Source organism: Chromobacterium amazonense (assembly GCF_001855565.1).
Taxonomy (GTDB): Bacteria; Pseudomonadota; Gammaproteobacteria; order Burkholderiales; family Chromobacteriaceae; genus Chromobacterium; species Chromobacterium amazonense.
Genome location: NZ_MKCR01000002.1, coordinates 55772 through 252771, shown reverse-complemented (window position 1 = coordinate 252771; position 197000 = coordinate 55772). Strand labels below are relative to the sequence as shown.

Annotated in this window: 194 protein-coding genes and 10 tRNA genes (1 of these 204 cut by a window edge); 119 read left to right on the top strand and 85 right to left on the bottom strand. The window is 63.8% G+C overall.

Annotated features, from left to right (window positions below; all coding sequences use genetic code 11):
* Window positions 1-278 precede the first annotated feature (278 nt).
* A complete protein-coding gene (locus BI343_RS01925; protein ID WP_071108427.1) occupies window positions 279-935 on the top strand; it encodes a cytochrome b/b6 domain-containing protein in 657 nt (218 codons plus the stop codon).
* Between the two features lie 59 nt (window positions 936-994).
* On the opposite strand, the gene BI343_RS01920 is transcribed toward BI343_RS01925, so the two are convergent.
* Window positions 995-1438 carry a c-type cytochrome gene (locus BI343_RS01920; RefSeq protein ID WP_071108426.1) on the bottom strand — a complete coding sequence of 148 codons (444 nt, stop codon included), beginning with the start codon at window positions 1436-1438 and terminating at the stop codon, window positions 995-997.
* A gap of 66 nt (window positions 1439-1504) precedes the next feature.
* Entirely contained in the window at window positions 1505-1933 is a 429-nt protein-coding gene (locus BI343_RS01915; protein WP_043627967.1) for a c-type cytochrome, read from the bottom strand.
* Window positions 1934-2078: 145 nt separating this feature from the next.
* On the opposite strand from BI343_RS01915, the gene BI343_RS01910 reads away from it, so the two are divergent.
* Genes BI343_RS01910 through BI343_RS01885 form a run of 6 tightly spaced genes read left to right on the top strand, consistent with a single transcriptional unit; the run spans window position 2079 to window position 6159 of the window.
* Complete coding sequence (locus BI343_RS01910) at window positions 2079-2513, top strand: Fur family transcriptional regulator (protein WP_071108425.1); 435 nt, start codon at window positions 2079-2081, stop codon at window positions 2511-2513.
* A gap of 16 nt (window positions 2514-2529) precedes the next feature.
* A complete protein-coding gene (locus BI343_RS01905) occupies window positions 2530-3447 on the top strand; it encodes a CobW family GTP-binding protein (RefSeq protein WP_071108424.1) in 918 nt (305 codons plus the stop codon).
* Complete coding sequence (locus BI343_RS01900) at window positions 3444-3629, top strand: hypothetical protein (RefSeq protein WP_043627961.1); 186 nt, start codon at window positions 3444-3446, stop codon at window positions 3627-3629. The genes BI343_RS01905 and BI343_RS01900 overlap by 4 nt, the downstream gene beginning before the upstream one ends.
* Window positions 3626-4369, top strand: coding sequence for a metal ABC transporter ATP-binding protein (locus BI343_RS01895; protein ID WP_043627959.1), 744 nt, complete (start codon window positions 3626-3628; stop codon window positions 4367-4369). Before BI343_RS01900 ends, BI343_RS01895 begins: the two co-directional genes overlap by 4 nt.
* Window positions 4369-5244 (top strand): metal ABC transporter permease, encoded by an 876-nt coding sequence (locus BI343_RS01890; protein ID WP_043627957.1) that lies wholly within the window; start codon window positions 4369-4371, stop codon window positions 5242-5244. The genes BI343_RS01895 and BI343_RS01890 overlap by 1 nt, the downstream gene beginning before the upstream one ends.
* 18 nt (window positions 5245-5262) lie before the next feature.
* Entirely contained in the window at window positions 5263-6159 is an 897-nt protein-coding gene (locus BI343_RS01885; protein WP_043627955.1) for a metal ABC transporter substrate-binding protein, read from the top strand.
* On the opposite strand, the gene BI343_RS01880 is transcribed toward BI343_RS01885, so the two are convergent.
* The gene (locus tag BI343_RS01880; protein WP_043627953.1) at window positions 6140-6817 is read right to left on the bottom strand and encodes a sulfite exporter TauE/SafE family protein; all 678 of its coding nucleotides are present in this window, start codon (window positions 6815-6817) and stop codon (window positions 6140-6142) included. The two genes, BI343_RS01885 and BI343_RS01880, sit on opposite strands and share 20 nt — an antisense overlap.
* 327 nt (window positions 6818-7144) lie before the next feature.
* Between BI343_RS01880 and BI343_RS01875 the strand changes: the two genes are divergently transcribed.
* The 5 genes from BI343_RS01875 (at window position 7145) to BI343_RS01855 (ending at window position 10681) form a co-directional block, all read left to right on the top strand.
* Window positions 7145-7927, top strand: coding sequence for an enoyl-CoA hydratase (locus BI343_RS01875; RefSeq protein ID WP_071108423.1), 783 nt, complete (start codon window positions 7145-7147; stop codon window positions 7925-7927).
* Window positions 7928-8098: 171 nt separating this feature from the next.
* Window positions 8099-8998: a LysR family transcriptional regulator gene (locus tag BI343_RS01870; protein ID WP_071108422.1), complete on the top strand. Its 900-nt coding sequence runs from the start codon at window positions 8099-8101 to the stop codon at window positions 8996-8998.
* A gap of 31 nt (window positions 8999-9029) precedes the next feature.
* The gene (locus BI343_RS01865; RefSeq protein ID WP_071108421.1) at window positions 9030-9485 is read left to right on the top strand and encodes a hypothetical protein; all 456 of its coding nucleotides are present in this window, start codon (window positions 9030-9032) and stop codon (window positions 9483-9485) included.
* Between the two features lie 71 nt (window positions 9486-9556).
* Window positions 9557-9973, top strand: a complete 417-nt coding sequence (locus tag BI343_RS01860; protein ID WP_071108420.1) for a GFA family protein — start codon at window positions 9557-9559, stop codon at window positions 9971-9973.
* A 78-nt stretch (window positions 9974-10051) separates the two neighbouring features.
* Window positions 10052-10681 carry a glutathione S-transferase gene (locus tag BI343_RS01855; protein WP_071108419.1) on the top strand — a complete coding sequence of 210 codons (630 nt, stop codon included), beginning with the start codon at window positions 10052-10054 and terminating at the stop codon, window positions 10679-10681.
* 48 nt (window positions 10682-10729) lie between these two features.
* Here the strand turns inward: BI343_RS01855 and BI343_RS01850 are convergent, their stop codons facing one another.
* Genes BI343_RS01850 through ptsP form a run of 3 tightly spaced genes read right to left on the bottom strand, consistent with a single transcriptional unit; the run spans window position 10730 to window position 15880 of the window.
* Window positions 10730-12397, bottom strand: a complete 1668-nt coding sequence (locus BI343_RS01850; RefSeq protein ID WP_071108418.1) for a PTS fructose transporter subunit IIC — start codon at window positions 12395-12397, stop codon at window positions 10730-10732.
* 28 nt (window positions 12398-12425) lie between these two features.
* The gene (pfkB, locus tag BI343_RS01845; RefSeq protein ID WP_071108417.1) at window positions 12426-13382 is read right to left on the bottom strand and encodes a 1-phosphofructokinase; all 957 of its coding nucleotides are present in this window, start codon (window positions 13380-13382) and stop codon (window positions 12426-12428) included.
* Window positions 13379-15880 carry a phosphoenolpyruvate--protein phosphotransferase gene (gene ptsP, locus BI343_RS01840; protein WP_071108416.1) on the bottom strand — a complete coding sequence of 834 codons (2502 nt, stop codon included), beginning with the start codon at window positions 15878-15880 and terminating at the stop codon, window positions 13379-13381. Before ptsP ends, pfkB begins: the two co-directional genes overlap by 4 nt.
* Before the next feature lie 189 nt (window positions 15881-16069).
* Here ptsP and BI343_RS01835 point away from each other — a divergent pair, with 189 nt between their 5' ends.
* Entirely contained in the window at window positions 16070-17056 is a 987-nt protein-coding gene (locus tag BI343_RS01835; RefSeq protein ID WP_071108415.1) for a LacI family DNA-binding transcriptional regulator, read from the top strand.
* A gap of 3 nt (window positions 17057-17059) precedes the next feature.
* Here BI343_RS01835 and BI343_RS01830 read toward each other — a convergent pair whose 3' ends face one another.
* The 3 genes from BI343_RS01830 to aroA form a co-directional block, all read right to left on the bottom strand.
* A complete protein-coding gene (locus BI343_RS01830; protein ID WP_071108414.1) occupies window positions 17060-17605 on the bottom strand; it encodes a cytochrome b in 546 nt (181 codons plus the stop codon).
* Window positions 17606-17688: 83 nt separating this feature from the next.
* Complete coding sequence (locus BI343_RS01825; RefSeq protein WP_071108413.1) at window positions 17689-18117, bottom strand: pyrophosphohydrolase domain-containing protein; 429 nt, start codon at window positions 18115-18117, stop codon at window positions 17689-17691.
* 64 nt (window positions 18118-18181) lie between these two features.
* Window positions 18182-19471: a 3-phosphoshikimate 1-carboxyvinyltransferase gene (aroA, locus tag BI343_RS01820; protein WP_071108412.1), complete on the bottom strand. Its 1290-nt coding sequence runs from the start codon at window positions 19469-19471 to the stop codon at window positions 18182-18184.
* Between the two features lie 192 nt (window positions 19472-19663).
* Here aroA and cmk point away from each other — a divergent pair, with 192 nt between their 5' ends.
* From cmk to rfaD, 10 genes are all read left to right on the top strand, one after another.
* Window positions 19664-20332, top strand: a complete 669-nt coding sequence (cmk, locus tag BI343_RS01815; protein WP_071108411.1) for a (d)CMP kinase — start codon at window positions 19664-19666, stop codon at window positions 20330-20332.
* A 95-nt stretch (window positions 20333-20427) separates the two neighbouring features.
* On the top strand, window positions 20428-22119 hold the full coding sequence (gene rpsA / locus BI343_RS01810; protein WP_103316903.1) for a 30S ribosomal protein S1: 1692 nt from the start codon (window positions 20428-20430) through the stop codon (window positions 22117-22119).
* Between the two features lie 7 nt (window positions 22120-22126).
* Window positions 22127-22441: an integration host factor subunit beta gene (locus BI343_RS01805; protein WP_043622437.1), complete on the top strand. Its 315-nt coding sequence runs from the start codon at window positions 22127-22129 to the stop codon at window positions 22439-22441.
* Window positions 22442-22571: 130 nt separating this feature from the next.
* On the top strand, window positions 22572-22865 hold the full coding sequence (locus BI343_RS01800) for a LapA family protein (RefSeq protein ID WP_043622750.1): 294 nt from the start codon (window positions 22572-22574) through the stop codon (window positions 22863-22865).
* Between the two features lie 56 nt (window positions 22866-22921).
* Window positions 22922-24079 (top strand): lipopolysaccharide assembly protein LapB, encoded by a 1158-nt coding sequence (lapB, locus tag BI343_RS01795; RefSeq protein ID WP_043622439.1) that lies wholly within the window; start codon window positions 22922-22924, stop codon window positions 24077-24079.
* A gap of 68 nt (window positions 24080-24147) precedes the next feature.
* Window positions 24148-24885, top strand: coding sequence for an orotidine-5'-phosphate decarboxylase (pyrF, locus tag BI343_RS01790; RefSeq protein WP_071108410.1), 738 nt, complete (start codon window positions 24148-24150; stop codon window positions 24883-24885).
* Entirely contained in the window at window positions 24882-26201 is a 1320-nt protein-coding gene (locus BI343_RS01785) for a UDP-glucose dehydrogenase family protein (protein WP_071108409.1), read from the top strand. Before pyrF ends, BI343_RS01785 begins: the two co-directional genes overlap by 4 nt.
* 11 nt (window positions 26202-26212) lie before the next feature.
* Window positions 26213-27175, top strand: a complete 963-nt coding sequence (rfaE1, locus tag BI343_RS01780; protein ID WP_071108408.1) for a D-glycero-beta-D-manno-heptose-7-phosphate kinase — start codon at window positions 26213-26215, stop codon at window positions 27173-27175.
* A gap of 31 nt (window positions 27176-27206) precedes the next feature.
* A complete protein-coding gene (locus tag BI343_RS01775; protein ID WP_071108437.1) occupies window positions 27207-27797 on the top strand; it encodes a DUF924 family protein in 591 nt (196 codons plus the stop codon).
* Window positions 27798-27847: 50 nt separating this feature from the next.
* On the top strand, window positions 27848-28849 hold the full coding sequence (gene rfaD, locus BI343_RS01770; protein WP_071108407.1) for an ADP-glyceromanno-heptose 6-epimerase: 1002 nt from the start codon (window positions 27848-27850) through the stop codon (window positions 28847-28849).
* 56 nt (window positions 28850-28905) lie between these two features.
* Here the strand turns inward: rfaD and BI343_RS01765 are convergent, their stop codons facing one another.
* Window positions 28906-29676, bottom strand: a complete 771-nt coding sequence (locus tag BI343_RS01765; RefSeq protein ID WP_043622756.1) for an FCD domain-containing protein — start codon at window positions 29674-29676, stop codon at window positions 28906-28908.
* Window positions 29677-29806: 130 nt separating this feature from the next.
* Between BI343_RS01765 and BI343_RS01760 the strand changes: the two genes are divergently transcribed.
* The 10 genes from BI343_RS01760 (at window position 29807) to zapE (ending at window position 42322) form a co-directional block, all read left to right on the top strand.
* Window positions 29807-30760, top strand: coding sequence for a chemotaxis protein (locus tag BI343_RS01760; RefSeq protein WP_071108406.1), 954 nt, complete (start codon window positions 29807-29809; stop codon window positions 30758-30760).
* Window positions 30761-30994: 234 nt separating this feature from the next.
* Window positions 30995-31738 (top strand): (Fe-S)-binding protein, encoded by a 744-nt coding sequence (locus BI343_RS01755; protein ID WP_071108405.1) that lies wholly within the window; start codon window positions 30995-30997, stop codon window positions 31736-31738.
* Entirely contained in the window at window positions 31735-32433 is a 699-nt protein-coding gene (locus BI343_RS01750) for a LutC/YkgG family protein (protein WP_071108404.1), read from the top strand. The genes BI343_RS01755 and BI343_RS01750 overlap by 4 nt, the downstream gene beginning before the upstream one ends.
* Window positions 32430-33887 (top strand): LutB/LldF family L-lactate oxidation iron-sulfur protein, encoded by a 1458-nt coding sequence (locus BI343_RS01745; protein ID WP_071108403.1) that lies wholly within the window; start codon window positions 32430-32432, stop codon window positions 33885-33887. Before BI343_RS01750 ends, BI343_RS01745 begins: the two co-directional genes overlap by 4 nt.
* Window positions 33884-36703 carry an FAD-binding and (Fe-S)-binding domain-containing protein gene (locus BI343_RS01740; protein WP_071108402.1) on the top strand — a complete coding sequence of 940 codons (2820 nt, stop codon included), beginning with the start codon at window positions 33884-33886 and terminating at the stop codon, window positions 36701-36703. The genes BI343_RS01745 and BI343_RS01740 overlap by 4 nt, the downstream gene beginning before the upstream one ends.
* A 128-nt stretch (window positions 36704-36831) precedes the next feature.
* Entirely contained in the window at window positions 36832-38466 is a 1635-nt protein-coding gene (locus BI343_RS01735) for a lactate permease LctP family transporter (protein ID WP_071108401.1), read from the top strand.
* Between the two features lie 193 nt (window positions 38467-38659).
* A complete protein-coding gene (gene cysM, locus BI343_RS01730) occupies window positions 38660-39550 on the top strand; it encodes a cysteine synthase CysM (protein ID WP_071108400.1) in 891 nt (296 codons plus the stop codon).
* Window positions 39551-39627: 77 nt separating this feature from the next.
* A complete protein-coding gene (yfcF, locus tag BI343_RS01725; RefSeq protein WP_071108399.1) occupies window positions 39628-40239 on the top strand; it encodes a glutathione transferase in 612 nt (203 codons plus the stop codon).
* 49 nt (window positions 40240-40288) lie between these two features.
* A complete protein-coding gene (locus BI343_RS01720; protein ID WP_169828968.1) occupies window positions 40289-41071 on the top strand; it encodes a substrate-binding periplasmic protein in 783 nt (260 codons plus the stop codon).
* 87 nt (window positions 41072-41158) lie between these two features.
* Window positions 41159-42322 (top strand): cell division protein ZapE, encoded by a 1164-nt coding sequence (gene zapE / locus BI343_RS01715; RefSeq protein WP_071108397.1) that lies wholly within the window; start codon window positions 41159-41161, stop codon window positions 42320-42322.
* Between the two features lie 3 nt (window positions 42323-42325).
* On the opposite strand, the gene BI343_RS01710 is transcribed toward zapE, so the two are convergent.
* A complete protein-coding gene (locus tag BI343_RS01710) occupies window positions 42326-43075 on the bottom strand; it encodes an MgtC/SapB family protein (protein WP_043622475.1) in 750 nt (249 codons plus the stop codon).
* Between the two features lie 290 nt (window positions 43076-43365).
* Between BI343_RS01710 and rbsK the strand changes: the two genes are divergently transcribed.
* The 6 genes from rbsK to BI343_RS01680 all read left to right on the top strand — a co-directional run bounded on the left by rbsK (window position 43366) and on the right by BI343_RS01680 (window position 49196).
* A complete protein-coding gene (gene rbsK / locus BI343_RS01705) occupies window positions 43366-44256 on the top strand; it encodes a ribokinase (protein WP_071108396.1) in 891 nt (296 codons plus the stop codon).
* Window positions 44253-44651, top strand: coding sequence for a D-ribose pyranase (rbsD, locus tag BI343_RS01700; protein WP_043622482.1), 399 nt, complete (start codon window positions 44253-44255; stop codon window positions 44649-44651). Before rbsK ends, rbsD begins: the two co-directional genes overlap by 4 nt.
* 11 nt (window positions 44652-44662) lie before the next feature.
* Window positions 44663-46171 carry a sugar ABC transporter ATP-binding protein gene (locus tag BI343_RS01695; RefSeq protein ID WP_071108395.1) on the top strand — a complete coding sequence of 503 codons (1509 nt, stop codon included), beginning with the start codon at window positions 44663-44665 and terminating at the stop codon, window positions 46169-46171.
* Window positions 46168-47106, top strand: a complete 939-nt coding sequence (locus BI343_RS01690; RefSeq protein WP_071108394.1) for an ABC transporter permease — start codon at window positions 46168-46170, stop codon at window positions 47104-47106. Before BI343_RS01695 ends, BI343_RS01690 begins: the two co-directional genes overlap by 4 nt.
* A gap of 59 nt (window positions 47107-47165) precedes the next feature.
* Window positions 47166-48101 (top strand): ribose ABC transporter substrate-binding protein RbsB, encoded by a 936-nt coding sequence (gene rbsB / locus BI343_RS01685; protein ID WP_071108393.1) that lies wholly within the window; start codon window positions 47166-47168, stop codon window positions 48099-48101.
* A gap of 84 nt (window positions 48102-48185) precedes the next feature.
* The gene (locus tag BI343_RS01680; protein WP_071108392.1) at window positions 48186-49196 is read left to right on the top strand and encodes a LacI family DNA-binding transcriptional regulator; all 1011 of its coding nucleotides are present in this window, start codon (window positions 48186-48188) and stop codon (window positions 49194-49196) included.
* On the opposite strand, the gene BI343_RS01675 is transcribed toward BI343_RS01680, so the two are convergent.
* The 3 genes from BI343_RS01675 to BI343_RS01665 form a co-directional block, all read right to left on the bottom strand.
* Complete coding sequence (locus BI343_RS01675) at window positions 49193-50386, bottom strand: MFS transporter (RefSeq protein ID WP_071108391.1); 1194 nt, start codon at window positions 50384-50386, stop codon at window positions 49193-49195. The genes BI343_RS01680 and BI343_RS01675 overlap by 4 nt on opposite strands.
* Before the next feature lie 65 nt (window positions 50387-50451).
* Window positions 50452-51846 carry a CoA transferase gene (locus BI343_RS01670; protein WP_139165605.1) on the bottom strand — a complete coding sequence of 465 codons (1395 nt, stop codon included), beginning with the start codon at window positions 51844-51846 and terminating at the stop codon, window positions 50452-50454.
* Between the two features lie 127 nt (window positions 51847-51973).
* A complete protein-coding gene (locus BI343_RS01665) occupies window positions 51974-53239 on the bottom strand; it encodes a S10 family serine carboxypeptidase-like protein (RefSeq protein ID WP_071108389.1) in 1266 nt (421 codons plus the stop codon).
* 135 nt (window positions 53240-53374) lie between these two features.
* On the opposite strand from BI343_RS01665, the gene BI343_RS01660 reads away from it, so the two are divergent.
* The 3 genes from BI343_RS01660 to BI343_RS01650 all read left to right on the top strand — a co-directional run bounded on the left by BI343_RS01660 (window position 53375) and on the right by BI343_RS01650 (window position 56864).
* Window positions 53375-54445, top strand: coding sequence for a flagellin N-terminal helical domain-containing protein (locus BI343_RS01660; RefSeq protein WP_244886551.1), 1071 nt, complete (start codon window positions 53375-53377; stop codon window positions 54443-54445).
* Between the two features lie 194 nt (window positions 54446-54639).
* Window positions 54640-55134, top strand: coding sequence for a putative pterin-binding protein (locus BI343_RS01655; RefSeq protein ID WP_139165604.1), 495 nt, complete (start codon window positions 54640-54642; stop codon window positions 55132-55134).
* Complete coding sequence (locus BI343_RS01650; RefSeq protein ID WP_071108387.1) at window positions 55131-56864, top strand: hybrid sensor histidine kinase/response regulator; 1734 nt, start codon at window positions 55131-55133, stop codon at window positions 56862-56864. The genes BI343_RS01655 and BI343_RS01650 overlap by 4 nt, the downstream gene beginning before the upstream one ends.
* A gap of 67 nt (window positions 56865-56931) precedes the next feature.
* Here the strand turns inward: BI343_RS01650 and BI343_RS01645 are convergent, their stop codons facing one another.
* The 8 genes from BI343_RS01645 to BI343_RS01610 all read right to left on the bottom strand — a co-directional run bounded on the left by BI343_RS01645 (window position 56932) and on the right by BI343_RS01610 (window position 64268).
* The gene (locus BI343_RS01645; RefSeq protein WP_043622514.1) at window positions 56932-57813 is read right to left on the bottom strand and encodes a helix-turn-helix domain-containing protein; all 882 of its coding nucleotides are present in this window, start codon (window positions 57811-57813) and stop codon (window positions 56932-56934) included.
* 231 nt (window positions 57814-58044) lie between these two features.
* A complete protein-coding gene (locus BI343_RS01640) occupies window positions 58045-60135 on the bottom strand; it encodes a flagellar biosynthesis protein FlhA (RefSeq protein ID WP_071108386.1) in 2091 nt (696 codons plus the stop codon).
* The gene (gene flhB / locus BI343_RS01635) at window positions 60132-61271 is read right to left on the bottom strand and encodes a flagellar type III secretion system protein FlhB (protein WP_071108385.1); all 1140 of its coding nucleotides are present in this window, start codon (window positions 61269-61271) and stop codon (window positions 60132-60134) included. Before flhB ends, BI343_RS01640 begins: the two co-directional genes overlap by 4 nt.
* Entirely contained in the window at window positions 61264-62043 is a 780-nt protein-coding gene (gene fliR / locus BI343_RS01630) for a flagellar biosynthetic protein FliR (protein ID WP_071108384.1), read from the bottom strand. Before fliR ends, flhB begins: the two co-directional genes overlap by 8 nt.
* Entirely contained in the window at window positions 62044-62316 is a 273-nt protein-coding gene (gene fliQ, locus BI343_RS01625) for a flagellar biosynthesis protein FliQ (RefSeq protein WP_043622525.1), read from the bottom strand.
* A 10-nt stretch (window positions 62317-62326) separates the two neighbouring features.
* Window positions 62327-63070, bottom strand: a complete 744-nt coding sequence (gene fliP / locus BI343_RS01620) for a flagellar type III secretion system pore protein FliP (protein WP_071108383.1) — start codon at window positions 63068-63070, stop codon at window positions 62327-62329.
* Window positions 63070-63411, bottom strand: coding sequence for a flagellar motor switch protein FliN (fliN, locus tag BI343_RS01615; protein WP_071108382.1), 342 nt, complete (start codon window positions 63409-63411; stop codon window positions 63070-63072). The genes fliP and fliN overlap by 1 nt, the downstream gene beginning before the upstream one ends.
* Before the next feature lie 17 nt (window positions 63412-63428).
* Window positions 63429-64268, bottom strand: a complete 840-nt coding sequence (locus BI343_RS01610; protein ID WP_071108381.1) for a flagellar motor switch protein FliM — start codon at window positions 64266-64268, stop codon at window positions 63429-63431.
* Between the two features lie 232 nt (window positions 64269-64500).
* On the opposite strand from BI343_RS01610, the gene fliE reads away from it, so the two are divergent.
* The 18 genes from fliE to BI343_RS01520 all read left to right on the top strand — a co-directional run bounded on the left by fliE (window position 64501) and on the right by BI343_RS01520 (window position 78553).
* Window positions 64501-64842: a flagellar hook-basal body complex protein FliE gene (gene fliE, locus BI343_RS01605; protein ID WP_071108380.1), complete on the top strand. Its 342-nt coding sequence runs from the start codon at window positions 64501-64503 to the stop codon at window positions 64840-64842.
* An 11-nt stretch (window positions 64843-64853) separates the two neighbouring features.
* Window positions 64854-66527 carry a flagellar basal-body MS-ring/collar protein FliF gene (fliF, locus tag BI343_RS01600; RefSeq protein WP_071108379.1) on the top strand — a complete coding sequence of 558 codons (1674 nt, stop codon included), beginning with the start codon at window positions 64854-64856 and terminating at the stop codon, window positions 66525-66527.
* Window positions 66511-67569, top strand: a complete 1059-nt coding sequence (locus tag BI343_RS01595) for a flagellar motor switch protein FliG (RefSeq protein WP_083340741.1) — start codon at window positions 66511-66513, stop codon at window positions 67567-67569. The genes fliF and BI343_RS01595 overlap by 17 nt, the downstream gene beginning before the upstream one ends.
* A complete protein-coding gene (fliH, locus tag BI343_RS01590) occupies window positions 67566-68237 on the top strand; it encodes a flagellar assembly protein FliH (RefSeq protein WP_071108378.1) in 672 nt (223 codons plus the stop codon). Before BI343_RS01595 ends, fliH begins: the two co-directional genes overlap by 4 nt.
* A 3-nt stretch (window positions 68238-68240) precedes the next feature.
* Complete coding sequence (fliI, locus tag BI343_RS01585) at window positions 68241-69554, top strand: flagellar protein export ATPase FliI (protein ID WP_071108377.1); 1314 nt, start codon at window positions 68241-68243, stop codon at window positions 69552-69554.
* Window positions 69551-69988 carry a flagellar export protein FliJ gene (gene fliJ, locus BI343_RS01580; protein ID WP_071108376.1) on the top strand — a complete coding sequence of 146 codons (438 nt, stop codon included), beginning with the start codon at window positions 69551-69553 and terminating at the stop codon, window positions 69986-69988. Before fliI ends, fliJ begins: the two co-directional genes overlap by 4 nt.
* 84 nt (window positions 69989-70072) lie before the next feature.
* Window positions 70073-71422, top strand: coding sequence for a flagellar filament capping protein FliD (gene fliD / locus BI343_RS01575; protein WP_071108375.1), 1350 nt, complete (start codon window positions 70073-70075; stop codon window positions 71420-71422).
* Between the two features lie 23 nt (window positions 71423-71445).
* Window positions 71446-71838, top strand: a complete 393-nt coding sequence (fliS, locus tag BI343_RS01570) for a flagellar export chaperone FliS (RefSeq protein ID WP_043622560.1) — start codon at window positions 71446-71448, stop codon at window positions 71836-71838.
* Window positions 71825-72112, top strand: coding sequence for a hypothetical protein (locus BI343_RS01565; RefSeq protein ID WP_071108374.1), 288 nt, complete (start codon window positions 71825-71827; stop codon window positions 72110-72112). The genes fliS and BI343_RS01565 overlap by 14 nt, the downstream gene beginning before the upstream one ends.
* A complete protein-coding gene (locus BI343_RS01560; RefSeq protein WP_139165603.1) occupies window positions 72109-73128 on the top strand; it encodes a flagellar hook-length control protein FliK in 1020 nt (339 codons plus the stop codon). Before BI343_RS01565 ends, BI343_RS01560 begins: the two co-directional genes overlap by 4 nt.
* A gap of 22 nt (window positions 73129-73150) precedes the next feature.
* The gene (locus BI343_RS01555) at window positions 73151-73588 is read left to right on the top strand and encodes a flagellar basal body-associated FliL family protein (protein ID WP_071108372.1); all 438 of its coding nucleotides are present in this window, start codon (window positions 73151-73153) and stop codon (window positions 73586-73588) included.
* Between the two features lie 5 nt (window positions 73589-73593).
* On the top strand, window positions 73594-74289 hold the full coding sequence (locus BI343_RS01550; RefSeq protein ID WP_071108371.1) for a FliA/WhiG family RNA polymerase sigma factor: 696 nt from the start codon (window positions 73594-73596) through the stop codon (window positions 74287-74289).
* Between the two features lie 16 nt (window positions 74290-74305).
* Window positions 74306-75172, top strand: coding sequence for a flagellar motor stator protein MotA (gene motA / locus BI343_RS01545; protein WP_043622568.1), 867 nt, complete (start codon window positions 74306-74308; stop codon window positions 75170-75172).
* Between the two features lie 3 nt (window positions 75173-75175).
* Window positions 75176-76165 (top strand): flagellar motor protein MotB, encoded by a 990-nt coding sequence (locus BI343_RS01540; RefSeq protein ID WP_071108370.1) that lies wholly within the window; start codon window positions 75176-75178, stop codon window positions 76163-76165.
* Between the two features lie 212 nt (window positions 76166-76377).
* Window positions 76378-77064 carry a Crp/Fnr family transcriptional regulator gene (locus BI343_RS01535; protein WP_071108369.1) on the top strand — a complete coding sequence of 229 codons (687 nt, stop codon included), beginning with the start codon at window positions 76378-76380 and terminating at the stop codon, window positions 77062-77064.
* A 118-nt stretch (window positions 77065-77182) separates the two neighbouring features.
* Window positions 77183-77443 (top strand): flagellar biosynthesis anti-sigma factor FlgM, encoded by a 261-nt coding sequence (gene flgM, locus BI343_RS01530; protein WP_043622582.1) that lies wholly within the window; start codon window positions 77183-77185, stop codon window positions 77441-77443.
* Window positions 77443-77868 carry a flagellar export chaperone FlgN gene (gene flgN, locus BI343_RS01525; protein ID WP_083340739.1) on the top strand — a complete coding sequence of 142 codons (426 nt, stop codon included), beginning with the start codon at window positions 77443-77445 and terminating at the stop codon, window positions 77866-77868. Before flgM ends, flgN begins: the two co-directional genes overlap by 1 nt.
* The gene (locus BI343_RS01520) at window positions 77849-78553 is read left to right on the top strand and encodes a glycoside hydrolase family 73 protein (protein ID WP_071108367.1); all 705 of its coding nucleotides are present in this window, start codon (window positions 77849-77851) and stop codon (window positions 78551-78553) included. The genes flgN and BI343_RS01520 overlap by 20 nt, the downstream gene beginning before the upstream one ends.
* 109 nt (window positions 78554-78662) lie before the next feature.
* Here the strand turns inward: BI343_RS01520 and BI343_RS01515 are convergent.
* From BI343_RS01515 to BI343_RS01505, 3 genes are all read right to left on the bottom strand, one after another.
* Window positions 78663-78738, bottom strand: a tRNA-Ala gene (locus BI343_RS01515).
* 9 nt (window positions 78739-78747) lie between these two features.
* Window positions 78748-78823: transfer RNA gene (locus tag BI343_RS01510), tRNA-Glu, on the bottom strand.
* 20 nt (window positions 78824-78843) lie between these two features.
* Window positions 78844-78919, bottom strand: a tRNA-Ala gene (locus tag BI343_RS01505).
* Between the two features lie 307 nt (window positions 78920-79226).
* Between BI343_RS01505 and BI343_RS01500 the strand changes: the two genes are divergently transcribed.
* The 3 genes from BI343_RS01500 to BI343_RS01490 are packed head-to-tail and all read left to right on the top strand — an operon-like array spanning window position 79227 to window position 81449.
* Complete coding sequence (locus BI343_RS01500) at window positions 79227-79991, top strand: amino acid ABC transporter substrate-binding protein (protein ID WP_071108366.1); 765 nt, start codon at window positions 79227-79229, stop codon at window positions 79989-79991.
* A gap of 13 nt (window positions 79992-80004) precedes the next feature.
* Window positions 80005-80685: an amino acid ABC transporter permease gene (locus BI343_RS01495; protein ID WP_043622592.1), complete on the top strand. Its 681-nt coding sequence runs from the start codon at window positions 80005-80007 to the stop codon at window positions 80683-80685.
* Window positions 80682-81449 (top strand): amino acid ABC transporter ATP-binding protein, encoded by a 768-nt coding sequence (locus tag BI343_RS01490; RefSeq protein ID WP_071108365.1) that lies wholly within the window; start codon window positions 80682-80684, stop codon window positions 81447-81449. Before BI343_RS01495 ends, BI343_RS01490 begins: the two co-directional genes overlap by 4 nt.
* 91 nt (window positions 81450-81540) lie before the next feature.
* Here BI343_RS01490 and BI343_RS01485 read toward each other — a convergent pair.
* A tRNA-Ala gene (locus tag BI343_RS01485) sits at window positions 81541-81616 on the bottom strand.
* 206 nt (window positions 81617-81822) lie between these two features.
* On the opposite strand from BI343_RS01485, the gene hpnC reads away from it, so the two are divergent.
* The 9 genes from hpnC (at window position 81823) to BI343_RS01440 (ending at window position 89291) form a co-directional block, all read left to right on the top strand.
* A complete protein-coding gene (gene hpnC, locus BI343_RS01480) occupies window positions 81823-82635 on the top strand; it encodes a squalene synthase HpnC (RefSeq protein ID WP_071108364.1) in 813 nt (270 codons plus the stop codon).
* 64 nt (window positions 82636-82699) lie between these two features.
* On the top strand, window positions 82700-83545 hold the full coding sequence (hpnD, locus tag BI343_RS01475) for a presqualene diphosphate synthase HpnD (RefSeq protein ID WP_071108363.1): 846 nt from the start codon (window positions 82700-82702) through the stop codon (window positions 83543-83545).
* Entirely contained in the window at window positions 83542-84813 is a 1272-nt protein-coding gene (gene hpnE / locus BI343_RS01470; protein WP_071108362.1) for a hydroxysqualene dehydroxylase HpnE, read from the top strand. Before hpnD ends, hpnE begins: the two co-directional genes overlap by 4 nt.
* Window positions 84810-85571: an SDR family oxidoreductase gene (locus BI343_RS01465; RefSeq protein ID WP_083340737.1), complete on the top strand. Its 762-nt coding sequence runs from the start codon at window positions 84810-84812 to the stop codon at window positions 85569-85571. The genes hpnE and BI343_RS01465 overlap by 4 nt, the downstream gene beginning before the upstream one ends.
* 26 nt (window positions 85572-85597) lie before the next feature.
* Window positions 85598-86140 carry a hypothetical protein gene (locus BI343_RS01460; protein WP_071108434.1) on the top strand — a complete coding sequence of 181 codons (543 nt, stop codon included), beginning with the start codon at window positions 85598-85600 and terminating at the stop codon, window positions 86138-86140.
* Between the two features lie 73 nt (window positions 86141-86213).
* Window positions 86214-87575: a DNA repair protein RadA gene (gene radA / locus BI343_RS01455; RefSeq protein ID WP_043622635.1), complete on the top strand. Its 1362-nt coding sequence runs from the start codon at window positions 86214-86216 to the stop codon at window positions 87573-87575.
* Window positions 87576-87577: 2 nt separating this feature from the next.
* Entirely contained in the window at window positions 87578-88138 is a 561-nt protein-coding gene (locus BI343_RS01450) for a sigma-70 family RNA polymerase sigma factor (RefSeq protein ID WP_071108361.1), read from the top strand.
* Window positions 88135-88332: a zf-HC2 domain-containing protein gene (locus BI343_RS01445; protein ID WP_071108360.1), complete on the top strand. Its 198-nt coding sequence runs from the start codon at window positions 88135-88137 to the stop codon at window positions 88330-88332. The genes BI343_RS01450 and BI343_RS01445 overlap by 4 nt, the downstream gene beginning before the upstream one ends.
* A gap of 62 nt (window positions 88333-88394) precedes the next feature.
* Entirely contained in the window at window positions 88395-89291 is an 897-nt protein-coding gene (locus BI343_RS01440; protein ID WP_071108359.1) for a hypothetical protein, read from the top strand.
* Between the two features lie 71 nt (window positions 89292-89362).
* Here the strand turns inward: BI343_RS01440 and BI343_RS01435 are convergent, their stop codons facing one another.
* The 5 genes from BI343_RS01435 to BI343_RS01415 form a co-directional block, all read right to left on the bottom strand.
* The gene (locus tag BI343_RS01435; protein ID WP_071108358.1) at window positions 89363-90022 is read right to left on the bottom strand and encodes a hypothetical protein; all 660 of its coding nucleotides are present in this window, start codon (window positions 90020-90022) and stop codon (window positions 89363-89365) included.
* A 307-nt stretch (window positions 90023-90329) separates the two neighbouring features.
* Window positions 90330-90938: a 3'-5' exonuclease gene (locus BI343_RS01430; RefSeq protein ID WP_071108357.1), complete on the bottom strand. Its 609-nt coding sequence runs from the start codon at window positions 90936-90938 to the stop codon at window positions 90330-90332.
* Window positions 90938-92743: a putative nucleotidyltransferase substrate binding domain-containing protein gene (locus BI343_RS01425; RefSeq protein ID WP_071108356.1), complete on the bottom strand. Its 1806-nt coding sequence runs from the start codon at window positions 92741-92743 to the stop codon at window positions 90938-90940. Before BI343_RS01425 ends, BI343_RS01430 begins: the two co-directional genes overlap by 1 nt.
* A gap of 57 nt (window positions 92744-92800) precedes the next feature.
* Window positions 92801-93580 (bottom strand): class II glutamine amidotransferase, encoded by a 780-nt coding sequence (locus tag BI343_RS01420; RefSeq protein ID WP_071108355.1) that lies wholly within the window; start codon window positions 93578-93580, stop codon window positions 92801-92803.
* Window positions 93581-93745: 165 nt separating this feature from the next.
* Window positions 93746-94657, bottom strand: coding sequence for a LysR family transcriptional regulator (locus tag BI343_RS01415; RefSeq protein WP_071108354.1), 912 nt, complete (start codon window positions 94655-94657; stop codon window positions 93746-93748).
* A 143-nt stretch (window positions 94658-94800) separates the two neighbouring features.
* Here BI343_RS01415 and BI343_RS01410 point away from each other — a divergent pair, with 143 nt between their 5' ends.
* From BI343_RS01410 to BI343_RS01400, 3 genes are all read left to right on the top strand, one after another.
* On the top strand, window positions 94801-95661 hold the full coding sequence (locus tag BI343_RS01410; RefSeq protein ID WP_043622672.1) for an MBL fold metallo-hydrolase: 861 nt from the start codon (window positions 94801-94803) through the stop codon (window positions 95659-95661).
* 5 nt (window positions 95662-95666) lie between these two features.
* On the top strand, window positions 95667-96350 hold the full coding sequence (locus BI343_RS01405; RefSeq protein WP_071108353.1) for a DsbA family protein: 684 nt from the start codon (window positions 95667-95669) through the stop codon (window positions 96348-96350).
* 167 nt (window positions 96351-96517) lie between these two features.
* Window positions 96518-97837: a chitinase gene (locus tag BI343_RS01400; RefSeq protein ID WP_071108352.1), complete on the top strand. Its 1320-nt coding sequence runs from the start codon at window positions 96518-96520 to the stop codon at window positions 97835-97837.
* A 17-nt stretch (window positions 97838-97854) separates the two neighbouring features.
* On the opposite strand, the gene BI343_RS01395 is transcribed toward BI343_RS01400, so the two are convergent.
* From BI343_RS01395 to BI343_RS20525, 10 genes are all read right to left on the bottom strand, one after another.
* Window positions 97855-98580 (bottom strand): peptidylprolyl isomerase, encoded by a 726-nt coding sequence (locus BI343_RS01395; protein WP_043622683.1) that lies wholly within the window; start codon window positions 98578-98580, stop codon window positions 97855-97857.
* 192 nt (window positions 98581-98772) lie between these two features.
* Window positions 98773-99555 carry a peptidylprolyl isomerase gene (locus BI343_RS01390; protein ID WP_071108351.1) on the bottom strand — a complete coding sequence of 261 codons (783 nt, stop codon included), beginning with the start codon at window positions 99553-99555 and terminating at the stop codon, window positions 98773-98775.
* A gap of 32 nt (window positions 99556-99587) precedes the next feature.
* On the bottom strand, window positions 99588-100376 hold the full coding sequence (locus tag BI343_RS01385) for a peptidylprolyl isomerase (protein ID WP_043622689.1): 789 nt from the start codon (window positions 100374-100376) through the stop codon (window positions 99588-99590).
* Between the two features lie 20 nt (window positions 100377-100396).
* The gene (locus BI343_RS01380) at window positions 100397-100663 is read right to left on the bottom strand and encodes a BolA family protein (protein WP_043622692.1); all 267 of its coding nucleotides are present in this window, start codon (window positions 100661-100663) and stop codon (window positions 100397-100399) included.
* Entirely contained in the window at window positions 100660-100962 is a 303-nt protein-coding gene (locus BI343_RS01375) for a YciI family protein (protein WP_071108350.1), read from the bottom strand. Before BI343_RS01375 ends, BI343_RS01380 begins: the two co-directional genes overlap by 4 nt.
* Window positions 100962-101495, bottom strand: coding sequence for a septation protein A (locus BI343_RS01370; protein WP_043622774.1), 534 nt, complete (start codon window positions 101493-101495; stop codon window positions 100962-100964). The genes BI343_RS01375 and BI343_RS01370 overlap by 1 nt, the downstream gene beginning before the upstream one ends.
* A gap of 193 nt (window positions 101496-101688) precedes the next feature.
* Complete coding sequence (locus BI343_RS01365) at window positions 101689-102654, bottom strand: IS5 family transposase (protein WP_083340712.1); 966 nt, start codon at window positions 102652-102654, stop codon at window positions 101689-101691.
* A gap of 69 nt (window positions 102655-102723) precedes the next feature.
* A complete protein-coding gene (locus BI343_RS01360) occupies window positions 102724-103665 on the bottom strand; it encodes an SPFH domain-containing protein (RefSeq protein WP_071108349.1) in 942 nt (313 codons plus the stop codon).
* A gap of 9 nt (window positions 103666-103674) precedes the next feature.
* Window positions 103675-104100 carry an NfeD family protein gene (locus BI343_RS01355; protein WP_071108348.1) on the bottom strand — a complete coding sequence of 142 codons (426 nt, stop codon included), beginning with the start codon at window positions 104098-104100 and terminating at the stop codon, window positions 103675-103677.
* A gap of 94 nt (window positions 104101-104194) precedes the next feature.
* The gene (locus BI343_RS20525) at window positions 104195-104323 is read right to left on the bottom strand and encodes a hypothetical protein (protein WP_255408070.1); all 129 of its coding nucleotides are present in this window, start codon (window positions 104321-104323) and stop codon (window positions 104195-104197) included.
* A gap of 105 nt (window positions 104324-104428) precedes the next feature.
* Here BI343_RS20525 and BI343_RS01350 point away from each other — a divergent pair, with 105 nt between their 5' ends.
* Entirely contained in the window at window positions 104429-105016 is a 588-nt protein-coding gene (locus BI343_RS01350; protein WP_071108347.1) for an IMPACT family protein, read from the top strand.
* Window positions 105017-105046: 30 nt separating this feature from the next.
* A complete protein-coding gene (locus BI343_RS01345) occupies window positions 105047-105979 on the top strand; it encodes an exopolyphosphatase (RefSeq protein WP_071108346.1) in 933 nt (310 codons plus the stop codon).
* Between the two features lie 5 nt (window positions 105980-105984).
* Here the strand turns inward: BI343_RS01345 and BI343_RS01340 are convergent, their stop codons facing one another.
* Window positions 105985-106644 carry an HAD family hydrolase gene (locus tag BI343_RS01340; RefSeq protein ID WP_071108345.1) on the bottom strand — a complete coding sequence of 220 codons (660 nt, stop codon included), beginning with the start codon at window positions 106642-106644 and terminating at the stop codon, window positions 105985-105987.
* Between the two features lie 144 nt (window positions 106645-106788).
* On the opposite strand from BI343_RS01340, the gene BI343_RS01335 reads away from it, so the two are divergent.
* A complete protein-coding gene (locus tag BI343_RS01335; RefSeq protein ID WP_071108344.1) occupies window positions 106789-107436 on the top strand; it encodes a ParA family protein in 648 nt (215 codons plus the stop codon).
* Window positions 107437-107620: 184 nt separating this feature from the next.
* A complete protein-coding gene (locus tag BI343_RS01330; RefSeq protein WP_071108343.1) occupies window positions 107621-108571 on the top strand; it encodes a GMP reductase in 951 nt (316 codons plus the stop codon).
* Between the two features lie 65 nt (window positions 108572-108636).
* Here the strand turns inward: BI343_RS01330 and BI343_RS01325 are convergent, their stop codons facing one another.
* The 7 genes from BI343_RS01325 to lptF all read right to left on the bottom strand — a co-directional run bounded on the left by BI343_RS01325 (window position 108637) and on the right by lptF (window position 115900).
* Window positions 108637-109119: a MaoC family dehydratase gene (locus tag BI343_RS01325; protein ID WP_071108342.1), complete on the bottom strand. Its 483-nt coding sequence runs from the start codon at window positions 109117-109119 to the stop codon at window positions 108637-108639.
* Window positions 109120-109176: 57 nt separating this feature from the next.
* Window positions 109177-109722, bottom strand: a complete 546-nt coding sequence (locus BI343_RS01320; protein ID WP_071108341.1) for a GNAT family N-acetyltransferase — start codon at window positions 109720-109722, stop codon at window positions 109177-109179.
* Window positions 109710-110489: an alpha/beta fold hydrolase gene (locus BI343_RS01315; protein ID WP_071108433.1), complete on the bottom strand. Its 780-nt coding sequence runs from the start codon at window positions 110487-110489 to the stop codon at window positions 109710-109712. The genes BI343_RS01320 and BI343_RS01315 overlap by 13 nt, the downstream gene beginning before the upstream one ends.
* 16 nt (window positions 110490-110505) lie before the next feature.
* Entirely contained in the window at window positions 110506-111072 is a 567-nt protein-coding gene (locus tag BI343_RS01310; RefSeq protein ID WP_071108340.1) for a GNAT family N-acetyltransferase, read from the bottom strand.
* Between the two features lie 65 nt (window positions 111073-111137).
* Window positions 111138-113708 carry a [protein-PII] uridylyltransferase gene (locus BI343_RS01305; RefSeq protein ID WP_071108339.1) on the bottom strand — a complete coding sequence of 857 codons (2571 nt, stop codon included), beginning with the start codon at window positions 113706-113708 and terminating at the stop codon, window positions 111138-111140.
* Between the two features lies 1 nt (window position 113709).
* Entirely contained in the window at window positions 113710-114786 is a 1077-nt protein-coding gene (gene lptG / locus BI343_RS01300; protein WP_043622729.1) for an LPS export ABC transporter permease LptG, read from the bottom strand.
* A gap of 13 nt (window positions 114787-114799) precedes the next feature.
* Complete coding sequence (lptF, locus tag BI343_RS01295) at window positions 114800-115900, bottom strand: LPS export ABC transporter permease LptF (RefSeq protein ID WP_071108338.1); 1101 nt, start codon at window positions 115898-115900, stop codon at window positions 114800-114802.
* Window positions 115901-116093: 193 nt separating this feature from the next.
* Between lptF and BI343_RS01290 the strand changes: the two genes are divergently transcribed.
* The 6 genes from BI343_RS01290 to BI343_RS01265 all read left to right on the top strand — a co-directional run bounded on the left by BI343_RS01290 (window position 116094) and on the right by BI343_RS01265 (window position 122052).
* On the top strand, window positions 116094-117659 hold the full coding sequence (locus BI343_RS01290) for a leucyl aminopeptidase (RefSeq protein ID WP_043622735.1): 1566 nt from the start codon (window positions 116094-116096) through the stop codon (window positions 117657-117659).
* Entirely contained in the window at window positions 117646-118074 is a 429-nt protein-coding gene (locus BI343_RS01285) for a DNA polymerase III subunit chi (RefSeq protein ID WP_043622738.1), read from the top strand. The genes BI343_RS01290 and BI343_RS01285 overlap by 14 nt, the downstream gene beginning before the upstream one ends.
* Window positions 118071-120644: a hypothetical protein gene (locus tag BI343_RS01280; RefSeq protein ID WP_071108337.1), complete on the top strand. Its 2574-nt coding sequence runs from the start codon at window positions 118071-118073 to the stop codon at window positions 120642-120644. The genes BI343_RS01285 and BI343_RS01280 overlap by 4 nt, the downstream gene beginning before the upstream one ends.
* Window positions 120641-121192, top strand: coding sequence for a cob(I)yrinic acid a,c-diamide adenosyltransferase (locus BI343_RS01275; protein WP_043622744.1), 552 nt, complete (start codon window positions 120641-120643; stop codon window positions 121190-121192). The genes BI343_RS01280 and BI343_RS01275 overlap by 4 nt, the downstream gene beginning before the upstream one ends.
* 306 nt (window positions 121193-121498) lie before the next feature.
* Window positions 121499-121930 (top strand): hypothetical protein, encoded by a 432-nt coding sequence (locus BI343_RS01270; protein WP_071108336.1) that lies wholly within the window; start codon window positions 121499-121501, stop codon window positions 121928-121930.
* Window positions 121931-121976: 46 nt separating this feature from the next.
* Window positions 121977-122052, top strand: a tRNA-Thr gene (locus BI343_RS01265).
* Window positions 122053-122612: 560 nt separating this feature from the next.
* Here the strand turns inward: BI343_RS01265 and BI343_RS01255 are convergent.
* The 10 genes from BI343_RS01255 to BI343_RS01220 form a co-directional block, all read right to left on the bottom strand.
* Window positions 122613-123398: a restriction endonuclease gene (locus BI343_RS01255; RefSeq protein ID WP_211269364.1), complete on the bottom strand. Its 786-nt coding sequence runs from the start codon at window positions 123396-123398 to the stop codon at window positions 122613-122615.
* A 30-nt stretch (window positions 123399-123428) separates the two neighbouring features.
* Complete coding sequence (locus tag BI343_RS20125; protein ID WP_211269363.1) at window positions 123429-123608, bottom strand: hypothetical protein; 180 nt, start codon at window positions 123606-123608, stop codon at window positions 123429-123431.
* A 39-nt stretch (window positions 123609-123647) separates the two neighbouring features.
* Window positions 123648-126782, bottom strand: a complete 3135-nt coding sequence (locus BI343_RS01250) for a type I restriction endonuclease subunit R (protein WP_071108335.1) — start codon at window positions 126780-126782, stop codon at window positions 123648-123650.
* 7 nt (window positions 126783-126789) lie between these two features.
* On the bottom strand, window positions 126790-127215 hold the full coding sequence (locus BI343_RS19510; RefSeq protein WP_139165602.1) for a restriction endonuclease subunit S domain-containing protein: 426 nt from the start codon (window positions 127213-127215) through the stop codon (window positions 126790-126792).
* Window positions 127216-127249: 34 nt separating this feature from the next.
* Window positions 127250-128215 carry an IS5 family transposase gene (locus BI343_RS01245; RefSeq protein WP_083340712.1) on the bottom strand — a complete coding sequence of 322 codons (966 nt, stop codon included), beginning with the start codon at window positions 128213-128215 and terminating at the stop codon, window positions 127250-127252.
* A 58-nt stretch (window positions 128216-128273) separates the two neighbouring features.
* The gene (locus BI343_RS19175) at window positions 128274-129158 is read right to left on the bottom strand and encodes a restriction endonuclease subunit S (RefSeq protein ID WP_083340735.1); all 885 of its coding nucleotides are present in this window, start codon (window positions 129156-129158) and stop codon (window positions 128274-128276) included.
* Window positions 129148-130701, bottom strand: coding sequence for a class I SAM-dependent DNA methyltransferase (locus BI343_RS01235; protein WP_071108333.1), 1554 nt, complete (start codon window positions 130699-130701; stop codon window positions 129148-129150). The genes BI343_RS19175 and BI343_RS01235 overlap by 11 nt, the downstream gene beginning before the upstream one ends.
* Before the next feature lie 706 nt (window positions 130702-131407).
* Window positions 131408-132202 (bottom strand): NAD(+) diphosphatase, encoded by a 795-nt coding sequence (nudC, locus tag BI343_RS01230; RefSeq protein WP_071108332.1) that lies wholly within the window; start codon window positions 132200-132202, stop codon window positions 131408-131410.
* A gap of 26 nt (window positions 132203-132228) precedes the next feature.
* The gene (locus BI343_RS01225) at window positions 132229-133362 is read right to left on the bottom strand and encodes a YbdK family carboxylate-amine ligase (protein ID WP_071108331.1); all 1134 of its coding nucleotides are present in this window, start codon (window positions 133360-133362) and stop codon (window positions 132229-132231) included.
* A complete protein-coding gene (locus tag BI343_RS01220) occupies window positions 133355-134560 on the bottom strand; it encodes a cation:proton antiporter (RefSeq protein WP_071108330.1) in 1206 nt (401 codons plus the stop codon). Before BI343_RS01220 ends, BI343_RS01225 begins: the two co-directional genes overlap by 8 nt.
* Window positions 134561-134655: 95 nt before the next feature.
* On the opposite strand from BI343_RS01220, the gene BI343_RS01215 reads away from it, so the two are divergent.
* Window positions 134656-135474 (top strand): M90 family metallopeptidase, encoded by an 819-nt coding sequence (locus BI343_RS01215; protein WP_244886550.1) that lies wholly within the window; start codon window positions 134656-134658, stop codon window positions 135472-135474.
* Here BI343_RS01215 and BI343_RS01210 read toward each other — a convergent pair.
* The 8 genes from BI343_RS01210 to BI343_RS01180 form a co-directional block, all read right to left on the bottom strand.
* Window positions 135465-136784 (bottom strand): MFS transporter, encoded by a 1320-nt coding sequence (locus tag BI343_RS01210; RefSeq protein WP_071108328.1) that lies wholly within the window; start codon window positions 136782-136784, stop codon window positions 135465-135467. The genes BI343_RS01215 and BI343_RS01210 overlap by 10 nt on opposite strands.
* A gap of 201 nt (window positions 136785-136985) precedes the next feature.
* On the bottom strand, window positions 136986-138209 hold the full coding sequence (locus tag BI343_RS20675; protein ID WP_339375034.1) for a peroxidase family protein: 1224 nt from the start codon (window positions 138207-138209) through the stop codon (window positions 136986-136988).
* 102 nt (window positions 138210-138311) lie between these two features.
* A complete protein-coding gene (locus tag BI343_RS20670; protein ID WP_339375033.1) occupies window positions 138312-139196 on the bottom strand; it encodes a peroxidase family protein in 885 nt (294 codons plus the stop codon).
* Window positions 139197-139425: 229 nt separating this feature from the next.
* Window positions 139426-140409, bottom strand: a complete 984-nt coding sequence (locus BI343_RS01200) for an ABC transporter substrate-binding protein (RefSeq protein WP_071108327.1) — start codon at window positions 140407-140409, stop codon at window positions 139426-139428.
* 121 nt (window positions 140410-140530) lie between these two features.
* A complete protein-coding gene (locus tag BI343_RS01195) occupies window positions 140531-141376 on the bottom strand; it encodes a carbohydrate ABC transporter permease (RefSeq protein WP_071108326.1) in 846 nt (281 codons plus the stop codon).
* Window positions 141377-141383: 7 nt separating this feature from the next.
* The gene (locus BI343_RS01190) at window positions 141384-142250 is read right to left on the bottom strand and encodes a carbohydrate ABC transporter permease (protein WP_071108325.1); all 867 of its coding nucleotides are present in this window, start codon (window positions 142248-142250) and stop codon (window positions 141384-141386) included.
* A gap of 85 nt (window positions 142251-142335) precedes the next feature.
* Window positions 142336-143595, bottom strand: coding sequence for an ABC transporter substrate-binding protein (locus tag BI343_RS01185; protein ID WP_071108324.1), 1260 nt, complete (start codon window positions 143593-143595; stop codon window positions 142336-142338).
* A 22-nt stretch (window positions 143596-143617) separates the two neighbouring features.
* Complete coding sequence (locus BI343_RS01180; RefSeq protein ID WP_071108323.1) at window positions 143618-144484, bottom strand: glucosamine kinase nucleotide-binding domain-containing protein; 867 nt, start codon at window positions 144482-144484, stop codon at window positions 143618-143620.
* A 143-nt stretch (window positions 144485-144627) separates the two neighbouring features.
* Between BI343_RS01180 and BI343_RS01175 the strand changes: the two genes are divergently transcribed.
* Window positions 144628-145839, top strand: a complete 1212-nt coding sequence (locus BI343_RS01175) for an ROK family protein (RefSeq protein WP_071108322.1) — start codon at window positions 144628-144630, stop codon at window positions 145837-145839.
* Between the two features lie 44 nt (window positions 145840-145883).
* A complete protein-coding gene (locus tag BI343_RS01170; RefSeq protein WP_071108321.1) occupies window positions 145884-146849 on the top strand; it encodes a glycoside hydrolase family 9 protein in 966 nt (321 codons plus the stop codon).
* A gap of 183 nt (window positions 146850-147032) precedes the next feature.
* Here the strand turns inward: BI343_RS01170 and BI343_RS01165 are convergent, their stop codons facing one another.
* Window positions 147033-148349: a DEAD/DEAH box helicase gene (locus tag BI343_RS01165; protein WP_071108320.1), complete on the bottom strand. Its 1317-nt coding sequence runs from the start codon at window positions 148347-148349 to the stop codon at window positions 147033-147035.
* A gap of 436 nt (window positions 148350-148785) precedes the next feature.
* Here BI343_RS01165 and BI343_RS01160 point away from each other — a divergent pair, with 436 nt between their 5' ends.
* Window positions 148786-149613 carry a hypothetical protein gene (locus BI343_RS01160; protein WP_211269362.1) on the top strand — a complete coding sequence of 276 codons (828 nt, stop codon included), beginning with the start codon at window positions 148786-148788 and terminating at the stop codon, window positions 149611-149613.
* Between the two features lie 48 nt (window positions 149614-149661).
* Here the strand turns inward: BI343_RS01160 and BI343_RS01155 are convergent, their stop codons facing one another.
* Window positions 149662-150459, bottom strand: a complete 798-nt coding sequence (locus BI343_RS01155; protein ID WP_071108318.1) for a response regulator — start codon at window positions 150457-150459, stop codon at window positions 149662-149664.
* Between the two features lie 247 nt (window positions 150460-150706).
* Here BI343_RS01155 and flgB point away from each other — a divergent pair, with 247 nt between their 5' ends.
* Genes flgB through flgL form a run of 11 tightly spaced genes read left to right on the top strand, consistent with a single transcriptional unit; the run spans window position 150707 to window position 160804 of the window.
* Window positions 150707-151120 carry a flagellar basal body rod protein FlgB gene (gene flgB / locus BI343_RS01150; RefSeq protein WP_071108317.1) on the top strand — a complete coding sequence of 138 codons (414 nt, stop codon included), beginning with the start codon at window positions 150707-150709 and terminating at the stop codon, window positions 151118-151120.
* Window positions 151121-151126: 6 nt separating this feature from the next.
* Window positions 151127-151537, top strand: coding sequence for a flagellar basal body rod protein FlgC (gene flgC / locus BI343_RS01145; protein WP_071108316.1), 411 nt, complete (start codon window positions 151127-151129; stop codon window positions 151535-151537).
* A 20-nt stretch (window positions 151538-151557) separates the two neighbouring features.
* Complete coding sequence (locus tag BI343_RS01140; RefSeq protein ID WP_169828967.1) at window positions 151558-152277, top strand: flagellar hook assembly protein FlgD; 720 nt, start codon at window positions 151558-151560, stop codon at window positions 152275-152277.
* A gap of 45 nt (window positions 152278-152322) precedes the next feature.
* On the top strand, window positions 152323-153594 hold the full coding sequence (gene flgE, locus BI343_RS01135; RefSeq protein WP_071108315.1) for a flagellar hook protein FlgE: 1272 nt from the start codon (window positions 152323-152325) through the stop codon (window positions 153592-153594).
* Between the two features lie 22 nt (window positions 153595-153616).
* Entirely contained in the window at window positions 153617-154357 is a 741-nt protein-coding gene (locus BI343_RS01130) for a flagellar basal body rod protein FlgF (protein ID WP_043622140.1), read from the top strand.
* A gap of 36 nt (window positions 154358-154393) precedes the next feature.
* Window positions 154394-155176, top strand: a complete 783-nt coding sequence (gene flgG / locus BI343_RS01125; RefSeq protein ID WP_043622143.1) for a flagellar basal-body rod protein FlgG — start codon at window positions 154394-154396, stop codon at window positions 155174-155176.
* 46 nt (window positions 155177-155222) lie between these two features.
* Window positions 155223-155906 carry a flagellar basal body L-ring protein FlgH gene (locus tag BI343_RS01120; RefSeq protein WP_043622147.1) on the top strand — a complete coding sequence of 228 codons (684 nt, stop codon included), beginning with the start codon at window positions 155223-155225 and terminating at the stop codon, window positions 155904-155906.
* Between the two features lie 22 nt (window positions 155907-155928).
* The gene (locus tag BI343_RS01115) at window positions 155929-157026 is read left to right on the top strand and encodes a flagellar basal body P-ring protein FlgI (protein ID WP_071108314.1); all 1098 of its coding nucleotides are present in this window, start codon (window positions 155929-155931) and stop codon (window positions 157024-157026) included.
* A gap of 45 nt (window positions 157027-157071) precedes the next feature.
* On the top strand, window positions 157072-158007 hold the full coding sequence (gene flgJ / locus BI343_RS01110; RefSeq protein WP_071108313.1) for a flagellar assembly peptidoglycan hydrolase FlgJ: 936 nt from the start codon (window positions 157072-157074) through the stop codon (window positions 158005-158007).
* Between the two features lie 48 nt (window positions 158008-158055).
* Window positions 158056-159846, top strand: coding sequence for a flagellar hook-associated protein FlgK (gene flgK, locus BI343_RS01105; RefSeq protein ID WP_071108312.1), 1791 nt, complete (start codon window positions 158056-158058; stop codon window positions 159844-159846).
* A 28-nt stretch (window positions 159847-159874) separates the two neighbouring features.
* Window positions 159875-160804: a flagellar hook-associated protein FlgL gene (gene flgL / locus BI343_RS01100; RefSeq protein ID WP_071108311.1), complete on the top strand. Its 930-nt coding sequence runs from the start codon at window positions 159875-159877 to the stop codon at window positions 160802-160804.
* Between the two features lie 189 nt (window positions 160805-160993).
* Here the strand turns inward: flgL and BI343_RS01095 are convergent, their stop codons facing one another.
* Complete coding sequence (locus BI343_RS01095) at window positions 160994-162355, bottom strand: MFS transporter (RefSeq protein ID WP_071108310.1); 1362 nt, start codon at window positions 162353-162355, stop codon at window positions 160994-160996.
* Window positions 162356-162512: 157 nt separating this feature from the next.
* Here BI343_RS01095 and uvrA point away from each other — a divergent pair, with 157 nt between their 5' ends.
* From uvrA to BI343_RS01075, 4 genes are all read left to right on the top strand, one after another.
* Entirely contained in the window at window positions 162513-165344 is a 2832-nt protein-coding gene (gene uvrA, locus BI343_RS01090; protein ID WP_071108309.1) for an excinuclease ABC subunit UvrA, read from the top strand.
* A 179-nt stretch (window positions 165345-165523) separates the two neighbouring features.
* Window positions 165524-165967, top strand: a complete 444-nt coding sequence (locus BI343_RS01085; RefSeq protein ID WP_071108308.1) for a VOC family protein — start codon at window positions 165524-165526, stop codon at window positions 165965-165967.
* A gap of 51 nt (window positions 165968-166018) precedes the next feature.
* Complete coding sequence (locus tag BI343_RS01080; RefSeq protein WP_071108307.1) at window positions 166019-166330, top strand: thioredoxin family protein; 312 nt, start codon at window positions 166019-166021, stop codon at window positions 166328-166330.
* A gap of 138 nt (window positions 166331-166468) precedes the next feature.
* Window positions 166469-166849: a hypothetical protein gene (locus BI343_RS01075; RefSeq protein WP_071108306.1), complete on the top strand. Its 381-nt coding sequence runs from the start codon at window positions 166469-166471 to the stop codon at window positions 166847-166849.
* 82 nt (window positions 166850-166931) lie between these two features.
* On the opposite strand, the gene BI343_RS01070 is transcribed toward BI343_RS01075, so the two are convergent.
* The 4 genes from BI343_RS01070 to BI343_RS01055 form a co-directional block, all read right to left on the bottom strand.
* Entirely contained in the window at window positions 166932-168251 is a 1320-nt protein-coding gene (locus BI343_RS01070; RefSeq protein WP_083340732.1) for a glycoside hydrolase family 19 protein, read from the bottom strand.
* A gap of 130 nt (window positions 168252-168381) precedes the next feature.
* The gene (locus BI343_RS01065) at window positions 168382-168567 is read right to left on the bottom strand and encodes a hypothetical protein (protein WP_071108305.1); all 186 of its coding nucleotides are present in this window, start codon (window positions 168565-168567) and stop codon (window positions 168382-168384) included.
* A 43-nt stretch (window positions 168568-168610) separates the two neighbouring features.
* Window positions 168611-168877 carry a translation initiation factor IF-1 gene (gene infA, locus BI343_RS01060; protein ID WP_043622179.1) on the bottom strand — a complete coding sequence of 89 codons (267 nt, stop codon included), beginning with the start codon at window positions 168875-168877 and terminating at the stop codon, window positions 168611-168613.
* Between the two features lie 198 nt (window positions 168878-169075).
* Entirely contained in the window at window positions 169076-170542 is a 1467-nt protein-coding gene (locus BI343_RS01055; RefSeq protein WP_071108304.1) for an aminotransferase-like domain-containing protein, read from the bottom strand.
* A 180-nt stretch (window positions 170543-170722) separates the two neighbouring features.
* On the opposite strand from BI343_RS01055, the gene BI343_RS01050 reads away from it, so the two are divergent.
* The 10 genes from BI343_RS01050 (at window position 170723) to BI343_RS01005 (ending at window position 180042) form a co-directional block, all read left to right on the top strand.
* Complete coding sequence (locus BI343_RS01050; protein ID WP_043622182.1) at window positions 170723-171340, top strand: LysE family translocator; 618 nt, start codon at window positions 170723-170725, stop codon at window positions 171338-171340.
* 105 nt (window positions 171341-171445) lie between these two features.
* Window positions 171446-172015 carry an isochorismatase family protein gene (locus tag BI343_RS01045; protein ID WP_071108303.1) on the top strand — a complete coding sequence of 190 codons (570 nt, stop codon included), beginning with the start codon at window positions 171446-171448 and terminating at the stop codon, window positions 172013-172015.
* A gap of 53 nt (window positions 172016-172068) precedes the next feature.
* Window positions 172069-172281, top strand: a complete 213-nt coding sequence (locus BI343_RS01040) for a DUF1737 domain-containing protein (protein WP_043622188.1) — start codon at window positions 172069-172071, stop codon at window positions 172279-172281.
* Entirely contained in the window at window positions 172268-173167 is a 900-nt protein-coding gene (locus BI343_RS01035) for an EamA family transporter (RefSeq protein WP_071108302.1), read from the top strand. The genes BI343_RS01040 and BI343_RS01035 overlap by 14 nt, the downstream gene beginning before the upstream one ends.
* On the top strand, window positions 173160-174071 hold the full coding sequence (locus BI343_RS01030) for a GlxA family transcriptional regulator (protein WP_071108430.1): 912 nt from the start codon (window positions 173160-173162) through the stop codon (window positions 174069-174071). The genes BI343_RS01035 and BI343_RS01030 overlap by 8 nt, the downstream gene beginning before the upstream one ends.
* A 111-nt stretch (window positions 174072-174182) precedes the next feature.
* A complete protein-coding gene (locus tag BI343_RS01025; RefSeq protein WP_083340731.1) occupies window positions 174183-174893 on the top strand; it encodes an LPP20 family lipoprotein in 711 nt (236 codons plus the stop codon).
* Between the two features lie 50 nt (window positions 174894-174943).
* Window positions 174944-176176: a flagellar assembly protein T N-terminal domain-containing protein gene (locus BI343_RS01020; protein WP_244886549.1), complete on the top strand. Its 1233-nt coding sequence runs from the start codon at window positions 174944-174946 to the stop codon at window positions 176174-176176.
* 158 nt (window positions 176177-176334) lie between these two features.
* The gene (locus BI343_RS01015) at window positions 176335-177327 is read left to right on the top strand and encodes an extracellular solute-binding protein (RefSeq protein WP_043622193.1); all 993 of its coding nucleotides are present in this window, start codon (window positions 176335-176337) and stop codon (window positions 177325-177327) included.
* Between the two features lie 71 nt (window positions 177328-177398).
* Window positions 177399-179000 carry an ABC transporter permease gene (locus BI343_RS01010; RefSeq protein ID WP_071108300.1) on the top strand — a complete coding sequence of 534 codons (1602 nt, stop codon included), beginning with the start codon at window positions 177399-177401 and terminating at the stop codon, window positions 178998-179000.
* Window position 179001: 1 nt separating this feature from the next.
* On the top strand, window positions 179002-180042 hold the full coding sequence (locus BI343_RS01005) for an ABC transporter ATP-binding protein (protein WP_071108299.1): 1041 nt from the start codon (window positions 179002-179004) through the stop codon (window positions 180040-180042).
* 82 nt (window positions 180043-180124) lie between these two features.
* Here the strand turns inward: BI343_RS01005 and BI343_RS01000 are convergent, their stop codons facing one another.
* From BI343_RS01000 to BI343_RS00990, 3 genes are all read right to left on the bottom strand, one after another.
* Window positions 180125-180592: a YbaK/EbsC family protein gene (locus BI343_RS01000; RefSeq protein ID WP_071108298.1), complete on the bottom strand. Its 468-nt coding sequence runs from the start codon at window positions 180590-180592 to the stop codon at window positions 180125-180127.
* A 66-nt stretch (window positions 180593-180658) separates the two neighbouring features.
* Window positions 180659-181786 (bottom strand): methyl-accepting chemotaxis protein, encoded by a 1128-nt coding sequence (locus BI343_RS20520; protein ID WP_043622204.1) that lies wholly within the window; start codon window positions 181784-181786, stop codon window positions 180659-180661.
* Between the two features lie 300 nt (window positions 181787-182086).
* Window positions 182087-182578 (bottom strand): winged helix-turn-helix transcriptional regulator, encoded by a 492-nt coding sequence (locus BI343_RS00990; RefSeq protein ID WP_043622207.1) that lies wholly within the window; start codon window positions 182576-182578, stop codon window positions 182087-182089.
* A 79-nt stretch (window positions 182579-182657) separates the two neighbouring features.
* Here BI343_RS00990 and BI343_RS00985 point away from each other — a divergent pair, with 79 nt between their 5' ends.
* Both BI343_RS00985 and alr read left to right on the top strand, forming a co-directional pair.
* Window positions 182658-184025 (top strand): D-amino acid dehydrogenase, encoded by a 1368-nt coding sequence (locus tag BI343_RS00985; RefSeq protein ID WP_339375032.1) that lies wholly within the window; start codon window positions 182658-182660, stop codon window positions 184023-184025.
* 4 nt (window positions 184026-184029) lie between these two features.
* A complete protein-coding gene (gene alr / locus BI343_RS00980; RefSeq protein ID WP_071108296.1) occupies window positions 184030-185100 on the top strand; it encodes an alanine racemase in 1071 nt (356 codons plus the stop codon).
* 65 nt (window positions 185101-185165) lie between these two features.
* On the opposite strand, the gene BI343_RS20515 is transcribed toward alr, so the two are convergent.
* On the bottom strand, window positions 185166-186485 hold the full coding sequence (locus tag BI343_RS20515; RefSeq protein ID WP_071108295.1) for a methyl-accepting chemotaxis protein: 1320 nt from the start codon (window positions 186483-186485) through the stop codon (window positions 185166-185168).
* A gap of 340 nt (window positions 186486-186825) precedes the next feature.
* Here BI343_RS20515 and BI343_RS00970 point away from each other — a divergent pair, with 340 nt between their 5' ends.
* Both BI343_RS00970 and BI343_RS00965 read left to right on the top strand, forming a co-directional pair.
* Window positions 186826-188415 carry a ShlB/FhaC/HecB family hemolysin secretion/activation protein gene (locus tag BI343_RS00970; protein ID WP_071108294.1) on the top strand — a complete coding sequence of 530 codons (1590 nt, stop codon included), beginning with the start codon at window positions 186826-186828 and terminating at the stop codon, window positions 188413-188415.
* 166 nt (window positions 188416-188581) lie between these two features.
* Complete coding sequence (locus BI343_RS00965) at window positions 188582-193480, top strand: hemagglutinin repeat-containing protein (RefSeq protein WP_169828966.1); 4899 nt, start codon at window positions 188582-188584, stop codon at window positions 193478-193480.
* A gap of 65 nt (window positions 193481-193545) precedes the next feature.
* On the opposite strand, the gene BI343_RS00960 is transcribed toward BI343_RS00965, so the two are convergent.
* The 7 genes from BI343_RS00960 to BI343_RS00930 all read right to left on the bottom strand — a co-directional run bounded on the left by BI343_RS00960 (window position 193546) and on the right by BI343_RS00930 (window position 196050).
* Entirely contained in the window at window positions 193546-194385 is an 840-nt protein-coding gene (locus tag BI343_RS00960) for a pirin family protein (RefSeq protein WP_083340749.1), read from the bottom strand.
* Window positions 194386-194705: 320 nt separating this feature from the next.
* On the bottom strand, window positions 194706-195380 hold the full coding sequence (locus BI343_RS00955) for a GntR family transcriptional regulator (protein ID WP_043622219.1): 675 nt from the start codon (window positions 195378-195380) through the stop codon (window positions 194706-194708).
* Window positions 195381-195547: 167 nt separating this feature from the next.
* Window positions 195548-195623, bottom strand: a tRNA-His gene (locus BI343_RS00950).
* Between the two features lie 26 nt (window positions 195624-195649).
* A tRNA-His gene (locus BI343_RS00945) sits at window positions 195650-195725 on the bottom strand.
* Window positions 195726-195771: 46 nt separating this feature from the next.
* A tRNA-His gene (locus tag BI343_RS00940) sits at window positions 195772-195847 on the bottom strand.
* Between the two features lie 26 nt (window positions 195848-195873).
* Window positions 195874-195950: transfer RNA gene (locus BI343_RS00935), tRNA-Arg, on the bottom strand.
* A 23-nt stretch (window positions 195951-195973) separates the two neighbouring features.
* Window positions 195974-196050, bottom strand: a tRNA-Pro gene (locus BI343_RS00930).
* Between the two features lie 238 nt (window positions 196051-196288).
* On the opposite strand from BI343_RS00930, the gene folD reads away from it, so the two are divergent.
* Window positions 196289-197000 carry the 5' portion of a bifunctional methylenetetrahydrofolate dehydrogenase/methenyltetrahydrofolate cyclohydrolase FolD gene (folD, locus tag BI343_RS00925; protein WP_043622221.1) on the top strand. 140 nt of this gene lie beyond the right edge of the window, so the window shows 712 of its 852 coding nt (coding positions 1-712); its start codon is at window positions 196289-196291; the stop codon falls past the right edge of the window.

The window sequence follows — 197000 nt, the reverse complement described above, 5'->3', positions numbered from 1 at the left end:
CGATGAGGCCACGGGCCTCCAGATCCTGAAGAAGGGCGGTTTGCGTCATTTGACTGGGTCTCCAACACGGTAAGTAAACGGCCAGCCGGCCGCTGTAAAAAAACTGCTCCAGCGGGCGCTTGCGGCATCCGGCTGGAGTGGGAAGGCTTATCTTAACCGAAATTGCCGCAAAATGGCGGGGGTATTGTCCGTTTTGTATGGGTAGAGTCGCGCGCGGCTTCAAGCATCCGCCTCATTGCGGCAGAATGTGCGCAGATAAAGTATGGAAAGGGAATGTGATGACGCAGCAAGTCAAGGTATGGGACGTGCCCACCCGTTTGTTTCACTGGACGCTGGTCGTTCTGTTCGGCGCCATGTGGTTCTGCGCCGAGCAAGGCGGCGACTGGCTGCAATACCATATCTATTGCGGCGTGGCGCTAGCCTCGCTGCTGGTGTTTCGGCTGATCTGGGGCGTTGTGGGCAGCCAGACTGCCCGTTTTTCCAACTTTGTGCGCGGGCCGCGAACCATTGTTCGCTATCTGAAAGGCGAATTGCCGGAGCGAGAGGCGCCTGGGCACAATCCGCTGGGCGGCTGGATGGTCGTGGTGATGTTGCTGGCGCTGGGCGCGCAGGTGCTGACCGGCCTGTTTGCGGCCGATGTGGACAGCTATCTGTACGACGGCCCGCTGGCCAAGCACATCGACAGTAGCCTGGCCGAATCCGCCACCGGCGCGCATAAACTGCTGTTCAATGGCTTGCTGGCGCTGGTGGCGCTGCATCTGACAGCCATCGTGCTGTACCGCCTGGTGAAGAAGCAGAACCTGGTGGCGCCGATGCTGACCGGCTACAAGAAGATGGCCGGCGAAAAGCCTCGGCTGCATTTCGCCCATGGCGCGCTGGCGCTGGCGGCGCTGCTATTGTCGGCGGGCGGCCTGTATTTCGCGCTGCTACGCTGAAGCGCGGAAAACGACAAAGCCGGCAATCGCCGGCTTTTTGCTTTCCGCCACGCCTGTGCTTACTTTTCCGGTCCGCGGAAAGCGTCGTGACAGGTCTTGCAGTTCTGCGCCACTTGGCCGTAGGCCTTCTTGATCGCGGCCAGGTCGCCGCTCTTGGCGACGAGGGCGAGGTTGTCCACCGATTTCAGGAAGGCGTCCTTGTCAGCCTGGAACTTGGCTGGCTGGCTCCAGATTTCCGGCTTGGCGCGGCTCTTGCCGGTGATGCTGCTGGCCGGGAAGTGTTTGAATGGTTCGGCGGCCAGCGTCTTCAGCGCTTCGGCCTGCTGCGCGAACTTGGCCTGGTCGTACGGCGCGCGTTCCCGCACCGCCATGCCCATGGGTTCGAAGGATTGCAGGAGCATCTTCTTGAACGCCTTGGCGCGGACTTCGGCCGGGGTGTCGTCGGCGTGGGCGGCGGGGATGGCGATGGCTGCCAGCAGCAGCGCGGTCAGTATCTTGTTCATGGCGTCTGAGTGGGAGTGGGCAGTCAATGGCGGCGCTGAGCGCCGCCGGGCATGCAAGGAGTGGGATCAATCCTTGCGGAAGTCCTTGTGACAGGCTTTGCAGGTCTGCTGGGTGGCGCCGAACTGGGTCTTGATCGCGGCCAGATCGCCGGCCAGCGCCACTTGTTTCAGCTTGGCGGTGGCGGCCTTGTGGTTGTCGATGGCTTTCTGCCAGTCGGCCGGCTTGCTCCAGATTTCCGGCTTGGCGTCGGTCTTGCCGGCGTTGCTGCCGGCCGGGAAGTATTGCCACGGCTGTTGCGACAATTGTTCCAGCTGGGTGGCCAGCTTGGCGAATTCATCCTTGTTGTAGGGCGTGTCGCCCTTCACCATCTTGCCCATCGCACCGACGACCGGCTTGTATTGCTTGAAGACATCCTTGCGCTGGCTGATCGGATCCGCGGCGAAGGCCTGGCTGGCCATCAGCAGCGCCAGTGAGGCCACCAACATCTTTTTCATCGAAATCCCCTGACTATGGCATGGAAACAGAATGTGCCAGCGTATCACAGCGCCGCGCCATCCAAAACCCACAAAGTGTAAAGGGTTGGCGTTATGGATGTTATAAAGTAACATTATTTGGTTTTCGACTGAAGCGACCCCTCGCATGGACCGATCCGACTATCTTGCCGCCGCCGAGCACCATTGCGCCGCGCGCGGCAGCAAGCTCACAGACTTGCGCCGCCAGGTGCTGGAACTGGTGCTGAACCACCGCGGCGTAGTCAAGGCCTACCAAGTGCTGGCCGATTTGCAGCAGCAGCGCGGCTCGGCCGCGCCGCCCACCGTCTACCGCGCGCTGGACTTTCTGGTGGAGCACGGTCTCTTGCACAAGGTGGATGCGCTCAACGGCTTCATCGTTTGCGATCATTTCGATTGCCAGCATGAGAGCCTGATCCTGGTGTGCGAGCAATGCGGCCGCGTCAACGAAGTCGATGCCGCCGATGGGCTGGCCAGCCTGCGCGACATGGCTCAGGCGGCCGGTTTCACGCTCAGCCCGCAAAATCTGGTGCTGGCCGGCCGCTGCCAGTCCTGTATCGCTTGAACTGCGCAAGAATTCCATGAAAAAAACCAAAGTCAATCTGTTCACCGGCTTTCTCGGCGTCGGCAAGACCACCGCGCTGCGCCACCTGATCGCCAACCGGCCCGCCCATGAAAAGTGGGCGGTCATCGTCAATGAGTTCGGCGAAGTCGGCATCGACGGCGCCGCGCTGCTGAATGACGAGCTGGCCGTGGCCGAGATCGCCGGCGGCTGCCTGTGCTGCGTGGCCGGCCCGCAAATGACGGCCACCGTGGCCACGCTGTTGCGCCGCGAGAAGCCGGATCGCCTGCTGATCGAGGCCAGCGGCCTGGCCCACGCCGCCGGCGTCATCGACGAATTGCGCGCCAAGCCGCTGGGCGAGGCGCTGGAAGTGGCCGCGGTGTTGACGCTGGTGGACCCGCGCCAGTTCATCCAGCCCGACTACCACCGTCAGCCGCTGTACCGCGACCAGATTTCCATCGCCGATGTGTTGGTGGCCAACAAGATAGACACCGCCGACATCCCCACCATGGAAGCCTTCCGCGCGCAGGCGGCGGCGCTGTTTCCGCCCAAATCGCTGATCGGCGAAGTGCGCGACGGCCAACTGGACGTGGCCTGGCTGGACGCCGAGCTCGCCGCCAAGCCGCGCTACCGCCCGGCGGTGCTGCCGGACAATGCCAGTGCTTGGCAGTCGGCCGGCTGGACCTTCGATCCCGAACTGAATTTCGACGGCGAGCGGCTGACCCGCTTCTTCGACGACTTGCCCAAGAGCGTACCGGGTTTGGTGCGCGCTAAGGGCGTGTTCCGCGTGCTGGACAGCTGGGTGTGGCTGAACTGGGCGGCCGGACAGTGGGGCGCGGCCCAGGTGTCCTGGCGGCGCGACAGCCGCTTCGAGCTGATCGCGCCGGCGTTTGATGCCGAGCAGGTGGAAGCCTGGCTGAAGGAGTGTCTGGAATGAGTCAAACGCATTCTCACGGCCATGATCATGCGCATGCCGGCCATCAGCACCTCACGGCATCCAATCTGCGTCCGCCGCTGAGCCTGCTGTCGATGTCGGCCGGCCAGCGCGCGCTGCTGACGCTGCTGCCCTTGGCCGGGCTGTGGCTTCTGGTGTGGTGGGCTTTGCAGGAGCTGGCATGAGCATAGTGTTGAACAACCTGACGGTGTCCTACCAGCGCCACCCGGCGGTGCACCACATCAGCGGACGCTTCGCCGAAGGCGACGCCACCGCGATCTTCGGACCCAACGGCGCCGGCAAAAGCACGCTGTTGAAGGCGATGATAGGCGCGTTGACGCCCGATTCCGGCAATGTGGACCTGAACGGCTACCGCCGCAGCGACATCGCCTACCTGCCGCAGCAGGCCGAGATCGACCGCAGCATGCCGGTGAGCGTGCTGGAGCTGGTCGGCACCGGACTGTGGCACAAGAGCGGCCCGTTCGGACGGGTGGGCCGCGACGGCATGGCGCGCGCCATCGACGCGCTGGAGCAGGTGGGGCTGGCCGATTTCGCGCTGCGGCCGATCGCCGCGCTGTCCAGCGGCCAGTTCCAGCGCGTGCTGTTCGCCCGCATCCTGGTGCAGGACGCCAGGCTGATCCTGCTGGACGAGCCCTTTAACGCGGTGGACGCCAAGACCACCGAGGACCTGCTGGGCCTGGTGGCGCAGTGGCGGCGCGAGCGGCGCACCGTGATCGCGGTGTTGCACGACGCGCTGCAGGTGAGGGCGCATTTCCCGCACACGCTGTTGATGGCGCGCGAGGTGATCGCCTGGGGCGACAGCGCCACGGTATTGAATGACGACAATCTGCGGCGCGCGGTGGACACCGCCGCCCACTGGCAGGCCCAGGCGCCGGTTTGCGGCCTGGATGGAGCAAGCGCCTGATGCAACACTTGTACGATCTTCTGGTTTCGCCGTTTGTCGAGTTCGCCTTCATGCGCCGCGCCCTGGCCGGCTGCCTGGCGCTGGCGCTGGGCTCGGGGCCCATCGGCCTGTTCCTGGTGATGCGGCGCATGAGTTTGATGGGCGATGCGATGAGCCACGCGGTGCTGCCCGGCGCCGCCATCGGCTTCATGTTCGCCGGCCTCAGCCTGCCGGCGATGAGCCTGGGCGGCTTCTTCGCCGGCGTACTGGTGGCCTTGCTGGCCGGCCTGGCCACCCGCTTCACCAGCATCAAGGAGGATGCCAGCTTCGCCGCCTTCTATCTGCTGTCGCTGTCGCTGGGTGTATTGCTGGTGTCGAAGGGCGGCAGCAACGTCGACCTGATGCACATCCTGTTCGGCTCGGTGCTGGCGGTGGATAACGCGGCGCTGTATCTGGTGTCCGGCGTGGCCACGGTGACGTTGCTGACCTTGGCCGTCATCTACCGGCCGCTGCTGCTGGAAAGCCTGGACCCGGTCTATCTGCGCGCCGTGGGCGCGCGCGGCGCCTGGTGGCATCTGCTGTTCCTGATGCTGGTGGTGTTGAACCTGGTGGCTGGCTTCCAGTCGCTGGGCACGCTGATGGCGGTCGGCCTGATGATGCTGCCGGCCATCACCTCGCGGCTGTGGACCGAGCGCATCGAGGCCATGCTGGCCTTGGCGGTGGCCATCGCCTTCTTCAGCGGCCTGGGCGGCCTGTTGCTGTCTTATCACTTCGAGCTGCCGTCCGGCCCCGCCATCATCCTGCTGGCCGGCGTGGTCTATCTGCTGTCTTTGCTGTTCGCGCCGGTTGGAGGCGCATTGCCGCGCTACATCCGCGCGCGGCATCTGGAATCTTGAACCGATAGGGGGAGCCCCATGAAGAAGACTTTAGCCGCCTTGCTGCTGCTGGGCATGCCGGCGCTGGCGCTGGCCAAGCTGCCGGTGGTGGCCAGTTTCAGCATCATCGCCGATATGACCCGTGAAATCGGCGGCGACCGCGTGGAAGTGGTGTCCTTGGTCGGCCCGGATCAGGACGCGCACGTGTTTCAGCCGTCTCCGGCCGATATCAAGAAAGTGTCCGCCGCCAAAGTGCTGGTGGTGAACGGCCTGGGTCTGGAAGGCTGGATGACCCGTTTGGACAAAGCGGCCAATTTCCGCGGCGTGACCGTGGTGGCGTCCAAGGGCATCAAGACCCGCCAGGCGCCGGAAGAGGAGCATGCCGAAAGCGATCACGATCATGACCACGGCGATGTCGATCCGCATGCCTGGCACGACCCGGCGCGGGTGCAGACCTATATCCGCAATATCAGCGCCGGCCTGATCCAGGCCGATCCTGCCGGCAAGGCAGAATACCAGCGCCGCGCCAGCGAATACGCGGCCAAGGTGCAGGCGCTGGACGCCTGGGCCAAGCAGCAGTTCGCCAGCGTGCCGGCGGCCAAGCGCAAGATGTTGACCTCGCATGACGCGTTTGGCTACCTGGGCGAGCATTATCAGCTGCAAGTGCTGGCGATCCAGGGCGTCAGCACCGAGGCCGAGGCTTCGGCCAAGGGCGTGGCGCAATTGACGCGCCAAGTGCGCAATGAGCGCGTCAAGGCGGTGTTCATGGAGAACATGACCGACGCCCGTTTGCTGAAGCAATTGTCCACCGAAGCCAAGGTGCAGATCGGCGGCAAGCTGTACGCCGACGCATTGTCTGGCCCCAAGGGGCCGGCGGCCAGTTATCTGCAGCTGATGCGCTACAACGTCGAAACCATCATGAAATCGTTCCGCTGACGAGTTGAACCAGGCGCCAAACGCCGACTCCCGCCACGCCCAGTCCGGCCGCCAGCCGCACTGGGCGTTGTTGCATCCAGCGGCGCAAGCCGTCGGCGAACACGCCCATCAGCAACAGGTTGGGCAAGGTGCCCAGGCCGAAGGCCAGCATCAAGCCGGCGCCATGCCAGGCCGAGCCGCTGGCCAATGCCGAGATCGACGCGCTGTAGACCAGGCCGCAGGGCAGCCAGCCCCACACCGCGCCTACCGCCAGCGCGCCGGCCAGGCTGCGCACCGGTAGCAGCCGGCCAACCAATGGCTGCAGGCGCCGCCATACCGGCTGTCCCAATTTTTCCAGCAAGACGATGGCTTGGCCCAAACCCGCCAGATACAGCCCCATGGCCACCAGCATCAGATTGGCCAGGGCCAGCAATGCCAGTTGGTAGGGGTGGGATGAGGCCAGGCTCAGCCCGGCGGAGGCGAGGCCGCCCAGCAGGGCGCCGATCAGGGCATAGCTGGCGAGCCGGCCCAGATTGTAGCCGGCCAGCACGCGCCAACGCGCGTAACCTGCGGGATGATGGAGTGTAAGGGCGGCGACGATGCCGCCGCACATGCCGACGCAGTGGCCGCCGCCCAACAGGCCGGCCGCCAGCAAAATCCAGAAATTGGTTTCGATCATGCCGCAAATCGTGGATCAAAGCTCTATGGTAACAGAGCGGCATGACGAAGACGCCTGTCCAACCGTTTGTGGATTCTTTTTGGCATTGTTGAAACGAACATTCTACAAAAAAGGTTGGATATAATTGTTTCGCCTACTGGCCAAAAGGACAGTTTGCAAAGAAAATGTCACGTCGGGCGAAACAGGGAGGCGATGCCGCCAGCAGGCGACACGTACTTCCGGCCCAGATTCGGACCGCGCATTGGGAGCGGTCGGCGCGCTCTCGCGCCGCTCGGGGCGGTCCGGACTGCCAACGAAAGAAAACGGGGATACAGTGAGGAACACAATATGGCCAGGTATTTAACACTTGAACGGCTGGGCAAATCAGCCATCGTCACGCTTTCCAACCTGCCAGCCAATTTGCTGACCACCGATGGTCTGAACGAATTGGCCTCGACGCTGCAGGCGTTGAACGCTGACGACGGCGTGCGTTCGGTGGTGATTACCGGCGCCGGCGATACGTTTTTCTCCGCCGGAGCGGATTTGAAGCAATTCGCTTCCGGGAATAAGGCGGAAGCCGATGTTTTGCTGCAGGCGTTCGCCAATGCCCTGCAGGCGATCCGCAATTACCGCGGCGTCACCGTGGCGGCGGTCAATGGCTTCGCCCTGGGCGGCGGCTTGGAGTGCGCGCTGGTGTGCGACTACATCATCGCCGAGCGCGGCGCCAAGCTTGGCTTGCCGGAAGCCAAGGTCGGCCTGATTCCGGCCGCCGGCGGCACCAAGACCCTGGCCGACAAGGTAGGCGTATCCTGGGCCAAACGCATCATCCTGGGCGGCGAGCAGGTCAGCGCCGAACAGGCGCTGCAGATCGGCTTGATCGAGGAAGTCGTCGACCAGGGCTTCGCCAAGATCGTCGCGGTCAGCCTGGCCAACAAAGTCGCCAGCCAGGCGCCGAGCTCGGTCGCGGCCGCCCGCAAATTGATAGAGGACAGCCCGAATCTGACCCTGGACGAACACCTGAAGCGCGAACGCGCCGCCACTCTGAGCTTGATCGGCGGCGGCGAGCAAGTGGAAGGCGTGGCGGCCTTTCTGGCCAAGCGCGCGCCAAGCTGGATGCAGGACGACGATTAAGGCTGCCGACCTGCGCGCGCCACGAGCAAACCGCCTGTCTACATGCATTGTGGCAGGCGGTTTGTTTTTGAGCAGAGGCGGAACCCTGTGCTAGCCTAGACAGCGTTTGGCCTATAACCATCGACGCGCGGATACGACGCGGCACGGGCAGTGGAAGAAACAGGGGAGAACATGGAAATCTACCAGTTGCGGACCTTTGTCACGGTGGCTCAGCAGGGCCACTTGACGCAGGCGGCCGAACTGTTGCACCTGTCGCAACCGGCAGTGACGGCGCAGATCAAGGCGCTGGAAGAAGAGGTGGGCATGCCCTTGTTCGAGCGCAGCGCAGGCGGCGTCAGCCTGACGCGCGCGGGGCAGGAGCTGCTGCCGCAGGCGCAGGGCGTGCTGACGGCAGCGCGCGACATCATCCATCACGCGCGCGAACTGAAGGGTCAATTGGCGGGCCAGGCCAGGATAGGCGTGACGCTGATGCCCGACGTCCTGCGGCTGGGCCCGTGGGTGGCGGCGCTGGTGGACAAGTATCCGCTGCTGGAAGTGCAGCTGAGCCATGGCGTTTCGGTGGATGTGCTCAATCTGGTGCGCAAGAAAGAGCTGGATGCCGGCTTCTACCTGGGCAAGAACCCGTATATGAACGTCAATACCGTTCCTTTGCAGACACTGGCTTTCCGCGTCGCGCTGCCGGCGGCCTGGGCCGGCCAATTGGCCGAGGGCAGGCTCAAGGAATTGGGCAAACTGCCCTGGGTTGGCATTTCGCAGTTTTCCAGCCTGTCCAAGATCACAGCCGAGTTGTGGCGCGAACTCAATATCTCCCCCAAGAAAGTCGCCGAGAGCGACCACCTGTCGGTGATTCTGGAGCTGGTGGCGGCCGGCGTCGGCGTGGCTCTGGTGCGGGAGGAGGACGCCCTGGCCTGGCAGGCCAGCGGCCGCATCTGGCTGGTGCCGGCGCTGCGCAAGACCGCCGACCTGCAGTTTGTCTATCCGTCGGACCGCGACGGCGATCCGGTGTTGGAAACCCTGTTGCGGGAGCTGCTGGCGGTTTGGCGGCTTCCTTGTCCGCAATCCGCGGCTTAAGGCGCTCTGCGCCATCTGATGAGGAGGTTCCATGGTCAGCTTGCTGGTCGATGCGGTGGAAAGCTGTTGCGGCGCGATGGAAAGCGGACATAAGCGCTGGCTGGAGGCGCAGGAGGAAGTCTATCGCCACTGGCTGTGGCCGCTGCCCCCGAGCTTCGCCATGTCCAAAGGAGAGGTGGAGCGCCGCGTGGACGGCAGCCTGCTGGCCGGCGCCGCCTTATGGCAGGCCCAGGCGGATACCCAGCGCGAACTGATGCTGGCGGTCGAAAAGTTGTGGCTGGAAATGGGGCGTAGTCTGCAGCAGCAGCTGCCCGACGGCGACGCCGCGCCGATCGCCGTGATGCGCCGAGCCCTGGAGGTCGGCTGTGCTTCCGGCGCGGCCCTGTCCACCGCCTCGCGCCAGGCGGGCCACTTTGCTGCCACCAATTTTTCCGGCACGCCGCTGAAGGCCGCGCGGGATGTGCGCAAGGCGCTGATGCAGCGTTAGCGTGGCGTGGCCCCTGGCCGGTGTTATGCTTGACGTATGCATGGCGCGAGGCGTCGACTAGGGGAGTGAGCATGCGAATCCATGGAGCCTGCCATTGCGGCAACCTGTCCTTTGAGCTGGATTGGCCGGATGGGATTGCCATCCCGGCCCGTCGTTGCGGCTGCGGCTTTTGCCGCAAGCATGGCGGCGTGTGGACCGCGTCCCCTGGCGCGCGTTTGACGGTGGCGTTGCGCCAGCCGCAGCGGCTGGCGCGGTATCGTTTCGGCACCGGCACTGCCGATTTTCACATTTGCTCCGATTGCGGCGTCGTTCCCTTGGTCAGCAGCGAAATCGACGGCCGGCTGTACGCCGTGGTCAGCGTCAATGCGTTTGAAACGCCCGGCCTGCCGATCAGCGACGCGCTGGATGTGTCGTTCGACGGTGAGAGCGAGGCGGATCGCTTGGCGCGGCGGGCGCGCACCTGGGTAGCCGATGTTAGCTTTGTCTGACGCTCATCCCCCGCGTGCTGAATTGACGGGCCCGCGGTAGACGGCCGCCGATTCTTCTTCCCACGCTGGAGAACAATCATGAAACTGATAGGCATGCTGGATTCGCCGTTCGTGCGGCGCGTCGCCATTTCGCTGCAATTGCTTGAGTTGCCGTTTGAACATCAGTCGGTGTCGGTGTTCAGCGGCTTCGCTCGTTTTCACGAGATCAATCCGGTGGTGAAGGCGCCCACGCTGGTGTGCGACGACGGCACCATCCTGATGGATTCGACGCTGATTCTCGAATATGCGGAAGGGCTGTCCTCGCGCAGCCTGATGCCGATGGAGCCGCGAGCCAGGCTGGCGGCCTGGCGCCGCGTGGGCTTGGCCTTGGCGGCTTGCGAAAAGAGCGTGCAGGTGCTGTACGAGCGCCAGCTGCGGCCGGCGCGCAATGTGTACCAGCCCTGGCTGGACCGGATCGGCGGCCAATTGTTGGCCGCCTTCGACGCGCTGGAGCAAGAGCTGGAAGTGCCGCAAACCTTGCGTGCCGACAGCATGGACCAGTCTTTGCTGTCGACGGCTGTGGCCTGGCACTTCAGCCGGCAGGTAGTCCCGGACATCGTGCCGGGCGGGCCCTATCCGCGGCTGGATAAATTATCGCGGCAGGCCGAGGCGCTGGATGCGTTCCGGGCCGCGCCGTTCGGCGATGGCGTGTATCCGGTCAGCCAATGAACAATGCGGCGTTTTAGCGCCGCATTGCATGCGCGGCCTGGCGTTGCTTCAGGCCGGCGCTGCCGGCTTTTTCAGAAGCCGCAGCATCAGCGCGGTGACGGCGGTGCCGGCGGCCAGCGCCACCAAATAGCTCAGCAAATGCTCCACCGCATTCGGGATGGGCAGGACGAACACCCCGCCGTGCGGCACTTTCAGCTCCACGCCCATGGTCATGGAGATGGCCCCGGCCAGCGCGGAGCCGGTCATCAGCGCAGGGATCACCCGCAGCGGGTCGCGCGCGGCGAACGGGATGGCGCCTTCGCTGATGAAGGCGAGGCCCAGCACGCCGGCCGCCTTGCCGGCTTCCTGCTCGTCCACGGTGAAGCGGTCGCGGAACAGGCGGGTGGCCAGAGCCAGGCCCAGCGGCGGCGTCATGCCGGCGGCCATCACCGCCGCCATCGGCGTGTAGACCTGGCTGGCGATCAAACCGGTGGCGAAGGCATAAGCCGCCTTGTTTACCGGACCGCCCATGTCGAAGGCCATCATCGCGCCCAGCAGCGCGCCCAATGCCAGCGCGCTGCTGCCCTGCATGCCTTTCAGCGCGTCGGTCAGCGCCGACAGCAGCGCGGCCACCGGCTGGCCCACCACGTAGATCATCAGCAGACCGGTCAGCAGCGAGCCCAGCACCGGCAGAATCAGCACCGGTTTCAGCCCGTCCAGATGCTGGCCGAGCTGGATGCGGCGATTCAGCTCGCGCGTGCCGTAGCCGGCGATGAAACCGGCCACGATGCCGCCGAGAAAGCCGGAGCCCAGGCTGGCGGCCAGCATGCCGCCGACCATGCCGGGCGCGATGCCTGGCCGGTCGGCGACGGAGTAGGCGATATAGCCCGCCAGTATCGGCACCATCAGCGCAAAGGCGGACTTGGCGCCGATCTGGAACAGCGACCAGGCCAGCGTGCCCTTGTGCGCGTCGTCGAAGGCGTAGATGCCGCCCAGGGCGAAGGCGAGCGCGATCAGGATGCCGCCGGCGGTGACGAAGGGCAGCATGAAGGACACGCCGGTCATCAGGTGGCGGTAAGGGCCGTCCTTGGACTTTTCCGGCGCGGCTGTTTTGGCGGGGCTTGCGGCCTTGTTCGCCCCGCCCCATGGTTGCGCCTCGGCTATGGCGCGGCGGAGCAGGGCCTTGCCGTCGCCGATGGCGGCCTTGGTGCCGCTCTTGAACAGGCGTTTGCCTTGGAAACGGTCCAGTTGCACCTGGGTATCGGCGGCGATTACTACCAGATCGGCGGCGGCGATCTCGTCGGCGGTCAAGGCGCTCTGCGCGCCGACCGAGCCCTGGGTTTCCACCCGGATGGCGTGTCCCAGGGCCTTGGCGGCCTGGGTCAAGCCTTCCGCCGCCATGAAGGTATGGGCGATGCCGGTAGGGCAGCCGGTGATGGCCACGATTTTCAGCGCTGGGTCAGATGCGGCGGCAGACAGTTGCGCAGCCGGATCGGCCAGCACTTGGTCCAGTGTGGCGTGGCGGACCGGCAGTTGGCCGAAGCGGCCGTCGTCCGGGCTGTCCACCAGCAGCGCCTGGCGCGCGCCTGTCAGTTGCTCGGCAGCCAGGGCGGGGTGGCCGTCGATTTCAATCGCTATGCCTTGACCGTGTTTTTGCGCGGCTTGGCGCAGCGCTTCGGCGGCAAGCCGTGCCTGGGTGCTGCGTTCGCCGGAGCGGATGATGGCGACGATGCTCATGTCTCTCCCCTTTATCGATAGGGCGGCCTCAGGCCGCCTCGAGCTTTTTCAGGCTGACGGCGGCGGCCAGCGCTTGGATATGTTGCGGCGACGGCAGGTGAGGGCCGACGCGTTGCAGTTTGGCGGCGGCGAAGGCTACCGCCTGCCGCAGGCTGTCTTCCGCGCCCAGCGCCTGGTGGCGGGCGGCGGCGAGGCCGGCGACCAAGGCGTCGCCGGCGCCGACCGTGCTCAAGGGACGCTGCGGCGGCAGACTGGCCAGCAATGTTTGCCGGCCGTCTGTCAGCAGGGCGCCTTGTTCGCCCAGCGATACGATGACGCGATCGATGCCGAGTTTTTGCAAAGCCTGCGCGCACTGCGCGACGTCGTTCAGCGCGGGCAGTTCGCGGCCTGCCCATTGCTCCAGTTCCTCGCGGTTTGGTTTGATGCAGTCCGGCAGCGCTGGCGGGGGATTGGCTAAGGCGGCCGCTAGCGCGGGACCGCTGCTGTCCAGCAATACCCAAGCGCCTTGCCGCTTCAGTTGGCGGCACAGCCGCGCCCAGGCGTCGGCAGGCAGGCCGGGCGGCAGGCTGCCGGCCAGCACCGCGATGTCGCCTGCGGAGATGCCGGCCAGCCGCGCGGCCAGCGCCGCCAGCTCGGCCTCGCCGACCGCGGGGCCGGGCAGGTTGATGTCGGTGGTGTCGCCGCGGCTCAGGTCGGCCAGCTTGATATTGGTGCGCGTCGCGCCGGCCACGCGCAGCATGCGGTCGTCTATGCGCTTGTCGGCGAATAGCTGTTCGAACGGCGCGGCGTTGTCGCGGCCCAGCAAGCCGTGGGCGCAGACGCGCAGTCCCCAGTCGGCCAGGCAGCTGGCCACATTGACCCCCTTGCCGCCGGCGTTGACCGCGGCGGCGCGCGCCAGATTGACGGCGCCTATGTTCAAGGCGTCCAGCGTGACGGTCTGATCCAGCGCCGGGTTGGCGGTGACGGTATGAAGAGCGCCGCTCATGCCAGCGTCTCCAGCAATTGCCGCACTTCGTCGGCGCTGTCGCAGGCCAGGGCCTGCTCGGCCAGGTCCTGCAGCCGGACGTAGTGATGGCGGCGCAGCATGGCTTTGACTGCGGCGATATCGTGCGGACTCATCGACAGCTCGTTGACGCCCAGGCCGGTCAGCACGGCCGCGCCCAGCGGATCGCCGGCGATGCCGCCGCACACCCCCACCCATCGGCCGTGCGCCGCGGCGCCCTGCACGGTCTGGCGGATCAGCCGCAATACGGCCGGGTGCAGGCTGTCGGCCTCGGCCGCCAGTTCCGGATGCTGGCGGTCCATGGCCAGCGCGTATTGAGTCAGATCATTGGTGCCGATGGAGAAGAAATCGACGTAGGGCGCCAGTTGGTCGGCCAACAGGGCCGCGGCCGGCACTTCCACCATGATGCCGATGGGCACTTGCGGCGCGTCCAGCGCCTTGCGCAGGCTCTCGCAGATGCCCTTGAGGCGGGTGATCTCCTTCAGCGAGCTGATCATCGGGAACATGATGGACAGCGGTTTGCCGTTTTTGGCGGCGCGGTACAGCGCGCGCAGTTGCGGCTCCAGCAGTTCGCGGCGGGCCAGCAGCAGCCGCGCGCCGCGCATGCCGAGGAAGGGATTGTCCTCGCGCGGCAGGTTCAGATGCGGCACTTGCTTGTCTCCGCCTATGTCCAGCGCGCGCACGATCAGCGGCCTGCCTTGCAGCGCCAGCTGCATCGCCTGGTAGGTCTGCAGCTGTTCTTCCTCGTTGGGCGCGGCGTCGCGCTCCAGGAACAGAAATTCGGTGCGCATCAGGCCCACGCCTTCGGCGCCGGCCTCCAGCGCGGCGGCAGTCTGATCCGGCCGGTTGATATTGGCGGCGATCTCGATGCGCTTGCCGTCGGCGGTTTGGCCCGGCTGCTGTCGTTCCGCCTGTTGTTTCTCGCGCGCTTCGCGCTGCTGTTGCTGCCAGGCCCGGGCGGAAGCGAGATCGGCTTCGCCTGGGTTAAGGTACAGCCGGCCGCTGTCGCCGTCCAGGATGGCCGAGCTGCCGTCGGCCACGTCCAGCAAGGCCGGCCCGGCGGCGACTAAGGCGGGCAGGCCCAGCGTGCGCGCCAGGATGGCGGTATGGGCGGTGGGGCCGCCGTGGGCGGTGGCCAGGCCCTTGATGCGGGACAGGTCCAGGCTGGCGGTGTCCGACGGCGCCAGATCGGCGGCCAGCAGCAGGGTGTCCGCGCCGAATTCGGCCGGCGCGTGGCCTTGCAGCGATGGGTCCAGCTGGAACAGCACGCGGCGGCCGACGTCGCGCAAGTCGGCGGCGCGGGCGGCCAGCAGCGGATTGCCCAGGGCGGAGATTTTTTCCGCCAATCGTTCCACCGCCTGGTGCCAGGCCCATTCCACGCCGTGGCCGGCCACCATCAACTGGCAGCTCAGGGTGATCAGATCGGTGTCGTTCAGCAGCTCGGACTGGGCGCGGAAGATGCCGGCCTCCGCCGCGCCCAGCGTGGCCTGGGTGGCGTCGGCCAGTTGCGACAGCTGGCGCCGGGTGGCGGCCAAGGCCTCGTGCAGCCGGTCGCCGCCCTCGGCCAGGCTGATCGGCCGATCCGGCACTTGCAGCTGCTGGCTGGCCAGGACGCGCACGGTGCCGATGGCCAGGCCGGGGCTGGCGGCGATGCCGGGCAGCGAGATCAATGGCCCCGCGGGCTGCCAGCCGGCGCGCGGGCGCTGCGCCGCGGCGCGTTGGGCGGCGATGGCGGCGGCGGTCTGTTCCGACAAGCTCGCCTCGCGCATCGCCCTCAGCAATTGGCGCACGCCGTCTTCGGCCTGCGGGCCGCGGCCGGACACGGCGACCAGGTCGCCCTGGCGCAGGCCCAGTTGCAGCAGCGAGATCAGATTCTTGGCGTCGGCCGTGGCATTGCCGTGGCGCACTTGCAGCTGGGCCGGGCTGCGCCGCGCCGCGTCCACCCATAGCGCGGCCGGGCGGGCGTGCAGGCCATTGGGGTAGTCCAGCCGCCACTCCTCGCGCACATCCAGATCGTGGGCCTCGGCGTCCGGCGGTAGATTGTCCTCCGGCTGGTGCAGCGCGGCGATCAGGTCGTTGCTGTCCTGGGTGACGAAGAGCGGCAGCAGCTTGGCCTCGTCTTGCAGCAGCCGGGTCAGCTGGCGCAGCATGGCCAGGTGGTCGTCGGAACGGGCGGCGATGGCGCACAACAGATGCGTGCGCTGGCCGGGGTTCCATTCCAGTCCGTCCGGGATTTGCAGAATGGCGATGCCGGTGCGCAGCACCAGCGCGCGGTCTTCCACCATGCCGTGCGGGATGGCGATGCCATTGCCCAGATAGGTATTGGCCACCGCTTCGCGTCTGAGCAGGCTGTCTAGGTAGTCGGGGGCGATGCAGCCGGCGTCGGCCAGCATCTGGCCGGCCTCGCGAATGGCGGCCTCCTTGCTGGCGGGGCGGCAGCCCAGGCGGATCAGTTGCGGATTGAGCAGGGCGTCGGACACGGTGGGCCTCGTTCGGGGACTGGATATGGCTGGCATTGAAAACGATTACATTCCGACTGTCAATCCAGAGAGTTTGACCTAGGTCTGAAAAATAAAGGGTTTTTGCAAATCCAAGATCATGGCCGACTTGCCAGCGCTGCAGGACTGGTGCAGCATCGCGGCTATCGATTGAAAACGTTTTCTCATGCCATGACTACCAGCATCAAGGATGTGGCCCTGTTGGCCGGCGTATCCGTGGCCACCGTATCGCGCGCGCTGGGCAATGGGCCGGTCAGCCCGGCCTTGCGCGCCAAGGTGGAGGCGGCGGTCGCCCAGTGCGGCTATCGGCCCAATCTTTCCGCGCGCCGTTTGCGCTCGCAGCACACCCGCACCGTCGGCTTGATCGTGTCGGACATCTGCAATCCGTTCTTCACCGCGGTGGGCCGCGCGGTGGAGGATGTGGCCTATCGCGCCGGGATGCGGGTGATTTTGTGCAATACCGACGAGAACCCGGACAAGGAGGCGATGTACCTCAGGCTGATGCAGGAGGAGCGGGTGAGCGGGGTGATCTTCGCCGCCACCCGCGCCACGGCCGATGCGCTGGATACGGCCGAGCTGGGTTTCCCGGTGGTGATGATAGACCGCGCCGGCGCGGCGGCCCGCTGCGACGCGGTGCTGCTGGATAACCGGCTGGCGGCGGCGCAGTTGGTGGAACATCTGCTGGAGCGCGGCTATCGCCGCATCGGCGGCTTGTTCGGCAATACCAGCAGCACCGGGGCGGAGCGCCATGCCGGCTTCGCCGAGGCCCTGCAGCGAGCGGGGCTGCCGGTGGCGGCGCGCTTTGTCGCGCCTAGCGCCGCGGCGGCCCAGGCCGAGCTGGCGGCATGGCTGCCGGAGGAGACGGCGCCGGAAGCGCTGGTCGCCAGCAACGGCCTGTTGCTGCTGGGCGCGGCCAAGGCGGTGCGCGCCGCTGGCGTGGCCGTGCCGCAGCGGCTGGCGCTGGCCGGTTTCGACAACGATAGCTGGATGGAATTGGCCGAGCCGGGCATGACGGTGATCGAGCAGCCGGTGGAGGAGATCGGTCGAGTGGCGATGGAAATGCTGCTGGAGCGGCTGCGGCAGCCGGAGCGGCCGCCACGCAAGGTGGTGCTGGCCGGCCGGCTGGTGGCGCGCGGCTCCAGCCTTGCGCGTGCTTGAGCTTCAGCGCAAGGGGCCGATCAGACGGGTGACGGTGTTGTCCTTGACTACGGCATGGTGCCAGACCGCGGCGGCGGCGTGCAGGATGCTCAGCCACAGCAAGACATTGCCCAGCAGTTCATGGATGTTCTTCAATTGCTTGCCCAGGGCTGGGTCGGGCGACAGCAGCTGGGGCAGAGCCAGTCCGAAGAATGCCACCTCGCGGCCGCCTGCCTGGATGAAGGCGATGCCCAGAATGGGCAGGGCCAGCATCAGCGCGTACAGCGCCCAGTGGCCGGCATGGGCCAGCAGCTTCATCAGGGCGCTCGGCGCGGGGTCGATCGCCGGTGGCGGGTTGCCCAGCCGCCAGGCCAGCCGCGGGATGACCAGCAGCAGGACGATCAGGCCGGCCTGGATGTGGCCGTAGCTCAGGCCGCTGCGGACCGGGTCGCCTTTGGGGAAATTGCCTTTCAGCTCGATGAAGACCAGCGCCAGTATCACGGCCAGCGCGCACAGCCAGTGCAAGGCGCGGGCGACGCGGCCGTAGCTCAGCTCGGAATTGCGCAGCATGTCGACTCCTGTCTAGGTGGAAGATAGGGTCAGCATAGCGCGCCAATCTTAAATTGGACTTAACTCAACTCAAATGGATTGGTTCAGGCCGCGCCGCTTTCGGCGCGCCGGATCACGCCCAGCTTGTCAGCCGGCTGCCAGCCTTCTGGCTTCAGCACCTTGCCGTCGGCGCGGCGCGCCACCTTGCCGTCCACGCATTTGCGCAGATTGGCCTCGTGTATCGCTTCGCACATCGCTTCCAGCGGCAGTCCTTGCGACAGCAGCAGCCCGCATACCACATTGAGCACGTCCACCGCCTCGGCGGCCAGTTCGGCGCGGCTTTGCAATTGCTGCTCGGGGGATTGTTCGGGCAGGGAACGATAATCGGCCAGTGCCTGGCGCAGTTCGTCCAGCTCTTCGTCCAGCATGGTCTGCCACATCGCCAACTGCGCGGGCTGGAATTCGGGGCGGGGGGGGGAGGGGAGGTCGAAGCGCCGCATGAAATCGCGGCGCATCTGGAACAGATCGCTCATCGATAGACTCCTTTGTGGGGCGTATATTGTGGAGTCTATCGATTAAATCATCAATATATTGTGATTATTGCGCCTGCAGCGCGGCCAGTGCCTCGAAGTAATCGGGGAAAGTCTTGGCTACGCATTTCGGATCGTTGATGATGACGGGCGCGCCCAGCAGCGAGACCAGGGAGAAGCACATCGCCATCCGGTGGTCGTCGTAGGTGTCGATCTCGGCGTTCGGCGTCAGCTCGGCCGGCGGCGTGACGCGGATATAGTCCAGACCTTCTTCCACCACGGCGCCCGCCTTGCGCAGTTCTGTCGCCATGGCGGCCAGGCGATCGGTTTCCTTCACCCGCCAGCTGGCGATGTTGCGCAGCGTGGTGGTGCCGTCGGCGGCCAGCGCGGCCACCGCCAGCGTCATCGCCGCATCCGGAATATGGTTGCAGTCCAGATCGATCGCCTTGAGCTTGCCGGCGGCCTGGGCTTCTATCCAGTTGTCGCCGCGCTTGATCGATGCGCCCATCTGCTCCAGCGATTCGGCGAAGCGCACGTCGCCTTGAATGCTGGACGAGCCGACGCCTTCCACCCGGATGGGTCCGCCGGCCAGCGCGCCGGCCGCCAGAAAGTAAGACGCGCTGGAGGCGTCGCCTTCGACGTAAACTTCGCCCGGCGAGATGTAATGCTGGCCGCCGGCGATGACGAAGCGCTGCCAGCCTTCGCGCTGTACCGCCACGCCAAAGCGCGCCATCAGGTTCAGCGTGATTTCGATGTACGGCTTGGAAATCAGCTCTCCCGCCACTTCGATGACGGCTTGCTCGCCGGTCAGCGGCAGCGCCATCAGCAAGGCGGTGAGAAACTGGCTGGAAACATCGCCCTTGACGCGGATGGGCTCGGCGCAGCGCACCTGCGCCGGCTCGACCGCCAGCGGCGGGAAGCCGGGCTGGGCCAGGTATTGGATGCGGGCGCCGGCGGCGTTCAAGGCGTCCACCAGATCGCCGATCGGCCGTTCGTGCATGCGCGGCACGCCGGACAGCTGGTAATGGCCGTTCATCAGCGCCAGCGCGGCGGTCAGCGGGCGGAAGGCGGTGCCGGCGTTGCCGAGGAACAAGTCGGCGTTTTTTACCGGGAAAGCGCCGCCGCAGCCGTGCACGCGGAAATCGCGGCTGTCGCCCTGCTGTTCTATCTTCACGCCCAGCAGCTTCAAGGCCGCCAGCATGTGGCGGATATCATCCGAATCCAGCAGGTCGCGCACCAGCGTGCTGCCGCCCGACAGTGCCGCCAGCAGCAGCGTGCGGTTGGAAATGCTCTTGGAGCCGGGAAGCTTGATGACGCCGCTAAGACGGGGACGTGGGGAAAGATGCAGTTGTTCCATTGTTTTGAAGTCGTGCGCTGTGGACGGAGTAAGCGAACACTGTAACCGCCCGCGCGGGCTGCGCGCAATCGCCGGCCGGCATTCCGGCCGCTCTATGGCGGCTGCTTGGGTTACAATGCGTGGTTTGGCCGTCTGCTCGTTTGTGTTTGGGGTGACGGCTTCATCAAGATTGCACACAGGATTCAGATTGTCATGACAGTTCCGGTGATAACCATCGACGGTCCTTCCGCCTCCGGCAAGGGTACGGTGGCGGCTGAGGTTGCCGCGCGCCTCGCATTTCATTACCTCGATTCCGGCTCGCTGTACCGCCTGCTGGCTTTGTTTGCGAGTCGCCATGGCATCGCCTGGGACAATGAATCGGAACTGGCCGAGGCGGCCATCGCTTTGCCGGTGGAGTTCTCCGATGGCGCGGTGTGGCTGGAAGGCAACGATGCCAGCGCGGATATCCGCGCCGAGGAGATCGGCATCGGCGCGTCCAAGGTGGGCGCACTGCCCAAGGTGCGCGCCGCGCTATTGCAGCGCCAGCGCGATTTCCGGCAGGCGCCGGGGCTGGTGACCGATGGCCGCGACATGGGGTCGGTGGTGTTTCCGGACGCCGCGCTGAAGATATTTTTGACGGCCAGCGCCGAAGAGCGGGCGCAACGTCGTTATAAGCAGTTGATCGGCAAGGGGGAATCTGCTAATCTCGCACAGATTATGCAAGACATTATCGATCGGGACGCGCGCGATGCCGCCCGGCCGGTAGCGCCTCTGCGCCGGGAGCCGGACGCCTTTTTGCTCGATACCACGGAGCTGACCATAGACCAGGCGGTCGACATGGTCCTTGTGTGGTTCGAGGAAAGACAGGTTTCCGGCCATTGATTTTTTTAGCGGCCGTTTTTGCTGCAATGCAAAAGCGGCCGTGTGTTCAACCCTAACCCCGCACGCCGTGAGGCGTGCAACCGAGAGTACGCTTGATGACTACCCTCTCCATGGAAAACTTTGCCCAGCTGTTCGAAGAAAGCTTGACCCTGCACGACATGCGCGTGGGCGAAGTGATCACTGCCGAAGTTGTGGCTGTTGATTCCAACTTTGTAACCGTGAACGCCGGCCTGAAGTCCGAATCCCTGATTCCGGCCGAAGAGTTCAAGAACGACCAAGGCGTGGTCGAAGTTGCCATCGGCGACTTCGTTACCGTCGCCATCGACGCGCTGGAAAACGGCTTCGGCGAGACCAAGCTGTCCCGCGAAAAAGCCAAGCGCATGGCCGCTTGGGTTGAGCTGGAAGAAGCGCTGGAAGCCGGCACCATCCTGTCCGGCCTGATCAGCGGCAAGGTCAAGGGCGGCCTGACCGTCATGGTCAACGGCATCCGCGCCTTCCTGCCGGGCTCCCTGGTTGACGTGCGTCCGGTGAAAGACACCACCCCGTACGAAAACAAGCAGATCGAGTTCAAGGTTATCAAGCTGGATCGCAAGCGCAACAACGTCGTGGTTTCCCGCCGCTCCGTGCTGGAAGAAACCCTGGGCGAAGAGCGCAAGGCTCTGCTGGAAACCCTGAAAGAGGGCGCAGTCATCAAGGGTATCGTCAAGAACATCACCGACTACGGTGCGTTCGTCGACCTGGGCGGCATCGATGGCCTGCTGCACATCACCGACCTGGCATGGCGCCGCGTGAAGCACCCGTCCGAAGTTCTGGCCGTGGGCGACGAAGTGGAAGCCAAGGTACTGAAGTTCGACCAAGAGAAGAACCGCGTATCCCTGGGCCTGAAGCAACTGGGCGAAGATCCGTGGGTGGGCCTGTCCCGCCGCTACCCGTCCGGCACCCGTCTGTTCGGCAAGGTGACCAACCTGACCGACTACGGCGCGTTCGTCGAAATCGAACAAGGCATCGAAGGCCTGGTGCACGTGTCCGAAATGGACTGGACCAACAAGAACGTACACCCGTCCAAGGTGGTTCAAGTTGGCGACGAAGTGGAAGTCATGATCCTGGAAATCGACGAAGACCGTCGTCGCATCTCCCTGGGCATGAAGCAGTGCCTGGCCAACCCGTGGAACGAGTTTGCCGACAACTTCCACAAGGGCGACAAGCTGAAGGGCGCGATCAAGTCCATCACCGACTTCGGCGTGTTCGTTGGCCTGCCGGGCGGCATCGACGGCTTGGTTCACCTGTCCGACCTGTCCTGGAACGAAGCTGGCGAAGAAGCCGTGCGCAAGTTCAAGAAGGGCGACGAGGTTGAAGCCGTTGTTCTGTCCATCGACGTGGAAAAAGAGCGCATCTCCCTGGGCATCAAGCAACTGGAAGGCGATCCGTTCAACAACTTCGTTGCCATGAACGACAAGGGCGCGCTGGTCAAGGGCACTGTTAAGTCCGTTGACGCCAAGGGTGCCGTGATCGCTCTGGATACCGACGTTGAAGGCTACCTGCGCGCTTCCGAACTGTCCCGCGACCGCGTGGAAGACGCTCGCTCCATCCTGAAGGATGGCGATGCAGTCGAGGCTGTGATCGTTGCCGTGGATCGCAAGTCCCGCAACATCAGCCTGTCCATCAAGGCTAAGGACGCTCAAGAAGACAGCGCCGCTCTGAAGAACCTGTCCGTTGACAGCGCTTCCGCTGGCACCACCAACCTGGGTGCTCTGCTGAAGGCAAAACTGTCCGGTTCCAACGAGTAATCGCGTCATGACCAAATCTGAGCTGATCGCGAGGCTGTCCGAGAGACTCGCCGAGCGCAATTCTCAGTTGGTCTACAAAGATGCTGAGTTGGCCGTCAAGACCATTCTGGACGCGATGGCCAACAACCTGGCGCAGGGCAGCCGGATCGAAATCCGCGGCTTCGGTAGCTTCGACCTGAACTACCGTCCGCCGCGTGTCGGCCGCAACCCCAAGTCGGGCACCAGTGTCTCGGTTCCTGAGAAATACGTGCCTCATTTCAAGGCCGGCAAGGAACTGCGCGAGCGTGTGGATCTTTCCATCGCTGAGCAGACCGAGGTCTGAGCGCAGTTTCCCGGTTTTATGCTGAAAAGCGCCGCATCATGCGGCGCTTTTTTCGTTTTGCGTGTCCGGGCTTGGGTTGTGGCCGGCTATCGTTTAAAATTGCACTCCGGCAAACTCATTGAGCGAATCCATGCGATATTTGTTGCGTATCGTCGAACTGGCGCTGTTGCTGCTGTTGATCGCCGTCACCGTGCAGAACAGCCATGCGGTCGAATTTAAATTGTTCTTCGGCCAATCCTGGTCGGCGCCGCTCATCGTGTTCCTGCTGCTGTTCTTCGTGGCCGGCGCGATCGTGGGCTTGCTGGCTACCTTCAGCTTCTACCTGAAAAACCGCCGCGAGCTGTCTCAGCTGAAAAAAGAGCTCCGCAATCGCCCGCCTGCCCGCAAGACTGTCAATGACCCCAGCGACGCGCTGGCTGATTGAGCTTGTCTCCCGGGCCGCCCAGCCGGCCTGGATTTCTTATCCCGAAAGGATTGCTGTTGGAACTTGATTTGTGGTGGCTGCTGCTGTTTCCGGCCTTTTTCGGACTCGGCTGGTTTGCCGCGCGCGTCGATATGCGCACCGTGCTGAAGCAGGCGAAGTCGGTGCCGATTGCCTATTTTCGCGGTTTGGACGCGCTGGTCGAAGACAAGACCGATGTCGCGGCCCAGGCGCTGGCCGAGGTGGCGCGTCAGCAAGGTTCGGCTTTGGAGTTACAGCATGTCCTGGGCAAGTTGTACCGCAAGCGCGGCGAGAATGACCGCGCCATCCGTTTGCATCAGCAGATGCTGGATTCCTCCGACCTGCCGAGCGAACAGCGCGATCTGGTGCGCAACGAGCTGGCGCAGGACTTCCGCAAAGCCGGTCTGGTCGACCGCGCCGAGGAGATTCTGCTGAAGTTGCTGAACGGCAATATGGCGCTGGCAGCGCGGCGGCAGCTGTTGGATATTTATCAGCAAGACCGCGACTGGAAAAAGGCCATCGAAACCGCTCGCGAATTGCGCAGCGACGCCCACTCGTTCCAGCATGAAGTGGCGCAATTCTATTGCGAGCTGGCCCAGGGCGAGTTGTACCAGTCGCATCACGGGTTGGCCCGTCAGTATGTGGCCGAGGCCATCGCAGCCAACCGCAAATGCGTGCGCGCCAGCCTGATCCTGGGCGACATCGAGTTCGCCGAGGGCAATCTCGATGCCGCGATCGCCGCCTGGCAAAGCATAGAGAAGCAGAACTATGAATACTTGTCGATGGCCGCCGAGCGGCTGTTCGACGCCTACGAGAAGCAGGGCAGGCCGCTGGAAGGCATCGCATTGCTGCGTGGCTACCAGCGCACGTTCCCGCAGTTGGAACTGACCGATCTCTTGTACCAGAAAATCGCCACCTACGAGGGCGAGGCCAAGGCTTTGGAAGGCGTGCGCGAAGCGGTTCACGCGCGGCCCAGCTTGGCCGGCGTATACCGGATGATAGAAGCGCAGATGGACGAGTTGTCGCCGGAAGGCCGGATGGATGCCGAAGTGGCGCGCGCCTTGCTGCTGAAGCACTCACAGCGACTCAGCGTGCATCGCTGCAAGTGCTGCAACTTCCGCTCCCGCGCCTTCTTCTGGCATTGCCCTGCCTGCGGCGAGTGGGAAAGCTTTACCGCCAATCGCTCGGAAGCCTGATGCGGATTGACGTGCCGCGCCGTCTGCGGAGACCGGGCGCGCGGAATAGAATAAATAATGGAGCATCGATGAATCCTTTGATTGCAAGCGCGGACGCGCGCGACGTTTCTCCGGTTGTGGTGGCGCTGGACTTCGCCGACGCCGCCGAAGCTTTGGCCTTCGCCAGCAAGCTGGACCCTGCCGAATGCCGCTTGAAAGTGGGCAAGGAACTGTTTACCTCCAGCGGGCGCAGCCTGGTCGAATCGTTGGCGGCGCGCGGGTTTCAAGTCTTTCTGGACATGAAATTCCACGACATCCCCAATACGGTGGCCCAGGCTTGCAAGGCAGCCGCCGATTCCGGCGTATGGATGGTCAATGTCCATGCTTCGGGCGGCCGCCGCATGATGGAGGCCGCGCGCGAAGCGCTGGCGGGCTTCAGCCAGCGCCCGCTGTTGATCGCGGTGACGGTGCTGACCAGCATGGAGGCGTCTGACCTGGTTGGGATCGGCATTGACGCCACGCCGGAGCAGCATGTGCTGCGGCTGGCCACGCTGACCCGAGATTGCGGCCTGGACGGCGTGGTGTGTTCGGCGCAGGAAGCCAAGATGCTGAAGCAAACGCTGGGGCAAGATTTCAAACTGGTCACGCCGGGGATTCGGCTGGCCGATGGCGCCAACGACGACCAGCGCCGCGTCATGACTCCGCTGGCGGCCTTGGAGGCCGGCTCCGACTACCTGGTGATTGGCCGCGCCATCACCGGCGCGCAAGATCCGCTGGCTACCCTGCGCGCCATCAATCACGATATTTTTCAGGCTAAGAAATCATGAAAATCACTGTCATTGGTTCGGGCTATGTGGGCCTGGTGACTGGCACCTGCCTGGCTGAGACCGGTTATCACGTCTGCTGCCTGGATGTGGATCCGCGCAAGATCGAGATTCTGCAAAACGGCGGCATTCCGATTTTCGAACCCGGTTTGGAAGACATGGTGAAGCGCAATGTCGCGGCTGGCCGCTTGCATTTCACTACCGACGTGGCGGAATCGGTCGCGTTCGGCGATGTGCAGTTCATCGCCGTCGGCACGCCGCCGGACGAGGATGGCTCGGCCGATTTGCAATACGTGCTGGCCGCGGCGCGCAGCATCGCCCGCCACATGACTGACTACCGCGTGGTGGTGGACAAATCCACCGTGCCGGTGGGCACCGCCGACAAGGTGCGCGCGGCCATCGCCGAAGAGCTGGCGGCGCGCGGCGCCGATATCCCTTTCAGCGTGGTGTCCAACCCCGAATTCCTGAAGGAAGGCGCGGCGATCGACGATTTCATGCGTCCCGATCGCGTGGTGATCGGCGTTGACGACGAGCGCGCCGCCGAGATCATGGCTCGCCTGTACAAACCGTTCCAGCGCAACCATGAGCGCGTGCTGCTGATGGACGTGCGCTCGGCGGAGCTGACCAAGTACGCGGCCAACGCGATGCTTGCTACCCGTATTTCCTTCATGAACGAGTTGGCCAATCTGGCGGAAACCATGGGCGCGGATATCGAGCAGGTGCGTCTGGGCATGGGCTCCGACCCGCGCATCGGCTACCACTTCCTATATCCCGGCGTCGGTTACGGCGGTTCCTGCTTCCCGAAGGACGTCAAGGCGCTGGTGCAGACGGCCAAGGAAAACGGCCACACGCTGCGCGTGCTGACCGCGGTGGAAGAAGCCAATGAAGTGCAGAAGCTGCGCCTGGTGGAGAAAGTCGTGGCGCGTTTCGGCGAAGACTTGTCCGGCCGTCGCTTCGCGCTGTGGGGCCTGGCGTTCAAGCCCAATACCGACGATATGCGCGAAGCGCCGAGCCGCGTGGTGGTGGAAGAGCTGGCTCGCCGCGGCGCCAAGGTCACCGCCTTCGATCCAGTGGCTACGCACGAGGCGCAGCGCGTCATGGGCGGCATCGCGGGTTTGTCGTTTGCCGACGATATGATGGGCGCGCTGGATGGCGCGGATGCCTTGTTGATCGTCACCGAGTGGAAGATGTTCCGCGCGCCAAACTTCAATCGTATCCGCAATAGCCTGAAACAGCCGCTGATCTTCGACGGCCGCAATATGTACGATCCGGCCTGGCTGCGCGAGCAGGGCTTTGAATACCACGCCATCGGCCGCTGAAAGATAGAATCATGGGTGTGATGCAAGATCTGGGGCTGAACGCCGCCATGCTGGCTGAAAAACTGGCGGCGGCCCGTGTTTTGGTGGTAGGCGACGTGATGCTGGACCGCTATTGGTTCGGTGACGTATCGCGGATTTCGCCGGAAGCGCCGGTGCCGGTGGCCAAGATCGCGCGCAGCGAGGAGCGGGCCGGCGGCGCGGCCAATGTGGCGCGCAATATCGCCGGGCTAGGCGGCAAGGCCAGCATTCTGTCAGTGGTCGGCGACGACGAGGCGGCCAACGCGCTGGAGGCGCTATTGGTGCGTGACGGCATCGCCACTTCGCTCAAACGCGACGCCAATATCTCCACCACGGTGAAGCTGCGGGTGGTGGCGCGCCAGCAGCAGCTTATCCGGCTGGATTTCGAAGACGCGCCCAGCCATGAAATCCTGGCCGACAAACTGCAGGAGTTCGCCGATATCGTGGGCGAACATGATGTGGTGATCCTGTCGGATTACGGCAAGGGCGGCCTGACGCATGTCGAGGAGATGATCCGTCTGGCGCGCGCGGCCGGCAAGCCGGTGCTGATCGACCCCAAAGGCGACGATTACAGCAAGTACGCCGGCGCCACCTTACTGACGCCGAACCGCAGCGAGTTCCGGCAGGTGGCCGGCAGCTGGCGCGACGAGGACACGCTGACTCGCAAGGCGCAGGATTTGCGCGAGGAGCTGAATCTGGATGCCCTGCTGGTGACGCGCAGCGAGGAAGGCATGACGCTGTTCCGCGCCGAAGGCGCGCTGCACCAGCCGACCTTGGCGCGCGAGGTATACGATGTGTCCGGCGCCGGCGATACGGTGATCGGCACGCTGGGCCTGGCGCTGGCCGCCGGCTTGACGCTGCCGGTGGCGATGAGCCTGGCCAATGCCGCCGCCGGCGTGGTGGTGGGCAAGCTTGGCACCGCGGTATGCACGCAACAGGAGCTGCTGGCTCTGTAGCGAGCGACTGATGAATCATCAAGAGGCGACGATGGCGAAGTTGACGACGGAGCAGGTGGACGCGGTATTGCAGTTCTGGTTTGGCGGCGTCGACGATGCCAGCCTGAATGCCCGGCGCGGCGCGTGGTTCGCCAAGGACGAGGTGTTCGACGCCGCCATTCGCCGCCACTTTCTCGACAGCTGGCAGCGGCTGCATGCCGGAGAGCTGGCCATCGACGTCGAAGATGCCCGCGCCGCGCTGGCTTGGCTGATCGTCGCAGACCAGTTTCCGCGCAATCTTTTCCGTGGCGAGGGCAGGGCTTTCGCCTCCGATGCCAAGGCGCGCGATGGCGCCCGTTTGGCGCTGGAGCGTGGGCTGGACATGCAGGTGCCCCCGGTGGCGCGCGTGTTTTTTTATCTGCCGTTCGAGCATAGCGAGGATCTTGCGGACCAGCAGCTGTCTGTCAGGCTGTTTACCGCCTTGGAGCCGCAAGTGCAGGATGGCGGCTATTTGGATTACGCGCGACGCCATCATGATGTGATTGCCGAGCATGGCCGTTTTCCGCATCGCAACGCCGCTTTGGGCCGGGCCAGCACGGCGGCGGAGCTGGCGTATCTGGCGCAGCCCGGCGCCGGCTTTTGAACCCATACATTTTCGGACCTAGCAGTCCGTTGCCGAACAAGGATCAAGACATGACCATAGTCGTCACCGGCGCTGCCGGCTTCATCGGTTCCAACCTGGTCAAGGGGCTGAACCAGCGCGGCATCACCGACATCATCGCCGTGGATAATCTTTCCAGCGGCGACAAATTCCATAATCTGGTCGATTGCGAGATCAGCCATTACCTCGACAAGCACGAGTTTCTGCACCTGCTGCTGGATGGCGAGTACGAGGGCGAATTGACTGCCATTCTGCATCAGGGCGCGTGCTCCGATACGATGAACCATGACGGCAAGTACATGATGGACAACAACTATCAGTACACGCTGGCCTTGTTCGATTACTGTCAGCACGAGGAAATCCAGTTCCTGTACGCCTCCAGCGCCGCCACCTACGGCAAGGGCACCGTGTTCCAGGAGCAGCGGGAATACGAAGGTCCGCTGAATGTCTACGGCTACTCCAAGTTCCTGTTCGACCAGGTGCTGCGCCGCCGCATCAAGGAAGGCCTGTCCGCGCAGGCTGTGGGGTTCCGCTATTTCAATGTCTACGGCCCGAGCGAGCAGCACAAGGGCCGCATGGCTTCGGTCGCTTTCCATCACTTCAATCAGTACCGCGAGCACGGCAAGGTCAAGCTGTTCGGCGGCTGGGATGGCTGGGGCGACGGCATGCAAAGCCGCGATTTCGTTTCGGTCGAGGACGTGGTCAAGGTCAACCTGTTCTTCCTGGACAATCCGGGCAAGAGCGGCATCTACAATCTGGGCAGCGGCCGTTCGCAGCCGTTCAACGACGTGGCCGAGGCCACCGTCAATGCCTGCCGCCGCCACGAGGGCAAGCCGGCGCTGACCTTGGCCGAGATGGTGCAGCAGGGCATCGTCGAGTACATTCCGTTCCCGGACGCGCTGAAGGGCAAGTACCAGAGCTTCACCGAGGCGGACATCGCCAAGCTGCGCGAAGCCGGCTATCGCGACGCGATGCTGTCGGTCAGCGAGGGCGTCAATCGTTACGTCGATTGGCTGATGAGCCGCCAGGGCTAAGCCGCGCCTGGCGAATTTTGGCCGCGCCGTCGCGAGACGGCGCGGCCTTTTTCATTTCAGCGGCCGGAAATGTCCTGTTGCAGCCGCATGCGGGCGCGGGCGTCGCGCTCGGCCAGAAGCTGCTGGTTTTGCAAGGTATCGGCGACAAAGTCGATATGCCGTTCCGCCGCCCGTTGCGCGGCGTCCGGCTGGCGGTCGCGTATCGCTTGCCAGATAGCAAGGTGCTGCGCGCGCAGCGCCTCGGCCACTTCGCCGACAGCGAACAGATTGGCGATATTGTCCTTGACGTGCCGTTGCAGCATGGCCAGCAGGCTGCCGGACAAGTGGGCGAACAGCACATTATGCGAAGCCTCGGCCACGGCTTGGTGGAACGCCACGTCGGCCTGCGCCTGCTCGGCCAGATTGCCGCCGCGATAGGCCTGCTGCAGTCGGTCCACGCAGTGCTGCAGCCGTTCCAGGTCCGCCGTGGTGGCGCGGCTGGCGGCGCAGCGCGCCACCGTGCCTTCCAATACGCGGCGGAACTCCAGCACATCGTCGTGCAATTCCTGGTGCTGATTCAGCAAGGCTTCCCAGGGGTCGGAAAACGCGGTTTCCAGGCGGTCCGTCACCCAGGTGCCGCCGCCCTGGCGGCTGGACAGCAGGCCGCGCGATACCAGCTGCTGTATCGCCTCGCGCAAGGAGGGGCGAGACACGCCGAACTCGTCGGCCAGTTGCCGCTCCGGCGGCAGGCGGTCGCCCGGTTTTAGCACGCCGTCGAGTATGCGTTTTTCCAATTGCTGCACGATCACGTCGGACAGCTTGGGCAGGGTGACTTTCGGATAGGCCATGGCAGGGATGATTGGTCTGACCAGATGCGGCAGCATAACAAATGGCCGATCCATTGTCATGACGGAGAGGGCTATCTAATTTTTGAGATTTGCTATAAAGACCTAGTACTTATATCAGAGGAATGCCGCCATGTCCGACCTTCTGAAGAAGATTGACGCCCGGACCAAGCTGGCAGGCACCAATAAACTGGAAATCCTGCTGTTTTCGCTAGGCAATGATCAGCGTACCGGGCGCAAGGAAGTGTTCGGCATCAATGTGTTCAAGGTGAGGGAAGTGATGCGCACGCCGGAGATCACTTCCGCGCCGGAAATGCCGGCCTCGGTGGAGGGCATGGTCAGCCTGCGCGGCTCGCTGGTGCCGGTGATCGATTTGGGTAAATACACAGGGATCATGTCGGAAAAACGGCCGGAGATCATGATCATCACCGAATACAACGGCCATACCCAGGGCTTCCTGGTGGAGACGGTGGACACCATTCTGCGGCTCGATTGGGCGGCGATGCGCGTCCCGCCGGACATGATCACCAACCGCATGGCGGGCCTGGTCACGGCTGTCACCGAGCTGGACAACGGCACGCTGGTGATGATGATGGATGTGGAAAAAGTGCTGGCCGAAACCTGCTTGGTGGACGAGGCACAGAGCTATATCGCCATTGAGCCGGTGAAGGAGGACCGCCATATCTTCTTCGCCGACGACAGCGCGGTGGCGCGCAAGCAGATCGAGCGAACGCTGGAGGCGATGAATATCCGCTATACCTCGGCCATCAACGGCATGCGCGGTTGGGAAGATCTGCAAAAAATGGCGCAGCAGGCGGAGGCGGCCGGCCACAAGCTTAACCAGGTTCTGCACCTGATCCTGACCGATGTGGAAATGCCGGAGATGGACGGCTATATGCTGACCAAGATGATCAAGGACGATGCCCGATTCGCCGGCATTCCGGTATTGATGCATTCCTCATTGTCCGGGATGGCCAACAAGAAGCTGGGCGAGTCGGTGGGCGTAGATTCCTATGTCTCCAAGGATGAGCCGCAGAAGCTGGCCAGCAAGCTGCGCGAGATGCTGCTATTGGATAAGGCGGCGTAGGCTTTCTAACCTGTTTCCAGGCTAACGCCATTCAGCATGGCAGGGCGCGTCAGTCCGACGGCGGCGCGCCCTTATTGCTGCCTTCCCGCATGATTCATCGTGCTTTTCCCGGCTGCCTTCACCATATCAGGCCCGCCATCTCGACAGTCCTCTTGTCATATTGACGAAACCAAGCATTCACTCTAAAGTGGTTTTCATAAGAAAAATTGGTCTTACCAATTTACAAAGGAAGCCATGAAGACGACTGCCGACGTTTACCTGTTCGCCACCTGTCTGCTCGACCTGTTCCTGCCGGAGGCTGGCCTGGATGCCATCGCCCTGCTGGAAGGCTTGGGCGTGCGGGTGCATTTCCCCCAGGCCCAGAGCTGCTGCGGCCAGCCGGCCTATACCAGCGGCCATCCCAAGGAAGCGCTGGCCGTGGCGCGCGCGCAGCTGGCCTGTTTCCCGGAGGACTGGCCCATCGTGGTGCCGTCCGGTTCCTGCGGCGGCATGATCAAGCACCACTGGCCGCGCCTGTTCGCCGGGGAGCCGGACGAAGTGCAGGCTTGCGACATCGCGGCGCGGGTAGTGGAATTTTCCGATTTCCTGCTGAATCACCTCGACTGGCAGCCGCAAGACCAGGGCGCGCCGGTCAAGGTGGCGGTGCATACCTCCTGTTCGGCGCGGCGCGAGATGGGCGTGCACAAGACCAGCTGGGCCTTGGTGGACCGCTTGCAGAACGTCGAGCGGGTGGTTCACGATCACGAGTCCGAATGCTGCGGCTTCGGCGGCACCTTCTCCATCAAGCATCCGGACATCGCCGGCGCGATGGTGGCGGACAAAGCCCAGTCCTTGCAGGACAGCGGCGCGGTGGAGTTCGTCACCGCCGACGGCGGCTGCCTGTTGAATATCAACGGCAAGCTGGGGCAGTGCGGCAGCGGCTTCCAAGGCCGCCACCTGGCCAGCTTTCTGCTGGAGCGCACGGGAGGCAAGCGATGAGCGCCCGCGACTCCATTTTGCAAAAGCTGCGCGCCGCGCCGCGGCAGGAACGCTCGCGTCCCGATCTGGCCGGCCATTTCCAGCACTTTTCCAAGCCAGACGATGAAGTCGCCAGGCTGCGCCACTGGGCGGCGATGATGCGCGCGGTGAAGACCGACATCCTGTGGACGCGCGAGGCGGAGTGGGATACAGACTTGGCCGGCTGGCTGGCCGCGCATCCGCAAGATTCCATCCTGCTGTCGGATACGCCGCATGGCCGCAAGCTGGCGCAGCGCCTTGAGGGCGTGGACAAGGCGCCGCGCATCGTCTGGTTCGACCGTGACGTGGATGGCTGGAAGCCGGAGCTGTTCGACATCGCCGCCGGCTTCACCGCCGCGCGCTGCGGCATCGCCGCCACCGGCACCCTGGCGCTGTGGCCGGACGAGGCCGAGCCGCGGACGATGAGCCTGGTCCCGCCCTTGCATATCGCCTTGTTCGATACTTCCACGCTGTACCCGGATTTCTATTCGGCGATGAAGGGTGAAAACTGGGCAGCCGGCATGCCGACCAACGCGCTATTGGTCTCCGGCCCGTCCAAGACCGCCGACATCCAGCAGACGCTGGCTTACGGCGCGCACGGCCCGCGCGAGCTGCTGGTGCTGGCCGTGCTGCCGCCGCGCATCGCCATCCACGATGTGGAAGGAGGCGGGCGATGAGCGAGAGCAAAATCACCGTCTATCCGTCCCGCGCTTTCAAGGACAACGCCAAACTCGCGCTGACGGATGGCAAGCTGAGGCAAAGCCTGCGCGGCGCGATGGATTTCCTGATGGCCAAACGGCTGGCCTCGTTTCCGGACCCGGCGGAACTGGCGGCCCTGCGCACGCTGGGCGAGGGCATACGCCAGCGCTGTCTGTCGCGGCTGCCGGATTTGCTGGAGCTGCTGGAGGAGAAGCTCACCGCCAACGGCGTGCAAGTGCATTGGGCGGAAACGGCCGAGGAAGCCAACCGCATCATCCACGGCATCGTCGCCGCCCGCCAGGGCAAGCTGGTGGTCAAGGGCAAGTCCATGGTCAGCGAGGAGATCGAGCTCAACCATTATCTGGCCGATCAAGGCGTGGAGGCGGTGGAGAGCGATATGGGCGAGTACATCGTCCAGCTGGCCGGCGAGAAGCCCACCCACATCATCATGCCGGCCATCCACAAGACCAAGCAGGACATCGCCCAACTGTTCCACGAGCGACTGCCGGACACGCCGTACACCGAGGACGTGGACGCGCTGATCCAGATCGGCCGCCGCGCGTTGCGGCAAAAGTATCTGGATGCCGACGTCGGCCTGTCCGGCGTCAACTTCGCCGTCGCCGAAACCGGCACCCTGTGCTTGGTGGAGAACGAGGGCAACGGCCGCATGTGCACCACGGTGCCGGATGTGCATATCGCCGTCACCGGCATCGAGAAGGTGGTGGAAAAGCTGGAAGACGTGGCGCCGCTGTACAGCCTACTGACCCGTTCCGCCATCGGCCAGCCCATCACCACTTATTTCAACATGATCAGCGGCCCGCGCAAGCCGGGCGAGAAGGACGGCCCGCGCGAGGTGCACCTGGTGCTGCTGGATAACGGCCGCAGCCAGGCCTATGCCGACGAGCAGCTGCGCAAGACGCTGCAATGCATACGCTGCGGCGCCTGCATGAACCACTGCCCGGTCTATACCCGCATTGGCGGCCACGCCTACGGCACCACGTATCCGGGGCCGATAGGCGAGATCATTTCGCCGCATCTGATGGGACTGGAAAATACGAGCGATCTGCCGACCGCGTCCAGCCTGTGCGGCGCTTGCGGCGAGGTGTGTCCGGTGCGGATTCCGATTCCGGAGATGCTGATGCGGCTGCGCGAGGAGAGCCAGCGGCCGGCCGGCGAGCGGGTGGCGCATCCGCTGCGCGGCCAGGGCGCGGCGGCCAGCGGCGCGGAGCGCCTGGCCTGGGCCGGATGGCGGCTGGTCAACGCCTCGCCCAATCTGTACCGGATGTTCGGCTGGGCGGCCACCCGCTTGCGCAGGCACGCGCCCAAGAATCAGCTGGGTTGGACGCAAAACCATCTGCCGCTGACGCCGGCGTCCAGGACGCTGCATGAGCTGGTCCGCGAACGCGAAGCTAGCAAGGGGACATCCGCATGACGCCCGCCCACGCCGATTTTCTGCAGGACCTGCGCCAGACGATGCCGGCGGCGCGCATTTTCACCGACCCATTGTCCATACTGGCTTACGGCACCGACGCCAGCTTCTACCGGCTGCGGCCGCAGATCGTCGTCCGGGTGGAGAGCGAGGACGAGGTGGCCGAGCTGCTGCGGCTGGCCAGATTGCACCGGGTTGCCGTCACCTTCCGCGCCGCCGGCACCAGCCTGTCCGGCCAGGCGGTCAGCGATTCGGTGCTGGCCGTGCTGGGCGATGGCTTCAACCGCGGCGAAGTGCTGGAAGGCGGAGAACGCATCCGCTTGGGGCCGGGCATGATAGGCGCGCACGCCAATGCGATGCTCTCGCCTTACGGCCGCAAGATCGGCCCCGATCCGGCATCCATCAACACCGCCAAGATAGGCGGCATCGCCGCCAACAACTCCAGCGGCATGTGCTGCGGCACCCGCGACAACAGCTACCACACCATGCGATCGCTGCGGGTGCTGCTGCTGGACGGAACCGCGCTCGACACCGCCGATCCGGCCAGCGTGGCGGCTTTCCGCGTTTCTCATGCGGATCTGCTCGATGGCCTGGCCCAGCTGTCGCGCCAGCTGGCCGGCGATCCGCAGCTGGCCGAGCGGGTGCGCCGCAAATACAGGTTGAAGAACACCACCGGCTACGGCATCAACGCCTTGCTGGACTTCGCCGACCCGGTGGACATGCTGGCGCATTTGATGATCGGCTCCGAAGGCACCCTGGGCTTCATCTCCGAGATCACCTTCGACACCGTGGCCGAGCATCCGCACAAGGCGTCGGCGCTGGTGCTGTTCGACGACCTGGAGCGCTGCTGCCGCGCGGTATCGGCCTTGAGCGCCGCGCGCGACGCCAGCGGCGTGTCGGCGGTGGAGCTGATAGACAGCCGCAGCATCCGGGCTGTGCAGGGCAAGCCGGGACTGCCGGATCTTCTGTATCAGCCGGTGGGGCCGGACAGCGCCTGCCTGCTGATCGAGCTGCGGGCGGAGAGCGAGGCCAGGCTGGACGAGTGCTCGGGCCAGATCGAAACGCTGCTGGCTGGCTTCCAGCCCAAAATCTCCAGCGGCTTCAGCCGCGACGCGCTCGAGTGCGAAAGCTACTGGGCGCTGCGCAAGGGGCTGTTCCCTGCTGTGGGCGCGGCGCGGCCGGTGGGGACCACGGTGGTGATCGAGGACGTGGCCTTTCCCATCCCTCAGTTGGCCGACGGCGTGGCCAAGTTGAGCGCGCTGTTCGACAAGCACGGCTACGACGAGGCGCTGCTGTTCGGCCACGCGCTGGACGGCAACCTGCACTTCGTGTTCGCGCCCGGCTTCGAAAGCCCGGCCGAGGTGGCCCGCTACGACGCGTTTATGCAAGATGTCAGCGACTTGGTGGCCGGCGAGTACGACGGCTCGCTGAAGGCCGAGCACGGCACCGGCCGCAACGTGGCGCCCTTCGTGCGCCAGGAATGGGGCGACTCCGCCTGGAACATCATGCGCCGCATCAAGGCGCTGTTCGACCCGGACGGCCTGCTCAACCCCGGCGTGATCATCACCGACAACGACCGCCTGCACCTGGAAAACCTGAAGCCGATGCCGGCGGCGGACGATTTGGTGGACCGCTGCACCGAATGCGGCTTTTGCGAGCCCGCCTGTCCGTCGCACGGCCTGACGCTGAGCCCGCGCCAGCGCGTGGTGGCCTGGCGGCGCATCCGCCAGCTGGAGAGGGATGGCGAGGGCGCGATGGAGCTGGCGGCCTTGAAGGCCGGCTACCGCTACCGCGCCATAGCTACCTGCGCAGCCACCGGCATGTGCGCGACGCGCTGTCCGGTGGGCATCAACACCGGCGCGCTGATGAAGAAGTTGCAAGGCCCAAGCAAGCGTCCGGCGTTGGCCGCCTTCGCCGCCCGCCACATGCGGCTGATGACGGCGGCGGCGCGGACCGGTTTGCGGCTGGCGCATCTGGCGGGCGCGCGGCGTTTGAACGCGTTGACGCGCCGCCAGCCGGGCGAGCGCAAGATCATCCCGCTGATTCCGGCCAGCCTGCCGCGCGCCGCCGCGCCGTTGCCCAAGCCGGGCGGCGACGGCGAGCCGGTGGCGCTGTTCGTCAGCTGCGTCAACAGAACGCTGGCCGAGGGCGAGGGCGGCGAGTCGGTAGCGGCGCATACGATCAATCTGCTGCGCCGCGCCGGCTTCGCGCCGGTGTATCCGCCCGGCCATGACGGCTTGTGTTGCGGCCAGCCCTTCGCCTCGGCCAACGCGGCCGGCGCTTTGGCCTTCAGCCAAACGTCGTTGAACGAGGCTTTGCTGCAAGCGAGCGGCGATGGCCGCCACCCGGTGTATCTCGACAACAGCCCGTGCGCGGCCCGCGTCAAGCAGGCGCAGGCCGAGGGCTTGCTGGATGGCCGGCTGCAGCTGTTCGACGCCGCCGGCTTCCTGGCGGAAAAGGTCCTGCCGCGGCTAACCATCGCCCGGCGCCTGCCGCAGCTGGCGCTGCACATCCCCTGCAGCGCCACCGCCATGGGCGTGGCCGGCAGCTTGAAACAACTGGCCGCCAGTTGCTGCGACGAGCTGACTGTACCGGACATCGCCTGCTGCGGCTTCGCCGGCGATAAGGGTTTCACCGTGCCGGAGCTGAACGCCCATAGTCTGAGGAGATTGAAGCCCGCCTTGCCCGATAGCTGCCGCCATGGCGTGTCGATGAGCCGAACCTGCCAGATCGGCCTGACTGAGCACGGCGGCATCCCGTACCGCAGCATCGAGGCGCTGCTGGATTTCTGCACCACCCCAAACAGCGGTCTGTCATGAAGACCGTCTTTTCAACGCTGATGTAAACCCAAGAAACGCAAGCCAGCCTCTAGCATGCCGCCGCGCGCCCAGCCCGTCGGCAGGGGAGCGGCTGCGCCTGCGAAACCAGGAATGAGGAGAAGCCACCCATGCAAGCAATCTGGACGCAACACTATTTCCCATCCGGCAGCCTCGCGCTGTCGGCTTTGATGGCCGCGCTGCCCATCGTCTTTTTCTTTGTCGCCTTGGCCGTACTGCGGCTGAAGGGCCATGTGGCCGGCACGTTGACGGTGCTGATCGCGCTGGCAGTGGCGATCTTGTTTTACGGCATGCCGGCGCAGATGGCGCTGGCGGCGGCGGCCTTCGGTTTCGGCTACGGCCTGTGGCCGATCGCCTGGATCATCGTCGCCGCGGTGTTCCTGTACAAGATCACCGTCAAGACCGGGCAGTTCGACATCATCCGCGCCTCGGTGCTGTCGGTGACCGAGGACCAGCGGCTGCAGATGCTGCTGGTGGGCTTCTCCTTCGGCGCTTTTCTGGAGGGCGCGGCCGGTTTCGGCGCGCCGGTGGCCATCACCGCCGCGCTGCTGGTGGGGTTAGGCTTCAATCCGCTTTACGCGGCCGGGCTGTGCCTGATCGCCAACACCGCGCCGGTGGCTTTCGGCGCGATGGGCATCCCTATCATCGTGGCTGGGCAAGTGACGGGTCTGGACCCGTTCCTGATCGGCGTCAAGGCCGGCCATCAGCTGCCCATCTTGTCGGTGATCGTGCCGTTCTGGCTGGTCATGATGATGGACGGCCTCAAGGGCGTGCGCCAGACCTGGCCGGCCATCCTGGTGGCCGGGGTGTCGTTCGCCGTCACCCAGTTTTTCACGTCCAACTACATCGGGCCGGAGCTGCCGGACATCACCTCAGCCCTGGTCAGCCTTGTGTGCCTGACGCTGTTCCTGAAGGTGTGGCAGCCGAGCGAGATCTTCACGTTCAACGGCCGCCGCGCGCCGACGGCCCGACTGGCCAGCGGTTTCAGCCTGCCGCAGATCGTCCGCGCCTGGAGCCCGTTTTTGATCCTGACCGCGCTGGTGACAGTGTGGAGCGTCAAGCCGTTCAAGGCTTTGTTCGGCAAGGGCGGCGCGCTGGAGGGTTGGGTGTGGAAGCTGCATGTGCCGGGGCTGGACAAGCTGGTGCTCAAGACTGCGCCCATCGTTGCGCATGACACGCCGTACGAGGCCTTGTACAAGTTCGACATCGTCTCCGCCGTCGGCAGCGCCATCTTCTTGTCCGCGCTGCTGTCCATGGCCCTGCTGAAGTTCCGTCCGGCCGACGGCGCGCGCGCCTTTGCAGAGACGCTGGCCGAGCTGCGCCGGCCGATTCTGTCCATCGGCATGGTGCTGGCCTTCGCCTTCGTCGCCAATTATTCCGGCATGTCCAGCACGCTGGCCTTGTGCCTGGCCAATACCGGGCAGGCCTTCCCGTTTTTCTCGCCGTTCCTGGGCTGGCTGGGTGTGTTCCTGACCGGCTCCGACACCTCGTCCAATGCGCTGTTCTCGGCCTTGCAAGCTGCCACCGCGCACCAACTAGGCGTGTCGGACGTGCTGCTGGTGGCGGCCAACACCACCGGCGGCGTCACCGGCAAGATGATTTCGCCGCAGTCCATCGCCGTGGCCTGCGCGGCGGTGGGGCTGATAGGCAAGGAGGCGGACCTGTTCCGCTTCACGCTGAAGCACAGCCTGATTTTCTGCAGTTTCGTCGGCGTGCTGACCTGGCTGATGGCGTATATGGGGTAGGGCGGATGCCCGGCTTGCGGGGCGATCCGCCGAGTGGCGCTCTCGCTCCAGGAGGAGGGCACGAGGGAAAATTTCTATTCAGTGATCCCACGCATGCCCTCCGCCCTTACCGCTGGTTATTAGATTAGAAATAACGATTTCGCATGCGCTGATAGCTAATCGATATAATGGGACCAGCTTTGGGAGAGTCACCGTGTACAAACATCTGGAAGATTTCGTCGGCGGCACGCCGTTGGTCAAACTGAAACGTCTGCCATCCGGCAACGGCAACGTGGTGTTGCTGAAGCTGGAGGGCAACAATCCAGCGGGCTCGGTCAAGGACAGGCCGGCGCTGTCGATGATCCGCCGCGCCGAGCAGCGCGGCGACATCCAGCCCGGCGACACGCTGATCGAACCCACCAGCGGCAATACCGGCATCGCGCTGGCGATGGCGGCGGCGATGATGGGTTACCGCATGGTGCTGATCATGCCGGAAAACTCCAGCGCCGAGCGGGTGCAGGCGATGCGCGCCTACGGCGCCGAGGTGATCCTGACCCCGGCGGCCGGTTCCATGCCCGCCGCCATCGATCTGGCGCGCAGCATGGAGGCGGCAGGCGAGGGGCGCATCCTGGATCAATTTTCCAATCCGGACAATCCGCAGGCGCATTACGAAACCACTGGCCCGGAAATCTGGGAGCAGACCGGCGGCAAGATCACCCATTTCGTCTCCAGCATGGGCACTACCGGCACCATCATGGGCACCAGCTGCTTCCTGAAAGAAAAGAATCCGGCCATCCGCATCGTCGGCGTGCATCCGGAGCCGGGCAGCCAGATCGCCGGCATCCGCAAATGGGAAGATCCGTATGTGCCCAAGATCTGCGACTTCTCCCGCGTCGATGAGATCCAGCATGTCGGCCAGCAAGAAGCCGAAGATACCACTCGGCTGCTGGCGCGGCGCGAAGGCATCCTGGCCGGCCCGTCGTCCGGCGGCGCATTGGCGGTCGCCCTGCGCCTGGACGCCCAACTGAGGGACGCGGTCATCGTGTCCGTGGTGTGCGATAGGGGCGACCGTTACCTTTCCACCGGATTGTTCGACCACGCTTGACGGTGTGTCGACGGCGGCCGGCTTGGCGGCGAGGGAAGGGTTGATTAGCATGTGGGTTTTGCCAATGGAATGCCATCATGCTGCAACTGTATGTTGATCACGATTTTCTCAGCCCCTACGCCATGGCGGCTTTTGTCGCATTGACCGAGAAGGGCCTGCCTTTTACCGTTCTCACCCGCAATTTGGACGGCGGCGAGCAGTTCGAGCCGGGTTATCGCGCGCAGTCGCTGACTTCGCGCGTCCCCATGCTGGTGGACGGGGATTTTCATCTCAGCGAGTCGTCCGCCATCATCGAATACCTGGAAGACGCCTATCCCGACACCGCCCGCGTATTGCCTATGGATTTGAAGGCTCGCGCCCGCGCGCGTCAGTTGCAGGCCTGGCTGCGCAGCGATCTCTTGCCGTTGCGGGACGAGCGTACCACCGCCACCGTGTTCGGGCTCAAACCGGCATTGCAACTATCGCCAGCCGCCCGCGCGGCTGCGGACAAGTTGATCGCGGTGGCTGAGGCAGTGGTGCCGGCCGATGGCGGCAATCTGTTTGGCGACTGGTGCGTGGCCGATGCCGAGCTGGCTTTGTTGTTGCGGCGATTGACGCAGGACGAGTTGCCGGCCCGCTTGGCGGCCTATGCGGACCGTCAGTGGCGGCGGCCATCGTTTGCGGCTTGGCGGGCGCGCCAGCCCGAGTAGTCAGTCGCATATTTTCTATAATGCCTTGATGACAAGGCAGGGGATGGCGATGGTGCTATCGCGGATAGGCAGGCAGTTGGCCTGCATTGTGCTGGCCTGGGCTTGCGCGCAGCCAGCATGGTCTACGCCGCGCGATCTGTTTTTCGTCACGCAGTTGTTTCCCCCCTTTATCACGGAGGATGCGGCGGGCAAACCGGATGGCGGGCTGGTGCTGGTGCTGCAGGAAGCCTGCCGGCGTCTGTCCTGGCGTTGCACGGTGCAGGTCATGGTATGGAAGCGCGCCTTGCTGATGATCAGCCTGGGCGAGGCCGATGGCCTGGTTCTGGTGCAGGATACGCCGGAGCGGCGAGCAGTGATGGATTTGTCCCGGCCGGTGCTGATCAGCAGCTATGGACTGTATGCGCGCAATGGCAATCCGCTGCGCTATCGGCAGCCGGCGGATTTGTCCGGGCACAGGATAGCCGTGTATGGACCATCAGTATCGCAGTCCAGTTGCGAAAAGCTGGTGCAGGGCGTGCCGGGTATCGCTCTGACGGTGGAGCTGGACCCGCAAACCGTATTGCGCAAACTGTCTGCCGGCCGCTATGGCAACGAGGCGGTGGCCTTTTCCAACGATGATGTGGCGCGCTACTGGATCCGTCGCGATGGTTTATCTAATTTGCATCGGCTGGCTGAAGTGAAAACGCTTGCCTACTTGTACGGTTTCACTCGCAGCCGCGTGCAGCCCGGCATGCTGGACGAATTCAACCGCGCTCTGGATGAGATGTGCCGCGATGGCAGCTTGCAGAAGCTGGCCGCGCCTTACGGCATCCGCCCGGTTGCCTGCCGCTGAATGCGCGTTGAGCGGGCAAAGCGGTTATCATAAGGGCACATTCCGCAGCGACCACGGCGTACCACGCAGCGCAGAACAAGCAAAACCATGTCGCAACATACATTTTCCCCGGACGAGAATGTCCATTGCAGCCCCAAGGGTTGGTATCAGCTGGCCAGCGAGCGGCCAGGCTTCATTCACGACGCGGCGCAGGCCGCCGCCATCGAGCAATTGGACCGGCTGTGGCACCAATTGGTGGATTTCAAGGCCAAGCGCAACCGCTTCCTCGGCCGCAGCCTGCGCAGCCCGGAAGTGCCGCGCGGCCTGTATTTCTGGGGCGGCGTCGGCCGCGGCAAAAGTTTTCTGATGGACGCCTTCTACGCCTGCGTGCCTTACCGCCGCAAGCGCCGCATCCATTTCCACAATTTCATGGCGGAAACGCACCGCGAGCTGCGGAAGTTCGCCGGCAGCAAGGACCCGCTTCTGGCCTACGCCGATGAGATCGCCAAGGCCACCCGGCTGCTGTGTTTCGATGAATTCCATGTGTCCGACATCGCCGACGCGATGATACTGGGCCGCCTGCTGGCGGCGCTGCTGGAGCGCGGCGTGGTGGTGGTGACCACCTCCAACTACGCGCCGGACGATCTCTACCCGAACGGCCTGCAAAGGCAGAACTTTTTGCCGACGATAGCGCTGATCAAGCGCGAGCTGGACGTGCTGAACGTGGACGGCGGCCATGATTACCGTCTGCGCGAGCTGACGCGCGAGCCGCTGTTCATGGTGCCGGCGGATGAGACCAACGAGCGGCGGATGGAGCAATTGTTTGTCAAAGTCGGCACCGGCGCCGAGCTGCCGCAAAAGTCCATCACCGTATTGGACAGAGAGATCGCGGTGAAGCGGATGTCGCCCGGCGTGATCTGGTTCGACTTCATGGCGCTGTGCGACGGCCCGCGCGCGCAGACCGACTATCTGGAAATCGCCAGCGAATACCACACGGTGTTTTTGTCAGGCATTCCCAAGCTTACGGCCAAGCAGGCGTCCATCGCCCGCCGCTTCACCTGGCTGGTGGACGTGTTCTACGATAATCGCGTCAAGCTGATCGCCTCGGCCGAGGCGCCGCCGGAGGAAATCTATACCGAAGGCGTGCAATCCGGCGAATTCTTCCGCACCGCCAGCCGCCTCACCGAGATGCAGTCCAAGAGCTATCTGGAGCTGCCGCACCAGTCTATGGCGCAAAGCCACGACCAGCCTCCGCCGGGCGTGGCGCTGTAGAGATCAGTTGCGCGCCGGCTGGATATCCAGCTCCTGGATATGGTCGGCCGCCATGATGTCCCGCGCCAGGTCTACAACGCTGAAGAAGGTGCGGCGGTCCTGCGCCGAAATCATGAAGCTCCAGCGGGTGCCGCTGGCATCGGCCTGGATACTGATGCTCTCCTGATGAAGCTTGAGGCCAAATGGCGACAGCCGGCGCGCCAGGCTGTCTACTGTCCAGTTGTGCTGCGGGATCAATTTGACGTTGACGAACAGGCTGACCCGGCGCGGCAGCATGCTTTCAATCCGATTGACCACGGTGACGAAGACCATGCACAGCACGGTCAGCGCGATGGCGGCAGCGTAAAAGCCCACGCCGATGAGGATGCCGATCACCGAGGACATCCATACCGAAGCGGCCGAAGTCAGGCCGCTGATGCTCAGGCCTTCCTTCATGATCATGCCGGCGCCAAGAAAGCCGATGCCGGTCAACACCCCCTGCGCCACCCGCGTCATGTCGGGGTGGACGGCGTCAGGCGAGGCGCCGCCGTACCAGTAGCCCGAATAGCCGATGATGGTGATCGCCGCGGCCGAGGCCATGCAGACCAGGCCATAGGTGCGCATGCCGGCGGCGCGGCCGTTGTACCAGCGTTCATAGCCCAGCAGGCTGCCCAGGCACAAACCGCCCAGCAGATTGCCGATCACCAGCAGGTTGATCTGCCATTTGGACGCGCTCCAGTACAGATCCGACAATTGCGACCAGCTCCACTCCATGCATGCCTCCATGAGAGCCGCGCAAGCCGGCGCGGCACAATCGCTTAAATCGCGCATGATGGCATATCCGCTGTTTTTGCCCAAGCATGCGTCCACGCAGGGCTGGCGCGCGAAGTGCTTACACAGCGTTATTTCTTCACGTGAAAATATGTAGTGTGAGGACTACATATTTGCGTTTTCCCCCTTCCCCTATGCGGTGGCACTCTGCTATAAATCGATGCTGATCACGTTTTAGCAGGCATTCAGCGATTTTTGCGCTGCAATGTAGCAAAGGTACACAAGGAGAGCGCATGACTCGGGTACTGGTAGTCGGCAGTATCAATATGGATCTGGTGACCTCGGCCAGGCGCCTGCCGCAACTGGGCGAAACGCTGCTGGGAGAGGGCTTCGCCACCTATCCGGGCGGCAAGGGCGCCAACCAGGCCGTCGCGGCCGCGCGCCTGGGCGCGCAAGTGTCGCTGCTGGGCTGCGTCGGCAATGACGCGTTTGGCCGCCAACTCCTGGCGCACCTGGAGGCAGAGGGCGTGGACATCCGCCGGGTGGCGACCGTGGACGGCTCGACCGGCATCGCCGCCATCACCGTCAGCGGCGGCGACAACGCCATCGTGGTGGTGCCGGGCGCCAACCACCAGCTGACGCCAGCGCATTTGGATGCCGCCGAGCAGGCTTTTGCTGAGGCCGACGTGGTGCTGACCCAGCTGGAAATCCCGCTGGAGACGGTGCGCCATGCCGCGCTGCTGGCCCAGCGCCATGGCAAGCCGCCGCTGCTGAATCCCGCGCCGGCCGTGGCGCTGCCGGAAGCATTGCTGCAAAGCGTCGCCTTGCTGACGCCCAACGAACATGAATTCCTTACCCTGCTGGCCCAGCCCGACGCCGACTGGCGCGCCCAACTGGCGGAGCGGCCAGGCAAGCTGGTGATGACCCATGGCAAGCATGGCGCCTACTTCGCGCTGAAGCGCGGCGAGCTGCGCCATCAGCCCGGCTTCGAGGTGCAGGCGGTAGACAGCACCGGTGCCGGCGACACCTTCAACGGCGCGCTGGCCACCTTCCTGCCGCTGGGCCTGGAAGAGGCGGTGCGCCGCGCCAACGCCGCCGGCGCGCTGTCGGTTACCCGGCACGGCGCCCAGGGCGGCATGCCTACGCTGGCCGAGCTGGAAGCTTTTCTGGAGAGCAAAGCATGAAGAAGCATGGCCATCTGAACCGCGACATCGCGCGCATTCTGGCATCCATGGGCCATACCGACAGCCTGGTGATCGCCGACTGCGGCCTGCCCATCCCGCCCGGCGTGGAGTGCGTGGACCTGTCGTTGAAACTGGGCCAGCCCGGCTTCCTGGAAACGCTGGACAGCATCCTGGCCGATTTCCAGTGCGAACGCGCGGTGTTCGCCAGCGAATGCCAAGACCGCAATCCGCCGGTAGCCGCCAAGGCTGCCGCCATGGCCCAGGATGGCGTGGCGCTGGAGTTCGTCAGCCATGAAACGTTCAAGGCGCGCTGCCAGTCCGCGCGCGCGGTGATCCGCACCGGCGAATGCACGCCTTACGCCAACGTGATCCTGCACTCCGGCGTGATTTTCTGAGGAGCCGCACCATGCAAGTGACCATGCGCGGCATCAGCAAGGCCTTTGGCCCGGTGAAGGTGCTGCAGAACGTGGCGTTCCATCTTGAAGGCGGGGAAATCCACGCCCTGATGGGTGAAAACGGCGCCGGCAAGTCCACGCTGATGAAAATCCTCAGCGGCGTGCACCGCGCCGACGAGGGCGAGATTCTGCTGGACGGCAAGGCTGTCGGACTGGGCGACACCGCCGCCGCGGAAGCGGCCGGCATCGCCATCATTCACCAGGAACTGAACCTGATTCCGCAGCTGTCGGTGATGGAAAACCTGTTCCTGGGGCGCGAGCCGTCACGGTTCGGCCTCATCGACTTTGCCGCGATGCGCCGGCAGGCCAGGGCACAACTGGCGGCGCTGGGCGCGGAGGGCATCGATCCGGATGCCGAAGCCGGCAGCCTGTCCATCGGCCAGCAGCAGATGGTGGAAATCGCCAAGGCCCTGGCGCTGAAGGCGCGCGTGCTGATCATGGACGAGCCGACGGCGGCGCTGACCGAGCGCGAGATCGACCGGCTGTTCGGTTTGATGGCCCAGCTGAAAGCCGATGGCGTGGCCATCGTCTATGTCTCGCACCGCATGGAAGAGATTTTCCGCGTCTGCGACAAGATCAGCGTGCTGCGCGACGGCTGCTTTGTGGGCGAGCGCGCAATCGCCCGCACCGATTTCGACGAGGTGGTGCGGATGATGGTGGGGCGCGAGATCGGCGAGCGCTATCCGAAGCGCGAGACCGCGCCCGGCGCGGTGCGCCTGAAGGTGGAGAATCTGGCCGATGAGGACATGATCGCCGGCATCGGCTTCGAAGTGCGCGCCGGCGAGGTGCTGGGCATTGCCGGCCTGATGGGCTCCGGCCGCAGCGACATCCTGAAGACGCTGTTCGGCGCCAAGCGCCGCACCGCCGGCCGCGTCGAGCTGGACGGCAAGGAATTGAAAGTGGCCGCGCCGGGCGACGCCATCGCCGCCGGCCTGGGCTTCGTGCCCGAAGACCGCAAAAGCAAGGGGCTGGTGCTGGGCATGTCGCTGCGCGAAAACGCGACCCTGGTGCATCTGGACCAGTACGCCCGGCTGGGGGTGGTGAACGCCGCAGAGGAAAAACGGGCGGTGGACGGCCTGATCGGCCAGCTGCGCATCCGCACGCGCGACGCCGAGCTGGACGTCAAGTCGCTGTCCGGCGGCAACCAGCAGAAAGTGGTATTCGCCAAGTGGCTGGCCAATCCGCCCAAGGTGCTGCTGCTGGACGAGCCGACGCGCGGCGTCGACGTCGGCGGCAAGGCCGAGATCTATCACATCATCAACCAGCTGGCCGCGGCCGGCACCGCCATCGTCATGGTGTCGTCCGAGCTGCCCGAAGTGCTGGCGCTGAGCAATCGCATCCTGGTGCTGCACGAAGGGCGTCAGGCCGGCATCTTCGACGCGGCCGCCAGCAATCAGGAAATCTTGATGGCCGCCGCCGCCGGCGGGGCCGTTGCCACCGAAAGCAGGAAGCAAGCATGACTCCGCAACAGAAAGCCAATCTGCAACGTCTTGGCCCCTTCATCGCCCTGGTGCTGGTGGCCGTCGGCCTATCCGTGATGAGCCCGGACTTTCTCACCGTCAACAACCTGCTGAACGTGATGCGCCAGGTGTCGATCAATGCGCTGATCGCCTTTGGCATGACGCTGGTGATCCTGCTGGGCGGCATCGACCTGTCGGTCGGCTCCATCCTGGCGCTGTCCTCGGTGCTGACCGCCACGCTGCTGCGCAGCGGTTTCGATCCCATGCTGTCCACCCTGCTGGGCATTCTGGCCGGCGCGGCGATGGGCCTGTTCAACGGCCTGGTGATCAGCAAGGGCAAGGTGGCGCCGTTCATCGCCACGCTGGCGTCGATGACCATCCTGCGCGGCCTGGCGCTGGTGTTTTCCAACGGCAGCCCGATCACCGGCTTCGACAGCGAGCTGTTCTCCATGCTGGGCGGCGGCTATGTCGCCGGCCTGGTCCCGGTGCCGGTGGTGTGGATGCTGATCCTGTTCGCCGGCTTCTGGTTCCTGCTGAAGAAGACGGTGTTCGGCCGCCACCTGTACGCCACCGGCGGCAACGAGGAGGCGGCGCGGCTGTCCGGCGTCAAGGTGGACAGCGTCAAGCTGTGGGTGTACACCACCTCCGGCGCGATGGCGGCGATGGCCGGCGTGGTGCTGACCTCGCGCCTCAATTCGGCGCAGCCGACCGCCGGCACCGGCTACGAGCTGGACGCGATCGCCGCGGTGGTGCTGGGAGGCACCAGCCTCAGCGGCGGCCGCGGCTGGATTTTCGGCACTCTGATCGGCGCGCTGCTGATCGGCGTGCTCAACAACGGCTTGAACCTGCTGGGCGTGTCCTCGTTCTACCAGCAGGTGATCAAGGGCGCGGTGATCCTGCTGGCGGTACTGCTGGATCGCAGCAACAAGAAGTGACGATGGCGGCGCGCGCCGCTCAATGCAGTGCATCATTCCATTTTTCAGGGAGCATCAGCATGAAACGCATTCTTACCCCGCTTGTGGCCGGCATCCTGGCTTTCGGCATTGCCGCCTGCTCCAAACAGGGCCCGGGCGGCGCGCCGGCCGGCGACGCCAGCGCCGCGGCGGCAGACGGCAAGATCGCCGTCGGCCTGGCGGTGTCCACGCTCAACAACCCGTTCTTCGTCGAGTTGCGCGACGGCGCGGCGGCCGAAGCCAAGAAACAGGGCGTCAACCTGATCACCGTCGACGCGCAGGACGATCCGGCCAAGCAGCAGGCCAGCGTGGAAGACCTGATCCAGAAGAAGGTCAGCGTGATCCTGATCAACCCGACCGACTCCTCCGCCGTGGCCAACGTGGTGAAGGAAGCGACGTCCAAGGGCATCAAGGTGGTGTCGCTGGACCGCAGCGTCAACGGCGCGGAAGTCAGCGCCCACATCGCGTCCGACAACATCGCCGGCGGCGTGATGGCCGGCAAGTACCTGCTGGACAAGCTGGGCGGCAAGGGCCGCATCGTCGAGCTGGAAGGCATCGCCGGCTCCTCCGCCGCGCGCGAGCGCGGCGAGGGCTTCCATCAGGTGGTGGACAAGAAGGACGGCGTCAAGCTGCTGGCCAAGCAGCCGGCCGACTTCGACCGCGCCAAGGGCCTGTCGGTGATGGAAAACATCATCCAGGGCAACAAGGACATCCAGGGCGTGTTCGCGCACAACGACGAAATGGCGCTGGGCGCGGTGAAGGCGATCCAGGCAGCCGGCCTGAAGAACGTGGTGGTGGTGGGCTTCGACGCCACGCCGGACGCCGTGGCCGCGGTCAAGGGCGGCACGCTGTCCGCCACCGTGCAGCAGCAGCCGGCGCTGATCGGCCAGTACGGCGTGCAGACCGCCAAAAAGCTGGCCGACGGCCAGAAGGTGGACAAGTTCATCCCGGTGCCGCTGAACCTGATCAAGCAGTAAGCGTCCGAAGGGCCGGCCGGCATGGCCGGCCCTGGTTCTTCCGTTTATCATCCCTGCCGTCGCCCACCTCAACTATCCCGACCCATGAGCAGTTTCAAGCGTCTCACCATAGACGACATCGCCGCCCTGGCCGGCGTGTCGCGCACCACCGCCAGCATGGTGCTGAACGGCCATGCCGAGCGTTACCGCATCTCGCCGGCCACGGTGGAAAAAGTGGAGCGGGTGGCGCGCGAGCATCATTTCAAGCCTTCCCAACAGGCCCGCAGCCTGCGCAGCCGGCGCAGCAGCAGCGTAGGCCTGGTGGTGCCGGACCTGACCAACTCCACCCACGCCGCGCTGGCGCAGGCGCTGGAGAACCGCTGCCGCGAACGGGGCTACCAATTGCTGATGGTGACCAGCGACGAAGACCCGGAACGGGAGAGCGACGGCATCGGCCAATTGGCCGCGCGCCAGGTGGACGGCATGATCGTGGTGCCGTGCAGCGGCGACGCCGCGCGCTATCAGCCCTGGACCGCCCGGCTGCCCTTCGTGTTCGCCGACCGCCATATTCCCGGCAGCGGCATCCCGTCGGCGGTCACCGATGCCGGCGACAGCGTCGCCCGGCTGCTGTCCCCGTTGTTGGCCGGCGGAGTGGACGAGCTGGCATACTTTGGCGGCCAGCCGGAACTGTCGGCCAGCCGCGAGCGCCTAGCCGGCTACCGGCAGGCGCTGCAAGCCGCGGGTTTGGAAGAGGGCGCCGACTGGGTGGCCGAGCGGGATTTCCAGCGTGAATCCGGCTACTGGATGATGGCCGACTGGCATGCCCGCCACGGGCGCTACCCGCGCGCGCTGTTCACCGCGTCCATCACCTTACTGGAGGGCGTGCTGTCCTTCATCCGCGAACGGCATCGGCTGCGCGAGTCGCCGCGATATCTGCTCACTTTCGACGATCATCCGCTGCTCGACTGCCTGCCGTTGCCGGTGGACGCCATATGCCAGGACAGCCGCGCGCTGGCCGAGGCCAGCCTGGGCCAGGTGCTGGCGCTGCTGCAGGGCGAGGAGCTGGCCGAGCGCGATCTGCGCGTGCCGGCCAGCCTTAATTTGCGCCGTATCTAAGCGCCCTGAGCGGCCTGGCGCGCGGCGGGCTCCCGCGTTTCGCGCATCAGCAGCGAGCCCAGCAGGAAGGTGGACGACAGCAGCGTGGCGAACGCCATCGCCAGCCCGTAATCGCCGCCGCGCAGGTCCACCAGCTTGCCGAACAGGTAGGGCGCCACCGTGGCCAGCAGATAGCTGAGAAACCAGAACAGGCTGAAAGTGACCGCCGCCTTGTCCGGCGTCATGCCCGGCTGCTCCTGCGCCAGCGTCACCAGGCTGGTGATGGGCAGGAAGATGAAGAAGCCGGCCGCCAGCGCCGACGCGGTGACCAGCCCCGCGTCGTCGCTCCATCCCCAAACCTGGGCATGCAGGCCGATCACCGCCAGCAGTTGCAGCAGCCCGGACAGCCGCAGCAAGGGCAGGCGGCGCGTCATTTTTCTGGCCAGCCAAATGCCGGCCACCGTGCCGGCCAGTCCGGCGAGCACCACGTATTTCGCCTGCTGAATGCCGGCGTTCTGGTAGAAGCTGAACAGGATCACATAGAAGGACAGCGTGCCGCTGTAGGTGAAGGCCAGCAGCCAGTTGAAGCGCTCCTTCAGGCCCTGTCCCAGCGTGTGGCGCGGCCCTGAATCGCCCGGCTTCGCCTCCGCCGCCCCGTCCGCGCCGAAAACCAGCCACAGCGCCAGGCACAACAAGCTGCCCAGCGAAACGGCGAGCAGCGTGGTCTGCCAGTCATGAAACCAGCCCAGCATGGCCGGCAGCCCGAACAGGATGGCGGCGGCGCCGATGTTGAAGGCCACCGAATTCAAGCCATTGACGAAGGGGCGCTCGCTTGGCGCGAACCATTGCATGACGACGGGCGAGAAATAGACGATGACCAGCGCGCCGCCCAGTCCCATCAGGAAGCGCACCAGCAGCAGCCAGGGGTAGCTGTGCACGAAGGGCGTCAGCGCGCCCAGCGCCATCAGCGCCATGGCCAGCGCCACCGCCTTTTTCGCCAGCAGCCGCGACAGGATGCCGGCGGCGACGAAGGTGCCCAGCAGCTTGGCGGCGGCCACGGCGTTGCTGATGTGGGAGCCGGCGGCCAAGTCGTGCACGCCCAGTTCGCGCATGATCTGCGGAATGAAGGCGCTGCCGCCGGCCCAGCTCATGCCAAAGAGGACATAGCTGGAGAACAGCAGCGCTTCGATCAGATATTTGTTGGTTCGCATAGCGCTCTCGACTGAGATCGAAACCGCCAGTGTCAACGAGCGCTTTGGCGATGAAACCTGACCCTTCAGACAGTCCAGCTGGCGGCATGGCTGCCCAGGGGCATGGCTGGCAGCGGCCAGCGCGCAGGCGTCAGCGATAGCTCGGCCGCATGGCGCACGGCGAGCAGTCGGCCAAAGCCCGAGTCGGCTTCCTCCAGCCAGGGGCGGACGTCTTCCAGCGTGGGGATGGGTAAGTTGATCGCGCATTCGACCCTGCCGAGACCGCGCAACCAGTGCGCGGCCTGCGCCAGCGACACCTCCACATGCCAACTGCCGCCTTGCTGCCGCTGATGGCGCAGCGCGGCCGTCGCGCCCAGCGCCGCCAGATAGCCGGCGATATGGTCCAGCGCCTGCGCCGGAAAGGCGCGCGGCGTCTCGGAACCGGCGGCCTCGGCTTCGGCCAGGTTGAAGCCGCTGGCAGTTTGCGTCAGCGAATCGAAACCGCGCCGCCCGGCCCAAGGGCCTTGATTGCCGTAGGCGCTGAGCGAGACATAGACGATGCCGGGCCGCACCCGGGCCGCATCGTCTGGCGAGAAGCCGAGTCCGGCCAGCCCGCCTGGACGATAGCCCTGGATGAAGACATGCGCATCGGCCAGCAGTCGGCGCAGGGCATCGCGGTCGGACTCGCGCGTCAGGTCCAGCTGCGCATTGCGTTTGCCGCGTCCCATGTCCATGTCCAGCGTGGGAATGGTCGGCAGTCTGGGCGAAGAGATGTGCAACACATCCGCGCCATGCGCCGCCAGCACGCGTCCGCCCAACGGGCCGGCGATGATGCGGGTCAGGTCCAGCACTCGCACGCCGCCAAGGGGGCGGTCCGCATCCGTCAGCGCCAGCGGTTCGGCATGGTCGAGGCGGGTCAGCGAAAACACAGCTTGCGCCGCCACCGCCTGGCCCTGAGGGTGGGCATCCCATTCCGCGAAGCTGCGCAGCGCGGTGGCCACCAGGCCGCGGGCGGCGGCGGCGTCTTCAAAATCAAAGGCTGTCCATTTTTGCAGCGCCGCCGTTACCGCGGCCTTGTCGTACTCGCACTGCAACAGTTGCAGCACGCCTTGGCAGTGATGCGGGAAGTTCGTGTGGATGCGCAGCCAGCGGCCGTCCCCGCAGCGGTAGATGCCGGCGATTTTGTCCCATGGGTCGCTCGGTTGAGCGCCATCGACCCGCAGATAGTGCTCGCTGCGAAATTCCGCGACGGCATGATGCAGATTGACGCTGACCGTTTGCCGTTCCCCGCCTCTTGCGTGCCAGAACGCCGCCGCGGCCAGACCGCTTGCGGCGAGGCAGGCTTGGGCGGCGGCATCCAGCGCGAAGGAAGAGGGCAGTACGGGACCTTGGCCCTGGAGGCGCAATTGGTCCAGCCAAGCGGAATCCAGCTGGCTGGGCCGCCAGAGTTGTCGAATGGCCTGCTCTGTAATGTGGTTCATGGCTCCGCCCTGGATTGAAAATGACATTTAAGTGCGGCGGCCAGAAAAGGTCAATTTATAGTCGTTAGTGAGGACAGGTGGTTGGCATGGGAAACTTCGCAGTCGTCGTCATGCCCCCGGCTAGGGCTTAGCGAGCTCGGGGTTCGCCGACCTCTGCCGCCGTCAAATATTGCTGCAGCATGGCCAGGGCGCAGGCCGGCTGGGTGCGCGCGATATGCAGACCGGCGTCATGGATGATCAGATGGAAGAGCTGATTGTGGCGGAGAAACTGGCCTGCGGGCAGGCCGTAAGGTTGCCAGGTTTCGCGTTTTTGCTGGCGGAAGACTGCTGCATCGCTCCAGCAGAGCGTATTGAGCCACGCCTCCGTGCCGTGGTGGTTGCCTTGCATGCTGCATTCGCCATGAAAGAACAGCAGCTTCAGCTTTTCCATCAGTCTTGGAAACAGGTGGGAAGAGGATTCCTGCCATGCCGCCTGTTGCGCGGCGAATGGCGGGGGCGGCTTGAGCGCGCGCGGGTCAATATGCAGAGCTTGCCGCGCCGCAGGTTTGGCCAGGTAGTCGCCAAGCTGCGCGTGAGCACGACCGGGAGGGAGGCGGATGTCTTGCGAGTCTCGGCCGCTGCATTGTTCGATATAAAGCTCCAACTCTTTCGCCAGCTGATTTGCGCGCTGGCGCTGCAGCGGCGACGGCGAGGCATTGGCCTGGCGAAAATCCTGCAGCAAGGCTTCGGCGCGGCGCTTTTCTTCGGCATGGATCAGTCGGTGCTGGCAGGCAAACTCGATGTGGCTCTGCAGCTGGATTTCAGGCGCGATCAGCGCATTGCCCAAGCCCAGACCTCGCAAGCGGATCTCGGGCTGGCCGCCATGGTTGCCATCCAGGATGCGATGGGCCAGGTGAGCTTGCGTGTGGCAAGCCTGTCCAACGCCGAACAGATAGCAATCAAGTTGCCGGTAGCGGGGCCAGCGCAACAGGAATTCCTGCAGCGCGTGATAGGTTTGCTGACTGCTTTCCTCGTAGTTTGCCGGCTGGTAGCGCGGATGGCTCAGGAAGGACAATCCATGGCCTAGCGGCTGATCGATGATCAGGTAGTTGGCGTGGAGGTGCCAGCTGAACGGATTGGCGTGCACGCAGCCGGATTCGTCCAGCAGGTACGGGCCGTGTCCATCAAACAGGCATGCCAGCGCGTTCTGTTCCGCAGCGTGATTGATCCAGACCAGCAGCGGGGCGTTTTCTGGATTGCTGGCGGCCTCGCTGAACCAGAAATACAGCCAGCCGCCGGCGTCGTCGCCAATCGAAAGATAGCCGGACAGCTGGTGGGCGCGGACGGGGCCGAAACCGGGAAATTGGCTGATCACTGCGCTTTCTTGCAAAAACGGATTCGCCTGAGTATTCATCGCCGATGCTCCATCCATTTGATGACATTGGATTGGCTTGCGCATCTTCTTTATAGACTTGAAATGTGGCCACGGCATGCGGCTTGCGAAAAATGCCGTGATTTTTCACATTCTGTTGCAGTTTAAGTTGTATCGATGGCTGGCCGCCTTGTTCGGGTAGGGCAGAGATGCCGATTCACGACCCAACCAAGATGGAGCCTTTCCATGCTGAGCCTGTACACCAACATCGCAGCACTGAACACCAAGTCCAATATGAACAGCACCCAAGGCGCGCTGTCGACATCGATGACTCGCCTGGGCACCGGCCTGCGCATCAACTCGGCCATGGATGACGCCGCCGGCCTGCAGATCGCCACCCGTCTGGACGCGCAAAGCCGCGGCATGACCGTCGCCATGAAGAATGCCCAGAACGGCATCTCCATGCTGCAGACCGCCGAAGGCGCGCTGGGCGAAGTGACCAACATCCTGCAACGGATGAAAGACTTGTCCACCGAAGGCGCCAACGCCACTTCGACCGACGCCGACAAAAAAGCGATGCAATCCGAGTTCGATCAGCTGGGCAAAGAGCTGAGCAACATCATGAAGAACACCTCCTTCGGCGGCGAGAAGCTGCTGCAAGGCGGCAAGATCTCCGGCACCCTGAGCTTCCAGATCGGTGCGGCTGCTAGTGAGTCGATGTCGGTCGATCTCTCGGCGCAAATGTCTGCTTTGGGTAATGCGCTGGCGCAAGTCTCTTCGAAAAATTATTTTGCGGATGCGGCGTCCGAAGAGAAGGCAGTTAAGGATATTTCGGACCAACAAAAGAAAGTTGCTGACGCCAAAGATAAATGGGATAAAGCTGCGGCTGGTACTGCTAAGGATACAGCAAAGGGCGAATGGGATACTGAAGTGACTGCCCTTGAGAAGCTGACTAAGGGTGAGGAAATTGGCAAGTCCGAGACGATCACCACCATTGGCGCGGCTCTGGATGCCGTCGGCACCGTTCGTTCCTCCCTGGGCGCCAACGCCAACCGCCTGGACCACGTGGTCAACAACCTGAACAACGTGAACAACAACACCCTGGCCGCCAAGGGTCGCATCATGGATACCGACTACGCAGTCGAAAGCTCCACCATGACCGCCAAGCAGATGCTGACGCAGGCCAGCACCTCCATGCTGAAGCAAAGCGGCAGCATGAACAGCCTGGCCATGTCCCTGCTGCAGTAATCATCAGCATGGCGGCGCGTTTTGCCGCGATGCAAGCCAGCGGTCATGCCGATGGCTTTTTTATTGCGCCTTGCCAAAGCCATACGGCATGCAGATGGGGGATAATGTGGCGGGCTGTATGCAATTGCCGCGCAAAGCTGGTTGTTCCGCTGTTGTGGCGAATATAATTGCGCTTTTTGTGGTGGACGATGAGGATGGCTATGCGAAAGGCCTGGTGGGTATGGTTGGGCCTGTGCCTGAGCGCTTGCGCTCTGGCTGATGCCGATCCGGTAGTGCTGACGGTGTCGGGAAAGATCGGACGCTTCACCGATGCCAAGCGCGGGGTTTATCAATTTCGCGACAGCGATTTGGCGAAGCTGCGGCAGCTGAGCTTTCGCACCGCCACCAGTTGGACGCCGATGGTGACATTCAGCGGTCCGCTGGTGAAAGACATCCTGGCCAAGGCCGACGCCAAAGGCAGCATGGTGCGGGTGCTGGCGATCAACTATTACCGCTACGACATTGCCGTTTCCGAATTGAACAGCCGCAATGTGGTGCTGGCGCGCCGCATCGACAACAAGCCGTTCGATGTCGCTCATTACGGGCCATTGTGGCTGATGTACCCCCTGCCCGAGATGCCCGATGCCGAAAAAGGACCGCCGCTTGACGCCAAACTGGTATGGCAGGTTGAAGCGCTGGAGGTGATGTGACGCTGGCCAAGCTCAAAAAAACGCTGCGCATGCCGTGGTGGCTGATGATGCCGCTGCTGGTATTGCTGTTCGCCGCGGTGTGGAACTTTTACCGCATCGACCGCGCCAGCCAGGCTTTGATTGATGGCGGCAAGAGCGAGCAGCTGTATTGGAATGTCGCGCAGTTGCATATCGAGCTGGAAAAGACGCGCGCCGAATTGATCGGCTATTCCGCCGCGCCGCAGAGCCTGCCGGCGGTGAAGCAGCAATATCAATTGTTGCTCAGCCGCTATCAGGTGTTCGAGGCGCCCGACACCGTGCTGGTGCATCGCCAGCTCAAGGGCGTGGCCGGCTTCGATGAGCTGAAAGCCGCGCTCAGTCCCTTGCTGAAAGCCAATGACTGGCAGCACATGACCCCGCAGGCGGCGCGCAAGATGGTGTCGCGCATCGATGCCTTGCGCCCGGTGCTGGCGAATTTCGCCGTGCAAAGCCGCGAAGCCGAGGTGGCGGCGCGGATGGCGCGCACGCGCGCGCTGTCCAGCCAGCGCTCGCAAATGCTGGCCTTGCAGCTGGTGTTGTGCGGCGGCATCTGCGGCATCCTGCTGATGCTGATGCGCTTCCAGGAGGTGAAAACCCTGGCCGAAGCTCGTCAGGCCTTGCTGGATCAGGAGCGTGACGCCCATCGGGCGACGGTGGCCCTGGAATTGGATCGCACCACCTTCCTGGGCGCGCTGGGGCATGAGATTCGCTCCCCCTTGCAGTCGATGCAAATGTGCATGGAGCTGGTGGAGCCGGCCGTTTTGCCGGAACCGGCGGCGCAGCTGGCGCTGAAGCGGATGAAGGCCGGCATGGCGCAACTGACCAGCCAGGTGCACGACATCATGGATGTGTCGGCGATCAAAAACATGCAACTGCGGCTGAATCCGGGACGGATGAGCCTGAGCGGCGTGCTGCGCACGGTGGTGGATGTGATGCAGCCGCCGGCCGACGCCAAGGGACTGAAGCTGCTATGCGAGACTGCGGACCTGCCGGACATGGTGATGATGGATGAAATCCGTCTGCGCCAGATCGTCGGCAATCTGGTGTCCAACGCCATCCGCTATACCGACCAGGGCGAAGTCAAGATCCGCGCCCGCGGGCTGCGCAGCGAGGAGCAGCTGGAGTTGTGGCTGGAGGTCAGCGATACCGGCATCGGCATCGCCGAGGAAGACCGGCAGCGCATCTTCCAGCCGTTCAGCCAGGGGCGCAATCGCCGTCCCGGCAGCAGCGGCCTGGGCCTGTCCATCGTCAAGGAGCTGGTGCGATTGTTCGGCGGCCATATCGAGATGGACAGCGAAGTGGGCAAGGGTTCGGTCTTCACGGTGCGGCTGCCGCTGCGCGAGGTGTTGGCGGGCCGGGGCGGGCGCAGCCTGCTGCTGGTGGATGACGACGCCCAGATTCGTTCTTCGGTGGCGGAGTGGCTAGCTCAGGATGGTTTCCAGGTGCGCTGCGCAGCCACCTTGACGCAGGCGGCGGATTGCCTGGCGCAGCAGCGTTTCGACATCCTGCTGCTGGACATGCAGCTAGGGGGCGACAGCGGCTATCTGTTGGCGGAGCTGGCGCGCAAGCAGCCGCAAAGACCGTTGATGCTGGCGATGAGCGCCGATCCGGCCGAATTTGCCGATTCCCGCGCCAGCTGGTTCTCCGCCCGCTTGGGCAAGCCTTTCGATGGCCAGCAGCTGCGCGCGGCGCTGGCGGTGTTGCCGGCGTAGTCCGTGTCATCCGATGGCATGCAAACAGGCTCCTTGCGGAGCCTGTTTGTTTTTGCGCGGCTGCGGTTTAGTTCAGCCCGGCCGGTTCCAGCGCGTTGGTGACCATGTTCTTGATCTGCAGCGCCAGAATGGAGCCGGGCGCCGGTTTGCCGATGTAGTAGACGCCGTGCGTCTGCAGCGCCTGGGACAGCTCATTCTCGTGCTCCAGCGCGTAGCCGGTCAGCACGATGATGGGCACATTCGGAGAATGGCGGCGTATGGTTTCGATCACTTGCATGCAGCTGCCGGGTTCGTCCAGCACCCAGTCCAGCACGAAAGCGTCGAAATCTTCCTGCGGCAGCGCCTGCAGCAGCGCTTGCGATTGGTAGTAAGGCAGCGCGAACAGGCCCTGCTGCACCAGGATGGCGGACAGCAGGTCAGCGTCCTTGTCGTCCAGCACCGCGACCAGCAGGCGCTTGCTGTTGGCGCGCTTGGGCGGGCGGATGGTCAGGTAAGTGACTTCATGGCCGCCTTCGCCGTCGAATTGCGTGCCGGGGAAAACATGCCAGCAGTCGTGCAGACGCTTGGCCAGCAGCAGCGGGGCGCAGGAGTCGTCCGCCAACTCTTCGCCCAGCTGGATCCAACAGTGCGCTTCGCCGCTCTGATTGTTCAGATGCAGAATGGCCGGAATCAGCTCCTGCTCGTTGGCGGCGGGCGTGGCCGGGGCATCCGGCTCGGCGCGGTTCACCAGCAGGGTGGAGGTGGGGATGTTCAGATATTGCGCAAGCTTTTCCACCTGGGCCAGCTGCCATGGGCTGCTGCCGTTCAGCTTGCGGTAGGCCTGAGAGGTGCTCAATCCCAGAATCTGTTCGATCAGGCCGGCTTGTTGGGCTTCCGGCCAGCGGAAGTGCTCCAGCTGGGCGCGGATGTTGTCGCAAATGATCTGATTGGCGCATTTGGCATCGGACATGGTGAAGTACCTTCACATCAAATTCATGCTCTGCATGCTAGCACCCATTTTCTTGTCATGCCAGTGTAATGCGCATTAAATGACAAAATTTTCGCATTTTGCAAATCATGCAATTGCATTTTCACAACATGCAAAAAAATTCATTGGCATGATTCTTTTCCTGGCTAGGCTTGCAACCGATGCCATGGGCCTTGCCGCTAAGTGCCGCATGGCGCATGAAATGCAATAAGGTCAGCCCAGCGTGCCCGTCAGGCTCACCTGGCGGTTTTCCGGCACCTCGTTGTACGACAGCACGTTCAGGCCGGGAGCGAACAAGCGGCCATAGCGCGCCAGCAGCGGCCGGATCTGCGGCATCACTAGCAGCACCGGCGGCTGGCCCATTTGTTTCATCTGGTCGCGGATCACCGGCATATTGGCTTGCAGCTGCTGCAGCACGTTCGGGTCCACCGGGAAGCTGTCCAGCTGCGGCTTGCCCGTTTGCTGCGCTTGCGACAGCGCGGAGAGCAGCAGGTTTTCCAGTTCGGCCGACAGGTTGAAGGCGCGGATCTCGTCGCGCGGGCCGGCGATGGCCTGCACGATCTGCCGCTTCAGCGCGCAGCGCACCTCGGCGGCCAGCATGATGGGGTCCTTGGTGGCGTCGCTGGCTTCCAGCAGCGCGGTGGCGACAGGCACGATGTCTTTCAGCGAGATGCCGTCCTGCAGCAGCTGGCGGTAGGCGCGCAGCTGCTGCACTGGCGTCAGCGCCTGGCCCAGCGCGGCCGCCAGCTTGGGGGCGAGCGCCGCCAGCCGATCGGCCAGCGCCGCCACGTCGTCGTGGTGGAACAGCTCGGGCAGGTTTTCGCGCATCACCTTGTTCAGGTGTGTGGCCATCACGCTGGCGCAGTCCACCACCTGAAAGCCGAGCCCCAGCGCCTTGCTCTTGTCGGCCAGCGCGATCCACGTCACCGGCATGCCGTAGGCCGGGTCGATGCCGGGGATGCCGTCCACCTCGCCGTAAACGTCCGGAGACGGGATCGCCATCAGGCGGTCGGCGTAGACCTCCGCCTCCGCCACGGTGGCGCCGGAGATCTGGATGGCGTATTGCGAGGGTTTGAGCCGCAGATCGTCGCGCAGGCTGACGGTCGGCAGCAAGAGGCCCATCTGCTCGGACAGGCTTTGCCGCACGCCCTTGACCCGCTTGGTCAGCGGCGCGCCCTGGCTGGCATCCAGCAGCGCCACCAGCCGGTAGCCCAGCGTGATGCCCAAAACATCGGAATAGGGCAGCGTGTTCCATTCCAGCTCGATTTCCGCCTCGCCCTGAATGGCGGATTTGACCGCGGTTTGATTCAGCGCGGCGGCCGTAGGAGGCTGGCGCGCGTGCATGCGCCAAGCCACGTAGCCGAGCAGCGCAGCGAAGCCGAGGAAGGTGGGCCACGGCATGCCGGGGATGATGGCCAGCACCAGCATCATGCCGGCCGCGCTCATCAGCACGGTCGGCGAAGCCAGCATCTGGCTGCCCACCTGCTGCGGCATGTCGGCCTCGTCGTTGATGCGGGTGACGATGATGGCGGCGGCGGAGGACAAGAGCAACGCCGGAATCTGCGCCACCAGGCCGTCGCCTATGGTCATCAGCGCGTACTGGCGGAAGGCGTCGCCCATCGACAGATTGTGCATCAGCGCGCCGATGGCCACGCCGCCGAACAGGTTGATGATCAGGATCAGGATGCCGGCGACGGCGTCGCCGCGGACGAATTTGGACGCGCCGTCCATTGCGCCGTAGAAGTCGGCCTCGGTGGCGATATCGCGGCGTCGCTGCTGCGCCTGCTCCTGGTTGATCAGGCCGGCGTTGAGGTCGGCGTCGATGGCCATCTGCTTGCCCGGCAGGGCATCCAGCGTGAAGCGGGCCGACACCTCGGAGATTCGCTCGGCGCCCTTGGTCACCACCATGAAGTTGATGATCATCAGGATGACGAACACCACCATGCCGACCACGAAATTGCCGCCTATCACCACATTGCCGAAGGCTTCGATCACCCGGCCAGCGGCATGGGTGCCCTCGTGGCCGTGCAGCAGCACAACCCGGGTGGACGCCACGTTCAGCGACAGCCTGAGCAGCGTGGTGGCCAGGATGATGGTGGGGAACACCGAGAAGTCCAGCGGCCGCCGCGCCGATACGCTGACCAGGATCACGATGATGGCCAGCACGATGTTGAAGGTGAACAGCATGTCCAGCGCCAGGGGCGGCAGGGGCAGCATCACCATGGCCAGAATGGCCAGGAGGAACAGCGGGGCGGCGAGCTTGTGGCGGCCGATATCGGCAAGCAGTTTAGTCAGCGAGTTCATGATGCGGCTTCGGGGTCGGACAGTTCGCGCGGGACCGACAGGTCCGGCAGGGTGGGGAGGTTGCGGCGGTTGCCCGCTTGGAACGCTTTCAGTTGCAGAACATAGGTCAGCACCTGCGCCACCGCGCGGTACAGCGGTGCGGGAATCTGCTGGTTGACCTGGGTGGTGTGGTACACCGCGCGCGCCAGGGGCGGCAGCGGCAGCACGGTCAGTTTCAGCTCGTCGGCCAGTTGGCGGATGTACAGCGCCATCTCGTCCACGCCCTTGGCGACGATGAAGGGCGCTTCGGCCCTATCTTCGTCGTATTTCAGCGCCACCGCGTAGTGGCTGGGGTTGACGATGATGACATCGGCGCCGGGCAGCGCCTTGCGCACGCCGCGCTGCGCCAGTTGGCGCTGAAGCTGGCGGATGCGCTGGCGCACCTCGGGGCGGCCTTCGGTGTTCTTGTGCTCTTCCTTGATTTCCTGTTTGCTCATTCTTTGTTGTTTCAAGAACAGGAAAACCTGCAGCGGCAAGTCGGCCAGCGCGAAGAGCAGGAACACCGCGGCCAGTTTGAGCAGGCAGGACAGCAGCAGATCGGCGGCGCCGGCCAGCGTGGGTAGCAGCGGCATGCTGTGCAGGGCGAAAAAGTCATGCAGCGCGTCGCTGGCCACGCGGTACAGCAGCCAGCCCAGCACCAGCGCCTTGGCGATGGATTTGCCGATCTCGCTGGCGTGCTTGGGCGAGGCCAGCCGGGAGAGATGCGCCAGTGGGTTCATGCGTTCGAACTTGGGGCTGATCTGGTTCAGCACGAACACCCAGCCGCCTGGAAACAGGCTGAGCAGCAGCATGGCCAGCGGGATGACGGCCAGCGGCGCCAGCATCTTGATCAGCAACAACAAGGTACCGCCGAACAGCTTGGACCAGCTGTTCTCCAGCGCGCCCTGGCCGGCCAATGAGGCGAAGGCCAGCGCGAACAATTGCCGGAAATCGTCCAGCCAGCCCGGTGCCAGCCAGAACATCATCTTCAGCGCCAGCAAGAGTCCCAGCGCGGCGGCCAGGTCCTTGGAGCGCGGCACCTGGCCCTGCTCGCGGGCCTTGCGCAGCCGCTGGGGCGTGGCCTTTTCGGTCTTGTCTCCCTGTCGCGCCTCAGCCATGGCCGATCTCCAGCAGGCGGTTCAGCAGCCGCAGCGTCTGCTCGCTCAGGCTCAGGTATTGCGGCGGCAGCACCTGCATCAGCAGGGTCAGCGTGGACAGGCCGAACAGGGTCACCACCGGGAAGCCCAAGGAAAACAGATTCAGCGCCGGCGCCACGCGGTTGATCATGCCGAAACCGGCCTGGACGACGAAGGTGGCGAACACCACCGGCAAGGCCAGGATCATCGCCGCTGACATCACCCAGCCGACGCTGGCGGCCAGCACCGGCAGCGAGGCTTGCGGAATGCCGCCTCCCAGCGGCCAGGCGCGGAAACTGGCGTAGACAACTTGCACCAGCACCAGGTGGCCGTCCATGGCGAAGAACAGCAGCGCGGCCAAAAGATAGAGCAGGCTGGACACCACGTCCGAGCTGTTGCCGTTGCCTGGATCGTTCATCACCGCCATCGACAATCCCATCTGCGAGGACAGCAGGAAGCCGAGCAGCGACAGCACGGACAGCGTCAATTGGAAAGCGAGGCCGAACAACAGGCCGATGATGACCTGCTCCACGCTGGCGGCGACGCCGTGCAGGGAGAACGGGTCGATCGGCGAATGGGCTGGCATGCCGGGAATGCAGGCGACGGCCAATGCCAGCGCCAAGCCGATGCGCGCCGGCAGCGGCATCATGGCGTCGCCGATGAAGGGCGCGATGCTGAACGCCGCCAGCAGGCGGCAAAACGGCCACCAGACGGCGGGAATCAGATCCAGCAGCTGGGCGTACAGGCCCTGCATCTATCCCACCTGGCTCGCGGCGCGCTGGAACATGGCGACGCAGAAATCCATCAGGTAGCCGGTGATCCAGTGGCCGGCCAGCGCGATGGTCAGCAGCACGATCAAGAGCCGCGGCAGGAAGGATAGCGTCTGCTCGTTGATCTGGGTGGCGGCCTGCAGCAGGCTGACAATCACGCCGACGATCAGGCTGGGCAGCACTAGCAGCACCACCAGCGTCACCACCACGCGCAGGCTGTCGTTGACGATGTCGACCGCGATGTCGGGCGTCAGCATGCGTATCTCCTCAATAGGCCTGTATCGACGTGACCAGGGTGTTGACGGTCAGCGACCAGCCGTCCACCAGCACGAACAAGAGCAGTTTCAGCGGCAGCGAGATCACCAGCGGCGACAGCATCATCATGCCCATCGCCATCAGCACGCTGGACACCACCAGGTCTATCACCAGGAAGGGAATGAACAGCATGCAGCCGATCTGGAACGCCGTTTTCAGTTCTGACAGCACAAAGGCCGCCAGCTTGACGGTGAAGGCGTGGTCTTCCGGGCGGGCGATGTCGCCTTCGCCGGACAGCTTGGCCACCTGGGCCAGCGCGGTCTTGCCGGTTTGCGCCAGCATGAAGCGGCTGACCGGTTTGGCGGCGATCTCCAGCGCCTGCTGCATGGTGATCTTGTCCTGATCGAAGGGCACCATCGCCTCGTTCCACACCTGCAGTCCCACCGGCCGCATCACCAGCAGGGTCAGGATCAGCGCCACGCCGGTGATCAGGCGGTTGGGCAGACCCTGCTGCAGGCCCAGCGCCTGGCGCAGCAGGGACAGTACGATGACGAAGCGGGTGAAGCTGGTCATCATCAGCGCCAGAATGGGCAGCAGGCCCAGCGCCGTCATCAGGATCAGGATCTGCGTCTTGACGGTGAAGTCCACCGCCGCGCCGCCGGAAGTGGCGGTCAGCAGCTTCAGCGGCTCGGCCCAGGCCGGAGCGGCGCAGAGCATGCAGCCGGCCGCCGGCAGCAGGATGAGGGCGCGCTTCATCAAGCGAGGCTGTCCAGCTGCAGGTCGTTCAGTTCCACCACGCGCAGGCCGTAGTTGTCGCCGGACACCACCACCTCGGCGCGGCCTATGGTCGTGCCGTTGACCTTGATGTCCAGCGGCTCGCCGGCCGCCTTGTCCAGTTCCACAACCGAGCCGGGGCCGATGCGGCATAGTTCGGCCAGCGAGATGTCGGCGCCGCCGACTTCCAGGGTGAGCCGGACCGGAATCTTGCGCAGAAACGGCGTCATGTCGCGGGTGGGCGCGTCTTGAGCGGGCGTGGGTGCTTCCGTGTCCAGTCCGTCCAGAATGCCGTCCAGGTCGAAGTCTTGGTTGTGATCCATCGGGTTTCCTTCGGTGCTCATTCGATATCGGTGAAGCCGCTCAGGCACAGCTTGCCCTGCCGCTCCGCCACCTGGGCTGAAAACAGTGGCGTCTCGCGCACGCAGACTTCGGCGCGCGGCGGCAGCGATACCGGCAGCACGCTGCCGGGTTTCAAATCGAGGATGGCCCCCAGCGGCAGTTCCTGCTGCAGCAGGCGCGCGTTCAGCCGCAGTTGCAGCGTTTCGTCGAAGCGGGCGCGTTCGGTCGGACCGGCAAGGCGCGGCCGCTGGCCGGACAGGCTTTGCAGCAGCGCGTCGAAGGCGGTGTGGTCCAGGCGCAGGCGCAGCGCGCCCAGCGGCCGGTCGCCGTCGGCGACGTCCAGCTCCAGCTGCCACGCCGGCTGCGGCGCGAAGCCTTGCGGGCGGAGTGCGCTGGCTGGCGCGTCGCGGCCGGCCAGGCGGTGGATGACGCCGGCCAGCCTCGGCAGCAGCCGTTCGGCCAAGGTTCTCGCCAGCCTGCGCTCGGTTTCCGTCTCCGCCGGCAGCTCGCCTTCGGCCGCGGCGCCGTCGGCGCCGAAGCGGTAATCGAGGATGCCCAGCAGCAGGCCGCGGTCGAAATGGCTGCCCAGCTGCCAGTCGTCCAGCGCGTGCCATTGCCAGCGCAGCTCGTCTGCGGCGGGCAGATGCTGGCTGAGCGCAGACAGTCGGAAGCCGGCGTGATAGCGCCGGTTCAGCTCGCGCTCGAAGAAATCGACCAGATCCTGCCGCAGCGCGCGGGCGAACAAGGGCAGCAGGTGGGTCGGCCGGCCCAGGGTGCGCAGATCCAAGGCCTGCAGGCGGGCGCCGTCCTCCGGTGCAACGATTTTGGCTTTGGGCATGACGGTGTGTCGTTTGTGGGGAGGCTGCGGACAACCCCCGTCTATTGCTGGGAGTGTGCATCTTACTGGTTGGCCGCTTGCGGTAAAGGGGGAAAATTCACGCTTGCTGTTGTGAAAAGTACCGGCATTTAAATAAATCATTGAGTTTAAAATCCGGCAGCCTGCATCAAGACTTGTTAGCGCAGCCAATAAACGGCGCGGGCCTCAACGATTTGAACTCTAAGGATGGGATATGGCCGCCAATCTCGGTTTGATGATTCATGCCGACCGCAACCAGCTGCTGGGCGAGATGAACGCGCTTGGCCAAAGCGCCGTAGCGGCGCCTAAGCCCTCGCTGGACGAGCCCCCGGCCGCACACAGCTTCGGCCAGGCGATGGTGGCGGCCGTGCGCGACGTCGATCAGCAGAACCGTCTGGCGTCGGAAAAAATGACCGAGGTGGACAGCGGGCAGAGCGACGACCTGGTCGGCGCGATGCTGATGAGCCAGGAAGCCAGCCTGTCCTTCTCCATGCTGATGCAGGTGCGTAACAAAGTGGTCGGCGCGGTGGACGAGCTGATCAAGATGCAGCTGTAAGGGGCGGGCAAGTGGTCAAACAACTGCGCAGCGGCTTTGCCGCAGTACAACAAAGAATGGCCGGCCGCCGTCTGCTGCCGGACAACGCCTGGCGCACGCTGCTGCCCATCGTGCTGTTGGCCATAGGCGTCAGCGTGGCGGCCACCTTGTGGTTGTGGCGCGACGACGCCAGCTACAAGCCGGTGTTCGGCGCCCAGGAGAAAGTCAACAGCGCCGACATGATGGCGGCCCTCGATGCCGACAAGATCCCGTACCGCATCCATCCGCAAACCGGCCAGGTGCTGGTGCCGGATGCCGACCTTGCCCGCGCGCGCATGCAGCTGGCGGCCAAGGGGGTGGTGGCGCAGTTGCCGGCCGGGCTGGAGCTGTTGGACAAGAATGACCCCTTGGGCGTCAGCCAGTTCGTGCAGGACGTGCGCTTCCGCCGCGGCCTGGAAGGCGAGCTGGCGCAGAGCATCATGGCCTTGGACCCGGTGCGCGCCGCGCGCGTGCATCTTTCGCTGCCGCGCAGCACTTCTTTCGTCACTGCCGGCAGCGAGAAGGGCTCCGCCTCGGTGGTGGTGACGCTGAAGCCGGGCCAGCAGTTGTCGAATGAGCAGATCGCCGCCGTGGTCAAGCTGGTGGCGGGCAGCGTATCCACGCTGGAGCCGTCGCAGGTGACGCTGGTGGATCAGGCCGGCGCGCTGCTGTCCGGGCGCATCGATCTTGCCGACGGCAATCTGGCGGCGACCGACAACGAGGCAGCCAAGCGCTTCCGCCAGGAGGCCTTGCAGAATGTGCGCGACCTGTTGACGCCGGTCTTGGGCGCCGACAATTTCAAGGTCAGCGTGACGGCCGACGTGGACAACGACCGCGTCGAGGAAACACGCGAAAAATACGGGGAAGCGCCCAAGGTCACCAACGAGGCCTCGCGCGAGGAAACCAGCACCGAGCGCGCCGCGTTGGGCGTGCCCGGCTCCCTGAGCAACCGTCCGGTCAATACCGAGTCGTCCGGCGCGGCCAGCGAGAAAGCCGGCAACAGCAAGAATGCCGTCACCCGCCAGTACGCCTACGACCGCAACATCACCAATATCAAGAAAGCGCGCGGCACCCTGCGCCGCCTCAGCGTTGCGGTGGCGCTGAACCAGGCCGCGGCGCCGGGCGGCAAGGGTTGGCAGCCTGCCGACCTGGCCAATATCGACAAGCTGCTGCGCAACGGCTTGGGCATCAACGCCGAGCGCGGCGATGCGCTGGCGGTGTCCACGCTTCACTTCGCCGCCGCGCCGCAGGAGGAGCCGATCTGGCAGCAGCCGGAAACCTGGTACGAAGGCGCGCGCTGGACGGCCTATGCCGTAGCGCTGCTGTTGGCCTATTTGCTGCTGGCGCGGCCGCTGCTGAAGATGGCCCGCCAATTGGCCGAACACAAACTCCGCGACTATACGCCGGACGAACTGGACGTGACGCCGGAAGACCCGCTGCTGGATAACCGTCCGCTGCGCGAGGCCGCGGCCCAGCGCCAGGCCGCGCTGGCCGCCGCGCCGGGCGACAGCGCGGTGGTGCCGCTCTTGGAAAATTACGATCTGCCGCCGGCCGGTTCGCCGGTGGATGTGATGGTGGAGCACCTGAAGGGGCTGGCGGCCAAGGAGCCGGAGCGCGTCGCGGAAGTGGTCAAGCAATGGGTGCAGAACAATGGACGCAAACAATAATCCGCCGCCGGAATCCCCGGCTTACGTTCCCCCGCAACCGCCTGCCGGCCATGGCCAGATGAGCGCCATCGAGCAGGCCGCCGTGCTGCTCTTGTGCATGGGCGAGGAGCCGGCCGCGGCCGTGTTGCGCTGCCTCAGCCGCGAGGAGCTGCTGCAGGTGACGCAGGCCATGTCCGGCATGAGCGGCATCAAGGTGGACGCGGTGAAAACCACCATGCAGCGCTTCTTTGATGAATACCGCGAGCAGAGCGGAGTGCACGGCGCCAGCCGCAGCTTCCTCAAGCGCTCGCTGGAGCTGGCGCTGGGCGGCGACATCGCCGGCAGCGTGCTGGACACCATCTATGGCGACGCCATCCGTCCCAAGATGGCGCGGCTGCAATGGGTGTCGCCGCAATGGCTAGCCGACCGCATCGCCGTGGAGCACGTGCGGATGCAGGCGGTGTTCCTGGCCTTTCTGCCGCCGGCCTTGGCCGGCCAGGTGGTGGACGCTTTGCCGGCCGCCAGCCGCGACAGCGTGCTGGTCAATGTGGCCAGGCTGAAGGATGTGGACCGCGAACTGCTGCACGAGCTGGAAGAGCTGGTCGATCGCTGCCTGGAGAGCCTGCACACCCAGAGCACGGCGGTGGAGGGCATGCAGCAGACCGCCGACATCATCAACCGCCTGCCGGGCGACCGCAGCCGGATGATGGAGCTGCTGCGCGCGCACGATCCGGACATCGTCGACGAGATCGAGGCGAGGATGTACGACTTCTTCATCTTGTCGCGCCAGACCGAAGAAGTGCTGATGCGCATCTGCGAGGACATTGCGCTGGAACAGTGGGCCATCGCGCTGAAAGGCGCCGAGCCTGCCGTGCGCGACGCCATCATCCAGACCATGCCGCGCCGCCAGGCGCAGAACTTCGAAGCGACGATGCGCCGCTCGGGCCCGGTGCCCAAGAGCCGGGTCGAGGAAGCGCGCCGCGAGATCATGGCCCAGGTGCGGCAGTTGGCCGACGCCGGCGAGATCGACCTGCAGCTGTTCCCTGAGGAAGTGGTCGAGTGAAGGCCTGGAGACCGTTCCGCTTTCCGCCGCTGATAGACGGCGCGCCGCTGGCGCCGGCCGCCGCGGCCGAGGTGCAGGCCTCCGCCGCGGACGGTTTCCGCCAGGGCATGGATGCCGGCTACCGCGAAGGTTTTGACAGCGGCGAGGCCGCCGGGCGCGACGCCGGCTATCAGGCAGGCCTCGAGCAGGGCCGCGCCGAAGGCGTCGCCGCCGCGCGCGCCGAAACCCTGGCCGGCTTGGATCAACTGGCGGCGCCGCTGGAGGCTGCCATCGAACAATTGCGCAAGCTGTGCCGCGATTACCAGGCCGCGCAACGCGACGAAGTCGTCGATCTGGTGGCCAAGGTGGCGCGCCAGGTGATCCGCTGCGAATTGGCGCTGAAGCCGGTGCAGATTCTGGACCTGGTGGAAGAGACCTTGGCCGCCTTGCCGCAGGGCGCGCATAGCCCGGGCGAGGTGGAGGTGCTGCTCAATCCGGAAGAGTGCCAGCGCATCCGCGAGCTGGCGCCGGAGCGCGCCGCGCAATGGCAGCTGAGCGCCGACGCCTCGCTGGCGCCGGGCGAATGCCGGGTGCGCGGCGTCGAATTCGAGGCCGACGCCGGCTGCCAGCAGCGGCTGGAGCATTGCGTGGGCAGCCTGCGCGAGCAGCTCATGGCGGAAGAGGGCTAAACGATGCTGCGCCAGGCGCTGAGCCAGCTTTCCGTGCCGGAAACGCCGGTCGCCACCGTCAGCGGCAAGCTGGTGGGGGTGAATGGCCTGCTGCTGGAGAGCGTGGGCTGCCCGCTGCATACCGGCCAGCGCTGCCTGGTGGAAACCGCCGGCGGCGGCTGGCTGCAGGCGCAGGTGGTGGGCTTCCGCCGCGAAGTGTCTTTCCTGATGCCGTTCAAGAAGCCGGTAGGGTTGGCCACCGGCGCGCGCGTCTTGCCAGCCCCGGACAATAGCGGCCTGATGATTGGCAACGGTTGGCTCGGCCGCATCGTCAACGGCTTGGGCGAACCGCTGGACGACAAGGGCCGCCTGGCCGGCGACGCGCCGCTGGCCGCCCATCCGCCCCCGATCAATCCCTTGAAGAAAAAGCCGGTGGATAGGCCGCTGGACGTCGGCGTGCGCGCCATCAACGGTTTGCTGACCATAGGACGCGGCCAGCGCGTCGGCTTGTTCGCCGGCTCCGGCGTCGGCAAGAGCGTGCTGTTGGGCATGATTACCCGCCATACAGAGGCCGATGTCGTCGTTGTCGGTTTGATCGGCGAGCGCGGCCGGGAGGTGCGCGAGTTCGTCGAGCACGCCTTGGGGCCGGCAGGGATGGCCAAGGCGGTGCTGGTGGTGGCCCCGGCCGATGAGTCCCCCTTGATGCGGCTGAAGGCCACCGAGCTGTGCCACGCCATCGCCGCTCATTTCCGCGATTGCGGCCGCAATGTGCTGCTGCTGGTGGATTCGCTGACGCGTTACGCCATGGCCCAGCGCGAAGTGGCGCTGGCGCTGGGCGAGCCGCCGGCCACGCGCGGCTATCCGCCATCGGTGTTCGGCCTGCTGCCCGGCCTGGCCGAGAGCGCCGGCAACGGCGAAGGCGGCGCGGGCAGCATGAGCGCCATCTACACCGTTCTGGCCGAGGGCGACGACCAGCAGGACCCGGTGGTGGACACCGCGCGGGCGATTCTGGACGGCCACATCGTGCTGAGCCGCGAGCTTGCCGAGCGCGGCCACTATCCCGCGATCGATATTTCGCGTTCGGTCAGCCGCTGCATGAGCCAGCTGGTCGATGAAGAACACGCCGCCGCCGCGCGCGACTTGCGCGCGGCCTGGAGCCGCTACCAAGAAGTGCGCGGCTTGCTGCCGCTGGGCGCTTACGTGCCCGGCGCAGATCCGGCCACCGACCGCGCGCTGCGGCTGCAGCCGCGCATCGAGGCGCTGCTGCGTCAAAGCGCGGATGACGCCGCGCTGTTTGCCGAGACGCGCCATCAACTGCAGGAGCTTGCCCGCGCATGAATCCGCCCATCCGCCAATTGGACCTGTTGCTGACGCTGCGCTGTCGCGACGGCGACAAGCTGGAAACCGAGCTGGCCGCCAAGCGCCGGCTGCAGGAACGCTATCGCCGCAATATCGAACGCCTGGAGCAATTGAATGCCGCCAGCGGCGCCACGGCCGCCGCCGGCCACCCGGCGCTGGCGATGAACTGCGCCGGCTACAAAAGCCATCTGGCCGGGTTGAAGCAGACGCAACAGCAGGATTTGCGGCTGGCGGAAGCCGATGCCGAAGTCAGCCGCGGGCGGTTGGAGGCGGCGCGCCGGCGCGAGGAGCAGGCGCGGCGATTGCGCGAAGCGCTTGCGCTGGATTGGCGGCTTCAAATGCAGCGCGCCGAACAGAAACGAACGGATGAAACCGCTGGCCAGGCCTGGCTGAGAGGGCGCGGCGCATGGTGAATATTCACGGCATTTCAGTCTGGGTCCGCGACGGTCGCCACTTCAATGGTGCAGACCATTGATTAGCGGACGAAAGGGATAGCGATGGCGATTGACTTCAACGCGATGCCGCCCAGCACCTGGGCGGACAATCTGGCCAAGAACAGCCTGGGCAATTTGCAGAACGCGCTGGACAGCCAGAACAAGGCTTCCAAGGCGCGCGGCGACGCGCTGAACCAGCTGCAGAAGGCGCTGCAGGATTACAAGAGCAGCCTCACTACGCTCAGCGGCAAGAAGAGTCTGATGGCCATGAGCGCCAGCGCCACGCCGGACGGCGCGGCCACGGTCAGCGCCAAGGGCAATGCCCAAGCCGGCAATTACAGCGTGTTTGTCGAGCAACTGGCCAGCGCTCAGCAACTGCTGATGGGCGATCTGGCCGGCGCCACGGCCAAGGCCGGCGACAAGTTCACCGTCAAGCTGGCCGGCGGCGAGAGCTTCGACGTGGCGCTGGACGGTTCCGACCGCGATAACGATGGCAAGCTTTCTCCGAGCGAGCTGGCGCTGGCGATCAACCGGGCCGACGGCAATGCCGGCAAGGTCAACGCCATGGTGCTGAACAGCAACGGCAGCAGCCAGCTGGTGCTGTCCGCCGGCAAGAGTGGCGAAAAGAACGCGATTTCGCTGGACCTGAGCCAAGTAACCGATGCGGGGCTGAAAGCCGGCCTGTCTGCGCCCAAGGAGATGAGCAAGGCCCAGGACGCGGTGGCCTGGCTGGGCGGCAAGACGGCCGGCGTGCGTCTGCAGCAGGGTTCGAACACTTTCGACAACATCGAGGGCTTCAGCTTCACCGTCAACAAGCTGAGCAAGGACGGCGATCCGCCGCTGCAACTGGCCATCAGCCGCAGCGACAGCGACACCACGGCCAATGTGCAGTCCTTCGTCGATGCGTACAACAAGATCTACAAGGCGATAGCCGATCTGTCGCAGCCGGGCTCCAACGGCAAGCCGGGCGCGGCCTTTGCCGACGACTCCAGCGTGCGCGCGTTGAAGGGCCAGCTCAACGCCATCCTGCGCCAGTCCTACGACGGCATCACCCTGGGCCAGCTGGGCATCAGCGCCAGCCGCGACGGCACGCTGACGCTGGACAGCAAGAAGCTGGGCGACGCGCTGAAGGCTGCGCCGGACGCGCTGGATCGCTATTTCAACCCTACGGGGCAGGGCGGCGCGCTGAAGCAGAGCAGCGACTATCTGGACAAGTGGCTGAACTACAGCAACGGCCTGATCAAACAGCGGCGCGACAGCGGCGACCGCGAGCAGAAAGACCTGGCCCGCCGCCAGGACGCGCTGCAGCAGCAATACCAACAGTTGTACCAGCGCTATCTGGCCCAGTTCACCCAATTGCAGAACATGCAGGACCAGATGAAGCAGACGCTGGGCATGCTCAATTTCAACTGATTTGAAAAGACGGGATCGAGATCGTGGATTACGAAGCCTACCGCAGCTACCACGCGGTGAATCTGGAGTCGCAGACCCACGCCGCCAGCCAGGTGGAACTGGTGCTGGTGCTGTTCGACGGCCTGCTGGAGGAGATCGCGCGCGCGCGCGGCCATCTGCAACAGCGCCGCTACGAGCAGAAGGGCGAGAGCATCAGCAAATGCATCAACATCCTGAATGGTCTGTCCAGCGCGCTGGATTTCGAATCCGGCGGCGAGGTGGTGGCCAATCTGGCCCGCTTGTACGACTACTGCGCGCATCGCCTGTACCAGGCCAGCGTGGAGCTGGACATCGCCGCGTTGGACGAGGCGGAGCAGCTGCTGGCTACATTGAAGGGCGGCTGGATAGGCGTGCGGGACCAGCATGACGCGGCCTGATGTGCAGCGCTGGCGCCAGGCCATCGCCGAAGCGGTTGACCGACGTGACTGGGACGCGCTGACGGTTTTGGACGAACGCCTGCGTCGGTTGTTGTCCGAGCCGGGCCATGGCCTAGATGCCGACGATAGGGCGGCGCTGGCCTCCGCCTACCGCGCCGCGCTGGCCGCGAGCGGCGCCGAGCTGGACGCGCTGGGCGAGAAGATGTCCGCGATCGGACAGCAGCGCGAAGGCCGGCTGGCCTACGCGCAATTCAGTGAATGGGAACAAGCATGAGCAGAGTGGCACCGCCGCAATCCGCTCCCGCTTCCTCCGCGCCGGCGGGGAGCGGCGACGCGGCTGTCGGCCAGGCGATGGACGGCCTGGCGTGGATGGATGCCGATCCGGCAATCGGCTTCGCCGACGCGATGTCCGATGCCGGCGCGCGGCAGCCGCCGCCTGAAGATGAGCCGGAGTCGGCTCCGGCGGCGCGCGATGCGGCGCCGCTGGCGGCTGTCGTCCGCCAGGATTTGCCGGTCGCGCCGGCCGCCGTCGATCAGAACGCTGCGGCGGGAGACGGCGCGGACGGGAAAGCGCAGGCGGGAAAACCGGCGGATGCCGCGGCGCTGAGTCCGGCGCTGCTGCCGCAGACCTGGCAGGCGCTGATGTCGCGGCAGGCGCCGCCGCCAGCCGCTGCCGAGTCGGCTGTGGATGTCGGCGAACGCCTGGCTCCAGCGCTGGATGCCGCGGCCAAGCCGGCAGACAAGGCCTGGCAGGCGCCGTTGCCGGAGATGGCGCTGCCGCGGGAGGCCGCGCCGCGGCTGGACGGCTTGGCCGCGGTCTTGCCGCCGATCCATGCGGCCGAAGCCGGCAAGCCGGCGGAGAGCTTCAGCCTGGCCTTGCCGCCGTCCCAGCCGGAAAGCTGGAGCGGCAAGCTGCAGGCCGCCTTGGGCGAGCGTTTGCCGGCCATGCCCGCGCAGAACATGGATCGGGCGACGCTGCGGCTGGACCCGCCGTCGCTGGGCACGCTGGAAATCTCCTTGCGCCACCAGGCGGGCGCGCTGACGGTGGAGCTCACCGCGTCGCACGGCGAGGTGGTGCGCCAGCTGCAAGGCATAGGCGAGGCGCTGCGCCAGGACCTGGGCGGCCGCCAGTACACCCAGGTGGCGGTGGAGGTGCGGGAAGGCATGCCGTCCGGCCACGGCCAGGGCGGCCGCCAGGGGCGGGAGCAGCAGGCTCAGCAGCAGCCGGGTCGGGCCTTGAGCGAGCAGGGCTGGCAGGCGGCCGGCGGATTCCAACTGGATCAGGGCTGAGACAGCGAGAGGATAGCGATAGATGAATAGCAGGACCCTGATCGTGGCCGCCCTGGTGGCCATTGCGGTGGCGGGCGTGGGCGCAGGGGGCTGGTGGTATTACCAGCTGGCCGCGCATGACGAGCCGGCCAAACCCAAGCCGGTCGATTACCGTTTCATCACGCTGGACAAGAACATCGTGATGCTGAAGAGCGAAGCCGGCGGCGATACGCGCTTCATGGCGGTGGACTTGGTGTTTCGCAGCACGCCGGAAGACGAGGCCAAGGTGAAGGAGCAACTGCCGCTGTTGAAGAGCGTCGCGGTGCGCGCCTTGTCGCAACTGAGCCGCGAGCGCGCCAACGCCTTGGGCATAGACGACTATCAGCGCCTGTTGGACAAGGCCTATCGCGCTGCCTTCGCCCGCGAGCGGATGGAGCTGCCATTCAGCGAGGTCATGGTCAGCAAGCTGATCATCGAGTAAGCGCCATGTACGCCGAGCGCTACGAGCAGCCGCCCCAAGCCGCAGACGAGGCGCGCCATCTGGCCGTCTATGCGCCGCTGGTCAAGCGCGCCGCGCGCCAGCTCTCCAGCCAGGCCGGCGGCGTGTTCGACCGCGAAGACATGGAGCAAATCGGCCTGATGGCCTTGCTGGATTGTCTGCGCCGCTACGGCGGCGAACCGGACGAGCGCTTCGCCGGCTTTGCCATGCTGCGCATTCGCGGCGCCATTCTGGACGAGCTGCGGCGGCTGGATTGGCGTCCGCGCGCGGTGCGTCAGGAGGCGCACCGGGTGCGCGACGGCTTGCGCGAGCTGAGGCGCAAGCTCAGGCGGGAGCCGTCCGAAGCCGAGGCGATGTCGCTGCTGGGTCTGGACGCCGAGGCCTACCGCGACGCGCTGCTGGCGGAAAACGCGGAGGCGATGGCCAGCTTCGACGAGATGGTGGCCGCAGGCGTGGAGCTGGCGGGCGAGGGCTCGCCCGAGGCCAAGCTGGAGCGGCAAAGCGAGCTGGCGCGCGCGCTGACCGCGCTGAACGAGCGCGAGCAGCAGGTGATCCAGCTGTATTACGAGTTTGAACTGAGTCTCAAGGAGATCGCGGCGGTGCTGGAGCTGACCGAGGCCCGCATCTGCCAGATCAACAAGAGCGCCCTGAAAAAGATGCAGGCCTGCCTGATGGCCGCCTGAAGCAAGGAAATACCCCATGCAGCAATTGTTTGGCATTCTGATCGTGCTGGTTTGCGTATTCGGCGGCTTCATGCTGCACGGCGGCGCGTTGTCCATCATCTGGCAGCCCACCGAGCTGTTGATCATCTGCGGCGCGGCGCTGGGGGCGGTGGTGCTGGGCAACCCGCCGCATGTGCTGAAGGAAATGGGCGGCCAGATCAGGCGGGTGGTGATGCGCAAAAAACAGGGCGCGGAATTCCAGCGCCAGCAGCTGCTGTTGATGTACGAACTGTTGATCACCGCCAGCCGCGGCTTGAAGGCGCTGGATCAGCATGTGGAAGCGCCGCGGCAGAGCGCCTTGTTCAACCGCTATCCGCTGGTACTGGAAAGCCCCAAGCTGCTGGCCTTCATCGTCGACAACTTCCGGCTGATGGCGATGGGCAAGATCAACGCTCACGAGCTGGAGGGCGTGCTGGACCAAGAGCTGGACGCCATCCACGAGCAGTTGAACCAGCCATCGAAGTCGCTGCACAAGATCGCGGAGGCGATGCCGGGATTCGGCATCCTGGCCGCGGTGCTGGGCATCGTGATGGCGATGAATACCGTGGCACAGGGTGCCAGCGCCGGCGAGATCGCCGCCAGCGTCGCCGCGGCGATGGTGGGCACCTTCATCGGTATTTTCTTTTGTTATGGCGTGCTGGACCCGTTGTCCAATGTGATGGGGCAACTGGTCAAGGAAGAACTGTCGAATTTCGAATCGGTGAAAGTGGTGCTGACCACCCACGCCTCCGGCAAGCCGCCCTTGCTGGCGATCGACGCCGGCCGCCGCCTGGTGCAGTTGAACACCAAGCCCAGCTTCTCGCAGCTGGAAACCTGGATCAATACGCTGGAAGGGCTGGCTTAAACCATGGCGGGCTTGAAGAGCAAGGATGGCCAGGACGGCGCGGTGATCAAGCGCGTGGCGCGCCGCCACGCCGAAGACGCGCACGGCGGCGCCTGGAAGGTGGCGTTCGCCGACTTCGTGCTGGCGCTGATGTGTCTGTTCCTGGTGCTGTGGGTGCTGGCCGCGCGCGATCAGGAAAATCTGCAGCAACTGCTCACCACTTCCGGCGGCAGCCCGCTGCTGCAGGGCAACGGCCGGCAGATAGACCATATGGGCAATCCGCCCGGCACGTTGATTCCGCGTGATCCGATTCCCGGCCATAACGGCAGCCAGGCGGCCAGCAAGTCCATGGTTCGCGACGGCGACAAGCGGGCGGTGAATGATGAGCCGGAGCGCGAGCGACGCAGCTACGACAGTGAGGCCGATCTGCGCAAGCTGGCGGCGGAGTTGTCCGAGATGAGCCGCAAGGCGGGGCTGGAGAGCAATCTTCAGACGGTGATCACGCCGTATGGGCTGCGCGTGACGCTGCATGACACCGATAAGCAGGGCATGTTCGAGCGCGGCAGCGCGATTGTGGAGCCGCGTTTCCGATCCTTGCTGCAGCAGATCGGCGCCATGCTGGGCGAGATAGACAACCGCCTCTTGCTGGTGGGACATACCGACGCGGCGCAATACCACAGCGCAGGCGGCTTCAACGCCCTGTCCAACTGGTCCTTGTCCAGCAACCGGGCCATGGCGGCGCGCATGCACATGCTGCAGGGCGGGCTGGTCGGCGAGTCTGTGCTGCAAGTGGTCGGCATGGCCGATCGCGCGCCGTTGGACAGCGCGCATCCGCTGGCGGCGGCGAATCGCCGCATCGAGCTGCTGATTCTGACTTCCGGGCAGGCGCAGGCGGTGGTGTCGATGTTCGGCGCGGAGGCAAAAGACACGGCCGGCATCCCGGGCGTGGCGTCCGCGCTGCCCAGCGCATTAGACTTGAGCAATCTCAAACGGGATACCGTCGGGATGCGTTAATTTTTTGTTAATATTGTATGTTCAGAAAAATCCTTTTGTTGCAAGGATTTTTTTTTGTGAGAATTTCACATAAATTTTAATCAAATTATTTACAATATCCCAATAGTTGATAAGAATAACGACTCGCGAATCATATTCAATAATATAAAAGGTCAATCAATGACTTTGACATTCAGCGATGGATGTCAGTGAGTCGGGGACGTGTTACCGAGATGAAACAAGAACAAGCAATACAGATGTTGCGGCAGACGCCGCTGTTTGGCCATTTGGCCGAAGAGCAGCTGGATAGGGTCCTGGAGGAGGGCGAGACGATCCGCCTGGCCAAGGGGGAGGAGCTGTATTCGGAGGGCGATGCTTCCGACGAGGTTTACCTGCTGTTCGCCGGCTGCATGCAGGCTTATGTGGCGGAGCCGAACGGTAAAAAGTATGTGTTGCGGATCAGCATGCCGGGCGACATGCTGGGCATGGAGTCCTTCGTCGACGGCGGCATCCGCAACAGCAGCGCGGTGGCCGACGAGGACAGCATGCTGCTGCGATTCTCCCGCGGCATGCTGTGCCGGTTGTTCGACAGCGAGGATGGCCTGCCTGGCTGCCACATCGTGCGCGGCAGCATCATGCGCTACCTCGTTTCCCTGGTGCGCCACATGACCATGTTGGCGCGCAATCTGGCCTTGCTCGATGTGTATGGCCGCGTGCGCATCCTGATCAATCAGATGCTGGTGGAGCAGGACGGCATGCTGATTCTGCGCAAGCAACTGACGCAGCAGGAAATCGCCGATCAGATCGGCTCCTCGCGCGAGATGGTGGCGCGCATCCTGAAGGAGCTGATCTATGGCCACTATATCCGAATGGAGAACCGCCGCATCGTGGTGTTGAAGATGCTGCCGGAAAACTTCTGACCCGGCGCGGCCGCGCCGCCAGTCAGGCGGCCGGCCTTTTTGCCCTCCCGGCTTAAGTTCGGCGCGCTGGCGTCGCCTTGTATCGGTATCGTACCGTATACGGACAGCAGGCATTCTGATGCAGATCTCACTTCATTCCTCCTGGCGCGGCGAACAGGCCGCAAACCTCAAGACCGAAAACCGTCCGGCGGCGGAAGCCGTGCCGCGCGCGCCGGCGGCGCAGGATTCGTCCGCCTCGCTGGCCGCCAATCTGCGCGCCATGCCGGAAATCGACCAGGCCAAGGTGGACGCGGTGCGCGCCGCGCTGGCGCGCGGCGAGGTGCGCTTCGATCCGCAGCGCTTGGCCGGGCTGATCGAGCGATATCACGGCGGACGTTGATGGATAGAAAGCAGGTTTATCGCGAGTTGTTCATGACCATAGCGGCCGATCTGGCCGACTATCCGCTGCTGTTGGAGAGTCTGGAGGCGCAGTTTCAGGCCGCGCTGGCCCATGATGCGGCAGGCTTGGAGGCGTGCGCCTGCCGGATTTCCGAGCTGTGCGACCGGTTGGAGCGTAGCCGCCACGCCCGCCAGGCGTGGGTGCGGGATTTGCTGCCCGTCGGCGCTGAATTGTCGATGAGCGCGCTCTTGGATGCCTTGCCGCCAAATCTGCGCGAGCAGGGCGCGGCGCGTTGGCGGCGGCTGTGCGAGCTGGCGGCCGCGTGTCGCGAGCGCAATCTGCGCAATGGCCAATTGTTGCAGCAGCGGCAAGCCTTGTTGCGGCGGGTGTTGGAGGGGGAGTCCGATGTTTACGCAGCGCAGTGAGAGAGTGGCCGGTTTTGACTCCCCTTTGCGGGAGTCTGTCGCCTTGCCGCTGGACTTGCCCGGCGGCGGCGCCGGATTCGCCGAGCAGTTTTCGGGTTTGCGCCGCGAGGTGGAACGTTTCATCGCCAATGGCGAGCCGGGTGCGGCTGCGCAATTGACGCCCGAAGCCTGGCGTTTGAAACAGCAATTGCAGTCTGCGGAGCTGGCGGCTGCGGCTTCGCCTGAGAGGCAGGCTTTTCTCGATGAAATGAGGCCCTATGCGCAGGCGGCTGCGGCCAAGCTCGGCGTCGCGCCGGACATCGTGCTGGCGCAGGCGGCGCTGGAGTCGGGCTGGGGGCGCAAGCCGTTGACCTTGGCGAATGGCGGCAATAGCCATAATCTGTTTGGCATCAAGGCCGACTCGCGCTGGCGCGGCGGCGTCGCGGCGGCGCTGACCACGGAGTTCGTCGGCGGACAAAAGCAATCCCGGGTGGAGTCGTTCCGCGCTTATCCCAATTACCAAGCCGCTTTTGACGACTACGCCAGCTTGTTGGCGAGCAATCCTCGCTATCGGGCGGCTTTGGGCGTTGGCGGCGATGCGCAGGCGTTTGCCAAGGCTTTGGCGAGCGGCGGCTATGCCAGCGATCCGGGCTACGCCGGCAAGCTGGCCGGCCTGGTTGCTCAGCTGCGGCGAATGCCGCGCTGATGCGGAACGGCGGGCGAAATCGGCGTCAAAGCGAGCCGATTTTTGTTTTGAATTTTTTGGGAAAATAATAAAGGAAAAAGCCGAAATCTCAAGATTTCGGCTTTTTAACTGGTGGAGGTAAGCGGGATCGAACCGCTGACCTCTTGCATGCCATGCAAGCGCTCTCCCAGCTGAGCTATACCCCCAGTATTCGCTGGCGTCCCCACGGGGATTCGAACCCCGGTTATCGCCGTGAAAGGGCGGTGTCCTAGGCCTCTAGACGATGGGGACGTACGTCCTAAATTGTATTGTGGTGGAGGTAAGCGGGATCGAACCGCTGACCTCTTGCATGCCATGCAAGCGCTCTCCCAGCTGAGCTATACCCCCACATAATCTGTCGATTTCGCTTTCGCTTTTGACCGTTGGGTCTCGACAGGAGGCGAACTATACCCGGAGCAATTTTGGCGTGCAAGCGTTTTGTGGAAATATTTCGAAAATATGCAGAAATTACCCATTTTGACTGGCGAATCAGGTGCGAAGCGCGACACGGGAAGGCATTTTGGGTATTTATATTTCAATAAAGAATATAAAACTAAAATAATATTACTTAGTATTCTAACATTGTCGCTGTTAAGGTATCGCCATGGCCGGCCCGTGCTGCCGGAAGACACTGAGCAACGATGGAGATTCGACAATGAAAAAACTGAATACCGCACTGATTCTTGGCCTGTCCCTGGCGGCTGCTGTCGCGCACGCTGACGATCTGGCGGATATCCGCAAGGCTGGCGTGTTGAAGATAGGCACCGAAGGCACGTACGCCCCGTTTACTTATCACAATGCTTCCGGCGAGCTGACCGGTTTTGATGTCGAAATCGGCCAGGCCATCGCCAAGCGTCTGGGCGTCAAGCCGCAGTTCGTCGAGGGCAAGTGGGATGGCTTGATCGCCGGCCTCGACGTCAAGCGCTACGACGTGGTGATCAACGAGGTGGCCGTCACCGATGCGCGCAAGGCCAAATACGATTTCTCCGAGCCGTACATCGTGTCCAAGGCGGTGTTGATCGTGCGCGACGACAATCGCGACATCAAGCGCTTTGAAGATTTGAAGGGCCGCAAGTCCGCCAACACCCTGACCAGCAATTTCGGCAAGCTGGCGCAGCGCTACGGCGCGGAGGTGGTGCCGACTCAGGGTTTCAATGAATCGGTGGCGCTGCTGGAGTCCGGCCGGGTGGAAACCACCATCAACGACAGCCTGTCCTTCCTTGATTTCAAGAAGAAGCAGCCCAAGTCCCGCCTGAAGGTGGCCGCCACCGAGGCCAATGGCGAAGCTTCCGCCGTGCTGCTGCGCAAGGGCAATCCGGAACTGAAGGCGGCCATCGACAAGGCGCTGGCTTCGATCAAGGCGGATGGCACGTATCAGAAGATTTCGCAAAAATACTTCGGCGCCGACGTGTCGCGCTGATTGAGGAGGAGCGATGCCTTCGTGGTTGCAGTTGATGGCGGATTCGCTGCCGTCGCTTGTTTATGCCGGGCTGGTCTTCACCGTGCCGTTGACCTTGCTGTCTTTTGTCGGCGGCTTGGCCCTGGGCCTGGTGGTGGCCTTGATCCGGCTGTTCGGGCCGCGCCCCTTGGTGCTGTTGGTGCGCGCTTACTCCTGGCTGGTGCGCGGCACGCCGCTCTTGGTGCAGCTGTTCGTGATCTTCTACGGCTTGCCCCGCATCGGCATCGTGTTCGATCCGTTTCCTGCCGCGCTGCTTGGCTTCGTGCTCAGCGTCGGCGCGTATACTTCGGAAGTGATACGCGCGGCCATCGCCTCGGTGCCGAAGGCGCAGTGGGAGGCGGCGTATTCTCTGGGCATGAGCTGGTCGCAGGCGATGCGGCGCACCATCCTGCCGCAGGCGAGCCGGGTGGCGGTGCCGCCGCTGGCCAACTCCTTCATCTCTCTGGTAAAGGATACCTCGCTGGCGGCTGTGCTGACGGTGCCGGAGATGTTCCAGGCGGCGCAGCGGATTGCCGCCACCACTTACGAGCCGCTGGTGCTTTATCTTGAGGCTGCTTTTTTGTACCTGATGCTGAGCACGGTGTTGACCTGGCTGCAGGAGCGTCTGGAAAAACGTTTTGACCGCCATGTGGCGCCCGTGGGAGCGGCGGCATGATCAAGCTGAACGATATCGTCAAATCCTTCGATGGCCACCGGGTGCTGGACGGGGTGAGCCTGACCTTGCCCGAGGGTGGCGTCACCGCGCTGATCGGCCCGTCCGGCAGCGGCAAGAGCACGCTGCTGCGCTGCGTCAATCTTTTGGAGGTGCCGGATGCCGGCAGCCTGGAGTTGGCCGGCGATGCCTTGAGTTTCGCGCCGGGGCGCAAGCTGTCGCGCGAGGCGGTGTTGCGGATGCGGCGGGCGACCGGCATGGTGTTCCAGAGCTTTCAGCTGTTTCCGCATCAGACGGCGCTGCAAAATGTGATGGAGGGTCTGCTGACCGTGCAGCGCTGGCCGCGCCAGCAGGCGGAGCGGCGCGCGCGCGAGCTGTTGGACAAGGTGGGCATGGCGCATAAGGCCGACGCCTGGCCGTCCACGCTATCCGGCGGGCAGCAGCAGCGGGTGGCCATCGCCCGCGCCCTGGCGCCGTCGCCGCAGCTGTTGTTGTGCGATGAGCCGACGTCGGCGCTGGATCCCGAGCTGGCGGCCGAGGTGGTGGCGGTGCTGCGCCAGCTGGCGGCCGAGGGCGTCACCATGCTGATGGCGACGCATGATCTGCGCCTGGCCGCCAGCGTGGCGCGCGATGTCGTGTTCTTGGAGCATGGCCGCATCGTCGAGGCGGGCAGCGCATCGCAGATATTCGGCGCGCCGCGCGAGCCGCGCACGGCCGAGTATGTATCCACGCTGACCGCCGGGGCCAGGGATCTGGTGCAGATCTGAGGGCGGGGAGCCGCCGCAAGGCGGTTTCCCTGCGGCGGAATGCAAAAAAAGCCTGCTTGCGCAGGCTTTTTTGTTCGGTGAAGCAGTCGATTGGTGGAGGTAAGCGGGATCGAACCGCTGACCTCTTGCATGCCATGCAAGCGCTCTCCCAGCTGAGCTATACCCCCGTCGGATGTCGCTGCGTTCACAGTGCTGCGCATTGTATGCGTCTCCGGGCGGCTTGTAAATACCCTGTCGTCACAAAAGTGGAAAATGCCGGCGCAAGTCGATTTGGCATGTTCCGGCGGGATTGAACATGGCATTGTCAGCGCGCGGGACGCTGTCACGCAGGCTCGGTTATAATCCGCAGCCGGAATCGGTTTGAGAGGCGGCTATGTCGGTTGGCCATTATGAAAATTTCCCGGTGGGGTCCATCCTGTTGCCGCGCAAGATGCGGCGCGCGGTGCACGCCATCTACCATTTCGCCCGCTACGCCGACGACGTGGCCGACGAGGGCGACGCCGCGGCGGCGGCGCGGCTGGCCGAGCTGGACAGGCTGGAAGCCGATCTGGACCGCATCGCCGTCGGCGAGCCGCCGCGGATCGCGCTGATGGCGCCGCTGGCGGTGGCCATCGCTGAGCATGCCTTGCCGCTGCAACCGTTCCGCGACCTGCTGTCGGCTTTCCGGCAAGATGTAGGCAAGGCGCGCTATCAGAGCTTCGGCGAGCTGGTCGACTACTGCCGCCGTTCCGCCAACCCGGTGGGCAGGTTGCTGCTGGCGCTGTACGGGGAAACCGATCCCCGCAGCCTGGCGCAGTCCGACGGCATTTGCACCGCGCTGCAGCTGATCAATTTTTGGCAGGATGTGGCGGTGGATTGGCAAAAGAACCGGGTCTATCTGCCGCAGGAGGATCTCTCGCGCTTTGGCGTGACGGAGGCGCAGATCGCGGAAGGACTTTGCGACGCCAAATGGCGCGCGCTGATGCTTTACCAGGTGGAGCGGGCGCGCAAGATGCTGCAGGCGGGCGCGCCGCTGGGGCGGACGCTGCGCGGCAGGCTGGGGCTGGAGTTGCGGCTGATCGTGATGGGCGGCGAGCGCATCCTACAAAAGCTGCATGCCAGCGAAGGCGACGTGTTCCGCCAGCGGCCCAAGCTGAACAGCCGCGATTGGGCATACATGATATGGCGTGCGTGCCGGGGCAAATGAGCCGGCGCGACGCACACTACGGAATCCCGCCGGCAAAGTCCGGCGACAGTTTTGGGAGAGGCGCGTGACGCCCGATCAGTATTGCGAGGACAAGGCCGCGTCCAGCGGCTCCAGTTTCTATTACAGCTTCCGTTTTCTGCCGGAGGAGCGGCGGCGCGCCATCACCGCGCTGTACGCCTTCTGCCGCGAGGTGGACGACGCGGTGGACGAGTGCCAGGACCTGAACGTGGCCAAGGCCAAGCTGGCCTGGTGGCGCGGCGAGGTGGGCCGGGCGTATCTGGGCCAGGTGGACCATCCGGTGATGCGCGCGCTGCAGCCGCATTTGAAGGCCTTCCAGCTGCCGCAGTCGCAGCTGGAAGAGATCATGGACGGCATGGAGATGGACCTGCACATGGTGCGCTATCAGCGCTACCAGGACCTGCTGCTGTATTGCCACCGCGTGGCCGGCGTGGTGGGGCAGCTGGCCGCCCGCATCTTCGGCTACCGCGACGAACGCACGCTGGAATACGCTCATGAACTGGGCGTGGCTTTCCAGCTGACCAACATCATCCGCGACGTGGGCGAGGACGCCCGGCGCGACCGCATCTATCTGCCGATGGACGAGCTGCAGCGTTTCAATTGCCCGGCGATGGACATTCTGCATTACGAGGAGAGCGAGGCGTTCCAGGCGCTGATGGCCTTCCAGATCGAACGGGCGCAGGAGCAATACCGCAAGGCCTGGGATTTGCTGCCGGCGGAAGACCGCAAGTCGCAGCGGCCCGGCCTGCTGATGGCGGCGATCTACCGCGCCACGCTGGAGGAAATCCGGCAGGATGGCCCTGCCAAAGTGCTGAACCAGCGCCTATCGCTGGGAACCGGCCGCAAGCTGTGGCTGGCGTGGAAAACCTGGACCTTCGGCTACCAGCCGTGAAACCGAGAGTGGCGGTGGTGGGCGCCGGCTGGGCCGGCCTCGCCGCGGCGGTGGAACTGGCCGGCTGGGCGGACCTCGCCGTGTACGAGGCCGGGCGCGACCCTGGCGGGCGGGCGCGGTGCGCCGGCAAAGATGGCGCCAGGTTTGACAATGGTCAGCACATTCTGCTGGGCGCTTATGCAGAATGCTTGCGCCTGATGCGGACTGTAGGCGTCAGCTCGGAAAGCGCTTTGCGGCGGCTGCCCATGCAGTGGCTGCGCGATGGCGGCTTGCGTCTGCGCTGCCCGCACCTGCCGGCGCCCCTGCATGTGGCGGCTGGGCTGCTGCTGGCGCGCGGCGTGTCCTGGACGGACAAGTGGAAACTGGCGCGCGCGCTGGATGGATTGCGGCGCTCGGGATACCGCTTAGAGCGCGATTTGAGCGTGGAAGCCTGGTTGGCGGCGCAGGGGCAAAGCGCGGCCTTGCGCCGCGACTTCTGGCAGCCCTTGGTGGCGTCGGCGCTGAATACGCCGCTGCCGCGGGCATCGATGCGGGTGTTGGCCGCCGTCTTGCGCGACAGCCTGGGCGCCGCGCGCGAGGCCAGCGATCTCTTGCTGCCGGCGCTTGATCTGTCCTCGCTGTTTCCCGATCCCGCCTGGCGCTGGCTGGGCGAGCGCGGTGCGGCGCTGCGGAGAGGCGAGCGCGTGGCGTCGGTGGAAATCAAGGATGGCAGGCCGCAGGTGGACGGTACGGAGTATGATGCCGTGATCGTCGCCGTGGCGCCATATCATGCCAAGGATTTGCTGGCCGAGCCGGCATTGCGGGAGTCGGTAGCCGCCTACCGTTATTGCCCCATCGCCACGGTGTATATGCGCTTCGACCGCTCGCCGCGCTTGCCGGCGCCGATGATGGGCGTCAGCGGCGGCACGGCGGACTGGCTGTTCGATCGCGAGGCGCTGTGCGGCGAGGCTGGTTGGCTGGCCGCTGTGATCAGCGCGCCCGCCGCCCTGCCGCCGGCCGAAGAACTGGTCCACGCGGTGGCGGCCGATGCGCGCCGCTTGGCGCCCTGGCTGGGCGAGCCTTGCCAAAGCCAAGTGATTGTGGAAAAGCGGGCCACGTTTGCCAGCGAGATCGGCCTGATGAGGCCGGATGCTCGCACTGCGTGGCCGGGAGTTTATCTGGCCGGAGATTGGGTGCATCCCGATTACCCGGCGACACTGGAGGGCGCGGCGCGCAGCGGCGTAGCCGCGGCCGCCGCCGTGAAGCGGGATTTACAGGTAGAACAATGACAATGAAAACGGAATTTGCTGCAGACGCCCTGGCCGGGCGCGTCATCCTGGTTACCGGCGCCTCGCAAGGCATAGGCCGCGAGGCGGCGCTGGCCTTCGCCCGCCATGGGGCGACGGTGGTGTTGTTATCTCGCAGCGTCAAGGGCCTGGAGAGAGTCTACGATGAAGTGGTGGCGAGCGGCGCGCCGGAGCCGGCCGCGGTGCCGCTGGATCTGCTGAATGCCGGCGAGAACGAATTCAATAATCTGGCGCTGACCATACATCGGGAGTTCGGCCGCCTGGACGGGATTCTGCATTGCGCCTCGCATTTTTACGCGTTGTCGCCACTGAGCAACCAGACCATAGAAGAATGGATGAACCAATACCGCATCAATACCGTGGCCCGCTTCGCGCTGACCCGCGCCTGCCTGCCGCTGTTGAAGGATGCGCCGGATGCGTCGGTGCTGTTCGTCGGCGAGCATCACGCGCTGCATCCCGCGGCCTACTGGGGCGGCTTCGGCGCTTCCAATGCCGGCCAGGTTTATCTGACCACGGTGGCCGCCAGCGAATGGGACATGCATCCCAATTTGCGGGTCAATCTGCTGCTGCCGGGCCCGGTCAACTCGCCGCAGCGCAACCGGACGCATCCGGGCGAAGACAAGCGCGAGCGCGGCGATCTGGCCGACCTGATGCCGCATCTGCTGTACTGGATGAGCGCAGACAGCCGTGGACGCAGCGGCGAAGTGCTGGAACTGGATCTGCGTCAGCCGCGCGGCTGACGCATTAGCGAAAACGGGGGATGAGCATGAGAATTTTGCTGCTGCTGACGACCATGTTGGCCCTTGGCGGATGCAATTGGGTGAACAGCGTGACCGGCCTGACCCGCGACTCGGACAAGGCCGTGGGCGCCGCCTGCCGCCAGACCGGCCGCTCGCTCGAGGAGTGCTATATCCGCAACCCCGAGGCCGACAAGGCATCCATTTATGCCGGCTGGCGCGAGATGAACGAATACATGGCCAAGAACAAGCTGGAGACGATGGCGCCGCCGCCGGAGAAGCCGGTCGCCGCCAGCGGCGCCATGGCGGGCGCGCCAGCCGCCGCCGTCAACAAGCCGGCCGCGCTAGCCGGCAAGTCCAGCGACGCCGGCCCGCATCCCTTAACCAGCGAAGAGGCCGATCAGGCGGCCAAGAATGATCCGCAAGTCGCAGCCGTGTTGGCTGCGATGCAGCATCCCGACTCGCCGGCCAAGCCCAAGCAGTCCAACGGCAAGAGCGAGGCCGATCAGAAGCGCCTGCTGAACATCATCAACGAGCTCAACAAGTCCGACGCCAAGCATCCAGCCAATTGATCGTCCGCTTTTGCGGCATGGCTGGCCGGCTCCTGTTATCCTTCCGCCTTTGATTTCCATTGAATTGTCCCGAATGGCCAAGAGCAAAACCGTATTCAGCTGCACCGAGTGCGGCGGGCAAGCGCCCAAATGGCAGGGCCAATGCCCGCACTGCAACGCCTGGAACACGCTGGTGGAATCGGTCGCCGCCCCTGCTGCAGCCGGTCCGCGCTTCCAGTCCTGGGCGGCCAATGTCACCCAGGTGCAGAAGCTGTCCGAAGTGCAGACCGAGGAAACCCCGCGCGATCCTTCCGGCATCGACGAGCTGGACCGCGTGCTGGGCGGCGGCATCGTGCGCGGCGCGGTGGTGCTGATCGGCGGCGACCCCGGCATCGGCAAATCCACGCTGCTGCTGCAGGCCTTGTCGCAGATCGGCCGCAACCGCAAGGTGTTGTATGTGTCGGGCGAGGAATCGGCGCAGCAGATCGCCTTGCGCGCCTCGCGGCTAGCGCTGGATACCAGCAGCGTCAATCTGCTGGCCGAGATCTGCATCGAAAACATCCTGGCCACGCTGAAGCGCGAACTGCCCGACGTGGTGGTGATCGATTCCATCCAGACGCTGTACACCGAGCAGGTGACGTCGGCGCCGGGTTCGGTGTCGCAGGTGCGGGAGTGCGCGGCGCAGCTGACGCGCATGGCCAAGCAGAGCGGCATCACGGTGCTGCTGGTGGGCCATGTCACCAAGGAAGGCTCGCTGGCCGGTCCGCGCGTGCTGGAGCATATGGTGGACACCGTGCTGTATTTCGAAGGCGACTCCCATTCCAGCTACCGCATGATACGCGCGATCAAGAACCGCTTCGGCGCGGTCAACGAGCTGGGCGTGTTCGCGATGACCGACCGCGGCCTGAAGGGCGTGTCCAATCCGTCGGCCATCTTCCTTTCCTCGTATCGCGACGACGTCGCTGGTTCCTGCGTGCTGGTGACGCAGGAGGGCACGCGGCCCTTGCTGGTGGAAATCCAGGCGCTGGTGGACGACTGCCATGGCTTCCAGCCCAAGCGTCTCACTGTCGGCCTGGAGCAGAACCGGCTGGCGATGCTGCTGGCGGTGTTGCACCGCCATGGCGGCGTGGCTTGCTTCGACCAGGACGTGTTCCTGAATGCGGTGGGCGGCGTCAAGATCAACGAGCCAGCGGCCGACCTGGCCATCATCCTGGCCATGGTTTCGTCCTTGCGCAACAAGGCGCTGCCGGAAAAGCTGGTGGTGTTCGGCGAGGTGGGACTGGCCGGCGAGGTGCGTCCGGTGACGCGCGGCCAGGAGCGGCTGAAAGAAGCCGCCAAGCTCGGCTTCACCCGCGCCATCGTGCCCAGCGCCAACAAGCCGCGGCAAGAAATCGAAGGCCTGAAAGTGCTGGCGGTGGACCGGCTGGACCAGGCGGTGGAATTCTGCAGGGAGTGAGCATGATAGACGCGCAGCTGATCGAGCGGGAACGGCCGTATTTGTTGCGCTACGCGCTGGCGCAATTGCGCGAACGCGACGCGGCGGAGGAGGCGGTGCAGGAAACGCTGCTGGCGGCGCTGGAGTCGCAGGCCAGCTTTTCCGGCAAATCCACCCTGCGCACCTGGCTGACTTCCATTCTGCGCTTCAAATTGATAGACGCGATGCGCCGCAAGGGGAAGGAGAAGCTGTTCGAGTCGCTGGAGGACGAAGCGGACGACAGCGATTTCGACGGCCTGTTCGCGCGGGACGGTCATTGGCGCGAGCCGGTCAAGGCCTGGAGCGGGCCGGAGAGCCAGCTGATCTCGCGCCAGTTCTGGCAGGTGTTCGAAGAGTGTTCCCAAGTGATGCCGCGCCGCACCGCCATGGTATTTGTCATGCGCGAAGTGATGGGGATGGAAATCGCCGACATCTGTAACAATCTGGACATCAGCGCGACAAACTGTTCAGTACTGCTGTACCGGGCGCGGATGAGTCTGCGCGAATGTTTTTCAATACGCTGGAGCCGGGAGGACGAGCGATGAAGTTGAGTTGCCGCGAAGCCAGCCGGCTGATTTCGGCCGGCCTGGATCGGCCCCTGGGCGCCACCGAACATCTGAAATTGAGGATGCACCTGCTGCTATGCGGCAATTGCCGCCAATTCTCGCAGCAGTTGCAGCTGATGCGCCGGGCGGCGCGCCGGGCTGGCGATGGAGAAGACAGCATGCCCAACGGCTGATGCCTTTGACATGTCGGGTGGCGTTGTGGAAACTGGGCCTTTCTTTGAGAAAGGCCTTTTTCATGACCGCCGCCTCCACGCTGCAACAGCTGATTCAAATCCACGACGACAGTCCGGATGAGGTGATCGCGCAATTGCCCGGATTGATCGATTCTCCTGCGCTGCCGCCGGCCGACCATCCGCGCTTGGCCTGGCTGATCAATCACTTGCTGGGCGAGCAAAAGGGCGACTGGCGCGCAGCCTGGACGCTATTGCGCCGTTTGCCCCTGTCAGACGCCGGCCCCATCCTGCTGCGCCATAGCCTGGTTGCCGCAACTTTGTCCGGCGACGCTTTGGCGGCCTGGCGGCTGGAGCGGCAATGGCAGGCCGCGGGAATGGACGCCGGGATGATGCGGCTGCTGGCGCGGCTGGGCGTGTTGCAGGGTTTGCAACAGCATGGCCCGCTGTCCGGCTTGCTGCCGGCATTGGATGAGTTGCTGCAGGAGCTGGAGCCTATCGCGGCCAGCGCCAACGACGCCGCGCTGGCTTCGCTGGCCAACAATATCGTTTCCGGGCTGCTGGAGCGGGAAGACCTGGATGCCGACTCCTCAAGCCCGCGCATTGTGTGGCGGGCCGCGCAGTGCGCGCGGCGGCTATGGGGGCGGGCGGGGAGCTGGGTCCATCATGAGCGGGCCGAGTACCTGCTGGCTCTGACGGCGAATCGATTCGCGCAGTGGCGCGATGGCCTGCAATCGGCCGATGCCGGCCTGGCGTTGATCGCCGACAACGGCGAGGAAGACGTGGACCGCGCCTTTCTATTGCTCGAACGCGCCCGGGCATGCTTTGGCCTGGGACGCCGCGACGAGGGCGAGCTGGCTTACCAGCAGGCGCAGACGCTGGCGGCAGCGTTCGATGCCAGCCTGCGGCCCTGGTTTGATGGCTGCGCCAGCCGTGCCAAAATGGACGGCCAGCGCGCTTGAGGTTCTGCCTATGTCCGGCAAATTAAAAAGGCCTTCCGCGTGGAAGGCCTTTGTCTTGAAGCCGGGAAGCTTTACACCGATAGCGACATCAGCAGGCTGGAGATGTCATTGTTGCCGGCGCTGGCCTGGTACAGGCTGAGCGCGGCCTGGGCTTGCTGGTTGATGGCGTTGCTGCTGGCGCTGCTGTCCGTCGCCGCGCTTTGCTTGTTATTGCCGCCGTTCAATAGGTTGGCCAAACCGTTGTTTTGCTCGCCGCCGCTGTCATGGTGATGATGATGGTGGCGATGGCCGCCTTCGCTGGCTTGCGCCCCGTTGGCCTGTTGCAGGCCTTGCTGCAGTTGCTGGAAAGCCTGCTGCGCCTGGCTCAGGTTGCCGGATTGCAGATCCTGGCCCAGGGTTTTCAGCAAGGAGGAGACGGAATTGCCGGTGCCGCCGCTGGTCTGGCTGTTGTTCAGCGCGGCGAACGGGTCGGTTGCCGTGGCGCTGGCGCCGGTGGCGGACGTGGAGGATGCCGCGCTGATGGCATTGTTCAGCACCGCGCCGAAATCCTGGTTGCCATTGTCGGTGTTGTTGGAACCGTTCAGCTGCTGCAGTGCGGCCAGCGCTTGTTGCGCGCCGGCGATGTCGCCTTGCTGAACCGATTGCGTCAGGCTGCTGAAATCCTGGCGCCGCTGCTGATGCAGCGATTGCAGTTGCTGCCAGTACGTGCTGGTGTTGCTGCTGATAGACATATTGCCTCTCCTTGAAAACGTGGATGCCGGGCAGCGCTTCACGGATCAGCTGCTGTCCTGGGCGGCAGGGCTGCAATTTTTGCCGCTTTGCCGCTGTCGCTTGCCGCCATGCCGGTATCAAAGCGTCTATTTGCCGATTTTTCTTGCCGGAACAATGGCTTGCCGCTATGAGTGTCAGCAAGGCGCGTGCCAGAAATGAGCTAAGAGGAGAGGCAAATGTTTACAAATATTTTGTCATGCGCCTGAGTGGGGTTTGGCGCCTGCAACCCAAGCTCGCACAGAACCTGATCCAAGGCGGCAACGGCGCTTAACCGAATCCGCGCTGGCGCAGCGCCTGGTACAGCATGGCCACGCCCAGCGCGTCGTTCAGCGCGTCGTGCCGCGGCGGGGCGGGGATGGCGAGGTCGCGGTACAGCTCGGCCAGCCTGAGGTCGATATAGGCGCCGGGGTTTTGCTTGAACTTGTAGTCGTAGTAGCGGGCGGAAACCTCGATCTGCCGTTGCGGCAGGGCAATGCCGAGCAGCGGCTTCACGTATTTGTTCAACACCGCCACGTCGTATTCCAGGTAGTAGCCGAGCAATGGCCGGCCGCCGATGAAATCCAGCAGCTGCCGCACGGCCTGCGCCGGTTCCATGCCTTCGTCCAGATCGCGCCGGCGCAAGCCGTGGATGGCGATATTGTCGCCTTGCGGCAGGGTTTGCGGTTTGACCAGCAGGTACAGCGATTCGCTGCTGAGGATGCGGTTGCCGCGCAGCTTGACGGCGCCTATCGACAGCAGCTCGGCCTTCTTGACGTCTAGGCTGGTGGTTTCGCAATCGAGGCTGACCAGCTCCTCCGGGTGTTCGTCGAATACATGGCGCCAGGCCGGATCGCGCAACCGGGCAAGCAGCCAGCGGCGGTGCCATTGGCGCAGCATTACAGGCTGCCCAGGCGATAGTGGTGGCGCAGTTGCGCCTTGAAGCGCTTGACGACGGCCAGCGCCTCCTTCAGCAGGTCTCTTTCCAGCGACGATAGCCGTTCCGGCTCGATCCAGTTGTCTGCAGGCTGGCCCGCCTCGATGCGCCGCAGCCCCTGGTCCAGCCGCAATTGCGACAACACGCCCAGCGCCTCCACGATGTCGTTGGCCAAAGAGGATTCCAGCCGCCCGGCGGCGGCGAGCGCCTGCGCGCGGGCGTGGCTTCCGGTTTCGTCGATGCCGTATTCCAGCGCCAGCGCGCGCAAGCCATGCACCAGCGGGAAAATGCCGCCTTTTTTCAAATCCAGCGTGTCGCGGCCATCGCGTTCGCGGGTGCGCAGCCGGGCGAACGGCCCCAGCGGCGTGTCGAACTGATCGATGGCGCGGGCGAAGCGGGCGTAGAAGCCGGCGTCGTCCTGCAAGCGTTCGCGCAGGTAGCCGCGGTAGTCGGCCAGCAAGGAGGCGTCGCCGCATACCGCTTCGGCGTCGCAGAAGATGGCCAGCTGCATCATGCCCTCGCCGCTAGGCTGGGCCAGCCAGCCGTGTATGCGGTCGCGCATGGCGGCGCGGGTCAATCGCCATTCGGGGTGGCTGACCATGACGCCGCCTGGGCAGGGCGGGTAGCCAAAGCGGGCGAGGGCGGCAGAGAAGGCGCCGCAATATTCCGCCGCGCTTTCAGGGGGAACGCCGTCGCGCAATAGCAGCGCGTTGTCCTGATCGGTCTTGAGGATTTGCTCGCCGCGGCCTTCCGAGCCGAGCACGATCAGGCAGCTGTTGTCCGCCACTTCGGCCGGCGCGATCATCCGCCAGGCGCGGGCGAACAGCCGCGCGTTCAGCGCCTGCACCAGCCGACCAAGTTGCAGCGGCCGCACGCCGTGGCCGGACAGGATGCCGATCAGCCGGTCGATCTGGCTGGCGATATCGGCAAGCTCATCCAGGCTGCTGGCGCGCTCCAGCCGTTGCGCGATCAAATGGGAGTGGTTGGAGAAGTAGGACAGCACGTCGACCTGCGCCAGGATGCCGACCGGCCGGCCGTGTTCCGTCACCACCAGCCGGCGCAGATTGCGCTGCGTCATCAACAGCAGGGCGTTGAACAGGAAATCGTCGATGTCTATGGTCAGCAATTGGTAGCCGCAGTGGCGGCCTATCGGTTCGGCGCTGTCCACGCCGTCCAGGATCACGTCGCGGAAATCCGTGGTGGTGAAGATGCCCAGCCGCTCGCCATCGCGCACCAGCACGGATTTGCTGCGCTGCGCCTTCATGGCGGCAGCTACGTCCCGGATGCTGTCGGCGGCGTCGACAAATACCGGCTGGCGGCAGCCGGCGTCGCGCACGGTGGCGGTCAGCAGCGTTTGCAGTTCGCGGGTGCCGGCGCGCTGCGCCAGCATGCCCAGCTTTTGCGAGACGCTGGCGTAGAAATAGGCGCCGAAGCGCGGATGGCTTTCGGTCAGGGCCAGCAGCTCGGCGCGCGGCAGCGCCAGCAGCAATGCCTCTTCCTCCACTACGAAGCGGTGCGGCGTTTGGCCGGCGATCAGCGCGCGGGTGTCGAAGCTGTCGCGCGGATGGTAGCGCGAAACCACTTCCTCTCCGGCCAGCTCGCACACCTTGCCTTTGATCACCATGTACAGCGCGTCTATGGCCTGGCCGGGGCCGATGACCAGCGCGTCGTCGGGAAAGTAGACGATGTCGGCGCGGGCTTCCAGCGCGTCGCGCTCGGCGGGACCGAGCGTGTCGAACGGCGGCTGGCTGAAGTCGAAGCGGCTCATGGCGGATCCGGTCGTGGAGGGCTTGCCTTCAGCATACCGCCAATCGCCGCCTGGATGTCAGTCCGTCTTGTGCGTCAGCAGCGGCGCGCCGTCGCGGAACAGTATCAGTTCGCCCGGCGACAACGCGGTCCAGTGCTCGTTGTCGGTCAGCGGCTGAGTGGCGATCATCGCCACCTGGTCGCGCGGCGTGGTGACGGTGGCGAAATCGACGCTGACGTCGTTGTCCACCAGGTGGGCGGTGTTGAACGGCGCGCGGCGGATGATGTAGTGCAGATGGGTGGAGCAATGGGCGAACAACACTTCGCCATTGCTCAGCATGAAATTGAACACGCCCTTGCTGCAGATCTCCGCCGCCAGCGCGGCGACTTCCTGGAACAGCGTTTCCAGCTCGGGCGGCTGCGACCACTTGGCGCGCAGGCGCTCCATCAGGTGGCAGAAGGCGCGCTCGGAGTCGGTGGTGCCCACCGGGCGGTAATATTCGCCGGTTTCCGGCTGGAAGTCTTCCAGATTGCCGTTGTGGGCGAAGATCCAGTACTGGCCCCACATCTCGCGCATGAACGGGTGGGTGTTGGCCAGGTTGACCTTGCCCTGGGTGGCCTTGCGGATGTGGGCGATGACGTTCTCGGACTTGATCGGGTAGCGGCGCACCAGTTCGGCTACCGGCGATTCGACCGAGGGTTTGTCATCCAGGAAAACGCGGCAACCCTTTTGTTCGAAAAAGGCGATGCCCCAGCCATCGGCATGGTGGTCGGTCAGGCCGCCGCGGCGATGGAAGCCCTCGAACGAGAACAGGATGTCGGTCGGGATATTGCAATTCATGCCCAGCAGCTGGCACATCGATCTGATTCCACTTCATTAACAGGTTGCGTCACTGCCGGCGGGCGGCCGGCATATCGGATGTAGCTGAGCTTAGGCGATCTTGCGGCAACCGGCAATTGCCAATAGCCATTTGGCTCGAAAATGCACTTCTTCATGCTGATAAGGCATAAGCGGCGGCGATGCTTAAGCGGCGGCGCGGTCCCACGGCGGCAGCGGACCACCGAGTCTTTCCACCAAAAAATCCAGCAAGCTGCGCAGCGCCAGCGGCAGCAGGCGGCGCGACGGATACAGCGCGTGAATCCCCATCAGCTGCGGCTGCCAGTCCGGCAGCAGCGCCACCAGTTCGCCGCGGCGCACGTAGGGCGCGGCCAGATAGCTGGGTTGCAGGGCGATGCCGCCGCCCGCGGCCGCCGCGCACAGCAGGGCGCTGGCCTCGTTGGCGCTGATGGCGCCGCTGACTCTGACCCGCTGTTCTTCTTCTCCCTGGCGGAAGCGCCATTCGCTGCGGCCGAAGTTGCTGTAACTGAGGCAGCGGTGGTTTTCCAGATCCATCGGATGCCCGGGCACGCCGTGGCGGGCCAGATAAGCGGGCGAGGCCACCGCCAGCGAGCGGCAGTCGCATAACCGCCGTCCCACCAGCCCGGGATCGGGCTCATTGGTGATGCGGATGGCTAGGTCTATTCTTTCTTCAATCAGATTGACGGCGCGGTCGCCCAGTTGCAGGTCGATGCGCAGCTGCGGGTGGCGCTCGCTGAATTCGGCCATCAAGCCGCCCAGCACCGCCAGGCCAAACGAGGTGCTGGCCGCCACCCGCAACACGCCGCGCACCTGGCCGTCGCGCTGGCTGGCGTCGGCCCGCACTTCGGCCGCCAGTTCCAGCATCTGCTGGCAGCGCGCCAGGCAGGCCAGGCCGGCGTCGGTCAAGGTGACTTTGCGGGTGGAGCGTTGCAACAAGCGAACGCCCAGCCACTGTTCCAGCTCGTCGACATAACGGGTGACCATGGGGCGGGACATGTCCAGTTTGTCGCCGGCGGCGGTGAAGCTGCCCAGCTGGGCGACTTCGGCGAATACTTGCATCGCGGTCAGCCTGTCCATTTATATGCTCGTTTTTTGAAACAATAATGTGCATTTTAAGCGATTTATTGGTGCGATTACTAAGCTTATAGTGTGCGCATCTTCACTGATTCGCAGTGCAACCCCGCCGGCGGGCGCCGGCACCAGACTTAAGGAGTCTCACCATGATCCGTCAAACCCTGATCGCCGCCGCTCTCGCCGCCGCCGGTTTCGCCCATGCGGGCGACCTCAAGCTGTCGGTCTACAATGCCGACGGCAACAGCTTCAATGTTTCCTCCGTGCTGGTGACCGGCGACAAGGACGCCGTGCTGATCGACACTGGCTTCACCCGCGCCGACGCCTACCGCATCGCCGCCAAGGTGCTGGACAGCGGCAAGAATCTGAAAACCATTTACATCAGCCAAGCCGATCCGGACTACTACTTCGGCGCCTCGGTGCTGAAGCAGATCTTCCCCAAGGCCGAACTGGTGGCCGCGCCGGAAGTGCTGGCCCACATCAAGGGCAATGTGAAGGGCAAGGTGGCGTTCTGGGGCCCGAAGATGGGCGCCAACGCGCCGCAGGCGAATCCGCTGCTGCCGACCGAGATCAAGGCCGACAAGATCATGCTGGAAGGCAAGGCGCTGGAACTGCGCGACACCCAGGGCGTGATGGCGCATCGCGGCTATGTATGGATTCCGTCCATCCGCGCCATCGTCGGCAATGTCGGCGTCTACTCCGGCATGCACGTCTGGACGGCCGATACTCAGAACGACGCCGAGCGCAAGGGTTGGTACAAGCAGCTGGACGACATGGAAGCGCTGAAGCCGGAGGTGGTGGTGCCGGGCCATATGATCGCCGGCGACAAGATGGACGTGTCCGCCATCCGCTACACCCGCGATTACCTGAAAACCTTTGAGGCCAAGAATGCCGTCACCGCCAACAGCGGCGAGCTGATCGAGGCGATGAAGCAGGCTTATCCGCAAGCCGCCGAAGTGTCGACGCTGGAGCTGGGCGCCAAGGTGCGCAAGGGCGAGATGAAGTGGTAACAAGCATGAAACTGCATTATTTCTACGATCCGCTGTGCGGCTGGTGCTACGGCGCTTCTCCCTTGCTGAAGGCGGCGGCCGCCGTGCCGGGATTGGAATTGATCATGCATGCCGGCGGCATGCTGGACGAAGCGGAAGGCCGCACCATCACGCCGGAGTGGCGCGGCTATGTGATGCCGCACGACGCGCGCATCGCCCAGATGAGCGGCCAGCCTTTCGGCGAGGCTTATTTCGAAGGCCTGCTGCGCGATATCGGCGCGCCTTTGGCGTCGGACCCGCCCATCGCCGCCATCCTGGCGGCTGGCAAGCTGGGTTTGGAGCCGCTCGCCATGCTGGCCCGCATCCAGCGCGCCCACTATCAGGAGGGGCGACGCATCGCCGAGTTCGAGGTGCTGGCGCAGCTGGTGGCGGAGCAGGGGGCCGACGCGGCGGCTTTCGCCCAGGCCTGGCGCGCGGCGCGGACGGAGGCGGCAAGCCATATCGCGCAGACCCGGCAAATGATGGCCAGGCTGGGCTTGCGGGGCTTCCCGTCCGTGATGCTGGAGCAGGATGGCCAACTAGAGCGGCTGGAGCTGTCCAGCTGGTTCGGCAAGCCCCAGCAACTGGCCGCCGATCTGGCCAAGCGCCTGCCCAAGCCGGCGGAGACAGGAGACGACGCGCTATTCTGCACGCCGGACAGCTGTCGATAAAATGCGGCGCAGCCGAAACCGCGTCCCGAAAGGGCGCGGTTTTTTTTGCGTCTGTTTGCTTTGATAAATATACGAAATGGATTTTCACCTTGCATTCTCGATGGCATGGCATAGTCTGAAATACCAATTAAATACCAATTGGTTCAGTCAAGACGAGGAGCATGGAGATGCACAAACAATTCGGCATGTCTCTGCGCGCGGCCGCGCTCGCGCTGCTGCTGGCCTGGGGACAGAGCGCCTTGGCGGCGTGTACCGCCTGGGCAGAGGGCGCGACTTACAAGGTGGGCGATGTCGTCAGCTATGGCAATGCCAATTACACGGCGTTGGTGACGCATACGGCCTATGTCGGCGCCAATTGGAATCCGGCGGCCTCGCCCACGCTGTGGGCTGCGGGCGGCAGCTGTTCCGGCGGCGATCCCACTCCGCCGACGCCGCCGAATCCGCCGACCCCGCCCAGCCCGCCGCCGGGCAATACCGTGCCTTTCGCCAAGCATGCTCTGGTGGGCTACTGGCATGATTTCGCCAATCCCAGCGGCCCGGCCTTCCCGCTGTCCCAGGTTAGCGCCGACTGGGATGTGATCGTGGTGGCCTTCGCCGACGATGCCGGCAACGGCAATGTCAGCTTCACGCTGGACCCGGGCGCGGGCAGCCAGTCCCAGTTCATTCAGGACATCAAGGCCTTGCAGGCCAAGGGCAAGAAGGTGGTGCTGTCGCTGGGCGGGCAGAATGGCTCGGTGACGCTGAACAACGCCACGCAGGTGCAGAACTTCGTCAACAGTCTGTACAGCATCCTCACCCAGTACGGCTTCGACGGCATAGACCTGGATCTGGAGAGCGGCAGCGGCATCGTAGTGGGCGCGCCGGTAGCCAGCAATCTGGTCAGCGCGGTCAAGCAACTCAAGGCCAAGGTGGGGCCGAGCTTCTACCTGTCCATGGCGCCGGAGCATCCGTACGTGCAGGGCGGCTTCGTCGCCTACGGCGGCAACTGGGGCGCCTATCTGCCCATCATCGACGGCTTGCGCGACGACCTGTCGGTGATTCATGTCCAGTATTACAACAACGGCGGCTTATACACGCCGTATTCCAACGGCGCGCTGGCCGAGGGCTCGGTGGACATGCTGGTGGGCGGCAGCAAGATGCTGATCGAAGGCTTCCCCATCGCCAACGGCGCGTCCGGCAGCTTCAAGGGTTTGCGGCCGGATCAGGTGGCCTTTGGCGTGCCCTCCGGCCGCAGTTCGGCCAATTCCGGCTTTGTCACAACGGACGCCGTGGCCAAGGCGCTGAGCTGCCTCACCGCCTTGCAAGGCTGCGGCGCGGTGTTGCCGGCGCAAGCCTACCCCACCTTCCGCGGCGTGATGACGTGGTCGATCAACTGGGACCGGCACGACGGCTACAGCTTCTCCAAGCCGGTGGCGGCCAGCCTGCGTCAGCTGCCGGCGGCGGCCGCCATGAAAAAGGCCGCCGGCAAGAAACCGGCGGCCCGATAGGTTGGCAGGATGGCCGCTTAGGCGTTCATCTGGTAACCGCTGATCTGAGCGGCCGACACCAGGCCGTTCAGGTATTCGTGCATGGCCTGATTGACCGCCAGGTCAGTCAGGTAATGCTGCAGGCGTTCCTTGATCTCGTCGAAGCCGATCTTGCCGCCTTCCACGCGTTGCTCTACCTGGATGATGTGGTAGCCGAACTGTGTTTCCACCAGGTTGGGGGTGATTTCGCCGGCGGCGGTGCTGAATACCGCTTGTTCGAATTCCGGCACCATCTGGCCACGGCCGAACTGGCCCAGGCTGCCGCCCTGCTTGCCGGACGGGCAGGTGGAATGCTCTTGCGCCAGCGCGGCGAAGCGCGACGGATTGGCCTGGACTTCGGCCAGAATGCCTTCAGCCTTGGCCTTGATCAGGCCGGCTTCCAGGCCTTCGCCCTTGGGCAGCAGAATGTGGTTGGCCACGGCGCTGTCGCCGGCGCTGAAGCGTTCCGGGTACTGTTCGTAGAATTCGCGGCAGCTGGCTTCGTCGATGGCCGGCACTTGCAGCTTGCTGTCCAGCAGCGATTGGATGGCTTGCTGCTCGTCGGAGACGTCCAGGCCCTCGCTCTTGGCCTGCTGCACCAGCAGGGCGTGCAGGATCAGTTGCTGGATCGCGGTGTCGCGCGGGCTGGGCGTGTCGGCATAGTGGTCCAGTTGGGACGCAATCATCTCTTCGCTGATTTCAACGCCGTTGACGGTAATGGTCATGAGAATTTCCTGTGCGGAGCAGCCATCGAGGCGGCATTTCCGGATGAGGCTGCCTGCGGCAGCCGGTGACAAGGGCAGGGCGGGCCTGCGCGACGATGTGCCGGCAAGGTAAGCGGGACGGCGCGGGCTGTCAAGTCCGCTTAAACGAAACGGGGACGGCAAGCCGTCCCCGTTGTTGAAGCATGGCGCGGATTATTGCTGAACTTGGGCCTTGGCCTTCAGATCGGCAACGTATTTCTCGATGCGGGCGCCCATCACGCGCTGGGTCAGCTGCGGACGGATGTCATCCAGCGACGGCACGTTGCGCTGGGTGCGCATGTCGTCCAGCTTGATCACGTGCCAGCCGTACTCGGTTTTCACCGGGGAGGCGGTCACTTCGCCCTTGGCCAGCTTGCTCATCGCTTCCGAGAACGGCGCGACGAAGGTGCCGGCTTCCTGCCAGCCCAGATCGCCGCCATTGGCCTTGCTGCCCGGGTCCATGGACTTTTCCTTGGCCAGCTTGTCGAAGGACTTGCCCTTCTTCAGCGCGTCGATCACCGCCTTGGCTTCCGCTTCGGTCTTCACCAGGATGTGGCGCGCGTGGTACTGCTTGGTTTCCGGAACCGAAGCCACCAGCTTGTCGTATTCGGCCTTCAGATCGGCGTCGCTGACCGGGTTGGCCTTCTCAAAGTCCTTGATCAGACGGTTGGCCAGCGCCATCGCCTGCATATTGGCCAGTTCGGCCGCGAATTCCGCAGACTTGTCCAGGCCCTTTTTCACGGCCTCCTGGCGCAGCACTTCTGCAGTGACCAATTGGTCCTTGATCTGGTCGCGAGCTTGCGGGGTGACATTCTGGCCCTGCGCTTCCATCATCTTGGCCACGGCGTCGATGCGGACGTCGGAGATCTGCTGGCCGTTGACGGTCGGGCCGGCTACGGCGATGGCGCTGCCGGCGAAAGCGGCGACGAGGGCGGTGTGCAGCAGGATTTTACGCATTCTGTTTGATTCCTGATTCGGTATCGGGGGTGTTATTGGATTTTGCTCTTGGCGCGCAGGTCTTCCACGGCCTTGGCAATGGCTTCTTCCTGCAGCTGGCGGGCGAGCTGAGGCTTGACTTGATCCAGCGACGGCACTTGCGCGTCGCGGATATCGGCGACCTTGAACACATGCCAACCCAGCTGCGACTGGAACGGCTGGGCGCTGACCTGGCCCTTGGGGATGGCCTTCAGCGCTTCGGCCAGCTTGGGCTCCATGCGGGATAGATTGCCCCAGCCCATGTCGCCGCCGGTTTGCTTGGCGTTGGGGTCGATCGAGCGGGTCTTGGCCAGCTCTTCGAACTTGCCGCCCTTCTTCAGTTGGGCGATCAGCTTTTGGGCGTCGGCCTGGCTGGACAGGGTGATCTGGTAGGCGTGCAGTTCCTTGGTGCCGGCGTACTTGGCGACTTCCTGATCGTAGCGGGCCTTGATGTCGGCATCGCTGATGCTGGCCTTGTTGGCGATGTCGGCGAACAGCGCGTCGCGCAGTAGCTCGGAACGAGCTTCGTCCAGGCGTTTGACGAATTCCGGCTGTTTGTCCAGGCCGCGGCGGTTGGCTTCCTGCAGGATGACTTGGCGGCTGATCAGCGAATTCTTCAGCTGTTCGCGCAGTTCCGGGGAGTCCTGCACCCGGCCGCCGTTGCTTTGCACCACATTGGCGACGGCCGCGTCCAGTTCGGATTTGTCGATGGAAACGCCGTTGACCACGGCGATCGATTCGGCGGCGGCCGGCAGACTGATCGAGGCTGCCAGCAGCAGCGCGGCGATACGGGAGTGCTTCATGTTAGCCCTTTGGTAGAAATTCAGAGTTCTTCTGGAGTGAGCGCGCGGATGGCCAGCGCATGCACGCGGCTGGTCATTAGTTCGCCCAGGGTTTGGTAGATCAGCCGGTGGCGTTGCACGCGGCCCAGGCCTGCAAAGCGGGCGCTGACTATCGTCAACGTGTAGTGGCCGCCACCGCCTTTGGCGCCGGCGTGGCCGGCGTGCAGGGCGCTGTCGTCCTGGATGTCCAGATGCTCCGGCGCAAGCGCCTGCAGCGCCGTTTCCAGCAGTTGCACGGTGTCGCTCATGCCGGGAACACCTGGCGGAAGGGCTTGACCTCGACGCGGGCGTAGACGCCGGCGGCGCGGTAGGGGTCAGCGTCGGCCCAGGCTTGCGCCTCGGCCAACGACGGGAATTCGGCGACGATCAGGCTGCCGGAAAAGCCGGCCGGACCGGGATCGATGCTGTCGATGGCCGGGAACGGGCCGGCCAGGGTCAGACGGCCGGCGTCCTGCAGCGTCTGCAGCCGGGCCAGATGGCCAGGGCGGGCGGCGAGGCGCTTGTCCAGCGTGCCGGGGGCGTCTTGGGCGACGATGGCGTACAGCATTATTTCTTTTCCTCGATGTACTTGGCCAGGAACAGGCTCTGGGCGATCACGAACAGCAGCATCAGCCCCATGCCGCCGAACAGCTTGAAGTTGACCCAGACGTCCTCGCTGAAATGGTAAGCGACGAACAGGTTCAGCGCGCCCATGAAGCCGAAGAAGCCGCACCAGGCCCAGGTGAGCTTGCGCCACACCGGGTCCGGCATGCTGATCTGCTGGCCCATCATCAGGCGCAGGCCGTTCTTGCCGGCGAAATCGCTGATCAGCAGGCCGCCGCCCATCACCCAGTACAAGACGGTGGGCTTCCACATGATGAAGTGCTTGTCGTGCAACAGCAGCGTGGCGCCGCCCAGCACCACGATCAGTCCCAGGCTGATCCACTGCATGGTGTCCACCTTGCGGTGTTTGTACCAGGCCCAGGCCACCATGACGACGGTGGCGGCGATGGCCACGCCGGTGGCGACGAACATGTCGCGGGTCAGCCAGTAGGCGCCGAAGAACAGCAGGACGGGGAGGAGATCGGTAAAAAATTTCATGCGGGTGATTATGCGGGCTGACGCCGGCATATTCAAGCCGCGCCAGCGCCAGTTTTCCTGAGTTAAGGAAGGTCTGAACAACCTGCCACGCAAACAGAAATGCAATTTCTCGCGGGGCTTCGGTTGCATTTCACCCACCAATTCCAGATCGCCCGCCATGAGGATGACCGGGTGCTTCCGGTCATCCGGCCTTTTAACTCGCCGCCAGCAAGGCCTTTCGCGCCAGCCAGATGTTGGCCAGCCCAAACAGCGTCATCAGTTGCGCGGTGTTCTTCTTCAAACCGCGGTAGCGTGTTTTCAGGTAGCCAAACTGCTGCTTGATGACCCGAAACGGATGCTCCACTTTGGCCCGAATCTTGGCTTTGACCATTTCGCCCAGCTGGATCTGCCGGTCGTCGGCTGAATCGGTCAGCGCTTTGCGCTGGCCGGGCCTCATCGCAATCCACCAACGCACCGCTCGCGATTGGTGTTCGGCTCGCTTGTGCACGCCAGCAAAGCCGGCGTCGCCAAACACATCGATTTCCTCGCCGTGCAACAACTGATCGACCATCGTGACATCCGCCACATTGGCGGGGGTGCCGGCCACGTGATGCACCAAGCCGGACTGGGCGTCGACGCCGATATGGGCCTTCATGCCGAAGTACCACTGATTGCCCTTCTTGGTTTGATGCATGTCCGGATCGCGCTCGCCCTGAGCGTTTTTGGTGGAGCTGGGCGCGTGGATCAGGGTGGCATCGACGATGGTGCCTTGCTTCAACATCAGCCCTTTGTCGCAGAGATGCTGGTGGATGGCGGTAAACAGAGCGTGGGTCAGCTGGTGCTTTTCCAGCAGATGGCGGAAGTTCAGCAGGGTGGTTTCGTCCGGGACGGCGTCCAGGGAGAGGCCGGCGAACTGGCGCATGGAGGCGATCTCGTACAGGCTTTCTTCCATGGCGGGATCGGACAGGCTGTACCAGTGCTGCAGGCAGTAGACGCGCAGCATGGCGGACAACGGGTAGGGGCGGCGACCGTTGCCAGGCTTGGGATACACTGGATCGATGACGGCTTCGAGCTGCGCCCAAGGCATGACCTGATCCATCTCTGTCAGAAAGATTTCGCGGCGGGTGCGCTTCTTCTTAGCGGCGAGTTCGAGATCGGTGAAGGTCATCTGCTGTCGCATGCTGGCGTCCTGGATCTGACTGAGGGGGAGTCAGTTTACGGGAAGATTGGAGACTTGTTCAGACCTTCCTTAACGGTTAGTTTGTTTGACGACGCTGAGCGCGCTGGCCACCAGTCCGCCGACGTCGGCGACGTTGCTGGGCATGATGATGGTATTGTTTTCCTTGGCCAACTTGCCGAAGGCGGCGATGTATTGCTCGGCTACTTTCAAGTTGACGGCCTCCAGGCCGCCGTCGGTGCGGATGGCGCCGGCGATGCGGTTGATCGCGTCGGCGGTGGCGTCGGCCACCAGGCGCAGCGCCTCGGCTTCGCCCATGGCCTGGTTGATCGCCGCCTGCTTGTTGCCCTCGGAGTTGTTGATGGTGGCTTGCATTTCGCCCTGGGACTTCTGGATGGCGGCCTCGCGCGCGCCGGTGGCCAGGTTGATCTGCTCCACCTTCACGCCCTCCGATTGGGCGATGCGGGCGCGCTTTTCGCGTTCGGCGGTGATCTGCGCCTGCATGGCGTGCAGGATGTCCTGCGGCGGCACCAAGTCCTTGATTTCATAGCGCAGCACCTTGACGCCCCAGTTGATCGCGGCCTCGTCCAGCGAAGCCACCACGGTGCGGTTGATGTCGTCGCGCTCTTCAAAGGTCTTGTCCAGCTCCAGCTTGCCGATGACCGAGCGCAGCGTGGTCTGCGACAGCTGAGTGATGGCGACGATGTAGTTGCTGGTGCCGTAGGAGGCCAGCTTGGCGTCCGTCACCTGGAAGTAGAGGATGCCGTCCACTTTCAACTGGGTGTTGTCGCGGGTGATGCAGATCTGGCTGGGCACATCCAGCGGGACTTCCTTCAGGCTGTGCTTGTAGGCGATGCGGTCGATGAACGGGGTGATGATGTTGAGGCCCGGCGTCAGGGTGGCGTGATAGCGGCCCAGGCGTTCGACGATGAAGGCATGCTGCTGCGGCACGATGGCCAGCGATTTGAAAATGAAGACGACAACGGCCAGGAACAGGATCAGGGCGATTTCCATGGTGGACTCTTATTCGGGTTGTGTGGACGCGATTTTGAACAGATTGCCTTGGCGGCCGGCGATGTAGCCGGTGGCGCCGGCATGCAGCGCCGGATCCAGCAGCTCGGCATCCCACTCCGCGCCGCGGTAATGGATGCGGGCGCGGCCAGGCGACGTCAGGGTGAGGATTTCCACCTGCCGCCCCCAGTCCGGATCATCCTGGGGGAGCGACGGTGCGGCGATCCGGCGGCGTCGCTGGCGCACCAGCAGCACGCCTGCGACGCCGCTGACGCTGGCGAGCAGCCATTGCCAAAGTTCCGGCGCGCCCAGCCAGGCTGCGAGGCCGCCGCAGGCCATGGCCAAAGAGACCATCAGCAGATAGAAAGTTCCGGACATGAATTCGGCGATCAGCGCGACCAGCGCGCCGACCAGCCAGAAAGTGAGGGCTTGCGACATGGGTTTCCCGCCAGATGGCCACGGCTTCATTGTCGGGCCATTCACTGAAAATGACAACGAGCTGAATCATCAGCTTTTGTCAGCTTGCGGGGATTCAGACGTGATCGCGATCCGGCAGATAGTGCGACAGGTGGATGGCGTCTTCGCTTTGCAGCCAGAACTTCTGGATGAACAGCCAAAGGCCGGCCACTACCAGCGCGGAGGACAGCAGCAAGGTTTTCATGGCGCTTCTCCATGAGATTTCCCGCTTTCAGTCTAGACCGTAATTGGGCGCTCCGCGGCCACGGCGTTACAATGCCCGCCCTATTCAGACTGCTGGGTGCGATAAATGTTCCAACTGGAAGCCATGGCCAGCGCCGAGGTGGAAATCCGCAAGAGCCGCTTCATCGGCATCGTGCAGCCCGTGTCCAGCCGGACGGAGGCGGAAGCGGCACTGCGCGACATCCGCCAGCGCTGGCCCGATGCCCGCCATTACTGCGCGGTGCTGCTGTGCGCCGGCGATTCCATGCTGGACGACGATGGCGAACCTTCCGGCACCGCGGCCAAACCGATGTATAACGTATTGCAGCATCGTGAAATCGCCAATGTGCTGGCGGTGGTGGTGCGCTATTTCGGCGGCATCAAGCTGGGTGCGGGCGGCTTGGTCAGAGCCTACACTCAAGCTGTCAACGCCGCGTTGGCCGAAGCCAGCTTGCTGCCGGTGGTGCGGATGCGCCGCGTGCGGCTGGCGGTGGATTTTTCCGGCGAAGCCAGGCTGCGCCGCCTGTGCCATGACGCCGGCGCGACGGTGCTGGAACAGCGCTACGCCGAACGGGTCTGGCTGACGGTGGCATTGCCGGAGGCCGGGCTGGACGCGACGCTGGCGGGATTGGCGGACGGCATGGCCGGCGCGCTGGAGGCGAAGCCGGACGATTGACGGCGGATGGGTAAACGGGAGGCAGGCAAGATGACGCAGAAACAGTATCGGCTGGTGACGCGCAGCGATTTCGACGGCTTGGTGTGCGCCGTGCTGCTCAATGAGCTGGGCTTGATCAAGGAGGTGCAGTTCGCCCACCCCAAGGACATGCAGGACGGCAAGGTAGAGATCACCGGCGACGACATCACCACCAACCTGCCTTACGTGGCCAAGGCGCACCTGGTGTTCGACCACCACTTGTCGGAGACGCTGCGCAACGCCACCGATGCCGACAACTACGTGATCGACCCGCGCGCGCCGTCTGCCGCCCGGGTGGTGTACAACCACTACGGCGGCAAGCAGACCTTTCCCGGCATCAGCGAGGAAATGATGGCGGCGGTGGACAAGGCCGACTCCGCCCAATTCAGCATCGAGGAAATTCTCAACCCCAAAGGCTGGGTGCTGCTGAACTACCTGATGGACGCGCGCACCGGACTGGGGCGTTTCCGCGAGTTTCGGGTGGGCAATTTCCAGCTGATGATGGACCTGATCGGCTATTGCCGAAACCATACGATAGACGAAATTCTCAGCCTGCCTGACGTGCAGGAGCGGGTAGCCTTGTACCGCGAGCACGAGACCGAAGCCAAGGCGCAGATTCTGCGCTGCGCCAGGGTGCACGGCAATGTGGTGGTGCTGAACCTGCAGAACGAGGAAATCATCCATCCGACCAACCGCTTCATGGTGTACGCGCTGTTTCCGGACTGCAATGTCTCCATCCATGTGATGTGGGGCCTGAACAAGCAGAACACCGTGTTTGCCGTCGGCAAATCCATCGTCAACCGCAGCTCGCACAGCAATATCGGCGCGCTGATGCTGCAGTACGGAGGCGGCGGGCACGAGGCGGCCGGCACCTGCCAGGTGCCGCACGACAGGGCCGACGACGTGCTGGACGAACTGGTGGCCCGCATCCGCGGCTTGGGCTGAGGGGCTTACAGCGCGCGGATCAGCTCCAGCGCCTGGTGCAGGTCGCCGCATACCGCCAGCGCGGCGGCGCGGTCGTCGTCGCTGGGCGACAGCAGGTCCGGCACCAGGATCACCCGCGCGCCGGCGGCCACGCCGGCCTGCAGCCCCATCCGGGAGTCCTCCAGCACCAGGCAGCGTCGCGCGGCCACGCCCAATCGGGCGGCGGCGTCGTGATAGACGTCCGGGGCCGGCTTGGTGCGGGCCACTTCGTCGCCGGCCACGGTGACGTCGAAAAACTCGCCCAAACCGCTGCGCTGCAGTTTGATGTCGGCGATATGGCGCCGCGTCGAGGTAGCCACCGCGCGAGGAATGCCTTGTTCCCGGACCCAGCGCAGCAGTTCCAGAATGCCGGTCTTCAGCGGAATCTCCTCATGCCGCAGGATGTGCTGATAATGGCGGTCCGACCCCTTCTGCAGGCGGTCGGCGGCCTCGGCGTCGCCCAGATAGTCCTCGACAAAGCGGATGCAGTTCTGGAATGACATCCCCACCATCGCGTGCAGCATTTCGTCCTGAATCTCTATGCCCAATTCTGCGCCGGCCCGGCGCCAGGTCTCGTTGGATAGCCGTTCGGTATCCAGCATCAATCCGTCCATGTCGAACAGCAGGGCATCGAAACTGCGGGGCATTGCGACTCCTTTAGGGCTTGGGTTGGTCTGGCGTGATTGTGCGGCGGCGGCGGCGGGCTGTCGAGCAGCTGTTTTTGTCATGGGGCGGCGCGGCTCGCCATGGCTCTGGTATAGTGGCTGGATGCAGCGGAAAGGGAGGATGATGTGCGGTCGGTATTGATAGCGAATCCCAAGGGCGGCAGCGGCAAGTCCACGTTGGCCACCAATCTGGCGGGCTACTTTGCAGCCGGTGGCAAGAAGGTGATGTTGGGTGACGTGGATCGCCAGCAGACCTCCTTGCACTGGCTGTCGCAACGCCATGCGGCGCTGCCGGCGATTGCCGGTTGGGAAGTGCTGCCCAACGAGCCCAAACGGCCGCCCAAGGGCACGGAAGTGGTGGTGCTGGACAGCGCGGCCGGCCTGCGCGGCAAGAAGCTCAGCGCCTTGCTGTCCCAGGTGGGGCATGTGATCGTGCCCATCCAGCCGTCGCCGTTCGACATGTGGGCCAGCGAGGACTTTTTCGAGCAGATGCTGGAAGAGAAGACCATCCGCAAGAACAAGGCCTTCATGGCGGTGGTGGGCATGCGTGTGGACCCGCGCACCCGCTCGGCGCGCGAGCTGGAGCAATTTCTGGCCCGCCACGAAGTGCCGGTGCTGACCTGGCTGCGCGACACCCAGCTGTATGTCCAGGCCGCGTCGGCCGGGATGTCCTTGTTCGATCTGCCGCCTTCGCGCACGGAGCGCGACCGCGAGGCGTGGCAGCCGATTTTGCGCTGGTTGGGCGAAGATCCGCAGGCCTGGTGCGACAAGTAGCAATCATTCTGCCTGATAACTCTTGACGTGGAGAAAAAATCGGCGTAGCTTGTATTCGTAACTGCGTGCGAGCCCAACCAAGGCGTCGCAGGGGAACGCGCAATCGGGAGCCTATACGGCTCCCGTCATTGTTTGGGGCCCCTGTTTTTTTCGTTCACCTCATTCAAGCTTTGGGAGCACACGCATGATCAAGACCGAACTCAATTACGGCGACGTATACCTGGTACCGAAGAAAACCGTGGTGGACAGCCGCAAGGCGTGCGACACCTCCGTGCAATTCGGCCCGCGCCGTTTTGTCATGCCGGTTTACCCGTCCAATATGAAGTCCGTGGTATCGGCCGAGACCTGCGAGTTCTTCGCCCGCCAGGGCTGGTTCTACACCATGCACCGCTTCAATGTCGATGCGGTGGCTTTTACCCGCGACATGCAAGCCAAGGGCCTGTTCGCCTCGATCAGCGTGGGCGTCAACGAAGACACCATCGAGCAACTGGAGGCGCTGCAAGCAGCCGGCCTGCAACCCGAATACATGACGCTGGACGTCGCCAACGCCTGGTGCGTCAAGGCCGAGCGCATGATCAAGCACATCAAGCAGCATTTCCCCAATACCTTCCTGATCGGCGGCAATGTGGCCACCGCCGAAGCGGCGCGCGATCTGGAAAGCTGGGGTTGCGACGCGATCAAGGCCGGCATTGCCGGCGGCCGCGTCTGCATCACCAAGAACAAGACCGGCTTCCATCGTCCGATGGTGTCCACCGTGCGCGACTGCGTGTCCGCGGTGACGGTGCCGGTGATCGCCGACGGCGGCATCGTCGAGCATGGCGACATCGCCAAGGCGCTGGTGTGCGGCGCCACCATGATCATGGCCGGTTCGCTGTTTGCCGGTTACGACGAGTCGGCTGGCGACATCGTCGAAATCGGCGGCAAGCACTACAAGGAATACTTCGGCAGCGCCTCGCAGTTCAACAAGGGCGCCTATGTCAACGTGGAAGGCAAGAAGATTCTGGTCGAGTACAAGGGCAGCATCCCCAAGCTGCTGCGCGAGCTGCAGGAAGACCTGCAGTCCTCCGTCAGCTACGCCGGCGGCAGCACGCTGTCCGCGCTGCGCGAAGTGGAGATGATCCAGGTTTACCGCTGATGGGCTAGCGCCTGAAGCGAGAGTCGGCCGCTGGCGTTTGCCCGCGGCCGTTTTCTTGTTTGCTATCAGCCGGCGTTGAGCAGCGCTGGCTGGTCTTGCGTAAGCATGCTGCGGCATTGCAGCCAGATGGCGCACTCCAGCTGCATGGCGATGGCGTCGTCCTGGTTGCGCGTGGTCCATTTGACCTTCGCCACGCCGAAGCCGGGCTGGCTGTTTGAGCGGCGTTTGTCCAGCACTTCCACTTCCACTTGCAAGGTATCGCCGGGACGCGTGGGCTGCGGCCAGCGCATCTTGTCGATCTGCATGCCGATCAGCCCGTTAGCGGCGCGGCCTAACTCAGATTCCGCCACCAGCCGCATCGTCAGGCTGCTGGTGTGCCACCCGCTGGCGGCCAGGCCGTTGAAGATGGTTTGTTTCGCCGCCGCCGGATCGGTGTGGAACGGTTGCGGGTCGAACTGGCGGGCGAAGGCGATGATTTCGTCCTCGCTCAGGGTATGGCTGGCGCTGAAAAAACGCTGGCCGAGCTGCAGGTCTTCGAAGTAGAGCATGATCGAACTTACGTTAACGTAATCAGAAGGCCAGCATAACGGCAGTCGAGCAGATGGTCAAAGAATGGAATGTTTTGATCGGTAAATGTAAATCCAGTCGGTCGAGGCCTCGCCATGCAGTTCTGCCGCCTCCTCCCGTAGTTTGACGAAGCCATTTTTTCGCAGCACTTGCTGCGAGGCTGGGTGTCGGCTATCGACAGCTGCCAGCAAGGGGCCATATGGCAGCCAGTTTTCCAGCTTGCGAATCAGCCAGGAGACAGCCTCGCTGGCCAGGCCTTGCCCCCAGTGGCTGGGCGCCAGTTTATAACCCAACCACTGGCTGCCGTCTGCAAAGCGGGTGGCTTGCAAGGTGCCAATGGCGGTACCGTCAGCCTTCAGGCGCATCGCCCAGTTCAGCCAGATTTCCCCGCTGTCGGCCGGCGCGCCGCCGGCGAATTCGCGGTATTCGGCGCGCATCGATTCCAACGAGCGGTGAGGGCGTTCCGGGATGAAGCGGTACAGCTCCGGATGCTGAAACGACCGGAACAGTTCATCGGCATGCGCTTCCGCCAAGGGCTCGATGCGCAGGCGGTGGGTATCTCCAGATAGCGTCAGGGATGGCATGCGTTGAATTCCAGAGCGGCATGAATGGCGGTGGCAAGCCCTGACGGATTGTCCCAGGCCATCGAGTGGCCGGCGTCGGAGACGATGCGGATGGCAATGCCATGCTGCGGCAGCCATTCGGTATCCGGGTCTGGCAGCGAGCGCTCGCCGAAAATCACGTAACGCGGCATGGGCAATGCCAGCAATTGTTCGCGCCAGCTGACCGGGCTGCCTTGGATCAGTCCTTTCGCCGCGCGGTGCACCGCGAGCGGCGAGGCGACGGCCATGCTGCCGGCCAAGTTGGGGTTGTCCGCACGAAAGGCCTGAATGCTTTCCTTGTGGCCGCGCGCGACGTAGTCGGCCTCGCTCCAGGCCGCTATCGCGCGGCTGTAAGCGCCGCCGCCGCTGTCCAGATTCGGTTCGGCCAAAATCAGATGGCCGATGCGATCCGGCATCAGTGCAGCCAGTTCGATGGCGACGCTGCCGCCCATGCTGTGGCCGAACAGGTCAACGCCGCGCAAGTCCAGATGTTCGATCCATTGCGCCAGCGCTTGCGCCTGGGCGCGCGGGGTGTAGCTGAAATTTTCAGGCTTGTCGCTGAAACCATGGCCCAGCAGATCGACCAGCAAAGCGCGGCGGCCGGCCAGGCCGGGTTCGGCCAGCAGGCGCGGATAGTCGAAGGAGGAGGCGCAGCCTATGCCGTGCAGCATGACGAGCGGCGCTCCGTGCCCGGGAATATCGTGATAGCGCAGATGAGCGGCGGGTTGGGTGAGTCGGTGCGATTTCATCATCAAACTTCAGTGCTTAGTTGGTCAGGGCATATAGGGCGGTATCGCGCATGCTGCCGTCAGGGGCGATGCGCTCGTTGCGCAGTATGCCTTCCAGCTGGAAACCGGCGCGCTCCGCCACGCGGCGGCTGTCCAGGTTCAAGGTATCGGGCAGGCAGGTCAGGCGGCGGAATTGCAGTTGAGTCATGGCGAAATCGGCCACGGCTTTCACCGCTTCGCTGATCAGGCCTTGGCCTTGCCATGCCCGATGGCACCAATAACCGATTTCTGCTTGTTTGTGCTTCCAGTGGATGCCGTGCAGGCCGGATGCGCCGATGAAGTGGCCGCCGTCTTTCAAAAACAGCAGCAAGGGCAAGTTTTTGCGAGCCAGATAGTCCACGCGGCCTTGGCGGCAGAATGTTTCCGAAGCCTCCGCCGAAGGCGCCTCCTGCGCCCAGGGCATGGAGGCAGGCCAGGCGCGCAACTGTTCCAGCGTGGCCACGACGCCGGCGTGGACGGCGGGGCCATCGCCAGGCATCGGGCTGCGCAGAATCAGGCGGCGGCTTTCGATTTGATCGGGTATGTCCAGCAGGATGGCGCTCACTTCATGCTCCTTGCATTGTGCAATGCAATGGTAACAAAGCGAGCCGGATATTCAAACTAGATTGTTCAGATGCGAAGCGCTGCGATCAACTCCGCTTCCAGCGCCAGCGCGGTCTTGTCGTCTTTGAGCCCCGGGCCGGAAATCAGGAAGGAGTCCTCGGCGCGGCTGCCCAGCGTCATGATCTTGGCCGACTGCACGTTGAGGCGATAATCGGCCAGCACCTTGGCGATGCGGGCCAGCAGGCCGGGGCGGTCGCCGGCCACGATGGACAGGATGAAGTAATTGTCCTTGTCGTCCGGGCGGATGGATACCTGCGGCGTGATCGGGAAATGCTTCAGATGGCGGTTGATGCGGCCTTGCGGCGGCAACTGCAGCGGCTTGTCCTGCGCCAGCGTGGCGGCCAGCTCGAACTCGATGAAGTTGATCATGTCCCGGTAGTCGCCATCATGATGTTCCGGCACGAAGACATGGAAGGTGTCCAGCGCATAACCGTGGCGCGTGGTATAGACCTTGGCGTCGGCGATGCTGTAATTGGTGCGCCCGAAGAAGGCGCAGGCGCGGGCGAACAGTTCCGGCCGGTCCGGCGAGTAGACCAGCACCTGGATGCCGTCATGGTCGTCGGCCAGCCGCGCCTTGACCTGCGGCGCGTCGGGCGTGAGCTGGCGGTTCAATACGCGGGCGTGCCAGGCGATTTCCTTGGCTTCGTGGCGCAGAAAGTAGACGGTGTCCAGCTGCGCCCACAGGCCGGCTTCCACGCCGTCCGGGATGGCGTGCAGCCGGAGCAGCGCCCGGGCCTGGTTCTTGCGGGCTTCGAGCTCCGAGGCGATGTCGGTTTCGCCGCCGCGCGACAGCACGCGCAGCGTGGCGTGGTACAGGTCTTCCAGCAGCTTGGCCTTCCAGGTGTTCCATACCTTGGGGCTGGTGCCGCGGATGTCGGCCACTGTCAGCAGGTACAGGGCGGCGAGGCGGCGCGGCGTCTGCACCAGTTCGGCGAAGCGGCCGACGGTTTCCGGGTCGTAGATGTCTTGCTTCTGCGCGATGCTGGACATGGTCAGGTGGTGTTGCACCAGCCAGACGATCAGCGCGCAATCTTCTTCCAGCAAGCCGTGGCTGCGGCAGAAGGCTTCGGCGTCGGCCATGCCCAGTTGCGAGTGGTCGCCGCCGCGGCCTTTGGCGATGTCGTGGAACAGGCCGGCCAGATACAGCGCTTCCGGCCGTTCGAAGTCGTTGATCAGCCGCGACAGGAACGGGTATTCGTGGTTGTAGGCGCTGATGGCGAAGCGGCGCAGATTGCGCACCACCATCAGGATGTGCTCGTCCACAGTGTAGACGTGGAACAGGTCGTGCTGCATCTGGCCGACGATCTGGCCGAAGTTGGGCAAGTATTGCCCCAGAATGCCATACAGGTTCATCCGCCGCAGGGTGCGGGTGAGGCCGGACGGTTCGCGGAAGATCTGCAGGAAGGTGGCGCGGTTGCGCGCATCCTGGCGGAAGCGCTCGTTGATCTGGCTGCGGGCGTGCCACAGCGCGCGCAGCATGCGCGGCGCGAAGCCGGACAGCTCCGGGTGGCGCTGCAGCGTCAGAAACGCTTCCAGAATGGCGTGCGGATGCTTGTCGAAGACATTGACTTCGCGGATGCCCAGCATGCCGTTGACGGCGTGGAAGTATTCGTTGATGTGCTGGGTGACGCGCGGCACCTGGCAGTAGATGCGGCCGCGCAGATTGGGCAGCAGAATGCCGTTGAGCTGGTTCACGGTTTTGGCGGCGCGGAAGTACAGCTGCATCAGCTGCTCGCTGGCGCGCTTGGCCGGGGTGTCGGCGAGGTTCCAGGCTTGGGCCATCTGCTGTTGCAGATCGAAGATCAGCCTGTCCTCGCGGCGGCGGGCCAAGAGGTGCAGGTCGATGCGCAGCTTCTGCAGCTGTTCCTCGCTGTGCTTGATCAGCCGCGCTTCGGCCAGGGTCAGGATGCCGCGCCGCACCAGCGCGTCCCAGTTGTCGCCCAGGCCGGCCGCCTTGCTGATCCACAAGATGGTGTGCAGATCGCGCAGCCCGCCGGGACTTTCCTTCAGATTGGGCTCGAGATTGTTGCTGACGCCGAAGTGCCGGGTGTGGCGCTGCTGCTGCTCGCGCGTTTTGCCTTCAAAGAAAGCCAGCGGGTCGCGTTGGGCTTCCAGCTTTTGGATCAGCTGCAGCCACGGCGTGACCGGCCCGGCCACCAGGCGGTTTTCCAGTAGATTGGTCTCGATGGTGATGTCCGACTGCGCCTCGCGCAGGCATTCCGCCTCTGTGCGCACGCTGTGGCCGATCTCCAGGCCGATGTCCCACATCAGGCCGATGAAGCGGGTGACGTTGTCGTTGACGTCGGCCGGCGTCGGGTCCGGCAGCAGGATCAGGATGTCGATGTCGGAGCCGGGAAACAGCTGGCCGCGGCCATAGCCGCCGACCGCCGCCAGGCTGGCCTCGCCGTCCAGGCCTTGCTCGCGCCACAAGGTTTGCAGGGCTTCATCCACCGCCTGGCAGTAGCGGCGCAGATAGGTTTGAGCGTCGCGCGTTTCGCGGTAGCGCTCGGCCAGTTGTTGTCGCTTGTCGGCCAGCGTCTGCCGCCAGTGTTGCAGAGGAGTGGCCGCAAGCGTCATGTCAGCGCCTTTCCTGTTTCGTGATGATGGCAATGCCGCCCAGGAAGAAGATCAGCGTGGGCAGGGTGGCCGACAGGATGGCGTTCCAGTCGTACAGCAGGCCCAGGTGGCCGAACAGGCGGTTCACGAAGTGGAAGCTTACACCCAGGCAAATGCCGGCGAACAGCTTGATGCCGAGTTGCCCGTGGCGTCGCTGTTGCGGCGTGAAAGCCAGCGCCACTAGGGCCATCGAAATGCAGGCCAGCGGGTAGAACAGTTTGCTCCACAGCGCGATCTCATAGCGCTGGGTCTGCTGCTTGTTCTTCTTCAGGTGCTCGATATAAGTCAGCAGGTTCAGCGCCGACATCTGTTCCGGCACCACCAGCAGCACCGACAGAATGGCCGGCTCGACAATCGACTTCCAGCGCAGCGTGGGGTAGAAGGCGCTGGCAGTGTGGTCGCTGGAGAGCACGGTTTCCTTGACGTTTTCCAGTTGCCAGACGTGGTCCTGCTTGGAGAAGGTGCCGCGCTCGGCCAATTGGGTGCGCACCAGCTTGAAGTCCTGATCGTAGGTATAGATGCGCACCCCTAGCAGGGTGTTGTCCGGCAGCATTTCGCGCACATTGATGAAATTTTGGTTGTCTTTCACCCAGGTGCCGGAGCGGAATTCGCGCGCGATGATGGAGTGGGTGGCGGTGAGTTTGCCGCGCTCGGCTTCCTGCATCGACCAAGGGGCGACGAATTCGCCCAGCACGATGGTCAGCACGGCGAAACCCAGGCCAAATTTCAGCAGCGTGGCGGCGATCTGTTTCAGCGTGACGCCGGAGGTGCGGATCACCGTGTATTCGCTGGAGCTGGCCAGCTGGGTCATGGCCACCATGCCGCCTATCAAGACGGCCAGCGGCATCAGCTCATAGGCGTGGCCAGGGGCCAGCAGCGCCACATAGGTGGCCATCGCGCCGGCGTTGTAATTGCCGGTGCCGAGCATCGGCACCTCGCCCAGCAGGTCGAAAAAGCCGTACAGGCCAAGCAGCGCCAGCAGAGTGAACAGCGTGGACTGGGTCAGCGTGCTGATGATGTAGCGGTGGATCAGTTTCATCGATGTGTACGTGTCAGTTTTTGCCGAACATCTGGGCCAGAGATTGGCCGAACGGAAGCTGGGGGCGGTTGCGATGCCTGAGCAGCGCCAGCGCCAGCAATAGCAGCAGGGCATGGACCAGCGCGATGGACCAGACGCCGGTTTTGCCCTGCGCGATCCAGTTCCGGGCCACGGTGAGGCCGTTCTGGTAAACGAAGAATGTCAGCAAGGCAAACAGCAGATTGTAAGTGTGGCCGCTGCGCGGGTTGTAGTAGGACAGCGGCAGCGCCAGCAGCGCCAGCAGGACGCAGCTGATGGGCATGGAAAGCCGCCACGCCAGTTCCGCCTTGTATTCCGGGTTGCTGCTGCCCAGCAGCTGCCGGGTGGGAATGGACTGGCGGTTGCCGGCCGGGCCGGTGGCCATCTGGCTTTCGCCTATGCTGGCCGTATAACGCTTGAAGGTGCCGACCTGATAATCTGCCTTGCCCGGGTCGCCGACGTAGCGCGTGCCGTCTTCCAGCACCAGCACCCGTTCGCCGTCTTTCTTGGTGGTGATGTAGCCGTGCTTGGCGAAAACGGTGCTGACTTTGCAGTCGGTCATGTCCTGCATGAAAATATTCGAGGCCGCGCTATTTTGGCCAGTGTAATTTTCGATGAAGTAAACCTTGGTGGCGGAAGAGGATTCCTTGAAGACGCCCGGCGCGATGGCGGAGACTTCCTCGCGCCGTTTAATGATTTCCGCGTAGTCCTGGCTGCGCTGGTCGGCCCATGGCCCGACGAAGAGCGTGACGCCGGCTACCAGAATGGCCAGCGGCAAGGTAAAGCGCATGATGGGCCAGATCCAGTCGCGCAGCGACAGGCCCGCGGACAGCCACACTACCATTTCGTGGTCGCGCCAAGTGCGGGTGAGCACCACCAGAACACTGACGAAAACCGTCAAAATCATCAATACTGGAAAAAATCCCAGTGTCCAGAAACCGATCAGCGCCGTGATCGCCTCATTGGCGATCTGGCCTTCGGCGGCGCGGCCCAGCATGTTGATGGCCTGGGTCGATACGATAATGGCCAACAACACGACGAAGACGCCCAGGGCGGTGAAAGTCAACTCGCGTGTCAGGCTTTTTTGAAAAACCATTTATTCAGTGCCTTTTTGACTTTTTATGAAAAGCATTGTGATAATTCAATGAGACAATCCTGAGGCGCCATTTCCGGCAAAATCGGACCAAACAACAATCCTGCGTTCAATGGCGGCCTAGCCGTCCGTCTTCCCCGAGCTTAGACGGCCGTCATGAGGTGGGCAACGACACTCGTTCTACAGCGGAGTACCTATGGAATTTAACATAAAAAGCGGCAGCCCGGAGAAGCAGCGCGTCGCGTGCGTGATCGTCGGCGTTTACGAATCCCGCAAACTGACTTTCGCCGCGGATTTGCTTGATCGCATCTCCAACGGCTTCATCAGCGACGTGCTTCGCCATGGCGATATGGAGGGCAAGCTGGGCAGCACGCTGGTGCTGCATTCGGTGCCGCATACCCTGTGCGACCGCGTGATGCTGGTCGGCCTGGGCAAGGAGCGCGACTTCCGCGCCAAGGAATACCGCGAGGCCGTTCGCGCTTCGATCAAGGCCCTGACCCAGACCGCCGCCGGCGAGGCGGTGAGCTATCTGTCCGAACTGACAGTCAAGAAGCATGACGTTGAGTGGATGATCGAACAGGCCGCCGTGGTGACGCTGGACGCGCTGTACCGCTTCGACCGCTTCAAGAGCAAGCAGGATGAGTCCGTGCGCGAGCCGCGCAAGCTGACGCTGGCCGTGCCGCGCCGCAGCGATCTGGCCGACGGCGAGAAGGGCCTGCAGCGCGGCCTGGCCATCGGCAACGGCATGAAGCTGGCCAAAGACCTGGGCAATTTGCCTGGCAATGTCTGCACCCCGAACTATCTGGCCGAAGAAGCGCGCAAAGTCGCCGAAACCTTCGGCGCGGCCGCGGAAATCCTCGGCCCCAGCGAGATCGCCGAACTCGGCATGCATTCCTTCCTGTCTGTGGCCAAGGGCAGCGTGGAAGAGGCCCGTCTGATCGTGCTCAAGCACAACGGCGCCAAGGACAAGAACGACAAGCCCATCGTGCTGGTGGGCAAGGGCATCACCTTCGACTCCGGCGGCATCTCTCTGAAGCCGGGCGAGGGCATGGACGAGATGAAGTACGACATGTGCGGCGCCGCCACCGTGCTGGGCGCTTTCCGCGCCGCGGTGGAAATGAACCTGCCGCTGAACGTCATCGCCATCGTGCCGGCCTGCGAAAACATGCCCAATGGCAACGCCAACAAGCCGGGCGACATCGTCACCTCCATGTCCGGCCAGACCATTGAAATCCTGAACACCGATGCCGAAGGCCGCCTGATCCTGTGCGACGCGCTGACCTATGCCGAGCGCTTCAACCCGGCCACGGTCATCGATGTGGCCACGCTGACCGGCGCCTGCGTCATCGCGCTGGGCCACATCGCCACCGGCCTGTACAGCAACCAGGACAGCCTGGCGCGCGAACTGCTGGCCGCGGGCGAGGAAGTGGCGGACCGCGCCTGGCATATGCCGCTGTGGGACGAATATCAAGAGCTGCTGAAGAGCCCGTTCGCCGACATGGCCAATATCGGCGGCCGTCCGGGCGGCAGCATCACCGCGGCCTGCTTCCTGTCGCGCTATGCCAAGGCTTACGACTGGGCGCACCTGGACATCGCCGGCACCGCCTGGAAGGGCGGCAAGGACAAGGGCGCCACCGCGCGTCCGGTGCCGCTCTTGGTGCAATTCCTGCAGGATCGCGCCGACATCGCGCTGGGCAACGTGGTGCGCCGCGGCCGTCCGCGTCGCGAGGCACCCGAAGTGGCGGAAGATGAGCAAGATTGATTTTTACACCAATGTCGCCGACCCGCAGGAGTTTGCCTGCCGGTTGGCGGACACGGTGCAGCGCAAGAAGGAACGGTTGCTGATCTGGCTGGACAGCGAGCGCAGCCTCGATGTGTTCAGCAACCGGTTATGGAGTTTTGGCGATACCCGCTTCGTGCCGCATTGCAGGCTTGAGGCGGCGGAAGCGGCCGAGACGCCGGTGTGGCTGGCCGCTACGCTGCCGGACGATCTGGCGCACCCGGTTTTGTTGAATCTGGGACCGAATCTGCCCTATGCATTCGAGCGGTTTACGCGCATTCTTGAAATCGTGGGGCGCGATCCGGCCTCGCTGGCAACTGCCCGCGAGCGTTTCCGCGCCTACCGAGAGCGAGGTTGCGAAATCGAACATCACGACATGAGTCAAACGCAGACATGACTGAGTCGCCGAAAGCCAATGAACCCGACTGGTCCGGCTTGAATCTGCCGGTACTGACCGAGGTGGTGGACGAGCAGGCCGTGCCGACGCTGGCCGAAGAGGCTGGCATCGACGTGCCCGAGTTCGATTTTTCCTCTGAGTTGGACCTGCTGGAGCATGAGTTGACAGAGGAGTCGCCGGGGGCGGGCGGCGCGGCGCTGGAAATTCCCGAGCTGACGCTTGAGGATTTGCTGGCCGGTGAAGAGCTGGCTGCGGAGCCGGCTTCTCCCGTCCTCGACTTCAGCTCCTTGCCCTCGTTGGAGCTGACCGACGCATCCACCTCGCTCGATGAACACACCGCGCTCGACTTTGTGCTGGAGCCGCGAGAGCCTGCCGCGCCCACGCCAGGGCCGGAGGCTTTTGTCGAGGCGGCGGATCTGCAGCCGGACTCTTTGCCGGACTTGCCTCCCGTTGCGCAAGACGACGTCGCGCCGCCAGAGCTTGCGCCTGCCGATCAAAGCCTCGCTAGCGAGGATTTGAGCTGGGACGACGTGGCCGCCGCCGCTGCGCAACTGCCTGCGGATGAATCCGGCGTAGCGGAGCTTCAAGAGACGCTAGCGGCCGAACCCGTGCCAGAGCTTGCGCCTGCCGATCAAAGCGCCGCTAGCGAGGATTTGAGCTGGGGCGACGTGGCCGTTGCCGCTGAGCAATTGCCTGCAGATGAATCCGGCGTGGCGGAGCTTCAAGAGGCGCTTCCTGCCGAACCCGTGCCGGAGCGGCAGGCCGAGGCGGCGCAGGCTTCGCTGGCAAGCCCGGCGGAACCGGACGCGCCGCAGGATGATGCGGCCCAGCCTTTTGTTTCGATCTCCTTGGACAGCTTGCCCAGCGGCGTGCTGGGCGGCGGCATCGGCCGCGAGCCGGCGCCGGAAACCGGGCTGGAATGGCTGAACGATTTGCCCAAGCCCGAAGGCCAGCCCGCAAGCGAGACGCCTCCTGAGGCGCCATCGCTGCAGGATGTGCTGCAGGAGGCGGAGCGAGTCTTGGCGGAAGAGCGGGCGCAACTGGCTGCGCAGGCGGACTTGCCGGCCGACGAAAACGCAGTCGTCGCGGACTCGCATGAAGCGCCAGAAGCCGAGGCGGGGTTGGCGAATGAGCGGGATGCGCTCGAAGCAGTGGGTGAGGATATCGAGCCGGCGCAGTCCATTCCGTCCGAGGGGCCGGAGATGGACGCTTCAGTAGCAGTGGCCTTGCCTGAGCTTGAAGCGTCCCTGATTGAGCCGTCCATCCCCGAACCTTTGGCAGTTGCAGACGCCGCATCCGAGGCGAGTCCGGTCGATCAGGATGGCGAGTCCGCTCTGGGTGAGCGGCTTGACGAAGCCATGGGGCTGCCGGAGTTGCCGAGCGCGGCAGAAGCGTCTACGGACGCCCAGGCCGCCGAGGCCGAGCCGCCCATGGCGGCTGGCGAAGCCGCGTCTGAAGCGCTGGCTTACGATGCCGTCGCCTTGCCCGAACTGCCGGTGGTGACCGAAGTGGCGCAGGACGAGGACGACTTGCCTACGCCTCAGGCGGCTATTGTCGAGGCGGCTCCGGCCGACGAGGCGCCCGCATTGTCGGAGACGCCAGCGAGTGCGCAGCCGGCTACGGAAGCGTTGCCAGCTGATGCGATGGAGGGCTTGGGCGAGGAGGGCGTGGCGCTTGCCGAAGAAGCCGCTGCGGCCGCATCGCTTGCGCCATTGGTCGAGCAGGCGCCATTGCCGGAGCTTGCGAGTGAGGCGCCGGCGGCAATCGAGCCGGAGAGTGCAGCGCTGAGCGATGTCGATTTTGTCGAGAAGCAGGCGCTGCCGGAGCTGGCCATAGACCAAGCGGTTTTAGAGTCTGAACCGGTGATCGACTTGGCGCAGGAGGATGTCGCGTCCACAGCATCGATTCAGACTTTGTATGAGCCTGTGCCGGAGCTGGCGCCGGCCGATGCGATGGATAGCGAGTTTGCGGCAGAGCCCGAGGCTCGAATCGAGTCCATCGATGCTGAAGCAACCGTCGCCATGCCGGAGCCGGCTTTGACCGCATCCATGGCCAGCGAGCTGGCTGCATTTGCCGGGCCGCAACCGGAAACCGAAGTTACCCGGGATTTGGATGCTGCCGCAGTCAGCATGCTGTATGAGGGCGTCCCGCAGCCTGCGCCGCTGGAGGACGAAGACATGCCCGCCTTGTCCGGCTTGCTGGAGCGAGGACAAGAGCACGCGGGGGGCAGTGGCGAGGCATCGGTGGCGGATGCCGCCGCGTCGCCGGTATCTGTGGTAAGCGTCGCCGCCATGGCCTCTGCGGCGGCCGCTGGCCGGCCGCTGCCGCCGCCCTTGGACGAACAAGCCTTGTTCGAGTCGCTATACGAGCAGATGCTGCCGAGGATGAAGGTGGAGCTGTCGCTGTGGCTGCAGGACGCCATCGAAGTGCAGGCCAAGCAGATGCTGTCCGGCATGATGCATCAACTGAAAGAGGATTACGAAATGCTATTCAGCGACGCGCTGAAAGAAAGCCTGCGCGAGGCGCTGCACCATGCCGGCAGCGCAGGCAAGGATGAGGAGCAGCCATGAGCGACCGATTGTCGGATATCGTCACCCGCACCGGCGACGATGGCTCCACCGGACTCGGCGATGGCAGCCGCGTGGCCAAGGACAGCCCTCGGATTCAGGCATTGGGCGACGTGGACGAGCTGAACTCGGTGATTGGCGTGTTGCTGGCCGATCAGCCGCCGCAGCCGATGGCGCAATGGCTGGCTGAAATCCAGCACGATCTGTTCGATCTGGGATCGGAGCTGGCCGTGCCGGGCTATAGCGCGCTTGCCGACAGCCATGTGCAGGCCCTGGAAGGCTTGGTGGCTTTCATGAATGAAGAGCTGGGTCCGCTCAAGGAGTTCATCCTTCCCGGCGGCTTGCGCACGGCGGCGCTGGCCCACCAGGCGCGCGCCATCTGCCGACGCGCCGAGCGCAGCATCGTGGCGTTGGCGCGGGAGGAAGTCTTGTCCCAGCCCCTGCGTCGCTACTTGAACCGCCTGTCGGATTTCCTGTTCGTGCTGGCCCGCTATCTGAATCGCGAGGGCGGGGTGCCGGATGTGTTGTGGAAGCCGGGGAGGGAGCGCTGAGTCTCGGCTCAGATACTCTGCGCGGTTGTGTTCGCCGCGCAAAGCCAAAACAGGCTGGTTGTCCAATGGACGGCCAGCCTGTTTGGCTTGCCGGCCCTTGCGCATGATCGCAACATCATGCCATACGAGGCCGCCACGGCCCCTGGCCTGTAACGCAAGCGCGGCACGATGAGATGCGCCACGCCGATCCCAGCCGCAGTCTCCTCAGGGGGCCGACTCCTGGCCCCCCGCCGCACTCATGCTAATATAGGCTGATACCGCTGCGATCCAGTTCGTCAGCCATGACCAACAAAATCCGATAAAAACATGAATCTGATCAAGCTCATCAGTACGTTCATCGCCATCGGCCTGGCTGTTGCTAGCCCGCTAAGCCACGCCGAACCAGAAGATCAGCCGCTGCCTGGCGATTTCCAGCCGGCGCCTGCAGCCAAGCCGCTGCATCAGCCGCGCGCCAAGGCTGCGCCGTCCCACAGCGCCCCTAAAGCCACGCGCGCGCCGAAAGCCAAAGGCACGCATGCCAAATCTGGCAAGGCCCATGGCAAAAAACATGCGGCGAAAACGCACGAAGCCAAGAAACATCGCGCCAAGGCCAAGCCAGCCCACTCCGCCGCCAAAGCGCCCAAGGCCCGCCAAGCAAAAAAACACGCTCATAGGCCGTCCAAGGCGCATAAACACAAAGCGCATAAAAACAAAAAGTTAACTACCCATCCTCATCAAAAGCACAAGAAAAAACATTAAACCTCTTGTCAGCCAATAAACGGACAGGCATAATTCCCATCTCTTCGCCGGTGTAGCTCAGTTGGTAGAGCACCTGACTTGTAATCAGGGGGTCGCGAGTTCGATTCCTGCCGCCGGCACCATATTCCACGGGCCTTGTAGCGATGCAAGGCCCGTTTGTTTTTCCGCAAATCCAAAACTTCCCCCGGCCAGTAGTTCGCTTTTCATAGTCTCAATCCTACCGCTCGCTCTACGGCTACGCAAAATCCCCTCGGCATTGCTGCTCTCAAGCCGCGGGTGGAGACAGCCAAGCTGACAGTTAAAGGAAATCGAAATCCGCACGCCCACCCTGGGCGACATGATGGATGCGGAAGAAGAGGCGTCCCCCGCCCAGCCCATCACCTTCCGCGCGGCGCTGTTGGCAGCCAGCTCGAGGACGGACAGCCTGGACCTGGCGGCGCACCAAGCAAGAGATGGCCGAGCTATACGCCTTGTTGACCTCACAAGCCCAGCAACGCCACTACGCAGCCCTGGCGGACACGCTAGAGCGCATTGCCCGGCAGCCAGGGTTTCATGGTGTCAGGACGCAATCCTGGGCGCTTTGCCAGGAGGCATGCAGGCTCGGCTACCCGGGCGAGCTGCCGCATCTGTATTACCTGCAGAAGGTCAACCACGGGGAGCGTTTAATCCTTGCCGGCTAGAGTCAGGCCGGCCAGTAAACCCGTTTCAGCGGCAACAGTACGCGCGTTTCTAGGTCCATCGCCTCATAGTGTTCGAGGATGGCCTCGACAAGGTCATCCAGGTCCATCAAGGTGATGGGGTTATTTGCGCGTTCGGCCTCGTAATAGGCCTCACGCGAGAACCCGCCAGTGCTGACGTACAAACCCTTGTCGCCAGGGTGCCGGATGACGGCCAGAAAGCCACGCACTTCCTGTGTCCCCATTTGGCCGCGGCGATGCTTCACCTCGACGATGATGCGCGGCTGTTCAAAACCGAAGCCATCCGGCGAAGCAACAATATCCTTACCGCGGTCGGGCCCCGAGGGCGACACGCGGGTTTTATACCCCATAGCACGCAGCAACCCTGCCGTCAGGTCCTGCATCTGCTCCCAATCGAGTTTGCTCACCCGGTCTTTGATGAACTCGAGGGACCTTGCTTGCAAATCCTGCAGGAGGTCCTCTTCCTCAAGCCCCTCGTCTTCCTCGCTCGCTTGTTGTGGCTGCCCGCCGCCCATCAGGGCTTCAAACTCACGGTAGATTTCTGCCGAGACCTTGAAGAGGGTCAATGTCGAACCCAGCGAGTTCTTGGCCTTGACCGTCAAGTCATCCCGCGCCACCTCGTGCAGCCACTCAATCTGGCGGTAGGTCGGAAACTCCCCCTCAAACAGGGTGGTGTCATACCGTGCGGCGCTGACAATCCTGCCAACCAGATAAAGACGGCGGGCACTGTCGTAGGTAACCACTTGGTCGCCGACTTGCACTTCGCGCACAAACCGGAACACCTGCCCCGCGGCGCTGCGCTATTTGGGCTTTGAATCCTCCGGATAAGCCTCTGCCATACGCTGCGAAAAGTCTTCGCGCGTGACGAGGTCCAAGGTATTCCCCGCTTCAATCCAGCCAATGGCGACGATGGCCCTGGATTTGAATTCCGGAGCAAGACGGCCGCCGCTATCGGCGCGCACGAGCCAGGTTGAGCCCATGGCAATCCTTTTTTGACATTATTTTCACAACAGCCTGCATCAAATCCACGCTTCCCCCAGGGCTTGCGCCTGCTGCAGCACCAGCTCCACGGCGCCGTCTTGCTGGTCTGGCGGATATTTGTACTTGCGCAGAATCCGCTTCACCATCAGCCTCAGCTTGGCGCGGACGCTTTCGCGCGCCGACCAGTCCACGGTGAGGTTTTTTCGCAGATTGTCAGTCAGCTCATGGGCAATCTTCTTCAGCGTCTCGTCCGTCAGCTCGCGCACCGCGGACTCGTTGTTGGCCAGCGCGTCGTAAAAGCGGATTTCATCTTCAGTGAGGCCCAATGCTTCGCTGCGGTTGGCCGCTTCATGAAACTTCTTGGCCATCTCGATGAGTTCCTCGATGACCTGAGCCGTTTCAATGGAGCGGTTTTGGTAGCGCTTCACCACATTGGCCAGCATTTCGGAGAACTTCTTCTCCTGCACCACATTGCCGGAGAAGCGGCTTTTCACCTCGCCTTCCAGCAGGCGCTCCAGCAGCTCCACCGCCAGGTTGCGCTCAGGCAGATTGCGCACTTCCGCCAGGAAAGCTTCATCCAGTATGCCGATATTGGGTTTATCGAGTCCAACGGCTTCGAACACATCCACCACTTCGTCGGACACCACCGCCGAGCCGATGATTTGGCGGATAGCCAGCTCCCGCTCTTCATCGGTGCGCTTTTGCTGGCTGATATCGCGCTTGGTCAGAATGACCTTGACCGCCTGCATGAACGCCACTTCTTCGCGCACCGCCTTGGCTTCGTCCAGCGTGCAGCACAGCGTGAAGGCCTTGCTCATCGCCAGCGCGGCATCGGCGAAGCGCTTCTTGCCATCCTCCAGCCCCAGAATATGGTTGGCTGCACCGGCCAGGCATTTGTGGCCCGCCGTCAGGAAGTCGCCATAGTCGTAGCCATGCAGCATGCTCTGCAGGATGTCGAGCTTCTCCGCCAAAATGGCATAGGCTTCGGCGGCATCCACGGTCGGCTTGCCGCGGCCATTGCTGGCGGTGTATTCCTTGAGCGCCGATTTCAGCTCGTTGGCGATGCCGATATAGTCCACCACCAGGCCGCCTTGCTTGTCCTTGAACACCCGGTTGACCCGCGCGATGGCCTGCATCAGGTTGTGGCCCTTCATCGGCTTGTCCACGTACAGGGTATGCACGCAAGGCGCGTCGAAGCCGGTGAGCCACATGTCGCGCACGATGACCAGGCGCAAAGGGTCGGCGGGGTCTTTGAAGCGTTTTTCCAGGCGTTTCTTGGTTTGATGGTTGTAGATATGCGGCCGCAGCAGCGCTTTGTCGCTGGCCGAGCCGGTCATCACAATCTTGATGGCGCCTTTCTCGGGGTCGGCATCATGCCAGTCCGGACGCAGCCTGATGATTTCGTTGTAGAGGTGGACGCAGATGTCGCGGCTCATCGCCACCACCATGGCCTTGCCGTTTTGCGCCTTGCAGCGTTCCTCGTAGTGGGCCACCAGGTCCGCCGCCACCGCCTCGATGCGCGGCTCCGCGCCCACCACCTTTTCCAGGGCCGCCCAGCGGCTCTTCAACTTGGCTTGCTGGCTTTCCTCTTCATCCTCAGCCAGCTCGTCCACTTCCTCGTCTATCAGCGGCAGCTCGTCCGCCTTGAGCGACAGCTTGGCCAGGCGGGACTCGAAGTAGATGGCCACCGTGGCGCCGTCTTCCTTGGCCTGTTGCATGTCGTAGACGTGGATGTAGTCGCCAAACACCGCCCGGGTGTCGCGGTCCTCGCTGGACACCGGCGTGCCGGTAAAGGCGACGAAGGTGGCGTTGGGCAAGGCGTCGCGCAGATGCTGGGCATAACCCACCTGATAGACGGCGTGCGGCTCGGCCGCCCGCTGGACCTTATCGTCATTGGCGGCGGCTTTCGGGGCTTTCAGGGTCTTGAGCTTGGCCTCAAAGCCATATTGGGTGCGATGCGCCTCGTCGGCGATGACCACGATATTGCGGCGGTCGGACAGCATGGGGAAGCTGTCTTCATCCTCCCCGGGCATGAACTTCTGGATGGTGGCGAACACGATGCCGCCGGAAGGCCGGTTGGCCAGCTTGGCGCGCAAGTCCTGGCGTGTGGCCACCTGCACCGGCTGCCCGCGCAGCAGGTCCTGCGCCAGCGAGAACACGCCAAACAGCTGCCCGTCCAGGTCGTTGCGGTCGGTAATCACCACAATGGTCGGGTTTTCCATCGCGGCGTCCTGCATCACCCGCGCGGCAAAGCAAGTCATGGTGATGCTCTTGCCGCTGCCCTGGGTATGCCATACCACGCCGCCCTTATGGCTGCCGCCGGGGCGCGACGACATCACCACCTGCTGAATGGCGGCGCGCACCGCGTGAAACTGGTGGTAGCCGGCAATCTTCTTCACCAGCTTGCCGTCATCCTCAAACAGCACGAAGAAGCGCAGATAGTCGAGCAAATAGGCCGGCGCCAGCACGCCGCGCACCAGGGTTTCCAGTTCGTTGAATTGGCCCAGCGGGTCCAGCGTGACGCCATCGATGGTGCGCCACTGCATATAGCGCTCGGCATTGGCCGACAGCGAACCCATGCGCGCTTCGGAACCATCGGCAATCACCAGGATTTCGTTGTACTGGAAAACGTCCGGTATCTGTTCCTTGTAGGTCTGAATCTGCTCGTAGGCTTTCCAGATATCGGCGTTTTCATCCGCCGGGTTCTTCAGCTCCAGCAGCGCCAGCGGCAAGCCATTCACAAACAGGATGATGTCCGGCCGGCGGCTATGGCGCGGCCCCTTGATGGCGAATTGGTTCACCGCCAGCCATTCGTTGGCGGACGGGTTCGCCCAGTCGATGAGGCGGACAAAGTCGCCGCGCGTTTCGCCGTCTTTTTGCACCTCCACCGGCACCCCGCCCACCAGCAGCTGGTGGAAACGGCGGTTGGCGGACAACAAGGCCGGAATGCCCAGCTCCTGCACCTGGCGCAGCGCGTCCTCGCGCGCCGCCAGCGGAATGCCCGGGTTGAGCCGGGCTATGGCGCCGCGCAGCCGCTCCAGCAACAGCACCTGCCGATAGTCGGCCCGTTCGCAATCGGCGCCTTCCGGCACCAGGTCGGGGCCGAACAGGCGGGTGTAGCCGACGTCTTCCAGCCAGCCTAGGGTTTCCTGCTCCAGTTGGTCTTCAGTCATGGTGTTCTCAGGCTATGAGCGCTTCCGCTTCGGGCAGGCGCAGTTGGCCGGAAATTAGGCGGGGGAGGAGGGTGTCGCGGAGAGCAGCTAGATTTGCAGCCATCTGCTTTCCTTGGACTATCTGCAAATAGAGTGGTCTGACTACATCGTTGAATGCATTCAACACCTCATTGGCCGGACGCAATACACGGAATCGGTCAATATCATTCTTGCCCAAGTGAATAACTGTTGTTGCAGTCTCGGATGCCTCGACAGCTGCGAGCAGTGGGCGAATCGAGAAAAGTACAAACGCGTGGCTAATCCCCGGCAATGGTTGAAATACACATACTCGTTGATTTAAGGAAGGTCTGAACAACCTGCCACGCAAACAGAAATGCAATTTCTCGCGGGGCTTCGGTTGCATTTCACCCACCAATTCCAGATCGCCCGCCATGAGGATGACCGGGTGCTTCCGGTCATACGGCCTTTTAACTCGCCGCCAGCAAGGCCTTTCGCGCCAGCCAGATGTTGGCCAGCCCAAACAGCGTCATCAGTTGCGCGGTGTTCTTCTTCAAACCGCGGTAGCGTGTTTTCAGGTAGCCAAACTGCTGCTTGATGACCCGAAACGGATGCTCCACTTTGGCCCGAATCTTGGCTTTGACCATTTCGCCCAGCTGGATCTGCCGGTCGTCGGCTGAATCGGTCAGCGCTTTGCGCTGGCCGGGCCTCATCGCAATCCACCAACGCACCGCTCGCGATTGGTGTTCGGCTCGCTTGTGCACGCCAGCAAAGCCGGCGTCGCCAAACACATCGATTTCCTCGCCGTGCAACAACTGATCGACCATCGTGACATCCGCCACATTGGCGGGGGTGCCGGCCACGTGATGCACCAAGCCGGACTGGGCGTCGACGCCGATATGGGCCTTCATGCCGAAGTACCACTGATTGCCCTTCTTGGTTTGATGCATGTCCGGATCGCGCTCGCCCTGAGCGTTTTTGGTGGAGCTGGGCGCGTGGATCAGGGTGGCATCGACGATGGTGCCTTGCTTCAACATCAGCCCTTTGTCGCAGAGATGCTGGTGGATGGCGGTAAACAGAGCGTGGGTCAGCTGGTGCTTTTCCAGCAGATGGCGGAAGTTCAGCAGGGTGGTTTCGTCCGGGACGGCGTCCAGGGAGAGGCCGGCGAACTGGCGCATGGAGGCGATCTCGTACAGGCTTTCTTCCATGGCGGGATCGGACAGGCTGTACCAGTGCTGCAGGCAGTAGACGCGCAGCATGGCGGACAACGGGTAGGGGCGGCGACCGTTGCCAGGCTTGGGATACACTGGATCGATGACGGCTTCGAGCTGCGCCCAAGGCATGACCTGATCCATCTCTGTCAGAAAGATTTCGCGGCGGGTGCGCTTCTTCTTAGCGGCGAGTTCGAGATCGGTGAAGGTCATCTGCTGTCGCATGCTGGCGTCCTGGATCTGACTGAGGGGGAGTCAGTTTACGGGAAGATTGGAGACTTGTTCAGACCTTCCTTAACCAAGCTGGCTTACCTCCCCAAATATATGCTCTGAATTCTCCATCCATGCCTACGACTATGTCACCTGGCTGTGTCATATACCCTTTAGGGTGGACTTCATCAGTGAACACTCCAGGATTTTCATCCTTTAAGTCCCTGATTCGTATTAAAGGGCTACCAACCTGCTCGGTATTGAATCGTTTCGAAGCAAAGGGGGCACCATAAATAACCTTGGAGACATCATATACGCTTTGCGAACTCCATCCCCTTGGCACCAAGCCCAGCTCTGACTCCTCAAACCCATCCGGAAACAGCGCCGCCGTGGCTTCGTCCATGCCTTCCGGGGCGCGGCCTTCCATTTTGGTGCGCACGGGGTCGAAATCGACAAACCAGGACTTGAACAAGGCTTGGGCGATGGCTTCCAGGGTGGCGTTGGTTTCGCGCAGGAGGGTGATGCGGTCGTCTAGGGTGCTAAGAACTTCCACAATCGCATCTTGCTCTTCTCTCTGTGGAATCCTGAGCGACATACCATAGATATAATTTCGATTCAAAGAAGGCTGTGCACTGCCCGAGTTATAGCCCGCCAAGTCGAGCGAGCTCAGGAGATAGTACGCAAATCTCGGACTATTGCCTTGAAAGTCCGTCACGTAGAGGCACGTATTGTGTGGCCAGTAGTCACATTCTGAATAGTGAACTTTGCCCATTGATGCGCCACTGCGACCGACCACCACACCTGGTCCTTGCGCCTTTGCAACGTTGTGGCATCCGTTCTGCCCAGCTGACCCCATGACTGGGTATGGGCCGGGCTGCTGTTCGCTTGCGGTTAGGTCGTGACCTCGTTGGAGTCGGACAAATCCACCGAGAGTTGTATCGGACCACTCAGAACTCATACCCCAGCCCTCCCAGCTTCTGCCGAATCAGCGCATCCAACTCCGCGCCCTTGGCCATCTGTTCGCCCAGTTGTTCTGTCAGCTTCTGCATCTTGTCGGCGAAGGCTTCGTCGTCGTCTTCCACTTCTTCCGCGCCGACATAGCGGCCCGGCGTCAGCACATGGCCGTGCTCGGCAATCTCGGCCAGCTTGACGCTGCGGCAGTAGCCGGGGATGTCCTGATACTCGCCAGCCTCGGCCTCGCCGCGCCAGGCGGCGACGGTCTGGGCGATGCGGGCTATGGTGTCGTCGGTCAGTTCGGCCTGCACCCGCGAAATCATCGTGCCCAGCTTGCGCGCGTCGATGAACAGCACTTCGCCCTGGCGGGTAGCCTTCTGTTTGGCCAGGAACCACAAGCAGGCGGGAATCTGGGTGTTGAAGAACAACTGGCCGGGCAGCGCAATCATCACTTCCACCACGTCGGCGTCCACCATGGCGGCGCGGATGGCGCCTTCGTTGTTCTGGCTGGAGGACATGCTGCCATTGGCCAGCACGATGCCGGCGCGGCCATTTTGCTTGAGGTGGTGCAGCATATGCTGCAGCCAGGCGTAGTTGGCGTTGCCTTGCGGCGGGGTGCCGTATGCCCAGCGCGGGTCGCCTTCCAGGCTGCCGTGCCACCAATCGCTGATATTGAACGGCGGGTTGGCCAGGATGAAGTCGGCACGCAGGTCCGGGTGCTGGTTGCGGGTGAAGGTGTCGCCCGGTTCGCGGCCCAGGTTGTAGTCTATGCCGCGAATGGCCAGGTTCATCGCCGCCAGACGCCAGGTGGTGGGGTTAGATTCCTGGCCGTAGATGGAGACGTCGCCCAGCTTGCCGCCGTGCGCCTCGATGAACTTTTCCGACTGCACGAACATGCCGCCGGAGCCGCAGCAGGGGTCGTACACCTTGCCGTGGTGCGGAGCCAGCACGGCTACCAAAGTTTTGACGATGGAGGCCGGGGTGTAGAACTGGCCGCCTTTCTTGCCCTCGGCGCTGGCGAACTGGCCGAGGAAGTATTCGTAGACCTGGCCCAGCACGTCGCGCGCCTGGCTGGCGTCTTCGCCAAAACCAATCGTGGAAATCAAATCCACCAGCTCGCCCAGTTTGCCATCCGGCAATTGGGCGCGCGCGTAGCGCTTGTCCAGAATGCCCTTGAGCTTGGGGTTCTCGCCTTCGATTTCGGCCAGGGCATTATCTACGCGCTTGCCGATATCGGTTTGCTTGGCGGCGGCGCGCAAGTTTTCCCAGCGGGCCGCTTCCGGCACCCAGAAGACGTTCACCGCCGTGTAGTAGTCCCGGTCGTTCAGCTCTTCCGCCAGCAGCTCATCATCGCAATCGTGCAGGAAGTATTCGTCGCTCTCGTCGGCGAAGCGCTTTTTCAGTTCGGCCTGCCGGGCGGCGAAAGTGTCGGAGATGTACTTGAGGAAGATAAGGCCAAGAACGAGGTGCTTGTATTCGGCGGCATCCATATTGGCGCGCAGCTTGTCCGCTGCGGCCCAGAGGGTTTTCTTGATATCGTCAAGCATGGGTATGGGTATTTCCGTTCAAAAAATAGCGGGAAAGCGCGGCGCATGCCCGCATCAGCATTCAATAGCTCGCTATTTTACGCTATATGGGATTTTATCGGGCGACGGGATGCAAGGATGGCGCCTTGGGGCGTCCAGAGGAAAGGCGAACGATATATTTCGCCCGTCAGGCTGTCAGCCCAGCCGCCTCCTGGGCAGCGAAAGGCGCGACGATGGGCGGCAATAAAAGTTGCAAGCAGCGCGGCATGCCGGCTTGCGCAACAGCGGTTTTGCATTTGAATCCAAGACTGAAGCCAAGGCATGGGCGGCTGCCATAGGGGCTGTTGACGTTTGGTGGGCGGTCGCGCCGGGATGCATTTTGCGACGAATCGAGGCGTTTCGCGCGCCGCGTAGTCATTCTCTGCCAGCGCGGAACAACGAAGATTCGGCGCGGAAAGGCGCCCGGCCCTGCGGGTTTGGCCGCTTTGGGCCGGAAGCCACGTTGCCCAGCCCTTGCATAGAATGACTATGCGGCGGACTGTGCGCCTTGCTTCCGGCACAAATCGGCGCAAACGCGATCCACTCACCAAACGTCAACAGCCCCTAGTGTCCGCCATGACGCATGGCGTCTTCATCGCACCGTTCTGTCAGCGAGTCGCCCGCATTCTCAATGCGGCACCTCGATGCCGCTTTGCGCAAGGGGCGTCCATCCCACTAACAAAGCCACTCAGAGTAAATGGTTTCGAATCTGCTCGCAGCTGTGGGTAATCAGGTGGTTGGCGATGGAGATGACGGTCGGCAGCGGGGGCAGGGCGTCGATATCGAACCAGCCGGCGTCTTCAATCTCGCCTTCTTGCGGGCGGATGTCGCCGCTGTCGTACTCGGCGGTGAATGCCAGCATCAGCGAGTGGGGAAACGGCCAGGACTGCGAGAAGGCGTAGCGCAGGTTTTTCACCTTGATCCCCACTTCCTCCCAGGTTTCGCGGTGCACGCACTCTTCCAGCGTCTCGCCGGGCTCGACGAAGCCGGCCAGCGCGCTGTACACGCCGGGCGTGAAGTGCGGGCTGCGCGCCAGCAGCAGCTCGCGGCCGCGGTGCACCAGCACCATCATCGCCGGCGAGATGCGCGGGTAGTAGACCTGGCCGCAGCTGGGGCAATGGCGGCCCAGTTGGTCGCTATTGACGGCCAGCGGTGTGGCGCAATGGCCGCAAAAGCGATGGTTGCGCAAAAACTGGCGCAACTGGGCGGCGCGCGCCGCGGCCTGGCCCTGCTCGGCGGGGAGCGCGAGCAGGGCCGGGCGCAGCGGCAGCCACTCGCCGCTGGCAGGCGGCGTGCCCACGAGTTCCGCCAGAAACAGATTGTGTTGCTCGTGGATGCCGAGAAAACGTTGGCCGGTCAGCGCGCAGCCAGCCGGGGCGGATGCCGGCAGGGCTTTGTCCAGCAGCCATAGCCGGGAATCATCAAAAATGCACCAACGCGCAGGCAGGTCTGGCGCCGGTTGTGGCGGGAGTTCGAAAGCCATGATGCGAAAGTCATGATGGAGATCGCTCAGTTTACGCCGACTCCTGGCGCCGCGTACATCCAGTGTTCGCTTTGCCGGCGCACCACCTCGCTGAGCGAGCCGCTGTGCTCGTACACCTGGCGCAGCCATCGGCTATCGCTGTGGCATTTCAGCGCTTTCTGCCGCAGCGCCGCCAGCTGGCGTTGGCTGCCCAGCGCCTCGGCGTGCGGCTCCAGCTCTCGCAGGGTGTCCAGCAGGTCTTCCTGCAAGCCCTGCTGGCGATTGCCGCGGGCGTCCACCAGCACGCCATCGAAGCCGAAGCGGCAAGCCTGGAAGCGGTTATAGCTGTAGGTGAGGTAGGGTTCCGGGCTGATGTCGTCCCAGCCGTCTTCCTGGCAGCGCCGCGCCAGCATCTGGGCATAGGCGGCCAGCAGCACCGGGGTGTCGATGGATAAGGGCGTGTCGCAGATGCGGATTTCCACCGTGCCGTATTCCGGCTTGGGACGGATGTCCCAGTAGAAGTCCTTCATGCTGGCGACGATGCCTAGCGATTCCATTCGTTCGAAATACTCGTTGAACGCGGCCCAGTCGCGCACCACCGGCATGCAGCCGGACAGCGGGAAGGCGTTGACGCTGGTCAGGCGCGAGGTCTGGAAGGCGGTGTCCACGCCTTGATAGAACGGTGACGAGGCGGACAGCGCGATGAAGTGCGGAATGTAGCGCGCCAGGTAGTGGGTGAGCCGCACCGCGGCGTCGCCGTCCGGACAGCCGATGTGGATGTGCTGGCCGTAGACGGTGAACTGCTTGGCCAGGTAGCCGTACAGTTCCGATACCAGCTGGTAGCGCTCCTTGGGGTAGATGCGCTGATCGTCCCAGTGCTGGAAGGGGTGGGCGCCGCCGCCGGCCAGGCCCAGGTTCAGCTTGTGCGCGCTGTCCACCAGCAGCTGGCGGATGGCCAGCAGCTCCTCCAGCATGGCGTTGACGTCGCTGTGGACGGCGGTGCCGATTTCTATCATGCCCTGGGTGATTTCAGGCTTGATGTCGAAGCCATGCGGCTTGCGGTTGACTTGCAGCAACAGGTCGTCGGAGCCGCGCGTCAGGTTGTAGTCGCGGCGGTTCAGTATCATCAGCTCCAGCTCCACGCCCAGGGTGAGCGGCTGGCTTGTGTTGAATTCAAGCATGATTGGCTCCCGCGGTTTCGCCGGCCAGGCGCAGCGCCAGTCGGCTGAGGATGGGGGCGAAGATCTCATTGATCAGCAGCGCGGCCATCAGCGCCGCGCTGAAGCTCTGTGCCGCTTCGCCCAGCGACACCATGCCCAGGCCCAGCAGCAGCGCCGAGCCGCTGTTCATCGGACTCAGCGCCAGGCCCAGCAAGGCGCCCTGTTTGCGCGACAAGCCGTTGCCGCGCGCCGCCAGCCACCATACCAGCATCCCGATGCCGCAGCGCAGCAGCAGACACAGCAGCGCCAGCTGCCAGTGCGCGGCCAGCGCCTGCGGCGACAGGTGGGCGCCGGCGGAGACAAAGAAAGCCACAGTAAAGACATGGCTCAGCGACAGAATGCCCGGCTCGCTGACGGTATAACCGTGGCGTAGATTGCGCGTGCTCATCCCTGCGATCAGCAGGGCCAGCAAGGCCAGCAGCTGCAGCATGTCGGCCAGGCCGACGACCAGCGCGATCAGGCCGAACAACAGCACGCGCTGAGCTTCGCGCTGGTGCCCGCCCAGCCAGCGGTTCAACTGGGTAGTCACCAGCCCGGCGACCAGACCCAGCGCGGCCGAGCCCAGGATCAGCCAGCCCGGCATCAGGATGCCTTCTTCCACTGTGTGATTGGCGGACAGGTGGCTGTAAGACAGCGCCAGCGCGAAGCCTATCATCGCCAACAGGCTGGACAGCGCGGTGGCGGTCAGCAGCCGCTCGCTGACCTGGCCGTCGGCGCGCGATTCGCGCACGATCTCCAGCACCACGATGGGCGAAGTGGCCATGCCCAGCGCCGCCAGCATCAGGCTGGCCGGCGCGCCAAAGCCGCCGGCGTTCAGCAGCGCGAACAGCGCGGCGAATACCAACACGCAGTAAAACAGGCTGGTGGCCAGCAGCGTCTTTTCCACGCGCAGCCAGCGCAAGTCCACGCGCCGCCCGGCTTCGAACAGCGCGATGCCCAGCGCCAGCTGCACGAACAGCGACGCTTCGTTCAGCAATTGCTGGTTCAGCAGATTCAGGCTGTAGGGGCCGATGATCAGGCCGGTGACGATATAGCCGGTGATGGCGGGCAAGCGCGCCACGCGCACGGCGATCTGGCCGCCTATCACGCCCAGCGCCAGCAAGATGCCGAACGCGGCCAGCGGATTCAGCATCAGATTGTGCCAAGAGGGGAATGGCATAGTGGTTTCTCCTGTATTGCGCGAGGCAAGGCATTGAATTGCCTCTCCTCTGCCCTAAGGTATGAATGACTGACGCGATTTCGAGCCAAGAGTTCATGCTAATAGACTGGATGCGCCGCCTGGGCGGCAAACGGATGCCGCCGGCCTTGCTGTCGCGGCTGCGGGAAGAGGCAGACGGCATGCTGCTGCTGGGGGGCTTGTCGGCCGATGAGCGGGACCGTCTGCTCAGGCTGGCGGGCGACTTGCTGCTGGCCAAGGCCATCACCGGTCTGGAGGACATGGAAGTGGACGACACCATGCGCTGCCGGCTGGCGCTGCAAATGGCATTGCCGGGCATGAATCTGGGCATGCGCGCCTATGAAAACTGGCGCGAGGCGGTGCTGTACCCCGCGCCGTTTGTGGTGCGCAACCGTTGGCAGGACGGCATGGGCCTGGCGCATGAAGCCGAACAGGTGTTGATAGGCCAGGCGCATTACCAGGGGCCGCTGGTGTTTTCTTGGCCGGATGTGAATGAATCGCCGTTGCTGGATGGCTGGAATGTGGTGATCCACGAGGTGGCCCACCAGTTCGACATGCTGGATGGACCGGCCAATGGCGCCCCGCCGCTGCACAAGGGCATGAACCGCAAAACGTGGAGCCAGGCCTGGAATCAGGCCTATCGCCAGTTTTGCCGCACGGTGGATCATGGCGTGGAGGGCTGGCTGGACCCATACGCCAGCGAGAACCCGGCCGAATTCTTCGCCGTGCTCAGCGAAGCCTTTTTTGAAATTCCCTACTTGGTGGCCAGGGATTTCCCGGAGCTGTATGGTTTGCTGAAGCTGTTCTATCGACAAGATCCGGTTGCCCGGCTGCCAAGGGTGGCGGAAGACGCCCTGCTGCCGCCTCCGCCGCCCGATGGCATGGGTCAGGGTTGATCTATCGTCTCGGCCAGGACGCCGCCTTTTTCGCGCAGCAGCAGGTAGATGCCGGCCGCCAGGCCGATCAGGCACTGGACCATCAGATAGTAAGAAGGCGCCATCGCGTCGTATTTCAGCCAGATGGACAGCAGCACCGGCGTCAGGCCGCCGGCAAAGGCGTAGGCCACATTGTACGAGAACGACAGGCCGGAGAAGCGCACCGCAGCCGGAAAGACCCGCACCATCACCAGCGGCACCGCGCCGACGATGCCCACGCTGAAGCCCAGCAGCGTGTACAGCGGATACAGCTGGCTGCTGTCTTGCGCCATGATCGAATAGAACAAATGGCTGCTGATGCCCAGCAGCAGGCTGCCGCCAATCAGCGTGAAGCCGCTGCCGATGCGGTCGCTGAGCCAGCCCGCCACCAGACAGCCGCAAGACAGCGCGACCACGGCCAGGCTGTTGGCGCGCAGCGAGTCAACCGGCAGGATGCTGAACTGTTTCTGCAGATAAGCCGGCGCCATCAGGATGGCGACGACGATGGCGATGGCCAGGAACCAGGTCAGAAACATGGACAAGGCCACGCCGGTCTTGTGCTGTTTCAGCACCGTTTTCAGCGGCAGCTCGCGCGACAGTTTCTTGCGCGCCTTCATCTCCGCGAACACCGGCGTCTCATGCAGCCACTGCCGCAGCTGCATCGCTACCAGCCCAAACACGCCGCCGATCAGAAATGGCACGCGCCAAGCCCATTCCGCGATCTGCTGCTGGGAAAACGCCATATTGATGGCCGTGGCGATCAGCGAGCCCAGCAGGATGCCCACGGTCAGGCCGGCGGTGATCACGCCGCAGGCAAAGCCGGTATGGCGGGATGGCGCGTGCTCGGCGACGAACACCCAAGCGCCCGGCACTTCGCCGCCTATGGCCGCCCCCTGCAGGATGCGCAGCGTCAGCAGCAACAGCGGCGCGGCGATGCCGATATCGTGGTAGGTGGGCAACATGCCCATTGCCAGCGTGGGCAGCGCCATCAGTACGATGCTTAGCGTGAACATGCGCTTGCGGCCGAAGAGGTCGCCGAAATGCGCCATCACGATGCCGCCCAGCGGCCGCGCCAGGTAGCCGGCGGCGAAGATGCCGTAAGTTTGCAGCTGGCTCAGCCAGTCCGGCATGCTGGGCGGGAAGAACAGCTTGCCCAGCACCACGGCGAAGAACACGAAAATGATGAAGTCGTAGAATTCCAGCGCGCCGCCAAGCGCGGCCAGAGAGAGCGTCTTATAGTCCTGTCGCCCCAGCGGGCGAGCGGAGGGCAGGGTCAGTGGGCGGGCGTTCATCCAGGTGCGGTCCTCTTGTCCAGTTTATTGTCGGCTGCTTGTTTAAGCGCGGCCGTGCGGACCAGATTAAAGGAGCGGGGATTGTCTGACAATACGAATCTATTGCATTCGTGTATTCACGAGATACGCGGCGGGCGGGCGGGGCGCTTGCGGAAAGAAAAAAGCCCCGGCGGCAAGGCGCGCGCCGGGGCAAGGTTAGGCTTACTGCAGATCGAAGCGGTCCAGGTTCATCACCTTGTTCCAGGCCGAGGCGAAGTCGCGCACGAACTTCTCCTTGGCGTCGTCTTGGGCATAGACTTCGGCCAGCGCGCGCAGCTGCGAGTTGGAGCCGAAGACCAGATCGACCCGGGTCGCCGTCCATTTCAGCGCGCCGCTGGCGCGGTCGCGACCTTCATATACGTCATGCGCGTCCGAAACCGGCTGCCACACCGTGCCCATATCCAGCAGGTTGACGAAAAAGTCATTGCTCAGCGCCTGCGGCCGCTGCGTGAACACGCCGTGCCGCGATTGGCCGGCATTGGCGCCCAGCACGCGCAGGCCGCCCACCAGCACCGTCATCTCCGGCGCGCTTAAGGTCAGCAACTGCGCCTTGTCCACCAGCAGCGCTTCCGCCGGGGCGGTAAAGGCTTTTTTCTGGTAGTTGCGGAAACCGTCGGCTTGCGGCTCCAGCACGGCGAAGGACTCGACATCGGTCTGGTCTTGCGACGCGTCGGTTCGGCCGGGGGTAAACGGCACGTCCACCACGAAGCCGGCAGCCTTGGCCGCGGCTTCCACCGCCGCGCAGCCGCCCAGCACGATCAAGTCGGCCAGCGATACCTTCTTGCCGCCGCTCTGCGCGCTATTGAAACCGTGGCGGATTTTGTCCAACGCAGCCAGCACCCTCGCCAATTGCTCGGGCTGATTGGCTTCCCAGTCTTTTTGCGGGGCCAGCCGGATGCGCGCGCCGTTGGCGCCGCCGCGTTTGTCCGAGCCGCGGAAAGTGGAGGCCGATGCCCAGGCGGCGGAGACCAGCTCCGCGATCGACAGGCCGGAGGCCAGTAGCTGAGTCTTCAGCGCGGCGATGTCCTTGGCGTCGATCAGCGGGTGATCGACGGCTGGGATCGGGTCTTGCCAGATCAGCTCTTCCGCCGGCACTTCCGGGCCGAGGTAGCGCGCCTTCGGGCCCATGTCGCGGTGGGTCAGCTTGAACCAGGCGCGGGCGAAGGCATCCGCGAAGGCTTGAGGATCCTGGTGGAAGCGGCGGGCGATCGGTTCGTAGATCGGATCGAAGCGCAGCGACAGATCGGCCGTGGTCATCATCGGCGGATGCTTCTTGGACGGATCGTGCGCGTCCGGAATCATGTGTTCCGGCTTCACGTTCTTGGCCACCCATTGATGCGCGCCGGCCGGGCTCTTGGTCAGCTCCCACTCATAGCCGAATAGCACGTCGAAGTAGCCATTGTCCCAGCGGGTCGGGTTGGGTTTCCATGCGCCTTCAATCCCGCTGGTGGTCGCGTGCGCGCCTTTGCCGGAGCCGAAGCGGTTGATCTAGCCCAAGCCTTGCGCCTCCAGCGGCGCGGCTTCCGGTTCCGGCCCCACCAGCGCCGGATCGCCGGCGCCGTGGGCTTTGCCGAAGGTATGGCCGCCGGCCACCAGGGCGACAGTCTCTTCATCGTTCATCGCCATGCGGGCGAAGGTTTCGCGCACGTCGCGGCCGGAGGCCACCGGGTCCGGATTGCCGTCCGGACCTTCCGGATTGACGTAGATCAGGCCCATTTGCACGGCGGCCAGCGGGTTTTCCAGTTGGCGGTCGCCGGTGTAGCGGCTGTTAGGCTTGTCGCTGGTGGCTAGCCAGGTCTGCTCGGCGCCCCAGTAGATGTCTTCTTCCGGTTGCCAGATGTCCACTCGGCCGCCGCCGAAGCCGAAGGTTTTGAAGCCCATCGATTCCAGCGCGCAGTTGCCGGCCAGGATCATCAGGTCGGCCCAGGACAGCTTGTTGCCGTATTTCTGCTTGATCGGCCACAGCAGGCGGCGGGCTTTGTCCAGGTTGCCATTGTCCGGCCAGCTGTTCAGCGGCGCAAAGCGCTGGTTGCCGGTGCCCGCGCCGCCGCGGCCGTCAGCGGTGCGATAGGTGCCGGCGCTGTGCCAGGCCATGCGGATGAACAGGCCGCCGTAGTGGCCCCAGTCCGCCGGCCACCACTCCTGCGAAGTGGTCATCAGCGCGTACAGGTCTTTTTTCACGGCCGCCAGGTCCAGTGTCTTGAAGGCCTTGGCGTAGTCGAAGCCATCGCCCAGCGGGTTGGACGCGGGCGCGTGCTGGTGCAGAATGTTCAGATTCAGTTGATTGGGCCACCAATCCCGGTTGCTGCGGGCGCCTGCCAGCGTCTTGCCGGCATGGGCGGGGGCGAAAGGGCATTTTTGTTCCTGGCTCATTGTGTTCTCCTTGCGTGTGAGGGCAATGGGATGACTTGCTGAACCTAGGTTAGTTGCCAATCCGTCGGCTGGCTATTGAGTATGTTTTATCGATTCAATTTCACAAAACTATCGATTGGTATTGGTGGTTATAATTTAACTATTGAATGTTTGCCGTGCCAGAGCGACCGTCCGGCAAACCTCAATAGCGGCTGCCGCACGCGGCGTTAGGCCGTCCTGGCTGGCATGCTCAATCCAGCAGCGTGGTTTTCTTCAGCATGTCGTTCGGCAGCTTGATATGCCAGCGATCCAGGCCAGAGCGGCTGAAAATGAATGCGCCTTCCGAGGGGATGGTCGGGAAGATGCTGGACGGCGGCTTGTGATGGATCAGGATGGATTTGGTGATGGAGGCTGCGGCCTGGCCCTGTTCCGTCCCCGTCAGCACAATGCCGCCGATGGCGCGGTTGGGCCCGACGGCAAAACTCCAGAACGCAAAAACCGGCACCGGCGTGTGCTGCATGGTCCATTGCATCACCTCATCGCCCGGCACATAACGACCGTTGCGGTCATGCAGCGCGAAATACAGCCCGACCCAGATGGCGCGGTACTTGTCTTTGGCGCTGATTACGATCTGCTGCCAATCCTCGAAGGTGGCGGCTTCCGCCATCATCACGTCGAACATGCCCAATTTGATGGCCGGCAGATTATCGAAGCTTTCCTGCTCAATCACGTCCGCCGTCATTTCCTTGTCGAACAGAATCAGGATGTTGCGCGCGTTTCCGGGAGCAAACGGGGCAATGCTGAGAATGTTGCGGGAGAACAGGGGCCGTTCCAGCACGCCGGTCACGTTTTGCTGAGGGGTTTTGAAGTATCGCCTGGGGTTGTTGTTGATGCCGAGGTACACCACAGGAATTTTGTTGTCTATCATGGCGCCCACTAACTCAAGCGAGGCGTCGTCGCCGGCGATGACCAGGTCAGGCTTGTCATGATCGATGAGGCGAACCAGTCTGGCTGCCGTCGCCTTCACCTTATCCGGCTTGTCCACCTTGGAGTTCAGTTCGAAGAATGACAGCGCCGCCAGCGGCGTCAGTTCGGTTTTCAGCACTTCGCGGTAAGCATGGCTCCAGGCGTACTGGCTGGAGTAGCTGTCTATCACGTAGATGCGCTTCAGGCCTTGAGCGCAGGCCTGGGATGCGCTCAGCAGCAGAATCAGCAAGAGTGCCATGGATCTCATGGGAAAATCTCCATTCCCTTGCGGACGAATGCCGGGGCGGCAGGCGGTGTATGGTGTTGTTTTAGATCATGTTAGGCGCTGTCGCGTGTTTTCTCCAGTTTGCGGCCGCGCGGGCGGGGCATCATTTTACCGCCCCATCCATGCCGCGCATGAAGTAGCGTTGGCAAAACACAAACACGGCCAGCACCGGCAGGATGGCCAGCACCGCCCCGGCCGCCACCATTCGGGTGGAGGTGGCGAAGGCGCCCTTCAGGTACAGCACGCCGATGGACAGCGGGTACAGCTCCGGCGTTTTCAGCACCACGCTGGGCCAGACGTAGACGTTCCACGACCATACCAGCGTGAAAATGCCCAGCGTAGCGAGGTAGGGCCGCGACAGCGGCAGGCAGATGCGCCAGAACACTTGCCAATCATTGGCGCCGTCCATGCGAGCGGCGTCGATGATTTCGTCCGGGATGTCCTCGAACGCATGCTTCATCAGGTAAATGCCGAAAGCGCCGGCGATGGACGGCAGCACCACGCCCAGCCGGCTGTCGTCCAGCCCCAGCCGGGTGATGGTGACGTAGTTGCTGATGAAGTTGATCTCGCTCGGCAGGAGCAAGGTGGCGATGATGGCGTAGAACACCAGTTGCCTGCCGCGAAAGCGCAGTTTGGCCAATGGGAAGGCCGCCAGCGCCGATACCGCCAGCGTGCCCAGCGTGGTCAGGCCGGAGATGCATAGCGAGTTCCACAAGAAACGCCCCAGCGGGATGGCGTCCCAGACGGCGGCAAAGTGCTGCCAGCCGGCATCCTTGGGCCACAGCGGCGGCGGGAAGTCGAACACCTGCTCGCCATTGCCGACGGCGATGCCCAACGTCCAGATGAAGGGATAGCAGCAGGCGAAGGACAGCGCCAGCAGCAAGATGGAGTCGGGCAGCCGGCGCAACGCGCGGCGCGGGGAGAAGCGGGGAAGGGCGAGGGTAGTCATGCGGTTCTCAGCGGCGATCGGCGCGCATCAGTCGGAAATTGAGCCAAGCCAGCAGCAGGCAGACCAGCGTCAGGATCAGCCCGGCGGCGCTGCCGCGGCCGAAATCCAGCTGGTTGAAGCCCTGGTGGAAGGCGTAATAGAGCGCGGTGTAAGTGGCATTCATCGGCGCGCCGCGCGTCATCACCAGCACCTCCTCGAAAGCCTTGATCGCGTCCAGCGTGGAGATCAGGCTGCAGAACAGGATGGTGGGCTTGAGCATGGGCACGGTGATGCGCCAGAAGCGCTGCCAGCGGTTGGCGCCGTCCAGCCGCGCCGCCTCCTGCATCTCGGCTGGGATGGCTTGCAGTCCGGCAAGATACAGCACCATGTAGTAGCCCAGGCCGCGCCAATAGGTGACGAACATCACCGAATACAAGGCCAGGTCTTCGTCGCTGAGGAAGCCGATGTCCTGCCCCGGCGGAAGCCAACCCATCCAGCGCAGCGCGCTGTTGAGCACGCCGTAGTCTGCGTACATCCAGCTCCACATGATGCCGACGACGGATACCGTGGTGATCACCGGCAAATAAAGCGCGGCCCGGAATAGCCGGATGCCTGGCAAGGCCTGGTTGACCAGCAGCGCCAGGGCGATGCCGGACAGCTGGATCGCCGGCACCACCAGCAGGTAGCGCAGCGAATTGGCCATGGCCTGCCAGAACACCGGGTCGTCCAAGAGGTAGCGGAAATTGTCCAGGCCGATCCATTGCGGCGGCGAGATCAAATCGTAGCGGGTGAAGGCGACGTAGCTGCCGAACAGCAGCGGCCAGAAAGTGAACGAGCCCATCAGCAGCAGGGCGGGCGACAGAAACAGCCAGGCGTTGCGGGACGAGGTCTTCATCGTGCATTCCGTGTGCGGCGCGGCGGAAAAAAGCCCCTCCGGCAGACGAGGAGGGGCAAAGAGAGGAGGATGGGCGCGGATGCGCTTATTTCAGCTGCCGGTTCCAAAACGCCGCGGCGTCGTCCAGCGCCTTTTGCGCGTCCTTCTTGCCGGTGACGGCGGCTTCCACATTGTCGACCAGGTTTTTCTTCAAATCGGCGACATTGGGCACGCCGGTCAGCACCAGGGTGCGGATGTTGCGCGCCACCTTGGCGCCCTGGATGCGCGAATCCTCTATGGCGCCGCCGGCCGATGTCTTGACGAAATAGCTGTCGGTCAGCGCTTTTTGGGTGGACGGGAAGGTGGCGCCGGTCACTTTGGCGAAGGCCAGCTGTTGGCTGTCGCTGGTCAGGAATTTGGCGAATTTCACCGCCTCGGCCTGGGTCGGCGCCGGCAAACCCTTGGATACGGCCCAGCTGAACAGATAGCCGCCTTGGGCGATCTTGGTCGGCCCCAGCGGCGCCGGCTGCACCACGGTGACGGCGTAGATGGCGCGGGCGTCGCTTTGCGTGCGCTGCGCGGCGGTGGGGGCGGTTTCCATCATCGCCAGCCGTCCGCTGTTGTACAGTTTGACGCTGGCCTGGTAGTTGTCGTCGGCGAACAGATTATCCTTGGCCAGCGCACCGGCCTGGTAGGCGTCGGCGAATTTGCGGATCAGCGCGACATGGCGCGGACTGTTGAACATGGCCTTGCCGTTTTCGATCAAAGGCAGGCCTTGGCCCAGCATGATGCCGTCTATCTGCCCCAGCTGCGGCAGCAGGCCGGGCACGCCGGTCTTGGCTTTGATGGTCTTGGCCAGCGCCAATTCCTGCTCCAGGCTGGTCACCGGCGCGCGCGGGTCCAGCCCGGCCTTCTTGAATAGTTGGCCGTTGATCGCAAGGATATTGATATTGTTGTACCACGGCAGGCCGTACAGTTTGCCGCCGAAGCTCAGGTCGGCCAGCGCGTTCGGCAGATAGGCCGCCTTGTCCGCGCCCAGCGCCGCGTCCAGCGGGATCAGCGTGCCTTTTTGCGCGTATTTGAACAGGCGGGGCACATCGTGGTTGACCAGCGCCGGCGGTTTGCCGGCGGCAATGGCGGCGTTCAGCTTGGTTTCGAAATTCTCGTTGAATACATCGACCCACTGCACTTCCACATTGGGGTGTTGCGCTTCGTAGCTTTTCTTCACATTGGCGAAATAGCCGTTGAAGGTCGGTTGCAGCGAGTCGGTCCAAAATTCCAGACGGATTTTCTCGGCATGCGCAGCGGCGCTCAGCCCGCAAGCGAGCAGGGCCGCGCTGGCTAATGCCAGGCGATAGGTTTTCATATTCATCTCCTCTTGCGTTGTGTCAGCGGCGCAGCAACAGCAACGCGCCGCTTGCCGAATCGCCCTTGGCGGGCGTCAGTTGCTGGCGGAAGCCTGGCGGGAGCCAGTCGCGCAAGGCCTGGCCGAGTCCGCCGCACAAGGCCACTGGCAATTCGCCGGCGGGGTCTAGCGCCCGGGCGATGGTCCAGGCGTCTTCGCCTGCCTGGCGCAGCAGCGCGTCGGCCTCCGGATCGGTGCGCGCCGCTGCGAGCACCAGCGGCGCGAGCTGGGCGAAGCGCGTTGGATTCGCCGCGCTATTCCACTGCATCATCGCCTGCCAGTTGCCGCCGACGAATTCCAGCACGGCGCGGGTAAGAGGGGTATGGGTATAGCGTCCATCCAGCGCCATTTGCGTCAATTGCGCGGCGCGCTGTCCCAGCCAAGCGCCGCTGGCTTCGTCGCCGCTGGGGTAGCCCCAGCCGCCTACTTCTCGGTGGCTGCCGTCGGGATAAAGCGCCTCGCCTACGCTGCCGGTGCCGAGGGCGACGACGACGCCGGGCTGGCCGCCATGCGCGCCCAGCAGAGTGGTGTAGCCGTCGGTAGCCAATTCCAGTCGGGCGAGATCCGGCGCGCGCTGACGGAATTGCCATGCCCATTCCGGATTGTTCGCGCCGGCCAGTCCGAGTCCCATGGCGCAATCGGCGTAAGGCGGCAGGGCTTTTCCTATTTCGCCGAAAGCGCGCTCCAGCAAAGCCAGGATGGTGCGCCAGGCCGGCTCTATGCCCTGGGCCAGCGAGGAGCCCGGCCCTTCCGCCTGGGTCAGCGGGCGGCCATCCGGCGATTCGACGCGCAAGCGCGTGCCCGTGCCGCCGCCGTCGACGCCGATCAGGTAGGGAATGGAATTGTCCATGGAGGATATGCCTCGTCGCTGAAGATGACAATTGTATTTATGATTGGAGCATTGCTGGATTATTTCGTCAACTTGATTTATTTAAATGCGGAATTCATGTCATTCGCTTGCCGGCCAGCTGTGGCGCTTGCGATACTGCCGTCATGAAATCCACCGTTACCCGCCCGAACGCCCTGACCGTGTCCGGCACCAACCTTGAGCACGCGCGTTCGCACAACCGCCGCGCCGTGTTGGAAACCGTGCGGCTAAACCGCCAGCTGACGCGAGCCGACCTTGCCCGTTTGACCGCGTTGACGCCGCAAACCGTGTCCAATATCACGGCGGAATTGCTGGATGCCGGGATGCTGCTGGCAGGCGCGCCATTGCGCGGCGGCGCGCGCGGCCAGCCTGCGGTGCCGCTCAGCATCAATCCGGATGGCGCGTATTCGATTGGCGTGCAGCTCGATCATCAAACCATGATCGCGGTGGTGTCCGATCTGGCCGGCCGAGTCCGAGCGCGAGCGGAGCGGGCGGTCCATCGGCCCGATCCCCAGACCGCGCTGCCCTTGATCACGCAGATGCATGATGAATTGAGGCGCGCATCCGGACTCGATTGGACGCGGCTGCTGGGGATGGGCTTTGTGATGCCTGGACCATTCGGCGTGGAGGGCATGACTTCGGTCGGGCCCACAACCTTGCCTGGCTGGGAGGCGGTGGATGGCGCATGGCTCAGCCGCCGGCTGGGCTTGCCGGTGTTATTGCAGAAGGATGCCACTGCCGCCGCCATCGGCGAGCGCTTGTACGGCATGGCCAGCGAATTGCGCAATTTCATCTATCTGTTTATCGGCACGGGCTTGGGCGCCGGCTTGTTTCTGGATGGCCGCTTGTATACCGGCGGCCGCGGCAATGCCGGCGAAGTGGGCCACATGATCGTGCAGCCGGGAGGTCGCCCTTGCGAATGCGGCAATCGCGGCTGCCTGGAGCGCTATGTATCGCTGCGGGCGTTATATGAAACGCTGGGCGTGGCCGATGGCGCGCTGGCAACGCCGGCTCACCTGTCCGGCCTGCCGATTGCGCAAAACGGCGAGCGCTGGCTGGATAGCGCGGTGGAGCCGTTGCGCCAGGCGGTGAATATCCTGGAATCGCTGCTGGACATCGAGGCGGTGGTGGTCGGCGGCTTGTTGCCGGCGCACTGGCTGAATGCATTGGTCGAGCGCTTGCATCCCTTGCCGGTATCGATTCGCCACCGCGATGGCGAGCGGCTGCGGCTGGGCAGCGCCGGCCGCGATGTGGTGGCGCTGGGCGCGGCGGCGCTGCCCATCTTCGATGAGTTCAATCCGCAGTACGAGGTATTGCTGAAAAACGGCCGCGGCTGACCGGCGCGCATCGGCAGATCCATCACGATCCGAAGGAGGCGAGAATGGCATTGCGGTTCCTGTTCAATCACTTGGGTTTTGAAACCGTAGCGGACAAGAAGGTGCTGCTGCAGGGCGAAGCGCAGGCCCGGGTGGATGGCGTGGCGGTGCTGGACGAGGCGGGACTGGTCGTGCTGCGCTGCCCCTTGCATGCGCTGGGCCCGGCGGAGGGTTGGCCGGGATGGCATTACTGGCAGGCCGATATCGGCGCGCTGAGTCGGCCCGGCGTCTATCAGTTATGGCTGGAGGGTGTCACTCCGCCGGTGGTGTCGGCGCCGTTCGCGGTGGCGGATGGGCTTTACGGCCCGGCCTTGCTGTCTGACTTGCTGTTCTATTTCAAATCTCAGCGCTGCAGCGGCCTGTACGACGCCGCGGACCGTGCCGCGCCGGAAGAGGGCGGCGGCGAAAGGCGCGATGTCCGCGGCGGTTGGTACGATGCCTCCGGCGACTGCTCCAAGTATCTGAGCCATCTGTCTTACGCCAATCATCTGAATCCGCAACAAACCCCGCTATTGGTGTGGAACCTGATCCGCGCCCGGCAGGCGCAGCCCGGCCACGGCAAGTGGTTTGACGAACGATTGGCGGACGAGGCTTTGCATGGCGCGGATTTTCTGTTGCGGATGCAACATCCCGACGGCTATTTCTACCAGACGCTGTTCGATGGCTGGAGCAAAGATGAGCGCAAGCGCAGCTTGTGCGCCTATGCCACGCAGCAAGGCTTGCGCTCGGCGGCGTTTCAGGCCGGCTGGCGCCAGGGTGGCAGCCTGGCAGGCCGCGCGGCATTGGCCGGAGCATGCGGCTGCCTTGGGCGGCTATGCCCAAGCGGCGGTGGACTGGATATTGGGCCGCAATCCATTCGATATGTGCATGTGGCAGGGGCATGGCCGCCGCAATCCGCAATACGAGCCGGGCTATTTCAATGCGCCGGGCGGCGTGTGCAATGGCATCACCGCCGAGCCGGGGCGGGATGACGGAGTGGCTTTTTTCCTGCCGGAGCAGACGGATATCAGCCAATCCTGGCGCTGGAGCGAGCAGTGGCTGCCGCACGGCGCCTGGCTGTTCCTGGCGCTGGCCTTGCGTCAGTCTTGAGTGGCGCAGGGCAATGAAAAACGCCACCGTTTGAACGGTGGCGTTTTGTCGGGCGAGCAGGCTGATTACTGGGCGCTGCTGCGCGGGCCGCGGTTGCCCTGATAGCCGCCCTCGCGGCGCTGGCCTTGGTAACCGCCTTCGCGGCGATTGCCTTGGTAGCCGCCGCGATTGCCGCCATTGCCGCGGCGATCGCCGTAACCGCCCGGCTTGCCGTTGCGGCGCGGGCCGCCCTTGGACGGGCGACGGGTCGGTTCCATGCCTTCGATCACGCCTTCGGTGATGGAGCGCTTCAGGTATTGCTCGATGCGACGCACCTTGTGCGACTCTTTCGCTTCCGCCAGAGTGATGGCGGTGCCGTCGCGGCCGGCGCGGCCGGTGCGGCCGATGCGGTGCACGTAGTCTTCGGCTTGCTTCGGCAGGTCGAAGTTCACCACGTGGGTGATGGTCGGCACGTCGATGCCGCGAGCGGCTACGTCAGTGGCAACCAGCACTTTGATGCGGCCGCGACGCAGGTCGTTCAGGGTGCGATTGCGCCAGCTTTGCGGCATGTCGCCGTGCAGGCAGGCGGCGGAGTAGCCCTGGTCGGACAGCTTGTCGGCCAGTTCTTCCGAGTATGCCTTGGTGGCGGAGAAGATCACGCACTGGTCGAAGCCCGATTCCTTCAGGATGTGATCCAGCAGGCGATGCTTGTGGTTCAGGTCGTCCGCGTACAGCAGGTGTTCTTCGATGGTGCCGCCGGAGGTTTCGGTGCGGGCGATCTCGATGCGCTGCGGATCGCGGGTCATCTTTTCAGCCATGCGGCCGACGATGCCGTCCAGCGTGGCGGAGAACAGCACGGTCTGACGCGATTCCGGGGTGGCCTTGACGATGGCTTCGATGTCGTCGATGAAGCCCATGTCCAGCATGCGGTCGGCTTCGTCCAGCACCAGCATTTCCAGGCGGGAGAAGTCGATGCGGCCGGAGCGCATGTGGTCCATCAGGCGGCCCGGAGTGGCCACGATCAGATCGATAGGACGGGACAGGGCGCGAATCTGGAAGCCGAAGGAGGAGCCGCCGACCAGGCAGGCCGTTCTCATCCAGCGCAGGTCCTTGCCGTATTCCAGCGCGTTCTTTTCAACCTGCTGCGCCAGTTCGCGGGTCGGGGTCAGCACCAGCACGCGCGGGCCTTGTCCCTTGCCTGTGGAGCGTTCCGACAGCTTGGTCAGCGCGGGCAGCAGGAAAGCGGCGGTTTTGCCGCTGCCGGTTTGAGCGGACACCAGCAGATCGCGGCCGGCGATGGCGGCCGGGACGGCTTCGGCTTGAACCGAGGTCGGGGAGGTGTAGCCGGCAGCTTCCAGAGCGCGCAGGATGGTCGGGGCGATGCCCAGATCGGAAAAGTTCATGTATGTCCTTTCAGGCCGGATGATGCCGGCGTCACTTATAGCCAGATTTCGTGGCGGTTATACGGCGCCTTTGGGCCGTAAATCATCGGCACTAACCTGGCAAGCGGCGAACAGCGGTCCAGTCGAAAGCGACATTATTGCTTGGACGAAGCCTGGAAAGGGTCAGGGACGATGAAAACACACTCGGGCAGAGGCGTGGTGTGGGTTTGCCCGGTGAAAATGCAAGAGACCGGACTATACGGTAAATATTGCCCTGTGGCAATAGTTTTTCGCAGTTTGTCAGTATAAGTGTTTGATTGCTTATGCCTTGAGTTGCCGCTTTCGGGAAAAAATGGCACTTGCGGCCGAGAGTGGGCGTTCTATGCGGCGCTGGCTTGGGCGAGGGGGCCTGGTTTGCTACAATGCCGCCTTTTTTGTTTCGCAAGGAATCATGGGAATGCAATACGCTGTGCAGCGCTACGCCGCCACCCGGCCCTGGGCCAGACGGATCGCCCAGCTTTACGCGCAGGCCATTCAGGCTGCCGAAGCCAGGGCGCAGATGAAGGATGTGATCAAGCGGGAGCTGGAGCGGGCTGCGCAGGTATTCGACATTCCCCAGTCGGCCATCGTGACCGAGTTGGCGTTGGCGGAGGCGTGGGGGCATTTCGCGCGCCATGGGCGCGTGGTGTCGCATCTGGACGCGGCGCTGGCGGACGCGTTGTCGCATACCCGTCAGCCAAGCAATCTGCCGGATACGCTCAGCCTGCCCGCCGATGCTTTCTTCCTGCATGTGCCGGGCGAGGGCGGCGCTTTCATCACGCATCAGCCGGAGCGGCGCGCCCTGTTGCTGACTTTGGTGCGGATGGGGTTTGCGCCGGATGGTGTTAACTGGCTGCAGGCGGCGGATCAGGTTGAGTTGGTGCGGGTGGAGTATCCGGGGGAGCTGGCGCCGCAATTGAAGGAAGTGGCGGCCGAGTGGAATGGTTTGCTGGCTTCGGTGTTGAATGGTCTGGCGATGATGACCCAACCCAAGCTGAAGCTGGTTCGGGAGTGGGAATCGGCGGCGCCGTCGGAATGGGTGGCGGCGGTTGCGCACCCTAGCTGCGCCAAGACCCGGCAGAAGGCGCGCGGCCAGTTGTTGAAGGCGGGGTTCGGCGAGATTACCTTCTGCCGCGTCGAGGATTTGCCGGCTCAGGCGGAGTATGGGGCGCAAGGTTATTGGCGCCGACAGTCTTTTGGCGAGGACAAGGCGCATTCGCGCCTGGTGTGGGTGGCGCCGCGCTAGTGCTGGTTGGCGTTTGCGGCTAAGCCGCGACGCAGGCGGCGACAGTCCCTAATATTCGTTGAGCAGGCGGCGAACCAGTTCGCGCATCTGCTCGATATCGAATGGTTTCTCGCAGCAGGCGGCGATGCCGGCGTCTTCCAGATCTTCCTGGCTGGCCGGTTCGTTCTGGCTGGTGATCATCAATACCGGGGTGCCTGGTTGCAGCTGGCTGTCGCGAACGTAGCGGGCGAAGTCCAGGCCGTCCATGCCGGGCATGTGGAAGTCGGTGATGATCAGTTTGAACGGCTCCTGCTCGAGGTACGGTATGGCGGTTTCTGCGCTGGCCGCTTCGCAGAAGTGTTCGAAGCCTAGTTTCTCCATCACTTGGCGGATGTGGTGGCGCGAGGTTTGGCTGTCGTCGACGATCAGCACGCTCATCAGCGCCATGTCCGCATCGATTTCCGCGCCCAGGCTGGCGCAATTGATGAAGCTCATCACGCTTTGCATGGCTTGCGCCAGTTGCGGGCCATCGAAAGGCTTGGGCAGGATGGCCAGGCTGCCGGCCTGGCGTATGGTTTCCAGGCGTTCCGGGTTGGTCTCGCTGCTAATCAGAATGAAGGGCAGGTCGTAAAGGTCCGAGCTGCCGCGCAGCGTCTGGACTAGATCGCTGCCCGTCATGTCCGGCAGGTGATAGGCGCTGATCACCAGATTGGGACGGCGTTCCCTGGCCTGGCTGATCAGCTCCTCTCCCGTCGTGTGCACTTCGACTTGACGCGCTCCCAGTTCTTCCAATGCCTTGGTGATGATTTGGGCTTGTACCGGCGATGGCTCCGCCAGCGTGATCAACAATTCTTCCAGGGCCAGCATGGTCCACTCCCACTTTTCCCTGACTACATTATTGACGGTTTTGGCACGATTTGGCGCGCTGGGCAAGCAAAATCCTTGCATCAGCCCCTGAATTTGCTGTTTAAGGCGGGTGGGCGGCAAGTTTTGCCGCTGTGAAACCGCACAAGTTTGCCGTTTTGCCATCCGTTCTTTGTAATCAATGGCTTGGGTGGGTGGTTTTTCCTGGCACGGTTCGTGCTTAATAGTTGCCGTCAGTCAGGAGACGTTCATGTTAGACAAGATTGCCCACTATTTCGATTTCCAGCAGCGCGCGCTGAATCTGCAGGCCTATCGCGCCGAGGTGATAGGCAGCAATGTGGCCAACGCGGAAACGCCGTATTACAAGGCGGTGGATTTCGATTTCAAGGCAGCCTTGCTGGCGCAGACGGAGCAGCAGGGGCGCTTGTCCTTGGCGGTGACCGATCCGCGCCATATCGCCAGCGCGCCGGAAGGCTCGGCTGCGGTGCCGCTGCAGTATCGCAGCGCCGTGCAGCCTAGCCTGGACGGCAACACGGTGGACATGGATGTCGAGCGCGGCGCGTTTGCCGACAATGCCTTGCAGTATCAGACGACGTTGGCATTCCTGAACAAGCGGATCGGCGGGCTGAATGCCGCGATCCAGGGCAACGGCAGCGGAGGTTAGGCTTAAATGTCCTTGTCGAATTTGTTCAATATTTCCGGGTCGGCGCTGTCTGCGCAGTCGATGCGGCTCAATGTGGTGGCGAGCAACCTCGCCAACGCGGAAAGCGCAACCAGTTCCACTGGTCAGCCGTACAAGGGACGCCATGTGGTGTTTACGGCGGTGCCGGTGGATAGCGCGCAGCCTCATGTCGCAGGCGTGCGCGTCACCTCCGTGGTGGAAGACCAGACGCCGCCGAGGCTGAAGTATGAGCCGGGCAATCCGCTGGCCGATGAGCGCGGCTATGTGACGATGCCAAATGTGAATGTGGTGGAGGAGATGGCGGACATGATCGCCGCCTCCCGCGCGTATCAAAACAATGTCGAAATGATGAACACAGCCAAGACCTTGCTGCAGAAGACCTTGCAGCTTGGCCAGTAAGCTTTTCCAGGGAGATGGCCATGGCCACTAGCGGCAGCTTCAACTACGGCAATTTGAACAACCAGCCGGCGCCGGGCGCTACCAGCATTCAGGCGGCCAACGGTTCGTCCGGCGGCAATGCGCAGTCGGCGACCAGCGCGCAAAGCATGCAGAGTAATTTTCTGACCTTGCTGACCGCCCAGCTGAATGCCCAGGATCCGCTGAATCCTATGGACAATAGCCAGATCACCAGCCAGATGGCGCAAATCAGCCAGGTGGCCGGCATCCAGTCGCTGAATCAAACCATGCAGCAACTGGTGAATGCCCAGAGCGCCAATCAATCGATGATGGCGGCCAGCATGATAGGGAAGAACGTGCTGGTGGCGGGCAGCGGCTTGCAGACCCCGGCTGCCGGGCAGACGACGCAGGCCGGCGTGATGCTGAATGGTCCGGCCTCGTCGGTGCAGATCAATGTGCTGGACAAGAGCGGCAACGTGGTGGCGACCCAGTCGATTGCCAGCCCGACGAAGGGGATGAATACCTTCACTTGGGACGGCACCGACGGCAATGGCAATGCCCTGCCCAAGGGCAATTACACATTCCAGGCCAAGGTCAATCAGGCCAGCGCAGGCGGCACGACCACGGCGACTGCGTACAACACGCAGCAAGTTCAGGCCGTATCGTGGGTGAATGGCGCGCCGATGCTGGTGCTGCCGGGCAATGCGCAGGTTTCCTTGTCCAGCGTGGCGCAAATGTCCTGATTCGCCGCCCTGCGGCGACATGGTTAGAGTTCAAGGAGTACGAAAATGGGTTTCCAGCAAGGTTTGAGCGGTCTGAACGCGGCATCGGTTCAGCTTGACACCATAGGCAACAACGTCGCCAACGCCAGTACGGTCGGCTTCAAGAGTTCGCGTACCGAATTTGGCGACTTGTACGGCCAGACTTTGTACGGCATCACCGCTACGACTCCCGGCATTGGCGTGCAGGTGCAAGGCATCACGCAGAATATGACCAATGGCAATATCGAGACCACGGGCCGCAGCCTGGACCTGGCGATCAATAACAGCGGTTTCTTCATCGTGCAGACGCCCAACGGCACTCAGGCGTATACCCGCAATGGCGAGTTTCAGGTCAACAACCAGGGCTATATCGTCGGCACCTCGGGCAATTATCTGCAGGGCTGGACGGCAAATGCCGCGGGCGGGATTTCCTATGGTCCGGTGGGCAAGCTGCAACTGACCAATACCTCGATTTCCCCGGTGCCGACTTCCAAGCTGTCCTTGGCGGTGCAATTGAATTCAAACAGCACGACGCCGACCGGCACCGGCATTCCGCCGTACAATAACCCTGCGGTGAGCACGTCGTACAACTGGAGCAATAACCAGACGGTTTACGACAGCCTCGGCAACTCCCATCAGATGGTGTTTTACTACACGCTTACCTCGCAGGCGGCAACGGGCAATACCTGGACGGTCAACGCCTATGTCGACGGCAATCAGGTGACGTCGACCGGCACCTATCCGCTGACATTGGGCTACAACACCAATGGTTTGTTGTCTACCGTCAACGGCGCAGCGCCAGGCGCCGTGCCGCTGTCGTTCACCATCGCGCCGCCCAATGGCAGCTCCGCCTCGACATCGCAGACCGTCAACGTCAACTTCGCCAATTCCACGCAGATCGCCCAGCAATCGGCGACGCTGTCTGCCACTCAGGACGGCATCGCGCCCGGAACCTTGCAGAGCATCAATATCTCCAGCAACGGCACCATCCAGGCCAGCTTCTCGAATAGCCAGACCAAGACCATAGGCCAGGTGGCACTCGCCAACTTTGTGAATCAGCAAGGGCTGCAGGCGATGGGCGGCAACTTGTGGTCGGAAACGAATAACTCCGGCACGCCGACCACCAACGTGCCTGGCACGGGCAATACTGGCACCTTGTCCGCGGGGCAGGTAGAGGACTCCAATGTCAACCTGACCAACGAGCTGGTGAATATGATCACTACGCAGCGCTACTATCAGGCCAATGCGCAGACGGTGAAGACGCAGGACACGCTGATTCAGACCCTGCTGAATATCTGATCGACCCACTAGAGACTGAAGCATGGATCGAGTGCTGTTTCTGGCCATGACCGGCGCCAAGCATGAAATGTGGCAACAGGCCACCACTTCAAACAATCTGGCCAACGTCAACACCAATGGCTTCAAGGCCGATCTGGCGGCGTTCCGCGCGCTGCCGGTGCTGGGCGACGGCGCGCCCACGCGGACCTATGTGGTGGACAACACTATCGGCTTCGATGCCAGCCAGGGCAGCTTGCAGCATACCGGCAATCCATCCGACTTCGCCTTGGGTTCGCCGGGTTTCTTTGCCGTGCAGGGGCCGGATGGCCAAGAGGCCTATACCCGCGACGGCGGCTATGTGCTGGATCCCAATGGACTGATGCGCACCCGCGCCGGCTTGATGATCATGGGCGACGGCGGCCCGATCACCGTGCCCGCCGGCTCGCAGGTGCAGCTGGGCGCCGATGGATCGGTGCTGGCGATTCCGCAATCCGGCACCAATCGCACGCCGCAACTGGTCGGCCAGATCAAGATGGTCAACCCGGGGCCGAAGGACGTGTACAAAGGCGAGGATCGTTTGTTCCACGTCAACGGCGGCGGCACCTTGCCGGCCAGCGCCGATGTCAAGCTGGTGCCGGAAACGCTGGAGGCTTCCAACGTCAATTCGGTGGACGCGCTGGTGCAAATGATTTCGCATGGCCGGCAGTATGAAATGAATATCAAGATGATGCAGACCGCGCAACAAAACGATCAGCAGGCTGCGCAGTTGTTGTCGATGAGCTGACGACGAGCAAACGAATAAAGAAATAGGTAAATCGCCATGATGCGCGCACTGTATATCGCCAAAACCGGCATGGATGCCAGCCAATTCCAGCTGGATGTGGTGTCCAATAACTTGGCCAACGTCAATACCATAGGCTTCAAGCGCAGCAGGGGCATATTCGAGGATTTGTATTATCAGACGCTGCGACAGCCCGGCGGGCAGTTGGCCAACGGCAATCTCTTGCCGTCCGGCTTGCAGGTCGGCACCGGCGCGGCGGCCGTCGCCACCACCCGCATTTTTGCCCAGGGCACGCCGCAGCAGACCGATCAGCCGCTGGATTTGCAGATCAACGGCGACGGTTTTTTCCGCATCCTGCAGGCGGACGGCACCACGGCCTATACCCGCAATGGCCAGTTTCAGCGCGATCCGAACGGCAATATCGTCAACATCGATGGCTTGCAGCTGAACCCGAACATCAATATTCCGGCCACCGCGCAACAGATCACGGTCTCGCCCGCTGGGGTGGTGCAGTACACGCTGGCCGGCGCAACCGCGCCGCAAACCGCGGGCACAATCTTGCTGACCACCTTCATCAATCCGCAAGGCTTGCAGAGCCTGGGCAATAATCTGTACCTGCAAACCGCGGCTTCGGGCGATCCGCAGGACGGCAATCCCCAGACCGATGACCGCGGCACCATCCGCTCCGGTTTTCTGGAGTCGTCCAACGTCAATGTGACCGAGGAATTGGTCAATATGATCACCGCGCAGCGTTCCTACGAGATGAATTCGCGCGCGGTGACGACGGCGGACCAGATGCTGCAGAAGCTGAGCAACTTGTAACACGACAGGGCGGCGATGAGCCGCCTGTCGGGATGGGAGTAAGACCATGAAGATCAAACTGGCGATGATGGCGGCTGCCGTCATGGTATTAGCCGGTTGCGCGGTGCAGGAACCGCAACTGGTGCAGGGGCCGACCACCGCGCGACCGCAGCCGAAGCCGGTGGGCTTGCCGGCCAATGGATCGATCTTCCAGGCGGCCAGCTATCGACCGATGTTCCAGGATGCGATGCCTATCCAGGTGGGCGATACCTTGCAGATCACCATCCAGGAAAACTCCTCGACCTCGCAGTCGGAGCAGACCACCGATACCCGGACCTCGTCGCTGACCTCCGGCATCAATGCGGGCCTCAAGATTCCATTCCTGCCTTCCGGGCTGGCGAGCGGTTTGGGAGGCACCAGCTTCAATGGCACAGGCTCCGCCAACAATACCGGCAAGGGCAATAGCCAGGTTGCCACCACTTTTGTCAGTTCGATCACTGTCACCGTCATCGATGTCTTGGCCAATGGCAATCTGGTGGTCAGCGGCGAGAAGCAGGTGAGGATCAACAGCGACACCGAGTCGATCCGCCTGTCCGGCGTGGTCAATCCGCGCGATGTGGCGCCGGATCGCACGATTTCATCGTTGAAGGTGGCCGACGCGCGCATCGAACAGCAAACCAAGGGCAACAACCGTCTTTACAACGAGCCGGGTTGGCTGACCAAGTTCTTCATGTCGCTGCTGCCCATCTGATGGCGGCGGCGGGAGTAGCCTAATGAAAAGATGGATTGTCATGGCCAGCTTGTTGCTGGCCTCGCTGCCTGCGCTGTCCGCGCAGCGGCTGAAGGATATCGCCAATATCGGCGGCGTCCGTCCCAACCAATTGATCGGCTATGGTTTGGTGGTGGGCCTCGATGGCAGCGGCGACAAAGTCACCTCGTCGCCGTTCACCGGGCAAGCCATGATCAATATGCTGAATCAACTCGGCGTGCAAGTGCCGCCAGGCACCAAGATTGATCCGAAGAACGTGGCTGCGGTGTCCTTGACCGCCACGCTGCCGCCGTTCGCCAAGCGTGGCCAGGCGCTGGACGTGACCGCTTCGTCGATTGGCGATGCCAAGAGCCTGCGCGGCGGCACTTTGCTGCTGTCGCCGCTAAAGGGCGCGGATGGCCAGATCTATGCGATGGCGCAGGGCAATGTGGTGGTGGGCGGCGCCGGAGCGTCGGCCGGCGGCAGCTCCACCCAGATCAATCAACTGAGCGTGGGCCGTATTCCGGCCGGCGCCACGGTGGAGCGCGAGGTGCAAACCGCGCTGGGCGACGGCGAGTTCATTCATCTTGAACTGCAGGATGCCGACTTCACCACGGCTAACCGCGCCGTCCAGGCCATCAACAAGGTGTTCGGCGCGGATACCGCGCGCGCGGTCGATGGTCGGCTGATCGAAGTGCGGGCGCCGTTCGACAACAATCAGCGGGTGCAGTTTCTGTCGCGGATGGAAAATATTGCCGTCGACCCGGCAGATGTTTCCCCCCTGGTCATCATCAATGCCCGCACCGGCTCCATCGTGATGAATCAGGCGGTGACGTTGGGTGCCTGCGCCGTCTCGCACGGCAATCTGTCGGTCACCATCAATAATACGCCGCAAGTCAGCCAGCCTAATCCCTTGTCCGGCGGCAAGACCACTGTCACCAATCAGGCCGACATCACCATCAACAGCACCAGCGGCAAGGTGGTGGGTTTGAAGGGCGGCGCCAATCTGGCTCAGGTGGTCAATGCCTTGAATGCGCTGGGCGCGTCTCCGCAGGATCTGATTTCCATTCTTCAGGCGATGAAGTCGGCCGGCTCGCTAAAGGCCGATCTGCAAATTATCTAATCTTTGGCATGTTTCTTGCTCTTTATTTAAGTCAAGGAGCGGGATATGACGATGAAGTTTCAGGGCGTTTTGCCGCAGGATCCGCTTAGCCATACCCTGGCGGCGGACCCGACCGGCATGCAAAAGTTGAAGGCGGCGGCGAGCAAGAATCCGCAAGCGGCAGCGCGTCAGGCGGCCTCGCAGTTCGAGGCCTTGCTGATGAATACCATGCTGAAATCGATGCGGTCGGTGCGTTTCGACGAGGAAAGCCCGTCCAATAGCCTCGACACCTTCCAAAGCTTGTCGGACCAGCAGATGGTTCAATCCTTGTGCGAGCGCGGCGGATTAGGGCTGGGCGACATGATCTACCGACAGTTGGCCAAGCAATCCGGCTTCAAGCCGGATGCCAGTCAGATGGCGGCGTTGCAGAGCAATGGCCCGGCCTTGACTGCGCAGCCTGCCGGCTTGCGCTCCTTGCAAGCGTATCAGGAAGCGCAGGCGGCGTCGGCGCAGGCTGGGGTTTCAACAAGCGGAAGCAGCCGGGAGTTTGTGAGCGGCTTGCTGCCGCACGCTCGCCAAGCCGCGCAGCAACTGGGCGTGGCCCCGGAGTGCGTGGTGGCGCATGCCGCGTTGGAAAGCGGCTGGGGCAAGCGGGCCATCCGCAATGCCGATGGCAGCGACAGCCATAATCTGTTCGGCATCAAGGCCGGTTCTGACTGGCATGGCAAGACCACTACCATCGTCACCACAGAATACAGCGGCGGCGTGCCGCAGAAGAAGCAGGAAACCTTCCGCTCCTATGGCTCCTACGCGGAGGCGTTTTCGGACTACGCGCAGTTGCTGAAAGGCTCCTCGCGCTACCGCAATGTACTGAACCAAGGCCAGAACATGTACGGATTCGCGCAAGGCCTGCAGTCCGGCGGCTATGCCACCGATCCGCGTTACGCTCGAAAACTGGTCGATGTGGCGGCGTCGCTGGCGCAGCAGGTGGCGCGTATTTGATCAAGTCCGGCGCGGCGCTGCCGATAAAGAACTAGGGAGAAGTTAATCATGGCTATCGTTGGCGCGGATATTTTCGGGATTGGAGTGAGCGGATTGAATGCCGCTCAGAACGGCTTGTCGGTGACCAGCAACAACATCTCCAATGTCAACACCCCGGGCTACACCCAGGAATATACCACCCAGGCCAGCCGCCAGCCTCAGTTTGCTGGTTTCGGCTACCTGGGCCAGGGCGTCGATGTGACCAGCGTGCAGCGCAGTTACAATCAGTTCCTGGCGCAGCAGCTGCAAGGCGCGCAAACCAATAGCAGCTTCTACACCACGCAATATCAGCAGTTGGGCCAGATCAACAATATGATCGCCGACTCGACGCAAAGCCCCAGTCCGGCGCTGCAGGACTTCTTCGGCGCGATGCAGACGCTGACGCAGCAGCCGTCGTCCCTGCCTAGCCGCCAGACGGTGCTGAGCATGGCGCAGGCCCTGGCAAGCAAGGTCACGGCCATGAACAGCCGCCTGGTGCAAATGCAGCAGGGCGCCAATGGCCAGATCACGACCTCGATACAGAGCATCAATGCCTTGGCGCAGCAGATCGCTTCGTTGAACCAGCAGATCGGAGCGGCGACCGGCGGCAATCCCAATCCGCCGCAGGGGCAGCCGAATTCCTTGCTCGATCAGCGCGATCAGGCCGTGCTGCAGTTGAATCAGCTGGTAGGCGCCTCGGTGTTCAAGCAGAGCGATGGTTCCTATACGGTTTACATCGGCAGCGGCCAGTCGCTGGTCTCTGGCAACAACGTCAACAAGATGGGTACCCAGACCGATCCCAATAATCCGTCCAATGTGCAGGTCGGCTTCACCAATGGCAACGGCACGCTTACCGTGTTGTCGGATAGTCTCTTCGGCAGCGGCCAGCTGGGCGCCTTGCTGAATTTTCGCGACAATGCGCTGGCGCAAACGCAGAATCAGCTTGGCTCCATGGCGATCAACCTGTCTGCGGCGATGAACTACCAGAATAAACTGGGTATGGACTTCAACGGCCAGCCCGGCGGACCGATCTTTCAGGATTTGTCGGCCTATGCCAACAATCCGCAGTACGCGGCCAGTCAATTCGCAGTGGTGATGTCGGACCCCGCTAAGCTGGCAACGGCGTCGAATCTGGTGCCTACCGGCACGGCAGGCGGCAGCGGGACGGTGATGAGCGGCGTGTGGTCTACCTTGCCGGGAACCTATACCGCAGGCCTGAATACGACGCCGCCGACTTTCACGTCGATTGCGCAGCATCCTTCCACCGGTTTGACCAGCATGACCGTCGCCGCGGCGGGCTCCCCGGCGACCATGACGGCTACCATCACCGGCACCAATGGCGGCGGACCGTATAATGTAGTGGTCGATCCGTCCTTGCCCAACAGCTACAAGCTGCAGACGACGGCCGTTCCGCCGGTCGATGTCGGCATCGGCTTCCAGTTGTCCGGATCCCCGGTCAATGGCCAGACATTTACGGTGGGGCCGCAAACCCCAGGCACGCAGTCTCTGGGCGATGGCAACAATTTGCGCCAATTGACCGCGCAGCAGAACCAGAACTTGGTGAATAACCAGTCGTATCAGACTTATTATTCGACTCTGGTGGCATCAGTGGGCAACCAGACCAATACTTCCGGCCTGCAGAATACGGCGGCGCAGGCCTCGTTGCAGCAGGCCACCACCAATAATTCCAACGCCACTGGGGTGAATCTGGACCAGGAGGCGGCAAACCTGATCAAATACCAGCAGTCCTACCAGGCATGTAGCAAGGTAATCCAACTTGCCCAGACTACGTTCTCCAGTATTCTGAACATCATGTCCTGAGGCGGTTAGTTATTGAAGGAGCGCGACGATGCGTATCAGTTCTTCCACGCTATACCAATCTGGCGTGAACAATATGTCGAATCTGCAAGCCAGTCTGGTGCAAATCAATACGCAGATCGACAACCAGAAACGCGTGGTTACGCCGGCCGATGATCCCGTAGCTGCGGCGCGCATCCAGTTGCTGGAAACCTCGAACGGCCAGAACAGCCAGTACCAGAAGAACACCCAATCGGTAGATTCTTGGCTGTCTTTGTCGGATACGACGCTGAAAAGCGCGATCGATCTGATGAATTCGATGAAGAGCCAGGCGATCTATGCCGGCAATGGCGCGTTGTCCACCGTCCAATTGCAGCAGATCCAGAAAACCGTGGGCGAGGGCATCAACGAGCTGGCCGGCTATGCCAACGCGACGGACGGCAACGGCAGTTATCTGTTCAGCGGCAATCAGGTGACGACCGCGCCGTTCTCGGTCAATCTTTCCGCCGTGCCGCCAGTCGCCACTTATAACGGCGACAATGGCCAGCGCAGCGTGCAGGTGGCCGCGTCACGCACCATGACGATCTCCGATCCCGGCAATGCGGTCTTCGGCATTCCCGGCGGCAGCCCGACGGCTGCTTTTGACTCCTTGATCAATTTGTATAATCTGTTGGGACAGAACCCCAAGCCCGCCAACTATGATACCCAGGTTCAGGGGGCGATCAATCAGATCACATCGGCTACGCAGCAGATGTCGGTCAGCCTGGCTTCCGTCGGCTCGCGCGAGGCGGAGAACTCCAACCTGCAGTCCATGAGCAGCAGTCTGGGATTGCAGTACAACAGCAGCATTGGCAATTTGCAGGATCTGGACATGGCGAAAGCGATTTCCGAGTTCACGATGACGCAGACCTCGCTGCAGTACACCCAGAAAACCTATGCGCAAGTGGCGCAGTTGTCCTTGTTCAACTACATCTCCAGTTGATCCAGCGCGCTATTTCTGATTGGGTCGGGCTTTATCAAGCCGTCTGTGGCTTTTGCTGCAGGCGGCTTGTGTTTCTCGATAGTGGCGCAGGCGGACTTTAAGGCGCGTGCGCCGTGACATCCACAGCGCAAGGGCAGCCCCCGTGGCATCGGGAAGCCGCCCTTGCCGCATCAATCTGGGCGTGTGGGTTTAAAAGGTGGCGTCTATCAATCGCCGCACTTCGGTCTCGTCCCATTGCTGCTGCGATACCTTCAGGTAGGCTACGCGATCCGCCAGCAGCACCGAGGCCTCATGCACTCCGGCCACCCCGGCCAGCTCGCGCGACAGCGCTTCTGCGTCGCCGCGCCAGGACTCGCCGATGTGAAACATCACCGAGCGCACGGCCTTGGGCGGCTGCATGCCCAGCGACCAGATCAGCCAGGACAGCATCAGCAAGGTGGTGAAGCCGAACACTCCAGCCGGACCGTAATGGGTGTACAGCCAGCCGCCGGCGGCGGCGCCGAGAAACAGGCCGAATGACTGGGAAGTGTTGTACACGCCTATCGCGGTGCCCTTGGCTTCGGCCGGCGCGATCTTGGAGATCAGCGAGGGCAGGGTGGCTTCCAGGATGTTGAAGGCGATGAAGTACAGCGACAGCCACGCCACGATCAGCCAGAAGCTGTCCAGCGCCAGCGCCATGCCGAGCTGCGCCATCGTCATCAGCGCGATGGCGCCGACAAAGACTTGCTTCAGACGGGCTTTTTTCTCGCCGTAGATGATGGCCGGCACCATCAGGATGAAACCGATCACCGCCACCGGCAGATACACTTCCCAGTGTTGCGACTTGTCCAGGTGGCCGGTCTTGATCAACGCGAACGGAATGGTGACGAACATGGCCATCTGCGCCGCGTGCAGCGCGAAGATGCCGTAGTTCAGGCGCAGCAGCTGGCTGTTCTTCAGCACCGCCGGCAGCCGCTTGGTATTGGCCTCGGCGTCGGAATGGAAGCGCGATTGCGCCGGATTCGGGATGATCAGCCAAACGCCGATCAGCGCCGCCAGCGACAGGAAGCCGGTCAGGGCGAAGATGCCGTTGACGCCGATATATTTGGCCAGCAGCGGCCCCAGCACCAGGCTGGCGGCGAAGGTGGTGCCGATGGACATGCCTATCATGGCCATCGCCTTGGTGCGGTTTTCCTCGCGGGTCAGGTCGGCCAGCAGCGCGGTGATGGCGGCGGAGATGGCGCCGGCGCCCTGGATGATGCGGCCCAGCGTCAGCGTGGCGATGTCGTGCGCGCCGGCGGCGACGAAGCTGCCGATGGCGAACAACAGCAGGCCGCCGTAAATGACTTTTTTGCGGCCGATGCGGTCGGACAACATGCCCAGAGGCAGCTGCAGCAGAGCCTGGGTCAGACCGTAGCTGCCCAGCGCGATGCCGATCAGCGTATGGTTGTCCGCGCCTTGCAGTTTTTCGGCATAGATCGCGAACACGGGCAGGATCAGGAACATGCCCAGCATGCGCAGGGCGTAGATACCGGCCAGCCCCAGGCTGGCCCGCAATTCAGTGGCGTTCATGCGGTATTCGAGGTTAGTTTGGCTGAATCTGGTTTTAACGACCGCGGCAGGCAAAGGATGACGCGTTTACACGCGCAATGCACGGACAAGTGGAGCCGTCCCGGCCAAGTCGGGTATATTAACAGGTTCCCTGACCGACGGTGAGTAACAGCTTCTTATGGACAGCATCCGTATCCGTGGCGCCCGCACCCACAATCTGAAAAACGTCAATCTGGACCTGCCGCGCAACCAGTTGATCGTGATTACCGGCCTGTCCGGCTCCGGCAAGTCCTCGCTGGCTTTCGACACGCTGTATGCCGAGGGCCAGCGCCGCTATGTGGAAAGCCTGTCGGCCTATGCCCGCCAGTTCCTGCAGTTGATGGAAAAGCCGGACGTGGACCTGATCGAAGGCTTGTCGCCGGCGATCTCCATCGAGCAGAAGGCCACCAGCCACAATCCGCGCTCCACCGTCGGCACCGTCACCGAAATCCACGACTACCTGCGCCTCTTGTTCGCCCGCGTCGGCGATCCGCACTGCCCTGAGCACAACGTGCCGCTGTCCAGCCAGACCGTCAGCCAGATGGTGGACCACGTGCTGGCGCTGCCGGAGGAAACGCGGGTGATGATCCTGGCGCCGGTCATCGTCGGCCGCAAGGGCGAAAACCTGGACCTGTTCGACGACCTGCGCGCCCAGGGCTTCGTCCGGGTGCGGGTGGACAGCGAAGTCTACGAGCTGGACGCCGTGCCCAAGCTCGACAAGAACAAGAAGCACACCGTCGAAGTGGTGATCGACCGCCTCAAGGTGCGCGCCGACATGCAGCAGCGCCTTGCGGAAAGCTTCGAAACCGCGCTGCGCCATGCCGAAGGCCGCGCCATCGCCGTGGAAATGGATAGCGGCAAGGAGCACTGGTTCTCCGCCAAATTCGCCTGCCCGGTGTGCAGCTACAGCCTGCCGGAGCTGGAGCCGCGGCTGTTTTCGTTCAACAACCCGATGGGCGCCTGCCCCAAGTGCGACGGCCTGGGCGAGATCACTTTCTTTGATCCCAAGCGCGTGGTCGCGCACCCGGAGTTGAGCCTCGCCTCCGGCGCGATCAAGGGCTGGGACAAGCGCAACCAGTTCTACTATCAGATGCTATTGGCGCTGGGCGAACACTACGGTTTCTCCGTCACCGATCTCGCATTTGAAGACCTGCCGGAAAAGATCCGCAACGTGGTGCTGCATGGCTCGGGGCGCGACAGCATCGAGTTCAGCTATATGTCGGAGAAGGGCAGCAAGTTCACCCGCGAGCATCCGTTCGAGGGCATCATTCCCAACCTGGAGCGCCGCTACCGCGAGACCGACTCCATGGCGGTGCGCGAGGAGCTGGCCAAGTACCAAAATAATCAGGCCTGTCCGCATTGCAGCGGCTCGCGTTTGCGGCTGGAGGCGCGCCATGTGTTCATCGGCCAGCGCACCCTGCATGAAATCAACCAGCTGCCGCTGAAGGAAACCGCCGATTTCTTCGATCAGCTTGAATTTTCCGGCCAGAAGCAGGCGGTGGCGGAGAAGATCGTCAAGGAAATCCGCGAACGGGTGTCCTTCCTGAATAACGTAGGCCTGGATTATCTGAACCTGTCCCGCTCCGCCGACACCCTGTCCGGCGGCGAGGCCCAGCGCATCCGCCTGGCCAGCCAGATCGGCTCCGGCCTGACCGGCGTGATGTACGTGCTGGACGAGCCGTCCATCGGCCTGCACCAGCGCGACAACGACCGCCTGCTGGGCACGCTGAAGCGCCTGCGCGACCTGGGCAACAGCGTGATCGTGGTGGAGCACGACGAGGACGCCATCCGCGAGGCCGATTATCTGGTGGACATGGGGCCCGGCGCCGGCGAGCACGGCGGCGAAGTGCTGGTGTCCGGCACTCCGGACGAAGTGGCGGCTTGCGAGCATTCCGTTACCGGCGCCTTCCTGTCCGGCCGCCGCAAGATCGCGCTGCCGGGCGGCCGCCGCGAGCTGTCCGAGGAGCGGATGCTGCAGCTGATCGGCGCCACTGGCAACAACCTGAAGGATGTGACGTTGAATCTGCCCTTGGGCGGCTTGGTGTGCATCACCGGCGTGTCCGGCTCCGGCAAGTCTACGCTGATCAACGACACCTTGTACAAGATCGCCGCGCGCGACCTGAACGGCGCCAGCGAGGAGCCGTCGCCGTACCGGGAGATCAAGGGCCTGGATCAATTGGACAAGGTGATCAACGTCGACCAGAGCCCGATCGGCCGCACGCCGCGCTCCAATCCAGCTACCTACACCGGGCTGTTCACGCCTATCCGCGAGCTGTTCGCCGGCGTGCCGCTGGCGCGCGAGCGCGGCTACGGGCCCGGCCGTTTCTCCTTCAACGTCAAGGGCGGCCGCTGCGAGGCCTGCCAGGGCGACGGCGTGATCAAGGTGGAAATGCACTTCCTGCCCGATATCTACGTGCCCTGCGACGTTTGCCACGGCAAGCGCTACAACCGCGAGACGCTGGAGGTGCAGTACAAGGGCAAGAGCATCCAGGAAGTGCTGGAGATGACGGTGGAGCAGGCGCTGGAATTCTTCGCCGTGGTGCCGCCGGTGGCGCGCAAACTCAAAACGCTGATGGATGTCGGCCTGGGCTACATCCGCCTGGGGCAGAGCGCCACCACGCTATCGGGCGGCGAGGCGCAGCGCGTGAAGCTGGGCCTGGAACTCTCCAAGCGCGACACCGGCCGAACGCTGTATATCCTGGATGAGCCGACCACCGGCCTGCACTTCCACGACATCGACCTCTTGCTGCAGGTGCTGCACCGCCTGCGCGAGAGCGGCAACACCGTGGTGGTGATCGAGCACAATCTGGACGTGATCAAGACGGCGGACTGGCTGATCGATCTGGGGCCGGAAGGCGGGGCCGGTGGCGGCCAGATCATCGCCAGCGGCACGCCGGAGCAAGTGGCCGCCAACCCGGCCAGCCATACCGGACGCTATCTGGCGCCGTTGCTGGAGCGGGACAAGAAATAGTCGTCATGGCCACGGAAACATACGGAAGAACTTAGCTCGCCTCTGCCGGGGTCTTGGGGCTTTATGGTTTTTGTACTTCTTTCCGCGTCGTTCCGTGTGTTTCCATGGCTAAAAAGATTTTAGATAAAACCGACGCCGGCTTGTCCGGCGCCCACCCATCGTATACATCAGAGGTAGGCATGCTGAGCTTAGGCAAGATCGATCATATCCATATCCGCGTCAAAGACGCTGCGGTGGCGTTGAAATGGTACCAGCGGGTATTGGGATTGGCCCCGGATGCGCGCTACAAGACGGATGGCGAGCACAATGCCGCCATGCTGGTCAATGCCAGCGGCAGCGTGCGCCTGGCCATCAGCGAGGACCCGGATGCGGTTTACGGCGCCCAGGGCGCGGTGGCCTTCGTGGTCAGCGGCCAGGATTTCCTGGAATGGATAGACCGACTGGCCGGCGAGCGGGTCACCAATCGCGAAGGCCAGACCATCGCCCGCGACTCGGTGCACGATCATCGCTTCTTCTGCGCGCTGTCATTCGTCGATCCGTTCGGCAATCCGTTCGAGATCGTCAGCTACGACCACACCTGGCTGGTCGGCAAACTGAAGCTGGGCGGCCATCTCGCTGTTTGACGCCGTTTATCTCGCACCCGCGCCAGCGGGTGTTTTTCTTTGGAGGCAATCATGGCTCATTATTTGGCCGACAATCCCACGCCGGAGGCGGTGGCGGCCTTGCCTGGCCTGACCTTGCTGGAATTCGGCGTGGACTGGTGCCCGCATTGCCAGGGCGCGCAAGCGCTGCTGGCGCAGTTTCTGTCCGCCCATCCTGGTTTGCGCCACCTTGCGCTGGAGGATGGCAAGGGAAGGCCGCTGGGGCGAGCCTACCGCGTCAAGCTGTGGCCCAGTTTCATCCTGCTGCGTGACGGCGCGGAGATAGCCCGCGCGGTGAGGCCGCAGAGCCTGGCCGAGCTGGAGTCCCTGATGCGAGGCGCGTAAAGGGCTTTGATGCCGATTTTGCGCGTTGAGCCTCCGGTTTTATCTGGCGTTTAAGCAAATTTGGATATCTTGCATGCCCGTCCCATCAAAGGCTGCCGCAAGGGGCGGCGGCCGGACGGGTAAGGTTTGGAGATATCCATGTTTGAAAAGGGCAAGAGCTATACCCGCGAGGAAATCCACGCCGTAGTCGGCGGCAACAAGCATTCCTACTTGCCGCGCAAAAAAGGCAAGGTGGTGGCCGCCTGCCTGCGTCCGGATCTGAATCCGGACGCGCCCCATGTCATCCTGTGCAATTCCTGCCCGCCGGAGCGCGCCGCTGGCGAGCAACTGGCGCGTCAAGGCGGGGTGATCCCGGTATTCCTGAAGGAAAATGCCAGCAGCTGGAAGTTTCAGGGCCTGTTCCGCGTAGTGGGGAGCGAGACGCATCCGGATGCATGCGCGCCTTATGCCGCGCGCAGCGCCTGGACCAAGGGGCAAATCAAGCAGGTGTTGAAGCTGGAGCAGCAGGTTAAATTCTGACTCGCAGCGTCTGGCTTAGGGGCGCATGGACATGTTGGCAGGCCGGAACCCGCAGCGGATTCCGGCCTTCGCTTTTCCGCGCCTACTTCAGCTTGACGCCCCAGTTGTCCTCGACGCAATGCTGGTAATTGCCCGGTTGCAGCGCGCTGTACGGGGTCTGGTAGCTCACCAGTTGGCACTGGTAGTCATGTCCCCATTGCCAATCCTTTTCCCAGTAGATGTTGTAGGCGGCGGAGCTGGCCGAGGTGAATCGCTGCATATTGGCGCAGGACAGCTGCTCGGCGCCGTAGTCCCATCCCAGGTCATGGGCGAACTGCTTGTAGTAGTCGATGCGATTCTGCGCGGCCTGGCGTTCCGTGCCGCCGCCGCATTCGGCGTTGATGATCATGATGGTGGTGGCGAAGTTGTTGCCGGCGCCGGCGGCGATGTCGGCCGCATTCGGCACCCAGGTGCCGTCGATGACCTGCAGCATGGAAGGCTTGGGCGGCTGCGGATAGACGAAGAAGAAGGTGGCGGAGGCCAGGTTCAGCCAAGTGCTGGCCACCAAGTCCGGGTTTTGCAGCAGCACGGACTGGTCGCCGTTGTTCATGGCCTGGGAGAACGGGCCGTAGTTGTAGTTGTAGGACAGCTGCTTGGCGCCGCGGCCGAAATATTTTTTCCAGCTGCCGTCCGGATTCTTGCCGCAGGCCCATACCTTGTTGAATACCGGGTCGTCGCATTCGGTGTTGTAGCCGCAGCCGGGGCCGGTATCGGAACAGCCCATTTCGCGCAGATAGGCCAGGCCCTGGCGCCATTGCGGGATGGTGTCGCTGGCGTCGTGGTTGCCGGTTTCCTGGGCGAAGTGGGCGAACATGGTGGCCAGGCTGTGGCGGCAGATGGCGTCGGCATCGCGGCCGTCCGCGTAGTCATCGCACACCGCAGGGAATTTGGCCACGGCTTGCAGGAAACGGGTGTAGGTGTAGCTGGGATCGCGGCGGCTGAAATAGTAATCCCATTTGGCGGACGGCAGCAGCCGCTCGACGCGGCGCACGTTGACGGGGTTGGCGGCATTCCCCGGCGCGACCCGCGCCACCTGATCGTTGGAAAGGGTGCGGATGGACGCCTTCACCTTGCGGAAGAAGTCGTTGTTGGTCAGATCGGCTTCATGCTGCAGCGCCTGCTGCAGGGTGGGAATGGTGGGCGCGGCATCGTCAAGCTTGCGCAACGCGCCGCCGACGTGGGCAATCCACGATCCTTTGGGGTTGGCGCCTGGCGTTTCCCCGCGGGTAGGCCATTTGGCCTGCCAGCTGCGGCCCTGCCATTGCACAACCTGGCCTTTGCCATAGGCCATGCCGGCATTCCAGGGGGCGGCCAGCGCGGAGCCAGCCAGCAGTGACAGGGCAAGAGCGGCGATAAGTTTCATATTGGTCTTCCTATAGTGGAGCATGCCGGCTGGCACGTAATACCACTATGGAACCAATACAAGATATGTCAAATGATTTTCATGCCGGATTTTTAGCCGCGCAGACTGAGCGGCGGTTTCCGGCGCTGGCTCAGGCGCGGGTCGCGCGGATCCAGGCGTCTCCGGCGTAATTCGCGCTGGCAAGGCCCAGCGCGGAATGGAAGGTGACGGCGAAGCGTCGTCCCATCTGCTTGATGGCGACCACTTCAAAGGCGATGGTATCGGCACCGTGTTGTTCGGTGACCAGATCGCCTGGCTGCAATTCATGAATCTTCATTGGTTTACCAAGGCGTGACCGCAAGGCGGCCATGCCGTAAATATCAACGGCGGCGATGTTGCGGCGGACGGGAACCGGCGCCGATGTTGGCGGTGGGGTGACGGAAATTGATGCGGCCCTTGGTCAGGTCGTACGGGGACATTTCCACGGTGACGCGGTCGCCCAGCAGCACGCGGATGCGGTGCATCTTCATTTTGCCGGAGCCGTAGGCGAGGATTTCCATATTGTTGTCCAGGCGCACGCGAAAGCGCGATTCCGGCAGCATTTCGATGACGACGCCTTCCAGTTCGATCATGTCTTCTTTGGACATGGGATTCCTTTCAGTAAATACGGGTAATGCATTGGCCGCGTCGGCTGTCGATACCGACTACCGCAGACGGGCGATGGAGCTTCGATTCGGTAACCCAGCGGGCCGGGCGCGGCCCGGGAGGCAAGGCGTCGCGTCAAACAGCGTTGGCGCGACGAGAAGTAGAGGCAATGCCTATTTTAACGCCAAAGGGCCGCCGCGTCAGCCGTTAATTTCACGGCCATGGCGACGCGCCTGTTCTTGCTGCTCGCAAGCCAGCTGGCCGACGCGCACCAAGGCCGTCAAATAGCGTTCATCCAGCGGATAACAGCAGGACAAGCGCATCGCATTGCGGTAGCGGCCGCCGGGCGAACTGAGCGGGCCGGGAATCAGGCTGATCTTCTCCGCCATCGCCGCGTGGAACAGCGCCACGCTGTCGCAGCCCTCCGGCAGCTCCAGCCAGATCAGGAAGCCGCCTTGCGGCTGCGTGGCGCGCGTGCCGGCGGGGAAGTGGCGAGCGATCAGGCCTCGCACCTTCTCCACATGGGCGGCGTAGCGGCGCTTCAGCGTGCGCAGATGGTGATCGTAGCCGCCGGACTCCAGGAACGCGCCCAGGGTTTCCGCCAGCACCGCCGGCTGCGCCACCGATGAGGCGAATTTCAGCTTGCGCAGCGCGGCATCGAAGCGGCCGCCCTCCATCCAGCCGATGCGGAAATCCGGCGCCAGCGTCTTGGTATAGCTGGCGCAGACGATGACCCAGCCGTCGGCGTCGAAGGCCTTGACTGCCGGCGCCAGCGTGTCGGCGAATTGCAGCTCGGCGTACAAAGCGTCTTCGATCAGCGGCACCTGGTACTGGTTGACCAGCTTGGCCAGCCGCTTCTTGTTGTCCAGCGGCATGCAGCAACCCAGCGGATTGTGGACGTTGGGCATGGCCACCAGCGCCTGGATGCGCTGCTCGGCCAGCAACACCTCCACCGCGTCAATGGACAGGCCGGTTTGCGGGTCGGTGGGGATTTCCACGGCCTTTAGGCCCAGGCTGGCCAAGAGCGGCAGCAGGTTGAAATAGGTGGGCGACTCCAGCCCGACGGCGTCGCCGTGGCGGGTGACGGCGCGCAAGGCCAGTTGCAGCGCCTCCATGCAGCCGTGGGTCAGGATGATGTTGTCCGGCTGCAGCGTCATGCCCAGATCCATGCCGCGGCGGGCTATCTGGGTGCGCAGCCGCTCCGCCCCCGGCGGCAAGGCGTAAGTGCTGACCATGCCGGGGTGGCGGCGCAGGATCTGACCCATCAGCCGCGCCAGCTTGTTGCCGGGGTAGAAGTCCCCGCCGCGCGGGCAAGCCAGCGCCAGATCGATGAAGCCCTCGGTCTGCTGCGCCTGCAGAACGGTGCCGATCAGGTCCAGCACGGCGTTCTGAGTGGGGGAGGCTGGGCCGCTTTCGGTGACCGCGGGCCGCGCCGGCGACGGCAGCCGGGCGCGCACGTAGTAGCCGGATTGCGGCCGGGCTTCTATCAGTCCGCGGTCTTCCAGCACGCGGTAGGCGCTGACCACGGTGTTGAGGCTGAGCTGGCGGCTGTGCGCGGTACGCCGCACCGATGGCAGACGCGACCCCGGCGGCAGCGTGCCGCGGCGGATTGCCAGCGATAGGTCATCGGCCAGTTGCTGATAGAGGGTGGGGGCGCTGTTCTGCATCGTTGGTCTGGGTGATGGGGCACAGCGCCTATCATAGAGTCAGGTGACAGTTTCTGAAAAGAACAATCTGTAACCAGATCAATAATGGATTTTTGAATCTGTATCCATTCAACGGCTGCGCATAGCATGTTCGGGTGGGCGACAGTCTGTCGCCGTTTGCCGATTTGCAGGAGACGCACCATGCCCGAATTCGCTTTGCTGTCCTATGTCGCCCTGATGTCGATCACGCCGGGGCCCAATAACCTGATGCTGGCCAGCTCCGGCGTCAATTTCGGCTTCCGCCGCACCTTGCCGCACATGCTGGGCATCAGCCTGGGCTGCGCGCTGCAGGTGTTCATCGTGGCCATGCTGTTGGCTCAGATGCTGGGCTGGCTGGAAACCTGGCGTTTGCCGTTGGCTGTGGCTGGGTGTGTCTATCTGTTATGGCTGTCCTGGACGCTGGCGATGGCCGGCTTGCCGGAGGGCAGGGCGCAGGCGCGGCCGCTGGGTTTTGTCGGCGCGGCGATGTTCCAGTGGCTCAATCCCAAGGCCTGGGTCATGGTGCTGAACGCGTCCATCCTGTTCATGCCGGCCAAGGCGGATGGCAGGATGGCGGCGGCTTTGCTGCTGGCGCTGGTGTTCGCCGTGGTCAACCTACCGTGCATCAGCGTGTGGGCCTGGGGCGGGGAAAAGCTGCGCCGTTGGCTGCAAAGGCCCGAGGCGCTGCTGGTATACAACCTGTCCATGGGCGGCATGATGGCCGCTACGGCGCTGTGGCTGATGTATGACGAGCTGCAGCCAGTGTTGGGCTGGATCTGAATGATGTCCTTTTTTGGCAGATGATTGTCCTCGTTAGGCCTTCAGCCAAGGCGATGGCAGGATTAGCATGGCGTCCATATTCCACCTGAGCCGAGGATAGGCCGCATGAAACAGACTGCTTTGCTGGTGATAGATGTTCAGGACTCTTTTCTTTCCCGCCCTTATTGGGATGAGCGTGAGCTGCCGGCCTACCGCGAGGCGCAGCGCGCGCTGATCGCCGGCGCCGAGGCGCGCGGCGCGCCGGTGGTCAATATCCTGCATGTGGATGACGACGCGTCGTTTCGCGTCGAGTCCGGCCTGGTGCGTCCGCAAGCCTGGCTGACGCATCAGCCGGCGGCGACTTTCGTCAAGCATGTGCACAACGCGCTGACGGATTCTGGCCTGCAGGCCTGGTTGGACGCGCGCGGCATTCGCCGCTTGGCGATTTCCGGCATCCGCACCGAGCAATGCTGCGAAACCACCGCCCGCGTGGCATCGGACCTGGGCTATGAGGTGGACTTCGTCAGCGAGGCCACGCTGACTTTCGCCATGACGCATCCCCTCAGCGGCCGCGTCTACAGTCCGGCTGAAATCCGCGAGCGGACCGAGCTGGTGCTGGCTGGACGCTTCGCCGCCATCGTCACGGTCGATGAGGCGCTGCGGCGGATGGCGCGCGCGGCCGAGCTTGTCGATTGACATCGGCATGGCATAAGGTGTCGGAATCGGTTTTGTTCAGATCAGGAGTAAGCATGGCGCAAGACGCATCGAGGCTGCCGCCGGACGGGCTGCCGGCTTATCGGCTGCTGACCGGCCCTGACGATTCGGCCTTCTGCAAGCGGGTCAGCGAGGCGCTGGCTTTGGGCTACCGGCTGTATGGCTCGCCGGCCGCCACCTTCAATGGCGAGCGTGTCATCGTGGCGCAGGCCGTGTTGTGGCCGGGAGCGGACCATGCCGCCGATTGACGTGGCGCAGGCGCTGGCCATCGTGGTGGCTTGGGGCGTCAACTTCGTCGTGATCAAATGGGGCGTAGCCGGTGTGCCGCCGCTGCTGCTGGGCGCCTTGCGCTTTGCGCTGGTGGCGCTGCCGGCGGTGTTCATCGTCAAACGGCCGCCGCTGCCGTGGCGCTATCTGGCGCTGTATGGATTGACGGTGGGCGTGGGGCAGTTCGGCTGCCTGTTTTCGGCGATCAAGCTGGGCATGCCTGCCGGGCTGGCCTCGGTCGTGCTGCAGTCGCAAGCCTTCTTCACCTTGCTGCTGGCGCGCTTCCTCCTGAACGAGCGCTGGCAGCGCAGCCAGCTGGCGGGTTTGGCGCTGGCCTTGGGCGGCTTGGCGCTGATCGGGGTCGGCAAGGACGGCAATATGACGGCGCTGGGCTTTGGGCTGACCATCGCCGCCGCGACCAGCTGGGCCGCGTCCAACGTGGTGGTGCGCGCCATCGGCCGCGACGGCTACAAGGTGGCGCCGCTGGGGCTGGTGATCTGGTCCAGCCTGATCCCGCCGATTCCGTTTCTGCTGCTGTCGTGGTGGCTGGAGGGCGGCGAGCGCATCTTGCCGGCACTGCGCGATTTCAATCTGCAATCGCTGTTCGCCGTCGCCTATCTGGCGGTGGTGGCCTCGATGTTCGGCTATGGCCTGTGGAGCCGGCTGCTGACCCGGCACGCCGCCGCCAAGGTGGCGCCGTTTTCGCTGCTGGTGCCGGTGGTGGGCTTGCTGGCCTCGCATCTGCTGCTGGGCGAGAGCCTGACGCCGGCGCAATTGGCCGGCAGCGGCCTGCTGCTGGCTGGGTTGGCGGTATCGGTATTCGGCGGCCGCGCGCTGTCGATGGCGGCGAGGGGTGGCCGTGCTTGAGGTGTACTTCGTTTTGCCGCCAGACCTGCTGCTGCTGGATTTGGCGGGGCCGGCCGAGGCGTTGCGCCTGGCTGGCGAGTTTGGGGCGGACCTGCGCTTGCATTTTGTCAGCCCGATGCCGGAAACCGCGACGTCGCTAGGCTTGCCGCTAGCCAGCCTGCAACCCTTGCCGGAGGAGCTGCCGGAGGGCGCGCTGGTGGTGGTGCCGGGTTCGACGCCGTCCGCCGTGGCTTATGCCAAGCCGGATGCGCGGCGCATCGTTGCCTGGCTGGCCGCTCGCAAGCGTCAAGCAGGCGTGTCATGGGTGGGCATCTGCTCCGGCAGCTTGCTGCTGGCCGAGGCCGGCTTGTTCGATGATCGCGCCTGCACCACCCATCATACCTTGCTGGAGCGCTTGCGCGCATCGGCGCCGGCGGCCAGGGTGCAGGAGAACCGGGTATTCGTGCAGGACGGACCGTGCTGCAGCAGCGCCGGCATCACCGCCGGCATCGATCTGGCGTTGCATTTGATCGGAGAGCGGATCGGCCCGGCCACTGCGCGCGCCGTGGCGCGGGAGATGGTGGTTTACTTCCGTCGCTCGCCGCAAGACCCGGAGCTGTCGCCGTGGCTGGCCTGGCGCAATCATCTGCATTCGGCCCTGCACCGCGCGCAAGATCTGATCTGCGCCGATCCGGTGCGCGATTGGCCGCTGGGCGAGCTGGCGGAGCGGGCGCATGTCAGCGCTCGGCACTTGTCGCGCTTGTTTCGCGAGCATGCAGGCATCAGCGCGCACGATTATCACCAGGCTTTGCGGCTGGCGCTGGCCATGCAATGGCGCGCGGCCGGGCTGGGCAAGGAGAAGGCGGCGCTGGCCGCCGGTTTCTCGTCGGCGCGGCAGTTGGCGCGGGCGGCGTCCCGCCGCTAAACCTTGCTGGACAGCATATTTCTTAAGTTTTAACGATTCTGGACGATATTCCGGGTTGACGCGCTCCGGGAATGGTTCATACCATTCCATCAATATCTACCGGTAATTGCCATGAAAACTGTCCGCAGCCTGTCTTGTCTCCTGCCTCTGGTTCTGTTGGCCTCCCTGTCCGCTTGCTCCACTGGCACGCCGCCGCAAAAAATGGCTGCGCCTGCGTCAGCCAAGGAAGGCGGCATGGTGCCGTCCGGCGTCGGCTATGTCGGTCCCAGCGAGGAAGGCAATAGCGGCGAGGATGTGAAGGTGGTGGTGCGGGAGGTCAATCCGTTCCAGCCCATCGTGGTGCGCGTCACCGGGAGCGGCGCCGCGCCGTATACAAATAGCCTGACGCCGTCTCAGCGCAAGCTGCTGGCGATGCGCGCCGCGCGGCTCGATGCGTTCCGCGCCATTGCGGAACAAGTGCAGGGCATGAAGCTGGTGGGCAACAGCACGGTGTCCAATATGATCGCCAATAGCGACAGCTTCCGCACCTATGTGGACGCTTATTTGCGCGGCGTCACCATCGTTTCCACCACGATGAAGCCGGACGGCACCAGCGAGGCGGTGGCGGAAATCACGCTGGATCAGGACTTCTACAAGCAGTTCAAGAACTCCTTCGACAAGACCGGCAGCGTGATGCGCGCGGCGCAGGAAACCGGCGCCGTCGGCGCGCAATGCGCCGAACCTAACTGCGGCGCCACCAAGACCATGCCGGCCGCCAGCCCGGCGCAAACCATGATGGTGGCCCCGGCGCGCTACAGCAGCAATTTCTATGTGAACCAATGATGATGACGCGAATTCGTCAAACGGCTGCCGCCCTTGTGGCGGCATTTGTTTTGTCCGCATCGGCGCAGGCGCAAATCCTGAGCGCGGAGGGCGTGGCGCCCTTGGATAACGGCACGGTGGCGGCGCGCGAGATGGCTATCCGCGACGCGATGCGGCTGATCACCATCAATCAGGGCGCGCGGGTGGAGTCGGTGCAGGTGTTGGAGAACGGCAAGCCTGCCGAGTCCGCCACGCTGACCGCGAGCGGCCAGCTGCAGGGCGCGGTGCGAGTGGTCAATGAGTACCAGCAGGGCAAGCTGTACCACGTCAAGATCGAGGTCGATACGGCCGGCGCGGCAGAGGCCCAGGCCCCGACGCGCAGCCGCGATCCGTCCTGCGCGATGCCGCCGGGGCGCTCGCTGCGGCGCAAGCTGGTGACGACCTATTTCGACGTGGCGCGTCCCGCCGACGCGTCCGACCTGGCGAATCTGTCCACGGCGTTGCCGACCGAGCTGTCGCGCCGTTTGTCGCGCAATCCCTTGCTGCTGGTGCGCGACGCCAATACCGTGTCGGTGCTGTCGGACAGCCGCATCGCCGAGCCCGCTGCCGGCCGCGACGTCGCCAGCCAGTTTGGTCTGCGCCAGGGCGTGCAGTTCGTGGTGGCCGGCCGCGTGCTGTCCACCTCGGTGACCGACAAAGGCCTGAAGCCATCGTTTTTCGAATCCAACAATACCAGCGAGCAGAGCGCCATCTATAACGGGCCATTTTCCGGCCTGCTGGGCGGCGGGGCCAAATACAAGGCCACCGAGCGCCAGTTCGACATGGAAGTGTGGATTTACGATGGCCTGACGGGTTCATTGCTGGCCAATGAGCGCGTAGGCGGCCTGATGCGCGGCGATGTGGCGCCCAAGCTGCCCAAGCCGTTCGCCTCCGCCGCGTTTTGGGCCACCGATTACGGCAAGTTGGTGGATAAATTGATGGACAAGGCGGCGCAGCGCGTCGATGACGTCATTTCCTGCATACCGTTCTCTGCGCGCATCGTGCGGCAGGAGGGTAAGCGCGTTTATATCAATGCAGGCCTGTTGGACGGGATGGCGGTGGGCGACAAGATGCTGCTGTACAAGCGCTCTTCCGGCCAGCCGGTGCGCGACTTGGTTTCCGGGACGGATTTGGGCATGCCGGAAAGTCTGAACGGCGACATCTCGCTGATCCAGGTGCAGCCGAACTTCTCGATCGGGGTCGTCCAGAGCAATAGCCAGCCGGTATCGGAAGGCGATTTCGTCCGTTTCGCTTCCACCCGTTGATATGGGCCGGTTGCCGCCGCGGGCGGTGACTGGTCGCTCGCGGGTTTGCTGGCCCAGTTCCCCTGTTTACAAAATATTTTTGTATTGATACCTATTATCACTTGATGCTACGGTGCATCCCGCACTTCGCTCTCAAACAGCCAAACAGGGGATACACCTTGAAGCAGCAACTGATTTTCGCCGCCGTACTGGCGGCGCTGGCCGGCCAGGCGCTGGCCGAGGACGTGGTCGTTTACAGCGCGCGCGCGGAACAACTGGTCAAGCCCTTGATAGACGCCTACAAGAAGGAAACCGGCGTGACCGTCAAGCTGGTGTCGGACAAGGAAGGCCCGCTGATGGAGCGGATGCGGGCCGAGGGCCGCAACAGCCCGGCCGACCTGCTGCTGACCGTGGACGCCGGCAATCTGTGGCAGGCGGAAAAAATGGGATTGCTGCAAGCGGTGAAATCGCCGGTGCTGGACGCCAATGTCCCTGCCCACCTGCGCGACCCCAACCATCAATGGTATGGCCTGTCGATTCGCGCCCGCACTATTTTCTACAACACCCAGAAAGTCAAACCGGCCGAGCTGTCCAGCTATGCCGGCCTGGCCGATCCCAAGTGGAAGGGCAAGCTGTGCCTGCGCACCTCCAAGAAGGTGTACAACCAGTCGCTGGTGGCAATGATGCTGACTGAGATGGGTCCGGCCAAGACCGAGCAGGTGGTCAAAGGTTGGGTGAGCAATCTGGCTACCGCCCCTTTCCCGGACGACACCAAGATGCTGGAGGCGATCGCCGCCGGCCAGTGTGATGTAGGCATCGCCAATACCTATTACTACGGCCGTTTGATGGAGAAATCTCCCAAGCTGCCTATCGGCATCTTCTGGGCGGACCAGGCAGGCAAGGGCACCCACGTGAACGTTTCCGGCGCCGGCATCGCCCGCTACGCCAAGAACGAGAAGGGCGCGTTGAAGTTCCTGGAATGGCTGAGCTCGGAAAAGGCGCAGAACCTGTTCGCCGACGTCAATATGGAGTTCCCGGTCAATCCCAAGGTGAAGCCGGATGCCCGCGTCGCCGCCTGGGGCGACTTCAAGCATAACTACATCAATGTCTCCAATGCCGGCGCCCGGCAGGCCGAGGCGGTGAAGCTGATGGACCGCGCCGGCTACAAATAAGCGCCGCCCATTATTGGTATCTTCGGCCCGCCGTTTTTTCAACGGCGGGCCGTTGTTGCTGGATCAATCTCATGTTTGCTTCTGTTTTGCGCTGGCGGACGCTGTCCGCGGCCATCAGCCTGCTCACGCTGCTGCCGCTGGGCGTGATCGCCCTAGGGCTGCTCACGCCGGATATCGAGGTTTGGCGCCATCTGTCGGCGCATGCGCTGCCGGAGCTGTGGCGCAACACCGTCATTCTGCTGCTGGGCGTGGGCGCGGGCGTGTTGCTGCTGGGCGTGCCGCTGGCCTGGTTGACCGCGGTGCATGATTTTCCGGGCCGCCGGGTGTTTTCCTGGGCGCTGATGCTGCCGTTGGCGATGCCTGCCTATGTGATGGCGTTTTCGCAATTGGGCCTGTTCGACTTTACCGGACCGCTGCAAACCTGGCTGCGCGAGACCTTCGGCAGCTCGTCCTGGGTGCCCAATGTCCGTTCGACGCCGGGCGTGGTGATGGTGCTGACGCTGGCTTTCTACCCCTATGTTTATTTGCTGGCGCGCAATGCGTTTGCCACGATGGGGCGGCGCGCGCTGGAAGTCGGCCAGTCGCTGGGCTTGTCGCCGCTGGCCGGTTTTTTCCGCGTGGCGCTGCCCATGGCCCGGCCGTGGATCGTGGCCGGACTGAGCCTGGCGCTGATGGAGACGCTGGCCGATTTCGGCACGGTTGCCGTGTTCAATTTCGACGCCTTCACCTCGGCCATCTACAAGGCCTGGTTCAGCCTGTTCTCGCTGTCTGCGGCCAAGCAGCTGGCATCGCTACTGGTGTTATTGGTGCTGGCGCTGGTATGGCTGGAGCAGCGGGCGCGCGGCCAACGCGCCTATGGCCAGGCGGGCAGGGCGGCGCCCTTGCCGCGGACGCGCTTGCCCGGCGCGCGCGGCTGGCTGGCTTGCGCCTGTTGCAGCCTGGTGCTGCTGCTGGCCTTCGTCCTGCCGTTCGGGCAGATCCTGCTCTGGGCCGCCGAGCATGCGGCGGATGATGCGGCCGATCTGCTGGATTATCTGAAAAGCTCGCTTGTGCTGGCCGCGCTGGCGGCGTTGCTGGTGCCGGCGCTGGCCTTGCTGCTGGTTTTCGCGGTGCGCCGCGATCCTCGCAGCCGGCCATGGGCCAGGCTGGCCACGCTGGGTTACGCGGTGCCGGGCACGGTGCTGGCGGTGGGTGTCTTCGCCCCGGTGGCGGCGTTGGACAACCTGTTGCTTGATCATTTCGGCCATTGGCTGCCGGCGGGCAGCACCGCCGTGTTCAAGGGCACGCTGCTGGTGATGCTGCTGGCCTATGCCTCGCGCTTTCTGGCGGTAGGCCATTCGCCGCTCGACGCTGCGATGCAGCGCATCGCGCGCAGCCAGGAGGAAGCCGCGCAAAGCCTGGGCCTGCATGGCATGCGCCTGGCCTGGCGTTTGCATCTGCCGCTGCTGCGAGGCGGCCTGTTCACCGCGATGCTCATGGTGTTTGTCGACGTGATGAAGGAAATGCCCATCACGCTGATGACGCGGCCGTTCGGCTGGGACACCTTGGCGGTGCGCATCTTCAACTTGACCATAGAGGGCGAGTGGCAGCGCGCCGCGTTGCCATCGGTCGCCATCGTGCTGGCCGGCCTGTTGCCGGTGCTGCTGCTGTCCAGACAGAAATCCGGAGCCTGATATGGAAAACCTGCTCGAATTCGACAATGTGAGCCTGGACTTCGCAGGACGAACGGTGCTGGATGGCATGAGCTTCACCCTGCAGACGGGGGAGATCGCCTGTTTGCTCGGCGCTTCCGGCTGCGGCAAAACCAGCGCGTTGCGCAGCATCGCCGGTTTTGAGACGCCTACTGCCGGCGCGATCCGGCTGGGCGGAGAAACGGTGTTCGGCGGCGTGGCGCAGCCGGCCCATCGCCGCCGCATCGGCATGGTGTTCCAGGATCATGCGCTGTTTCCGCATTTGACCGTGGCAGGCAATATCGCCTTTGGCTTGTCGGCCTTGAGCCGCGCCGCCCGCCGCGAACGGGTGGCGGAAGTGCTGAATCTGGTGGGCCTGGCGGCGGAGGCGGATCGTTACCCGCACCAGCTGTCCGGCGGGCAGCAGCAGCGGGTGGCGCTGGCGCGCGCCTTGGCACCCTTGCCCAGGCTGCTGCTGCTGGACGAGCCATTTTCCAATCTGGACGCGGAATTGCGCGAACGCCTGGCGCGCGAGGTGAGGTCGATGCTGAAGTCGCTGGGCATCGCCGCGTTGATGGTGACGCATGATCAACACGAGGCCTTCGCCTTCGCCGACAAAGTCGGCGTGATGCATGGCGGGCGGCTGGAACAATGGGATGCCCCGGAGGCTTTGTATCACGCGCCGGCCACCCGCTATGTGGCCGGCTTCATCGGCCAGGGCGCCTTTTTGCCGGGCAAGGCGAGCGGCGGCCGCAGCGTGGCGCTGGAGACCGGCGAGCTGCGGAGCGAAGTCGGCTTGCCCTTTGCCGATGGCGCGGCGGTGGAGGTGCTGCTGCGGCCAGACGAGGTGAGGCTGGAGCCGGGCAGCGCGCTGCGGGCCAAGGTGGCGGAGCGCATCCATCGCGGCGGCGTGTGCCACTATGCGCTGGAACTGCTGTCAGGCCGGCGTCTGGTGGCCGAGCTGGGCCATGATCAGCCGCTGGCGGTGGGCGAAACGGTGGGCATCCGGCTGCAGCCGCGGCGGCTGTTGGCGTTTGAGGCGTGAGGCCTTTGGGGATGGGCAAAAAATCAGCGGCGCGGCTGATGCGAGGCGACGCGGCGCGCGATCACGATTCTGCTGAGCGGGTTTAGTCGAAGGACTGGCAGACATCCACCCATTGCCCGGCGGTGATGTCGCTCAACTTGCTGGGGCTGATGCGCACCGCGCTGTGCACGGCGCCGGCGGCGGGCAGAATCTCGTCAAAGGCCTGGATGGATACGTCTAGGTATATCGGCAGTTCGCGCGCCAGGCCGAAGGGGCAGACGCCGCCCACCGGGTGGCCGGTGATCGCTTCCACCTCCTGCGGCGGCAGCATTTTGCCTTTGCCGAACGCATCCTTGAACTTGCGGTTGTCGATGCGGGCATCGCCGCGCGCCACCAGAATCACCTCTCGGCCGTCGTTGAGGCGGAAGGCCAGGGTCTTGGCGATGCGGCCGGGCTCCACGCCGTGGGCGGAGGCGGCCTCGGCCACGGTGGCGGTGCTGACGTCCAGCTCGATGATGGCGATGTCCAACTGGCGGCGGGCGAAAAACTGACGAACGGACTCCAGGCTCATATCATCTCTTGGCCAAGCGTGAAAACCCAAAGCTAACGCATGCGCCGTCGCGCCGCCAGTCTGGCGTCAATGGCCCTGTACGATTTCCGCCAGCTTGTCGGCGATGTCTTGCGATGTGGCCGCCTGTTCCTCCGCCGCATTGGCGATCTGCACCACGAAGTCGCGCATATTGTTGATTTCACGGACGATGGCTTCCAAGGCCTCTTCCGCGCGCAGAAAATCGCTTTCCGTGGCATCCACCTTGAGCCGGCCGTCTTCGATAGCCTTGACGTTTTGCTGCACTTCGGTCTGGATCATGCGTATCATTTCGCCGATTTCCTGCGTCGCCTTGGCGGTGCGTTCCGCCAGCTTGCGCACTTCATCGGCCACCACGGCGAAGCCGCGGCCCATTTCGCCGGCGCGCGCCGCCTCGATGGCCGCGTTCAAGGCCAACAGGTTGGTCTGATCGGCAATGTCTTTGATCACGCTGATGATCTGGCCGATGGTTTCGGAGCGCGTGCCCAGCGAAACCAGACTGTCGGCGGTGTGGCGCACCATGGTGCCGACGCTCTTCATGCCGCTGCTGGTTTCGCCGACGATGGTGGAGCCCTTGCGGCTCTCCGCCAGCATCAGCTCGGCGGATTCGGAAGCGGAAGAAGTTTGCACCGCTACGTTCTGGATGGTCGCGCTCATCGCCTGCATGTTTTCGGAAAGCTCATTGATGCGCGCTTCCAGGAATTGCCGGCGCTTGTCGTTTTCTTCCTGCAATTGACGCGCTCTTTGCTCGGCCGACACGTCTTTGAAGCTGGCCATGAAGCACAGCAGCTTGTTGCTGTCTTGCCGGCTCCAAATCGGAAAGACCTTGGTTTCGAAAATGACATCACCAACCGGAATCTGCGCGCTGTGAAACGGCATCTTGCGGGCGGCCAGGTCGGCCAGAATCTTGCGGTTGTGGGAAGGGTCGCGATGGAACTGGTGGATGGTGTGGTTCATCGCCTGATTGACGTCCACGCCCGCGCGAAAGCGCTGGTTCAGCGAGGCATGATGCTGGTTGAGCACATCGCGCGCGGTCTTGTTCATATAGAAAATCACATTGTCCGAGCTGGTGTCGCACAACATGATCAGGTTGTCGCTGTTGTCCAGCACGCACTGAAATTGATGGATGGTTTGTTCCAGATCTTCCGATTGCGCGGACTTTTTGAACCAGCCTGCCATGGCCACCTCCTGCTAACGATGATGTCGGGCGTGGCTGACGAGATGGCAATGCCATTGCGGCCTGTAGGCGCTATGGCTTGTGGAATCTTGCCGGACACGCTGAGCGCAGCGTCCAAGCCTTGCGGCATGGACGACTGCTTAGACGCCTGAAAATGCGATGCATTTAGTTGCGACTGTCTCAATCCATCATAAGTGTTTTTACTGAAGATGCAGCCTGGAATGCGCATGGATGAGACATAGGCAGACGAAAGCCTTGCCACGCGCAGCGGCTGATTGGGGTACGCGCGGCAAACTGTCGGCTCAAGCGTCGTTCAGGGGCAAGGCTAGGGTTTCCTTGACCTCCTCCATCACCACATAGCTCTTGGATTCCTTAGCCGACGGCAGCTGCAGCAGGATGTCGCCCAAGAGCTTGCGGTACATGGACATGTCGGCGATGCGCGCCTTGATCAGGTAGTCGAAGTCGCCGGATACCAGGTGGCATTCCAGAATTTCCGGAATGCTCAGGATCTCGCGGCGGAAGGCGTCGAAGATATTGCCGGACTTGGCCTCCAGCTTGATCTCGACAAAGACCAGCAGCGAGCCGCCCAGCGCGTGCGGATTGAGGCGTGCATAGTAGCCGTCGATGATGCCGTCGCGCTCCATGCGGCGCACTCGCTCGGTGCAGGGCGTGGTGGAGAGCCCGACTTTTTCGGCCAGCTCGGTCATGGCGATGCGGCCGTTTTTCTGCAGGATGCGCAGGATTTTGCGGTCCATCTTGTCCAGCGCCTTGCCGGAGGAAGTGACAGTCTTCATTTTTTCACTGCTTACGCGAAAAATTCTTATTAGTCATCTATTGATTCTCGTCAATTTCAGTGAAAAAAACCAGATATCAATGAATATACTAGCGGAATTCACTAGCTGTAGTGACATGGCTACAAACGGAGAGGGAATCATGAAGGTAATCGTGCTGGGTGGCGGCGTTCTGGGCGTATCGACTGCGTGGTATCTGGCCAAGGCCGGCTGCCAGGTGACGGTGCTGGAGCGCCAGGACGGCGTGGCCTTGGAAACCAGTTTCGGCAACGCCGGCCAGATCTCGCCCGGCTACTCCGCGCCGTGGGCGGCGCCCGGCATTCCGCTGAAGGCGATCAAGTGGATGTTCCAGCGCCACGCGCCGCTGGCCATCCGTCCGGACGGCAGCCTGTACCAGCTGCAATGGATCGCCAAGATGCTGGCCAACTGCAATGCAAAATCCTATGCGGTGAACAAGAGCCGCATGATGCGCCTGGCCGAGTACAGCCGCGACAAGATCAAGGAGCTGCGCGCCGAGACCGGCCTGGATTATGAAGGCCGCCAGGGCGGCACGCTGCAGTTGTTCCGCAGCCAGGCCCAGGTGGACGGCATGGCCAAGGACATCGCCGTGCTGCGCGAATGCGGAGTGGACTTCAATGTGCTGGACCCGGACGGCTGCGCCCGCGTCGAGCCGGCGCTGGCGGCGGTCAAGCACAAGCTGACCGGCGGCCTGCAGCTGCCCAATGACGAAACCGGCGACTGCAATCTGTTCACCAGCCGCCTGGCAGAATTGGCTCGCGCCAAGGGCGTGGCGTTCCGTTTCGGCGTGACGGTGGACGCCATCCTGAACGATGGCAAGCGCATCACCGGCGTGCGCGTCGGCGACGAGACACTGACCGCCGACCACTATGTGGTGGCCATGGGCAGCTACTCGCGCGATCTGGTGAAAGCCCTGGGCATCGACATCCCGGTCTATCCGGTCAAGGGTTATTCCTTGACCGTGCCGATCACCAACCCGGCCGGCGCGCCGGTGTCCACCATCCTGGATGAAACCTACAAGGTGGCGATCACCCGCTTCGACAACCGCATCCGCGTCGGCGGCATGGCCGAGCTGTCCGGCTACAACCTGGAGTTGAACCCGCTCCGCCGGAAAACGCTGGAAATGGTAGTCGGCGATCTGTACCCGAACGGCGGAGACATCCCGGCCGCCACCTTCTGGACCGGCCTGCGCCCGATGACGCCGGACGGCACGCCCATCGTCGGCGGCACCCGCTACGCCAACCTGTCCTTGAATACCGGCCACGGCACGCTGGGCTGGACCATGAGCGCCGGCTCCGGCAAGGTGCTGGCCGACATCATCACCGGCGCCAAGCCGGAAATCAGCATCGACGGCCTGTCCATGCAGCGCTACGCCAAGCAGGGCGAAACCCTGGTGGTGCCGGCGATGCGCCCGTCCGTGCAAGGGGCCTGATGCGATGCGTCCCCTGATCGCGACGATACGGCTGGATAACCTGCGGCATAATTACCAAGTGGCCCGCGCAGCCCATGGCGATAAGACGCTGGCCGTATTGAAAGCCAATGCCTATGGCCACGGCGCGGTGCGCTGCGCCCAGGCGCTGGCCGACATAGCCGACGGCTTTGCCGTCGCCTGTCTGGAAGAGGCGCTGGAGCTGCGCGCGGCCGGCATAGCCCGCCCCATCCTGTTGTTGGAAGGCGTGTTCGAAGCCGAGGAACTGAAGGCGGTGGACGAGCATCAGCTATGGCTGGCGGTGACCAGCGAGGAGCAGCTGCGGATGATCGAACAATCCGTGCCGCAGAAGCCGTTCAACGTATGGCTGATGCTGGACTCCGGCATGCATAGAGAAGGCTTTCTGCCGGAAGCCTATCACGCGGCCTGGCGCCGGCTGGAGGCCAGCGGCAAGACGGGCAAGATCACCAAGATGACCCACTTCGCGCGCGCCGACGAGCCGGAATTGCCGATGACCGCGGCGCAGCTGGAGCGTTTTGACGCTGTCGTCCGAGAGTTGCCGCCCGGCGACGAATCTGTGGCCAACTCTGCCGGCATCCTCTGCCACCCGCGCGCGCAACGCAACTGGGGCCGCGTCGGCATCGCGCTGTACGGCGTGACGCCGCTGCCGGCCGGCTTCGAAGACGCCGCCGACCTGCGTCCGGTGATGCGTTTCAGCAGCCGGGTCTTCGGCGTGCGCGAGTTGGCCGCCGGCGAGCCGATAGGCTATGGCGACAACTTCGTCACCGACCGGCCTACCCGCGTCGGCCTGGTAGCCTGCGGCTACGCCGACGGCTATCCGCGCCGCGCCTCCAGCGGCAGCCCAGTGCTGGTGGACGGACAGCGCTCTCTTCTGATCGGCCGGGTGTCGATGGATATGCTGACGGTGGATCTGACCGACCTGCCCGCAGCCGGCATCGGCAGCGAGGTAGAGCTGTGGGGCGATGGCGTGTCGGTCAACGAAGTGGCGGCCCATGCCGGCACCATAGGATACGAGCCTTTGTGCAACGTCAAGCGCGCGCATTTCGATTACCGCTGAAGCACGCTTGGCTATCGAAAACAACAGCCCGGCATTCGCCGGGCTGTTGTTTTGCAACCTAACATTCAATTGCTCTGTATGACCAGTTTTTCCACCCTCTGAGTCGCATCGCGCGTGCGCTCGGCGAGCTTGCGCACTTCGTCGGCCACTACGGCGAAGCCGCGGCCGGTTTCGCCGGCGCGAGCCGCTTCAATCGCTGCGTTCAGCGCCAAGAGATTGGTCTGGTCGGCGATGGACTGGATGGTGCTGACGATGGCGCCGATCTCGGACAGGCTCTTTTCCAGTTGCTGCCGTTGCTGGCTTTCGCTGTCCAGCGCGGCTGAGCGCTTTTCCGCGTCGATGTCGATCAGCGCGCCGACCACGCGCAGCGGCGTGCCGTCCGGCGCGCGCCGGGTCTGGCCGCGGGCGCGGAACCAGTGGTATTCGCCGTTTTTGCATTGCAGGCGGTATTCCAGATCGTACGGCGTCTGGCCGCTGCGGTCGCTCAAATGGGCGGCGAAGGCGTTCAGCACGCCTGGCTTGTCTTCGGGATGCAAGCGGTTGGACCAGCTCTCCAGCACGTTCGGAAAATCCTGCTCAGTGTCGAAGCCGAGCAACTGGCGAAACTGCGGCGACCACCAGAAGGCGTTGTTGCCGCTGACAGGATTTGCGGGGTCCACTTCCATGTCCCACAGGCCTTCGGCCAACATGGCGCTGCCCAGTTCGAAGCGGGTCATGGTCCGCTCCAATTGCAACTGCTGGGCGCGCCATTCCGTGATGTCGGCCAAGGATCCTGCCACTCGCAAAGGCACGCCCTTGTCGTCGCGCAGCGTCGCGCCGCGGGCGCGGAACCAGCGGTACTCTCCGTTTTTGCATTGCAGCCGGTATTCGATGTCGTATGGCGTCATGCCGCTGCGGTCGTTCAGATGCGCGCCGAAGGCGTCCAGCACCCGCTCCCTGTCATCGGGGTGGAGGCGGCCGGCCCAGCTGCCCAGCACGTCCGGAAAGTCGCGCTGATCGTTGAAACCCAGCAGCGCGCGGAACGTTTGCGACCACCAGAACACATTATTCGGGTTGAGCGGGTCGCCGGCCACTACCGACATGTCCCACAATCCCTCGCTGGCCGCGCGGTTGACCAGGTCGAAACGGACGCTGAGCAGCGTCAGTTGTTCCTCGGCCCGGCGCAACGCGTCCTGCAGTTGCGTCAGTTGGCGGTCGGCGGCCTGGCGCTCCGCGTCGGCTTCGTTGATTTGCCGGTCGCGTTGCTCCCACACGCGCGACAGTTTTTCACCCAGAGCCCGCCAGCGCTCATCGCCGTGAATCTGCCATTTGGCCGATTCTCCACGCAATACGGCTTCCGCGGCGGCATCCAACTGGTTGATCATCTTGTTTCCGGCAAACCACATGGCATTCCTCCCGATGTGCTATTCAGAGTTTCAGCATAGCCTTACGTCATGGATGTGGAATTAGGTATAACTACTTGCGACGATCACCATCGCTTGCTGCAGCGTATGGCGTGGCAGGCGCTATTTCGATATATGATGCCGGTTTAACGGAAATACCTGCAGTCATCTGTCAGAGGCGCTGATAGATGGCCTTGAATCTTTCGCAATGTCCGCGCCGGTCGCGCCGGCGCGGAATCGGAATCGACTCCGCGTGATGAAACACTCTTGGTTATTTTTCGGCTTGCTATGTTGCGCCGGCCCCCTGCGAGCGCAAACCCAACCCTTGCCCCCAGACTTGCGAATGGGGGATGACGATGCCCGGCGTTTGCTGCAGGACTCCAGCCGACAATTCGACGATTTGATCCGGCAGCAAAAGCTGCGCCAGTTGCAAGTCGGCGGCAGCGCGGCGGAAACCGTCAGGCAGCCCGTGGCGTCCGGCGAGGCGTGCCTGCCGGTGACGGGTTTGCGCCTGGCGGGCATCACCTTGTTGACGCATCAGGAAGTTGCCGCGCTGGGACTGCCGCAGGGCGATTGCCTGGACGTCGGCGAGTTGAACCGCTTCAGCCGCGCGTTGACCGCGCTTTACCTCGACAAAGGCTATATCGCCGCGCGGGTGTTGGCCGAGGGGCCGAACGCGAACGGCTTGCTGACGCTGCGCGCGGTGGAGGGGCGGGTGGCGGCGATCCGCAGCGACGATGCCGCCTTGCGGCCTGGCAATCTCTTCCCCGGCATGCCGGGCAAGCCGCTGAATGTGCATGATCTGGACCAGGGGCTGGATCAGGCCAACCGGCTGCGCTCCAATCACGCGACGGTGGATGTGCTGCCCGGCGACGGCATCGGCGATTCCATTTTGCAGTTGCACAATCGGCCGGATTCGCGCCTGGCGGGCGGGCTGACGCTGGACAACACCGGGCGGGCGTCTACCGGGCGCATCCAGGCCGGCGCCAATCTGGGCTGGGACAATGTCACCGGTTGGTCCGACTTCCTCAGCCTGTCGGCGCAGACCACCACGGAAAATCCCGCGACGCGGCACAGCCGCAGCGAGTCGCTATTCTATTCGCTGCCCTATGGCTACTGGACGGCCAGCGCTTTCGCCAGCCGCTCCGATTATCTGAACCCCTTGCAGCTGGCGCATAGCGCGGTGCAACTGTCCGGCTCCACCGCGCAGAGTGGCTTGCGGCTGGACCGCGTGCTGACGCGCGACCAGGGGCATATCCTGACCGCGGACCTGCAATTGACGCAAAAGCGCGTGCGCAACTATCTGCAGGATGCCGAGATTCCAGTCAGCAGCCCCAGCCTGACCGTGCTGGAGGCCGGGGTGTCGAGGATGACGGTGCTGCCGGGCGGCGTGTTGCAACTGGAGGGCGGCTTGCAGCGCGGCACGCGCTGGATGGGCGCGGATGCGCAGGACACGCGCTTCCCCGGCACGCCTAATCCGCAGTTTCTCAAGCTGCGCCTCAGCGCCAATTGGCTGCAGACCATTGCCTGGCCGGGCGGGCCGTTCCAGCTGCAGTCCAGCCTTTCCGGGCAAGCCAGTCGCGACCAGCTGCCCGGCGTCGAGCAGCTGGATATCGCCGACAGCAGCGCGGTGCGCGGTTTCCGCAATAACGCCTTGTCGGCGGAAACTGCTTGGTACTGGCGCAATACCTTGTCGCGGCGTTGGCAGCTTGGCGGATTCGCCGTCACGCCGCGGCTGGGTTTGGATGGCGGCCGGGTATTGCAGCGCGGCGGCAACGAGACTTGGCAGGACATCGCCGGCGCGGATGTCGGGGTGGCGCTGGCGCGGGGCGGCCTGACGCTGGATTTGGACTATAGCCGCCCGCTGCGCCATCCGCAGGGCTGGTTGCCGGAAGGGCACATCCTGTTTGCGCGGCTGGCGTGGCAATGGTGAGGGCAAGGTGTTGTAAATGCGCGGAAAATAATTGAAATAATATTGTAAAATTGTGTTTCGATTGATTTGCTTTAAAAAACCCCTTAGATTCCAAACTAAACACTTGTTTTATTTGGTCGCAGGCCACGTCAAGAGGGCCGACGAACCTGGATTCGAGGGGATGATGATGAAAAAAAGCAGATTCGATTTGTCCGTGAGCGGCAAAATCGCCGCGGCGCTGACGCTGGCCTTCGTGCTGGCCGATGCGGTTCAGGCTGGCGGCATCGTGGCCGCCGGCGGCAATGGCCAGCAGCCGCAGGTTTCCACTGCCGGCAATGGCGCGCAGGTGATCAACATCACCGCGCCGACGGCCGGCGGGGTGTCGGTCAACCAGTACCAGGACTTCAATGTCGGCAAGCCGGGCGCGGTGTTCAACAACGCTTTGCAGGCCGGCCAGTCGCAGTTGGCGGGCCAACTGGGCGCCAATGCCCAGCTTGGCGGCAACCAGGCCAGCGTAATCCTGAACGAGGTAGTCAGCCGCAATCCTTCGCTGCTGTTGGGCAAGCAGGAAGTTTTCGGCAAAGCGGCCGATTATGTGCTGGCCAACCCCAACGGCATCGCCTGCAACGGCTGCGGCTTCATCAACATCCCCCGCGCCTCCCTGCTGGTGGGCACCGCCAATCTGCAAAACGGCGCCATCGCCTCGCTGCAGGCGGCCAATAATGGCAACGCGCTCAGCATCAATGGCGGCGGCGCGTCCGGCGTCAACGTGCTGGACCTGATCGCGCCGCGTCTCGATATCCGCGGCAATGTATCGGCAAGCGACGCCATCCGCGTCCGCGCCGGCTTCAATACCGTCGACTACGCCAGCGGCCTGATCACGGCCACCGCCGCCGCGCCGGACGGCGTGGGCAAGCTGGACAGTTACTTTCTGGGCGCCATGCAGGCGGGCCGGATCAATATCGTCAGCACCGCTGCCGGCGCCGGCGTCAATGTCGGCGGCAATCTGTCCGGCGGCGACGAACTGACGGTCAACTCCGCCGGCGCGCTGGCTGTGCAGGCGGCCCAGCTCAAGGGCAAGCAGCTGGCATTGGCCGGCGCCAGCGTGGACATCTCCGGCCGGGTGGACAGCGAAACCAGTAACGACAGCAAGCATGACGAAAGCTGGTTCATCTGGAAAACCGGGGAGAGCAGCAGCGTGTCCAGCAAAACCGACGCCAGCGTCAAGCGCGCGTCTCTGCAGGGCGATAATGTGTCGATCAGCGCCAGCGGCAACGCCCATGTCGGCGCGGCCGACATCCAGGGCCAGGACGTCAAGCTGTCCGCCGCCAGCGTCAGTCTGGACGGCCAGCTGGCGCAAAGCAGCGCCAGCAGCAGCGACCACGCCTGGAAGAATTCCTGGGCATTCAACCAGGACAAGAGCAGCGCCATCCAGGAGCAATCGGTGGCGCGCATCAAGGCCGGCCGCGACGCGGAGATCTCCAGCACCGGCGGCGACATCGCCATCGCCGGCGCCAGCGTGCAGGCCGGCAACAATCTCAAACTGAACGCCGTGGGCGGCGTTCAATTGTCCGCGTTGACCGAAACCGATACCAGCAGCGACGTAGGCAATCGCAAGAACGACGGCGCGGCGCTGGAAACCGGCAGCTGGAACAACAACAGCAGCCAGCAGCGCCTGGTGCAGGTGCAATTGCGCGCCGGCAACGCGCTGGGCGTGAGCGCCAGCGGCGACATTAACGGCCAGGCCGCCATTCTGCAATCCGGCGGCGACGCCATCCTGTCCGCCCAGGGCAAAACCACGCTGGCGACGCAAACCAGCGCCAACAGCAGCAGCGTGCAGAACGGCAAGACCTACTGGGGCGGCATCGGCGGCGGCGGCAACCAGAACAACAGCAGCAGCGCCACTGTCAATACCGGCAGCGCGGTAAACGCAGGCGGCAAGCTGTTCATCAACGGCGACGCCGGCATCGCCATCAACGGCAGCCAGGCCAAGGGCGCGCAGGGCGCGTACGCCAAGACCCTGTCCGGCGGCGTGGTGATCGACAGCGCGCTGGATCTGACGCAGACCCATACCGACCAACGCACCGGCACCGCCTTCAACATCACCAGCAGTTCCAGCAAGGGCAGCAGCAGCCAGCAAACGGCGGTCGGTTCGGCGTTGAAGTCCGATGCCGATCTGCAGCTGATCTCCGCCGGCGACGTGGCGGTGACCGGCAGCCTGGTCAAGGCCGCGCAGGCGCTGGACATCCAGGCGGTGGGCGACATCAAGGTGGCGAGCCAGGCGTCCGAAACCCATAGCCAATCCAGCGACACCCAATTGGCGCTGCGCGGCGTCGGCGCCGAAACCGGCGACAAGCAATACCGCGGCGGCGTGCGGCTGGAACATGCCAGCACGGACCAGCAGCTGGACCAGGCCAGCCAAAGCGGCTCGCAGCTGTCCGGCGGCAGCGTCAAGCTGGCGGCCGGCAATGATCTGACGGTGACGGGGTCCAAGCTGGAGAGCGCGGGCGACGCCAGCCTCGCGGGCCAGAACGTCAGCCTTAACGCGGCGCACAGCACAAGCCACAGCGACAAGGCCAGCACTGTGACCGGCGGCGGCCTGTACCTGACCGGCGGCCTGGATAAGGCCGGCGCCGGCATCGAGTTCGGCCAGAACAGCAGCCGCGCAGTCAGCGACGGCAGCACCGCGCAGGCGACCGAGGTAAAGACCGGCGGCAAGCTGGACATCACCGCCGGCAACGGCATGGGCAGCGTGCAGAACCAGGGCAGCCAGATCAAGGCGGACGGCGCGGTGAATATCGCCGCGGGCGACGTCAGCAACCAAGTAGCCGTCAGTCAACAATCTACCCAGCAGACCAGCAGCCATTGGGGCGTGGATGTCGGCGTCAATGTCGATTACAGCGGCATCACCCGTCCCATAGCCAATGCCGGCGGCAGCGTAGCCAAGGGCGATGTGGCCGGCGCGGCCGGCCAGGCGGCCAATCTCCGCGCGGCCAATCTGGGCGTGGACGTCGGCGCCACGGGCGGCAGCGCCAAATCGCAAAGCCAGAGCAGCACCGCGCAGGCCACCAGCATTGCCGGGGCATCGGTCAATGTGGCTGCCGGCGGGGCGCTGAAGGATCAGGCAACCCAGTACCAGGCGACGCAAGGCCAAGTCAGCATCAGCGCGGACAGCCACCAGATGACGGCGGCGGCCAATACCCAGAGCCAGAGCGGCCAGGCCAGCGAAGGCGGCGCCACGGTGCGCGTTTACACCACCACCGGCGAGGACATCAACGTCAAGGGCAGCGGCCAAGGCAGCTACAGCAGCAGCCAGAGCGCGTCCAGCAACGCGGTGACCGGCTCCATCCAGTCCGCCGGAGGCGTGAGCATCAAGGTGAACAATGATGCGAGCTATCAGGGCGCAGCGATCAACGGCGGCAGCGGCCAGGCCAGCATCCAGGCCGGCGGCAAGCTCGCCCTGACCCAGGCCGACAATACCGGCAGCAGCCAGCAGCGCACGGTGGGCGCCTCCGTTGGCGTGGGCATCAGCACCAGCCCGATCGATGGCGGCAGCCAGCTCGGCGGCAGCGGCAATCTGGCGGTCAACAAGCAGCAGAGCCAGGCGTCCGGCAGCCAGGCGGTGACCGGCTCGGTGCAGTCGGCCGGCGGCATCGCGCTGACATCCGGCAATGGCTTGACCGTGCAGGGCGGCAGCCTCGCCAGCGGCGGCGACATCAAGCTGCAGTCCGATGGCAAGGTGAGCCTGCAGGCGGCCAATGGCAGCGACAGCAAAACCGGCGGCGGCTGGGGCTTCAGCGTCAACGCCGGCGGCAACAACAGCAATGGCAAGGATGCTTCGGCCAAGGGCTTCAATGTGGGCGGCGGCGTGCAGCTGTCCAGCCAGAATGAGGCCAACAGCGCGCAGTCTGGCACCCAGGTGGCGAGCGGCGGCGCCTTGAGCGTAAGCAGCGGCGCCGCCGGCAACAACGCGGTGGCGCTGCAAGGCAGCCAATTGGCCGGCAAAACGGTCAATGTGAGCGCCGACAATGGCGGCATCAGCCTGCAGTCGGCGCAGAACAGCAGCCAGAAAAATGATTGGAGCGCCAATGCCAATCTGGGTGGTGGGGCAGGCAACAGCGTGGCCAAGGAAAATGGCCAGCCCAAGGCCGACGGCGCGAGCAAGACCTATCAGGCGAACGGCGGTTTCAATGTCAAAGTCGATCAGCAGGATAAGCTGACCAACGCCAACGCCGCCATCAAGGGCGATCAAGTCAATCTGAAGGCCGATGGCCAATTGACGCTGGCCGGCGGCAACGTCAGCGCCGGCAAGGTGGATGGCAGCATCGGCGGCAATGTGGTGGTGCGGAGCCAGCAGGACCGCAACAACAGCAATCATGTAGAGGTAGGCCTGAACGTCAACAGCTCCAACGCCAAGAACCCCAGCCTGGTGGATCAGGCGGCCAATCTGGCCGGCCCGCTGTCCGGCAAGGCGAAGGAAAAGGCGACCGACGCGGTGAACGCCGTGGCCGACAAGGTGGAAGACAAGTACAACAGCTTCGCCTTCAAGAACGGCCTGAAGGAAGACACCACCCAGCCGGTGGCGTTCAACAAGGATGCGAACGGCGGCAGCGTGACGCTGCCGGCGCAGCCGACCAGCGGCGAGGCCAAGTCCGGCGTGGTGGACAGCGCCTTGCGCAAAGGCGGCAATACCTTGAAGGACAAGTTGCTCAACCCGCAGGACAAGGGCACTCAGGTGTCCGGCGTGATCGACGTCAGCGTCAAGTCCGACAATGGCGTGGGCACGGCCAGCGCGATCAGCGGCGACCAGGGCGTGAATTTGGCGGTGGGCGGCAAGGTGCAACTGACCGGCGGCCAGATCGATTCCAGCGCCGGCAAGGTGAGCTTGGGCGACGCCAAGGTGGAGACCGCCAATATCCAGACCAGCAGCTACAACGGCGCCGGCGGCGTCAAGCTGGACGGCACGCCGGCGGCCATCATCCAGCAGGCGGTCAAGGACGTGACTTCCGGCAAGGCGCCGCTGATGCATGTCGATATCGACAACCAGAAGCAGACGGTGAGCGGCGAGGTGAAGTCGGGCGCTTGAGCAGGGCGTTCCGCCTCGCGCAATCCAAAACGGCAGCCTGCGGCTGCCGTTTTTCGTGGCGCGGATCAGAACCGGCCTTCGCTGTAATCGTCCATCGCCTGCTCGATTTCCTGGCGCGTATTCATCACGAACGGTCCCCATTGCGCGATGGGCTCGTTCAGCGGTCTGGCAGCCAAGACCAGCAAGCGGCTTTCCGCGCTGCCGTTGAGCAGCTCGACGCCGTCTCCGTCATCGTCCAGCACGGCGAGCTGGCGCTCTCCCATCACGCTGTCCGCCGCCTGCGCCGCTCCCTGGTAAAGATACAGGAAGGCGTGGTGGCTGGATGGCAGCGGCAGCCACAGGCGATTGCCTGGGCGCAGCGCGATGTCCAGGTATAGCGGATCGGTCACCGGGCGCTCGATCGCGCCCTGGCGGCCGTCAAAGCGGCCCGCCAGCAGCTTCAAGGCATTGCCATCACCGTCTTGCCATTGCGGGATGTCCGCTGCCGGGATGTCGCGGTAGCTTGGCGCGGCCATCTTGTCGGCGGCCGGCAAGTTGATCCACAGCTGGAAGCCATGCATCAGTCCATCCTGCTGCTCCGGGATCTCCGAGTGAACGATGCCGCGTCCGGCCGTCATCCATTGCATGCCGCCGGGGCCGAGCAGGCCTTCGTTGCCGGCGTTGTCGCGGTGGCGCATGCGGCCGTCCAGCATATAGGTCACGGTTTCAAAGCCGCGGTGCGGGTGGCTGGGGAAGCCGGCGATGTAATCGTCCGGGTTGTCGGAGCGGAACTCATCCAACATCAGGAAGGGGTCGAGCCGCCGTTGCAGCGATTGGTTCAGCACCCGCTGCAGGCGCACGCCGGCGCCGTCTGAGACTTCGCGGCCATTGACCAGTTGTTCGACTTTTCTGCTGAGGGCGCGCATGGACATCTCCTGTTCAGAGTTTGATGCTGCCATTTTCCTGGTGGAAAACTAGATTAAAAAGCGCAAAATTTTGTGGTCAATGATCGAAAAATTAGATGTGTATGCTTGCGCGGCCATCCGGGGTGGGGAGGGCGTTTGGGGGTGGGCGGATGGGGCGCGGCGCAGCCGGCATCGGGCAGCCGTGACGGCGCGGTTGCGCGAGAGGAGGGGCGAGCATGCATGCGGCAGGACCGCATCAAGCCGGACGGCGCGGTGAGCAAGGCCGCGCTATGTCAGATCTGGCATAAGCCTTCTTGTCGCGCGGGGGCTGGCTGCGGCGCTCAGTGATTGGCCTGCTGACCCTTCAGGTAGCTTTCCAGCGCGTGGCCGGCAGACAGGATGTGGAAACGCAGGAACTCGGCCGCCTCGTCCGCCTTGCCTTGTCGGCACAGCTCCAGCAGGCGGGTGTGTTCTTCGTGGGCCCGCTCCATGGTGCGGGTGAACAGGATCTGCATCCGGGTGTAGCGGTCGGTCTTGTTGTGCAACTGCTCGATCAGCGCCAGGGTATTGGGGCGGCGCGCGGCGCGGTACAGTGCCAGATGGAAGCGGGAGTTGATCTCTCCCCAGTGGCGCACGTCGTTGTTGTTCAGCGCCACTTCGAATTCGCGCAGCGTCTGTTGGGCGGCGTCCAGGTCCGCCGCGCTTTGACAGGAGATGGCGGCTTTCAGCAGCGAGCATTCCAGCATGGCCCGCACTTCTAGCAGCTCCAGGATGTCTTCCAGCGACAGCTTGGACACCAGGGCGCCCTTGTGGTCGATGATCTGGATCAGTCCCTCCGCCTCCAGCTGGCGCAGCGCCTCGCGCACCGGCACCCGGCTGACGCCGTATTCGTGGGACAGCGCCTCCTGGCGCAATTGTTGGCCGTCAGCGAATTCGCCCGACAGAATGCGGCGGCGCAGGGATTCGGTGACGGCACTGGTAAGCGTCTGGCGCTTGATCGGCTGCAGGGTGGTCATGGTGGGTGTCGTTATCTGTCAGTCAATCGGATACATGCAAATGTATTCGATTATACGGAGCTTGCCCGTTCCGGCAAGCATCTAACTTGAATATTTTTGTCGCGAATCTGTAATTTTCGGAGAAGGGCATGAAAAAAGCCCGACGGATGCGTCGGGCTTTGAATTTCTGGGGTGGATGATGGGACTCGAACCCACGACAACCGGAATCACAATCCGGGACTCTACCAACTGAGCTACATCCACCGCTGGCGACTCGATGGTCGTAATCTTGGGGTGGATAATGGGACTCGAACCCACGACAACCGGAATCACAATCCGGGACTCTACCAACTGAGCTATATCCACCGCTGAAACGGCTTGGACCGCGGCTGGGCCGCAATCGGGCAAATTGTGGGGTGGATAATGGGACTCGAACCCACGACAACCGGAATCACAATCCGGGACTCTACCAACTGAGCTATATCCACCACTGGGTACTGCAATCAAGCAAGCTTGGCGCGCCCGACAGGAATCGAACCTGTAACCCCCAGCTTAGAAGGCTGGTGCTCTATCCGGTTGAGCTACGGGCGCTCTATCGGGCTGCTTGTTGTGTCTGGTCGGGGCGGCGGGATTCGAACTCGCGACCCCCTGATCCCAAATCAGGTGCGCTACCAGGCTGCGCTACGCCCCGAACAGAGACCGCAACTATACGGATGAGGCCGAGGCCTGTCAACGGCTTTGTGCAAATAATTTGGCCGGTTTGCGGGGAGTATTTGCCGCTGTTTTCCGGCTTGCGGATTCTGTCTGGACTTTTCTCTTTATTTATCTTGATCTTAAGAAAAATAAACCGCGGAACCGCTCTTACTGCGCTGCGCAAATAATGCGACAATAGCGCCCGTTATTTATTTGCATCAATATGGGATTCAGGCATGTCGGCACAATTGATCGATGGCAAGGCGGTAGCGGAACGGCTGGTTGAAAAGGTGCGCGTGGGCGTGGAAACGCGTCTGGCGCAAGGCAAGCGCGCGCCGGCGCTGGCCGTGGTGCTGGTGGGGGATGATCCGGCTTCGGCCGTCTATGTGGGCGGCAAGAAGCGCGCTTGCGAAAAAGCCGGGGTGCGTTCGGTATCGTATGAATTGCCGGCCGAAACCAGCCAGCAGCAATTGCTGGAGATAATCGACGAGTTGAATGCGGATGACGGCGTGGATGGAATACTGGTGCAGCTGCCGCTGCCGAAACAGATCGATCCGCAAACGGTGATTGAACGTATTGATCCGAAAAAGGATGTGGACGGTTTCCACCCGTATAATGTCGGCCGCCTGGCAATCAAGATGCCGCTGATGCGTCCCTGCACGCCGCGCGGCGTGATGACGCTGCTGGAAGAATACGGCATCGATCCCAAAGGCAAGAAGGCGGTGATCGTCGGCGCCTCCAATATCGTGGGTCGGCCGCAGGCGCTGGAAATGCTGATGGCGCGCGCCACCGTTACCGTCTGCCATAGCGCCACGCAGAATCTGGCCGCCGAAGTGGCCGCCGCGGACATCCTAGTGGTGGGCGTGGGCATCCCCAACTTCGTCAAGGGCGAATGGGTCAAGCCGGGCGCGGTGGTGATCGACGTCGGCATCAACCGCCTGGATAGCG

Bases quoted from the DNA above. Each gene is read 5' to 3' on its own strand.
- BI343_RS01130 (WP_043622140.1), top strand. From the start codon at position 153,617: ATGGATCGAGTGCTGTTTCTGGCCATGACCGGCGCCAAGCATGAAATG.
- BI343_RS01760 (WP_071108406.1), top strand. From the start codon at position 29,807: ATGTCCGACCTTCTGAAGAAGATTGACGCCCGGACCAAGCTGGCAGGC.
- BI343_RS01370 (WP_043622774.1), bottom strand. From the start codon at position 101,495: ATGAAATTTTTTACCGATCTCCTCCCCGTCCTGCTGTTCTTCGGCGCC.
- BI343_RS01865 (WP_071108421.1), top strand. From the start codon at position 9,030: ATGGTCAGCTTGCTGGTCGATGCGGTGGAAAGCTGTTGCGGCGCGATG.
- BI343_RS01430 (WP_071108357.1), bottom strand. From the start codon at position 90,938: ATGCTGCGCCAATGGCACCGCCGCTGGCTGCTTGCCCGGTTGCGCGAT.
- fliI (WP_071108377.1), top strand. From the start codon at position 68,241: ATGCTGCGCCAGGCGCTGAGCCAGCTTTCCGTGCCGGAAACGCCGGTC.
- BI343_RS01315 (WP_071108433.1), bottom strand. From the start codon at position 110,489: ATGAAATCGCACCGACTCACCCAACCCGCCGCTCATCTGCGCTATCAC.
- rbsD (WP_043622482.1), top strand. From the start codon at position 44,253: ATGAAGAAGCATGGCCATCTGAACCGCGACATCGCGCGCATTCTGGCA.
- BI343_RS01855 (WP_071108419.1), top strand. From the start codon at position 10,052: ATGAAACTGATAGGCATGCTGGATTCGCCGTTCGTGCGGCGCGTCGCC.
- BI343_RS01070 (WP_083340732.1), bottom strand. From the start codon at position 168,251: ATGAAACTTATCGCCGCTCTTGCCCTGTCACTGCTGGCTGGCTCCGCG.
- BI343_RS01660 (WP_244886551.1), top strand. From the start codon at position 53,375: ATGGCTGGCCGCCTTGTTCGGGTAGGGCAGAGATGCCGATTCACGACC.
- BI343_RS01215 (WP_244886550.1), top strand. From the start codon at position 134,656: ATGCTAATAGACTGGATGCGCCGCCTGGGCGGCAAACGGATGCCGCCG.
- BI343_RS00970 (WP_071108294.1), top strand. From the start codon at position 186,826: ATGGGGGATGACGATGCCCGGCGTTTGCTGCAGGACTCCAGCCGACAA.
- nudC (WP_071108332.1), bottom strand. From the start codon at position 132,202: ATGGCTTTCGAACTCCCGCCACAACCGGCGCCAGACCTGCCTGCGCGT.
- BI343_RS01380 (WP_043622692.1), bottom strand. From the start codon at position 100,663: ATGAGCGACACCGTGCAACTGCTGGAAACGGCGCTGCAGGCGCTTGCG.
- BI343_RS01160 (WP_211269362.1), top strand. From the start codon at position 148,786: ATGCAATACGCTGTGCAGCGCTACGCCGCCACCCGGCCCTGGGCCAGA.
- aroA (WP_071108412.1), bottom strand. From the start codon at position 19,471: ATGGAACAACTGCATCTTTCCCCACGTCCCCGTCTTAGCGGCGTCATC.
- BI343_RS01085 (WP_071108308.1), top strand. From the start codon at position 165,524: ATGCTGAGCTTAGGCAAGATCGATCATATCCATATCCGCGTCAAAGAC.
- BI343_RS01245 (WP_083340712.1), bottom strand. From the start codon at position 128,215: ATGCGACAGCAGATGACCTTCACCGATCTCGAACTCGCCGCTAAGAAG.
- BI343_RS01690 (WP_071108394.1), top strand. From the start codon at position 46,168: ATGACTCCGCAACAGAAAGCCAATCTGCAACGTCTTGGCCCCTTCATC.
- BI343_RS01340 (WP_071108345.1), bottom strand. From the start codon at position 106,644: ATGCCCCGCAGTTTCGATGCCCTGCTGTTCGACATGGACGGATTGATG.
- BI343_RS01495 (WP_043622592.1), top strand. From the start codon at position 80,005: ATGCCTTCGTGGTTGCAGTTGATGGCGGATTCGCTGCCGTCGCTTGTT.
- BI343_RS01375 (WP_071108350.1), bottom strand. From the start codon at position 100,962: ATGCTGTACGCCATCGTCGCCCAAGACGCCCCCGGCACGCTGGACAAG.
- BI343_RS01695 (WP_071108395.1), top strand. From the start codon at position 44,663: ATGCAAGTGACCATGCGCGGCATCAGCAAGGCCTTTGGCCCGGTGAAG.
- rbsK (WP_071108396.1), top strand. From the start codon at position 43,366: ATGACTCGGGTACTGGTAGTCGGCAGTATCAATATGGATCTGGTGACC.
- flgG (WP_043622143.1), top strand. From the start codon at position 154,394: ATGATGCGCGCACTGTATATCGCCAAAACCGGCATGGATGCCAGCCAA.
- BI343_RS01860 (WP_071108420.1), top strand. From the start codon at position 9,557: ATGCGAATCCATGGAGCCTGCCATTGCGGCAACCTGTCCTTTGAGCTG.
- alr (WP_071108296.1), top strand. From the start codon at position 184,030: ATGCGTCCCCTGATCGCGACGATACGGCTGGATAACCTGCGGCATAAT.
- fliQ (WP_043622525.1), bottom strand. From the start codon at position 62,316: ATGCTGACGCCCGACATCGCGGTCGACATCGTCAACGACAGCCTGCGC.
- BI343_RS01210 (WP_071108328.1), bottom strand. From the start codon at position 136,784: ATGAACGCCCGCCCACTGACCCTGCCCTCCGCTCGCCCGCTGGGGCGA.
- BI343_RS01250 (WP_071108335.1), bottom strand. From the start codon at position 126,782: ATGACTGAAGACCAACTGGAGCAGGAAACCCTAGGCTGGCTGGAAGAC.
- infA (WP_043622179.1), bottom strand. From the start codon at position 168,877: ATGTCCAAAGAAGACATGATCGAACTGGAAGGCGTCGTCATCGAAATG.
- BI343_RS01420 (WP_071108355.1), bottom strand. From the start codon at position 93,580: ATGTGCCAGCTGCTGGGCATGAATTGCAATATCCCGACCGACATCCTG.
- rfaE1 (WP_071108408.1), top strand. From the start codon at position 26,213: ATGGGTGTGATGCAAGATCTGGGGCTGAACGCCGCCATGCTGGCTGAA.
- BI343_RS01875 (WP_071108423.1), top strand. From the start codon at position 7,145: ATGGCCAGGTATTTAACACTTGAACGGCTGGGCAAATCAGCCATCGTC.
- BI343_RS01825 (WP_071108413.1), bottom strand. From the start codon at position 18,117: ATGAGCGATCTGTTCCAGATGCGCCGCGATTTCATGCGGCGCTTCGAC.
- fliD (WP_071108375.1), top strand. From the start codon at position 70,073: ATGGCGATTGACTTCAACGCGATGCCGCCCAGCACCTGGGCGGACAAT.
- zapE (WP_071108397.1), top strand. From the start codon at position 41,159: ATGTCGCAACATACATTTTCCCCGGACGAGAATGTCCATTGCAGCCCC.
- BI343_RS01765 (WP_043622756.1), bottom strand. From the start codon at position 29,676: ATGGCCTATCCGAAAGTCACCCTGCCCAAGCTGTCCGACGTGATCGTG.
- BI343_RS01670 (WP_139165605.1), bottom strand. From the start codon at position 51,846: ATGAACCACATTACAGAGCAGGCCATTCGACAACTCTGGCGGCCCAGC.
- BI343_RS01350 (WP_071108347.1), top strand. From the start codon at position 104,429: ATGTTCCAACTGGAAGCCATGGCCAGCGCCGAGGTGGAAATCCGCAAG.
- BI343_RS01075 (WP_071108306.1), top strand. From the start codon at position 166,469: ATGTTTGAAAAGGGCAAGAGCTATACCCGCGAGGAAATCCACGCCGTA.
- BI343_RS01540 (WP_071108370.1), top strand. From the start codon at position 75,176: ATGGCGGGCTTGAAGAGCAAGGATGGCCAGGACGGCGCGGTGATCAAG.
- BI343_RS01460 (WP_071108434.1), top strand. From the start codon at position 85,598: ATGAGAATTTTGCTGCTGCTGACGACCATGTTGGCCCTTGGCGGATGC.
- BI343_RS01010 (WP_071108300.1), top strand. From the start codon at position 177,399: ATGTTTGCTTCTGTTTTGCGCTGGCGGACGCTGTCCGCGGCCATCAGC.
- cmk (WP_071108411.1), top strand. From the start codon at position 19,664: ATGACAGTTCCGGTGATAACCATCGACGGTCCTTCCGCCTCCGGCAAG.
- BI343_RS01830 (WP_071108414.1), bottom strand. From the start codon at position 17,605: ATGCTGCGCAATTCCGAGCTGAGCTACGGCCGCGTCGCCCGCGCCTTG.
- BI343_RS01395 (WP_043622683.1), bottom strand. From the start codon at position 98,580: ATGACCATTACCGTCAACGGCGTTGAAATCAGCGAAGAGATGATTGCG.
- BI343_RS01320 (WP_071108341.1), bottom strand. From the start codon at position 109,722: ATGCCATCCCTGACGCTATCTGGAGATACCCACCGCCTGCGCATCGAG.
- BI343_RS01355 (WP_071108348.1), bottom strand. From the start codon at position 104,100: ATGTCGCAAGCCCTCACTTTCTGGCTGGTCGGCGCGCTGGTCGCGCTG.
- lptG (WP_043622729.1), bottom strand. From the start codon at position 114,786: ATGAAACTGATCCACCGCTACATCATCAGCACGCTGACCCAGTCCACG.
- BI343_RS01225 (WP_071108331.1), bottom strand. From the start codon at position 133,362: ATGCTTGAATTCAACACAAGCCAGCCGCTCACCCTGGGCGTGGAGCTG.
- pyrF (WP_071108410.1), top strand. From the start codon at position 24,148: ATGAATCCTTTGATTGCAAGCGCGGACGCGCGCGACGTTTCTCCGGTT.
- BI343_RS01345 (WP_071108346.1), top strand. From the start codon at position 105,047: ATGACGCAGAAACAGTATCGGCTGGTGACGCGCAGCGATTTCGACGGC.
- BI343_RS01555 (WP_071108372.1), top strand. From the start codon at position 73,151: ATGAATAGCAGGACCCTGATCGTGGCCGCCCTGGTGGCCATTGCGGTG.
- BI343_RS01665 (WP_071108389.1), bottom strand. From the start codon at position 53,239: ATGAATACTCAGGCGAATCCGTTTTTGCAAGAAAGCGCAGTGATCAGC.
- uvrA (WP_071108309.1), top strand. From the start codon at position 162,513: ATGGACAGCATCCGTATCCGTGGCGCCCGCACCCACAATCTGAAAAAC.
- flgC (WP_071108316.1), top strand. From the start codon at position 151,127: ATGTCCTTGTCGAATTTGTTCAATATTTCCGGGTCGGCGCTGTCTGCG.
- BI343_RS01805 (WP_043622437.1), top strand. From the start codon at position 22,127: ATGACCAAATCTGAGCTGATCGCGAGGCTGTCCGAGAGACTCGCCGAG.
- yfcF (WP_071108399.1), top strand. From the start codon at position 39,628: ATGCTGCAACTGTATGTTGATCACGATTTTCTCAGCCCCTACGCCATG.
- BI343_RS01915 (WP_043627967.1), bottom strand. From the start codon at position 1,933: ATGAAAAAGATGTTGGTGGCCTCACTGGCGCTGCTGATGGCCAGCCAG.
- BI343_RS01735 (WP_071108401.1), top strand. From the start codon at position 36,832: ATGCAAGCAATCTGGACGCAACACTATTTCCCATCCGGCAGCCTCGCG.
- BI343_RS01520 (WP_071108367.1), top strand. From the start codon at position 77,849: ATGTTTACGCAGCGCAGTGAGAGAGTGGCCGGTTTTGACTCCCCTTTG.
- flgE (WP_071108315.1), top strand. From the start codon at position 152,323: ATGGGTTTCCAGCAAGGTTTGAGCGGTCTGAACGCGGCATCGGTTCAG.
- BI343_RS01365 (WP_083340712.1), bottom strand. From the start codon at position 102,654: ATGCGACAGCAGATGACCTTCACCGATCTCGAACTCGCCGCTAAGAAG.
- BI343_RS20520 (WP_043622204.1), bottom strand. From the start codon at position 181,786: ATGGCAGGCTGGTTCAAAAAGTCCGCGCAATCGGAAGATCTGGAACAA.
- fliJ (WP_071108376.1), top strand. From the start codon at position 69,551: ATGAATCCGCCCATCCGCCAATTGGACCTGTTGCTGACGCTGCGCTGT.
- BI343_RS01440 (WP_071108359.1), top strand. From the start codon at position 88,395: ATGACCGCCGCCTCCACGCTGCAACAGCTGATTCAAATCCACGACGAC.
- BI343_RS01675 (WP_071108391.1), bottom strand. From the start codon at position 50,386: ATGCGAACCAACAAATATCTGATCGAAGCGCTGCTGTTCTCCAGCTAT.
- BI343_RS01400 (WP_071108352.1), top strand. From the start codon at position 96,518: ATGCACAAACAATTCGGCATGTCTCTGCGCGCGGCCGCGCTCGCGCTG.
- BI343_RS01750 (WP_071108404.1), top strand. From the start codon at position 31,735: ATGAGCGCCCGCGACTCCATTTTGCAAAAGCTGCGCGCCGCGCCGCGG.
- BI343_RS01330 (WP_071108343.1), top strand. From the start codon at position 107,621: ATGATCAAGACCGAACTCAATTACGGCGACGTATACCTGGTACCGAAG.
- BI343_RS01680 (WP_071108392.1), top strand. From the start codon at position 48,186: ATGAGCAGTTTCAAGCGTCTCACCATAGACGACATCGCCGCCCTGGCC.
- BI343_RS01435 (WP_071108358.1), bottom strand. From the start codon at position 90,022: ATGTCTATCAGCAGCAACACCAGCACGTACTGGCAGCAACTGCAATCG.
- BI343_RS01850 (WP_071108418.1), bottom strand. From the start codon at position 12,397: ATGAGCATCGTCGCCATCATCCGCTCCGGCGAACGCAGCACCCAGGCA.
- BI343_RS01910 (WP_071108425.1), top strand. From the start codon at position 2,079: ATGGACCGATCCGACTATCTTGCCGCCGCCGAGCACCATTGCGCCGCG.
- BI343_RS01880 (WP_043627953.1), bottom strand. From the start codon at position 6,817: ATGATCGAAACCAATTTCTGGATTTTGCTGGCGGCCGGCCTGTTGGGC.
- flgK (WP_071108312.1), top strand. From the start codon at position 158,056: ATGGCTATCGTTGGCGCGGATATTTTCGGGATTGGAGTGAGCGGATTG.
- pfkB (WP_071108417.1), bottom strand. From the start codon at position 13,382: ATGAGCGGCGCTCTTCATACCGTCACCGCCAACCCGGCGCTGGATCAG.
- BI343_RS01045 (WP_071108303.1), top strand. From the start codon at position 171,446: ATGAAACAGACTGCTTTGCTGGTGATAGATGTTCAGGACTCTTTTCTT.
- BI343_RS19175 (WP_083340735.1), bottom strand. From the start codon at position 129,158: ATGAGTTCTGAGTGGTCCGATACAACTCTCGGTGGATTTGTCCGACTC.
- BI343_RS01655 (WP_139165604.1), top strand. From the start codon at position 54,640: ATGGCTATGCGAAAGGCCTGGTGGGTATGGTTGGGCCTGTGCCTGAGC.
- BI343_RS01920 (WP_071108426.1), bottom strand. From the start codon at position 1,438: ATGAACAAGATACTGACCGCGCTGCTGCTGGCAGCCATCGCCATCCCC.
- flgL (WP_071108311.1), top strand. From the start codon at position 159,875: ATGCGTATCAGTTCTTCCACGCTATACCAATCTGGCGTGAACAATATG.
- BI343_RS01490 (WP_071108365.1), top strand. From the start codon at position 80,682: ATGATCAAGCTGAACGATATCGTCAAATCCTTCGATGGCCACCGGGTG.
- BI343_RS01165 (WP_071108320.1), bottom strand. From the start codon at position 148,349: ATGAACTTTTCCGATCTGGGCATCGCCCCGACCATCCTGCGCGCTCTG.
- BI343_RS01185 (WP_071108324.1), bottom strand. From the start codon at position 143,595: ATGAAAACCTATCGCCTGGCATTAGCCAGCGCGGCCCTGCTCGCTTGC.
- BI343_RS01155 (WP_071108318.1), bottom strand. From the start codon at position 150,459: ATGCTGGCCCTGGAAGAATTGTTGATCACGCTGGCGGAGCCATCGCCG.
- BI343_RS01415 (WP_071108354.1), bottom strand. From the start codon at position 94,657: ATGGACAGGCTGACCGCGATGCAAGTATTCGCCGAAGTCGCCCAGCTG.
- BI343_RS20125 (WP_211269363.1), bottom strand. From the start codon at position 123,608: ATGGGCTCAACCTGGCTCGTGCGCGCCGATAGCGGCGGCCGTCTTGCT.
- BI343_RS01000 (WP_071108298.1), bottom strand. From the start codon at position 180,592: ATGAGCCTGGAGTCCGTTCGTCAGTTTTTCGCCCGCCGCCAGTTGGAC.
- rpsA (WP_103316903.1), top strand. From the start codon at position 20,428: ATGACTACCCTCTCCATGGAAAACTTTGCCCAGCTGTTCGAAGAAAGC.
- BI343_RS01025 (WP_083340731.1), top strand. From the start codon at position 174,183: ATGAAAACTGTCCGCAGCCTGTCTTGTCTCCTGCCTCTGGTTCTGTTG.
- BI343_RS00960 (WP_083340749.1), bottom strand. From the start codon at position 194,385: ATGCGCGCCCTCAGCAGAAAAGTCGAACAACTGGTCAATGGCCGCGAA.
- BI343_RS01640 (WP_071108386.1), bottom strand. From the start codon at position 60,135: ATGAACTCGCTGACTAAACTGCTTGCCGATATCGGCCGCCACAAGCTC.
- BI343_RS01190 (WP_071108325.1), bottom strand. From the start codon at position 142,250: ATGAAGACCTCGTCCCGCAACGCCTGGCTGTTTCTGTCGCCCGCCCTG.
- BI343_RS01885 (WP_043627955.1), top strand. From the start codon at position 5,263: ATGAAGAAGACTTTAGCCGCCTTGCTGCTGCTGGGCATGCCGGCGCTG.
- BI343_RS01775 (WP_071108437.1), top strand. From the start codon at position 27,207: ATGGCGAAGTTGACGACGGAGCAGGTGGACGCGGTATTGCAGTTCTGG.
- BI343_RS01115 (WP_071108314.1), top strand. From the start codon at position 155,929: ATGAAAAGATGGATTGTCATGGCCAGCTTGTTGCTGGCCTCGCTGCCT.
- BI343_RS01360 (WP_071108349.1), bottom strand. From the start codon at position 103,665: ATGGAAATCGCCCTGATCCTGTTCCTGGCCGTTGTCGTCTTCATTTTC.
- BI343_RS01270 (WP_071108336.1), top strand. From the start codon at position 121,499: ATGAATCTGATCAAGCTCATCAGTACGTTCATCGCCATCGGCCTGGCT.
- BI343_RS01005 (WP_071108299.1), top strand. From the start codon at position 179,002: ATGGAAAACCTGCTCGAATTCGACAATGTGAGCCTGGACTTCGCAGGA.
- BI343_RS01720 (WP_169828968.1), top strand. From the start codon at position 40,289: ATGGTGCTATCGCGGATAGGCAGGCAGTTGGCCTGCATTGTGCTGGCC.
- BI343_RS01235 (WP_071108333.1), bottom strand. From the start codon at position 130,701: ATGCTTGACGATATCAAGAAAACCCTCTGGGCCGCAGCGGACAAGCTG.
- rfaD (WP_071108407.1), top strand. From the start codon at position 27,848: ATGACCATAGTCGTCACCGGCGCTGCCGGCTTCATCGGTTCCAACCTG.
- BI343_RS01040 (WP_043622188.1), top strand. From the start codon at position 172,069: ATGGCGCAAGACGCATCGAGGCTGCCGCCGGACGGGCTGCCGGCTTAT.
- BI343_RS01610 (WP_071108381.1), bottom strand. From the start codon at position 64,268: ATGCCCAAAGCCAAAATCGTTGCACCGGAGGACGGCGCCCGCCTGCAG.
- BI343_RS01385 (WP_043622689.1), bottom strand. From the start codon at position 100,376: ATGAAGCACTCCCGTATCGCCGCGCTGCTGCTGGCAGCCTCGATCAGT.
- BI343_RS01170 (WP_071108321.1), top strand. From the start codon at position 145,884: ATGGCATTGCGGTTCCTGTTCAATCACTTGGGTTTTGAAACCGTAGCG.
- BI343_RS01785 (WP_071108409.1), top strand. From the start codon at position 24,882: ATGAAAATCACTGTCATTGGTTCGGGCTATGTGGGCCTGGTGACTGGC.
- radA (WP_043622635.1), top strand. From the start codon at position 86,214: ATGGCCAAGAGCAAAACCGTATTCAGCTGCACCGAGTGCGGCGGGCAA.
- BI343_RS01550 (WP_071108371.1), top strand. From the start codon at position 73,594: ATGTACGCCGAGCGCTACGAGCAGCCGCCCCAAGCCGCAGACGAGGCG.
- fliE (WP_071108380.1), top strand. From the start codon at position 64,501: ATGGCCGCCAATCTCGGTTTGATGATTCATGCCGACCGCAACCAGCTG.
- BI343_RS01305 (WP_071108339.1), bottom strand. From the start codon at position 113,708: ATGACGCTTGCGGCCACTCCTCTGCAACACTGGCGGCAGACGCTGGCC.
- BI343_RS01465 (WP_083340737.1), top strand. From the start codon at position 84,810: ATGACAATGAAAACGGAATTTGCTGCAGACGCCCTGGCCGGGCGCGTC.
- BI343_RS01565 (WP_071108374.1), top strand. From the start codon at position 71,825: ATGACGCGGCCTGATGTGCAGCGCTGGCGCCAGGCCATCGCCGAAGCG.
- flgJ (WP_071108313.1), top strand. From the start codon at position 157,072: ATGACGATGAAGTTTCAGGGCGTTTTGCCGCAGGATCCGCTTAGCCAT.
- flgN (WP_083340739.1), top strand. From the start codon at position 77,443: ATGGATAGAAAGCAGGTTTATCGCGAGTTGTTCATGACCATAGCGGCC.
- flgM (WP_043622582.1), top strand. From the start codon at position 77,183: ATGCAGATCTCACTTCATTCCTCCTGGCGCGGCGAACAGGCCGCAAAC.
- BI343_RS01645 (WP_043622514.1), bottom strand. From the start codon at position 57,813: ATGTCCGATGCCAAATGCGCCAATCAGATCATTTGCGACAACATCCGC.
- BI343_RS01080 (WP_071108307.1), top strand. From the start codon at position 166,019: ATGGCTCATTATTTGGCCGACAATCCCACGCCGGAGGCGGTGGCGGCC.
- BI343_RS01535 (WP_071108369.1), top strand. From the start codon at position 76,378: ATGAAACAAGAACAAGCAATACAGATGTTGCGGCAGACGCCGCTGTTT.
- BI343_RS01710 (WP_043622475.1), bottom strand. From the start codon at position 43,075: ATGGAGTGGAGCTGGTCGCAATTGTCGGATCTGTACTGGAGCGCGTCC.
- flhB (WP_071108385.1), bottom strand. From the start codon at position 61,271: ATGGCTGAGGCGCGACAGGGAGACAAGACCGAAAAGGCCACGCCCCAG.
- fliP (WP_071108383.1), bottom strand. From the start codon at position 63,070: ATGAAGCGCGCCCTCATCCTGCTGCCGGCGGCCGGCTGCATGCTCTGC.
- BI343_RS01410 (WP_043622672.1), top strand. From the start codon at position 94,801: ATGATCCGTCAAACCCTGATCGCCGCCGCTCTCGCCGCCGCCGGTTTC.
- rbsB (WP_071108393.1), top strand. From the start codon at position 47,166: ATGAAACGCATTCTTACCCCGCTTGTGGCCGGCATCCTGGCTTTCGGC.
- BI343_RS19510 (WP_139165602.1), bottom strand. From the start codon at position 127,215: ATGGCGGGCGATCTGGAATTGGTGGGTGAAATGCAACCGAAGCCCCGC.
- BI343_RS01035 (WP_071108302.1), top strand. From the start codon at position 172,268: ATGCCGCCGATTGACGTGGCGCAGGCGCTGGCCATCGTGGTGGCTTGG.
- BI343_RS01200 (WP_071108327.1), bottom strand. From the start codon at position 140,409: ATGAGATCCATGGCACTCTTGCTGATTCTGCTGCTGAGCGCATCCCAG.
- motA (WP_043622568.1), top strand. From the start codon at position 74,306: ATGCAGCAATTGTTTGGCATTCTGATCGTGCTGGTTTGCGTATTCGGC.
- BI343_RS00990 (WP_043622207.1), bottom strand. From the start codon at position 182,578: ATGAAGACTGTCACTTCCTCCGGCAAGGCGCTGGACAAGATGGACCGC.
- BI343_RS01740 (WP_071108402.1), top strand. From the start codon at position 33,884: ATGACGCCCGCCCACGCCGATTTTCTGCAGGACCTGCGCCAGACGATG.
- BI343_RS01175 (WP_071108322.1), top strand. From the start codon at position 144,628: ATGAAATCCACCGTTACCCGCCCGAACGCCCTGACCGTGTCCGGCACC.
- BI343_RS01500 (WP_071108366.1), top strand. From the start codon at position 79,227: ATGAAAAAACTGAATACCGCACTGATTCTTGGCCTGTCCCTGGCGGCT.
- BI343_RS01405 (WP_071108353.1), top strand. From the start codon at position 95,667: ATGAAACTGCATTATTTCTACGATCCGCTGTGCGGCTGGTGCTACGGC.
- BI343_RS01180 (WP_071108323.1), bottom strand. From the start codon at position 144,484: ATGGACAATTCCATTCCCTACCTGATCGGCGTCGACGGCGGCGGCACG.
- BI343_RS01905 (WP_071108424.1), top strand. From the start codon at position 2,530: ATGAAAAAAACCAAAGTCAATCTGTTCACCGGCTTTCTCGGCGTCGGC.
- BI343_RS01745 (WP_071108403.1), top strand. From the start codon at position 32,430: ATGAGCGAGAGCAAAATCACCGTCTATCCGTCCCGCGCTTTCAAGGAC.
- BI343_RS20670 (WP_339375033.1), bottom strand. From the start codon at position 139,196: ATGAGCCAGGAACAAAAATGCCCTTTCGCCCCCGCCCATGCCGGCAAG.
- BI343_RS01275 (WP_043622744.1), top strand. From the start codon at position 120,641: ATGAGCGACCGATTGTCGGATATCGTCACCCGCACCGGCGACGATGGC.
- BI343_RS01895 (WP_043627959.1), top strand. From the start codon at position 3,626: ATGAGCATAGTGTTGAACAACCTGACGGTGTCCTACCAGCGCCACCCG.
- BI343_RS01595 (WP_083340741.1), top strand. From the start codon at position 66,511: ATGGACGCAAACAATAATCCGCCGCCGGAATCCCCGGCTTACGTTCCC.
- BI343_RS01285 (WP_043622738.1), top strand. From the start codon at position 117,646: ATGAGCAAGATTGATTTTTACACCAATGTCGCCGACCCGCAGGAGTTT.
- BI343_RS01870 (WP_071108422.1), top strand. From the start codon at position 8,099: ATGGAAATCTACCAGTTGCGGACCTTTGTCACGGTGGCTCAGCAGGGC.
- BI343_RS01325 (WP_071108342.1), bottom strand. From the start codon at position 109,119: ATGCTCTACTTCGAAGACCTGCAGCTCGGCCAGCGTTTTTTCAGCGCC.
- BI343_RS01055 (WP_071108304.1), bottom strand. From the start codon at position 170,542: ATGCAGAACAGCGCCCCCACCCTCTATCAGCAACTGGCCGATGACCTA.
- BI343_RS01835 (WP_071108415.1), top strand. From the start codon at position 16,070: ATGACTACCAGCATCAAGGATGTGGCCCTGTTGGCCGGCGTATCCGTG.
- BI343_RS00955 (WP_043622219.1), bottom strand. From the start codon at position 195,380: ATGACCACCCTGCAGCCGATCAAGCGCCAGACGCTTACCAGTGCCGTC.
- BI343_RS01290 (WP_043622735.1), top strand. From the start codon at position 116,094: ATGGAATTTAACATAAAAAGCGGCAGCCCGGAGAAGCAGCGCGTCGCG.
- BI343_RS01560 (WP_139165603.1), top strand. From the start codon at position 72,109: ATGAGCAGAGTGGCACCGCCGCAATCCGCTCCCGCTTCCTCCGCGCCG.
- BI343_RS00965 (WP_169828966.1), top strand. From the start codon at position 188,582: ATGAAAAAAAGCAGATTCGATTTGTCCGTGAGCGGCAAAATCGCCGCG.
- hpnC (WP_071108364.1), top strand. From the start codon at position 81,823: ATGTCGGTTGGCCATTATGAAAATTTCCCGGTGGGGTCCATCCTGTTG.
- BI343_RS00985 (WP_339375032.1), top strand. From the start codon at position 182,658: ATGAATATACTAGCGGAATTCACTAGCTGTAGTGACATGGCTACAAAC.
- BI343_RS01120 (WP_043622147.1), top strand. From the start codon at position 155,223: ATGAAGATCAAACTGGCGATGATGGCGGCTGCCGTCATGGTATTAGCC.
- lptF (WP_071108338.1), bottom strand. From the start codon at position 115,900: ATGGTTTTTCAAAAAAGCCTGACACGCGAGTTGACTTTCACCGCCCTG.
- fliN (WP_071108382.1), bottom strand. From the start codon at position 63,411: ATGGATCACAACCAAGACTTCGACCTGGACGGCATTCTGGACGGACTG.
- BI343_RS01140 (WP_169828967.1), top strand. From the start codon at position 151,558: ATGGCCACTAGCGGCAGCTTCAACTACGGCAATTTGAACAACCAGCCG.
- BI343_RS01755 (WP_071108405.1), top strand. From the start codon at position 30,995: ATGAAGACGACTGCCGACGTTTACCTGTTCGCCACCTGTCTGCTCGAC.
- BI343_RS01095 (WP_071108310.1), bottom strand. From the start codon at position 162,355: ATGAACGCCACTGAATTGCGGGCCAGCCTGGGGCTGGCCGGTATCTAC.
- BI343_RS01925 (WP_071108427.1), top strand. From the start codon at position 279: ATGACGCAGCAAGTCAAGGTATGGGACGTGCCCACCCGTTTGTTTCAC.
- BI343_RS01800 (WP_043622750.1), top strand. From the start codon at position 22,572: ATGCGATATTTGTTGCGTATCGTCGAACTGGCGCTGTTGCTGCTGTTG.
- BI343_RS20515 (WP_071108295.1), bottom strand. From the start codon at position 186,485: ATGTGGTTTGCCGGAAACAAGATGATCAACCAGTTGGATGCCGCCGCG.
- BI343_RS01390 (WP_071108351.1), bottom strand. From the start codon at position 99,555: ATGCGTAAAATCCTGCTGCACACCGCCCTCGTCGCCGCTTTCGCCGGC.
- BI343_RS01890 (WP_043627957.1), top strand. From the start codon at position 4,369: ATGCAACACTTGTACGATCTTCTGGTTTCGCCGTTTGTCGAGTTCGCC.
- flgB (WP_071108317.1), top strand. From the start codon at position 150,707: ATGTTAGACAAGATTGCCCACTATTTCGATTTCCAGCAGCGCGCGCTG.
- BI343_RS01425 (WP_071108356.1), bottom strand. From the start codon at position 92,743: ATGAGCCGCTTCGACTTCAGCCAGCCGCCGTTCGACACGCTCGGTCCC.
- BI343_RS01450 (WP_071108361.1), top strand. From the start codon at position 87,578: ATGATAGACGCGCAGCTGATCGAGCGGGAACGGCCGTATTTGTTGCGC.
- BI343_RS01065 (WP_071108305.1), bottom strand. From the start codon at position 168,567: ATGAAGATTCATGAATTGCAGCCAGGCGATCTGGTCACCGAACAACAC.
- BI343_RS01050 (WP_043622182.1), top strand. From the start codon at position 170,723: ATGCCCGAATTCGCTTTGCTGTCCTATGTCGCCCTGATGTCGATCACG.
- BI343_RS01445 (WP_071108360.1), top strand. From the start codon at position 88,135: ATGAAGTTGAGTTGCCGCGAAGCCAGCCGGCTGATTTCGGCCGGCCTG.
- BI343_RS01220 (WP_071108330.1), bottom strand. From the start codon at position 134,560: ATGCCATTCCCCTCTTGGCACAATCTGATGCTGAATCCGCTGGCCGCG.
- BI343_RS01900 (WP_043627961.1), top strand. From the start codon at position 3,444: ATGAGTCAAACGCATTCTCACGGCCATGATCATGCGCATGCCGGCCAT.
- BI343_RS20525 (WP_255408070.1), bottom strand. From the start codon at position 104,323: ATGAAAACCTTGCTGCTGTCCTCCGCGCTGGTAGTGGCCGGCCTTTGG.
- BI343_RS01195 (WP_071108326.1), bottom strand. From the start codon at position 141,376: ATGACTACCCTCGCCCTTCCCCGCTTCTCCCCGCGCCGCGCGTTGCGC.
- fliR (WP_071108384.1), bottom strand. From the start codon at position 62,043: ATGCAGGGCCTGTACGCCCAGCTGCTGGATCTGATTCCCGCCGTCTGG.
- BI343_RS01280 (WP_071108337.1), top strand. From the start codon at position 118,071: ATGACTGAGTCGCCGAAAGCCAATGAACCCGACTGGTCCGGCTTGAAT.